The 230,686-nt window shown below is 42.7% G+C and carries 207 protein-coding genes and 3 pseudogenes (1 of these 210 only partly in view); 85 read left to right on the top strand and 125 right to left on the bottom strand.

What is annotated here, in order from left to right:
• Positions 1-102: 102 nt before the first annotated feature.
• The 8 genes and pseudogenes from M3I01_RS05995 to thrS form a co-directional block, all read right to left on the bottom strand.
• Entirely contained in the window at positions 103-927 is an 825-nt protein-coding gene (locus M3I01_RS05995) for a phosphodiesterase (RefSeq protein WP_255894751.1), read from the bottom strand.
• On the bottom strand, positions 921-2,015 hold the full coding sequence (locus M3I01_RS05990) for an ABC transporter ATP-binding protein (RefSeq protein WP_255894750.1): 1,095 nt from the start codon (positions 2,013-2,015) through the stop codon (positions 921-923). The genes M3I01_RS05995 and M3I01_RS05990 overlap by 7 nt, the downstream gene beginning before the upstream one ends.
• A gap of 43 nt (positions 2,016-2,058) precedes the next feature.
• A complete protein-coding gene (locus M3I01_RS05985; protein ID WP_255894749.1) occupies positions 2,059-2,835 on the bottom strand; it encodes an ABC transporter permease in 777 nt (258 codons plus the stop codon).
• A gap of 13 nt (positions 2,836-2,848) precedes the next feature.
• Positions 2,849-3,661: an ABC transporter permease gene (locus M3I01_RS05980; RefSeq protein ID WP_255894748.1), complete on the bottom strand. Its 813-nt coding sequence runs from the start codon at positions 3,659-3,661 to the stop codon at positions 2,849-2,851.
• Between the two features lie 103 nt (positions 3,662-3,764).
• Entirely contained in the window at positions 3,765-4,772 is a 1,008-nt protein-coding gene (locus M3I01_RS05975; RefSeq protein ID WP_255894747.1) for an ABC transporter substrate-binding protein, read from the bottom strand.
• A 20-nt stretch (positions 4,773-4,792) separates the two neighbouring features.
• Complete coding sequence (locus tag M3I01_RS05970) at positions 4,793-5,812, bottom strand: substrate-binding domain-containing protein (protein ID WP_255894745.1); 1,020 nt, start codon at positions 5,810-5,812, stop codon at positions 4,793-4,795.
• A gap of 626 nt (positions 5,813-6,438) precedes the next feature.
• Positions 6,439-7,360: pseudogene (locus tag M3I01_RS05965) on the bottom strand (IS5 family transposase).
• A 134-nt stretch (positions 7,361-7,494) separates the two neighbouring features.
• Positions 7,495-8,682 (bottom strand): threonine--tRNA ligase, encoded by a 1,188-nt coding sequence (gene thrS / locus M3I01_RS05960; protein ID WP_255894744.1) that lies wholly within the window; start codon positions 8,680-8,682, stop codon positions 7,495-7,497.
• A 575-nt stretch (positions 8,683-9,257) separates the two neighbouring features.
• On the opposite strand from thrS, the gene M3I01_RS05955 reads away from it, so the two are divergent.
• Complete coding sequence (locus M3I01_RS05955; protein WP_255894743.1) at positions 9,258-10,436, top strand: MFS transporter; 1,179 nt, start codon at positions 9,258-9,260, stop codon at positions 10,434-10,436.
• Between the two features lie 185 nt (positions 10,437-10,621).
• Here M3I01_RS05955 and M3I01_RS05950 read toward each other — a convergent pair whose 3' ends face one another.
• Together M3I01_RS05950 and M3I01_RS05945 are read right to left on the bottom strand one after the other, a co-directional pair.
• Positions 10,622-10,879, bottom strand: coding sequence for a hypothetical protein (locus tag M3I01_RS05950; protein WP_255894742.1), 258 nt, complete (start codon positions 10,877-10,879; stop codon positions 10,622-10,624).
• Between the two features lie 208 nt (positions 10,880-11,087).
• Positions 11,088-11,939 (bottom strand): alpha/beta hydrolase, encoded by an 852-nt coding sequence (locus tag M3I01_RS05945; RefSeq protein ID WP_255894741.1) that lies wholly within the window; start codon positions 11,937-11,939, stop codon positions 11,088-11,090.
• 374 nt (positions 11,940-12,313) lie between these two features.
• Between M3I01_RS05945 and M3I01_RS05940 the strand changes: the two genes are divergently transcribed.
• Both M3I01_RS05940 and M3I01_RS05935 read left to right on the top strand, forming a co-directional pair.
• A complete protein-coding gene (locus M3I01_RS05940) occupies positions 12,314-13,120 on the top strand; it encodes a M48 family metallopeptidase (protein ID WP_255894740.1) in 807 nt (268 codons plus the stop codon).
• 467 nt (positions 13,121-13,587) lie between these two features.
• Positions 13,588-16,482 carry a ligand-binding sensor domain-containing protein gene (locus tag M3I01_RS05935; RefSeq protein WP_275564972.1) on the top strand — a complete coding sequence of 965 codons (2,895 nt, stop codon included), beginning with the start codon at positions 13,588-13,590 and terminating at the stop codon, positions 16,480-16,482.
• A gap of 137 nt (positions 16,483-16,619) precedes the next feature.
• On the opposite strand, the pseudogene M3I01_RS05930 reads toward M3I01_RS05935, so the two are convergent.
• Together M3I01_RS05930 and M3I01_RS05925 are read right to left on the bottom strand one after the other, a co-directional pair.
• Positions 16,620-17,309 (bottom strand): annotated as a pseudogene (locus M3I01_RS05930) (DUF3307 domain-containing protein); the annotation flags it as partial.
• A gap of 59 nt (positions 17,310-17,368) precedes the next feature.
• On the bottom strand, positions 17,369-18,019 hold the full coding sequence (locus M3I01_RS05925) for a hypothetical protein (protein WP_255894737.1): 651 nt from the start codon (positions 18,017-18,019) through the stop codon (positions 17,369-17,371).
• Positions 18,020-18,327: 308 nt separating this feature from the next.
• Between M3I01_RS05925 and M3I01_RS05920 the strand changes: the two are divergent.
• Positions 18,328-18,682: pseudogene (locus M3I01_RS05920) on the top strand (transposase); the annotation flags it as partial.
• A 50-nt stretch (positions 18,683-18,732) separates the two neighbouring features.
• Here M3I01_RS05920 and M3I01_RS05915 read toward each other — a convergent pair.
• The 8 genes from M3I01_RS05915 to M3I01_RS05875 form a co-directional block, all read right to left on the bottom strand.
• The gene (locus M3I01_RS05915; protein WP_255894736.1) at positions 18,733-19,086 is read right to left on the bottom strand and encodes a DUF1428 domain-containing protein; all 354 of its coding nucleotides are present in this window, start codon (positions 19,084-19,086) and stop codon (positions 18,733-18,735) included.
• 168 nt (positions 19,087-19,254) lie between these two features.
• A complete protein-coding gene (locus M3I01_RS05905; RefSeq protein ID WP_255894734.1) occupies positions 19,255-19,845 on the bottom strand; it encodes a helix-turn-helix domain-containing protein in 591 nt (196 codons plus the stop codon).
• Positions 19,846-20,168: 323 nt separating this feature from the next.
• Complete coding sequence (locus tag M3I01_RS05900) at positions 20,169-20,582, bottom strand: VOC family protein (RefSeq protein WP_255894733.1); 414 nt, start codon at positions 20,580-20,582, stop codon at positions 20,169-20,171.
• Between the two features lie 76 nt (positions 20,583-20,658).
• Positions 20,659-21,090, bottom strand: a complete 432-nt coding sequence (locus M3I01_RS05895) for a helix-turn-helix domain-containing protein (RefSeq protein WP_255894731.1) — start codon at positions 21,088-21,090, stop codon at positions 20,659-20,661.
• Positions 21,091-21,320: 230 nt separating this feature from the next.
• The gene (locus M3I01_RS05890; protein ID WP_255894730.1) at positions 21,321-21,845 is read right to left on the bottom strand and encodes a P-loop NTPase family protein; all 525 of its coding nucleotides are present in this window, start codon (positions 21,843-21,845) and stop codon (positions 21,321-21,323) included.
• Between the two features lie 729 nt (positions 21,846-22,574).
• Positions 22,575-23,180, bottom strand: a complete 606-nt coding sequence (locus tag M3I01_RS05885) for a pyridoxamine 5'-phosphate oxidase family protein (RefSeq protein ID WP_255894729.1) — start codon at positions 23,178-23,180, stop codon at positions 22,575-22,577.
• A gap of 100 nt (positions 23,181-23,280) precedes the next feature.
• Complete coding sequence (locus tag M3I01_RS05880) at positions 23,281-23,523, bottom strand: DUF1272 domain-containing protein (protein ID WP_255894728.1); 243 nt, start codon at positions 23,521-23,523, stop codon at positions 23,281-23,283.
• A gap of 146 nt (positions 23,524-23,669) precedes the next feature.
• Complete coding sequence (locus M3I01_RS05875; RefSeq protein WP_255894727.1) at positions 23,670-24,557, bottom strand: DMT family transporter; 888 nt, start codon at positions 24,555-24,557, stop codon at positions 23,670-23,672.
• Between the two features lie 343 nt (positions 24,558-24,900).
• Here M3I01_RS05875 and M3I01_RS05870 point away from each other — a divergent pair, with 343 nt between their 5' ends.
• Positions 24,901-25,023: a hypothetical protein gene (locus M3I01_RS05870; RefSeq protein ID WP_255894726.1), complete on the top strand. Its 123-nt coding sequence runs from the start codon at positions 24,901-24,903 to the stop codon at positions 25,021-25,023.
• 70 nt (positions 25,024-25,093) lie between these two features.
• Here M3I01_RS05870 and M3I01_RS05865 read toward each other — a convergent pair whose 3' ends face one another.
• Positions 25,094-26,575 carry a carboxypeptidase M32 gene (locus tag M3I01_RS05865; RefSeq protein WP_255894725.1) on the bottom strand — a complete coding sequence of 494 codons (1,482 nt, stop codon included), beginning with the start codon at positions 26,573-26,575 and terminating at the stop codon, positions 25,094-25,096.
• 141 nt (positions 26,576-26,716) lie between these two features.
• Here M3I01_RS05865 and M3I01_RS05860 point away from each other — a divergent pair, with 141 nt between their 5' ends.
• Together M3I01_RS05860 and M3I01_RS18565 are read left to right on the top strand one after the other, a co-directional pair.
• Positions 26,717-26,917: an addiction module protein gene (locus M3I01_RS05860; RefSeq protein ID WP_255894724.1), complete on the top strand. Its 201-nt coding sequence runs from the start codon at positions 26,717-26,719 to the stop codon at positions 26,915-26,917.
• Entirely contained in the window at positions 26,917-27,213 is a 297-nt protein-coding gene (locus M3I01_RS18565; RefSeq protein ID WP_394358966.1) for a type II toxin-antitoxin system RelE/ParE family toxin, read from the top strand. The genes M3I01_RS05860 and M3I01_RS18565 overlap by 1 nt, the downstream gene beginning before the upstream one ends.
• Before the next feature lie 97 nt (positions 27,214-27,310).
• Here M3I01_RS18565 and dld read toward each other — a convergent pair whose 3' ends face one another.
• The 7 genes from dld to M3I01_RS05825 all read right to left on the bottom strand — a co-directional run bounded on the left by dld (position 27,311) and on the right by M3I01_RS05825 (position 36,753).
• Positions 27,311-29,047: a D-lactate dehydrogenase gene (dld, locus tag M3I01_RS05855; RefSeq protein ID WP_255894722.1), complete on the bottom strand. Its 1,737-nt coding sequence runs from the start codon at positions 29,045-29,047 to the stop codon at positions 27,311-27,313.
• 246 nt (positions 29,048-29,293) lie between these two features.
• Positions 29,294-30,160, bottom strand: coding sequence for a formyltetrahydrofolate deformylase (gene purU, locus M3I01_RS05850; RefSeq protein ID WP_255894721.1), 867 nt, complete (start codon positions 30,158-30,160; stop codon positions 29,294-29,296).
• Positions 30,161-30,241: 81 nt separating this feature from the next.
• The gene (locus M3I01_RS05845; RefSeq protein ID WP_255894720.1) at positions 30,242-30,913 is read right to left on the bottom strand and encodes a sarcosine oxidase subunit gamma; all 672 of its coding nucleotides are present in this window, start codon (positions 30,911-30,913) and stop codon (positions 30,242-30,244) included.
• Positions 30,906-33,923: a sarcosine oxidase subunit alpha family protein gene (locus M3I01_RS05840; protein WP_255894719.1), complete on the bottom strand. Its 3,018-nt coding sequence runs from the start codon at positions 33,921-33,923 to the stop codon at positions 30,906-30,908. Before M3I01_RS05840 ends, M3I01_RS05845 begins: the two co-directional genes overlap by 8 nt.
• Positions 33,920-34,240, bottom strand: a complete 321-nt coding sequence (locus tag M3I01_RS05835) for a sarcosine oxidase subunit delta (RefSeq protein WP_255894718.1) — start codon at positions 34,238-34,240, stop codon at positions 33,920-33,922. The genes M3I01_RS05840 and M3I01_RS05835 overlap by 4 nt, the downstream gene beginning before the upstream one ends.
• Positions 34,241-34,252: 12 nt before the next feature.
• Positions 34,253-35,506: a sarcosine oxidase subunit beta family protein gene (locus M3I01_RS05830; RefSeq protein ID WP_255894717.1), complete on the bottom strand. Its 1,254-nt coding sequence runs from the start codon at positions 35,504-35,506 to the stop codon at positions 34,253-34,255.
• Positions 35,507-35,850: 344 nt separating this feature from the next.
• Entirely contained in the window at positions 35,851-36,753 is a 903-nt protein-coding gene (locus M3I01_RS05825; protein ID WP_255894716.1) for a LysR substrate-binding domain-containing protein, read from the bottom strand.
• 81 nt (positions 36,754-36,834) lie between these two features.
• On the opposite strand from M3I01_RS05825, the gene M3I01_RS05820 reads away from it, so the two are divergent.
• A complete protein-coding gene (locus M3I01_RS05820) occupies positions 36,835-37,500 on the top strand; it encodes a LysE family translocator (protein WP_255894715.1) in 666 nt (221 codons plus the stop codon).
• A 104-nt stretch (positions 37,501-37,604) separates the two neighbouring features.
• Here the strand turns inward: M3I01_RS05820 and M3I01_RS05815 are convergent, their stop codons facing one another.
• Positions 37,605-38,801, bottom strand: a complete 1,197-nt coding sequence (locus M3I01_RS05815) for an MFS transporter (protein ID WP_255894714.1) — start codon at positions 38,799-38,801, stop codon at positions 37,605-37,607.
• A gap of 110 nt (positions 38,802-38,911) precedes the next feature.
• Between M3I01_RS05815 and M3I01_RS05810 the strand changes: the two genes are divergently transcribed.
• The 5 genes from M3I01_RS05810 to M3I01_RS05790 all read left to right on the top strand — a co-directional run bounded on the left by M3I01_RS05810 (position 38,912) and on the right by M3I01_RS05790 (position 44,970).
• On the top strand, positions 38,912-39,898 hold the full coding sequence (locus tag M3I01_RS05810; protein WP_255894713.1) for an AraC family transcriptional regulator: 987 nt from the start codon (positions 38,912-38,914) through the stop codon (positions 39,896-39,898).
• Positions 39,899-40,052: 154 nt separating this feature from the next.
• A complete protein-coding gene (locus M3I01_RS05805; RefSeq protein WP_255894712.1) occupies positions 40,053-41,117 on the top strand; it encodes an FAD:protein FMN transferase in 1,065 nt (354 codons plus the stop codon).
• Between the two features lie 212 nt (positions 41,118-41,329).
• Positions 41,330-42,820 (top strand): sensor histidine kinase, encoded by a 1,491-nt coding sequence (locus tag M3I01_RS05800; RefSeq protein WP_275564971.1) that lies wholly within the window; start codon positions 41,330-41,332, stop codon positions 42,818-42,820.
• The gene (locus M3I01_RS05795; RefSeq protein ID WP_255894709.1) at positions 42,813-43,238 is read left to right on the top strand and encodes a response regulator; all 426 of its coding nucleotides are present in this window, start codon (positions 42,813-42,815) and stop codon (positions 43,236-43,238) included. Before M3I01_RS05800 ends, M3I01_RS05795 begins: the two co-directional genes overlap by 8 nt.
• A 13-nt stretch (positions 43,239-43,251) precedes the next feature.
• Positions 43,252-44,970 carry a putative bifunctional diguanylate cyclase/phosphodiesterase gene (locus M3I01_RS05790; protein WP_275564970.1) on the top strand — a complete coding sequence of 573 codons (1,719 nt, stop codon included), beginning with the start codon at positions 43,252-43,254 and terminating at the stop codon, positions 44,968-44,970.
• 290 nt (positions 44,971-45,260) lie between these two features.
• Here the strand turns inward: M3I01_RS05790 and M3I01_RS05785 are convergent, their stop codons facing one another.
• From M3I01_RS05785 to sdhC, 12 genes are all read right to left on the bottom strand, one after another.
• A complete protein-coding gene (locus tag M3I01_RS05785; protein ID WP_255894705.1) occupies positions 45,261-45,731 on the bottom strand; it encodes a hypothetical protein in 471 nt (156 codons plus the stop codon).
• A 95-nt stretch (positions 45,732-45,826) separates the two neighbouring features.
• Positions 45,827-47,050, bottom strand: coding sequence for an L-2-hydroxyglutarate oxidase (gene lhgO / locus M3I01_RS05780; RefSeq protein ID WP_275564969.1), 1,224 nt, complete (start codon positions 47,048-47,050; stop codon positions 45,827-45,829).
• A gap of 91 nt (positions 47,051-47,141) precedes the next feature.
• Positions 47,142-47,345 (bottom strand): cysteine-rich CWC family protein, encoded by a 204-nt coding sequence (locus tag M3I01_RS05775; RefSeq protein WP_255894702.1) that lies wholly within the window; start codon positions 47,343-47,345, stop codon positions 47,142-47,144.
• Positions 47,346-47,434: 89 nt separating this feature from the next.
• Complete coding sequence (sucD, locus tag M3I01_RS05770) at positions 47,435-48,307, bottom strand: succinate--CoA ligase subunit alpha (RefSeq protein ID WP_112139644.1); 873 nt, start codon at positions 48,305-48,307, stop codon at positions 47,435-47,437.
• Positions 48,307-49,473, bottom strand: coding sequence for an ADP-forming succinate--CoA ligase subunit beta (sucC, locus tag M3I01_RS05765; RefSeq protein WP_255894701.1), 1,167 nt, complete (start codon positions 49,471-49,473; stop codon positions 48,307-48,309). Before sucC ends, sucD begins: the two co-directional genes overlap by 1 nt.
• A gap of 90 nt (positions 49,474-49,563) precedes the next feature.
• Positions 49,564-51,003: a dihydrolipoyl dehydrogenase gene (gene lpdA / locus M3I01_RS05760; RefSeq protein ID WP_255894700.1), complete on the bottom strand. Its 1,440-nt coding sequence runs from the start codon at positions 51,001-51,003 to the stop codon at positions 49,564-49,566.
• A 118-nt stretch (positions 51,004-51,121) separates the two neighbouring features.
• Complete coding sequence (odhB, locus tag M3I01_RS05755; RefSeq protein ID WP_255894699.1) at positions 51,122-52,654, bottom strand: 2-oxoglutarate dehydrogenase complex dihydrolipoyllysine-residue succinyltransferase; 1,533 nt, start codon at positions 52,652-52,654, stop codon at positions 51,122-51,124.
• A gap of 33 nt (positions 52,655-52,687) precedes the next feature.
• Positions 52,688-55,525, bottom strand: coding sequence for a 2-oxoglutarate dehydrogenase E1 component (locus M3I01_RS05750; RefSeq protein WP_255894698.1), 2,838 nt, complete (start codon positions 55,523-55,525; stop codon positions 52,688-52,690).
• 375 nt (positions 55,526-55,900) lie between these two features.
• Complete coding sequence (locus M3I01_RS05745) at positions 55,901-56,605, bottom strand: succinate dehydrogenase iron-sulfur subunit (protein ID WP_255894696.1); 705 nt, start codon at positions 56,603-56,605, stop codon at positions 55,901-55,903.
• 13 nt (positions 56,606-56,618) lie between these two features.
• Positions 56,619-58,391 (bottom strand): succinate dehydrogenase flavoprotein subunit, encoded by a 1,773-nt coding sequence (sdhA, locus tag M3I01_RS05740; protein ID WP_255894694.1) that lies wholly within the window; start codon positions 58,389-58,391, stop codon positions 56,619-56,621.
• Between the two features lie 3 nt (positions 58,392-58,394).
• Positions 58,395-58,742 (bottom strand): succinate dehydrogenase, hydrophobic membrane anchor protein, encoded by a 348-nt coding sequence (gene sdhD / locus M3I01_RS05735; protein ID WP_255894692.1) that lies wholly within the window; start codon positions 58,740-58,742, stop codon positions 58,395-58,397.
• The gene (gene sdhC / locus M3I01_RS05730) at positions 58,736-59,113 is read right to left on the bottom strand and encodes a succinate dehydrogenase, cytochrome b556 subunit (RefSeq protein WP_255894690.1); all 378 of its coding nucleotides are present in this window, start codon (positions 59,111-59,113) and stop codon (positions 58,736-58,738) included. The genes sdhD and sdhC overlap by 7 nt, the downstream gene beginning before the upstream one ends.
• Before the next feature lie 572 nt (positions 59,114-59,685).
• Between sdhC and gltA the strand changes: the two genes are divergently transcribed.
• On the top strand, positions 59,686-60,969 hold the full coding sequence (gltA, locus tag M3I01_RS05725) for a citrate synthase (RefSeq protein ID WP_255894689.1): 1,284 nt from the start codon (positions 59,686-59,688) through the stop codon (positions 60,967-60,969).
• A gap of 67 nt (positions 60,970-61,036) precedes the next feature.
• On the opposite strand, the gene M3I01_RS05720 is transcribed toward gltA, so the two are convergent.
• Complete coding sequence (locus M3I01_RS05720) at positions 61,037-61,267, bottom strand: hypothetical protein (protein ID WP_255894688.1); 231 nt, start codon at positions 61,265-61,267, stop codon at positions 61,037-61,039.
• The gene (locus M3I01_RS05715; protein WP_255894687.1) at positions 61,268-62,353 is read right to left on the bottom strand and encodes a DUF2066 domain-containing protein; all 1,086 of its coding nucleotides are present in this window, start codon (positions 62,351-62,353) and stop codon (positions 61,268-61,270) included.
• Positions 62,354-62,469: 116 nt separating this feature from the next.
• Between M3I01_RS05715 and purM the strand changes: the two genes are divergently transcribed.
• Genes purM through M3I01_RS05700 form a run of 3 tightly spaced genes read left to right on the top strand, consistent with a single transcriptional unit; the run spans position 62,470 to position 64,926 of the window.
• Positions 62,470-63,528, top strand: a complete 1,059-nt coding sequence (purM, locus tag M3I01_RS05710) for a phosphoribosylformylglycinamidine cyclo-ligase (RefSeq protein ID WP_255894686.1) — start codon at positions 62,470-62,472, stop codon at positions 63,526-63,528.
• A complete protein-coding gene (purN, locus tag M3I01_RS05705; protein WP_255894684.1) occupies positions 63,525-64,178 on the top strand; it encodes a phosphoribosylglycinamide formyltransferase in 654 nt (217 codons plus the stop codon). Before purM ends, purN begins: the two co-directional genes overlap by 4 nt.
• A gap of 13 nt (positions 64,179-64,191) precedes the next feature.
• A complete protein-coding gene (locus M3I01_RS05700) occupies positions 64,192-64,926 on the top strand; it encodes a DUF3108 domain-containing protein (RefSeq protein ID WP_255894683.1) in 735 nt (244 codons plus the stop codon).
• A 36-nt stretch (positions 64,927-64,962) separates the two neighbouring features.
• Here M3I01_RS05700 and mobA read toward each other — a convergent pair whose 3' ends face one another.
• The 14 genes from mobA to M3I01_RS05630 all read right to left on the bottom strand — a co-directional run bounded on the left by mobA (position 64,963) and on the right by M3I01_RS05630 (position 83,860).
• Entirely contained in the window at positions 64,963-65,538 is a 576-nt protein-coding gene (gene mobA / locus M3I01_RS05695) for a molybdenum cofactor guanylyltransferase (RefSeq protein WP_255894682.1), read from the bottom strand.
• A gap of 10 nt (positions 65,539-65,548) precedes the next feature.
• The gene (locus M3I01_RS05690) at positions 65,549-66,559 is read right to left on the bottom strand and encodes a glycosyl transferase family protein (protein WP_255894681.1); all 1,011 of its coding nucleotides are present in this window, start codon (positions 66,557-66,559) and stop codon (positions 65,549-65,551) included.
• Positions 66,556-69,231 (bottom strand): nitrate reductase, encoded by a 2,676-nt coding sequence (locus M3I01_RS05685; RefSeq protein ID WP_275564968.1) that lies wholly within the window; start codon positions 69,229-69,231, stop codon positions 66,556-66,558. Before M3I01_RS05685 ends, M3I01_RS05690 begins: the two co-directional genes overlap by 4 nt.
• Before the next feature lie 317 nt (positions 69,232-69,548).
• A complete protein-coding gene (gene nirD, locus M3I01_RS05680) occupies positions 69,549-69,881 on the bottom strand; it encodes a nitrite reductase small subunit NirD (protein ID WP_255894680.1) in 333 nt (110 codons plus the stop codon).
• Positions 69,882-69,885: 4 nt separating this feature from the next.
• The gene (nirB, locus tag M3I01_RS05675) at positions 69,886-72,447 is read right to left on the bottom strand and encodes a nitrite reductase large subunit NirB (protein WP_275564967.1); all 2,562 of its coding nucleotides are present in this window, start codon (positions 72,445-72,447) and stop codon (positions 69,886-69,888) included.
• 48 nt (positions 72,448-72,495) lie between these two features.
• Positions 72,496-73,725 (bottom strand): NAD(P)/FAD-dependent oxidoreductase, encoded by a 1,230-nt coding sequence (locus tag M3I01_RS05670; RefSeq protein WP_255894679.1) that lies wholly within the window; start codon positions 73,723-73,725, stop codon positions 72,496-72,498.
• A 4-nt stretch (positions 73,726-73,729) separates the two neighbouring features.
• Positions 73,730-74,575: an ABC transporter ATP-binding protein gene (locus tag M3I01_RS05665; RefSeq protein ID WP_255894678.1), complete on the bottom strand. Its 846-nt coding sequence runs from the start codon at positions 74,573-74,575 to the stop codon at positions 73,730-73,732.
• A gap of 132 nt (positions 74,576-74,707) precedes the next feature.
• A complete protein-coding gene (locus tag M3I01_RS05660) occupies positions 74,708-75,679 on the bottom strand; it encodes an ABC transporter permease (RefSeq protein WP_275564966.1) in 972 nt (323 codons plus the stop codon).
• 63 nt (positions 75,680-75,742) lie between these two features.
• Positions 75,743-77,047: a CmpA/NrtA family ABC transporter substrate-binding protein gene (locus tag M3I01_RS05655; protein ID WP_255894812.1), complete on the bottom strand. Its 1,305-nt coding sequence runs from the start codon at positions 77,045-77,047 to the stop codon at positions 75,743-75,745.
• A gap of 459 nt (positions 77,048-77,506) precedes the next feature.
• Complete coding sequence (locus M3I01_RS05650) at positions 77,507-78,697, bottom strand: CmpA/NrtA family ABC transporter substrate-binding protein (protein ID WP_255894677.1); 1,191 nt, start codon at positions 78,695-78,697, stop codon at positions 77,507-77,509.
• Positions 78,684-79,298: an ANTAR domain-containing response regulator gene (locus M3I01_RS05645; protein WP_255894676.1), complete on the bottom strand. Its 615-nt coding sequence runs from the start codon at positions 79,296-79,298 to the stop codon at positions 78,684-78,686. Before M3I01_RS05645 ends, M3I01_RS05650 begins: the two co-directional genes overlap by 14 nt.
• 198 nt (positions 79,299-79,496) lie before the next feature.
• Positions 79,497-80,132 (bottom strand): response regulator transcription factor, encoded by a 636-nt coding sequence (locus tag M3I01_RS05640; RefSeq protein ID WP_255894674.1) that lies wholly within the window; start codon positions 80,130-80,132, stop codon positions 79,497-79,499.
• Positions 80,133-80,237: 105 nt separating this feature from the next.
• A complete protein-coding gene (locus M3I01_RS05635; RefSeq protein WP_255894673.1) occupies positions 80,238-81,569 on the bottom strand; it encodes an HlyD family type I secretion periplasmic adaptor subunit in 1,332 nt (443 codons plus the stop codon).
• A 2-nt stretch (positions 81,570-81,571) separates the two neighbouring features.
• Positions 81,572-83,860: a type I secretion system permease/ATPase gene (locus tag M3I01_RS05630; protein WP_255894671.1), complete on the bottom strand. Its 2,289-nt coding sequence runs from the start codon at positions 83,858-83,860 to the stop codon at positions 81,572-81,574.
• A gap of 148 nt (positions 83,861-84,008) precedes the next feature.
• On the opposite strand from M3I01_RS05630, the gene M3I01_RS05625 reads away from it, so the two are divergent.
• Complete coding sequence (locus M3I01_RS05625) at positions 84,009-84,377, top strand: hypothetical protein (protein WP_275564965.1); 369 nt, start codon at positions 84,009-84,011, stop codon at positions 84,375-84,377.
• Positions 84,378-84,417: 40 nt separating this feature from the next.
• Here the strand turns inward: M3I01_RS05625 and M3I01_RS05620 are convergent, their stop codons facing one another.
• The 5 genes from M3I01_RS05620 to M3I01_RS05600 are packed head-to-tail and all read right to left on the bottom strand — an operon-like array spanning position 84,418 to position 88,760.
• Positions 84,418-86,367 carry a bifunctional diguanylate cyclase/phosphodiesterase gene (locus tag M3I01_RS05620; protein ID WP_255894668.1) on the bottom strand — a complete coding sequence of 650 codons (1,950 nt, stop codon included), beginning with the start codon at positions 86,365-86,367 and terminating at the stop codon, positions 84,418-84,420.
• Between the two features lie 10 nt (positions 86,368-86,377).
• Positions 86,378-87,067, bottom strand: a complete 690-nt coding sequence (locus M3I01_RS05615) for a transglutaminase-like cysteine peptidase (RefSeq protein WP_255894667.1) — start codon at positions 87,065-87,067, stop codon at positions 86,378-86,380.
• A 7-nt stretch (positions 87,068-87,074) separates the two neighbouring features.
• Complete coding sequence (locus tag M3I01_RS05610) at positions 87,075-87,368, bottom strand: DUF1244 domain-containing protein (protein WP_255894666.1); 294 nt, start codon at positions 87,366-87,368, stop codon at positions 87,075-87,077.
• A gap of 59 nt (positions 87,369-87,427) precedes the next feature.
• A complete protein-coding gene (locus M3I01_RS05605; RefSeq protein ID WP_255894665.1) occupies positions 87,428-88,027 on the bottom strand; it encodes a tRNA-uridine aminocarboxypropyltransferase in 600 nt (199 codons plus the stop codon).
• Positions 88,028-88,034: 7 nt separating this feature from the next.
• On the bottom strand, positions 88,035-88,760 hold the full coding sequence (locus M3I01_RS05600; protein ID WP_255894664.1) for a pyridoxine 5'-phosphate synthase: 726 nt from the start codon (positions 88,758-88,760) through the stop codon (positions 88,035-88,037).
• A gap of 146 nt (positions 88,761-88,906) precedes the next feature.
• Here M3I01_RS05600 and M3I01_RS05595 point away from each other — a divergent pair, with 146 nt between their 5' ends.
• The 3 genes from M3I01_RS05595 to M3I01_RS05585 all read left to right on the top strand — a co-directional run bounded on the left by M3I01_RS05595 (position 88,907) and on the right by M3I01_RS05585 (position 90,663).
• On the top strand, positions 88,907-89,581 hold the full coding sequence (locus tag M3I01_RS05595) for a DNA-3-methyladenine glycosylase I (protein ID WP_255894663.1): 675 nt from the start codon (positions 88,907-88,909) through the stop codon (positions 89,579-89,581).
• 55 nt (positions 89,582-89,636) lie between these two features.
• Positions 89,637-90,278 (top strand): DsbA family oxidoreductase, encoded by a 642-nt coding sequence (locus tag M3I01_RS05590; protein ID WP_255894662.1) that lies wholly within the window; start codon positions 89,637-89,639, stop codon positions 90,276-90,278.
• Between the two features lie 190 nt (positions 90,279-90,468).
• The gene (locus tag M3I01_RS05585) at positions 90,469-90,663 is read left to right on the top strand and encodes a (2Fe-2S)-binding protein (RefSeq protein ID WP_112139708.1); all 195 of its coding nucleotides are present in this window, start codon (positions 90,469-90,471) and stop codon (positions 90,661-90,663) included.
• 18 nt (positions 90,664-90,681) lie between these two features.
• Here the strand turns inward: M3I01_RS05585 and bfr (M3I01_RS05580) are convergent, their stop codons facing one another.
• The 3 genes from bfr (M3I01_RS05580) to parC form a co-directional block, all read right to left on the bottom strand.
• Complete coding sequence (bfr, locus tag M3I01_RS05580) at positions 90,682-91,146, bottom strand: bacterioferritin (RefSeq protein ID WP_255894661.1); 465 nt, start codon at positions 91,144-91,146, stop codon at positions 90,682-90,684.
• Positions 91,147-91,157: 11 nt separating this feature from the next.
• The gene (gene bfr, locus M3I01_RS05575) at positions 91,158-91,631 is read right to left on the bottom strand and encodes a bacterioferritin (RefSeq protein WP_112139712.1); all 474 of its coding nucleotides are present in this window, start codon (positions 91,629-91,631) and stop codon (positions 91,158-91,160) included.
• 126 nt (positions 91,632-91,757) lie between these two features.
• Complete coding sequence (parC, locus tag M3I01_RS05570; RefSeq protein WP_255894658.1) at positions 91,758-94,055, bottom strand: DNA topoisomerase IV subunit A; 2,298 nt, start codon at positions 94,053-94,055, stop codon at positions 91,758-91,760.
• 185 nt (positions 94,056-94,240) lie between these two features.
• Here parC and M3I01_RS05565 point away from each other — a divergent pair, with 185 nt between their 5' ends.
• Positions 94,241-94,954 carry a hypothetical protein gene (locus M3I01_RS05565; protein WP_275564964.1) on the top strand — a complete coding sequence of 238 codons (714 nt, stop codon included), beginning with the start codon at positions 94,241-94,243 and terminating at the stop codon, positions 94,952-94,954.
• A gap of 25 nt (positions 94,955-94,979) precedes the next feature.
• Here M3I01_RS05565 and M3I01_RS05560 read toward each other — a convergent pair whose 3' ends face one another.
• The 15 genes from M3I01_RS05560 to M3I01_RS05490 all read right to left on the bottom strand — a co-directional run bounded on the left by M3I01_RS05560 (position 94,980) and on the right by M3I01_RS05490 (position 110,090).
• Positions 94,980-95,870: a GNAT family N-acetyltransferase gene (locus M3I01_RS05560; protein WP_255894656.1), complete on the bottom strand. Its 891-nt coding sequence runs from the start codon at positions 95,868-95,870 to the stop codon at positions 94,980-94,982.
• Positions 95,871-96,200: 330 nt separating this feature from the next.
• Positions 96,201-97,079: an N-carbamoylputrescine amidase gene (aguB, locus tag M3I01_RS05555; protein WP_255894655.1), complete on the bottom strand. Its 879-nt coding sequence runs from the start codon at positions 97,077-97,079 to the stop codon at positions 96,201-96,203.
• 49 nt (positions 97,080-97,128) lie between these two features.
• The gene (speA, locus tag M3I01_RS05550) at positions 97,129-99,033 is read right to left on the bottom strand and encodes a biosynthetic arginine decarboxylase (protein WP_255894654.1); all 1,905 of its coding nucleotides are present in this window, start codon (positions 99,031-99,033) and stop codon (positions 97,129-97,131) included.
• A gap of 146 nt (positions 99,034-99,179) precedes the next feature.
• The gene (lipA, locus tag M3I01_RS05545) at positions 99,180-100,139 is read right to left on the bottom strand and encodes a lipoyl synthase (protein WP_112139723.1); all 960 of its coding nucleotides are present in this window, start codon (positions 100,137-100,139) and stop codon (positions 99,180-99,182) included.
• A gap of 1 nt (position 100,140) precedes the next feature.
• On the bottom strand, positions 100,141-100,785 hold the full coding sequence (gene lipB, locus M3I01_RS05540; protein ID WP_255894653.1) for a lipoyl(octanoyl) transferase LipB: 645 nt from the start codon (positions 100,783-100,785) through the stop codon (positions 100,141-100,143).
• A complete protein-coding gene (locus M3I01_RS05535; protein WP_255894652.1) occupies positions 100,786-101,091 on the bottom strand; it encodes a YbeD family protein in 306 nt (101 codons plus the stop codon).
• Between the two features lie 24 nt (positions 101,092-101,115).
• Positions 101,116-102,264 (bottom strand): D-alanyl-D-alanine carboxypeptidase family protein, encoded by a 1,149-nt coding sequence (locus M3I01_RS05530; RefSeq protein WP_255894651.1) that lies wholly within the window; start codon positions 102,262-102,264, stop codon positions 101,116-101,118.
• Between the two features lie 82 nt (positions 102,265-102,346).
• A complete protein-coding gene (locus tag M3I01_RS05525; RefSeq protein WP_275564963.1) occupies positions 102,347-103,282 on the bottom strand; it encodes a septal ring lytic transglycosylase RlpA family protein in 936 nt (311 codons plus the stop codon).
• Positions 103,269-104,324: a lytic murein transglycosylase B gene (gene mltB, locus M3I01_RS05520; protein WP_255894649.1), complete on the bottom strand. Its 1,056-nt coding sequence runs from the start codon at positions 104,322-104,324 to the stop codon at positions 103,269-103,271. The genes M3I01_RS05525 and mltB overlap by 14 nt, the downstream gene beginning before the upstream one ends.
• The gene (gene rodA / locus M3I01_RS05515) at positions 104,324-105,445 is read right to left on the bottom strand and encodes a rod shape-determining protein RodA (protein WP_255894648.1); all 1,122 of its coding nucleotides are present in this window, start codon (positions 105,443-105,445) and stop codon (positions 104,324-104,326) included. The genes mltB and rodA overlap by 1 nt, the downstream gene beginning before the upstream one ends.
• Complete coding sequence (gene mrdA, locus M3I01_RS05510; RefSeq protein ID WP_255894647.1) at positions 105,438-107,321, bottom strand: penicillin-binding protein 2; 1,884 nt, start codon at positions 107,319-107,321, stop codon at positions 105,438-105,440. Before mrdA ends, rodA begins: the two co-directional genes overlap by 8 nt.
• A gap of 7 nt (positions 107,322-107,328) precedes the next feature.
• Complete coding sequence (gene rlmH, locus M3I01_RS05505) at positions 107,329-107,796, bottom strand: 23S rRNA (pseudouridine(1915)-N(3))-methyltransferase RlmH (RefSeq protein WP_255894644.1); 468 nt, start codon at positions 107,794-107,796, stop codon at positions 107,329-107,331.
• An 11-nt stretch (positions 107,797-107,807) separates the two neighbouring features.
• The gene (rsfS, locus tag M3I01_RS05500; RefSeq protein ID WP_112139738.1) at positions 107,808-108,161 is read right to left on the bottom strand and encodes a ribosome silencing factor; all 354 of its coding nucleotides are present in this window, start codon (positions 108,159-108,161) and stop codon (positions 107,808-107,810) included.
• 14 nt (positions 108,162-108,175) lie between these two features.
• Positions 108,176-108,841: a nicotinate-nucleotide adenylyltransferase gene (gene nadD / locus M3I01_RS05495; RefSeq protein ID WP_255894641.1), complete on the bottom strand. Its 666-nt coding sequence runs from the start codon at positions 108,839-108,841 to the stop codon at positions 108,176-108,178.
• Positions 108,831-110,090, bottom strand: coding sequence for a glutamate-5-semialdehyde dehydrogenase (locus tag M3I01_RS05490; protein WP_255894639.1), 1,260 nt, complete (start codon positions 110,088-110,090; stop codon positions 108,831-108,833). Before M3I01_RS05490 ends, nadD begins: the two co-directional genes overlap by 11 nt.
• A 133-nt stretch (positions 110,091-110,223) precedes the next feature.
• On the opposite strand from M3I01_RS05490, the gene tsaA reads away from it, so the two are divergent.
• Both tsaA and M3I01_RS05480 read left to right on the top strand, forming a co-directional pair.
• Positions 110,224-110,937, top strand: a complete 714-nt coding sequence (gene tsaA, locus M3I01_RS05485; protein WP_255894637.1) for a tRNA (N6-threonylcarbamoyladenosine(37)-N6)-methyltransferase TrmO — start codon at positions 110,224-110,226, stop codon at positions 110,935-110,937.
• A 12-nt stretch (positions 110,938-110,949) separates the two neighbouring features.
• Positions 110,950-111,198: a hypothetical protein gene (locus M3I01_RS05480; protein ID WP_255894635.1), complete on the top strand. Its 249-nt coding sequence runs from the start codon at positions 110,950-110,952 to the stop codon at positions 111,196-111,198.
• A 134-nt stretch (positions 111,199-111,332) separates the two neighbouring features.
• On the opposite strand, the gene rpsA is transcribed toward M3I01_RS05480, so the two are convergent.
• From rpsA to gyrA, 6 genes are all read right to left on the bottom strand, one after another.
• The gene (rpsA, locus tag M3I01_RS05475) at positions 111,333-113,015 is read right to left on the bottom strand and encodes a 30S ribosomal protein S1 (protein WP_255894634.1); all 1,683 of its coding nucleotides are present in this window, start codon (positions 113,013-113,015) and stop codon (positions 111,333-111,335) included.
• Positions 113,016-113,179: 164 nt separating this feature from the next.
• Positions 113,180-113,863 (bottom strand): (d)CMP kinase, encoded by a 684-nt coding sequence (cmk, locus tag M3I01_RS05470; RefSeq protein ID WP_255894630.1) that lies wholly within the window; start codon positions 113,861-113,863, stop codon positions 113,180-113,182.
• Between the two features lie 19 nt (positions 113,864-113,882).
• Positions 113,883-116,129 (bottom strand): bifunctional prephenate dehydrogenase/3-phosphoshikimate 1-carboxyvinyltransferase, encoded by a 2,247-nt coding sequence (locus M3I01_RS05465; RefSeq protein WP_255894627.1) that lies wholly within the window; start codon positions 116,127-116,129, stop codon positions 113,883-113,885.
• Positions 116,130-116,152: 23 nt separating this feature from the next.
• Positions 116,153-117,274: a prephenate dehydratase gene (gene pheA, locus M3I01_RS05460; RefSeq protein ID WP_255894624.1), complete on the bottom strand. Its 1,122-nt coding sequence runs from the start codon at positions 117,272-117,274 to the stop codon at positions 116,153-116,155.
• Between the two features lie 5 nt (positions 117,275-117,279).
• Entirely contained in the window at positions 117,280-118,359 is a 1,080-nt protein-coding gene (gene serC, locus M3I01_RS05455) for a 3-phosphoserine/phosphohydroxythreonine transaminase (RefSeq protein WP_275564962.1), read from the bottom strand.
• Positions 118,360-118,449: 90 nt separating this feature from the next.
• Positions 118,450-121,134, bottom strand: a complete 2,685-nt coding sequence (gene gyrA / locus M3I01_RS05450; protein ID WP_275564961.1) for a DNA gyrase subunit A — start codon at positions 121,132-121,134, stop codon at positions 118,450-118,452.
• A 362-nt stretch (positions 121,135-121,496) separates the two neighbouring features.
• Here gyrA and ubiG point away from each other — a divergent pair, with 362 nt between their 5' ends.
• The 3 genes from ubiG (at position 121,497) to M3I01_RS05435 (ending at position 126,047) form a co-directional block, all read left to right on the top strand.
• Positions 121,497-122,219: a bifunctional 2-polyprenyl-6-hydroxyphenol methylase/3-demethylubiquinol 3-O-methyltransferase UbiG gene (ubiG, locus tag M3I01_RS05445; protein WP_255894621.1), complete on the top strand. Its 723-nt coding sequence runs from the start codon at positions 121,497-121,499 to the stop codon at positions 122,217-122,219.
• A 21-nt stretch (positions 122,220-122,240) separates the two neighbouring features.
• A complete protein-coding gene (locus M3I01_RS05440; protein WP_255894619.1) occupies positions 122,241-122,984 on the top strand; it encodes a YciK family oxidoreductase in 744 nt (247 codons plus the stop codon).
• Positions 122,985-123,059: 75 nt separating this feature from the next.
• Positions 123,060-126,047 carry an insulinase family protein gene (locus tag M3I01_RS05435; protein WP_275564960.1) on the top strand — a complete coding sequence of 996 codons (2,988 nt, stop codon included), beginning with the start codon at positions 123,060-123,062 and terminating at the stop codon, positions 126,045-126,047.
• 44 nt (positions 126,048-126,091) lie between these two features.
• Here M3I01_RS05435 and M3I01_RS05430 read toward each other — a convergent pair whose 3' ends face one another.
• Entirely contained in the window at positions 126,092-126,634 is a 543-nt protein-coding gene (locus M3I01_RS05430) for a hypothetical protein (protein WP_255894613.1), read from the bottom strand.
• 101 nt (positions 126,635-126,735) lie between these two features.
• Entirely contained in the window at positions 126,736-127,938 is a 1,203-nt protein-coding gene (gene fabV / locus M3I01_RS05425) for an enoyl-ACP reductase FabV (protein WP_255894612.1), read from the bottom strand.
• A 165-nt stretch (positions 127,939-128,103) separates the two neighbouring features.
• Here fabV and M3I01_RS05420 point away from each other — a divergent pair, with 165 nt between their 5' ends.
• Positions 128,104-129,336, top strand: coding sequence for a glycosyltransferase (locus M3I01_RS05420; protein ID WP_255894610.1), 1,233 nt, complete (start codon positions 128,104-128,106; stop codon positions 129,334-129,336).
• Positions 129,337-129,369: 33 nt separating this feature from the next.
• Here M3I01_RS05420 and M3I01_RS05415 read toward each other — a convergent pair whose 3' ends face one another.
• The 4 genes from M3I01_RS05415 to M3I01_RS05400 form a co-directional block, all read right to left on the bottom strand.
• Positions 129,370-129,564 (bottom strand): DUF1289 domain-containing protein, encoded by a 195-nt coding sequence (locus M3I01_RS05415; protein ID WP_255894609.1) that lies wholly within the window; start codon positions 129,562-129,564, stop codon positions 129,370-129,372.
• Positions 129,565-129,672: 108 nt separating this feature from the next.
• The gene (locus M3I01_RS05410) at positions 129,673-130,389 is read right to left on the bottom strand and encodes a YebC/PmpR family DNA-binding transcriptional regulator (RefSeq protein WP_255894608.1); all 717 of its coding nucleotides are present in this window, start codon (positions 130,387-130,389) and stop codon (positions 129,673-129,675) included.
• 164 nt (positions 130,390-130,553) lie between these two features.
• Positions 130,554-131,723: an aminotransferase-like domain-containing protein gene (locus M3I01_RS05405; protein WP_255894607.1), complete on the bottom strand. Its 1,170-nt coding sequence runs from the start codon at positions 131,721-131,723 to the stop codon at positions 130,554-130,556.
• Positions 131,724-131,863: 140 nt separating this feature from the next.
• Positions 131,864-132,760: an acyltransferase gene (locus M3I01_RS05400; RefSeq protein WP_255894603.1), complete on the bottom strand. Its 897-nt coding sequence runs from the start codon at positions 132,758-132,760 to the stop codon at positions 131,864-131,866.
• Positions 132,761-133,002: 242 nt separating this feature from the next.
• Between M3I01_RS05400 and M3I01_RS05395 the strand changes: the two genes are divergently transcribed.
• From M3I01_RS05395 to M3I01_RS05355, 9 genes are all read left to right on the top strand, one after another.
• Positions 133,003-134,409 (top strand): ATP-binding protein, encoded by a 1,407-nt coding sequence (locus M3I01_RS05395; protein WP_275564959.1) that lies wholly within the window; start codon positions 133,003-133,005, stop codon positions 134,407-134,409.
• 18 nt (positions 134,410-134,427) lie between these two features.
• On the top strand, positions 134,428-135,108 hold the full coding sequence (locus tag M3I01_RS05390) for a response regulator (RefSeq protein WP_112139769.1): 681 nt from the start codon (positions 134,428-134,430) through the stop codon (positions 135,106-135,108).
• A gap of 15 nt (positions 135,109-135,123) precedes the next feature.
• On the top strand, positions 135,124-136,080 hold the full coding sequence (locus tag M3I01_RS05385) for an AEC family transporter (protein ID WP_255894599.1): 957 nt from the start codon (positions 135,124-135,126) through the stop codon (positions 136,078-136,080).
• A 48-nt stretch (positions 136,081-136,128) separates the two neighbouring features.
• The gene (locus M3I01_RS05380) at positions 136,129-138,210 is read left to right on the top strand and encodes an ATP-binding protein (RefSeq protein ID WP_275564958.1); all 2,082 of its coding nucleotides are present in this window, start codon (positions 136,129-136,131) and stop codon (positions 138,208-138,210) included.
• Between the two features lies 1 nt (position 138,211).
• Positions 138,212-139,582, top strand: a complete 1,371-nt coding sequence (locus tag M3I01_RS05375) for a sigma-54-dependent transcriptional regulator (RefSeq protein WP_275564957.1) — start codon at positions 138,212-138,214, stop codon at positions 139,580-139,582.
• A 139-nt stretch (positions 139,583-139,721) separates the two neighbouring features.
• Positions 139,722-140,609, top strand: coding sequence for a helix-turn-helix domain-containing protein (locus tag M3I01_RS05370; protein ID WP_255894594.1), 888 nt, complete (start codon positions 139,722-139,724; stop codon positions 140,607-140,609).
• 21 nt (positions 140,610-140,630) lie between these two features.
• Positions 140,631-141,167 (top strand): flavodoxin, encoded by a 537-nt coding sequence (locus M3I01_RS05365; RefSeq protein WP_255894592.1) that lies wholly within the window; start codon positions 140,631-140,633, stop codon positions 141,165-141,167.
• Positions 141,168-141,424: 257 nt separating this feature from the next.
• Positions 141,425-141,739, top strand: coding sequence for a DUF3301 domain-containing protein (locus M3I01_RS05360; protein ID WP_255894590.1), 315 nt, complete (start codon positions 141,425-141,427; stop codon positions 141,737-141,739).
• 235 nt (positions 141,740-141,974) lie between these two features.
• Entirely contained in the window at positions 141,975-143,861 is a 1,887-nt protein-coding gene (locus M3I01_RS05355) for a methyl-accepting chemotaxis protein (protein ID WP_255894589.1), read from the top strand.
• A gap of 103 nt (positions 143,862-143,964) precedes the next feature.
• Here the strand turns inward: M3I01_RS05355 and gltX are convergent, their stop codons facing one another.
• Both gltX and M3I01_RS05345 read right to left on the bottom strand, forming a co-directional pair.
• A complete protein-coding gene (gene gltX, locus M3I01_RS05350) occupies positions 143,965-145,446 on the bottom strand; it encodes a glutamate--tRNA ligase (RefSeq protein WP_255894587.1) in 1,482 nt (493 codons plus the stop codon).
• A 242-nt stretch (positions 145,447-145,688) separates the two neighbouring features.
• Positions 145,689-146,480, bottom strand: coding sequence for a 5'-3' exonuclease H3TH domain-containing protein (locus M3I01_RS05345; RefSeq protein ID WP_275564956.1), 792 nt, complete (start codon positions 146,478-146,480; stop codon positions 145,689-145,691).
• Between the two features lie 122 nt (positions 146,481-146,602).
• Here M3I01_RS05345 and M3I01_RS05340 point away from each other — a divergent pair, with 122 nt between their 5' ends.
• Positions 146,603-147,838, top strand: coding sequence for a type 2 periplasmic-binding domain-containing protein (locus tag M3I01_RS05340; protein ID WP_275564955.1), 1,236 nt, complete (start codon positions 146,603-146,605; stop codon positions 147,836-147,838).
• Positions 147,839-148,036: 198 nt separating this feature from the next.
• Complete coding sequence (locus M3I01_RS05335; RefSeq protein ID WP_255894580.1) at positions 148,037-149,359, top strand: TolC family outer membrane protein; 1,323 nt, start codon at positions 148,037-148,039, stop codon at positions 149,357-149,359.
• Between the two features lie 87 nt (positions 149,360-149,446).
• Here M3I01_RS05335 and M3I01_RS05330 read toward each other — a convergent pair whose 3' ends face one another.
• Complete coding sequence (locus M3I01_RS05330; protein WP_255894579.1) at positions 149,447-150,745, bottom strand: M18 family aminopeptidase; 1,299 nt, start codon at positions 150,743-150,745, stop codon at positions 149,447-149,449.
• Positions 150,746-150,868: 123 nt separating this feature from the next.
• Between M3I01_RS05330 and M3I01_RS05325 the strand changes: the two genes are divergently transcribed.
• From M3I01_RS05325 to M3I01_RS05305, 5 genes are all read left to right on the top strand, one after another.
• Positions 150,869-152,917, top strand: coding sequence for a carboxy terminal-processing peptidase (locus M3I01_RS05325; RefSeq protein WP_255894578.1), 2,049 nt, complete (start codon positions 150,869-150,871; stop codon positions 152,915-152,917).
• A 106-nt stretch (positions 152,918-153,023) separates the two neighbouring features.
• Complete coding sequence (gene ybfE, locus M3I01_RS05320) at positions 153,024-153,302, top strand: LexA regulated protein (protein WP_255894577.1); 279 nt, start codon at positions 153,024-153,026, stop codon at positions 153,300-153,302.
• Between the two features lie 132 nt (positions 153,303-153,434).
• Positions 153,435-154,016 carry a thymidine kinase gene (locus M3I01_RS05315; protein WP_112139799.1) on the top strand — a complete coding sequence of 194 codons (582 nt, stop codon included), beginning with the start codon at positions 153,435-153,437 and terminating at the stop codon, positions 154,014-154,016.
• A gap of 2 nt (positions 154,017-154,018) precedes the next feature.
• Positions 154,019-154,915: a recombination-associated protein RdgC gene (locus M3I01_RS05310; RefSeq protein ID WP_255894576.1), complete on the top strand. Its 897-nt coding sequence runs from the start codon at positions 154,019-154,021 to the stop codon at positions 154,913-154,915.
• Between the two features lie 158 nt (positions 154,916-155,073).
• Complete coding sequence (locus M3I01_RS05305) at positions 155,074-156,240, top strand: cation diffusion facilitator family transporter (RefSeq protein ID WP_255894575.1); 1,167 nt, start codon at positions 155,074-155,076, stop codon at positions 156,238-156,240.
• 24 nt (positions 156,241-156,264) lie between these two features.
• Here the strand turns inward: M3I01_RS05305 and M3I01_RS05300 are convergent, their stop codons facing one another.
• Entirely contained in the window at positions 156,265-157,575 is a 1,311-nt protein-coding gene (locus tag M3I01_RS05300) for a DNA recombination protein RmuC (RefSeq protein WP_255894573.1), read from the bottom strand.
• A gap of 53 nt (positions 157,576-157,628) precedes the next feature.
• Here M3I01_RS05300 and M3I01_RS05295 point away from each other — a divergent pair, with 53 nt between their 5' ends.
• The 4 genes from M3I01_RS05295 (at position 157,629) to M3I01_RS05280 (ending at position 162,605) form a co-directional block, all read left to right on the top strand.
• Positions 157,629-158,246 carry a YigZ family protein gene (locus M3I01_RS05295; protein ID WP_255894572.1) on the top strand — a complete coding sequence of 206 codons (618 nt, stop codon included), beginning with the start codon at positions 157,629-157,631 and terminating at the stop codon, positions 158,244-158,246.
• Positions 158,247-158,248: 2 nt separating this feature from the next.
• Complete coding sequence (rapA, locus tag M3I01_RS05290; protein WP_255894571.1) at positions 158,249-161,077, top strand: RNA polymerase-associated protein RapA; 2,829 nt, start codon at positions 158,249-158,251, stop codon at positions 161,075-161,077.
• A gap of 6 nt (positions 161,078-161,083) precedes the next feature.
• Positions 161,084-161,725 carry an RluA family pseudouridine synthase gene (locus M3I01_RS05285; RefSeq protein WP_255894569.1) on the top strand — a complete coding sequence of 214 codons (642 nt, stop codon included), beginning with the start codon at positions 161,084-161,086 and terminating at the stop codon, positions 161,723-161,725.
• A 295-nt stretch (positions 161,726-162,020) separates the two neighbouring features.
• Positions 162,021-162,605 (top strand): DUF6151 family protein, encoded by a 585-nt coding sequence (locus tag M3I01_RS05280; protein WP_255894568.1) that lies wholly within the window; start codon positions 162,021-162,023, stop codon positions 162,603-162,605.
• Between the two features lie 3 nt (positions 162,606-162,608).
• On the opposite strand, the gene M3I01_RS05275 is transcribed toward M3I01_RS05280, so the two are convergent.
• Positions 162,609-163,460: a histone deacetylase family protein gene (locus tag M3I01_RS05275; RefSeq protein WP_255894566.1), complete on the bottom strand. Its 852-nt coding sequence runs from the start codon at positions 163,458-163,460 to the stop codon at positions 162,609-162,611.
• Between the two features lie 136 nt (positions 163,461-163,596).
• A complete protein-coding gene (locus M3I01_RS05270; protein WP_255894565.1) occupies positions 163,597-164,697 on the bottom strand; it encodes an HD domain-containing phosphohydrolase in 1,101 nt (366 codons plus the stop codon).
• 145 nt (positions 164,698-164,842) lie between these two features.
• Between M3I01_RS05270 and M3I01_RS05265 the strand changes: the two genes are divergently transcribed.
• The gene (locus M3I01_RS05265) at positions 164,843-165,301 is read left to right on the top strand and encodes an EVE domain-containing protein (protein ID WP_255894564.1); all 459 of its coding nucleotides are present in this window, start codon (positions 164,843-164,845) and stop codon (positions 165,299-165,301) included.
• A 93-nt stretch (positions 165,302-165,394) separates the two neighbouring features.
• Positions 165,395-166,435: an OmpA family protein gene (locus tag M3I01_RS05260; protein ID WP_255894563.1), complete on the top strand. Its 1,041-nt coding sequence runs from the start codon at positions 165,395-165,397 to the stop codon at positions 166,433-166,435.
• A gap of 9 nt (positions 166,436-166,444) precedes the next feature.
• Here M3I01_RS05260 and M3I01_RS05255 read toward each other — a convergent pair whose 3' ends face one another.
• Positions 166,445-167,131, bottom strand: a complete 687-nt coding sequence (locus M3I01_RS05255; RefSeq protein WP_255894562.1) for a hypothetical protein — start codon at positions 167,129-167,131, stop codon at positions 166,445-166,447.
• Positions 167,132-167,322: 191 nt separating this feature from the next.
• Here M3I01_RS05255 and miaB point away from each other — a divergent pair, with 191 nt between their 5' ends.
• The 5 genes from miaB to lnt are packed head-to-tail and all read left to right on the top strand — an operon-like array spanning position 167,323 to position 172,666.
• The gene (gene miaB, locus M3I01_RS05250) at positions 167,323-168,678 is read left to right on the top strand and encodes a tRNA (N6-isopentenyl adenosine(37)-C2)-methylthiotransferase MiaB (RefSeq protein ID WP_255894561.1); all 1,356 of its coding nucleotides are present in this window, start codon (positions 167,323-167,325) and stop codon (positions 168,676-168,678) included.
• A gap of 13 nt (positions 168,679-168,691) precedes the next feature.
• Positions 168,692-169,753 (top strand): PhoH family protein, encoded by a 1,062-nt coding sequence (locus tag M3I01_RS05245; protein WP_255894557.1) that lies wholly within the window; start codon positions 168,692-168,694, stop codon positions 169,751-169,753.
• On the top strand, positions 169,753-170,217 hold the full coding sequence (gene ybeY, locus M3I01_RS05240; protein WP_255894556.1) for an rRNA maturation RNase YbeY: 465 nt from the start codon (positions 169,753-169,755) through the stop codon (positions 170,215-170,217). The genes M3I01_RS05245 and ybeY overlap by 1 nt, the downstream gene beginning before the upstream one ends.
• Before the next feature lie 12 nt (positions 170,218-170,229).
• On the top strand, positions 170,230-171,096 hold the full coding sequence (locus tag M3I01_RS05235) for an HlyC/CorC family transporter (RefSeq protein ID WP_255894553.1): 867 nt from the start codon (positions 170,230-170,232) through the stop codon (positions 171,094-171,096).
• A 1-nt stretch (position 171,097) separates the two neighbouring features.
• A complete protein-coding gene (lnt, locus tag M3I01_RS05230; RefSeq protein WP_275564954.1) occupies positions 171,098-172,666 on the top strand; it encodes an apolipoprotein N-acyltransferase in 1,569 nt (522 codons plus the stop codon).
• 56 nt (positions 172,667-172,722) lie between these two features.
• On the opposite strand, the gene M3I01_RS05225 is transcribed toward lnt, so the two are convergent.
• On the bottom strand, positions 172,723-173,163 hold the full coding sequence (locus M3I01_RS05225; protein ID WP_255894549.1) for a hypothetical protein: 441 nt from the start codon (positions 173,161-173,163) through the stop codon (positions 172,723-172,725).
• 176 nt (positions 173,164-173,339) lie between these two features.
• On the opposite strand from M3I01_RS05225, the gene leuS reads away from it, so the two are divergent.
• The 6 genes from leuS to M3I01_RS05195 all read left to right on the top strand — a co-directional run bounded on the left by leuS (position 173,340) and on the right by M3I01_RS05195 (position 181,582).
• Positions 173,340-175,787 carry a leucine--tRNA ligase gene (gene leuS, locus M3I01_RS05220; protein ID WP_255894548.1) on the top strand — a complete coding sequence of 816 codons (2,448 nt, stop codon included), beginning with the start codon at positions 173,340-173,342 and terminating at the stop codon, positions 175,785-175,787.
• Positions 175,788-175,865: 78 nt separating this feature from the next.
• Positions 175,866-176,381 (top strand): LPS-assembly lipoprotein LptE, encoded by a 516-nt coding sequence (locus M3I01_RS05215; RefSeq protein WP_255894547.1) that lies wholly within the window; start codon positions 175,866-175,868, stop codon positions 176,379-176,381.
• Between the two features lie 25 nt (positions 176,382-176,406).
• Complete coding sequence (gene holA, locus M3I01_RS05210) at positions 176,407-177,438, top strand: DNA polymerase III subunit delta (protein ID WP_275564953.1); 1,032 nt, start codon at positions 176,407-176,409, stop codon at positions 177,436-177,438.
• A gap of 42 nt (positions 177,439-177,480) precedes the next feature.
• Entirely contained in the window at positions 177,481-178,137 is a 657-nt protein-coding gene (locus tag M3I01_RS05205; protein ID WP_255894546.1) for a putative 2OG-Fe(II) oxygenase, read from the top strand.
• 190 nt (positions 178,138-178,327) lie between these two features.
• Complete coding sequence (locus tag M3I01_RS05200; RefSeq protein ID WP_255894545.1) at positions 178,328-178,936, top strand: flavin reductase family protein; 609 nt, start codon at positions 178,328-178,330, stop codon at positions 178,934-178,936.
• 27 nt (positions 178,937-178,963) lie between these two features.
• On the top strand, positions 178,964-181,582 hold the full coding sequence (locus tag M3I01_RS05195) for a cyclic nucleotide-binding domain-containing protein (protein WP_255894544.1): 2,619 nt from the start codon (positions 178,964-178,966) through the stop codon (positions 181,580-181,582).
• Positions 181,583-181,786: 204 nt separating this feature from the next.
• Here the strand turns inward: M3I01_RS05195 and M3I01_RS05190 are convergent, their stop codons facing one another.
• Positions 181,787-182,413, bottom strand: coding sequence for a LysE family translocator (locus M3I01_RS05190; RefSeq protein ID WP_112139827.1), 627 nt, complete (start codon positions 182,411-182,413; stop codon positions 181,787-181,789).
• A 365-nt stretch (positions 182,414-182,778) separates the two neighbouring features.
• On the opposite strand from M3I01_RS05190, the gene dapA reads away from it, so the two are divergent.
• The gene (gene dapA / locus M3I01_RS05185) at positions 182,779-183,651 is read left to right on the top strand and encodes a 4-hydroxy-tetrahydrodipicolinate synthase (protein ID WP_255894543.1); all 873 of its coding nucleotides are present in this window, start codon (positions 182,779-182,781) and stop codon (positions 183,649-183,651) included.
• 84 nt (positions 183,652-183,735) lie between these two features.
• Here the strand turns inward: dapA and M3I01_RS05180 are convergent, their stop codons facing one another.
• Positions 183,736-183,978 carry a GlsB/YeaQ/YmgE family stress response membrane protein gene (locus tag M3I01_RS05180; protein ID WP_112139831.1) on the bottom strand — a complete coding sequence of 81 codons (243 nt, stop codon included), beginning with the start codon at positions 183,976-183,978 and terminating at the stop codon, positions 183,736-183,738.
• Positions 183,979-184,218: 240 nt separating this feature from the next.
• Between M3I01_RS05180 and M3I01_RS05175 the strand changes: the two genes are divergently transcribed.
• On the top strand, positions 184,219-184,902 hold the full coding sequence (locus M3I01_RS05175; protein ID WP_255894542.1) for a P-loop NTPase family protein: 684 nt from the start codon (positions 184,219-184,221) through the stop codon (positions 184,900-184,902).
• A 134-nt stretch (positions 184,903-185,036) separates the two neighbouring features.
• Here the strand turns inward: M3I01_RS05175 and M3I01_RS05170 are convergent, their stop codons facing one another.
• Positions 185,037-185,900, bottom strand: a complete 864-nt coding sequence (locus M3I01_RS05170) for an isocitrate lyase/PEP mutase family protein (protein ID WP_255894541.1) — start codon at positions 185,898-185,900, stop codon at positions 185,037-185,039.
• A gap of 310 nt (positions 185,901-186,210) precedes the next feature.
• Here M3I01_RS05170 and M3I01_RS05165 point away from each other — a divergent pair, with 310 nt between their 5' ends.
• Positions 186,211-187,503 carry a cation:proton antiporter gene (locus M3I01_RS05165; protein WP_255894539.1) on the top strand — a complete coding sequence of 431 codons (1,293 nt, stop codon included), beginning with the start codon at positions 186,211-186,213 and terminating at the stop codon, positions 187,501-187,503.
• Between the two features lie 196 nt (positions 187,504-187,699).
• Here M3I01_RS05165 and M3I01_RS05160 read toward each other — a convergent pair whose 3' ends face one another.
• The 7 genes from M3I01_RS05160 to M3I01_RS05130 all read right to left on the bottom strand — a co-directional run bounded on the left by M3I01_RS05160 (position 187,700) and on the right by M3I01_RS05130 (position 195,594).
• The gene (locus tag M3I01_RS05160; RefSeq protein WP_255894538.1) at positions 187,700-188,299 is read right to left on the bottom strand and encodes a PqiC family protein; all 600 of its coding nucleotides are present in this window, start codon (positions 188,297-188,299) and stop codon (positions 187,700-187,702) included.
• 13 nt (positions 188,300-188,312) lie between these two features.
• A complete protein-coding gene (pqiB, locus tag M3I01_RS05155) occupies positions 188,313-189,959 on the bottom strand; it encodes an intermembrane transport protein PqiB (protein WP_275564952.1) in 1,647 nt (548 codons plus the stop codon).
• On the bottom strand, positions 189,956-191,263 hold the full coding sequence (locus M3I01_RS05150) for a PqiA/YebS family transporter subunit (protein WP_255894534.1): 1,308 nt from the start codon (positions 191,261-191,263) through the stop codon (positions 189,956-189,958). Before M3I01_RS05150 ends, pqiB begins: the two co-directional genes overlap by 4 nt.
• A 503-nt stretch (positions 191,264-191,766) precedes the next feature.
• Positions 191,767-192,768, bottom strand: coding sequence for a hypothetical protein (locus M3I01_RS05145; RefSeq protein ID WP_255894531.1), 1,002 nt, complete (start codon positions 192,766-192,768; stop codon positions 191,767-191,769).
• Positions 192,769-193,298: 530 nt separating this feature from the next.
• Entirely contained in the window at positions 193,299-194,315 is a 1,017-nt protein-coding gene (gene rluF, locus M3I01_RS05140) for a 23S rRNA pseudouridine(2604) synthase RluF (RefSeq protein ID WP_255894530.1), read from the bottom strand.
• A gap of 185 nt (positions 194,316-194,500) precedes the next feature.
• Positions 194,501-194,860, bottom strand: coding sequence for a ribbon-helix-helix domain-containing protein (locus M3I01_RS05135; protein WP_112139850.1), 360 nt, complete (start codon positions 194,858-194,860; stop codon positions 194,501-194,503).
• 164 nt (positions 194,861-195,024) lie between these two features.
• Positions 195,025-195,594, bottom strand: a complete 570-nt coding sequence (locus tag M3I01_RS05130) for a DJ-1/PfpI family protein (RefSeq protein WP_255894528.1) — start codon at positions 195,592-195,594, stop codon at positions 195,025-195,027.
• 407 nt (positions 195,595-196,001) lie between these two features.
• Here M3I01_RS05130 and M3I01_RS05125 point away from each other — a divergent pair, with 407 nt between their 5' ends.
• Positions 196,002-197,633: a sensor domain-containing diguanylate cyclase gene (locus M3I01_RS05125; RefSeq protein ID WP_255894527.1), complete on the top strand. Its 1,632-nt coding sequence runs from the start codon at positions 196,002-196,004 to the stop codon at positions 197,631-197,633.
• A gap of 180 nt (positions 197,634-197,813) precedes the next feature.
• Here M3I01_RS05125 and M3I01_RS05120 read toward each other — a convergent pair whose 3' ends face one another.
• Positions 197,814-198,611, bottom strand: a complete 798-nt coding sequence (locus tag M3I01_RS05120; RefSeq protein WP_255894526.1) for a transglutaminase family protein — start codon at positions 198,609-198,611, stop codon at positions 197,814-197,816.
• 236 nt (positions 198,612-198,847) lie between these two features.
• On the opposite strand from M3I01_RS05120, the gene M3I01_RS05115 reads away from it, so the two are divergent.
• On the top strand, positions 198,848-199,939 hold the full coding sequence (locus tag M3I01_RS05115; RefSeq protein WP_255894519.1) for a hypothetical protein: 1,092 nt from the start codon (positions 198,848-198,850) through the stop codon (positions 199,937-199,939).
• 70 nt (positions 199,940-200,009) lie between these two features.
• On the opposite strand, the gene M3I01_RS05110 is transcribed toward M3I01_RS05115, so the two are convergent.
• Positions 200,010-201,647, bottom strand: a complete 1,638-nt coding sequence (locus M3I01_RS05110; protein WP_255894518.1) for an NAD+ synthase — start codon at positions 201,645-201,647, stop codon at positions 200,010-200,012.
• 73 nt (positions 201,648-201,720) lie between these two features.
• Here M3I01_RS05110 and M3I01_RS05105 point away from each other — a divergent pair, with 73 nt between their 5' ends.
• Entirely contained in the window at positions 201,721-201,981 is a 261-nt protein-coding gene (locus M3I01_RS05105) for a PP0621 family protein (protein ID WP_255894517.1), read from the top strand.
• Here M3I01_RS05105 and M3I01_RS05100 read toward each other — a convergent pair.
• The 5 genes from M3I01_RS05100 to M3I01_RS05080 form a co-directional block, all read right to left on the bottom strand.
• On the bottom strand, positions 201,965-202,423 hold the full coding sequence (locus M3I01_RS05100; RefSeq protein ID WP_255894515.1) for a hypothetical protein: 459 nt from the start codon (positions 202,421-202,423) through the stop codon (positions 201,965-201,967). The genes M3I01_RS05105 and M3I01_RS05100 overlap by 17 nt on opposite strands.
• Positions 202,423-203,316, bottom strand: a complete 894-nt coding sequence (locus M3I01_RS05095; RefSeq protein ID WP_255894514.1) for a type II secretion system protein — start codon at positions 203,314-203,316, stop codon at positions 202,423-202,425. The genes M3I01_RS05100 and M3I01_RS05095 overlap by 1 nt, the downstream gene beginning before the upstream one ends.
• A complete protein-coding gene (locus M3I01_RS05090) occupies positions 203,316-203,672 on the bottom strand; it encodes a hypothetical protein (protein WP_255894512.1) in 357 nt (118 codons plus the stop codon). Before M3I01_RS05090 ends, M3I01_RS05095 begins: the two co-directional genes overlap by 1 nt.
• Positions 203,672-204,181, bottom strand: a complete 510-nt coding sequence (locus M3I01_RS05085; RefSeq protein ID WP_255894511.1) for a GspH/FimT family pseudopilin — start codon at positions 204,179-204,181, stop codon at positions 203,672-203,674. The genes M3I01_RS05090 and M3I01_RS05085 overlap by 1 nt, the downstream gene beginning before the upstream one ends.
• A gap of 89 nt (positions 204,182-204,270) precedes the next feature.
• Complete coding sequence (locus M3I01_RS05080) at positions 204,271-205,137, bottom strand: alpha/beta fold hydrolase (protein WP_275564951.1); 867 nt, start codon at positions 205,135-205,137, stop codon at positions 204,271-204,273.
• A gap of 88 nt (positions 205,138-205,225) precedes the next feature.
• On the opposite strand from M3I01_RS05080, the gene pabB reads away from it, so the two are divergent.
• The 3 genes from pabB (at position 205,226) to M3I01_RS05065 (ending at position 208,144) form a co-directional block, all read left to right on the top strand.
• A complete protein-coding gene (pabB, locus tag M3I01_RS05075) occupies positions 205,226-206,650 on the top strand; it encodes an aminodeoxychorismate synthase component I (RefSeq protein ID WP_275564950.1) in 1,425 nt (474 codons plus the stop codon).
• Between the two features lie 8 nt (positions 206,651-206,658).
• Complete coding sequence (locus tag M3I01_RS05070) at positions 206,659-207,309, top strand: NUDIX hydrolase (RefSeq protein WP_255894507.1); 651 nt, start codon at positions 206,659-206,661, stop codon at positions 207,307-207,309.
• Between the two features lie 106 nt (positions 207,310-207,415).
• Positions 207,416-208,144 carry a phosphoadenylyl-sulfate reductase gene (locus M3I01_RS05065; RefSeq protein WP_255894506.1) on the top strand — a complete coding sequence of 243 codons (729 nt, stop codon included), beginning with the start codon at positions 207,416-207,418 and terminating at the stop codon, positions 208,142-208,144.
• Between the two features lie 41 nt (positions 208,145-208,185).
• Here M3I01_RS05065 and M3I01_RS05060 read toward each other — a convergent pair whose 3' ends face one another.
• Positions 208,186-208,491, bottom strand: a complete 306-nt coding sequence (locus M3I01_RS05060; protein ID WP_255894505.1) for a LysR family transcriptional regulator — start codon at positions 208,489-208,491, stop codon at positions 208,186-208,188.
• Between the two features lie 111 nt (positions 208,492-208,602).
• Here M3I01_RS05060 and M3I01_RS05055 point away from each other — a divergent pair, with 111 nt between their 5' ends.
• Positions 208,603-209,949 (top strand): anti-phage deoxyguanosine triphosphatase, encoded by a 1,347-nt coding sequence (locus tag M3I01_RS05055; protein ID WP_255894504.1) that lies wholly within the window; start codon positions 208,603-208,605, stop codon positions 209,947-209,949.
• 414 nt (positions 209,950-210,363) lie between these two features.
• On the opposite strand, the gene M3I01_RS05050 is transcribed toward M3I01_RS05055, so the two are convergent.
• Complete coding sequence (locus M3I01_RS05050; protein ID WP_255894503.1) at positions 210,364-210,771, bottom strand: GFA family protein; 408 nt, start codon at positions 210,769-210,771, stop codon at positions 210,364-210,366.
• 235 nt (positions 210,772-211,006) lie between these two features.
• Between M3I01_RS05050 and M3I01_RS05045 the strand changes: the two genes are divergently transcribed.
• Positions 211,007-211,312: a hypothetical protein gene (locus M3I01_RS05045; protein ID WP_255894502.1), complete on the top strand. Its 306-nt coding sequence runs from the start codon at positions 211,007-211,009 to the stop codon at positions 211,310-211,312.
• 319 nt (positions 211,313-211,631) lie between these two features.
• Here M3I01_RS05045 and M3I01_RS05040 read toward each other — a convergent pair whose 3' ends face one another.
• The 4 genes from M3I01_RS05040 to M3I01_RS05025 form a co-directional block, all read right to left on the bottom strand.
• Positions 211,632-212,108: a hypothetical protein gene (locus M3I01_RS05040; RefSeq protein WP_255894500.1), complete on the bottom strand. Its 477-nt coding sequence runs from the start codon at positions 212,106-212,108 to the stop codon at positions 211,632-211,634.
• Positions 212,109-212,993: 885 nt separating this feature from the next.
• Positions 212,994-213,491: a GNAT family N-acetyltransferase gene (locus M3I01_RS05035; RefSeq protein WP_255894499.1), complete on the bottom strand. Its 498-nt coding sequence runs from the start codon at positions 213,489-213,491 to the stop codon at positions 212,994-212,996.
• 16 nt (positions 213,492-213,507) lie between these two features.
• Entirely contained in the window at positions 213,508-214,524 is a 1,017-nt protein-coding gene (locus M3I01_RS05030; protein WP_255894498.1) for a DUF2333 family protein, read from the bottom strand.
• A 12-nt stretch (positions 214,525-214,536) separates the two neighbouring features.
• The gene (locus tag M3I01_RS05025) at positions 214,537-215,352 is read right to left on the bottom strand and encodes a hypothetical protein (protein WP_255894497.1); all 816 of its coding nucleotides are present in this window, start codon (positions 215,350-215,352) and stop codon (positions 214,537-214,539) included.
• Positions 215,353-215,469: 117 nt separating this feature from the next.
• Here M3I01_RS05025 and dsbD point away from each other — a divergent pair, with 117 nt between their 5' ends.
• From dsbD to purD, 9 genes are all read left to right on the top strand, one after another.
• Entirely contained in the window at positions 215,470-217,293 is a 1,824-nt protein-coding gene (gene dsbD / locus M3I01_RS05020; protein WP_255894496.1) for a protein-disulfide reductase DsbD, read from the top strand.
• Positions 217,294-217,518: 225 nt separating this feature from the next.
• On the top strand, positions 217,519-217,965 hold the full coding sequence (gene accB, locus M3I01_RS05015) for an acetyl-CoA carboxylase biotin carboxyl carrier protein (protein ID WP_255894495.1): 447 nt from the start codon (positions 217,519-217,521) through the stop codon (positions 217,963-217,965).
• A 21-nt stretch (positions 217,966-217,986) separates the two neighbouring features.
• The gene (gene accC / locus M3I01_RS05010; RefSeq protein ID WP_255894494.1) at positions 217,987-219,327 is read left to right on the top strand and encodes an acetyl-CoA carboxylase biotin carboxylase subunit; all 1,341 of its coding nucleotides are present in this window, start codon (positions 217,987-217,989) and stop codon (positions 219,325-219,327) included.
• Between the two features lie 119 nt (positions 219,328-219,446).
• Positions 219,447-220,337 carry a 50S ribosomal protein L11 methyltransferase gene (gene prmA, locus M3I01_RS05005; RefSeq protein ID WP_255894493.1) on the top strand — a complete coding sequence of 297 codons (891 nt, stop codon included), beginning with the start codon at positions 219,447-219,449 and terminating at the stop codon, positions 220,335-220,337.
• 45 nt (positions 220,338-220,382) lie between these two features.
• Positions 220,383-221,696, top strand: a complete 1,314-nt coding sequence (locus tag M3I01_RS05000; RefSeq protein WP_255894492.1) for a zinc-ribbon and DUF3426 domain-containing protein — start codon at positions 220,383-220,385, stop codon at positions 221,694-221,696.
• 156 nt (positions 221,697-221,852) lie between these two features.
• Positions 221,853-222,821, top strand: a complete 969-nt coding sequence (gene dusB / locus M3I01_RS04995; protein ID WP_255894490.1) for a tRNA dihydrouridine synthase DusB — start codon at positions 221,853-221,855, stop codon at positions 222,819-222,821.
• Positions 222,822-222,940: 119 nt separating this feature from the next.
• Positions 222,941-223,219, top strand: coding sequence for a DNA-binding transcriptional regulator Fis (fis, locus tag M3I01_RS04990; RefSeq protein WP_112141709.1), 279 nt, complete (start codon positions 222,941-222,943; stop codon positions 223,217-223,219).
• Positions 223,220-223,306: 87 nt separating this feature from the next.
• Entirely contained in the window at positions 223,307-224,884 is a 1,578-nt protein-coding gene (purH, locus tag M3I01_RS04985) for a bifunctional phosphoribosylaminoimidazolecarboxamide formyltransferase/IMP cyclohydrolase (RefSeq protein ID WP_255894808.1), read from the top strand.
• A 51-nt stretch (positions 224,885-224,935) separates the two neighbouring features.
• Positions 224,936-226,222 carry a phosphoribosylamine--glycine ligase gene (purD, locus tag M3I01_RS04980; RefSeq protein ID WP_255894488.1) on the top strand — a complete coding sequence of 429 codons (1,287 nt, stop codon included), beginning with the start codon at positions 224,936-224,938 and terminating at the stop codon, positions 226,220-226,222.
• A 79-nt stretch (positions 226,223-226,301) separates the two neighbouring features.
• Here the strand turns inward: purD and M3I01_RS04975 are convergent, their stop codons facing one another.
• A complete protein-coding gene (locus M3I01_RS04975) occupies positions 226,302-226,553 on the bottom strand; it encodes a hypothetical protein (protein WP_255894487.1) in 252 nt (83 codons plus the stop codon).
• A 58-nt stretch (positions 226,554-226,611) separates the two neighbouring features.
• Here M3I01_RS04975 and M3I01_RS04970 point away from each other — a divergent pair, with 58 nt between their 5' ends.
• The 4 genes from M3I01_RS04970 to pdxH are packed head-to-tail and all read left to right on the top strand — an operon-like array spanning position 226,612 to position 230,587.
• On the top strand, positions 226,612-228,909 hold the full coding sequence (locus M3I01_RS04970) for a 7TMR-DISM family protein (RefSeq protein ID WP_255894486.1): 2,298 nt from the start codon (positions 226,612-226,614) through the stop codon (positions 228,907-228,909).
• A 44-nt stretch (positions 228,910-228,953) separates the two neighbouring features.
• Positions 228,954-229,295: a histidine triad nucleotide-binding protein gene (locus M3I01_RS04965; RefSeq protein WP_176334866.1), complete on the top strand. Its 342-nt coding sequence runs from the start codon at positions 228,954-228,956 to the stop codon at positions 229,293-229,295.
• Between the two features lie 15 nt (positions 229,296-229,310).
• On the top strand, positions 229,311-229,943 hold the full coding sequence (coq7, locus tag M3I01_RS04960; RefSeq protein WP_255894485.1) for a 2-polyprenyl-3-methyl-6-methoxy-1,4-benzoquinone monooxygenase: 633 nt from the start codon (positions 229,311-229,313) through the stop codon (positions 229,941-229,943).
• Positions 229,944-229,945: 2 nt separating this feature from the next.
• Complete coding sequence (gene pdxH, locus M3I01_RS04955) at positions 229,946-230,587, top strand: pyridoxamine 5'-phosphate oxidase (protein WP_275564949.1); 642 nt, start codon at positions 229,946-229,948, stop codon at positions 230,585-230,587.
• Between the two features lie 39 nt (positions 230,588-230,626).
• Here the strand turns inward: pdxH and M3I01_RS04950 are convergent, their stop codons facing one another.
• A protein-coding gene (locus M3I01_RS04950) for an alpha-ketoglutarate-dependent dioxygenase AlkB family protein (RefSeq protein ID WP_255894484.1) crosses the window boundary here: on the bottom strand, positions 230,627-230,686 show its final stretch. It continues 498 nt past the right edge of the window; only the last 60 of its 558 coding nucleotides appear in the window; the start codon falls outside the window, past its right edge; it ends in the stop codon at positions 230,627-230,629.

The raw sequence follows: 230,686 nt of genomic DNA, 5'->3' as shown, positions 1-230,686 counted from the left end.
GAGCCCTCATGACCATACGAATATATGGCCTTTAAAGCTAAGAACCACTACGCCTTTTTTTGAGTTTGATTGCTACTTATTGCTAAAGAAAATTAAGTGCAATCAATCAATCAACTTATTATTTTCATCAAAAAAGGGAAACGGCCCAACCACGTCATCTTTCGATATGATGTAACTTATATGACCTGTAACACTATTCGGTTTGAGTTTGAACAGTTGAATAGCCGGCGGCTCTAAAGAAAAGCTTGATGGCGCATTAGAGTTTAAATCTAAAGTCACAGCATGGCTATGAGACGGTCCAACCCAAACAGGCAAACCATGCCATGTTGCGCAAATCGAACGATGCAAATGTCCTGCAACGAGGCCTGTGACCTGCGTATGATGCTTAACAACTTGCCATAACGCTTCATCGTTTAGAAGTTTTTGTACATCCATATGATCTATCCCCACTTCCATAGGCGGGTGATGAAGAAAAATAAGCGTCGGTAACTCAGTATGAGCCAAAAGCTGCTCTGACAACCAAAGTAAAGACTCAGGCGCTAACTGTCCATAAGGTTTTCCAAGTACAGATGTATCCAAACCAAGAAGGTGATAGTCCTCGGAAATTTGTGAAAAATGACAAAATTCTGAGTGATCAAAACTCGCCAACCCATCAAAAGCAACGCGAAGATGATCTCTATGGTCATGGTTACCTGGCACAACTTTGATTGGAACCTTCAGCTTTTTCAGCTCTGGGACTAACACGTCGTATTCCTCAGGTGTACCAAAATCCCCTAAATCGCCCGTGACAATAACCCAATCTGGCTGAGGTGAAAGGCTATTAATATGAGCAACCGCATTTTTTAGACACTCCAAGGTATCGACTTTTTGGTATGCGATTTTCCCCTGTTTCTTTATATGTAAATCTGTTAGCTGTGCAATTAACATATAGCACTCTCACGCTGTTCAGTCGGTAATAACACAAGACGAGTAGATGGAATAATCAGCCCCACCCGATCCCCTTTGGCGTAGCGTTTTCGTTCAAAACAGTCCACATGAATTAAATTATTCTGCCCTTCTACTTCAACTAACACTCGGGTTCTGTCTCCCAAAAAAACACTTTGAGATACGGCGCCTTTTACACTGGCATCTTCAAACGTCATTAAACGAATATCTTCTGGACGTGACATGCAACGAAGTCGCTCTCCTTCTGAATACGGTTCATAAAGCGCTGCAGACAAAGGGAGAGAATGCGTCCCAAACGACAAATTCTGACCTTGTAATTGACCATCAAAATGATTCATCTGACCAATAAAATTCGCCACAAATTCACTTTTTGGAGACAAGTAAATGTCTTCGGCCGTACCAATTTGAACAATTTCACCATGATCTAATATGGCGATACGATCACCCATTGCCATTGCCTCTTCCTGGTCATGAGTCACGTACACAGCGGTAATACCTAAACGCTTTAACAAGGCATTGATGTCAGTACGCAAGCGCTTTTTCAACAAAGCATCTAAGGCAGATAAAGGCTCATCAAGCAACAAGACCTCAGGCTCGGTAATAATAGCTCGAGCCAATGCTACACGCTGGCGTTGACCACCAGATAATTGGTCGACACTGCGATGGGAATAAGCTTGCAAATCGAACATATCAAGCATCTCTTGGACTTTTTTGTCTTTGTTCACTTTGCTTTCACCACGCACTCGCAAGCCATAAGCAATGTTGTCGCTGACATTCATATTGGGAAACAGTGCGTAGGATTGAAAAACCATACCGACTCTACGCTGCTCAATAGCAATTTGTGTTACATCACGTTCGCCAAAGTGAATTTCACCACCTTGGTCGCAAAATTCTAAGCCCGCAATCAAACGTAAAGTGGTCGTTTTACCGCAGCCAGATGGTCCAAGTAGCACCAGAATCTCACCTTTCTCGATATGTAGATCAAGAGGCTTAAGCGCCAATGTGCCATCCGAAAAAGTTTTCTGTACCTGCTTTAAGGTAATTTCCACACTCGTCGATACATTTTTCATGTTAGTGCCTATCTTATTCATTTATAGATGCCCTTAGTCCGAACTAAGCCGGACGCTTAGGTTTGCGATTAAGCCATTGTGCAGCGATCAGTAAAGGCAAAATCATGCCCAGGAAAATCAATGTATATGCTGAGCTCACTTCCAAACGCATTGAGGCATAAGAGTCTGCTAAACCAACCGGTAAAGTTTTAGTAATCGGAGTATGTAGCATCCACGTCAAATTAAATTCTCCCGCAGATAACGTCAGCGTCATTAAAATGCCGCTAACAATGCCCGTTTTACAATTTGGTACAATTACATGAAAAAAACGTTGCCAAAAACTTGCCCCTAAACTGGCAGCACCTTCTTCCAACAACCGAAAGTTAATGCTTTGCAACACAGCCAGCACCGACTTAACCATAAATGGTAAGGTAAAAATCACATGACCCACCAAGATAAATAACCAGCTCATACGAAAATCACTAAAACCGCCGTATACTGAAATTAGACCAAGCGCAATCGCCATGCCCGGAATGGCAATCGGTAAGGTCAAACATTCATCCAAAAACGCAGAGAACTTACTCCGAGTTCGTGCAAGATAGTAAGCACAAGGCACGCCCACACAGAGATTAATTAAAGTAGTTACCAAGGCTATCTTCATGGTCAACCAAATCGTATCTGAGTAGAGTCCCCAAACCTGAATGATCCAGCGAAAAGTAAAACCGCTCTTAATACCCACAAAATAATTGCTGGTAAGCCCAGCCGTAATAGACATAAAAACAGGCACAATCAAAAACGCACAAACTAGTAGAGTAAAAGCAAGTTGCAGATAAAAATACATCCCCCTTTTCATATTAACCCCCCATTCCCAACGACGAACCACCTTGGCGACGAGCGATGGTCAAACAAAGCCAGGTGATAAAGCCAAGAATCAAACTCAATGCAGCCGCCATGGCAAAATTCGCATTGAGCGTAAATTCGGTATAGATCGTCATTGGTAACACATTAAGATTCGTCGCTAAGGTAAAAGCCGTACCGAAGGCCCCCATGGAGGTGGCAAAACAAATAGAGCCAGAAGAAATTAAGCCCGGAGTCAGCGCCGGCAATGTCACATCTCGCAGCAATTGCCAACGATTTGCCCCTAAAGAACGGCCCGCTTCAATCAGGTTATAATCTAATTTTTCCGCCGCCCCCATAACAGTCAGCACCACACGAGGAATAGAGAAATATAAATAGCCAATAAAGAGGCCAGAAATGGAATAAGCCAAGGTCCAGCGTTCGCCAACAAGAGCGAGCCCCAGTTCGGCAAATAAACCTTGTCTCCCCGCCAACATGATCACAAAAAAACCAATCACTACGCCCGGAAACACCAAAGGGAAACTCAACATGGCAACCAATAAAGATTTGCCTTTAAACTCATAACGCGTCAAAAATAAACCCACCATAGTGGCGATAACTAAACTGGCGATGGTCACAACGAAAGATAATAAAAACGTCGATAAAAGACTTTTTAGGTACATGGGTTTCGTTAAAATATACCAATAGCTGATGCCATTCTGTTCCGCTAATGACAGCCACAACAACTTAACCATTGGCAGTAAAAAAAAGGCTACACAGATAATCACAACAGGGATAATTAATAGATAATATTGCTTGCTTTGCTTCATATTTTCTTCGCCACAAAATCTTTTTGATAAGGCTTTTTATTCGTTAGGGCCTTCATAAGACAAAGAACAAAATCTCGCTCTTTGCCTTATGATCCCTCGTTAATTAACGAACTTCATTCAAATAGCGCTGAGCAAAACCGCTTTGTGCTTCAGCCATCTTGGCAAAGTCGACCGTTTTTGCTCGCTGGTAATCTGACGCTGGCAAGAATTTCGCTTCAATTTCAGGCGTCATAGCAGAGGAGATGACAGGTCGAAGATAGGCTTCTGCCCATACGGCTTGACCTTTATCCGACAGGACAAAATCTAATACATTGTGACCGTTTTTAGGGTTTGGTGAATTCTTCACCGCGCTCATCACGTAAGGCACAACAACAGAACCTTCTTTAGGAATCACAAAAGCAACGTTAACGCCGTCTTTGTATTTGGCGCGGTAAGCATTGAAATCGTAATCGAGAAGAATGGGGATTTCGCCCGAGATCACACGAGCGTAAGCCGTTTGCTTAGGCACGATTGGGCGATTCTCAGCCAGTTTTTTAAAGTAATTAATGGCTGGCGTGAAATCATTCATATCGCCACCAAACGATTGGTTAATCGCTACCGCACCAGCGTAACCAACAAATGCGCTAGTCGGATCAAGATAGGCTACCATTCCCTTGTATTCCGGTTTTAGAAGCTCATCCCATGATTGCGGTACTGGGCGGCCATCAAGCGCATCTTTATTGACAAAAAAACCAATGGTGCCAGAGTGAATCGCAAACCATTTACCATCAGGGTCTTTCAAACCTGCTGGAATTTTATCCCAGTTTTTCGGTTTATAAGCGTCTACCACACCTATCTCAGCGGCCTTAATACCGAAAGACACACCGTAATACGCAACATCGGCTACAGGGCTATTTTTTTCAGCCACCAGCTGTGACAAAGTTTGGCCTGAATTTTTATTATCCATCGGAATGGAAATACCTAAGTCTTTTTTAATTAACTCAAGCTGCCCGCCCCAATTCGCCCACTCTGGCGGACAGTTATAACAAATCGCATCCGCTGCGTAAGACGCTCCTGCGCTGAGCCCTAGCGATAGAACGGCCAGCTTAGTTACCTTTTTAAAGACACTCATTAAACTCTCTCCTGCTATTTTTAAAGAACACGTCGCATTGTTGGCGGCTGACACTCAGCCATGGTTCCCACAAAGTGGGGTTGATAATCTAGCTGCTTAGTTAAAGGAAGCGTTGTTTTGTGCTTGCTGTTGAACAATAAATCCACCGCATACAACCCCATCGTGTGATGAGGAACTTGAATCGTAGCAAGAGGTGGGTAAAGAATTTGTCCGAGCGCCATGCCATCAAAGCCGACGACTGATACCATTTCTGGAATAGCGATACCTTGCGTTTTAAGATGATTCACCAGCTTCAAGGCCAGCAAGTCATTACTGCAAAACCATGCTGTTGGCGCTGAAAGCGAATCAAAGAAAGATCCTTGAGTTTGGTCAAATGGTGTGAGCGCATACTGATCAACTTCAACCAACTGCATAGGAGGTAAGAGTGTTTCTTGTTTGAGACGGTCGGTAAAACCTAAGTAACGCTGCTTAGCTCTATCGGAAGACTGAAAACGTCCTGCAACCATGCCAGTTTTTTGATGGCCTAAAGCCAGTAATTGATCAGCGACATCCCACCCCGCTTGATAGTTGTCCACATACACACACGGCTCATCTGGGGATTGGTTATGAACAAGACAAAAAGGAAAACGGAATTCACGCAGTAAGGATAAGGCCTCGTTATTTTCTACAGAGGCCGTGGTAAGAATAACACCCACGACACGTTGTCGAATCAGATCAATAATCGCTTGCCTCTCTCGGCTGAGCTCGTATTGGGTGTCTACCACAATCACAGAGTAGCCAAAGTGACGAGCTCGCTGTTGAATACCGGCAACAATTTCTGAAAAAACGGGGTTAAGCAGACTCGGAATCATCACGCCAATAGTAGGGTTATGATTCCAGTCCACTTGTTTAGAAGCTTTATTGGCATCGTAACCTGTCAAGTCAATGATTTTTTCAATACGAGTTCGTGTTTCGCTACTCAATGGCCCTGTATTATTCAAGCATCTTGAGACTGTCGCAGGAGAAACGCCTGCTAACGCCGCTACATCTTTAATATTCATGACTGCTAACCTTCCGATACCACTCTCAGATGCAGCGAAGTATAGAAAAATCACGTGACGAATTTATGACAGTTAAAAGCAATTAGCAGCAAGATAGAAGAACATAACGGTCATTTATCGAATGAATGTTGAACTTTAACCTCTGAAACGTAATTGTTTCATACGAAAATCAAACAATAAAAAAAGCAAAAAAATACTGAAATGTCTATAACGGTGAGGCCATACCAGAAACTCATGAATATTTGGACTGAAGACCCATATCTGTGTGAACGCAAAAAAAGGAAATAGGAGCCCTTAGTAAAAAACAGTTATATGAATAAAATACGTAAAGCCGGCCTTCGCACAAATATAGAGTCAATCAGATGAACTGAATCACAAAGTATTCAGCGACTAAAAAATATTAGAACAACGCCAAATCAACGTGCATCACAATGAAAAACGATCAAGTAATAAAGCGACTTATTCGTCTTTTAAAGGTTAGAAAATAGAAGCTATTCCTAGGGAACATGCGATCAAGTTGAGCGGCGCGCCTAACATTCTGAAAAGCCCAATGGCAGTCAGTAATGTGGCTGGTTTATCACTTTTCTACCACTAAACAAGATAATTGAACCTTGTTTAGTGGTTTTTTAACGGATTACCCCCTTGCGGCTCGGGTCAACTCGAAACACGTTGGCAAGAGTAAACAGCATGGCGAGCTTACTGTCATTTTTAGCTAACCCACGATAAATAGCTTTTCTAAAACCAAACTGACACTTGATGATTCTAAAGGGATGATCGACTTTTGCTCGGCTAATTCCCTAAAAATCAGCTGCAATCACCCAGTCTGCTTTGACACCTTTTAACTCTTCTCTCTTTTGAGCGCCACGATAGCCAGAACCCGCCGAGACAAAACACGCTTCGCCATGAAGAAGGTTCACTGTTTCCGTGATGTTATGAACGTTGGCCGCCGTTGTACTCACGCCGTGAGTTAACCCCGTTCTAGCATCAACACCAATATGGGCTTTTAAGCCAAAGAACCATTACTTACCCTTTTGAGTTTGGTGCATCTCAGGGTCTCTTTCTTTGGCTTTATTCTTCGTTGAGCTGGCCGCTTCAATAATAGTCGCATCCACAATGGTGCCTTCTTTGAGGTAAATGCCTGCATCAGACAGCCATCTATTCACTTCTTTAAAGAGCTGGCGCAAGAGTTTGTGTTTCTCTAATAAGTGCCTGAAATTCATGATGGTGGTGTGATCAACTATCTAAATAAGTAATAAGAATATCTAACGGTAAGTCAGTAAATAAGCGCGTGGACGTGATCTCATACAAGGCATCTTCCATCGCTGGATCACTCATGTTGTACCAATGTTGCATGCAGTGAATACGGAACATGGTAGATAGCGGATAAGGCCTTCTTCCATTGCCTGCTTTGGGATAAAACGGTTCAACAACCGCTTCAAGTTGATCCCATGGCATCAACTCATTCATGCGAGAAAGAAAAACCTCTTTACGTGTTTTACGGCGTTTGTTGTTGAACTCGCTGTCGGCAAAGGTGAGTTGATGTGGCATAGTTGAGGCTTGAAGGCTTAAAACGCGATTGCCTCATGAGAGGGGCTTATTCGCATATTCCCAAGCTAAAAATGAAAAAGGCCGCCAATTACTTGGCGGCCTATCTGGTTTCGCTGGTCATGGTGTTCTCCTTTTTATCTTAGATTTTGCTTGGCTTTTAAAAAGGAAATCAGTTCTTCCTTGTCGATCATTTCAATGTGTTTCCCTCTGCGGATTGTCAGTTTTCCCGCTTGGGCTTCTTGCTCTCCTATTATCACTATGTTGGGGATTTTAAGCTCAAAGCTGCGTTTTATTTTGCGGCCAACGGAGTGGTTGCTAAACTCACACAAGACATTTATGTCTTGTTTCTCTAGATCTGCTCGTATCAGGTTGGCGTAGTCTAAGACAGAATCATTGACTGTGACCAATATCACGGGTTGCGGGTGTATCCATTCTGGTAATACGCCTTGCGACGCTTCGAGCAGTATGCCAATCCAGCGCTCTATCGAGCCATAAACGGCTTGGTGTAGGATAATAGGTTGCTCCCCTTCACCTTGTTCATTATCAAACGCTAAGTCAAAACGCTCTGGCAGATTGAAGTCCAGCTGGATTGTGCCGCATTGCCAAACTCGTCCCATAGCATCTTGTAGCGCTAGTTCTATTTTTGGGCCATAAAAAGCACCTTCACCTACTTGGATCTCAAAGGGGACGCTTTCTGCCTGACAGGCTTCTTTAAGTATGTTTTCCGCCCGTCGCCACGATGCATCGTCGCCTAATGCTTGCTCTGGTTGTGTAGAGATCTTGACCTCTAGAGCTTGATAGCCGTAGTCGTCATAAATTTGTTTCGCCCGTTTAAGAAATAGACAGACTTCTTGTTTTACCTGAGACCAAGCGCAAAAAACATGCGCATCATCTTGAGTAAACTGTCGTAATCGTAGACAACCATTTAGTGAGCCTGACGATTCGTTACGATGCACCAAACCAAATTCAAATAGCTTCAAGGGTAAGTCTCGATAGCTGTGTACACCACGTTTATACATGAGTATATGAGCAGGACAAGACATGGGTTTTAAAGCGTATTCTTGGTCGCCATTTTGCTCGCCACCAAAGAACATGTCTTGAGCATACATATCCATATGACCAGATATTTTCCAAAGTTCTTTTTTCATTAGCTGAGGAGTACGCACTTCTTTGAAGCCATACTGACGATAACAGCAGCGCATGTGTTCTTGTATTTTTTGAAACAAATGCCAGCCATTAGGGTGCCAAAATAGCATCCCTGGTGCTTGCTGTTCTGAATGAAATAAATCGAGCTGTTCCGCGAGTTCGCGATGAGTTTTCATATCTTTCTCCTAATGAAAGATTTTTTGTGAAAAACTCCGAGCGAATAACAAGAAATGGACATTAAAAAAGCCCTCTGGCAATTCGCTCAGAGGGCTTTTTTAATCAAATAGCAGCTATCCCCCAAACAACCTTATGGTCATGGTGGTAGACGTACTGTATTGGAATAAACTTAATGGATGATTCATAACGCCATACTATCGCTTAAAAGAAGTTCTGACAACGGCATAAAGTAGATAACGACAACAAAAATTAGGCCATTTACTTCTAGTGAAAAAACCTTCTTCACAGAAAATAGACCATTTCCTAGTCTCCAATCGTCATAAAAGTGATCTCGTATTTATTCATCATTCGTGGCAGTATTTCTTACAATATAGCCCCATAAACTAAGGAACAAGCAATCAAGTCGTCTTTTAAAGGTTAAACAATAAAAGCGATTCCTAGATCACATCCATTAAGTATATTCATCATGAGTTGAAAAAAGTCATCAAGAGAGTTTATTTTTCCGTGCTAAAATAGCATTTATTAACACCGCCGCCCTTGCTTGGGTACAGCATCAATTGTAAAAGGACGATACATGTTAGGTTTAACGGTTTGGGGATTATCTCTTGGGCAAGCATTACTAGTTACAGGAAATATTTTACTCGTTTCCGTCACCGCTTTGATTGGCAACAAAATCAGTCCATCTGTAGACCTAGCAACTGTTCCAGTAGCAGTGCAATTCATCGGTCTAATGAGTGCAACCTTACCCGCTGCGTTATTGGTTCGATTACTTGGAAGAAAAGCGGTTTTTTTAATAGGGAATATTATTGGATTATTTGGCGCAGCACTTGCCTATTACGCCTTATTGCAAAGTGATTTTTGGTTATTTTGTTTCTCTACTTTCTTACTGGGCGTTGCCATTGGTATAGGCCAACAATACCGTTTCGCAGCGATAGAGAACTGTCCTGAAGGAAAAGGCCCTCAGGCTATTAGTTTGATTATGGGAGGGGGAGTTCTGGCTGCAGTACTTGGGCCTAGCCTTGCAATTTGGTCAGAATATATCATTCCAGACGTACAATATATTGGTGCCTTTGCGGCTCTATTCATCTTATATGCAATAACCACTGTATTGGTTGCGACGTTGCCGCTAAAAAAAGCAAACATAGCAGAACAAACAGGAACGCCTCGATCTTATACAACGTTACTCCGTCAGCCGATTTTGATTGCATCTATTACATCAGGCGCTATTGGATACGCTGTTATGGTATTAATCATGACCGCCACCCCACTTGCGATGCATAGCCATGGGTTTCATTTTGGCCACACTGCCAGTGTAATTCAGTGGCACGTTCTTGGCATGTTTGCACCTTCATTCTTTACGGGGTATCTGATTAAAAAATTTGGCACCTGTAATATTATTCAAACAGGTTGTCTATTACTCATTGCCTGTATCTTATTAAATCAATTCGGTACGACATACTGGTATTTTTGGACAGCATTAGTCGTCCTAGGTATTGGTTGGAACTTTACCTTTATAGGTGCAACCAATTTGTTAACGCAAACGTATCAACCTGCAGATAAAACTAAGATACAAGGATTAAATGATTTCCTAGTATTTGGATCATCAGCTATCGCAAGTATATTAGCGGGATACTGGCAGAACTTACTGGGTTGGGAAATATTAAATATATTAATGTTGCCTGCGATTTTTATCGCGATGATGACCGTTTATCTAAGTATGAAACGGCCAACACAAATGAGTCTTTCCAACTAAGGTCAAGCGTAAACGGTTAAAGCGTTGCACTATCGCCCAATTAGAACCCCAAGCGAATGTAACGCCATGGTTAAAAAAGCCGATCAATTCAGCAGTCCTGCTGGCTTAGCTTTACCCACTTAAACGACATTCGCTGGCGCACCCAACGATCTAAAGAAGGCAACAGCGCTGACGCAAAGACAGGCTTAATTGGTAATAATGTAACGGGCAATACCGTAAATATACAACACAGAAAAAATAATATTAATGTATTTAAGCTGACGCTCAGTGTGCAGCCAAGCGCAGTAAATCCATATTAAACAAAAAGGCAGACTGATAAACATAGTATAAGGATACCAATCCTGTATTGTCGCAATCGTACTCATTATTCCTAATACTAGTGCAAACCACTTCAAGTTTTGTTCTTGACTCGCTAGTGTTTGTATCGATAACTTAATTCTCACACTCACTCCTGATTTATACCTATCGAAAAAGATTCCTCTCTATTAAATATAAATGCAATTAATCAAAGTTCGATTTCATATAAAATGACATTATCACCCAATAAAAAATCGAGCAATATAGTCGACTATGATTAAGGTCTAGGGCTGAAATTGAGAAATCCAAAACATCATATGTCTGAAATTAACTTCGTCTCTAAGTTTGACTTGTTTACTTATAATGCTGAAAAAAGTCAGTAATGTCGTCGATGATCGGTGCTTTACTTTTAAAAAACCAAATGAAACCAGACAACATGCCGACATGGTCGACTCCAGCATAGACGTGACTTTCTACTACGCCCTGCTCAGCTTCAATTTTAGCAATCAATTTATCCATGTTACTTTTACCAACAATGGCATCTTCCGCCCCCCAAAGCAGCAACATAGGTGGCTCTTTGCCATCAATAAAGGTCGAAACTTGCATGTTCGGGTAATTTTCAGGTGGGCCAAACATGTCTATGTAATCTTCCTCATAAGGGACAAAATCGTATGGGCCGGACAAACCAGCAAACGCTTTAATAATAGAAGGGGTTTCACCTTCTGCTTGTAAATAATGTTTGTCAGCGGTAACTAAGGCGCCTATGTGAGCACCAGCAGAATGCCCTGCCACAAAGAGCTTATCTGGATTGCCGTGGTATTCGGTAATGTGTCGATACGTCCAAGCAACCGCCTTGGCTCCATCTTCAACAAAGGTCGGAAACTTAACCTGTGGGTACTTACTGTAATCAGCAATTACGGTGATGTAGCCTTCTTTAGCAAAGATTTCTCCAACAAATGGATACATGTCTTTTGAGCCATCTTTCCAACTTCCGCCATAGAAGAAAACCACCACCGGAAGCGGTTCAGTCGAAGCATGTGCAGGCACATACACATCTAATTTTTGCCAAGGCTCAGAACCATAAACAATGTCTTTGATCGTTTTTGTATCACTGAATGCATTGGGCCAATTTGCTACCTCTAATCCAGCTTTAGTACAGGCGACAAGTAATAAAGAACTCAATGCAACAAACACTTTTTTCATCATCAATATTGACCTCTGAACGCTTATAAATTGTAACTTATAAAAAAGTATACGCAGTCACTCCATAAAGGGATCAGATAGTTATCTTGCCGTTATTTCGTGCCATTTTTCTTTTACTCAACAGTTTGTCATATTCACCTACAGGCACTAAGCCGCCAATCCATCATTGCATTAAACATAATTATGGTTCTTTTTTAGTAGTATTCAGACATTCTGTATTAATGTATTTATGTTATTATGCTGCTATATAACGTGCTGATAACTCTCATGCTGTGTCTCTTTCCCGCAATAAAAATTAGGTTTCTTACGGATTAAATTGGTGAGTTAAATGGTCATTAATCGACTGCTCATACGTTATTTTTCAAGGTGATTTCTAGATGAAGTTAATACAATTTTCTTATAAAGCCACACTGGCAGCAGCACTGATTATTCTTGTTGGCTGCAGTGCATCGCCAACAGGACGTAAGCAGTTTATAGCCTTACCTGATAGTCAATTAGATACAATGGGCGTTGAGTCATTCGCGGTGATGAAAAAAGAAATACCCGCTTCGAACAATGCTCAGTTACGTCAACAAGTACAATGTGTCGCTGACGCAATTATTGCTATTTTGCCTGATAAATATCGTGACCAGTCATGGGAAGTTGTTTTATTTGACGATGAACAGGTCAATGCATTCGCCTTGCCGGGTTATAAAGTCGGTGTGTATAAGGGCTTGCTGAGTGTCGCAAAAAATCAATCACAACTCGCCGCCGTCGTGGGCCATGAATTAGCTCATGTAATAGCAAGGCATGGTAACGAACGCGTTTCAACGCAAATGGCAACCAGCCAAGCACTCGCCCTAGGTTATCAATTCAGTGGCGAAGAATCGGCGGAAAAAAAGGCCATTTTCCAAGCGCTAGGAATAGGCATTCAAGTCGGCATTATTTTACCTTTCAGCCGTACTCATGAATCTGAGGCAGATTTACTTGGCTTAGAATACATGGCAAAAGCAGGGTTTGACCCGCGTGAAAGCGTGCAGCTGTGGCGGAATATGAGCGCGGGCGATAATAACAACACGCCTGAACTGCTATCGACACACCCTTCTCACGCCACTCGAATTGAAGACTTACAGGCCAATATGTCGCCTCATCTCGCCGTTTATGATGCTTTAGTTACACAGAACAAACAGCCTCAGTGTTACTGATTTTTAAACTAGGGTAAATAAGATCGGAATAGTTAGGGGCAGGTAAAAAAGCGAATAGCTATTTTTACCTGCCCCTAACTATTTATAGCCTTGCATTCCTATTATTAATAACAACGGTTCTTTTTTCGCTTTCAAAGCAACGTTGAATACACTCCCCCCTACTATGTATAAATATAATTTATATATAGTGGGATTTAAAACCTAAGCACTTCTTAAATAACAGATCAATTCGATACAACTTTTACTAGTATTTAAGACTTTTCAGTAACATTTAAATACATTGATCTTAATATCGTTGTGATACCATCCCGCCAATTTTATAAAGATCATTGACAGTAAATCTTGGTATTCACTTCATATTAAAGTCAAAAAACCAATATATTGCATGTCCTGCTACTTAAATAACGTCTTTTAAAACGAACGCTATCAGGCTAGACACTTCTAATTTGTATAAGGATGAGAAAAGGATGACGCTTATCAATCCGCAAAAAGTAATGCCATTGTGGTTAGGAATAGTACTGATATGTACTTTCAATGTTGCTCATGCGAACACTCCTGTTGCCGATTATTTCAAAGACACTTGGTCCACTCAGGAAGGTTTACCGCACAATAGTATCAATGCCATAGCACAAACCTCAGACGGGTATTTATGGTTTGCGACTTGGGAAGGGGTTGCTCGATATAATGGCCGCGATTTTCGTTTTTTCGAGCGCTCGGCAAAAACAGGGATTCTTGACTCCGGCATACGAACACTCATATCAGATGATAACAATGGCTTGTGGGTAGCCGGTGCTAGAGGCGGAATAACCTATCACCAAGATGACCATTGGCAACCTCAACCTGCGGCTCGCGGCATGGTAAATCATTTACTCAAAGACCGTTCTGGCAATGTTTGGGTTGCAGTTGAAGGTTTGGGGGTATTTTATCGGCCGAAACCGAGTATAGATGTCGATTCTACTGAAGAAGTTTGGGTATTAAAAAATCTCAGCGTTTATCGATTACTTGAAGACACTAAAGGTCAAATTTGGGCAGCAACAGACAACGGCTTATTTAAGCTAAACAGGGACAATACACAGGAAGTATTAGCGCAATATGGTTTATCAAAGCTGCATATCTATTCCATCCTAGAAACACAAAATACAGGGTTATTGGTGGCAACCAATAGAGGCGCCTATACAATAAAAGACGACAAAATTTCATTATTACACCCAAGCCTAGCAGGCGAAGCCATCACCACTTTGATGGAAGATGATGAAAAAGACCTCTGGCTGGGCACCGTAAGCAAGGGTGTTATGAGGTTTGATAAGGGCCATATCGAGACCTTAAATACTCAATCAGGCTTACCCAATAATAGAGTACTGTCGATATTACAAGACTTGGAAGGCAGTATTTGGATTGGTACTAACGGCGGCTTAATGCGACTGCGTAAGGCGCCTTTTACGACTTGGACAAAAAAACGCGCATTAGTGGGCGATTATGTCCGTAGCGTCATCGACGTGGATGCTGAGTCCGTGTTAGTCGGTTCAAGTGAAGGGCTTAGCCTTATTAGAAACAATACCGCTCATGAAGCGCGACTCAATTCAGGCAGCCCCATTTCGGTTCTGAGCTTTGCTAAGCGACGCGAAGGCGGTATTTGGGTGGGCACGTATCTTAACGGCTTAATGCTATGGAAAGACAACCAGTTATCGCATTACCTTAATTACGTCAGTGGATTGCCCAGCGATGAAGTAAGAGCCATTTTAGAAGACAGCCATAATAATTTATGGATTGGCACAACAAATGGCCTAGTACAAAAGACGGCCTCTGGGCAACAACGGCTTTTTACTCGTGATGATGGTCTGCCTGACAATTATATTATGGCGTTAACAGAAGATGACCAAGGCCAGATCTGGGTTGGTACTGGGGTTGGCGTTGCCAAATTAACGTCGAATGGCTTTGAGATTGTCCCTATTAATAGCCAAGAAGGTGCAGAGTATGCTTTTGGATTCTGGGTCGAACCTGGTTATGTCTGGATTGCCACAGACCGAGGCTTAATACGTTATAGCCAAGAAGATGGTCAATTAGGTTTGGTGGGACGTCGCTCTGGACTGCCTATTGATAAGCTATTTCAAGTCATTTACGACGGAACAAATGGGCTTTGGTTAACCAGTAATCGAGGTATATGGCGAGTAGACTACCATGCAGCTCATGCTGTGGCAGATGGACGTCAGAATAAGATCGCATTTGAGCATTTTTCAGAAAGTGACGGTTTAGCAAGTGCTCAGGCAAATGGCGGTTCTAACCCCGCCGCTGTTGCGATGGACAATGGTAAATTATGGTTTGCCACCGCCAAAGGCGTTGCCATGGTCAATAGCTCGACTATCTCGCAAAAAAATACTGCCCATTTGCCCATTACGATTGAATCAATTTCTGCCGACGGTCATGTCCTATTAGCGAACAAAAAAAACGTTTTACCGGCGGGAACCAACCGAGTGGTATTCAACTATGCTGGGCTAGGATACGTTATGTCGTCCCGTATTGAATACCGTACCCGCCTTGTCGGTTTTGAAAGCACGTGGGCCTCTAGGGGGAAAAACACCATCGCTGAATATACAAATTTAGCACCGGGCCAATATCAATTTCTTGTCAGTGCACGTTACCCTTACAGTGATTGGAACAGTGCCGATCAAATATATGAAATTACTATTTTACCCCATTTTTGGCAGCGTCTAGAGGTGCAAATTGGCGTGGCATTATTGATCCTTATCATTTTAGCTGGCAGCCTACGCTGGCGCTTTAAACAACTGCAAAAAAATGAGTTAAGACTGCAAGCCCTAGTTGAAAAACAAACATACGATTTACGTCAACAATCGGAAGATTTCCAACGTCAAGCAAATGAAGATGAACTAACAGGCCTACCAAACCGACGCGCTTTTGACCTATGGTTAAGCGAGGGTTTTGTACAAGCCAAGCAACAACAAACCTCGCTAATCTTAGTCATTATGGATATCGATCATTTTAAGAAAATCAATGACCATTATTCCCACCTTGTTGGCGATCAAGCTATAAAATCCTTAGCGGCCCAATTGCAGCTCATAGCAAGTCAGCAGGTGCACGTTGCTCGTTGGGGCGGTGAAGAGTTCACGTTAGTGATTGAAGGCGTGGATGATATTAATATTGCAGCTCACTGTGACAATATTCGTCAATCCATTGAAACATTTGACTATAGCAATATCGCTACCGACTTCAAAATGACCGTCAGTATGGGCGTCGCGTTCGCTCATAGTGTAGAAAGCTATCAAGGCTTGCTTCGACTCGCCGACCAAGCATTATATCGAGCCAAAAAACAAGGGCGTAATCGAGTTGAAATTTGGCAAGAATAACCGCCGACTGATATAAAGTATAAAGCCGAAATGTCATTTTCGAATGATGTCTCGGCTTTTTTCATTCAAGTAGTCTTCTAAAATGCACGATCTTGCAACCATTATCGTTTAGCCATAAAGACCAAATGCTTTATTGATCACTTAATTGCCACATCCAAGCCAAGCGATATTAAGGTCCCTATCAGTGTTGTAATCACCACCGATAGTAATGAACCAATCAGCACATATTCAGTCATACCTCGATCGTCTGATTTATTCAACTCACCAAACCTAAATATGGACTTAGCCGCTAATACAAACCCCACCGCGGCGTAGCTCCCCACCAGCGTAAAGGTCAGTATTAACACTCGCTCTAAGTACCCGATCAACTCACCACCAGCAACAAGACCACTAATACTATTATCTTCATCTGTACCTGATATTGGGTATTTTCTTAAAACGCTGCCAATCGTAACCGAAGTCGGCTTGAGAATGAGTAAGTAAGCAAAGACCACCATAACACCATCCGAGAACGTCTCATGTTGCAACACAGCATCAATCGTTGCTCCATCTGTCATGTAAAAAGCAATGGCCACTAGCACCGAGACATGTAAAGCCTGATCAATAACAAAATAAGAAAACGTATCACCATTCGGTGTGGTTACCTTCCACAGATCGATAACAAAATGACTTACCGCAACGATAGCGACTAAGTAAGCCGCTGAGTACCAATCGATACCTAACACGACAGCAGGAACGAGTAGCGCAACGCCGTGTAATAGTGAGTGACAATACAATTCAAATGAACGGTAGGTATGCTCTTTCTTTGCGTCTACCCATCGGGTTGGCTGGAGGTAAAATCACAGAGGATGTGCACCAGCAAGAACGGAATGAGAACACCAAAAAATCAAGCATGCTTCAGCTCCGCCATTTGATTAATGAATCGTACATTTAGCGCACTGATGAGCGGCCAACCAGACGCTTTAAGGGATTTACTGGCCGTCGCAGTTGCCACATTGAGCTTTTCAGCTAGCGTACTAATCGACAAGTCTTCATTGGTTCGAAGCATTGGCAGCATCACTTGGCATTGACGTGAGGTTAAATCCGTCAGTTGTCTATCTAGGTATTTTAAGAGTAAGTCAAAGTATTCAGCGAGTTCAATGTTGTCAGAGTTAAAAAGCAACCTGTCGTTTTTCAAGGTCTTTAGCCCACGGCCAGAAAGAAAAAATGCGTCACCCATCGATTCAGAAACTAACTCGCGCAGATCAGCATTAGGAGCAATTGCAAAACTAATGCGACAGTCGAACTCTTTTCCAAGCGCTTTAATACCAATTCGATAAATAATGGTGTATCTCAGCGCATTTTCAATATCATGCACCACACTCTGGAACTCATCGCCACGCTCAATGCTGTGTGCGTTTGATGAATGCCCTTCGGTGATCCATGATTGAATCGCTTTTATCCTTTCAAGCAACTGTTCATACTCACCAGAAGTGAACTTGGTTGAACTGACAATATCGCCACTGATCACAGCAATGAGTTTATTGGTAGGCGCCATATTAACACTTCCTTTGTAGACTAAAACCAATTTAGCCAATTAAAGCTAATAATGCAAATTTAGCCAATTAAAGCTAATAATGAAAATTTAGCCCATTTAGGCCAAAAAAATCTATTCAGCCTCAACGAATCTAATTAAATACAAATAACGCGGCTCTAGGTCTTTGACCAATTCGTCTATGAAGTGATATTTAACCGCTAAAAAATCACATCAAAATCAACGAACGTCGACATTAACGTTTAAAAGCAAAGTGGTTTTGTAACGTATTTTTGATCTACTACCGTCTAGTAAACTTTGGGAAGTCCACTATTCGAAGTGTTTCCGGTGTCGAAAATGCGGCTGCATTTAATCTACCAAGTGACATGCCTGAGCTCGGCTATGCGAACAATAAAGAAGCTGCGCCTTAAAGTTGGCGTCGCCCCGCTTAATACAGAGAATAGCGTTTATCAAGGGAAACGAATGATACGTGGTGGAAGATCTAAAATCAGAACCGCGACGTGAATGGCAATGATGCCAGCCATTCGATGTAATCCGAAATTTAAAACGAATGATAACGGCTGGGAAGCCTAAAAAAACCGACATCATTGTCAGTATAAAAAACTTGCAGTGATCATAAATTCGATGGTGAGAAATGGTGTCATGTGGGATCCTAAAATGGTTTAACATCAGGAATTGACACCATAGTCACTTCTTATGTGAATGATACCTCGTTGCTACTCTTCTAAAATAACGTCAAAGCCACCGTAAATTAAACGCTTACCATCAAAGGGCATTGGGTTTTGATCTGGGTGCATTCTAGGATCTTCCATAATTGCCTCCCAACCAGCATCACGAATCTCCTTTGTCGGCCATACAACAGATGAAAAAACGACAGTTTCGTCTTTGCCACAATTTACAGCCATAGGAAAAGATGTAACAACACCATCAGGGACATTATCACCCCAAGCTTCTGTAATTTTAAGCGCTCCGTGAGCTTTAAAAACGACTGCGGACAACTTAGCATGCTCAATGTATTTTTCTTTATTTTTTGTTGGTACTGCGGCTACAAAGCCATCGACATAAGACATATATTCCCCTTTATAATACTTTACTGGTTAGAAGTTCAAATAACGCCCAATTAAGGCGTGAGGCACGCAATACCGACGCCGCATATCGCCTTAATCACTAAAACCATCGCATAGTAAAAACGCCACGCACGCCAAATCATGTTTAAATTGTTTGTTAGCAGTCTTCTATCATAGTGATAAAGGGTGGAGTTCAGCGTAATCTGTCGTGATTTTTATTCCTTTGTCGACTTTAATGATCACACCATCGCCTACCAATAATGTAGCCTCATCAAACTTTACCTTCACACTCCTCGTTACAACCGAAGCTGTATCTGTCCCCCAAAGCTCATCAGATTCGACTTCAAAAGTGATTTCTTCAGGCACAAATATTTCTACATTACCGCTATATAGTTGATAGTTATTTTCATCAGAACTTTCTATCTGATCCGCACTAATTTCCATATTAAATGCCATTGTAGGTTGCACAAAAAACAATATAGTACTGACAAAAATAACAATAAATGAAGACCACATTGTAACCAATTTCATTTTAATATTTCTTTCGAATGAATTTTTTCTAGTCTCTTCTTGCACAAGTAGTTCATTCACGTCTAATTCAAAACAAGCCGCTAGTGCCTTCACTGTTTCAGGTGAGCCTGTACCTTCTTTCTCAACTCTTTGAATTGTTCTTAAACTTAAAGCACTTACATCAGCTAAATGTTGTTGACTCCATGCTCTTGATTTTCGTTCATTTAATATATTTTTAGTATTAACCTTCATCACACATCCAACATCTAATTTTGAGACCACAGTATATAAAAATTTAAAAAATCGTATACGACAGTTTAATGCCAACAATACGTCAAAGGGGCGACAAACTGCTAACGCGTCAATCAGCCGTCGCGTTAGCAGTCGGCTGCATTGATTTGTTAAGCCCGCTGAATAAAGATTCTAAGAGTAGATTTTGAAAATCAGCCTTAGCTTTCTCTGACATTTGGCAATATACGAACCAATTATCGAAAAGTATTATACTGGGTAACATCAACCGACAACAAAGTAAGGTAACGCAACCCCTGCTTTTGTTGGTCAGCTGCATGTCATTGTTAAGTCGTTTGTTGAGTTAAACTAAACCAATTACCAGAATTATCTTTTCCCAGTGCTTCTATCCCATAAAATTGTTCTGTTGGCGGTTGAGTAAACTCAACGCCTTTTTTAACCAGCTCCTCGTACGTTTTTTGACAATTATCAGTTTCAAAGACTCCGACTCCAAATGCACCAGCTGAAACTAAACCCCTGATTTTTTCAGCCGAATCTTTATCAAACATTGGCCCTTCTTTTGGCTCAGCTAATACTAGCTCAAGCTTAGGCTGTGCTTTTGCGAATACCGTCAGCCAACGAAACCCTCCATCCATTGTCATATCCATCCCGATTTCAAACCCGAGTTGTTCTGTATAGAACTTTAAGGCTTCATCTTGATCTAATACATATACCGTCACATGAACTATCGCCTGTATCATTTTGCACCCCTTCGTTAAATATGAATCAAAATTTTAACAGAAACAACTGTGCTTCTTTTCTTCTATATTGCTGTCTTCACTTCTTTATCTGATTGCCCCCAAAGCCAAATAAATTCTGTGAGAAGCAAAGCGGGATAGATTGCATCGGAAAGCAGTTAGGATCATTTGCTAAGCTCCGAAGTTTTCGACGGTACTGAGAAGGTGACATACCTACCTTTTCACTAAAAAGAGAAGAAAAGCTACCAACGCTTGAATAACCGACTTCTGCACAAATGTCGCTTATGCTAAGATTTTTTGTTATCAGCATTTTTTTTGCTTTTTCAATTCTTAGTCTAGTGACAAATGTATTAGGTGATTCACCAAATACATTTGTAAAAACTCTAGAAAAATGAAATTGAGACATGCACGAATATTCAGCCACTTTACTTAAGCTAAATGAGTCAGTGTAGTGCTCTTGTAAATAGTCTCGGCCTGAACATATTTTTTTGTATTGAAAGTGCCTAATCATGAATTTTCAAATTTTTCTATTAAATAAAATTAAAAACTGGAAAGTGGGCGTGCGTGTTATTTATTTTATCTACAGCACGTTATTCCTACTGTGGATTTTGATTACTTATTTATAATAAATGCTTTTTCATTTCCTGCCAGTGTAAACACAAAAAAATAAGGTTGCTAACAGGACAAACATCTTTAAAACCCAGCAATGATAAGAGCCTTGGTATGTCTGTCCTGCCAATTTTAAGGCTTTTGAGTTTCAATAAATCGATTCAATTGTGCAAGAGAGCGGATCACATATAACTTCTTGTTTGACGATTGCGCTTCCAGTTTACGCAAAAATGCTCGATTCCAAAACTTTGGGCACAGCCTAAGCGTTTTGTAACTCGACAAGCTGCCCTTCACGATAGAAGCGCCTTGCGGCCAACCTTCCGGCTTTTTAAATAGCCCTTTGAGCAATCGCTTTGTTACCAGCCAATAAGAAACAAAATAAGGAAGATCGATATATATTAGTGTGTCAGCCTCTTCTATACGGCGATAAAAAGAGCCCAATGCGGTAAAAGGGGCAAAACCCTCAATCAACCAAGAGTCAGCAGAAAGTACTTCCTCGTGAATGTTTGTATATGCCTCTAAATCTATTTCCTTTCCATCGGCCTGATACAAGATAGTATCCATGGCATAAAGTTTAATGCCTATCTGGGCCGCAAGCTGTTTACTGAATGTGGACTTACCACTACCTGGCTTACCAAATACTGCTATTTTCTTCATTTCACGCCCTCTGCGATTAATATACCCCAGAAGCCGTTACAAAAAACCCGCCTCTAGGGCGGGTTTGATATGTTTCACGCATCAAGAATCCCACCACTCCTATGGAGCGATGATAATTCGTACAAAATGATGCGTAAGGTAATTTGTATTCATAAAAGTATTCTGCAGAGCCTCCACTGAAGAGTCAACACCAAGAGCTTTATAAAAAGATATTTATTTGAAACGGCATTTAGTGGGCAGATACCGTTAAAGACCAACAATAACAAGAATCTTGATATGCCAAAGAGCAGAAATCCCTCTACCTAGCCCTTGTATTTCCCTTTGAAGAAAAAGGATGGAACAAAGACGCTCATTACAACTCTATTAAACTATAAGTAACGCTCGCTCTTCCAGATGTTTTCTAAAATACGTAGCATTAAAGGTTTCCCCTGTGGCGCGTTTTATAAGGTCATCCGTGGTATGAAGCGACGCTTATGACCAGATATTATCGAAAGATAGGACTTAGGTCACTATTTGGAATAGCCGCGTCGATGACGCCTTGTCTCATGGTGGCTTTGTATTCGGCGGCGTACATAGCTCCTATGTATAGCTTGGGAAGTAACCAAAGTAGCCGTCGGTCTTGAGGTAGAAGTAATCTAAATTATTAAATGAATTTAATTCTGATCTCCATTATCTCAAGTCTTTTATAGATGATTTTTAACCGCGCTTATTAGCTACTTCAGATTGTGTTTACCATAAAGACTTTTGACAGCGATCAGGCCAGCTTGAATCGTAGGTGTCGCCATCGAATACGCCATTTGTAATTTCTTTAAGAATGGAACCAGGTGTAGGCAATCCCGATGCCTGATCTCCACTTTGCCATAGTTCTGACCGCATCAATGCGCGGGCACACTGAAAATAAACTTCTCTAACTTCTATTACGATAACGGTTTTAGGATGACGATCTTTATGTATAAAGTGTTTTTTTAGTTCACTATCAATCGTAATTTTTGCCTGCCCGTTTATACGTATAACGTTGTTTGATCCAGAAATCATAAATAGCAAAGATACCCGTCCATCTTGTACTATATTTCGTATCGTATCTATTCTCTGATTGCCCTGCCAATCAGGTAGAGCAATGGTTTTATCATTTAATATTTTAACGACCTGCCCCTCATCGCCTCTAGGAGATGCATCAGTTCCTTCTAATCCAACAGAGCTGATAACACAAAAAGAGGATTTTTCAATCCAAGTTTTATAACTTGGCGTAATAATATTGATGACTTTCTTTAATGCTGCATCGCTTGGCAAGCCATACATGTCTTCTAGCTCTCCAATATTATCTATAAATTTCATCACTTCGACTCCATATTGAAAGCTAACACAAAGTACAGGGGATTTTGAGGACCAGATGAACATTAAAACATATTTTCATTTGACGCCAGTTCACTCACCGTTAACTCTCACAACCCTGATTTGTTAAAACCCGCTTAATTGATGCTGGGTTATTTTTTAATGCGGCAATAGGTCTAATTGGTCGTCTAACAAAGTTACCAGCACAATTAGGACATCGATTATTCAAAACACCTTCAACACAGCTTGTGCAAAAGGTACATTCAAACGTACAGATATTCGCCTCTGTTGATTCTGGTGGCAAATCCTTATCATAACACTCGCAATTTGGTCTCAACTCCAACATTCAAAACTCCTATTTTGAAAAATTCAGACCCTAAATTCACTTGAGTGATCTAAAAAGCAGATACTGATTTGTCGGTATCTGCTTTTTTTGTTTGCGAATTCGTCGAATAGAAACAGAACAGCAATGATAATAAAGGCTGTCTTTATTTAATCAGCAACCCGCTTTCGCGTTAGCGCTATCCCCAAAATTATTAATAACATGGCCGCTAGGCTTTGCCATTCAATGGCTTCGCCCAAAAGAAGCACGCCAGTAAAATACGCCACGATAGGAATCATGTAATTAATGTATGAAAGAAACGTAGGGCCTGCCGTGGCGATAACGGCAAACAAGAGAATGGTGCCAAACGCAGTTGGACCGACACCTAACCACAACATGGATAACGTGGCTTTTAAAGAATAGCTTTGTTGCCACGGTAAATCTTGCCACAGCCACAACGGCACTATAACGATGCTGGAAATAATCATCACGCCTGCCGCTGTTACAACAGGGTTATAGGAGGGTAATCGCCTCACCAAAATGGCATTTATTGCATAACTAAACGTGGCGAGTAAAATTAACAGACCACTCAGTAAGTTACTATGAGCGCCGACTAACGACGGCCAAAGCACAATCACCACGCCAGTAATACCTAGTACAAAACTGAAGACTTTAAAGCGATTAAGGCTTTCTCCTAACACAAAATAATGCGCCAAAATCATTGTCGCCAGCGGCATAAATGCCATCAACAATCCCGTAATGCCCGAGCTAATATCCTTCTGACCTGTGGAGATCAGAAAAAATGGCAACAAGTTACCCATAATACCCAGCAGCAAAAATACAGCCCAAGCCAACAGGTCCACAGGCAAACGCCACCCCTTGGCATACATAAAGAGCGTTAGAATAATCGCTGCAATCAAAACTCTAAGAGAGACTATCGCCACAGGGCTAAAGCTTTCCAGTGAGACAGCAGTAAACATAAATGACGTCCCCCACAGCAGAACGAGTAGCAGCAGAGAAAGCCAGTTTTTAAAAGTAGGTGTGTAGTTGTGAGCCATGTGTTTGATCCAGTTAGCATTATTACCGCATACATAAAGAGGGAGAGTTTAACCGACAAGCTCCCACTTGTTTGATGTTTTTTGAGAACTGAAAATAAACAGTAAACGAAGACAGACAAAAAGACACTCAACCCGAGCTATTTCAGCCGCTTTAAATAATGCCCTAATCAGTCATAACGGCTTTTTTATCACAGGCTGTGCATCATTTGAAAATACAATAGAAATGGCAACAATGGCGTTGGATTATTAGAGATTTGAAATAAAAAAAGACCGATATGGCTTTCATGTCTGTCTTTTTTGTCTTGTTATATTGTTGGCCTAAAGGCTCGACCTACAAGGCAGTATGAAAACTGCGTTTCCAGTGCCTGATTACGGTCGTGCCTCCCTCATGCAGGCCTACGAAGTGATCGCGTATCTTGTTGTGAACAGCAATAACCTCATCCTAGTCTTCCCCTTGGCTCTTTAATTCAAGTAATAAGGGTAAGGGACAGTTCGTGATAATCCCCCCCTTGAAGAAAAGGGAGGGAATACAGCCGTTACAAATACCGCCCTTCTAGATGTTTTCTAAAATGCGCAGCATTGAGTGTTTCGCCTGTCGCACGCTTTATTAGTTCATCTGTGGTGTGAAGAGAAGCTTGTGACCAAATGTTGTCGCTGAGCCATTGGAAGATTGGGCTTAGGTCGCCACTTTGAATGGCGGCGTCGATGTCGACGGTTTTTGTCATAGTGGCTTTGTATTGCGCGGCGTACATGGCACCTAGTGTGTAGGAAGGAAAGTAACCGAACGAGCCACCAGTCCAATGGATATCTTGCATGCAGCCATTTTTGTAATTGTCTTTGGTTGAGATCCCAAGGGAGGCTTTCATTTTTTCATCCCAAATCGCAGGGACATCGGTGTGTTCAATCACGCCATTGATCAAGTCACGTTCGATTTCGTAGCGCACAATAACGTGCGCTGGGTACGTGAGTTCGTCTGCATCGACTCGAATAAAGCCTTTTTTCACCTGTGTGTAGATTTTGTAGAGGTTTTCTTCAGCAAACACGGGGTCTTTGTGCGCGTTAAAGGCGTCGGCAGAAAGGCGCGACAAGTGGGAAATAAAGGGTTTACAGCGGCCTATCTGCATTTCAAAAAAGAGCGATTGTGATTCATGAACCCCCATGGAACGCGCCTCACCCACTGGTAAGCCGGCAAAGGCACTTGGTAAGCCTTGTTCGTAACGAGCGTGGCCTGTTTCGTGAACAATACCCATTAAGGCTTGTACGAAATTTTTTTCATCGTAACGGGTCGTAATACGCACATCAGACGGAACGCCACCGCAGAACGGGTGAACACTTTGGTCTAATCGACCGCGATCAAAGTCGAATTTCAGTAGCTTCATGACTTCCAGACCGAGCGCTTTTTGCGAGGCGGTAGAAAAAGTACCTGACGGCATAATGATAGAATTAGATTGCTGCTTTACGAGCACTTTTTCAATCAGCTCTGGCAGCCACGTTTTGACATCTGAAAACAAGGCATCAAGAGAAGCGGTTGTGGTACCCGGTTCGAACTTGTCGAGCATGGCGTCGTAAGGAGTAAGACCTAACGCTTCGCCGCGAATTTTCGCTTCTTCACGAGACAAGGCGACGACTTCTTTCCAGTTCTTCTCAAACCCTACCCAATCGTTTTCTTGACGTTGTGAACGCCAAGCGTGTTCACATTTTGAACTCGCTATGGATTGCGCTTGCACTAAGTCTTCCGGCACGACCGTTGCTTGTTGCCACTTGCGCTTCATCTCACGCAGGCTCGCCTTCTGTTCCGTGTTTAAAGACTCTTTTTCCGCGTTGCCAAACCACTCTTCAAGTTGAGGCTGAGTGGATAAACGATGGATATGAACCGACAATTCGGCCATGGCTTTTGAGCGCGCATTGCTGCCACCAGATGGCATGTTCGCCGCGGCATCCCAACTGAGCATAGACTCGGCATGATTAAAGTGATGAATCGTTTGGTAGTGTGACGTTAATTGATCGTAGTTAGACATTGCTGTTTTCATCCTATGCGAGAGTTGTTCCGCTTATAGATTGGTGTAAATGAGTGATAGCGACATAATAGCTGCGATCAGTTACATTTAGTTTAAATCGTTTTATACTTCTTAGACATCAAATATTGTTAGGTGACGATGATGAAGCTAAATGATTTAACTGCGAGAGAAAAAGTGACGTTAGCTCAGCAGCTTTGGGACTCTGTCGCAAATGACCAGAACGCCATTGAACTAACGGCAGCACAAAAAAATGAATTAGATAATAGACTGGCACAATTCGAATCAGATCAAAATATCGGCTCAGATTGGAAAACGATAAAGTCTAAAATATTAGGTTCATAATGCTATATAAAGTAAGGATACGCCCAGAGGTCGAGGATGACCTGAAAGAAGCTTACTCATACTTCGAACACTGTAGAGCAGGCCTCGGTACCGAGTTTATGCTTTGTATTGAAGATGCATTGTTAAAAATTTCAACTCATCCAAGACAATACCCAATTGCTCACAAGAAACTTCATAGGGCTTTAATAAATAAATTTCCGTATGGTGTTTTCTATACTATTCAGCAAAATATGGTTGTTATTTTTGCTGTCATGCATTGCGCTCGTGAACCCCGAAAATGGATGTTACGAAGCTAACAAAAATAGATTATTAACGGTTCACCACCTACCTACAAAAAAAGCCGAGACGCTTTTAAAAGAAACGTCTCGGTTTTTTGCGTTATAACCGGTGCAATTATTTACAGCCACAGCTGCCTTGATCATCAGTATGTTCATGCCAGTTTTTCAGTTTACTGGTGCCACCAATGCCAGAGTTGAAGCTGTTGGTTGGATCAGTTTTTTGATAAAACGCGCGCAATGCGGGTTTCGCCAAATATTCGTGGCCCACGTTGTGCTCGGCTGGGTATTCCGCACCACGTACGTCGTAGCTGGCAAGAATTTGTTTTTTCACCGCCTTACCGTCGACGCCTTTTTTCATGATGTAGTTTTGGTGCATGACATGGCAAAAGAAGTGTCCGTAGTACATTTTTACGGCAATTTTATCGTCGATGTCTTGTGGCAATACTTCGAACCAATCTCGCTCGTTACGCGGAAATGCCACGTCAATCGTCATGATGGAACCAAGGTCTTTGCCATTCATAATGTGATGACGGGTCAAAGCACCGCCCGTCACAAAGCGATGCAAAATAGCCTGAGCCGCTTCGCGGTCGGTACAAGCAAAATAGCCGCCTTCGTTGTCTTTAAAGAAGGTGTCTAAATACGCTTGTGCTTCGGCTACGCCGTCATTGCTGGTTTCGACGATCCAATGATGGTCGTATTTTGCACGAAAATCTTCCATGCGCTTCGGCAAGTGATTCGGAAACATCTGACTCATGTATTGCATGATGCGATCCGAAAATTTGTTCGGCATGAAGCTGAATTTTTCAGCCCAACGATCCACAGTACGCTTGATGGCAAACATTTTAGGAATGTATTTCGTACCCAGTTTGTCGATCACCAAGTAGCTGTCTTTGCCGTATTTTTTACTGATGTCATAACTACTTTTGTGCATGTATTCGCCAGACACAGGCAAGTTAGTAAAGGTCGACAACATGTCACGGCGCATTTGTTCCATCACCGCGGGATCGTTTGTGCCGATGTAGAAAACTTGATGCTTTTCAGGGATTGGAAAGGTGTCGATGCGCACCGCAAACACGGCCAATTTACCGGCACAACCAGACGATTCATACAAACGACGCGGATCATTGTTGAAGCGCGATGGTGTTTCCGCGTCTACGTCACGAATACGCTCATGATATTCGTTATCAGAGCCGCGTTTATCAGGAAATTGTACGTCGGTTTCTTGATAAGTTTGGTTCTGTAAATTGGCTAGAATCTCTTCTGGGTTACGGCCCAAATCAATGCCTAGGTTGTTCACCAATTGCAATTCGCCATTTTCTGTCACTTGCGCAAACAGGGACATTTCTGTGTAAGCAGGGCCACGCTGAACCAGTGCGCCACCAGAATTATTACACACACCACCAACGATAGACGCGCCAATACAAGAAGAACCAATCACTGAATGAGGTTCGCGACCGTAGGGTTTTAGTCGCTCTTCCAAACCAAATAACGTGCTACCTGCCAAACCGACAATCTGTTTGCCTTGATCAATGAGCTGAATATCGCTGATTCGCATGGTACTGATGATCACAATCGGACGATCATAGTCCGCACCATTTGGCGTGGAACCACCGGTCAGGCCAGTATTGGCGGCTTGCATAATGACAATAACATCTGCTTCAACACAGGCTTGAAGCACTTTCCAGATCTCAACCAAGCTACTAGGACGAACCACGGCGTAAGCCTCACCGCCACCCAATCGAATACCATTGCTGTAGGGTTTCTTCTTATCTGCGTCCGTTAAGGTGTACTGGCTTCCTACAATGGCCTTTAATTTTTCGGCCAGGTCTAAGCTAAAACGGGTTGCTGTCATAAAAAATACTTCGCGACGTGTTGAATGAAAGCAGTGAGTATACTCGACTTACCCATCGGTAAAAAACACTCATAATCACACACACTAAAATAGACGTTGTCGCTTTCACAATAGGGGGGGTTATCACCTTTAAATATCAAGAAAATTTTATATTCTATGAAAAGCAAAAAGCCGCTCCCCCGAACGGCTTTTTGCTTTTACCCTTTGTGTGTTTTTAGCTTATTTTTTTACTTAAAAAAAAAGACGTTACCCACCAAACACAACCGTGCGTTTACCATTTAAGAAGACACGTTTTTCAACATGATATTTCACTGCATTAAACAAGGTAACACGTTCGATGTCTTGTCCTTTTGCCACAAGATCTTCTGGGAAATGCGCATGGTTTACCGTTTGAATGCCTTGAGTGATAATCGGCCCTTCGTCCAAGTCATTGTTAACATAATGGGCGGTTGCGCCGACCATTTTGACGCCTTTTTCCCACGCTTGATGATAAGGGCGAGCGCCTTTAAATCCTGGCAATAAAGAATGATGGATATTAATCGCACGGCCGTCTAGGTATTCGCACATGCCTGGTGAAAGCACTTGCATGTAACGCGCTAAGACAACCAATTCAGTATCGTATTGCTCGATCAGCTCTCGTACCTTCGCTTCTTGTTCTAGCTTGGTCTCGGCTGTGATGGGCAAATGGTAATACGGAATACCGTGCCATTTCGCAAGTTCTTCTAGGTCAGGGTGATTTGAAATAATAACCGTTACATCGATATTCAGCTGACCGGTACGGAAACGATAGAGTAAATCGTTCAAGCAATGGTCATATTTCGACACCATAATCGCCACTTTTGGCTTATGATTTGGCGCCGTCAATTCCCACGTCATATCAAATTCTGCCGCGCGGGAAGAAAACTTTTCAGTGAACGTCGCTTCACTAAAGCCGTCATTTGGAGGGAAAAACTCAATACGAATGAAAAACAAACCTGATTCTCTGTCATCAAAAGAGTGAATTTCGTCTATGTAGTTTTCCGCTTCTGCCATGTATCGAGTCACAACATCTACAGTACCAATAAGGCTCGGGCAGCTGGCAGTAAAAATCCAAGGTAAGGTTTTTGATTTCATAAGCTATCTCTTAATATCATTTGAGCCAATAAAAAGGCTGACCGCTACACGGCCAGCCTTAGCAGAGGGGTAAATAAAAAATTAGGCTTCGATTACAAGGCCATATTCCAGACTAGCATCCTGAATCCATAGCCATACATAATCAGAAAAACTACGACGAATAACGAGTTCAAAACGAGCTTCATCAAGTCGACGTATGGTTGTTGTGGTCTTAGCAAACAACGTCGACACAACTTTCCCGACTGGGAATACCGTTAGATGCAGATCAATCGGAGTCGATTTTTTCAACAAATCAATCGCATTTTCACCCGATATTTCTAATACCGTCGAACCACCACTGCTGTTAACCAGTGAATAATGGCCCGGCATTTCATCACGAAATGCCGCTTCTATATTAAAGGTTTCCAAGCCCGGTACTAAAATCAACCACTCATCAGGTGACATCCAACGGATAGAGTAGCTATCGTTTTCTACCGATGTGAGTGGTTGTAATGGCAAAGCCACACCTAAAACTCGCTCTACTGCCGTTAGTTGATCCGCATTATTCGGATTACAACGCAGAGTCAAATGACCTAATAGTTTACGTTCACAAAGGTATACGCCACCAGATTGAGGTCCTTGTTTTGCAAGGTTGTCAAAATCCGCGTGATGAAGCGGCGACTGCCCTTCAATCTTAGAATCAGGCACCTGATTCATTACTGCGGCTTTCGTAGCTGCGCTTTGTGCAGCCGTCATTACATTTACATCAGACATTTTGACGTTCCCCTTTCGGATCAAAGAAGATCGGGCTGCAAATTTCAGCTTCAATCACTGTGCCGTCGGCTAATGGGTAATAAACAGTATCACCCATTTTATCCAAACCGCCTTTAATGAAGCCCATCGCAATGGAATGACCAAGCGATTCACTCCAGTAACTTGAGCTGATATGGCCTTCGATTGGTACAGGCATTGGCGCTTTTGGATCCAATACCGCTGCGGAACCTTCTGGAATCACTTGCTTCGGATCTTTGGTTTTCAAACCAACTAATTGCTTACGGTTTTCACGCACACAATCAGAACGACTCATACCTCGTTTACCAATGTAGCTAAAGGGTTTCTGGTTAGAAACACACCAGCCCATTCCCAAATCAAAAGGATGAACAGAGCCATCCGTATCTTGACCCGCAATGATGAAACCTTTCTCGGCGCGAAGAACGTGCATGGTTTCTGTGCCGTAAGGGGTCAAACCGTGTTTATCACCCGCTTCAATCAGTTTTTCCCATACCGCCATGCCGTAGTTAGCCTGTACGTTAATCTCAAAAGATAGCTCACCCGTGAAAGAAATACGGAAAACACGTGCAGGCACACCCGCCACCGTAATCTGTTTCCAATCCATATAGGGGAAATTATCATTCGTAACGTCGAAATCCGTCAGCTCTTCCAACAACTTCCGGCTGTTAGGGCCAGTAATCGTTGCCGTAGACCAATGATCAGTCACTGTATTGAAATAGACTTCCAGTTCAGGCCACTCTGTTTGATGATAAATTTCCAACCACTCATATACATGTGCGGCGCCACCACTGGTGGTGGTCATAAGAAAGTGGTTTTCACCAAGACAAGCTGTGACACCATCATCAAATACCATGCCGTCTTCGCCACACATTAGGCCATAACGACATTTACCCACCGCCAATTTAGCCCAAGCGTTAGAGTAAACACGACCAAGGAATTCACGTGCGTCTTTGCCTTGTATATCGATTTTCCCTAAGGTTGATGCATCCAGAATACCGACCGCATTACGTACAGCCAAACACTCACGATTAAGGGTTTGTTGCATACTTTCACCATCTTTAGGGAAGTACCATGGACGTTTCCACTGGCCAACATCTTCAAACATCGCACCTTGTTCAACGTGCCATTTATGCATTGCCGTATAACGTTCTGGCTCAAACAAAGCACCGCAGTTACGGCCAATAATCGCACCGAACGCAATTGGCGTATAATTGGGGCGGAAAATCGTGGTACCCGTTTCAGGAATTGATTTATTCAAAGCTTTGGCAGCAACGGCCATGCCGTTAATGTTGCCTAATTTACCTTGGTCAGTACCAAATCCCATCGCGGTATAACGCTTCACGTGCTCGATGGCTTCAAAGCCTTCGCGACAAGCGATTTCAATACCCGCAGCCGTCACATCTGTCTGATAATCAACAAACTGCTTAGGCGCCTGAGACGTCGGTTTCAGATGAGGAATATGGAACAAGCTCATCGGTGCCGCGATTTTTAAGGCTTCTACCTTAGGCAAAACAACCTCAACCGCTGCCAAACTTATGTTAGCTAGCGCTTTCTGACCTGCGTCTAAACCTTCTTGCAAAGCCATTGACGTTTCATACTGACCATTGGTGCCACCAGCCGTCAGCTGTTTTTGTGGCGTTGGTCCTGGCAAGAAACCCACGACAGAATCGCTCCAAACGGGACGACTACCAGTATGACAAGATAGATGAATAACAGGACTCCAGCCGCCAGAGGTGGCAACCGTATCCGCTTTCAACTTAGTCACTGAACCAACCACTTTAGTGCCGTCAGAATTCAATGCCGCTACAGAAACGCCGGTGACACGTTTAGTACCCTGCACTTCAATCACCGCAGAGCCTAAAATAATATTCAGTCCACGTTGACGCGCGGCTTCTATACGATCACCTATCGCGGTATCACGTGTATCAACAATCGCGACCACATTACGACCTGCATCGGCCCAATCCAAAGCCGCTTGATAGCCGTAATCATTGGTCGTCATGACCACCAAATCATTACCAGGTACGACGCTATAACGATTGATATAAGCCGATACAGCACTGGTAATCATACAACCAGGTACGTCATTATTGGCATACACCAGCGGACGTTCATGAGCACCCGTTGCTAATACAACCCATTTAGCACGCACTCGGTGCATGCGCTGACGAGTCATATTAGCAGGCGCGATATCTGCTAGGTGATCCGTGCGACGTTCATGAATAGTAAGAAAATTATGATCGTGATAACCGTTGACCGTTGAACGAGGCAACAATATTACATCATCATACGTACTCAGCTCTTCAACAACAGCATGAATCCACTCAGATGCTGGTTTGCCATCCAATTTTTCGGTGCCGTTCAGTAAGCTACCACCAAATTCATTCTGTTCGTCCGCAATAATGACTCGAGCACCACCGCGCGCTGCGGTTAAAGCTGCGGCCAGACCGGCAGGTCCTGCACCGACTATCATCACATCGCAATGCTGATTAATCGTGTCGTAAGTATCTGGATCTTTTTCTCGTGGTGCGCGCCCTATTCCCGCCGCTTTACGAATTATTGACTCGTAGGTATCCCACAAAGACTCTGGAAACATAAAGGTTTTATAATAAAAACCTGGGGGCATCATATTACCGCCAATCTTACCGATCACTCCCATGATATCGGTATCAACACTTGGCCAGCCATTTGTCGACGCTGACACTAAGCCATCAAATAACTCTTGTTGTGTGGCTCGAACATTGGGTACTTGAGTCGCTTCTGTCGCGCCCAGTTGCAGTACGGCATTCGGTTCTTCTGCACCCGCCGCCACAATGCCACGAGGACGGCTGTATTTGAAACTACGCGCAACAACGTCAATGCCGTTTGCTAGCATCGCAGATGCCAACGTATCCCCTTTGTAGCCTTTATATTTTTTACCGTTGTAGGTAAAAGTTAACGGTGTTGAGCGGTCAATGCGACCTCCGTTATTGAGGCGATTCTGTTGGGTCATGATTGCGCTCCTGACGTAGTTTGTTGCTGAGCAGGACTAGCGACAAAAGATGGCTGCTCGCCAATCTTGTAAACTTCTTTGATTTCGTAGCTCTGGGTGTCACGAGTCATATTAAAGAATTTCCGGCAACCGGCAGCATGCACCCATAATTCATGATGAAGGCCACGTGGATTTTTTCGGAAAAACAAAAACTCGCCCCACTCCTGATCAGAACAGGCTTCAGGGTCTAACGGACGGGCAATATGCGCCTGACCTACAGCATGAAACTCTTCTTCTACACGGTATTCCGCACAATGCGGGCAGTAAATATGTAACATTTCAATCCCCTTTTAGTGCGCTACGCCGGCAGCACCATGTTCATCAATCAGTGCGCCAGTATAGAAACGTTTCATAGAAAAAGGCTCGGCTATTGGGTGTGCTTTCCCATCCGCTAGGGTATGAGCAAACAAGTTGCCAGAACCCGGCGTGCCTTTAAATCCACCCGTTCCCCAACCGCAGTTAAAGAACAAATTTTTCACTGGTGATTCAGAAATAATTGGACTGGCGTCTGGGCAAGCATCAACAATACCACCCCACTGACGGTTCATTCGAACTCGGCTGGCGCAAGGAAACATTTCAACAATGGCTTGGACCGTATGTTCAATTATTCCGTAAGACCCACGTTGGCCATAGCCTACCCAGCCGTCAATGCCAGCACCGATGACCAAATCGCCTTTATCTGACTGACTCATGTAACCATGAACATGATTAGACATCACGACCGTATCAAGGAAGGGTTTGATCGGCTCAGACACCAACGCCTGTAATGGATGTGATTCTACTGGCAATTCAAAACCAGCCATTTTCGCCAACACACCACTGTTACCAGCAACAACACAACCAACACGATCCGCTTTTAGCAAGCCGTATTGTTTCGTTTTTACGCCTGTGATCTTGCCATCATTAATTTCCATATCGATGACTTCACAGTTTTGAATTAAGTCAACGCCCAACGCATCCGCTGCTCGTGCATAACCCCAAACCACGGCATCATGGCGGGCATTACCTGCACGACGCTGAACCGATGCGCCCATGATGGGATAACGAGCATTTTTCGAGCAGTCCAAGGTTGGAATTTCTTTTTGTAACTGTTCTGCATCAACCATTTCGTTATCAATGCCTTGCAAACGGTTAGCGGCCACCAAACGTTCATTGGTACGCATGTCCTGCAATGTATGGCAGGTATGGTAAACACCTCGCTGAGAAAACATGACGTTGTAATTCAGCTCTTGCGCTAGACCTTCCCATAGCTGCATAGAATGTTCATACAGAGCGGCCGATTCGTCCCAAAGATAGTTAGAACGTACTATCGTGGTATTACGACACGCATTACCGCCGCCCAAATGGCCTTTTTCCAACACAGCAACATTTGTAATACCGTGTTCTTTAGCTAAATAATATGCTGTTGCTAAGCCATGACCACCGCCGCCAATAATAATGACATCGTATTGCTTTTTAGGGGTTGGATTGCGCCATACCCGCTGCCAGTTCTCGTGGTGGCTAAGACTGTGCTTTAACAACCCAAAGCCTGAATAATGCTGCATCAGATCAGCTCCCTTACATAAAACAATCGACTCAAGCGATTATCGTGGTGTGATTAAAATGGCTGCGACGCTCAGCTAACTGAAGACGCCATAGAATGAGCTTTCACCGTGATAATAGAGATAAAAATTTACGATCTTATGCTTGGGAGCGTCCAGCGGATGACAATTTACGACAGAGGAAAAATGACGCTTTTAATCAAGGCTAAAAATAGCAAAAAGAAAGAGGGTCAAACGGCCTGTTTACGCGTTTTTTACGAAAGAAGAAGACGTTCAGAATAAGAATATTGTATGCCATAACTTTCACTAAATTAGCGCCCCATGAATCATATGGATACTTTTTAATTCTATTCGTTCATTTGATCTATTGATTCCATTAACCATCGACAAAAAGCGGAAACTCTCGGGTCTTGGCTTGGATCCTCTAAAGTAAGTACGGCGTAATCATAGCCGGTGGGCTGTAAACCTAATGGCGCAATGAGTCTCTGCGTTTTTAGATCGTCAGACACTAATGGTACTGAACCAATGGCAATCCCAAGCCTATCTTGGGCAGCTTGCAAGCTATAAAAAAAGTGATCAAAGTGCTGCTCACTTTTTGGAGTAATTCTTTCCAAACCGTAAGCCGCTTTCCAATCATCCCATGCATTGGGTCGAGTTCGACTGTGTAACCAGTTGGCGTTACTTAAATCTTGAGCAATATGGTCATTCCAATAGGCGGTTGTACATACTGGGCCGGCTAATTCAGAGCAAAGCGTTGTGATTTGATAGTCGTCGTTCACGCCGAAGTCCATCCTTCGGATAGCAATGTCACAATTTTCAGACAGTAAATCAATTGGCCCACCCGCCATGCGCAAATCAACGTTTAATTCTGGACAGAGCGTTCGGAATTCACCTAATCGCGGCATTAACCAGCGCATTGCTAAACTTGGCTCACAGGAAATCGTTAAAAAAGGCGAGCCGCTGTCGTGCCGATGTATTTCTTCTACGGTGAGACTCAAAGCATCTAGAGTTTCGGTGGCCGTTTTCTTTAGCCGCTGTCCGGCGGCAGTCAAGTAAACGCGACGATTGCGTCGCACAAATAAGTCCACGCCTAGGCGCGTTTCAATTTGTGCAACCGCTCGACTGATGGCTCCGTGGGTCAAGTGCAACTCTTGAGCAGCACGTGAAAAGCTTTGATGGCGCGCAGATGACTCAAAGGCCGTCAATGCACCCAAAGGAGGTAAACGTCTCTTTATGTGATTATTACTCACAGTGTCCTCTATTAATGATCGATTTTATTAATAAATATCTTAATTCATACTCGTATTATTCACAGATAGGAGTCTCTTACCATGATAAACATAGATCAATTTGAATTGTATTCCGTTGCCGTTATTACATTGTTAGCAGTGATTAGCCCCGGACCGGATTTTGCCATGGTGTCAAAAGTGGCGTTATTAAAAGGACGACGCAACGGTATTTTATGCGCTTTGGGAATTAGTGCCGCGATTAGTGTTCATCTCGCTTATACCTTATTCGGGCTCGGTATTGTATTTGCCAACAACGTTTGGGTGTTGAATACGTTACGTTACCTTGGGGGGATGTATCTTATTTGGTTAGGTGTTTCTGCTTTGTGGCCGGACATCAAGAGGATCTTAATTAAAACAAAGACCAATCAGACATCTGAACCATTAAAAAATGAAAATTTACCTCAGAACAAACTCACCAGAAATAGTTCAGCTTTTTGGTCAGGGTTTGCTTGTAACGCACTCAACCCGAAAACCATGCTATTCATCGTTTCGTTGTTTAGCCAAGTCATTTCAACCGATTCGTCTTTGCTGATGGAGCTTAGCTATGGTGCTTATATTGCTTTAGCGCATTTTGTTTGGTTTGCTTTAGTTGCTTGTTTACTCACGTCAGCGAGAATTCAAAAGAAAGTGTTGGTCTTTAAAATATGGATCGAACGCGTCACTGGCTTACTTATGACATCACTCGGTTTGCGATTATTGATAAACTGATTTTAATGCAAGAAGGCAAAGAGGGACAGTTTAGGGACAATACAAATCCCTCGGTAATCGTGAGACAACCGAGGGTGAGATATTAGAAATGAACGATATTTACACTATTTTATTTCCACAGGCGAGATCCGCAGGCCCAGCGTAACGATGAAAGCAGAGGCCAGAAGTATCAGGGCGGAGATAGTGAAAACACCAAGTGCACCACTGACATCAAAAACAAAACCACCCGCCGCGGCCCCCGCCGCGATACCAATCTGAATAGCGGCGACCAGAAGCCCACCACCACTTTCAGCTTCGTCAGGGACACTACGTGTAATCCAAGTTGACCAAGCAACCGGAACCCCACCAAATGCCATTCCCCAGATAGCCACTAATACAGCCGTTGGCGCAACCGCACCTTGAATACTGACCATCCCGATACCAGCCAAACCAATAATCAACGGCATAATGGTCAACGTCAGGCGTAGCGACCGTGCAATCAAAGCCCCTGCAATGTAAGTACCGATAAAATTAGCAACACCAAAACCCAGTAGAATACCCGAAACACCAGCGGTTGCTACTCCAGTAACGCTTTCAAGGAAAGGTCGGACATAGGTGAATAAAGCAAAATGACCTGTAAAAATCAGCACTAGCGCAAACAAACCGAACTTCATTCGAGGGCGATTCATCACCGCAATCAGGGTACGTAATGTCGCTCGCCCCCGCGGCGGCATTCTTGGCAAAGTAGCAAACTGAACCACAAGAGCTAAAACGCCAAGCAAGGATGCCAGCAGAAAAACATTACGCCAGCCAATAATGCCGCCAAGATAGCTGCCTAGCGGTGCGGCAAAAATGGTCGCTGCCGAAACACCACTAAACAAAATAGCCAGCGCACGTGGAATACTTTTGTCAGGTACCAGACGCATAACGGTGGCTGCCGCCATAGTCCAGAAGCCACCAAGGGCAATTCCGAGTAGTACGCGCCCTGTCATCAGCAAAACAAAATTCGGTGCAAGGGCGACAAGAACATTCGAGATGGTTAACAGCATCGAAAATCCCAGCAAAACATAACGACGATCAATCCTGCGGGTAACGGTGGCTATTAAAAGACTGGCAATCACCGCAAAAATAGCAGTAGCCGAAACCGCTTGCCCGGCCATACCTTCGGTAATTGAAAGATCGGAAGCCATTGGCGTTAAAAGGCTGGCCGGCAGAAACTCTGCCGTAACCAACCCGAAAACACCTAACGTCATCGCTATCACTGCCCCCCAAGCGGGTACATTTTGTACCAACACCGGAGTCCCATTTATTGTATTTGACATCAAAATTCCTCTTAAAATGAAGGTTTGTACACTGCATACAGAATAATATGGACAGGCCGGACGATATATACCAATATATCTTAAATTCATACCATATCGTCCGGAGCGCCATGCAACCTTCCCTGTCAAACAACTCAACTAATGAAACTCGACACGACATGATGAACGAGCTTTTGTCTGGCGTGCGCCTTAAAGGCCTTGAGTACAGACGAGTCGAAATTTCCGCACCATTCGGTCTGAAATTTGGAGAAGAATCGGATAAAAGGTTGGCGTACTTTCACTTCATCGGACAAGGTTCAGTATTGCTGCGAACCCGAAGTGGAACGGTGCACCAGCTTGCATGCGGTGATGCAGTATTGATGCCTTGCGCAGGTACTCATGATATTTATAGCGAAGACGGTGTGCCACTGGTCAGCATTGATGCCTTTGAAAAGGTGCAATTATGTGATGCCACGTCGGAAATCAGCGCTTGTGACACTAAAATATGCCAATCAAAAAACAATTTTATTTTCAGTTGCGCCATGGAATTCGATTTGGGCTGGCTTCATCCATTGGCACATTTAAAGCCAGAAGTAATGCATATTGAAACGGTACCCGATTATGACCCGCAAATTCCTGCCATCCTTGATGTAATGACCAAAGAGTTGAAGGCCAAGCGACCAGGATATAGCGTGATCTTGACGCGACTTGCCGATGTGGTGGCAGCGGCCATTTTACGTCGCTGGGTAGAAATCGGGTGCAACGTGTGCGGTTGGGTTGAAGCAATGCGCGACCCAAAACTGGCTCAGGTTTTATCTGCCCTGCATCATGATCCAGGGCGACAATGGTCTGTGGCAGATATGGCCTCCGAAATGGGAGTATCACGATCTGTCTTTGCTGAACGATTTACCGAGTTAACCCATTCCACACCACAGCAATATCTGGGTAACCTGCGCATGCGACTGGCAAGCCAATGGATCAGCCGAGATAATCTGTCACTTGACGACATCGCCGATCGACTTGGCTATAGTTCAGCCGCTTCCTTCAGTAGAGCATTTAAACGAACAACGGGGATATCACCCGGTGCAGTAAGAAGCGGTCTTTTGCCAGCACTTTAATGTAAAAAAAATATCGAGTGACAGTGACGCTTGAACTTGCGAAGTAAAAAAGTAAATAAAATGCACATTAATGTGGATAATAAACGGTTCGATAGAGTTGATCATAGCCTGCTGGTAGACTTGCTAAATTCACTGTCCATAAGGCTTAAATCACATGTCTACTTCGATCAAATCTGGTGTTAAAGCAACCAAGGTGGCGAGCATTGGCGCTCTACTAATGATGGTTTTTTTAGTCGGATGTAGTGAGCCACCCAAACTTGAAAGCGTTGAAGGTTACGCTCAAGGCACAACCTACCAGATTCTATTTTGGACGGAAGATGCAACGTCCGCGACCGAAGTTCAGTCGGAGTTTAATGCAACGCTTGCTCAGATTGATAAAGAACTTTCCACTTACCGGTCTGATTCCTTCATCTCCGAATTTAACCGTAGCCTTTCTGTGGCTTGGCAACCAACTTCTCAAGACTTTGTTGATTTGGTTAAAATAGCCCAAGAAATACATGCAAAATCGGAAGGTTGTTACGATCCTACCATTGGGCCTTTGTTCGATTTATGGGGTTTTAAAACAGACAAACTTCATGTACCAACACCAGAAGAACTAACCGCACTCAAATCAGAGTTGGGAATCGATAAAATAGAAATAGACGAAGAGAATCTGCGTGTACGCAAAACTCGCCCTTTTTTACAGCTTGATTTTTCCTCTATGGGTGAAGGCTACACCATTAGCAAGTTAAGCGATGTACTGGAAGCCAAAGGCTACGATAACTACATGGTGCAATTTGGTGGCGACATGAAGATTAAAGGACACAAACCTGATGGCGACAAATGGCGAGTGGCCATTCAAAGTCCAATCCCTTCGGCTGACGGTACTCCAAAAGTCTATCAAGTCATGACGGTTGTCGACCAAAATGGCGTGACACTGGACACATCCGGTACATATAACCGCTATTTTGATGACAACGGTGTAGAGTATTCACACATCATAAACCCAAGTACAGGAAAGCCCATTACTCATAACCTTGTATCAGCGTCTGTGTTTGGAACCGACCCTAGAGTCAGCGATGCATGGGCAACAGCGATGTTGTGTCTTGGTCCTGTGGAAGGCGCTAAAATTGCCAAAGAGGAAAACCTCGAAGTCTTCCTTATCGAAAGTAAGAAAGGCACGTTAATTAACACCAGCAGCAGTGCTTTGCTTAAAACACAAAGACTGACCTTCGATTAAACACAGTTTTAGACAAATACCCAAGAGGCCTTCTTGTTAGGTTAAGACGACAGAAGGCCCTTCCCACACACTTTTTACCCGTCATTATTCATGCCATCGTATTGTAATAAATACTTTTTTAAACATAATTAATCGATCGGTTAATTGATGTTTCTTCGTTCCTAGTCTATCCATATATAGACACAGTGATTTATTTACAAATGGAATACATGATGGATCATAAAGAAGCCGTTAATACTACATCGATAAATGACAAGGTGTTGGCAGAAGACACCTTTTTACAACAATTGGTGTCCTGTCTGCCTATGGGTGCCATGGTCGTCAATACTGATGCACAAATTCTGTTCGTCAATGACACACTTTCTGACATATTGGGCTACTCACCAAAAGAGCTTCTCGGATCGGATATTGATTTTTTGCTGCCCTTAGAGTTTCAAGCCAATCACAAAAAACTCATGATGCAATATTTTAATCAGCCTCGTAAACGCCAAATGGGAGTGGGTCAAGCGCTCTTCGCTCGCAAGAAAAATGGTGGCCATATTCCTATAGAAATTGGCTTAAACCCAATACAGCAAGATGAAAATACCTTTGTGTTAGCAACTTTAATCGACCTAACAACAAGGCAACGTGCTAGCAACATGTTCCAGCGTTCAATACAAAATGCCCCTCACGGCGTATTAGTGATCGATTCTGGTGGTCTTATTCGCTTAACGAATGATGTGCTTTGTGAGTCTTTCGGCTACACCTCAGAAGAGTTGATAAATCAATCAATGGATATGCTTTTGCCTCAGCGGTATCGCAAGCACCATGATCATTTACGCAATTCTTTTCACCAAAACCCAACACCTAGAATGATGGGCGTAGGCCGAGACCTGACCGCCCTGCATAAGGATGGCCGCGAGTTTCCTGTGGAAATAGGGTTAAGCCCTTTTGAAGATGAAGAAAATAATGAATTAGTGCTTGTTTCTTTATTAGACATTACTCAACGTAAACGAATGGAACAAGAATTACGCGAAACCAACACGAATTTAGAAGAATTCACCTATGTTGCCTCTCATGATTTACGCTCACCATTGCGAGGTATTGCTGATTTATTAGAATGGGTTAAGGAGGATATCGATTCTGAGACACTACCACATGTTATACACAACATTAATCGCATTGATGTTCGTATTCAACGAATGGAAAATCTTATCGACAATTTATTGACCTATGCGCGAGCAGGAAAAATAGAGTCCAATACGCAAGACATTAATGTAAATGCGCTACTCGAAAATATATTCGAATTATTAGAAATACCACATGGTGTCACTGTAACGCGAGACATCCAGTTAGAGCACTTCACATCGGTATGGACCCCCCTAGAAACGGTCATGCGCAATCTCATCAGCAATGCCATTAAGCATCATGATAAAGATACTGGCTCAATAGCGATTGGCTGTGTGGCTGAAAACAACCTCTGCCACTTTACTATTTGTGATGATGGCCCCGGTATTCCCGAAGCCGCTTTTGCACGAATTTTTCGTTTATTCCAAACGGTGACGTCCAATGAGCGCAGCGGTACGGGAATTGGTTTATCTGTCAGCCGTCGTTTAGTCGAAACGCATGGCGGACGCATCAGTGTTGAATCCAATACGCATCAAAGAGGGGTGACATTTCATGTATGGTGGCCTCGATTTTTAAGGAAGGATACTCATGATTAAAGAGTTAAGCGTACTCATCGTTGAAGATGACGATGTCGCAGCGGAATCCATTACTCGCAGTCTAAGAAAAGTAGCGCCCGATATAAACCTTGTTTACGCAGAACACGGCAAGATAGCCATTGAAATACTCGAAAACAAACACCCAAATAGAACTTTAACCTCTCCCTACTTGGTTTTATTAGATTTAAACATGCCAGTTATGAATGGCTTTGAATTTTTAGAGTATGTACGTGACGATTCAAGCTTGCAAGATACGATTATTTTCATTCTTACAACGTCAAATGATGACAGCGATCGTTCACGAGCTTATGACAATAATGTTGCTGGCTATATGGTCAAATCGGCAGTAGGACCACAGTTTGCAAAACTAGCTGTCCTAATGGACGCCTATAGAAATGCGGTTGAGCCAAATAGTTAAGCCTGGAGACGTCATGGAAGTATTAGAGGCCGAAGTAGCACATGCCTTAAAATTACTCATCGTTGACGACGACGATGTTGATCGCGAACGTCTGCGCAGGATGTTGTCTAAATCTGATATAGATATTGATATTTCGGAAGCATCTTCTGTGGAAGACTCGATGACGTTTCTAGACAACGACGATTACGATTGCGTCATTATAGACTATCGATTGGGGCTTAGCTCTGGACTCACGCTTCTCAACACTATACGCACAGTTATGGAAAGTTCCTGCGCAGTTATAATGGTGACAGGGTTAGGTGACGAAGAAGTCGCTGCCGAAGCGATGCGACTTGGTGCTAGCGACTATTTACTTAAAAGCCAGTTACAAAGCCCACAACTCATTCATGCCATCATTAGTTCCATTCATAAAGCAGAGTTAGAAAAAAAACTCCATGATATGGCGCATTACGACAACTTAACAGGATTAGCCAGCCGCACTTTACTGCTGCAAAACTTGCAACATATTGTAGTCAACAGAGATTCAGCCGCTGTTGCATTTCTTGATTTAGATAACTTTAAACCTATTAATGATAATTATGGTCATGATTCAGGTGATTATGTACTGGTGACCATTGCAAACAGACTTAAACAAATTATTCGTAAAAACGACACGCTCGCTAGAATCGGTGGTGATGAGTTTGTCTTATTATTACAAGACGTCAGCAGTCAAGAAGAATGCGACGGTTTTCTCAATCGACTGATCAGTTTGGTGAACACCCCGATTGAATTGGCAGAGTTTGAATGTCAAGTTCAAGTGTCGGCAAGCATTGGAGTCGCGTTGGTTTCGAACGATAGTTTAGACGCAGACACCATTTTACGACGAGCTGATCAAACCATGTATCAAGCAAAGAATATGGGGAACAACAATATTCTTTTTTTTGACCCTGAAGAAGAACGTCGTCAATATCAACAAAGAGCCATGCTCCAAGCCGCTGAACGCGGTATTGCTCGCCATGAGTTTGAACTTCACTTCCAACCTCAGGTAGATATGGTGCATCATACTTTACTCGGTGTCGAAGCTCTTATCCGCTGGAATCACCCAACAATGGGATTCCTTCACCCATGTGAATTTAGTGAAGTGTTAGAGCATCCAACTACAGGGATATTAATTGGAGAATGGGTACTTCAAGAAGCGCTGCGTCAGCACGCAATATGGCAAATAAATGACTTAGTTATCAGTGTCAACATTGCCCCTGCTCACCTACTCAGCAAAGGTTTTGTTAAACGTCTGGAGCAACTCTTGCAGAATTCACCCAATATCAACCCAAAATTATTGGAACTTGAAGTGTTAGAGACCGTTTCACTGTCTGATATACGAAACGCTGTAGATGTTGTGAAGGCCTGCTGTAAATTAGGCGTTCAAATCGCATTGGACGACTTTGGAACCGGTTATGCTTCACTTAGTTATTTGAAGCAACTACCACTAAATACACTAAAAATTGATCAGAGTTTTGTACAAAACCTTTTATCCAACCAAGAAGATCGATCCATCGTTGTATGCATCGTCGAACTAAGTAAGGCGTTCAACTACAACCTAATAGCGGAAGGGGTTGAATCACGAGAACACGAGCAAGCTCTCATTGATATAGGCTGTTTACGTGGCCAAGGGTATTATATTGCTAAACCTATACCTGCTGATAAATTGACAACATGGATTCAATCTTACCAGCTACAACACCATATCCATTAAATCTGGGAAGTCCAATCCCCCACTCAGATTAACTTATATACTGATACCTTCCGGCATTTTAACCATGTGTTTTGAGTCGAATTAGGGTGAAAAAGAGCCACTATCAATATCATGGCGAACAGAATAAGAGGAAGTACATTCACATGGAAGACATAGGTGATAGCCTAAACTTTGGTCACAACATCACACAACACGATTCTAAAAAATACATAGCATCGATGCTATGTATAGTCTATTTGTGTGTTTAACTGACTACGTTGGGTCTTTAAATCTAAAGACCCAACCCTAACTTAATACGTTTGCGCAAAAGAAAATTGTTCGTTAGACAACCCCATCGCTACTTTTAAAGACTGGGTAGACGACATAGCCCTCACCGTCAGCTGATCGGAATAGGTATCTTTGGGCAGTAGAATATCACTACGTTGTGCCATCACTGTTATAAATTTTTCAACGTCCATGGAATCTGGACCATTCTTAATCGAATTTAGCTCATCTTCTGTCAGACTTGCCATACCACCGCCTGGTAAATAAATAGCGCCAGTAATAAAGTCCACGCCAAAGGCCACCACACCAGGAACAAAGAAAAACAACAGACCAATTGCGTCGAGTGCCGCTACACCAATATCAATCTGACCATTCGTTTGGCCGCGACGCTCAGGATAAAGTAAGGTACCACACGCTGTCACTTGGGTAATGAGCAGTGCTGCGGCAATACCTCGCGTAATATAAGTAAATCTTAGGTTTTGCTTAAAATTAATCATATTTTGTCCTTATCTGTCTTGGTCTCAGCACTACTCTATATCGAAACAACTAAAGAGCACATACCAAGGCATCTTTGTTCCACAATGCTTTCAAACTAAACAAACGTTATTTGCTCATCCAGTTTGTCGATGATATAAGCGCCTATTGGAAATGCACTGGTGGCCGCTGGTGAAGGCGCATTGCACACATGCAACGTTCTTGGACTATGAGCAAATAGAAAGTCGTGTACCAAACTACCATCATTCATCACGGCTTGAGCGCGAATACCAGCCGGATAAGACTGTAAATCTTCCAACGCTATGTGATCGCAGTACTTTTGCACTTGCGCTAAATAGCCTGGTTTGTACCAAGAGTTTTTGGTTTCTACCAAACCGGTTCGCCAATGATTCATCAACAGCTTCCAAAAACCGGGGAAACGCACCATGTCGAAGATGTCTCGCATATTGACGTTAATTCTGCCATAACCTTCGCGCTTCCAACCTTGTACGGCGTTTGGTCCGACCGTGACAGAACCGTCAATCATACGGGTAAGATGAACCCCTAAGAATGGTAAATCAGGATCGGGTATTGGATAGATTAAATGACTGACAATCTGATTGTGTTTCGCAGGTAATTGATAATACTCACCACGGAATGGAATAATCTGAAAATTTGTTGGTATATTGAGCATTTTAGTCAGTCGATCTGCCATCAACCCACCACAACTCACCAGATAGGAGGTATGGACAACATCGTTGTTCAGCGTGATAGCAACACGTTCATGGGTCTCTTCTAAGTTCACTACCTGACTGCTTAAACGCAGCTCTCCTCCTGCTTTAGTAAACAGCTCAGCAAGTTTCTGGCAAATTTTTCGATAGTTCACTATCCCTGTAGAAGGGACGAACAAGGCTGATACGCCTTTAATATTCGGCTCGCGCGCTTTTAGTTGCGCTTGATCCAGTTTATGAACTTCTAAGTTATTTTCTTGGCAACGCAGATATAAAGCTTCCATGCGTTCATGTTCAAGCGCATTGGTCGCTACTAACAATTTGCCACACTCATCAAATTCTATATCGTGCTGAAGACAAAACGCTTTGGTTGCTTTCGCTCCTCTTTGGCAAAAGTCCGCCTTCAAACTGCCCGGTGCATAATACACACCCGCATGAATGACACCAGAGTTATGACCTGTTTGGTGCGTTCCTACTTCCATTTCTTTCTCAATGAGCAAAATACGGTACGTGGGGTAACGTTGCAGCAGCTGCCAAGCAGTCGACAAACCCACGATGCCTGCACCAATCACGGTAATATCATAGCCTGCTTTTTTGGACTCAATGCTCACTCTGTAACTCCTTTTTTATAGTTTTTAATGACCTAGGAAAAAACAACAATCTAGTCACTGCAAATAATAAGTAGATTGTAATAAACCAATACTAATCAAATTCAAAGGCTTCTAAAAAACCACGTTTGTCTGCTCGATAAAAATCGATACATTGCCGACAAACACAAACAAGATCTTTCTGCCGTGAAGGAATAAGGGCAAGCATATCGTCCGGAACAACAAGCTGAAAACACCAGCAAACCTTATTGTCATCAAGTGCACAACCATTATCAGCTAAGCAAAAAGGACACGTCATTTCTCATTCCATAAGGGCAAAAAAAATCCCCACCTAAGGCAGGGATTTTATCATCTATTGTACCTTAAAAAGCACTAAAGAATATTCGCTTACCAGCCAGTAATTTCTTTAAGGCCAGCACCGATATCAGCTAAAGAACGTACTGTTTTCACACCCGCATCTTCTAACGCTGCAAATTTTTCATCTGCTGTACCTTTACCGCCAGAGATGATCGCGCCAGCATGACCCATACGCTTACCAGCAGGTGCAGTAACACCAGCAATGTAAGAAACAACAGGCTTAGTCACGTTTGCTTTGATGTAAGCCGCCGCTTCTTCTTCAGCAGTACCACCGATTTCACCGATCATAACAATCGCTTCAGTCTGTGGATCGTTTTGGAACATTTCCAAGACGTCGATGAAGTTAGTGCCTGGGATTGGATCACCACCGATACCAACACAAGTAGATTGACCGAAACCAGCGTCAGTCGTTTGCTTAACCGCTTCATAAGTCAAGGTACCAGAGCGAGATACAATACCGACTTTACCTGGCATATGGATATGACCAGGCATGATGCCGATTTTACATTCGCCAGGAGTGATAACACCTGGACAGTTAGGGCCGATCAAACGAACACCTAAAGAATCACACGCAACTTTACAGTCAAGCATATCCAAAGTAGGGATGCCTTCAGTAATACAAACGATGAGTTTGATTCCTGAATTTGCTGCTTCAAGAATAGAATCCTTACAGAAAGGCGCTGGTACGTAGATAACAGTCGCTTCAGCGCCCGTTGCTTCAACCGCTTCTTTTACTGTATTGAAAACAGGTAGGCCTAGGTGAGTTTGACCACCTTTACCAGGTGTAACACCACCGACCATTTTTGTTCCGTATGCAATCGCTTGCTCGGAATGGAAAGTACCCTGTCCGCCAGTGAAACCCTGGCAGATAACTTTAGTATCTTTATTAATTAAGATAGACATTATTTGCCCTCCGCAGCTTTAACAACTTGAATAGCTGCATCTTTTAGACTTGTAGCCGCGATGATATCAAGATCAGATTTTGCTAGTACTTCACGACCAAGATCCGCATTCGTACCTTCTAAACGCACAACAACAGGTACGGTAACACCGACTTGCTCAACCGCACCGATAATACCTTCAGCGATCATGTCACAACGAACGATGCCACCAAAGATGTTAACCAATACCGCTTTAACATTGCTGTCAGAAAGGATGATTTTGAATGCTTCAGCAACACGCTCTTTTGTCGCGCCGCCGCCTACGTCTAGGAAGTTAGCAGGTTTGCCACCGTGTAGGTTTACGATGTCCATTGTGCCCATTGCTAGGCCAGCACCGTTAACCATGCAGCCAACGTTTCCATCTAGTGCAACGTAGTTAAGTTCCCACTGTGCTGCATGTGCTTCACGCTCATCTTCTTGAGATGGATCGTGGAACTCTTGCATTTTCTTCTGACGGTAAATCGCATTGCTGTCGATGCCAATTTTACCATCTAGGCAATGAAGGTCACCTTCGTTAGTAATAACAAGAGGGTTGATTTCTAACAATGCAAAATCGTAGTCGTGGAACATTTGTGACAGACCAAGAAAGATCTTAGTGAACTGTTTGATTTGCGTTGGGTTAAGACCCAATTTAAATGCCAATTCACGAGCTTGGTAAGGTTGAGCGCCAACCAAAGGATCAATGATCGCTTTGTGGATAAGCTCAGGAGTTTCCTCAGCTACTTTCTCAATTTCAACACCACCTTCAGTAGACGCCATGAAAACAACACGACGAGTAGAACGGTCAACTACTGCACCAAGGTACAATTCATTGGCAATGTCAGTGCAAGATTCAACAAGAATCTTAGCTACTGGCTGACCATTTTCATCTGTTTGGTATGTAACTAGGTTTTTACCTAACCAGTGCTTTGTGAATGCTGCAATTTCTTCATAAGAATCAACAAGCTTCACACCACCTGCTTTACCGCGACCGCCAGCGTGAACCTGAGCTTTAACCACCCATTTGTCACCACCAATTTTCTTCGCTGCTTCAACTGCCGCTTCCGGCGTGTCTACTGCGTACCCTGTAGATACTGGCAGACCGTATTCAGCAAAAAGCTGTTTAGCCTGATATTCATGTAAGTTCATTTGATTCTTCCGCTCATCTGAATGATTGACATAAGCTCTGCCCGCTAAGACAGACATTGCCGGTTCGTAGACCGGCAAATCCAATTTTTATTAACGTTTTTTACGGTTAGCCATATGGATAGCATGACCATTAACCGCCAACGCCGCTTCATGCACTGCTTCACTTACTGTTGGGTGAGCGAATACAGTCAAAGCGATGTCTTCCGCTGTAGAGCCGAACTCCATAGCAATCACCGCTTGTGCGATCAAATCAGCCGCATGACCACCAATAATATGGCAACCTAAAATGCGATCTGTTTCTTCACAAGCAATCATTTTAACAAAACCATCTGTGTCATTTGCTGCCATAGCACGGCCAGACGCTGCGAATGGGAATTTACCCACTTTGTATTTAACGCCTTCTGCTTTCAGTTCTTGCTCATTTTTACCAACCCAAGCAAGCTCTGGGTGAGTATAAATAACAGAAGGGATGCAGTCATAGTTCATCTGCGCTTTATGGCCAGCAATAATATCCGCTACCATAACACCTTCTTCAGATGCTTTGTGCGCAAGCATTGGTCCACGTACGATGTCACCAATCGCGAACACACCTGGCACAGAAGTACGGCACTGCTCGTCAACGAAAACAAAACCACGTTCGTCTAATTTGACACCTGAATCATCAGAGAAACAACCTTCAGTGAAGGGCTTACGACCAACCGCAACAATCAATTTATCGAATGTTTGTTTTTGCTCTTCGCCTTTCACATCAAGGTAAGTCACTTCGACTTCTTCACCATTGATTTGGCTACCCGTAACGCGAGCACCCAAACGAATATCAAGATTTTGCTTTTTAAAGATCTTGGCCGCTTCTTTCGCTAGGTCTTGATCACAGACACTTAGGAAAGAATCCTGTGCTTCCAATACAACCACTTCAGAACCAAGACGAGCCCATACAGAACCCAACTCTAAACCGATAACACCTGCGCCAATTACGCCTAAACGTTTAGGTATGGCACGGAAATCCAATGCACCTTCGTTATCAACGATGATGTCACCTGTGCGTGGTGCTGGTGGGATGTTTACAGGGATCGAACCAGTTGCCAAAATAACATTTTCAGCATCAATTACGGTAACGGTGCCATCGTGCGCTGTTAGCTCTACTTTCTTGTTTGCTAGAACCTTACCAAAACCTTCAAAGCTAGTTACGCCGTTTGCTTTGAAAAGACCGGTAATACCGCTGGTCAATTGATTAACAATTTTGTCTTTACGATCAACCATTGCATCAACGTCCATAGCAACATCGCTCACGCTGATACCGTGTACGCCGTAAGACTCTTTCGCATCATGATATTTTTGCGAAGAATCCAACAATGCTTTAGAAGGAATACAACCAACGTTCAAACAAGTGCCGCCTAGGCGAGGCTTATTTTCTTTGTCCAACCATTTTTCAATACATGCCGCTTTCAGACCCAGCTGAGCAGCTCGAATTGCAGCAACATAGCCTCCAGGGCCGCCACCAATTACAACAACATCAAATTTATTAGACATAAGAGGTTCCATTTATTTCAGTCTTACCGAGCAGCGCTTTGTGGGCGCTGCTGCAGAATCAATTCATACTCTAACGTTAGTACGAATGCTTAAATTCAAGTACTTAGTTTTTAAACGCTTAGATCTCAAGCAACAAACGAGCAGGATCTTCTAGCAAATCTTTAATTGTTACTAAGAACTGTACCGCTTCTTTACCATCGATCATACGGTGATCGTAAGACAACGCTAAGTACATCATTGGCTGGATAACAACCTGACCATTTACAGCCATTGGACGATCTTGGATTTTGTGCATACCCAAGATAGCTGTTTGAGGTGGGTTGATAATTGGCGTAGACATCAAAGAACCAAACGTACCACCATTAGTAATGGTGAAAGTACCACCTTGCATATCATCCATGCCCAACTTGCCATCACGGCCACGAAGTGCAAAATCCATGATATTAGATTCAATATCAGCCAAGCCCATTGCTTCTGTATTACGCAATACAGGCACCATCAAACCACGGCTTGTTGATACAGCAACACCGATATCTTGGTAGCCATGGTAAACCATGTCATTGCCATCGATAGAAGCATTCACAGCAGGAAAACGTTTAAGCGCTTCTGTTGCTGCTTTAACAAAGAAAGACATAAAGCCAAGCTTAGTGCCGTTATGAGCCTTGATGAACTCTTCTTTGTATTTCTTACGAAGCTCCATGATTGGACCCATATTAACTTCGTTATAAGTCGTCAATAAGGCTGCTGTTTGCTGAGCTTCAACAAGACGTTTTGCAATAGTTGCACGCAAGCGAGTCATTGGAACACGTTTTTCGATACGACCATCGGCACCTAATGCTGGCACAGTTGCTGCTGCAGCTGGAGCTGCAGATTTAGCCACTGGTGCTGCTGGAGTCGATGCTTTTGTTTTCACGGCAGCGTCAACATCTTCTTTTGTGATACGACCACCTTTACCAGTGCCCTTAACTTGAGCAGCCGTTAGGCCAGCTTCAGCTAATGCTTTACGAGCAGCAGGACCAGCAATACCATCTTCATCATTGTCAGCTGCGACAGGTGCCGCCTCGGCAACTGGAGCCGCTGCGCCAGTTGCACCGACTAGGAAGTTAGCCAGTACCTCATCGCTCAAAATAGTTTCGCCTTCGGCTTTAAGAATATCACCGATCACACCATCAGCAGGAGCAACGACTTCTAAAACTACTTTGTCTGTTTCAATATCAACAATGTGCTCATCGCGTGAACACGCCTCACCTGGCTGTTTATGCCATGTGGCAACGGTACCGTCAGCGACAGATTCAGGAAAAGTTGGTGCTTTAATTTGCACCGTTTCTTTCGCAGAAGCTGCAGGAGCAGCCGACTTAACAGGGGCAGCTGGTGCGGGTGCCGATTTTTCAGCTGGCGCTGCGGATGCCGCTGCACCAGATTCAAAAATGGCCATTACTTCGTTACTAAGAACGATATCGCCTTCTGCTTTCAATACTTCTTTAAGCACACCATCAGCTGGTGCAACAACTTCTAAGACAACCTTATCTGTCTCGATGTCTACAATGTGCTCATCACGCGCACAGGCTTCACCTGGCTGTTTGTACCAAGTAGCAACGGTACCGTCGGCTACAGATTCTGGAAAAATAGGTGCTTTAATTTCAATGCTCATTTTATACCCTTATCTCTTTGACAGGCTATGGTACTAACCAACTAGTGCGTCGTTGACCAGTGCTTCTTGTTCTTCAACATGGATAGACATGTAACCAGCCGCTGGAGCAGCAGACGAAATTCGACCTGCAAAGCGGATTTTCAATTCTGGATACAGTTTTTCCAATACTCGATTCATGCGGTGACGATTGGCATGCCAAGCACCTTGGTTTTTCGGCTCTTCTTGACACCAAACCAAACTCTCAACATTTTTATACTGCTCTAACTCAGACTCAAGGTCTGTGTATGGGAACGGGTACAATTGCTCCAAACGAATCACAGCAACATCATCTTTTTGCAGCTCTTCACGACGATTAATTAAGTCGAAATACACTTTACCGCTACAAAGGACTATGCGTTTCACGCTATCCGCCGTAACAGTTTCAGACGATTCTGGTAGGACCGTTTTAAAACTTCCTTCCGCCAAGTCTTCTAGTGTCGAAATAGCTTGTTTATGGCGCAACAAACTCTTAGGAGACATGATGATAAGCGGACGGCGCATTGGACGAATCGCTTGCCGACGAATAATATGGAAAATTTGTGACGGCGTAGTCGGTACACAAACCTGAATATTATATTCAGCACAAAGTTGCAAAAAACGCTCTAGTCGTGCTGATGAATGCTCAGGACCTTGACCTTCATAACCGTGCGGTAACAACATGGTCAAACCACATAGGCGACCCCATTTATGCTCACCACTGGTGATAAATTGGTCAATTACAACTTGTGCACCGTTGGCAAAGTCACCAAACTGCGCTTCCCAAATAACCAAACCTTTAGGCGACGTGCTTGCATAGCCATATTCGAATGCCAATACCGCTTCTTCTGAAAGGTAAGAGTCATACAGATCCAACGTAGGCTGGTCCTCAGACAAATGTTTCAAAGGAATATAAGTACTTCCATCTTTTTGACTGTGGATCACAGCATGTCGATGTGAGAACGTACCACGACCAGAATCCTGACCAGTAATACGGATCGGGTAGCCCTGCTCAAGCAAAGTTGCAAAAGCCAATATTTCCGCGTAACCCCAGTTGAGAGGCAGCGCTCCGGCTGTCATTTTATCCCGATCTTGATAAATCTTCTGAACTTGGCGCTGAACAACCACACCATCAGGCACACTTGTTAATTTCTTAGCGATATTCTGTAGTTGAGACAATGGATATGTCGTGTCTCCAGCATCGGTCCATTCAACACCAATGTATGGCTTCCAATCAACAAATGAGCCAGTCTGAGATTTAAGAACCAGACTTTTGGCTACATGACGAGCATTGTCTAGATCTTCTCGGTTCTCACTAACCATTTGGTCCGATTTTTCTTGCGTCACTACAGACTCAGCAACCAAACGCTCTGAATAAAGAGTACGTGTGGTTTTTAGTTTGCTAATGACACTGTACATCAACGGCTGTGTACCAGAAGGCTCGTCTGTTTCGTTATGTCCACGACGACGGTAACAAACCATATCAATCACAACATCACGGCCAAATTCGTAACGATAATCTAACGCTAGCTGGGTAACAAACAAGACAGCTTCTGGGTCATCACCATTAACATGGAAAATAGGCGCTTGAATGATTTTAGCAACATCAGTTGCGTATTCAGTAGAGCGTGAATCTTCTTGGCGGTTAGTCGTAAAACCAACCTGATTGTTAATGACAATATGCACGGTTCCGCCAGTACGGTAGGCGCGGGTTTGGGACATCTGGAATGTCTCCATAACCACACCTTGACCAGCAAAAGCCGCATCACCATGGATTGAGATAGGAACAACCGTTTTACCCGACGTGTCTTTACGACGATCTTGACGGGCACGAACTGAACCTTCAACAACTGGCGAAACGATTTCCAAATGCGATGGGTTAAATGATAACGCGATATGAACCTCTCCCCCCGCTGTTATCACATTTGAAGAGAAACCTTGGTGGTATTTAACATCACCAGACGTATTAACAAGCTTCTTACCTTCAAACTCATCAAATAAATCTTTCGGGTTTTTGCCTAGCGTATTTACCAATACATTTAGACGACCACGGTGAGCCATACCAATAACAACTTCTTTTGCACCCAGTGCACCAGAACGCTGGATCAGCTCATTCACCATAGGAATCAAACTCTCAGCACCTTCAAGGCCAAAACGTTTTGCTCCTGGATAACGACTAGCAAGATACTTCTCTAGCCCTTCCGCTGCAGTTAAACGCTCAAGTAGGCTTTCACGGGTTTCTTGAGAATATTCTGGATGAGAACGAACAGATTCGACACGCTGTTGAAGCCACGCTTTTTCTTGCGTATCAACAATGTGCATAAATTCATAACCTATGCTTTCGCAATAAGTTTTTTCAAGTTCAGATATAATTTCACTTAGCTTTAGCGATTCTTTATTAAAAAACAAAGAGCCAACATTAAACTTTGTGTCTAAATCTGCGCCTGTCAATTGATGATAACCAATATCTAAATCGGCAACTTTCTCACGTTTTTGCAATCCAAGCGGATCAAGTGTTGCATGTTGATGCCCACGAACGCGATAAGCATTAATCAACTGCAAAACATTAATTTGTTTCTGCTCATGATCAGAACTTGCTACTTGGCCTGAAGAAACAGGCATAGAGCGAAATTTGTTCTTACCAATCTGTAGAAATTGCTCCTGAATCACGGAATGAGGAAGATCCGTTGATTGCGCTTCGCTTATACGAGGCAATTGATCAAAACATTTACGCCATTCTTCCGACACAGAGTTCGGATCGACGAGGTAGCTTTCAAACAACCCTTCAACATATTCCAAGTTTCCACCTGAAAAATGAGAGGTGCTCCACAGCAACTCCATTAAACTTTCGTGCATTCTCGATCACCCTTATGTTCGAGCCAGCTACCGGGGTCCCGGTATCAACCTATAATTTAGGTCGATCATTTTATCAGGCCCGTAAGGCTATTAAAGCCTCGATTTTTTGTTTATTTCCAGCTACTTCCGCCCTTTTACGTTCAATACTAAGCCACCAAGAACAATCTATTTAAATAAATAAAACATTCTGAATCCATTATCACAAAGTCAGTGGCTTTTCTTAGCGCGTCCGTGCTCGTAAAGATCGAATTTTAAATTCTTTTTGTTACACTCTCTACATAAGAATATGCAAAAATGGCGGCATTGAATCAATATTCAAGCCGCCGACTTTTGGTGGTCACACTAAAACAATGTTGAGGACCACTAGGAGCATTATTAAGTCGCTCTCTGCAAAAGCATAGTACGTATATTACCAATTGCCTTAGTTGGGTTTAGCCCTTTAGGACAAACGTTTACACAGTTCATGATACCGTGACAACGAAAGACACTAAATGGATCGTCTAAATCGCTAAGACGTTCTTGCGTTGCCGTATCACGACTATCCGCTAAGAAGCGGTATGCCTGTAACAAGCCAGACGGGCCAACAAACTTATCAGGATTCCACCAGAAAGACGGACACGCCGTTGAACAACAAGCGCATAAAATACATTCATAAAGTCCATCAAGCTTTTCACGCTCTTCAGGGCTTTGCAAGCGCTCAATTGCTGGTGCTGGTGCATCATTGATCAAGAATGGGCGAATTTTTTCATATTGCTTATAAAACTGCCCCATATCAACCACAAGATCACGAACCACTGGCAAACCAGGGAGCGGACGCAGTATCAATTTACCTTTCTTGAGCGCTTCAGACACTGGCGTAATACACGCTAGGCCATTCTTACCTGACATATTCATACCATCAGAACCACACACACCTTCACGGCATGAGCGGCGATACGAAATACTAGGATCTTGAGCTTTCAGCAAGTTCAAGACATCAAGCACCATCAAATCCTTACCTTCTGGCAACTCAATATTATAATCCTGCATGTAAGGAGCGTCGTCCTTTTCAGGGTTGTAGCGATAAATACTAACTAACATACTGAGTTACTCCTTAGTATGAACGAATCATAGGTGGAAAAGCTTCCATTGTCTTCGGCTTAAAGTTCACATCACGCTTAGTGACCGACTTGTCCGCAGGATGGAACAGGGAATGTTTCAACCAGTTTTCGTCATCACGCTCAGTAAAGTCATTGCGCGCATGAGCACCGCGACTTTCTTTACGGAATTCAGCGGGAACCGCTGTCGCTTCGGCAACTTCTAATAAGTTTTCAAGCTCAAGTGCTTCAATACGTGCTGTATTGAAAGCTTGACTCTTATCTTCAAGATGCAAATTTTCAACACGCTTACGAATCTCCTGCAGTTGAGCCAAACCTTTCTGCATAGCCTCACCGTCGCGAAATACACCAAAATAAAGCTGCATAACACTTTGTAGATCAGTACGTACTTCAGCAACACTTTCACCACTAGTCGTATTGTTTAGACGATTCAAACGCACCATCGCCTTTTCAACATTTGCACTGTCAGCATCTAGCAATTCAAAACCTTCATCTAAAGATTTTTTAACTTGAAGACCAACAGCTCGACCGAATACAACCAAATCAAGCAATGAATTACCGCCTAGGCGATTGGCACCATGAACGGATACACAAGCGGCTTCACCACAAGCATAAAGACCACCGATAATCATATCTTCACCGGCTTCGTTTTGCTTAAGTGCCTGCCCACCAATATTCGTTGGAATGCCACCCATCATATAATGACAAGTAGGAATAACAGGAATTGGCTCTTTCACAGGATCAACGTGAGCAAAAGTACGAGACAACTCAAGGATACCTGGAAGACGTTGATTCAACGTTTCTTCACCCAAGTGATCTAGTTTAAGCAATACGTGATCGCCTTTAGGACCACAACCACGACCTTCTAGAATTTCAAGAACCATAGAACGAGCAACAACATCACGCCCAGCAAGATCTTTTGCGTTTGGCGCATAGCGCTCCATGAAACGTTCGCCGTCTTTATTGATCAGGTAACCACCTTCACCACGACAACCTTCTGTAACAAGCGTACCCGCACCGTATATACCAGTTGGGTGGAACTGCCACATTTCCATATCCTGCATTGGGTAGCCAGCACGTAACGCCATGCCGACACCGTCACCGGTATTGATATGAGCATTGGTTGTCGATTGGAAAATACGACCTGCGCCACCCGTTGCGATAACCGTTGCTTTCGCCTTAAGGTAAACCGTTTCGCCAGTTTCGATACAAATCGCAATAACACCAACAACATCGTCTTCGTTATTTTTTACTAAATCCGTCGCATACCACTCATTAAGGAATGTTGTGCCACCTTTAAGGTTACCTTGATAAAGTGTATGTAAAAGCGCATGACCTGTTCTGTCTGCTGCAGCACAAGTACGAGCAGCCTGACCACCTTTACCAAAATCTTTAGACTGGCCACCGAATGGACGCTGATAAATACGTCCTTGCTCTGTACGCGAAAATGGCAACCCCATATGCTCTAGCTCAAAAACCGCTTGAGGCCCTACAGAACACATATATTCAATAGCGTCTTGATCACCAATATAATCCGACCCCTTCACAGAGTCATACATATGCCAACGCCAATCATCATTTGGATCATCACTTGCGATCGCACAAGTAATGCCACCTTGAGCAGATACAGTGTGCGAACGAGTCGGGAACACCTTAGTAACACATGCGGTATTCAAACCTGACTCTGTTAACTGTAGTGCGGCGCGCATACCTGCACCACCACCACCGATAACAATGGCATCAAAAGATATAGTACGAATATTTGCCATTATTTATAGCCCCCAAAGAACCTGAACACCCCATACGACGTAAACAAACATTGTTAGCCCGCATAGAGATTGAAAGAAGAAACGAAGACCAGTAGCTTTTATATAGTCTGTAGAGACACACCACAAGCCAATCCAAGAGTGCATACCAATAGACAAAAGCACCATCAAACTAAAGATGCGCATCCATGTTGCTTCAAATAACCCACTCCACTGATCGTATGTAAGATCAGGATTAAGCAACAAGTAACCAATAAGAAAGACTGTGTACAAAGATAATACAACAGCAGAAACTCGCTGCATCATCCAGTCGTAAAGGCCCGAACGACCAAAGCTTGTAACTTGAGTTACCATATCCACACTCCTGCTAACACGATTAGAACCGCAGCAATCACAAGATTTGCGACAGCAGCACTACGCCCACTTTCCAGCTCTTCAAAGTGTCCCAAATCCATAAACAAGTGTTTCACACCTGCCACAAAATGGTACATCAGCGCAGAAACGACACCCCAGATAATAAACTTCGCGAGGAAGCTAGTCTGTAGCGCATTAACTACCTGATCAAACCCCTCTTGAGACTCCAAAGAAAGATCGAATGCATAAAACAAGAAAGCCAATCCCACAAAGAGGATGATTCCTGTTATACGATGAAGAATAGACACGATTCCTGTGATGGGCATCGATATCGTTGTAATATCAAGGTTGACTGGTCTTTTTTTGTTCACGACTTTTTACACCACTTTATTGATTGAATGGTCAATCACGACCCAATGTCTATACGTAACCACACTCGTTGCTGGATCAGAGTAATATAACCACGTCATAGGCCTGCTTTGAAAATCCCATCGATTTGCAAACAAATGTCTAAAAGCGACTCTCTTTTATCCATTAGCATTAACAAATCAATGAAATCGTCTGAGGCGCAATTATAGACCAGCGAAAAATACTAAGACAAATAGACTAGACAAGAGGTTTTCAATGGTCACCATTCAGCAAATGAATGTAGCCATAAGCCGAAACAATAATGGTATAAAATTACATAAATTTCAGCCACGAAAAACAACACAAAACTCTTTTATTTCAATACCTTAATTGAAATAAATCATTCTCTTGACTTTACCCTAACACGCCACTTTGTCAGATAATTACAAAATAACATACCGTAATGTAAATAGTGTGCAAGTGAACAAGATTGACTTTTATAGCCTAGAAACAGTATTTTTTCCGCACCTTCTGGGTTAGGTAGGGTCAAACTACGACTTCTTAGCCCCGAACCAGAATACGAAGGAGACCATAAATGGCTGATAAAAAAGCACTACTCACAGTGGATGGGATCGATAAAACTATCGAACTTCCTGTTCTTTCAGGCACGTTAGGCACAGACGTTATAGACGTTCGTAGTCTAGGTGCTAACGGTGTATTCACCTACGACCCAGGGTTTATGTCTACCGGCTCTTGTGAATCCTCTATTACCTATATAGACGGTGATGCGGGCATCCTTCTGCATCGAGGCTATCCAATTGCCCAGCTTGCAGAACATTCAGACTATCTAGAGACATGCTATTTGCTACTTTATGGAGAACTTCCTGATAAAGAGCAAAAAGTAGAGTTTGAAAAAACAGTCGGCAAGCACACTATGGTGAACCAATCGATGCACAAGTTCATCGAGGGTTTCCGAAACGATGCTCACCCTATGGCGATCATGTGCGGCCTAGTTGGCGCTTTATCGGCTTTTTACCAAGATCACATGGATATCAATAATCCGAAGCATCGTGAAATTGCGGCCTTCCGCTTAATTTCTAAAATGCCGACATTGGCATCAATTTGTTACAAATACTCTAAAGATCAACCTGTTATGTACCCACGTAACGACCTATCTTATGCAGAAAACTTTTTGTACATGATGTTTGCAACACCTTGTGAAGACTACGCAGTCAATCCTGTGTTTGCTAAAGCGATGGATAAAATTTTCATTCTTCATGCGGACCATGAACAAAACGCTTCGACTTCGACTGTACGTTTGGCTGGTTCTTCAGGTGCAAACCCATTCGCTTGCATTGCAGCTGGTATAGCAACGCTTTGGGGGCCTGCTCATGGCGGCGCCAACGAAGCCGTACTTAGCATGCTAGAAGAAATCGGTGATGTTGATAGCATCGATAAATTCATTGCAAAAGCAAAAGACAAAAACGATCCATTTAGATTAATGGGGTTCGGGCATCGTGTTTACAAAAACTTTGACCCTCGCGCCAAAGTAATGCGCGAAACCTGTGACCAAGTATTGGCAGAATTAGGACAATCTAATGACCCTTTACTAAAAATCGCTAAACGCCTTGAGCAGATAGCACTTGAAGATCCATACTTTGTAGAGCGTAAGCTTTATCCTAACGTAGATTTTTATTCTGGCATTATCATGAAAGCCATCGGCATTCCAACCAGTATGTTCACGGTAATTTTTGCCATGTCTCGTACCATTGGCTGGATTTCCCATTGGAACGAAATGATCAGTGGGCCTTATAAAATTGGCCGTCCTCGCCAGCTTTATATTGGTCAGCCTGAACGAGACTACCCTACCGATAAGTAGTCATTGACGAATTAGATATAAAAAAGCCGCACTTCATAGTGCGGCTTTTTTTCATCTAACAAACGAACTACTCTTCGTCGTCTTCCACTATTTCAGTGATGGTTGAATGGCCACATTTCAAACAATCACCTTCTATCCACACTCGATCTTTCGTCTCAAATTCCTTAGGATTCTTCATTCCCAAGTCCACTTCCATACAGTGATTACACCAAGTTTGGTGTAAAAAATCATTTTGTTCTTCTACTGGACGAGCAAAAAAGTCGCGCTCAACAATCTTCTCTTGTAACGTATCCGTCATTTATTTGACCCCACTGTATTGATAAGACACAACCCGGTTTGCATCTGTATCTAACGCATTTAACGGGGCATTAATAAGCAAACGGCTTAATGATATTGAATTGAAAAGCTTCTGCTTATCTCCATCGATTTCCACAGAGAACTCCACTTTTTCGCCATCAACTTGAACCAAAATAACATCTCGTACAACACTAATACTTTCTAAATAAGACTGAACCTTATTCATAATGCTATAACTAATCACTCCAGCCACTCGAACATTAATTTTACTGGCAGAAAGGCGGTTACGCACCGACGCATAGCGAGAGGAGAACGTTTTCGCCAGCGCGATACTCGCCTCACTAACAATATCATTTGGCGTTTCACCATTTAATGAAAATCGTTCGGATTCTCCATTTTTGAGTAAAACCAACAAACTACCGCCAATGTGCCCAGCATAATTGCTTATCTTAAGAGCCGCGACAGAGTCTGTCTGATAACGCTTGCTTGCGTTAGCAATGCTGTCTTCAAAAAAGCCCCACACATCAGAAACCGCAATACTCTTTTTGTCCACATCATCAAGCAAAGGCGCATATATTGGTACTCCAAGCCGATTTGCAACTTGAGCAAACTCATTTAACGTTTCTGAGGGCTCTTTTGAACCTGAAAGCGTTCTAATACCATTACTTTCACTGACAAGCCAAATAAGCACCGATGGTCGGTTATCACCCCAGACAGGCAAACCATTTTGAGATAAAAAACCGTCTATAGACTCCTGATAGAAGATCACTTTGACTTCTTTTCCTGGGACAAGCCCATTATCAGAAGGAAGCAACTCATTAAGAGAGGCAACAGAATGTTGCGCAACCCAAGTCGACGCTTTCTTTTTAGCCTGCGCCAACAAGTTGCCGGTAATGGCATTTTTGTCGCCAGACACTTTTATCAACACATCTTCAACCGCCAAACCAAATGCTTCGTTCAACATTTGTGTCTCAGATTGTGTTACTGGCAAATTAATTTCAGCCCGATAAAGCCCCTGAACAGAGACGGCATTGGCCGACGAAATAAAAAAAACACTAATAAGTAGTAAAAATATACGAGAATTCATAGCCCTTCCTTCGTTTATTTGCCTATTCTACTGTCTTAATCGCAAAGAACCATAGCCCTAATGCGCCACTATGCTAAAATGCCTTTTTTTCCTCGTACCATGATAAGGCATAGGCAATGACCAAGTCAGACAGACCATCGATTAGTTATAAAGACGCAGGCGTAGATATCAACGCCGGCAATCAACTTGTTGAACGCATTAAAGGTGTAAGCAAAAAAACTCGTCGCCCAGAAGTAATGGGAGGCCTAGGTGGATTTGGTGCTTTAACACGCCTTCCAACTAAGTACAAAAACCCCATTCTTGTCTCAGGCACTGACGGCGTTGGTACTAAGCTTCGCTTAGCGATGGACCTTAATCAGCATGACACAATTGGCATTGATCTAGTGGCAATGTGTGTGAATGACTTAGTGGTTGCTGGTGCAGAACCTCTGTTGTTCCTTGACTACTACGCAACAGGAAAACTGGATATAGATGTTGCTGCTAATGTTGTCACCGGCATAGGCGAAGGCTGTCTACAAGCAGGCTGTGCATTGGTTGGTGGTGAAACCGCTGAAATGCCTGGCATGTATCACGATGGTGACTACGACTTAGCAGGCTTCTGCGTTGGCGTTGTTGAAGAAGATGACATCATCGATGGCAGTAATGTAAAAGCGGGCGATAAATTAATCGCTCTAGGCTCTTCTGGTCCGCACTCAAATGGCTACTCTTTGATCCGCAAAATCCTCGAAGTAAGCAAAGCAGACCTAAATCAAGACATTGATGGTGTGGCTCTTAAAGATGCCTTAATGGAACCGACACGTATTTATGTGAAATCTATTCTTAAACTAATGGAAAGTATTTCAGTTAATGCACTAGCTCATATCACGGGTGGTGGTTTACTAGAAAACATTCCTCGTGTTCTTCCTGAAGATGCGGCTGCAAAAATTGATGCTACTAGTTGGAAACGCCCTGCTGTGTTTGATTGGTTACAAGAACAAGGAAATGTTGAGCAAGAGGAAATGTACCGTGTTCTAAACTGCGGTGTTGGTATGGTACTTTCTATTGATGCAGACAAAGCAGACGAAGCACTCTCTATTCTAAAAGCAGAAGGCGAAAATGCTTGGATTATTGGTGAAATCTGCCTTCGTGATGGCGGAAAAGACGTTTTAATTTCTGATCTAGAGACGCAGGCATGAGTTTTCCTATCGTTGTCTTAATTTCTGGCAGCGGCAGCAACTTGCAAGCTTTGATTGATCAAAGCTTGCAAGGACAACTCAATATCAATATCTGTGCGGTCATCAGCAATAAAGCAGACGCTTACGGGCTAGAACGTGCCAAAGTAGCAGGCATACCTACTCACACGTTAAACCATAAGTCCTTTGATAGCCGTGAAGCATTCGATGCTGAGCTACAAAAGCTCATCGATCAATACCAGCCCAAGCTGGTTGTTCTCGCTGGTTTTATGCGTATTTTAACGGAAACATTTGCGCAACATTATGAAGGTAGAATGTTAAACATTCATCCCTCATTACTGCCTAAATACAAAGGTTTAAATACTCATCAACGCGCTATTGATGCGAATGAAAAAGAACATGGTGTATCAGTACACTTCGTTAGTCCAGAACTGGATGCTGGCGCGGTTATATTGCAAGCCAGTACGAAAATAGTAGATGAAGACACGACTGAGTCCTTAGCGAATAAAGTCCACGCTATGGAACACATTATTTACCCACTGGCCGTAAAATGGTTCAGCGAAGATAGATTAACATTCCATGACGGAAAGGCTTTTTTAGACAAGAATACACTTCCTGAAAGCGGTGTTCTTTATAACCAAGCACTAACATGATGTAGGAGAAAGTATGAGAGCTCGTAAAATTCCAATGTGTTTAGTTGCTATTTTTATGAGCATTCCCATGCTTTCTCTTTCTTCAACAAAAGTAAGCGCCACTGCCCCACAAACCACATTTCTAAAACCCTATTCAGCGGTATACAGCACCATCTGGAAAAAAGGGATTAGCCTAAAAGTTGAGGGTAAACAAACCCTATCAAAGCAATCAGATAGCCTCTGGCGATTTGTTTTTTCTGCTGACAGCATGATCGCTTCATTGGATGAGTCTTCAACATTTCAGGTTAAAGATCACCAAATCATCCCACAAAAATACGAATACAAAAGCACCGTTCTTGGTAAAAAGAGAACCGCCACTCTCACTTTTGATTGGGAAAAAAATCTCGTTAGAAATGACGTAAAAGATAAACCGTGGAATCTTGCTATCAACCCAAATACGCTGGATAAACTGTCTATTCAATTGCAAGTTAGACAAGACTTAAAACTGGGTAAAAACGAATTTGATTATCAAATTGCCGATGGTGGTTATATCAAAAACTGGCGCTTTGAACGTGACCAAATGGAAACGATTAAAACTAAATTAGGTCGACTGTCTGCCATTAAAATCATTCGGACAGACAACCTAGATAAAGGTAAAAAAACATCTTTTTGGTTTGTGCCAAAATTGGATTACTTACTAGTCAAACTTGAACACAAAGAAGATGGTGAATCATACCATCTAGACATAGATTCCGTTAAATTACTGTAAGCACTACCATTACCAGTAGTGCGTAAATCAATGTCGTTAACCCAGAGTGTCTGGTGTATTCACATTTAGTAATTCTTCCGACTTATCCCACAAAACAGGCTTGCACCCGAAAGCCTTATAAAAAGCCATGACACTATAGCGCTCACTCTTATCAAGAAAGTCTTTCAACATTATCAAAGCGGACTCCACGGGAAGAATGGCATGCAAAGGGTGGCCACCAAAAGCATCGCTTAAGTAATGAATGCGATTTGGAAACATCTTGCTGGCACTTATCAATTGGGAAAAAGCATCACTACTAATACAAGGTGTATCACAAGGAGAAACCAATAAATGCGACGTTTTAGCAAAAGCTAAACATGTGGCTAACCCTGATAATGGCCCTTTTCCTTGATAAAAAGGGTCATCTGCTATTACCTCAAAACCAAGGTCGGCATAACGTTCAGAATTTCTATTGGCATTGATAAAGACACAACTGGTTACTTGCCGCAAAGCTAAACCAACAGACAAAGCCATCGCTTCTCCACGAAACAACAACAAACCTTTATCCTGACTGGCCATACGCTCGCCCTTTCCACCAGCCAGTACCGCACCAGATAAAGACAAAAAATCCATAATATTCCTTTTATCCGATTTGAGATAACCAGCCTTTATTGCGTTTAAACCAAATTTCATCCGCCAATATTAAACACTCTTCATGGGAAGCAACGCCGTAAATAAGCCCCGCAACAGACGCGAGGGTTTGCCTTACCGCTTGCTCGCCAAACTGATCAATTTGCTCACCACTCCAATGATCTGTCAGGCGCGAAAGGTCTAAATTGTGCTTAAGGCGCTTATGCTCTTTTTCCGCTTTTGGCCAACTAATTTGGCTAGCAATCCCGCCTTGCCATTTCAGCAAAGTCACATCTCGCTCAGGGTTCACTTCCGCTTCACCATTCCCACCTCGAAAAACAAGAACGGACGGATCATTCAATTGCTCACAAGCGGCCACATGCAGATCATCATAACCACGATGGAATACGCCATGAACACTGTGATCCGCCTTAAATGGATTCATCATTCGCACCACGGTATTCACTGGCGACCGAAGACCAAGCGTGTATTTCAAATCCATCATCTGACTTAATACAGGGTCTATACTTTCCAACGGCGTATAAGCAAAGCCTGTTTGGTGAAGGCTCTGCTTTATGTCTAAGCGCGAATGACTGATAGGCAAGCCCAAGTCTTTAATCGCTTCATCCACGTAAATTCTATCTTCTCCCGTGAAGGAATGACCGTGCATAACAATATTTAAACCATTGTTCGCCAAAGCAAGCGCGGCCAACAAAAACCATGGTAATTCATTTCGCTTACCGGCATAAGCAGGCCAATCGAGATCTACCTTCAGATCCAGCGACTCTTTTTCATCAAGAAATTGACGCGTCGCTTTAGTAAAACCGACAGTTTCTTCTATCGTCTCTTCTCGAATACGAATTAACATCCAAAAAGCACCAGATTGTTCTGGCTCAACCTTCCCTTGAAGTATAAGCGACATCGCATGTTCCGCTTCTTCTACGGTTAAACTGCGCGCGCCCTTTTTCCCTCTCCCTAGGATTTTGACGTATTGCGTGAAGTCATTACTTATTTTGATAGTCATGCCGACAACTCGATTATAGTAGGAATAAAGTGCTTTAATTCAGGAAGACAAGAACCGCAATTGGTACCGCATTTTAATGTCGCCCCTAACGTTTCAACGGAGCAAGCGCCACCCGCAACGGCTTTTTCTATTTGCTTGCTTCCAATCTGGAAGCAAGAGCACACTATTGAGCCTTTATCCTCAACATTGGCAGGCGTACCCACTAAAATCGCCATGCGATCCAATTCGGACAACACCACGTTTTTCGCTAGCTTAGACTCCAACCAATCACAAGAAATAGAATCAGGCTTAGCGTGCAAATACACCGCTACGCTTAGTTTTTGGTTATTAATATACGCCAATCTTATTTGCTGAGTCTTAGGGTTGGTGTATTCCAACCATTCCCCTGCTACTTGATCCGATATTTTAAACGAAGATTGGATAGAAGCCACGTTTTCTCCAACCGACCACACCACTTCGTAGTGATAACCATGCTCGGATGGCACATAACACCAGTAAATGAAATCCAATGTGTCTAGTGGCGTAGCAGAAACGACCACACCATAAGAAACATTCTTCACCGCTTCCAGTTTCACTTGAGCGTGCTTGGATTCAGGCTGCCCAGATAAAGGGTCCACTATCTGGGGAATTAGATTCGAAACCACCGCCGCATTCGAAAATTGCTGCGTCCAATGGATCGGTGCAAACGCATTGCCAGGGGACACTGCACGGCTGATTTTCGCTTTCAGCAAAGCCTCACCATAAGGTGACGTGAGACGAACCAATGTTTTATCTTCTATACCGAGTTGCCTTGCATCTTTAGGATGAATTTCCACATAAGGCTGATCCGTATGTTTCGTTAAAGACGCCGCATCTCCTGTTCTTGTCATCGTATGCCATTGGTCTCGGACTCGTCCCGTATTTAGGGTAAATGGCCATTCTGGTGTGGCCACATGAACCGGTAAAACAGGAACAATAGGGACAAATTTTGCTCGCTTATCCGGCGTGAAAAAGCGGCCGTCTTCAAACATTCGCTTAGTCCCTTCGGGTCGTCCTTTTAGAACCGGCCATTGTACTGGCGTTAAATTGTCGTACTCTTCTTTGGTTATTTTGCAAAAATGCCCAATATCGAAATCTCGCTTACCGTTATTCTCAAAAGCAGATAACGCCGCATGCTCCGAGAAAATCTCATGCACATTATGATAAGAAAAAGCAGACTGAAAACCCAAACGTTTGGCAACCTCACAGATCGCCCACCAGTCATGCTTTGCTTCACCAGGAGCGGGCAACAATCCACGCTGACGAGAGATTCTCCGTTCTGAATTTGTGACCGTTCCGTCTTTTTCACTCCAACCGGTCGCTGGAAATAACACATCCGCCATTGCGGTTGTATCCGTGTTTGCCTTGCAATCACTCACAATCACCAACTCGCACTTTTCTAATGCTCGTCTAACTTGGGCTGTATCAGGTAAACTGACCATAGGGTTGGTCGACATAATCCACACAACTTTGACTTTCCCCTCTTCCATGGCCTGAAATAAATCCACTGCTTTTAAGCCATTTTCAGTAGCCATATTAGGCGCCTGCCAAAAACGCTGAACCAGTTTTTGAGCGCCTGGCGTCGCGAAATCCATATGCGCAGCCAATTGATTCGCCAACCCCCCGACTTCTCGTCCGCCCATGGCATTTGGTTGGCCCGTTATCGAAAAAGGGCCGGTGCCTTCTTTGCCTATTCGACCTGTGGCCAAATGGCAGTTAATAATGGCATTGCATTTATCAACACCAGACGAAGATTGATTCACGCCTTGAGAGTAAAACGTAACTGTTCTCTCTGCCTTTTCCCACCAATGAGCTAATGTCATTAATGCTTGCTCGCTCACACCGCTAAATTTCGCAGTCGAAACAAGATTGGGGGTCGACTCCATTGCCTGCATTAAGGCGTCATTAAAACCATTGGTATGCTGGGCAATAAAGTCATTATCAAGAATGTCCATTTGCGCGGAGTGCTGCAGAAGAAAAGAAAAAATGGCCGCATCACTGCCCAGTTTAATAGACAAATGTAAATCGGCAATATCGCATGTGGCCGTTTCTCTAGGATCAATCACCACGACTTTCATATTAGGGCGTTGCTTTTTCGCTTCAACAATTCTTTGGTATAATATAGGATGCGTCCACGCCGCGTTCGATCCCACCATGATCAATAGATCACACAACTCCAAATCTTCGTAATTGCAAGGCACGGTGTCCGAGCCAAATGCTCGCTTATACCCCACTACAGCAGATGCCATGCACAAACGAGAATTGGTATCTACATTCGCCGTACCAAGAAAACCTTTCGCTAGCTTATTCGCCACATAATAATCTTCGGTGAGAATTTGCCCTGAGAGATAGAAAGCAAATGAATCAGGACCATGTTCCTTTATCACTTGCTCAATTTTCGCACTCACTGTATCAACAGCCGATTCCCAAGAAACAATTTCACCGTTCACCATTGGAGCCAATAACCTATCATCGGATTTAAGCGTTTGGGCAAGACTGCTGCCTTTTACACAAAGACGACCAAAGTTAGCAGGATGATCAAGATCACCAGACACTGACGGAACCGATTCTGTCAAAGAGTCCGGAATCGTAAAATTAACACCACACCCTACGCCACAATATGGACAAGTCGTTTTTGCAATTGTTGCTGTCATAGACCTTCCCTTCCTCAAAACCGTTTTCATAAAAACAAAAAAGGCCCAATCACTTTCCTTGAAAAGCGATTGGGCCTCGTTGCCTTTTGTAATATCTGACTGCTTTATGTGTAAACCATCGTCGGTTTACGGTGCATCAGTTGCTTATAATAAAAGCAATAAGCAAGCCAACTTTTAGCGTTTATGTAACTCCGTTATTCGTCGCCATTACTGGCCTAGATAGGCTCAGAGAAACCACACCATTAAAGAACCCAATAAGACCGCACTAACATGGAGCAATAAACGCAAATCAGTGCATTTTTGGCCAATCTTTAAAATCAGTTGCAAGCAACGTAAATACCGTCGCCCTCTAATTTAGCAGACCAGTGAGGCACATTGATGTCTTCTTCAAGGCATCTCCCCGATGACAATACAAAGTGTTGCTTGTACAACGGGCTTGCTACAACCCATTCATCTTGAAGATGAGCAACGAGACCTCTCGACAGCACGTTGGCTTTCCCTATCGGATCCCAGTTTCCAATTGCAAAGACTTTGTTTTCTGACTCCGGCACATAAAATAGCGCTATTTGCTCACCATTCACCATCGCAGCTACACCAGCGTCTACAACAAGATCACTTTGCTTGCATACTAATTTCCACTGCATCGTCATTTTATTACCCCGCCTTAGCAATGAGTTGCTGTTTTTCTAAATCTGTTGCTGGGCGCATTTGATTGCGCTCTTCAACAAACACAACGTTCGTATCGACACCTTCATAGTTAACAAACTGACGAAAAGTTTTGAGTGCTTCTGGGTCTTCTAAGGTGGTTTTCCATTCACATTGAAAGGTATTCACGACATGCTGCATGCGTTCTTCTAGCTCATCACACAAACCGAGTTTGTCATTAATCACGACTTCTTTTAAATACGCTAAACCACCTTCTAAACCATCCATCCAGACCGAGGTTCTTTGTAGACGGTCGGCTGTTTTTGTATAAAACATCAGCACACGGTCAATGTATTTTACTAAGGTTTCATCATCCAAATCGGTCGCAAACAAATCACCATGGCGAGGCTTCATACCGCCGTTACCACAGACATATAAATTCCAACCACCTTCTGTTGCAATCACTCCAATGTCTTTACTCTGCGCTTCTGCACATTCACGCGTACAACCCGATACTGCAAATTTGATTTTATGTGGCGAGCGCAATCCTTTGTAACGATTCTCAAGATCAATCGCCATTTTCATGCTGTCGTTAACACCATAACGACACCAAGTGCTACCAACACAGGATTTCACCGTACGTAATGACTTACCGTAAGCCTGACCTGTTTCAAAACCAGCAGAGATTAACTTCTCCCAGATTTCTGGCAGCTGAGCTAATGTTGCACCAAACAAATCAATACGCTGACCACCTGTCACCTTAGTATAAAGCGCGTATTCTTTCGCCACTTCACCCAACACAATCAGTCTATCTGGAGTAATTTCTCCTCCAGGAATACGAGGAACAATCGAATAGGTTCCGTCTTTTTGCATGTTCGCTAAGAAACGATCATTGGTGTCCTGCAAGCTGATATGTTCTTTTTTCAGAACATAATCATTCCAAACACTAGCAAGAATAGAACCCACAACGGGTTTGCAAATTTCACAACCATGGCCTTTACCGTGCTTTTCTAGCAGACTAGCAAAGCTTTTAATCTCTTCAATTTTAACCATGTTGTATAAATCTTGGCGTGTATAAGTAAAGTGCTCGCAAATGTCTGTACTGACTTCCACTCCCAACGCCAGCAATTCGTTATCGACGACTTTTTTCAATAACGCCGTACAACCACCACAACCAGTTGCGGCTTTGGTAACACCTTTCACATCGCCAACAGACAAAGCTCCGTTGCACACAGCGTCACTAATGTCTTGCTTGGAGACATTATGACAACTACAAATTGACGCTGTCGCTGGTAGAGCATCCACACCCAATGCGGCAGGCGCACCATCCATCGCAGGCAGAATTAATGATTGAGCCTGTTCTGGTAAATCAATGGCATTCAGATAATATTGCAACAAAGTATCGTAATAGCTGTTATCACCAACCAATACTGCGCCTAATAACTTTTTACCATCTTCTGACACCACCATTTTACGATAGCTTTGGCTAATTTCATCTTGATACACAAACACCTTAGAACCTTGTGTTTGGGCATGAGCATCACCGACAGAACCCACATCACAACCAAGTAGTTTGAGCTTGGTACTCATATCTGCGCCAGTGAAAGACACACTTTCCGTGCCTAACAAATGCCCTACTGCGGCTTTTGCCATGGTGTAACCTGGCGCCACTAGACCATAAATTCGACCATTCCAAAGCGCACACTCGCCGATAGAATAAATGTCTTCATCGCTTGTCTGACAATGATTATTAATGGTGATACCACCACGCTCGCCCGCCTCTAAACCCGATTGTTTTGCCAATGCGTCTTGAGGGCGAATACCCGCAGAAAACAAAATCAAATCCGTTTCAAGGTGAGTGCCGTCTGCAAAATTCATACGATGGAAAGCCGTTTCACCATCGACAATGTCTTGTGTCGCCGTGTCGGTATAGACCTTTACATCTAAACCTTCGATCATGCCTTTGAGGACACTTCCGCCCTTTTCATCTAACTGTACTGGCATCAAGCGTGGTGCGAACTCCACCACACTGGTTTCAAGACCAAGATTTTTGAGCGCATTTGCCGCTTCCAAACCCAATAGACCACCACCAACCACCGTACCGCGCGTCACTGTTTTCGCACAATTCCTAATCGCATCCAAATCTTCCAGCGTCCGGTAAACAAAGGTATTGTTACGCTTATGGCCAGGGATCGGAGGAACAAAAGGATAAGATCCAGTGGCAAGTACAAGTTTATCGTAAGACAATGTCTCACCATTTTTCAAAACAAGCAGCTTAGCGGCGCGATCAATCTGCGTTACCAAACTATTAGTGAAATACCGAACACCATTGTCGTCGTACAATGAGCCATCCGTCATCGCTAAATCCGCTGCGCCTTTGCCGGTGAAATATTCACTAAGGTGCACACGGTCATACGCTAAATGCGGCTCTTCACCAAAAACAATAATATGAAATAGTTCATGGCCACCCTGAGCAATTATTTGCTCTACAAAATGGTGACCAACCATGCCGTTACCCACTACAACAAGATGTGGTTTATTCGCCGAGAGAGGTGTAATAGAAGTCATCATGCTTCCCCTTCTTTGATATTTGTTACTTTCAACACCTAGGAACGCTTATTAGGCTACTTGAGGACGACAATATGCTTCGCCAAAAACCAGTAATTCAAGCATGTCCGAGACATTGGTTTTATTTTGAATAAGCTGGAAATACCAGCTTCCATCGGCGACGTTGCCATAAAGAATTGCCCCAACCAGTAAGCCGTCGTTGACCACCAGTTTGCGGTAATGATTTGCTGCTACATCTTTAAAAAAGATGCAGGAGTCTCCTTGAGTAGGTTGAATTTTTCCGACTGAAAAAAGATTCACACCAGATACTTTTAGCTTGGTGGGTGTTGGCTCAATAACAAAACGACCATCCTCACCACTTAATACCGTTATTAGCGCTTTGATCTGCGCCCAAATTGGCGCAACCAAACCAAACGTTTGCTGTTCAAGCTCACAACATTCCCCCAATGCAAAAACATCAGGGTGAGACGTCTTCATTTTTTCGTCGACCACAATAGCCTGATTAACCTCTATCCCGGCCTTTTTTGCCAAACGAACTTCAGGTGAAATCCCCGCTGCCATTACCACCAAATCCACTTTCATGTGTTCACCGCCATGGCAAACCACATGCGTAACCAATCCAGTTTCTGATTGTAAAAATGACGAAGGCGATTCACCTAATCGAAATTGAACACCCATTCCTTCAAGTCGATTTTGTAGAAGTTGAGCTGACTCCGTATCCAACTGACGATTCAGCAACCAATTTGATCGATGAAATACAGTGACTTTATGGCCACGCTTAACCAAACCAACCGCAGCTTCTAAGCCTAAAAGCCCGCCGCCAATCACACACACTGACTGATAACCTTTAAGCGCCGTCATCACATCTACATCTTGCCAAGTACGAAAGCCCATAACATTCGGCGCAGATGCACCTTCTATCGACAGCATCTTGGCCCGAGATCCGGTGGCAAAAACTAACTTGTCATAAGTCACACTTTGGCCGCTGGCCAAACGTAGCTCTTTTGTCCCAAGGTCCATATCAATAACCGGATCACCAGAAATAATATGCACACCACCCACTCGCATCTTATCGGTGTTAACCAGCGGCATTTCTGCATCTGAAATATCGTTCGCCAACAGTGAAGACAACATAATGCGGTTATATCCCACTTTAGACTCTTCACCTATCAAGGTGATTGAGTAATGGGTATTGAGCGTTTGTTGCAAATCATTCGCCAGTTTACTGCCCGCCATTCCAGCACCAACAATAACGAGGCGAACGCGACTTGATGGCTTCATTTTCTTAAGCATTCGAGACATAAGCATTAGTAGCTGGCTTTTTATTCTTAACCGCGACGATAGGCTCTACTTTGCGCTGTTTTTCATACAAAAAGGTCAATACTTGCGCGCGGTAATTCACGTATTTAGGATCGTTGGCAAGCGCTAAACGATCACGAGGACGCTCTAAGTCCACTTGAAGAATCTCGCCTATGGTTGCCTCTGGGCCGTTTGTCATCATCACAATACGATCCGATAGTAATACCGCTTCATCTACGTCGTGCGTAATCATAATGACGGTGTTATTGAGGTCTTTTTGAATGTCCATCAAGGAATCTTGAAGATGAGCCCGAGTCAGTGCATCCAATGCTCCAAAAGGCTCATCCATCAAAAGCACACTTGGTTCCATTGCCAAGGCGCGAGCAATACCGACACGCTGCTTCATTCCGCCTGATATTTCATCAGGACGCTTATCCGCCGCATGAGTCATATGTACAAGCTCTAGGTTGTGCATGATCCAGTCGTGCATTTCTTTTTTCGACTTGGTTTTTTTAAAAACCTGCTTTACTGCCAACTCAACATTTTGGTAAGACGTTAGCCAAGGCAGCAATGAATGATTTTGAAAAACAACCGCCCTCTCAGGCCCTGGTCCTTTTACTTCTTTCCCATCCAATAGAACGCCACCTTCCGTCGCATCATAAAGGCCGGCGACAATGTTAAGTACCGTCGATTTACCACAACCCGAGTGGCCGATAAGAGAAACAATTTCACCTTTCGCAATTTTCAGACTGACGCCATCTAACGCTTTGAACGAGCCTTTCGCGGTTGGAAATTCGATAGAAACTTTACTAATGTCTAGATGTGTTGCCATGCTATTCTCCAATGCCTCTATTTCTATTTAATGTATTTCTAATTAACGTATTTCTAATTAACGTATTTCTAATTAACGTATTTCTAATTAACGTATTTCTAATTAACGTATTTCTAATTAATGTATTTCTATTTAACGAAGCACTTGTGTTTTGTCCCAAGAGACAAAGCGCTGAACCATTAGCATGGCTCTATCCAATAAAAAACCGATGAAACCAATCATCAACACTGCCACCATGATTCGCCCTAAAGAGTCAGAACTACCATTTTGAAATTCATCCCAAACAAACTTTCCCAGCCCCGGGTTTTGCGCCAGCATTTCGGCCGCAATCAACACCATCCAAGCAATACCAAGTGACAACCGCAGACCGGTGAACATAAGAGGGATAGCAGATGGAATAACAATCTTAATGACGTGGGTGATCCAACCAAGCTGCAAGACTTTTGACACATTCAATAAATCTTTTTCAACAGCAGCCACACCCACAGCCGTATTAATAAGTGTTGGCCACATACAGCACAAGGTCACGGTGAACATCGAAGTCAAAAAGGATTTGGAAAACATCGGATCATCTGAAACATAGCTGGCGCTCACCACCATCGTGACCAAAGGCAACCAAGCGAGCGGAGAAACCGGTTTGAAAACTTGAATTACTGGGTTAAGCGCACTGTATACCGAGCTATTCAAACCGATCAAAATACCCAGCGGAATAGCAATAAAACTGGCTAAACCAAAACCGGCTAACACGGTATATAAGCTGGTGAATATTTGGTCAAAAAACGTTGGCTTGCCCGTGTAATCTATTAATCTGCCTTCATAGCTAGGATCTTTGGCTTGTCGAGCATCAATACGCTTTTCTTGACGCTCATAGAACTTGTCTTCTTTTATCCGCTCATTTTGATGTTCAGTGACCAGACTGTTCCACTGTTCGTATACAACAGTCGGTCCAGGAAACGTCCCTAAAGAAGTATGAACTCGGCTCGCACCGACTTGCCATAGCAAAACAAATACTAAAATCCCAAAGAGAGGAAGCAATACACTTTTTAACGAAACGCTTGCGACCCTTTCTTTTAATGACGCCATGGATACGCTGGGTATATTCATAAATCTTTTCTCACTCAATTTGACAAATAAGGCGGCCTATTGACCGCCTTGATATCACTTAAATTAAATTTGGTCGTCACCTTTCAAGCCAATTTTAAAGCTTTTCAGGTAATCATTAGGATGCTTGCCGTCGTAGGTAACACCATCAATAAACTCGCTTTGAGGTGCTTTAAAGCCATCTTCTTTATCAAAATCAGGAAACTCAGACGCCACCATCAAACCCTCTTCAATTAATGCTTTAGCCGCTTGAGCATAAACATCTGGACGATAAACCTCTTTCGCCGTTTTCATAAACCACTCGTCAGACTTAGGCTCAGCTATCTGCCCCCAACGACGCATTTGCGTTAAGTACCAGATCGCATCACTGTAATAAGGGTAAGTTGCGTTATGACGGAAGAAGACGTTGAAGTCAGGCACGTCGCGCTTATCATCTTTTTCATATTCAAAAGTTCCTGTCATACTGTTGGCGATAACATCGTAATCAGCACCGACATAGTCACTACGAGACAAGATTTCGACCGCTTCAGGGCGGTTAGCGTTGTTATTTTCATCTAGCCATTTCGCTGCTCGAATCATGGCTTTTACAACACGAATGTGTGTATTTGGATTTTCTTCTGCCCAATTACTGCTCACACCGAATACTTTTTCTGGATTATTTTTCCAAATTTCGTAATCGGTAATCACTGGAACACCAATACCTTTAAATACCGCTTGCTGATTCCAAGGTTCGCCTACACAGTAGCCATGGATCGTTCCGGCTTCCATTGTTGCTGGCATTTGTGGCGGCGGCGTCACAGAAAGCAAAGCATCCGCATTGATCTGACCACTCGTGTCACCTTTCGCTGGTGCATAGTAACCAGGGTGAATACCACCAGCGGCTAACCAATAACGTAACTCATAATTATGGGTAGAGACGGGGAAAACCATCCCCATTTTGAAAGGCTTGCCTTCGGCTTTATAACCATCAACAACCGGTTTTAAAGCACTCGCACTGATCGGATGAACAGGTTTTCCATCGGCATCATGTGGAATGTTCTTTTTCATTTCAGCCCAAACATCATTGGAAACCGTAATGCCGTTACCGTTTAAGTCCATGCTGAACGCGGTCACAATATGCGCTTTAGTGCCGTAGCCAATCGTTGCGCCAAGAGGCTGTCCCGCCAACATGTGTGCACCATCAAGCTGCCCGTCAATAACTCTATCCAGCAACACTTTCCAGTTAGCTTGAGCCTCTAGCGTGACGTACAAACCTTCTTCTTCGAAGTAGCCCTTTTCATAGGCAATTGCTAACGGTGCCATATCTGTCAACTTGATAAAGCCAAATTTCAGCTCTTCTTTTTCTGGGTAACCAAGCTCAGCCTGAGCCATACCGGAAAAAAACACAGTACCAACCAATAGAGACAGTCCTGCTTTTTTAGTGGTAGATGCGACTGTCGACAAAGATAAAGCCGCTTTAAAAGATCTCATAGTCATAGCCATGCTCCGCGTTAGAAAAGTAATAAAAACAAAAAAGGCGCATGTGAATCACAAAAAATGTGTTCACAGGCGCCTTTGCCATTCATAAATAGTTCTACATTGAACTATCTGTAATGTGGGTGACAATCAAGCATCGTTGCTTATTTCACCAAAATGTAAGTTTGGAAAACATACAGTAAGTTCTATATGTTTAACCTGATTTCTAAATATAAAGCATATGGCGTGCCAATAAAAATAAGATACTGATTTTATTAGTTTTTATTAAAATTCTTCGCGTTTATAAGCTCGAATAACATGAACCACCGTCGCTAACGCCCTATTTGCATGCGCAACGCACTATTAAAAGACACCCTATTCAGAAAATCCTTTTAAGATACCCTCTGGGTGTAAACGAATTTTCCTGCACGCAACCGCACCTAACCACTCTGACTCTTCTTGAGTAGATAAACGCCACGAATCATCCCGTTCAACCTCAAGCCCTAACGCTTGGTAATAAAGGTCTTGTCGATACACTTGTTCTGCCACATTATTAAGTGAAGTCACTTGAGTTAATTGCTGCCAACGATACATCTGCGCCATAATCCACAAAGCATAACTGGGTAAAGGCTTATTGGTTTCGTGACCTGAAAAACGCTGATACGCTTCCATCGGCCAATCAAACTGCCCTTTCGGCTTAATTGAACCAAACCCATAAATCAATTGCTCCATGGTGCAATTCAGATAATCTGGATGGCTTAATATATTCAAGAGCTCGGATCTGTTTTCGGGCTCATCCACCCAAGTACAGGCTTTTTCTAACGCTCGAATCATCGCAAGATGAATCTGTGGGTTTTTCTCGGCCCAGACAGAATTCACACCAAATACCTTTTCCGGCGTACTCCCCCAAATTTCATAGCCTGTCACCAGCATATGACCGGCGCCTTGCGCTACCGCAAGACTGTTCCAAGGCTCGCCAACACAATAGCCATCTATTTCACCCTTTTTTAGGCTATCCACCATTTTTACCGGTGGGACAACAATAATCTGAACATCTTTGTCTGAATCAATTCCCGCACAACTAAGCCAGTCTCTCAATTGATAATTATGAGAAGAGTAAGGGTAAACCATCGCAAAACGCAGTGGCTCGGATTGCGGCTCACGACTGTTTATGTACCTTTTTAATGCAACACCGGAACGAATCTCAGAAGGTGAATTAGCGTATTGCTGAAGCTGTTCATACAAATTATTGCTAATCGTAATGCCATTGCCATTATGACTAACGGTAAAACTGGTTTGCATGGCGGTTTTAATCGTACCAATACCTAAACTGGCCGCAATTGGCATAGACGCCAACATGTGTGCACCGTCCAGTAAATTGAATGCAACTTTATCTCTAATACTGGCCCAAGAGGCCTCTTTAGAAAGAACAACCTCAACCCCTTCCTGAATGAAGAAGCCTTTTTCATGAGCAATAACAAAAGGGGCGCAATCAATTAATGGGATAAAACCCACCCGGACAGGCTCGCTATTAAGAATAATGTTCATTGGCTTATTTAGGTTCACTTTGAACCTCCATTAATTCCATTACTGATATGATATTTCGGGCAACGTCGGTCATACGCTGGCTGCGATCCATCGCCAGCTTTCTAAGGGCTTGATAAGCAGCAGGTTCATCACATTTTTGATGCTTCATAATCAAGCCTTTCGCTTTGTCTATCAATTTTCTATCTTCAAGCTGGCTTTTTACCGACTCCAATTCAGAACGCAGCGCATGAAATTCACGAAACCTGGCTATCGCAACTTGCAGTATGGCTTTGACGCTGCCGCTTTTGACACCGTCTACGACATACGCACTAACACCCGCCCTAATAGCCGCTGCAACATGATGAGAGTCATCTTCTTCAGCAAACATCACGATGGGACGAGGATTATTTTGAGTGAGTCGCGACATATTTTCCAACACATCTCGATCAGGGGATTCGATATCAATAATGACCATATCAGGTTGAGATTCGGTTACTGCCTCGGTCAGATTTTTAGTATTATCAAGACGTCTAATAACGCGATAGCCGCTATCAATCATCGCCTGCTCAACAATAGCCGCTCTGGCGGGCTCATTATCAACAAGCATCACTGTTAACTCTTTTATTGGGGGCGCAGACATAGTGCACTCTCTTAAAAACGTAAAAATACATTTAAAGGTGCTGCAAAATATGCGCCATTTCGATACACAAGAATTAAAGACAAATAGAAAGTAAAAGCCCCGTTAGAGGAGCTCTATAGTGAATACAACGGTGAAGGAAAAAGAATAAGAGGAATAACGAGCGAAAGCAGTGCAGAGCACAGCTCAATAAGAACTAAATTAAAGCACAGAGTAATAACTCTGCGCCAACAATGCTAAAGCTAGTCGGTCTTTTGTATTGGTTTTTTTAAAAATTGACGTTAAATGTGCTTTTACCGTACGCTCGGTAATGTCCATTTCAAGAGCAATTTTTTTGTTCGACCATCCTTTCGCTATACATTGAGCCACGCTCAACTCACGCTCAGATAAGTCTTCCAATTCACTTTCATTAACCTGTGCCGTGGTTGCAGATTGCTGAATCAGCTGCTGAATAAATATTTTCCCACCCCAAATCTCACCAGAGTCAACGACAGACAACACCAGGTCCAATTGCTCTTTACCAATATAAGGTGCACATTGCCCACTCACACCAACAGAGAAAAGCCTTAACGCCGCTGCTTGGCTAGTCTGATTGGGAAATACAATAACTTTCAGATTTGGAAAGGCTGACCGCAATGCAACCACATCCTCAACCTGCTTCGAAAACGATTTGTCTTGTAAAAAAATAAAGCAATATTTGAATTCTAACGACGCCGTTTGAAGCGTTTCATACACATCACCTAACACTTCGACACGAACCAATGATGCATCAGCACTAATCACTTGATTCCAATGCTTCCATACGGCGTTATCTGTATTCCAACACAAAATTTTCAAAATAAATCTCGTCTTATCAAGTGCAATTTGGATATTCTAACCAGTAAAAAAAGCTAGAGTGTTAACATTTGTTACTTGTTAGCATTCCTACAGTATTTTTTGTAATTATCGCTCACGAAGCGCATTTTGCTGGGCTTTTAAGATAGGTTTTAGCAAGTAATCTAATAAGGTCTTTTTACCCGTAATAATATCTACCGTCGCTTGCATACCTGGAATAACAGGCAATGGGGCCTGCTTTGTCCCTAGATAGTTTTTATCGGTTCTAACCCTGACTAAAAAGAAGCTGTTTCCTTCTTCATCAAGAATAGTGTCCGCACTGATATTTTCCACCGTGCTATGCAAACCACCAAAAATAGCAAAATCATAAGCGGAAAGTTTCACCACAGCATTAAGGCCAGGCTGAATAAAACCAATATTTTCAGGGCGAACTTTCGCTTCAATCAACAAAGAGTCTTCAATGGGTACAATTTCCATCAAATTCATACCAGGCTTTATGACCCCACCGACCGTGTTCAATTGAATTTGTTTTACAATGCCTTTCACAGCCGATCGAACTTGTGTTCTGGAAACCTTGTCTTCAAGTGAAACACTGGCTTCTTTAAGCTGATCTAACTTACTTTTGACACTGGTTAAGTCTTCCTGAGCCTCCGCGCGAAACTGTGCATCGCTTTCTGCTAAATTACTTTGCGCTTCTTTCAAGGCGGAACGAGCACGAGGAATCGCCAATTGAGTCGCCTCTAAATCCCCTTGTAACTGGTTCACTTGACGCTCAAGCTGCAATAGCTCAACTCTAGAAACAGCACCTTGTTCAAATGCAGGACGTGTTAAATCTAACTCTTCTTTTGAAAATACATAACTCTGCTTCAGATTGTCTAGCTTTGCTTGCTGCTCAACAATCTCTTGTTTCCTTTGCTCAATTTGCTGCTGAAAACTCGCTTGGTTGGTGCGCAAAGATTCCAATCGATTATTGTATAAATCTAACTCTCGATTCACGACCAGAGGATATTGTTTCTTGATATCTGCATCAAACTCAGGTTCTATCCTATAAGACTCCGCCTGCAAACGAGTAGCACGGACTTGCAAATTCACAAACTCTGCTTGTTGCTCTCGCAATGATGACAACGCTTCCGTATTCTCAATCGTCATTAGAACTTGTCCGCTGTCAACCACCTGACCAACTTTGACATTTATTTCTTTTAGAATACCGCCTTCAAGGTTTTGTATCTGCTGCACCTGACTGGTGGGAATAACTTTACCATCACCAACCGTTACCTCATCCAGAGCTGTGTAATTAGCCCACACCAAAGCAGCAGCAACAAAAATGAAAATAACCCACAAAATGATCCTTCCACCCCGAGGGGTTTTTAGCATTAACGCCGCATTTCGATCCGTTAAATATTCTAAATCGTCTTGTGATATTGGGGATTTTTTACTCATAATTAACTGACCTTCAACTTACCTTGACGAAGTGCTTCATGTACTTGCGCTTTTGGACCATCAGCGATCAAGCGACCATTATCCATTACAATAATACGATCCACCATATCCAGCATAGAAGCCTTATGAGTAATAAGTATAAGAGTCTTGTCTTTAACCCCTTCTATCAAACGACGCTTCATTCTCGATTCAGTCGTATTGTCCATTGAGGCTGTCGGCTCGTCCAAAATTAGAATAGGTGGGTTAAATAATAACGCCCTTGCAATAGCAATGCTTTGGCGCTGACCACCAGAAAGTAACGCGCCACGTTCACCAACAAGACTATCTAGCCCATTGGGTTTTCGATTAGCAAACTCGGAGACGCCAGAAAGATCTGCTGCTCGAATAATGGCCTCGTCTTCCATGTAAGGAACGCCCATTACTATGTTGTCTTTGATAGAACCATAAAATAAATTTACATCTTGTGAAACAGAACCAACGTTTCGACGTAAATCTGTAGGGTTAACTTGTCGCAAGTCCACACCATCAATTCTTATCGCACCGCTGTCCGGTGTATAAAGCCCTGTCATCAATTTACCAAGCGTCGATTTACCTGAACCGATACGTCCGATAATGGCTACTTTTTCGCCCTGCTTAATATTAATATTAATGGCACTCACCGCAGCTTGCTCTTGGTCAGGATAAGCAAAGTTAACCGCCTCAAACTGAAATTCGCCTTTAAACAAAGGCCTATGAACAAATTTAACGTTATCTGGTTTTTCTACCGGCGAGGCCATGATTTCATTAAGCGAAGTAAAAGCCGATTTAGCTTGGTTATAGCGCGTCGCTAAACTGGCGACCTGTCCCATTGGACCGAGCGCTCGACCCGTTAACATGACGGCAGCAACCAAGGCCCCCATACTCATGTTACCTTCAGATATCTGATAGACACCAACAATGACAATGATCACAGTCGTTAACTGCTGGGCCACCATCGCAAAAGAAGAAGAGGACTGAGATAGTTGACGAGTTTTCACCCCCCAATCTGCAATGTTTCCAACCGCATTTTCCCATTGTTTTTGAAACACACCTTCCGCGTTATTAAGCTTAACGCTTTCTGCGTTATAAAGACTTTCAATCAAGACGGCATTTTTCTGCGACGCTGTTTTTTGACCTTCTTCTATCGAGCGACGTAACGGTATTTGAATAATGACGCTGTATAAAACGATCAATGCTATCGTCACAATGGGAATATAGCCAACTGGGCCGCCTATAAGCCATATCACACCGATGATTAAAAACATAAAAGGAATATCAACTAAGGTCGTGATTGAAGCAGACGTTATAAAGTCACGAATACTTTCAAATTCTTGAAGGTTTTTAGCAAACGCGCCAACAGATTTTGGCCGTGACGCCATAGTAATATTACTAACTTTGGCAAAAATGGTAGCCGATATTAATATGTCGGATTTTTTCCCCGCGATATCGATAAAATAGGCACGTAGTGTTCGTAATAAGAAATCAAATAAATAGACAACCGCCGCACCGATAGCCAACACCCAAAGTGTATCAAATGCATTATTGGGTACAACTCGGTCATACACGTTCATCACAAAAAGTGGACTCGCTACGGCAAAAATATTGATGAGTAACGAGGCAATAAAAACATCGCGGTATATACGCCAAGAACCAACAATAGTTCCCCAGAACCAATGACCTTTTTTACCATCTTCTTCGTCACTTTTTTCAGAACGTTTATCAAATTGATACAACGGACGAACAAAAAAACAATAACCGGTAAAGGATTCATCAAGGTCTGCCAGCGGCAATACTATCTCACCTTCTCCAGACTCTGGGCGAAGTATCTTTGCTGTTCCCTTCGCATTGTCCATTTCCAATAAAATACAGGCTTGTTTGTCTTTCAACAAAAGTACAGTGGGAAGCACCATATCTGGAATTTTCTTTAAAGCACGCTTAACAAAGCGTGAGCTGATTCCTATGCGTTGAGAAGCGCGCTGAAAAAGTTCAGGCGTCATTGCATTATCAGTAATAGGTAAGCCGGCAGCAATGCCATCTGCTGTATAGGGGTTATGGAAGTATTTACTCAATAACACGAGGCAATCTAGTAGTGGATTTGGGTATTCTAATGACGCACCTTGCGTCTTCCATTGCAGGTCATCCACTTTAGAGTCTTCTGTGTTTGGCTCCTCTATTATATCCTCGTCAGATCCGTTGATGATTTCACTTTCTTCGTGAGAATCATTTTCTACAGATGACGAAGCGTTCTGTTCCGAACGATCAGAGTCAGACATACCCTCTTTTCTCCTAAACTACCAAAAATCTGATTTACAAAAGCAACAATACAATGACGACAACTATAGCTTAGAATAGTGTGTATTAGGTAGTATGTGAAGCGAAGTAATCGCCTTACTACAAATTGAAACATATAAGGAAATCAATATGCTATACGCAAAAGTCAATGAAAATGGTGAGATTATTGATGTTGCCACATCCCAGTCAGACGATTATTCATTATTAGTCGCACCAAATGAACCGTCAGTTGCGAGCATATTAGAAAAAAAATTCACCGCAACAAGCACCAGTACCCAAGAGATACTGTCTGAATCAGACAGTGAAATGATGCGCATTTTAGAAGATTTAATCGATCTTCTATCAGAAAAACGCTTAATACAATTTACCGAGCTACCTTTGCCTGCCCAAAAGAAATTACTTGGTAGAAAATGGGTTCGTGGCGTACACAATGGCCAAGACGATAGTTTAATGGTCGATGCTCATAACATAGAGGGAAGTGATGATTCTTTAATTTGAGTCCATCACTTTCGTTAAAGTCAGATATAATTCGACTTTTTTACATATCTTTCGCACGCCCAACAATAAACCCTTGCCCGCCAGCAAGGTCAAAGCGTTTTAAAGCAACTAATTGCTTCTCGTTTTCTACGCCTGTTGCAATAACTTCGATATTTAAGCTATTGAACATCTTGCAAAGCGTATGCATAAAGAAGGATTCAGACTCCTTGCCAGCAGCCATACGAGTATAAGATGAGTCAACTTTGACATAGTCTGGCATAAGATTTTGCAAATACTGGAAGGCCGAAAACTGCTTACCCACATTATCAATGCCAAATAAGACATGCTGCGCCTTCAGCATTTGTGCCAATGTACTGGCTTGCTGCTCATCAAGTAAAACGCTCTGTTCTGAAATTTCAAACATCAGCTTACTTTTTACACCAACCTCAAGATGACTTAACGTTTTGTTTAGCCACTCAATAAAGGCTGGCTTAGCATAAGAAGAAGCGGATAAATTCACCGTTAAAGGAATCTCCAACTTCTTAGACCTAATATACTCAATGACCCGACTAATAATCACCTGATCAATTTGGCTCCCTAAATCAAACTGCTCAGCTAAGCCAATAAAATACCCTGCATGGTAGGTCTTACCCGCATGTTCTAACCCCATAAACACCTCTTCATGAAGTGTGATTGGAGACTCATCTATGGTCACAACTTTCTGTTTTTTAAGCTTAAAAGATCGATGTTGTATGGCTGCTTCCAATATTTCTTTCCAGGAGCTACGACTAATAGCCATGCTTTGACCTGTATTGAGATCATACACCTTACTGGTATTACTGCCTTCATGCTTCGCTTCACGTAATGCAGCATCTGCTTGCGACATGGCGCTTGAACGCTCTACAGAACCATCAATAGTGACCGCACCAATGTTAGCAACAGCAGACGAATAGCTGATACTACCAATATTCAATTCCATCAACTCTACCATAACGTCATCGACAACCTGTTTAAGCTGAGCGTGATCAAAATTCGGAATTAATAAAACAAAATCAGCCCCAGATAAACGGGCCAAGGTAGTATAAGAGGATATATTCAATATTTTTTTGGCTAATATATCCGCAGCTGACTGAATAAACATATCCGCCGATTCATAGCCCCGTTCGTTATTAAGTTTGGCCAAGTCCGTTAAACTCACCAATGCAAGACCATCTATTCCTCGCTCTCTCTCTGAAAAGTGCGATTTCATCTGATTTTCGAAAAAGTGCCGATTACCTAACCCACTGACAGGATCTTTAAATGCTTTAGCCTGTAACCATTGGGCAGTCTCCACTTCAGATGCAAACTCCTTCTTTAATTTTTCAACCATACGATTCATCGAGAGAACAACAGATTTCAGTTCCCGAGTCTTTGGAACATCAATCACCTTAATAAAGCGGCGCTGCTGTATTGCTTCAGCTTGTTTTTCAAGCTCCGCTAAAGGTCTAAATAAATAGCGTAACGCAACACTTCCTAAAATGAGCGTAATCGAACCAATGACAAAAAATGATATTAACAAGTCACGTGAAGCAAGCCACAGCTGATTGTAACCATACCCAGCACTACCCGTAACATAGACCTGTCCGAGCTCGCTCCAACCATTTGAAATAACTGCTTTCGCAACGGGAACCTTAAAGTCAATAAGATTAATAAACCAACCAGGAACGCCATCAATTTTGGTTTGATTTGAACGAATAATGCTCTTATCATTATCGTAAATGTGAATTCGCACTTCAGAAAAATACCCACTGTCGAACACCGCATTGATGCTGCTTTCAACAGACACATAATCCTCTAGCGCCATAAAATCTGACACAGACATGCTTAATGATGTTGCTGAATCCTGCGTTGTTGACTCCAATTGTCCGACTAAATAGCCTTTTGTAGTGTTAAAGTTGATGCCCATTACAACCGCAAGCATCAGTGAAAATATGGCGATTATCGTCATCATTAATTGGCGGAACAGCGTCATCTATGTTCTCCTAATTTGTAATCGTATTAAGTCGATTATTTAAATCTGTCCATAAGCTCAATCGTGATGAGCCTCCTACCAACACACCGCGCCCTTTTTCTTTTGAAAGCCATAAATTTTCAGCATTAAACGAATAAATAGGCAACAAGTCATTGCGCTTTGACGCGGGTTTCAATTCTTTATCAATATTGTCGAGCAAAACGGGGATGGACGTTGGTTTGTGATAATACGCCAACACCATATGATGCTGATTGAGCGTTAACGCCTTAACGTAAACCAAACGCAGCTGCTCATCTGGAACCCCAAGCTCTCTAAGTGTGAAATATTTTGCGATCGTAAAATCCTCACAATCGCCTGCTTGCATTCCCAAAAATTCAATCGGTGTTGCCCAATAATCTTCTTTACCCCACAACTTAATATCGTCAACAAAATCCATTTGATTAAAAAAATTATTAACTTGCGTAAGCTGATCGACAATTGACAGTGCTTTAGAGTCCTCTATCAGTCGGCGCCACGCCAAGATGCGTTTCTCAGCGCCCGATCCATAGATAACACCAGTCTGCTTGGCCAATGTACGATACTTCTCTGAAACATCGGCATACAACCATAACTGTGGAATGAAACACATAATAAGAAGCACACAAACAAACCGTTTGGTGCTGCTTAAAAAAGAAAAAAACGAATTAAATCGCTTTTTCATATCAAATTTACTTATCAGACTTAGACTTTGCATTAAAATCGGCAAGTTGTTGCGCTGTCGCTGCTGGCTGATACTTTTCCTTCCAAGCATCATAAGGTTCGCCATAGACAAACTCTCGCGCCTCGTCATAGTTTATTTTGACGTTTTGCTGTTCCGCTTCGGCCATATACCACTTACTCAAACAGTTACGGCAAAAACCTGCTAAATTCATAAGGTCAATATTTTGCACCGATTTATTATCGTCTAGATGTTTCAACAGACGACGCAAAACGGCGGCTTCAATCTCTGTTTGTTTGCTCATAATACGCTCTGATTTCTCTTTTATATGGTCGTCATAAGGGCGGCTATTTATAAAAATAGTCAATCATCATGACGATGACTCAGTGGTTGTTTTCTCCATTGCCACTCTTGTGCTGCCAGCATAAATTCTCGCAGTGGCTGCATATTATCCCCTGCCACTTGCTCAATACTATAAGCACATGCTTCTAGGGTTGATAAAGACGTATCATTTGGTGACTTTCGAATCCTGTATTGCCCCATCGGCGGCTGTGAAAAACTAACTGCACCAAAAATACGTAATAAGGGTTCTGTAAAATACAGTTTTTTGGCCTTACGCCAAGTCGCATCAATGAAAATCAACCCTTCGATATCTGACGCCTCTTCCACCTCAATAGACTCCACTGCAACAGCGGCATCACAAGGAAAAACAAGACGCCATTTAGCAGGGTCTTTCTGTGATAATACATTTTTTAAAACATCTACATTTGCCGTTGAAATACATTCCACTGACGTCAACGCTAACCGCAAGAGTGATACAGTATTCTTCGCGTGCTTAGCCTCTTTCGGGTCTTGTAGGATGACTATGTTTAAGTGAGTAGAAAGCCTAGGCACCCATTCACAAACGCACTGTGTCACTAAAAAACCACAATTTCTACAGTATGCTCTTTTTCCTATCTGCATCTTGTCATTACGCCAATTTGGCCAAGTATGCCCTCACAACATTATCCCAACCAAGATCTAATGCCTCTGCGGTAAGTGCATGCCCAATCGATACTTCCATTATTCTACCTTGCTCACACAAAGCCTGAACATTATTCAAGTCTAAATCGTGGCCGGCATTCACCCCCAACCCAACTTCTAAGGCGGCTTGGGCTGTTTTTTGATAAACAGCAAGAACATCGTCAAAGCCTTCTTTCCCATAAGCATTGGCATACGCCTCGGTATAAAGCTCGACCCGATCAGCACCAATTTCTTTTGCTAAAGCCATATTTTCGGCATCAGGATCCATAAACAATACAACACGAATACCTTTCGCTTTTAATTTTGCTATCACGGGGCGCAATGCATCTTGGTCTCGTGCGATGTTCCAGCCATGATCAGACGTCAGTTGATTTGGATCATCCGGTACAAGCGTACATTGATCTGGCTCCACGTCTAAAACCACATCCAAAAACTGTGCGTCAGGGAAGCCTTCTATGTTCAATTCAGCACCCGGAAAACGCTTTAATAGGGTTTTCAAATCATGAGCGTCTTGATAGGTCGCATGCCGCTGATCAGGCCTTGGATGTATGGTAATACCAAACGCACCTAACGCCAGCGTTCGCTCCGCCATCTCGACCATATTAGGGTAATTTCTTCCTCGAGAATTTCGAAGTAAACCAATTTTATTCAGATTAACGCTTAAGTGTGTCATTCAAATTCTCTCGACTGGATCATTTAGACTCATTATAAGACAAACACATAGCGTCCATCACTAAAATACCAAACAAGATATCGGCTCAATCCATTATATACACCAAAGCTTATGATAAACTGAGCACCACAAAATAGGAGCCCTGGATGAAATACGAACTCTTTCAATCCATTTACGATCGGGCAGCGCTTCGACATGGTGGAAAAAATCACCTTGAACCAATGCTCTCACGACCATTAACTCCGTCACAATTGAATCAACATAGTGACGATCGATGGTTAGCGTCTTTTTCTCAAAAAGTCTTTCAGTCAGGTATTAACTGGCAAGTTGTACGCAATAAGTGGCCAGGATTCGAAACTGTTTTTTTCAATTTTGACATTGAAAAAATGCTACTCATCCACAACGAAATGTGGGAAGAAAAAGCCAAAGATATTCGCATTATTCGAAATTTTGGCAAAGTTATGACTATCAGAGAAAACGCGTTAATGATTAGCGAATGCCAATCAAGCCACGGTTCTTTTTCTCATTTCATTGCTAGCTGGCCTAATGACGATATTATAGGCCTATGGGCTTATTTGAAAAAAAATGGGGCGCGGCTTGGTGGAAATACGGGGCCTTACACACTAAGAGCCATGGGTAAAGACACCTTTATGCTGACAAAAGATGTCGAAGGTTATTTACGTTTACACGACATTATTACCACAGGAAGAGACACGCAATCTGCGTGGAAAGCGGCACAGCGAGCGTTTAACCATTGGCACCAAGAAAGTGGACGCTCTTACACTGAAATCAGCCAATGCATTGCGTTAAGCGTCAATTAAACCGCTTTAAACTCAACATTACACTATTCCATTTTTTATATTTTTAGGAGAACTCATGTCCGACCTGCGTATAGATATTATTTCTGATTTAGTCTGTCCTTGGTGTTACTTAGGCTATTCACGCCTAAAACAAGCCATAGAACAACTCGGTGATGACTATAAGATAGACATCCGCTGGCAACCTTTTGAACTGCATCCAGACATGCCTGCAGAAGGTGCAGACAGAGAGACTTTTCTAGGTGAGAGATTTGGCAGTTCAGAAAAACTGAACGAAGCCACACACGCACTACAGCAAGTCGGCATTGAGGCAGGGATCCAATTCAATTTTTCAGAAAAAGACCGCCTCCCAAATACCAAGCTTGTTCACCAGTTTGTGCTCGCAGCTGCTAAATCAAACCTAGCCACACCTTTTGTTTTAGCAGTGTTTCATGCCTATTTCACCGATGGAAAGAACATTGGGTTAACCAGTGTATTAGAAGAAACCGCTCTTAGTATTGGTATGCAAAAATCAGATATTGAGTACGCCCTTAGCTCAGAGGCTCAAACACTTACAGAGAAAAAACTAAAACACCTGCGCAGCTTAGACATTAACTCTGTGCCAACGTATGTGATTAACGATAAGTTCATGATTCAGGGAGCCCATGATCCAGAGTCTTTTCTCAAAGTTCTTAACGATATCGCTGAAAAAGAAGCCTAAAGCCCACCGTGTACCTGAATTCAAGCTCTAACCGAGGGTTAAATCTCTTTTTAACCCTCTTCTTAAATTTTTCTAAAAAAATAAAAAAACTATCAAAGGATAGAAACAGATAAATTTTTATCTATTGATAATCATTAGCATTAAAAATACAATCGTTAGATCAAAACATTAGTGCGAGTGATTTTCATTTATGTATGTTTGTATTTGTAATCAGGTATCAGACAAAGACATCAAAGCGTCTATACAGGAAGGGGCGACTACCATGCGCGCTCTGTATAAAGAGCACAACATTGGTAGTCAATGCGGCAAGTGCTGCCAATGCGCAAAAAAACTACTTAATAATGAGCTTATCAAAATAGCAGAAACGCAATATCAAGTTGCTTAACTCTCAACAACCAAACGATTACATCTTAGATTGAAGGTAGTTTTCCAATCCAGAAGCACCGATCAAATGCTGCTGAGTTTCAAGCCAATCTATTTGTTCCTCTTGCTCTTCTAAGATTTTTTCTAGCGTATCACGGCTCATAAAATCTTTTTTCTGCTCACACAAATTAATCGCAAATTTCAGTGCAGACAATGTATCCAGTTCAAACTCTAAATTTGCCGCAATCATTTCTTCGCTATTTTCACCAATGCGAAGACGACCAAGGTCTTGAAGGTTTGGCAAACCTTCCAAAAATAAAACACGCTCAATCAATCGGTCGGCATTCTTCATTTTTTGGATAGATGTTTTATAGTCTGCTTTATCTAAAGCACTGAAACCAAAATCTTTAAACATACGAGCATGTAGAAAATATTGGTTAATACCAACTAATTCATTAGCCAACACCTTGTTCAGATTGGTAATAACACCACGATCACCTTTCATAAAATATCCTCCTAATTACCCATCTGAGATTGGTAGTAATTCTGCATGCCTATTTTTTCCATTAGACCAAGCTGCTGCTCTAGCCAATAAACATGATCTTCTTCTGTATCAAACAACAGTTTCTCAAGCGTTTCACGCGTTTGATAATCGCCTTCTAACTCACAAACAGCAATCGCCTCACGAACACAGCTAACCACTTCTAGCTCAAGCGTTAAATCATTTGAGATCATAGATCGAAGATCAGAACCGATCAGCAGATCGCGACGCTTGGTCATGCATGGAACACCTTCCAAAAACAAAATTCGCTTGATAAGCCAGTCTGAATGCTGAGTCTCTTCTTCCATTTCGTGATTGAGACGCTCATACAATTTATTCAAACCCCAATCATCATACATACGAGAATGTATAAAATACTGGTCAATTGCAGCCAACTCATTTGCTAATAAAGCATTTAAACTGTCTATTACTTTTTGACTACCTTTCATTGTCGTTTCCTCTTACTTGATCGTGAATTCACTTAACATAGTGAATTATATATTCAGCTCTTATCTATAAATGGGCATCGTAACCTAGCTAATAAGCTTATGACCTCAATGCCAATTTATCCATTATTAAAATAAATCTTGTTTGGGCGCTTCATCGACTTTAGCCAATTTACCCTCACCTACTTTCACCTCAAGCCCATCTATTCGCTGAAAACCTCGCGGAAGTTTTAAGCCTCTACGTCCACGCTCTCCAAGGTATTCTTCTAAATCTTTTTCCGCGAAAGACATAAAGCGCTTACCAGCATAAGCGGTCAAAAGATCATTAGGCTGAACACACGCAATGGCAACGACTAGCTCTTCTCGATCAGCGGCACGTGACGTTGGTATACTGATCATTTTGTTGCCCTTACCTTTTGCCATTTGCGGCAAAGAAGCCACATCAAATGCGAGCATACGCCCTTCATTCGATATCGCTACAACTCGACCTTTCTCAGGGCTCTGGACAAACACTGGCGACATGACTTGCGCACCTTTTGGCAAGCTCAAAGTCGCCTTACCCGCTTTGTTTTTTGCATACAAATCTTTCAATTGAGCAACAAATCCGTAGCCGGCATCACTGGCGATCAAATAATGAGCATCTTCGTTGTCTAAAATCATTGAGACAATAGTGGCCTCTTTCTCTAACGAGATGCGCCCAGTAATAGGTTCACCTTGTCCACGAGCAGAAGGCAGTGAGTGCGCTTTAATCGAATAAGTTCGACCATTAGAAGCAAGTAGAGCAAGCGTTTGATTTGATCGCCCTTTGGTACTGATTAAAAATTCATCTCCAGATTTATAGCTCAAGCCATGAACGTCAATATCATGGCCTTTCGCAGCGCGAATCCAGCCTTGTTTTGAAATAACCACAGTAATAGGGTCATTAGACATCAAGTCTTCTTCTGTAAACGCTTGAGACTCTTTACGAGCAACAATTGGCGTTCGTCTGTCATCGCCAAAGGCATCAATGGCTTCTTGAATTTCATCGGTAATAAGTTTTTTTAACTTGCGATCAGAAGACAATAGACCTTCTAGTTGCTTACGCTCTTTTTCCAATTCATCTTGTTCGCCCTTGATGCGTATTTCTTCAAGTTTAGCAAGATGGCGTAGTTTCAATTCAAGAATTGACTCAGCCTGTATATCAGTCAAACCAAAACGAGCCATTAGCTCGATTTTTGGTTTTTCTTCCGTTCGAATTATATCGATGACTTCATCAATATTTAGAAAAGCAATTAATAAGCCTTCTAATATATGTAAACGGTTCAGTACTTTATCGAGTCGAAATTGTAAGCGGCGGCGTACTACATCAATACGAAAACGCAGCCATTCAGATAAGAAATTCTTGAGCGGTTTAACTTGAGGCAATCCATCCAAACCAATCACGTTCATGTTCACGCGATAAGATTTTTCAAGATCTGTTGAGGCAAAAAGGTGTGTCATGACAGAATCAATATCAACACGATTTGATTTAGGAACAATGACCAACCGAGTCGGGTTTTCATGATCTGATTCATCACGTAAATCAACGACCATAGGCAATTTTTTCGCCTGCATTTGCGCCGCAATTTGCTCTAATATTTTGCTACCAGACACTTGATGAGGCAGTTCATTTACAACAATTTCACCCTCTTCAATAGTAAAACGAGCTCTGGCTTTAATCTGCCCTTTGCCTGTTTCGTAAAGCCTAACGATATCACTTCTTGGTGTGATAATTTCGCCACCCGTTGGAAAATCAGGTCCCTGGACAAAATTGAGTAGATCGTCTAACTCCGCCGTTGGATTATTAAGAAGGTGAATACAGGCGCTACCAATTTCACGCAAGTTATGTGGTGGAATATCCGTTGCCATACCGACAGCGATACCTGTCGTACCATTCAGCAATAAGTTGGGTAAACGCGATGGCAACACCGATGGTTCTTGCAAAGTACCATCAAAATTAGGAGTCCAATCCACAGTACCTTGACTAACTTCTCTTAATAATAAGTCAGCATATTTTGACAGTCTAGACTCGGTATAACGCATAGCGGCAAACGATTTTGGATCATCTGGTGCCCCCCAGTTACCTTGCCCATCAACCAAGGGGTAGCGATATGAAAAAGGTTGAGCCATCAACACCATCGCTTCATAGCAAGCGCTATCACCATGAGGGTGAAATTTACCAAGCACATCACCAACGGTACGAGCGGACTTTTTGTATTTCGCACTGGCCTTTAGACCCAGCTCACTCATCGCATAGATTATGCGCCGTTGTACAGGTTTTAATCCGTCACCGATATGCGGTAACGCTCGATCAAGAATAACGTACATGGAGTAATTCAAGTACGCTTTTTCTGTATAGTCTTTTAATGAAAGGGTTTCATTCGACTCGAAATTTGACAACTCACTCAAGGAAACTTTCCTTCTACATCGTTTGCATGTGTAAATTATTGGCACATGCGGATTTCATAAACTACCTATGGGTTCAACTATAAAGAAACACCCCAACACACTGCAACACTCTCCGTAAGATTATCATGGAAAGGTCGCTATTCTCGTGTTTCAATAGCATTGGATTATTGAAAAGGCACTGGATAATGAACTTAGCGGATCACAACACTCTCGCCCCGACGACCTACAGTCTTGGGGAACCCAGTAAGCACACTATCATCCATCAAAAAAATGATCTTTTTGTTGCTCATGAGCATCTTTTTCAAAATGCCACACCCACTCGATTTTACCACCATCAAGTTGACACTTTTATTTTCATTATGAAAGGTGAGTTGTATTTACAACAAAGCACATCAAACAACGAACAAGAGTCAGTAATAAAAAAACACCAAGGCATCTGGCTAAAAGCGCTAACAATTAATAGCATCACACTACTTAGTCCGACAGTCGAACTGTGTTTAATACGCCTACCGTCAACAACCAACACAACAAAAAACGATGCATTAATAAAAGTGTCGTCTGGTTCCGTTGAGTCGACACTAGAAAGAAACAAAATCAAGACTTGGCCACTCTGGAAAGGAGTCTCGGAGCATATCGCTTTAGAGCTATACCCACCCCACTACTCTGAAACACTTTATTATCAGAAGATGGCTACACAATATTTTCTTCCATTAAATGGCACTATCTATATAACCAATGAACAAAAGCATTCTGATGCCTGCCCAGACTTGGGGAAAATCATTCCAAAAAAAATCCCCAGGGCCATTTTAAATCCAAGCACAGAAAGCATCACTGTCTTATCAGTTACAGTACAGCAACACACTAAAGGGCGAGTTTTATTACTCAAAAAATCAAAATAAAGAAACGTTACTTTTATTAGTATTTTTAGCGCAATACTAATGCGGTCAAAATATGGTCTTCCCAGCATCCGTTGATTTTCAAATAATTCCTTGCTACACCTTCTTTATCAAAGCCCAATTTATGCAGTACGGCTGCGCTTCGAGCATTTCTCGGCATGTAGCTTGCCTGTATCCGATCAATATGAAGCTCTTTATGAAGATATTCTAAACCCGCACTTAACACTTCTTGCATCACACCTTTGCCCTGCTCACTCTCTCGTACGCTATAGCCGAGATTACAAGCCTGAAAGACACCTCGAACGATATTGGAGTAATTACTATAGGCGAGCATCTTGTCTTCATTAGGGGACAAGAGACAGAACACGATGCCTTTATCTTCCAAGAAATCTCGACGCATTTCTCGAACACGTAACTGACAGGTTTCAAGGGAATAATAACCTTCGCTTCTTAAAGGTTCCCATGGTGTAAGGAAACTCCTTTCTTGATTAATATAATCATACAAAAGAGGGGCTTGAGCTTCCTCTAATATCTTCAACACACCTATCTTCGTAACAATCCGAGGAAAACGTGAAGCATGCAAATCTTGGTTAGGCTTGCGCCTAAAGGATACATCCCCGATCACTTTAAACAATTTTAATGAGTATTCTTCATACCAAAAACTTTCACCAATGGATAAGGTCCTTCGATGAACATCGTGGTTTAACCAAGCCTCTGCTGCTTCTCGGGTTTCCCAATAGGTCATCAGCAAATCCATTTCGCCCGCACCATATTCAGCACAAAGATAACCAGTCTGTTTTTTGGCCAATTCGAGTGTTTTTTCTGCCATTAATCGGTAGGTCAAGTCGTTCAGTAGCAACTTACTAGACAATAAGACGGCAAAATAAGGCAGTGTATTGGGGGAACTAAATACGGTCATCGGCTCTCTAAAATAAATGGCTAGATTTTTATAAATACGTGTAGATAGAATTTTATCCGCGCTTATTTTAATATCTCAGGCTATAGTTAGTATTAACCTCTTGGACAGATCTATACTGACGAGGACACTATTTTATAGAGCCTTGTAATACAAAGTAGCTATTATGCTTTACAGTGCCGTCAGATAAATGCACAACACGATTTATATACTTTATTTAGGCTTCGAAAAGCCAAGTGTAAATGGATCTTCCTTATTGAGATTCCTCCCCTAAATCAATAAGGATATGGATAGCTTTGTGCCCGCATCATGCGGGCACCTTTTTGTTTTTGTCTACTTTTCCCAAGTAATACCCGCACCCGAAGTGATTGCTTGATATTGATCTGGTCGGCGGTCACGAAACAAACCAAAGGACCGACGCGCTTTACGTATGGCCTCTAAATCATATTCTGAATATAAAATAGTACTTTCATCTCGTCCAGCAACACATTTCATAGCACCCATTTCATCCGTCATGAAAGACGAACCATAGAACTGAATGAAACTATCATCCCCCTCCTCCCTACCAACACGGTTTGAAGCAATAACTGGCACCATATTGGCCGCAGCGTGCCCCTGCATGGTTCTTTGCCAATGATCTTTCGAGTCCCATTCAGGATATGGAGGCTCAGAACCAATCGCTGTAGGATAAAAAATTAATTCAGCGCCCTTTAAAGCCAATTCGCGAGCTAATTCTGGAAACCACTGGTCCCAACAAATCCCACAACCAATACGTCCAAACTGGGTATCCCACACTTTTATACCAGTATTTCCAGGGGTGAAATAATATTTTTCTTGGTAGCCAGGGCCATCAGGAATATGCGTTTTACGATACAAATCCATCACGTCACCATTGGCATCAATCATCACCAAGGAGTTGTAAAAGACGTTCCCATCACGCTCAAAAAAACTAATAGGCAAAACCACACCCAGCTCTTTAGCAAGCTTACTCATGGTTTGAATAGCCAAGCAATCATTAACAGGCTGAGCCCAATCAAAATAGGCTGGTTTTTGGTCAATACAAAAATAGGGCCCCATAAACAATTCTTGCAACAGAATGATATTCGCATGATGTGCAGCGGCTTCTCTTACCTGAGCAACAGCATTGTCTAAATTCGCTTGCAAATCATTACTAACCGCCATTTGAACGCAGGCCACTTTTACGTTATTCATATTTCTACCTCCAAAAAAGTATGCATCATTACAAACATAACGCTGCAGTTTATACCTGAGTTAAGTAGGTTGTGCCTTCAAGCACTTTTTTATAGGTCGCTAAAAGCGCTACTTGCTCATTCTGACTCAACGGGCTGGCGGCCACTTTATCCTGATAACGTTTCATCAATTCATGCTCATTATAACTTACGGACTTAAGCACATCCTGAACACTATCACCTCTTAGTACGTGATCAATTTTGAAACCGTCCTCGGTTAAATACACATCGACAGAACAGGTATCACCAAATAAATTATGCAAATCACCTAAGGTTTCTTGATAAGCCCCAACTAAAAAGAAGCCCATTAAATAGTCTTCACCCTTTGCTGGTGGTGGAGGTAATGGCAAAGATGACTCAATGCCTTGACCATCTACATAGCTGTAAAGACAACCATCGGAGTCACAGGTAACATCCTGAATTTTACCTCTGAACGAAGGCGCTTGCTCCAGCCCTTGCAATGGTAATACAGGAAACAATTGATCGATTCCCCATGCATCTGGCATTGATTGAAACACAGACAGGTTAACAAACAACTTCTCAGCCAAGCGTTCATTAAGTTCATCAATTACAGCACGGTGTCCTCTATTACGATTATCTAATCGAGGCAATAAATTACGGCACGCTGATAAGAAAAGGTTCTCAGCTTGCGCCCGTTGAGAAAGGTTAAGCTGTCCATGATTATACAAGGCTAAACTATCGTTAAAATCGTCCAACAGATCATGATAAATCTCTACTAAAGAACGACTTTCTTCATCATCTTGGCCTTTCAGACTTTGGTAAGACGTCCATAGCCGCTGGAGTTCAAGCCCACTGTCTTCAGCAGGTTCTTCAATCGGTAAATGCTCAGCACCATGAGAGAAAACATCTGCAATCATCATGGCATGATGAGCAGTCACTGCGCGGCCAGATTCGGATATCAAATGAGGGTGAGGAAGCTCGTATTGCTCACATACGTTATGAAAAGCAAACACAACATTATTGGCATATTCGCCAATACTGTAGTTTGCTGAAAAATCATTTTGGCAACGAGTACCTTCGTAATCGACACCCAAACCACCGCCAACATCGACCCACTTAACCTCAACACCCATTTGATGGAGCTCAGCGTAGTAGCGAGCACATTCTTTCAAACTGTTTTGAATATCTCGGATACGAGTAATTTGCGATCCAAGGTGAAAATGAATTAACTCAAGGCAATGCAACAATCCTAATTCGCGCAAACGATCAATAGCTCGTAGCAATTGAGACGTTGTTAAACCAAATTTAGATTTTTCACCACCACTATTACCCCAATGCGTCGTGCAAGTGGACGCCAGTCGAATTCGGATACCAATACGAGGTTGAACCCCAATTTTTTGGGCTTCTTCTAGAATCCAGTCAAGCTCATGCATCTTCTCTACAACAATGAACACTTGATGGCCCATTTTTTCAGCCATCAAAGCCAGATGGATAAACTCACGATCTTTATAGCCATTACAAACTATGATGCCATCCGCATTTTTATGCATAGCCAACACAGCCATCAGTTCAGGCTTGCTACCAGCTTCAAGACCAACGGTTGAAGCATTATCAGGCTGGCAAGCGGCGATTTCTTCCACAACTCGACGCTGCTGATTGACCTTAATAGGGTACACAATGGCATATTTTGCTTTGTAATCGTAATGCTCTATTGCCTGCTGAAAAGAGTTGGTGATTTTTTCAATCCGAGAATGAAGAATATTAGGAAATCGAACAAGACACGGATAAGGAATTCCCTGCTCTTTAAGTGCAACAGAAAGTTCTGTCAAATCAATGCTGTTTTCCCTATCAGGTAACGCAATGACTCGCCCCTTATCATTGATTGAAAAAAAGCCACTACTCCAATGACCTACATTATAAAGTTCCATTGAATCTTTGATTGACCAAGGCTTCATATCATCTCCAAAAATCTAAATAACGATAGATGAGCACCTTTTTAATAAAGATACTCAATAATAAACACAGACACATTTTCAGTTCATATAAAAAAAGCGGGGCTAAGAAACATCTTAACACCGCTTTATTCTAGTAATCGAAAAAATTAAGAAACGTGTTCGCCATGCGCTTGCTTATCCGCATGGTAAGACGAACGGACCAACGGCCCGCATGCTGCACGCTTGAAACCCAAATCTTTTGCCACTTTTTCATAACGCGCAAATTCTTCTGGCGGAACAAAGCGCGCCATTGGAAAGTGATGTTTCGATGGTTGTAAGTATTGTCCAATCGTCAGCATGTCAACATTATGAGCTCTCAAATCTTTCAGTACTTCAACAATCTCTTCAAAGGTTTCACCCATTCCTACCATCAAGCCAGATTTGGTTGGTACGTCAGGACAACGATCTTTAAAGTTCTTCAATAAATCTAGTGACCATTGATAGTCTGAACCAGGTCGCACTTGACGGTATAAACGTGGAATCGACTCTAAGTTATGGTTAAACACATCAGGTGGGGCTATCGAAAGTGTATCAATGGCCACTTCCATTCGTCCACGAAAGTCTGGAACGAGTGTTTCAATCTCAATATTTGGGCTTTCAGCGCGCGTCTCTCTGATACATTCAACAAAATGCTGCGCACCACCATCACGAAGATCATCACGATCTACCGAGGTAATGACTACGTATTTAAGTTTCATATCACGAATCGCCGCAGCCAACTCTTTTGGCTCATCTACTTTTAGAGGGTTCGGACGACCATGAGCTACATCACAGAAAGGACAACGGCGGGTGCAAATTTCACCCATAATCATAAAGGTAGCGGTTCCATTACTGAAACATTCCCCTAAGTTTGGACAATTAGCTTCTTCACACACAGATGCTAATTTATGCTCTCGCAACGTAGCCTTAATTCGAGCAATTTCGGGAGAAGCCGGCATGCGAACCCGAAGCCAATCAGGCTTGCGAGGAATTTCTTCTGTAGGAACAATTTTAACTGGGATACGCGCCATTTTATCGGCACCACGTAACTTTTCCCCTTGGACAACGCGTTTGCGTTCTGCAGTCATTCTATTTCCACCCTTGTTGGATAGCCGGATAGGTATATCCGAGTTGCTCAGCCAGCTGATTCGCTAACTGAACCTTAATATTCGATACATTTATTTTTTTGTTCAAACGTTTCATATCAACCATTTGTAAACCTTGATAGCCACATGGGTTAATACGATTAAATGGGGTGAGATCCATATCAACATTTAGTGCAAGGCCATGGAATGAACAACCTCTGCGGACACGTAACCCTAGTGACGCGATTTTTTTTTCATCCACATAAACACCTGGCGCATCTGGCTTTGCATAAGCCTCTATTAAATTCGCCTTCAAAGTATGAACGATAGCGTTTTCTAGCACACTCACCAGATCACGAACACCTATTCCAAGACGCTTTAGATCAATAAGAACATAGGCAACCAATTGCCCAGGGCCATGATACGTGACCTGACCGCCACGGTCGACCTGAATCACAGGAATATCGCCTGGAGCCAAAAGGTGCTCCAGCTTACCGGCTTGCCCTTGCGTAAACAAAGGCGGATGTTCTAATAACCAGATTTCATCCGCATCATCCTTTGAACGAGACTGAGTAAAATCTTTCATCCGTTCCCATGTATCGGCGTAGTCAGCCACACCTAAATCACGGCATATTAAATCAAGACTCATCTACATGACCATCTTAACAGCTTGAATGGACATCAAGTCTCGATGCAAAGCAGACAGCTGTGTTTCGCTATGGGCTACGATACGAAAGCTATAGCTGACGAATCGGCCTTTACTAGAGCGGTTAACACCTTCTGCGTTAGTGTCCATTTCAGGAGCATGAATAAGCATACATTGCGTGATTTCCGTATGAATACCTTCCACATCAAGAGACACCACTTTTATAACGTAATTTTCACAAGGAAACTCTATTTTTGGTGCATCTACTGCTTTTTCAGCCTGATCACCGTCTTTCGTAATTAGCGCCATAATTTACCATGAGCCCATTAAAGCTTAAAACAAATTCATAAAAAAGAGCTTAATGCTATCAAACATACGCTTGAAGAAACCACCCTCTTCCACCGCCTCTAATGCAACAACTGAACGCTCTAATAGAATATTACCTTCTAAACCAACAACAATTTTACCCAACACATCACCTACCGCTATTGGCGCTGTAATTTCTTGTTGCATGTCTAGTGTCGCTGGAATAGAGGTTCCTTGTTGACGAGGCATAGTAACAAGCACATCGTCAGCGAACCCAACTTTTACGCTAGATTGGCTGCCTCCCCAAACACGAGCATTATTCACCACCTGACCACGACTGTATAACTTTCGAGTTTCATAGTATCTAAAACCATAATCCAGCAGCTTTTGAGACTCTACCGCACGAGCAGCATCAGAATTAGTCCCCATTACAACAGTAATCAAACGAGTACCGTTTCGCACCGCTGTTGCTGCTAAACAGAAGCCAGCGGCATCAGTATGGCCTGTTTTCAGACCATCAACTGTTTTATCACGCCATAACAATTTATTACGATTTGGTTGTCGAATATTGTTATAAGTAAAATCTTTCTCAGAATACATAGAGAAATTTTCTGGGAACTGCAAAATAGTGGCACGCGATAACTTCGCTATATCATGTGCACTTGAATAATGATCTTCGGCGGGAAACCCTGTTGCATTAACAAAGTGTGTATTCTCCATCCCAAGAAGCTGCGCATGCTGATTCATCAAATCAGCAAAAGCGGATTCACTACCCGCGATATGCTCTGCAGCAGCCACACTCGCATCATTACCAGACTGAATAATAATACCGCGCATTAAATCTTCTAGCCCAACTTGTGTTCCTTCACGTATAAACATACGCGAGCCTTCCATCCTCCATGCTTTTTCACTTATATTAACCTTATCTTCTAGTGATAAGTTTCCGCGAGCCAGCTCATATTCAATGATATAAGCAGTCATCAATTTGGTTAAACTCGCTGGAGGCAAAGCTTCATCCGCATTATGCTCGACTAGGATATCGCCCGTATAAGCATCCATCAAAATATAGCTGCTCGCAGACAATTGTGGTGGCGTTGGGATTAATGAAGGAGCGGAAAATACAGAACCGCTGACAAAACAAAATACAAGGGATAAAGTAACCAGGAGTTTTTTCATACTCAAAAAAATCGTCTTCTTAAAAAATGTGAATTAATGATACTAGAGCACTCTATTAATCTCTAGCCCAAACAAAGCGCTCTTAAGGTATCAAAGCAACCCTAACAGGATTACCAAAACCTTCTTGCTGCAATTTTTGCTGCCATTCGACTAACTTACTAGCGTCATCGAAAGGCCCAACCAAAACCTTATACAGGCCATCATCCTGCTTATTTACCAACACATTCACACTCGTATCGAATGCCTCAAAAAGACGTTTTCTCAGTAGATCCGCAGATTCTTCCGCACTAAAGGCGCCCAACTGTAGATGAGAAAAAACCAACTCTGACGATGCGTTAGAAACCTCGCTTGGTGGGATAGCTAACGCCTTAGCAGGCAAGGATTCTAGAGGACGAGCAGGCGTTTTTGGCACACTTTTTTCAGGGCTATACGCCCCCCCTTGGGTAGGCGTAATAGCCTCAACTTTAACCCGAGCCAAACCTTTTTTATGGTAATCCAGCCGAGCCGCCGCCGCATAAGAAAGATCAATCAATCTATCCCCGTGAAAAGGCCCCCGATCATTCACTCTAACAATAACAGAACGCTGATTATCCAGATTCGTCACCTTAAGATAAGTCGGTAATGGTAAGGACTTATGTGCTGCAGAGAAATTATACATGTCATATGTTTCCCCATTTGAGGTTTTATGACCATGGAATTTTTTCCCATACCAAGATGCTGTACCCTCAGCAACATAGCCTTGAGCGGAATCCATTACCCAATATTTTTTACCCCAAACTTCATAAGGACTCTTATTGCCACCACGGCTCTTCTGCTCCCAACTTGGTATTAAATCAGGAAGGTGGTCGACTTTAATATCCCCTGTTGGAGCATGATCTTGTAAAATGGAATAACGCCCACCCGCAGAGGCTTTTTCATAGTCTGCATCACTTTGTCCTAATACATGACGCGTACTCATACATCCATTCAGCACCAGTAAGCTAATACTGGCGACAAATAGCATGTTAGTTATTCTCATAGCTTCCTATACTCTCAGCCAGCTCTAACACGGACATGGCATAACGCCTACTTGGATTGTAATCCATAATAGTGAAAAAATTCTCATACGCTAACCAATAAGATATTGTTTCTGGCTCTGTTCGCAAACCAATCAAACCAGTTTTTTGAAGTGAAAAAGGCTGAGTAGGTAGTACACCTAACGACGACCAAACCGTCATATCAGCACTAGGTTTTCGTCCTCGATTAATCTCTTCAGCCACCTTGTCAGCGTCTTCAACGTACGCCATGACAAACCAAGGTTCGCCAGCCTTCCAACCATGATGCCTTAGATAATTTGCCACACTACCAATGGCATCAGCATCAGAATTCCATAAATCGATATGACCGCTATTATCGTAATCTATTGCCAGTTTCTGATAGTTACTAGGCATAAACTGCACCATACCCATCGCGCCACTGTATGATCCTTTTGTTTCACCAATGTTCCAACCTTCTTTGCGAGCAAGCAACAAATACGCTTCTAATTCACTTTGAAAATAGTCTTTGCGACGAGGGTAATCAAATGCCAATGTAGTCAACGATGTAAAAACGTCCTTAGAGCCCGTAATACGTCCGTAATACGTCTCAACACCTATCAATGCGACAATTACTCTAGATTCAACACCAAACTCTAGCTCGGCTTTATGCAACCATTCAGCATTACGCTTTGCAAACTGCCGACCAAGCTTGGCCCTTTCTTCATTCACAAACCGAGTTTTATACTCATAATAAGGTGTTATCACTTCCGGCTGATTATCAGATTTTTCAATAACTTTCGGGCGAACTTTGATATGTGAAAAAGCCAACTCTAAGCGTTTTCTATCATAGTTATGCTCTTGAACGAGGCGGTCAATAAAAAGCTGAACCTCAAGATTACCAGCGTAAGAATCAGCCCACTCTTTAGGCATATCTTCAAGAAGAGTATCACTTACCCCTGAATTTGCAGACAATGAGGGTTGATCTATACCGCTACACGCAGCCAGACCAAGCACTAAAAAAAATAATATTGCTTGCTTAATCATCACCTTGCCTTTTTATGTGTTTGTATCGACATTAAAATACCGAAGGTTGCCATGATAGTTATAATGGAAGTGCCACCGTAACTAACAAGTGGTAAGGGTACCCCAACGACAGGGAGAATGCCTGACACCATGCCAATATTTACAAACATGTACACAAAAAAGGTAAGCGTTAAACTCCCTGCAAGCAATCGCGCGTAGTTATCCGCTGCCGTTGCTGAAATATACAAACCTCGAGCGATCACCAGTAAATAAGCTAAAATCAAGATACTACAGCCCAGCATACCGAACTCTTCTGCAAGCACCGCGATAATAAAATCAGTGTGACTTTCTGGTAGAAAGTCTAACTGCGCTTGAGTTCCTTCTAACCAGCCTTTTCCGTAAAGACCGCCAGACCCAATCGCTGTTTTAGATTGTATAATATTCCAACCTGCCCCCAACGGATCACTTTCTGGATTCAAAAAAGTTAATACTCGTTGGCGTTGGTAATCATGCATAAACTGCCATAACGCATAACCCGCGATAGGCGCCAACGCCGCAGCACCCAAAATATAGCGCCATCTAAGCCCTGCAAGGAATAAAACAAAAATCCCAGAGACCGCCACCAACAAAGCAGTCCCTAAGTCAGGTTGCTTAGCAATAATCAGCACAGGCAAAACAATCAAACTCAGTACCGTCAATATATGTTTTAAGTTCGGAGGAAGATGTCTATCAGAAAAATACCAAGCAATCATCATTGGCATCACTATTTTCATAATCTCCGAAGGCTGAAAACGTAAACCTCCAGGCAACGCCAACCAACGCTGCGCCCCTTTTGCTCCAACACCAAATAGCAACACCCCTATAAGGAGAACGGTAATAAAAATAAATAACGCAGGGGAGGCGCGCCGCATATATTTAGGCGGCAACTGAGCCAAAGCCAAACACACTAATAAACCGATCGCTAGCCGAAACACTTGCCTCTCAACCATTGCTACATTCTGTCCAGACGCAGAATACAAAATAAAAAGACCGCCTCCTATCAGGAGCAGCAAAGACCCCATCAGCAAAACATCTATATGAACCAATTTCCACAAACGCGCATTGGTAAAAGACACGGCTCTACGATAAAAGCTATCAGTCATTCTTATTACCTTTTAAATAGTCATAACGCTCAGGGTAATCATCATGCAAATAAGCATTAAACAGCTGCCCTGTTAAATCGGCCGGTTTAGAGCTACTACCACCATTTTCAAAAATGGCGAATACCGCAATTTTAGGAATTTTAGCTGGAGCAAACCCAATAAATAACGCATGATCATGCAGCCGCTTCTCAAGCTTTTCAGAGTCATACTCTTCATCTTCTTGTAAGCTAAACACTTGCCCCGTTCCTGTTTTACCTGCAATATCATACTCCGTTCCTTGCAAACGTCTGGCTGTACCTTGAGAGTCCGTGATTACTTTTCTCATAGCATCAGTCATTCTGTCCCAGTTCCGCTGATCTTTCAGAACAATATCATGCTCATCACCAAGCCCATTTTCAAATTCCGCAGGTTGACCGCCTATCAGCTGTGTCATACGAGGATAAAAATAATGGCCTTTACTGGCCAATGCAGACGTCGCAGAAGCCATTTGTAATGGTGTTGCCACCATAAAGCCCTGTCCGATACCGACATTCACAGAGTCACCAGAATACCAAGGCTCCCTATACTTGGCTTTTTTCCACTCACTCGATGGCAGTAAGCCGTTACTTTCACCATACAGATCCAATAAGTTACTTTGTCCAAAACCAAATCGTGTTAAAAAATTATGAATAGGGGTAATCCCCATTTTGTTTGCTAACTGATAATAATAGGTATCTACGGACTCAATAATAGACCGCTCTAAATTAATCCAACCATGCCCAGTACGCTTCCAATCTCGATACCGACGACCATCAGGGTTAATTTGATAATACCCTTTAGCGAAGTAACGTTCAGTCCATGACGCAAAACCATACTCAAGACCTGCTAGCCCCATAAAAGGCTTAATAGTAGATGCTGGAGGATAACCACCACGTAAAGCACGATTGAAAAGTGGGAGTTTTTTAGATTGACGAAGAAGCGCATAATTTTTTACAGAAATACCACGAACAAATAAATTAGGGTCATAGCCAGGCTTGGAAACAAGCGCTAGTATTCCTCCAGTTGTCGGATCTATAGCCACCACAGAACCAGTATAGTCGCCAAGAAGATCGTAGGCGTACTGTTGCAGCCTAGCGTCTAAATACAAATATAAATCTTTTCCTGGCGTGGGGTTTTGCCTTTCCAACTCGGACATAATCCTACCGCGAGCATTAACCTCTACTTTACTCAAACCTGCTTCGCCAAACAGTGTTTTTTCGTAGAAACCCTCCACTCCTGTTTTTCCGATAAATAAAGCCCCTTGATAAGCCTGCCTATCAACTCGCTCTAAATCTTTTGACGTTATTCGGCCAACATATCCTATCGCATGCGCAAACGCTTCACCAAATGGATAATAACGCGTTAATTGTGCTTCCACCTGAACACCGTCAAGCTTATACAAATCAACAGAGATTCTAGCCCACTCCTCATCCGTTAATTGAGACTTTAAAGTAAGCGATTGATAAGGCCGGCGGTACTCTTTAAGCCGGTCATCAAAGTCCTCCCATTCACTATCACTAATGTCGATAATCCCTGAAAGCATCTGCTGTAGTCTTGGAAAATTAGAGACTCGCTCAGGTATCACCGTCAAACTGTGTATTGGTCGATTATCCGCTAAAACAACACCATTACGGTCATAAATCAAACCTCTTGGAGGCGGTTCTGTAACCAACATAACTCGATTATCATCGGCTTTAGTTTGATATAGCTGATGCTCAATAACTTGAAGGTAGAATAAGCGAGCTATTAGCACGACAGCTAACAATAAGACAAAAAGAGCAGAAGCAAACACGCGACGCTGTGTTAGCTTCTGCTCTTGACGATAATTACGGAAGTTTTGATGTCGACGACTCACCATCTCCACCTTATCTATGATATGGATGATTATTCATTAGCGTCCAAGCACGATAGATTTGCTCCGCTAATATAACTCTCACCATTGGATGCGGTAACGTAAGACGGGATAATGACCAAATTTGATCTGCCCGAGCGGTACATCTAGGATCAAGGCCATCTGGGCCACCTACTAGTAGACTAACGTTGTAACCATCCATTCGCCACTGTTCGGTTTGATCTGACAATTGCTCTGTGGACCACTCTTTACCAAGAACCTCCATCGCTATCACCTTATCTCCAGAAGGAATGACTTCAAGCATAGCACCCCCTTCTTTACGAATCGCTTTTGATATATCAGTATTTTTTCCGCGAGGTGACATTGGAATTTCAACAAGCTCTAATGCAAAGTCTTTTGGAAGACGTTTAGAGTACTCATCATAACCTTCAGCAACCCACTTTGGCATTTTATTACCAACAGCAATCAAACGAACACGCATTTAAAAGAGCCTTACATCTGTTCTGGCTTAATATCCCACAATTTTTCAAGATCATAAAACGCTCGAGCTTCCTCAGTCATTACATGAACCACAACATCGTGTAAATCAACCAACACCCAATCACTTCCCATGCCACGACCTTCAAAACCTAATGGCTGAAGCCCTTGAGTTTTTAAATGCTCAAATACATTCTGGCCCAAAGCGTTAACATGACGCTTTGATGTACCGGTACAGATCACCATGAAGTCCATCATGTCGGTATGACTACCTACATTCAACACTGTGATCTTATCACCCTTCACATCTTCCAATGCTTCAACAGCAAAAGCCAAAATTTGATCTGCCGTGAGGTTAAGTTGACTCATATAATTACGTTACCCTATCGATATAATTGATGTTGTTCTATGTATTTTTGGACTGGCTCTGGCAATAGATACGCAATCGATTCATTTTTACAAGCCAGCGCTCTAATCATGCTAGAAGATATCCCCAAAGGAGTAAGCGTTTCGAACCAGACACGCCCTGAGGGCGCGCATTGTAACTCATGCGACGATGCGGCACGATAGTTTTCGCAAAAAGCACTTAATTCAGAAATCAAATCAGGCTCCCAACCAGGTCGAGAAACCACAAGAAGATGCGAATACTGAATCAATTTCTGCCAATTCTGCCATGTTGGGAGGGACAAGAAACTGTCCATCCCTAACACCATAATAAGTGATTTATTAGGGCCAATCTCTGAACGAATATCTCGCAATGTGTCCACACTATAACTCGGCCCCTCTCGATCCATTTCACGAGAATCCACTCTTAACCGAGAATCACTCGATATCGCCAATTTCGCCATTTCTAAACGTTGCTGAGGTGAAACGCTCGGCCGACCTTTATGTACAGGTTGAAAGCAAGGGATCAATCTCAACTCAGAATACTGATAGCGATCCAGTACTTCTACCGCTGTTCGCAGATGACCATTATGAATGGGGTCAAATGTCCCACCCATAATAGCAACACCGAACTTTCCAATAACTTTATCTATTTTAATTGTCACGAGTATGGCCGTCGCCAAGCACTATGTACTTTTGGCTCGTTAAACCCAACAACCCAACGGGGCCACGGGCATGAATTTTGTCCGTCGAAATGCCAATTTCAGCACCAAAGCCGTATTCAAAACCATCTGCAAATGACGTTGAAGCATTCACCATGACAGATGATGAGTCGACCTCCGTCATAAACGCGCGTGTTTTTGAGTAGTTCTGCGACACAATGGCATCGGTATGATGTGAACCATATTGGTTAATATGAGCAATGGCCTCCTCCATATTGACAACAATTTTAATCGATAGTTTCGGCGCTAAATATTCTGTGTACCAATCTTCTTCTGTCGCTACACCTATTAAAGCACTAATGCCGCGAGCCGAATCACACCCGACCAACGCAACCTCTTTTTCTTGGAAGGCTGCAACCAACTTAGGCAAAATACTCTCTGCAACGGCAGAATGAATAAGCAGAGATTCCATCGCATTGCACACGCCATAACGGCGTGTTTTTGCATTCATCGCAATCAAAAACGCTTTTTCCAAATCCGCTTCATCGTCAATATAAACATGACAGTTGCCATCTAAATGCTTAATCACCGGCACACGAGCATCCTTACTAACCCGCTCAATTAATCCTTTACCACCACGAGGCACTATGACATCAACAAATTCTGGCATGGTAATCAATTTGCCTACCGCCTCTCTGTCTGTTGTATTAAGCACTTGAACAGCATGTTCAGGCAAACCCGATAAAACAACGCCTTTTGTTACCGCCTCTGCGATGGCTTGATTCGAATAAAAAGCTTCAGAGCCACCACGCAGAATAGTTGCATTACCTGACTTTAAACATAAGCTCGCCGCATCAATAGTAACGTTGGGACGAGACTCATAAATAATCCCAATAACACCAAGAGGCACACGCATTTGCCCACGCTGAATACCGGAAGGCAAAAAGACCATACCGGATATTTCCCCGATAGGATCCGGTAAAGAGGCCACCTGCTTCAACCCTTCGATCATGCCATCAATTCGAGCATCATCTAATAACAATCGATCCAGTAACGCTGGATCAAGACCTTTTGCTCGACCATTTTCCATGTCTTTTTGATTCTTTTCTATCAATCGAGGTCGTGCATCTTCCAAAGCCTTTGCCATAGCAAACAACGCCATGTTTTTTTGCTGAGTGGACGCTTTAGCAAGTAGACGAGAAGCCGCCCGCGCCTGCTGACCAATTTGATTCATATAAGATTCTAAAGACATTTTTAATCTCTAACAAAAGTAAGAAGAACAAACAATAGACCACAAAATAGATCGCGATCCGATTTGACAAGACAGTATACTATCACAATATTTTTATTCATTTAGTGCCGTTTTTCACGAAAAGGACCATCCTGTGTTGCCATCAAACTCATTTTCTTTATCAACAATCGGCATAATACATTCTTGCTACAAAGAAAAATTCGGCATTCCAAAACAACCGGGACTAGTAGATGGAGATACTGCCCGACTAGAACTCATCCCTCCCTATAATCGACTAGACACTCTGGATGGATTAAATGAGTTTTCACACATTTGGATTCACTTCATATTCCACGCCTGTATAAAAGAAGGATGGAAGGCAAAAGTGCGCCCACCACGCCTAGGTGGAAACAAAAAACTGGGCGTTTTTGCAACAAGAGCCACACACAGACCTAACCCGATAGGACTGTCTGTCGTTAAAATAGGTCGCATATATCAAGAAGGGAAAAAAGTCTTCATTGATCTGCATGGAGCCGACCTACTGGATGGAACCCCTGTTGTAGATATAAAACCCTACTTACCCTATGCAGATAATATTACAGACGCAAAAGGAGGGTTTGCTCCTCAGCCGACACAAACAAGATCCGTGCGATTCTCTGACATTGCCAAATATCAATGCGATAGCTATCAAAACTTGCACAACAAAGACATTAGCACTTTAATAAAGCAGATCATCGAACAAGATCCGAGACCCGCTTATCTATCTAATCAGGTGGATAGAGAACATGGAATCAAACTTTGGGACGTCAATGTAAGATGGTGTGCAAGAAGTGATCATTTTGAAATTCTTCGAATAGAGCACGAGTGATAGGGACAAGATATGAATAAAAAACAGCTCTTAAACACCTACAAAAAAATAGATGCAATGGATCAAAGCGACACAGCGAGCACAGAGAAAGCATCACTTTATCGTTCAGAATACGACGAACGCCTAATAAAAGACTTCCATTACGCCAAATTTCAAAAAAATCTTGATAATGCTCAAAAAAGCAAAGCACTAAAAGAGCTACTAGAAAAAGAACACTGGGATGAAACAGACACTAAAAAACTCTTAGAATCTTTACGCTAAAAAACATACATTGGGTCTATACCCATGGTTATCCACATATTATATGTATAGTTTTGTTGTCAATAAATTCAAAAGAATTTAATAAAAAAAAGCGGGCCTAGGCCCGCTTTTTAATAACATCTAAAAATCAAAACTTAGTTTTGGTTTTCTAGTTGCGCTTTAATCAAATCACCAATAGTTGTAGGGCCATTAGCCTCAACTTGTTGCTTCTCTGTGTGTGACTTCATTGCTGCTTTTTCTTCAGTTGCATTTTTCTGCTTGATAGAAAGAGTAATAGTGCGAGCTTTACGGTCAACATTAATGATCGCAGCTTCTACTTTATCGCCTTCTTTCAATGCAGTTGTTGCATCTTCAACGCGCTCACGGCTAATTTCAGATACTTTCAAAGTAGCTTCAACGCCTTCAGCAAGAACAACGACTGCACCTTTCGCATCAACTTCAGAGACAGTACCGTTAACGATAGTGCCTTTGTCATTTTCTGCTACGAAAGCAAGGAACGGATCTTCTTCAAGTTGTTTAACACCCAAAGAAATACGCTCGCGCTCAGCATCGATAGACAATACTACTGTTTCTAGCATATCGCCTTTCTTGTATTGACGAACTGCATCTTCACCAGTTTCGTCCCAAGATAGGTCAGATAGGTGAACAAGACCATCAATGCCGCCGTCAAGACCAATGAACACACCAAAGTCAGTAATAGACTTGATTGCGCCAGAGATTTTGTCGCCTTTATTGAAAGAAGTAGCAAACTCTTCCCATGGGTTCATAGTGCACTGTTTGATACCCAAAGAGATACGACGACGTTCTTCATCAATGTCAAGAACCATAACTTCAACTTCATCACCAATCTGAACAACTTTAGATGGGTGAATGTTTTTGTTAGTCCAATCCATTTCAGAAACGTGAACTAGACCTTCAACGCCTTCTTCAAGTTCAGCGAAGCAACCGTAGTCAGTCAAGTTAGTAACTTTAGCCGTTACTTTAGTGTTCTCTGGGTAACGAGCTTTAATAGCTACCCATGGATCTTCGCCAAGCTGCTTAAGACCTAAAGACACGCGGTTACGCTCGCGGTCGAACTTAAGAACTTTAACGTCGATCTCATCGCCAACAGCAATGATTTCACTTGGGTGTTTAATGCGCTTCCAAGCCATATCAGTGATATGCAGAAGACCATCAACGCCACCAAGATCAACGAAAGCACCGTAGTCAGTAAGGTTCTTAACGATACCTTTAACTTCTTGACCTTCTTCAAGAGAAGCAAGTAATGTTTCGCGTTCAGCGCTGTTTGTCGCTTCCATAACGGCACGACGAGATACAACAACGTTGTTGCGTTTTTGATCAAGCTTAATAAGTTTGAACTCTAGATCAACACCTTCCAGATGAGACGTATCGCGGATTGGGCGAACATCTACCAAAGAACCAGGTAAGAAGGCACGGATGTTAGCGATATCAACTGTGAAGCCACCTTTGACTTTACCGTTAATAACACCGTGAACAATGGCGTTTTCTTCGTAAGCTTTTTCTAGCACAGACCAAGTCTCTGCACGTTTCGCTTTTTCACGAGACAATTTAGTCTCACCGAAACCATCTTCAACAGCTTCAAGAGCAACTTTAACTTCGTCACCGATGTTTAAGCTGAACTCACCACTTTCCGTTAGAAACTGAGAACGAGGAATTACGCCTTCAGATTTAAGACCTGCATGAACAGTTACCCATTCGCTGTCGATATCAACAACGATACCAGTAACAATTGAGCCTGGCGCCATTTCGACGGTTAACAGGCTTTCTTCAAACAGTTCTGCGAAGCTTTGAGTCATTGTATTTCCTATATGATCGGCTTAGCTAGGCTAAACCTTTATCCACATTGCCAGCAAATGCGGGTCAGTTTTTTTGGATGATGCAATAGAGGTTTGCTGGCCCCCTATCGACTTGAGTAACATTTGATCTATTCTAGCACATTCTAGACGCGAGAAAGAACAGATTATACAAGACCTGCCTTTGCGGTTTCCGCAAAAATCATCTCGACAACCTGCTCTATGGTCAAATCTGTACTATCGATGACTAAAGCGCCCGCTGCAGGCACAAGAGGAGCAATGGCTCTATTCGCATCTCGCTCATCTCGCTCTTTAATCGACTTAACAAGTTCCTTAAGATTAACAGCTTCGCCTTTTTGCTGCAATTGCTGCAAACGCCTTTGCGCTCGCTCTTCGGCGGACGCTGTTAAAAATATTTTAATTTGTGCAGAAGGAAAAACCACCGTCCCCATATCTCGCCCATCCGCTACCAAGCCAGGCGTTTGTGAAAAAGCCCGCTGACGAAGTAACAAACCTTCGCGAACTTCAGGAATAGCCGCCAATTTAGAGGCGCTATTTCCAACCTCTTCTGTTCGAATAGCCTGAGTAACCGTCTCGCCCTCTAGAATAATTTCAACTTTACCTTCTTCCGAAGGTTTAAATTGTATATCTAGATGCTCTGCTAAGACTTTTAAAGTCTCTACATCGTCCGCCGACATTCCATGATGTGAAACAGCAAGAGCAAGCAGTCGATATAAAGCACCACTATCCAGTATGTGCCACCCCAGCTTTTCTGCGATCAATTGACTTACAGTGCCTTTACCAGCACCACTTGGACCATCAATCGTAATAACCGGGCCTTGGTTGATCATAACTATTCCTCTTAAAAAACTATTGCGCCACTAAACAATGAAAACCTAATTGCATAGCAACACTCTCTAACTCATTAAATTCTTCTAATAATTTCTGACAATCATTGATTTTTGTCACTGACTGACTACGCATGCCTAACGCAAGCATGGCAAGCGCCAATCTATCATCACCAGCACAATCGAGCTCACCACCTTGTGGCAGACCACCCTCAATCACTAACTCGCCGTCTACATAATGACAGACTATTTTCATTTGCCTTAGAGCATCCACCAAAGCCAACACCCTATCTTCATAATGATACGGCAAAGAGCCAACGCCCTGCATACAACTCTCACCTACTGAGTAAGCCGCCACCACACACAACAAAGGCAACTCATCTCTAAACTGATAACTCTGATCCGATGTCAAAGAAAATGCTTTTAACTCCGAAAAACCAGCATGAAGTACACCTTCGTAAAGCCCAAATTCATCTTGCGGAGGCATCGAAATATCAGCACCAATCGACTGAAAGAATGACAAAAATGCAAACATGGCAGAGTCTAGCCCCGCGTTTTTTATTGTTAACTCTGAACCTGGTAACAAGCTTGCCAGCACAACCAGCCAAGCCACCTCATATTCATCACCCGACAATACAATGTCCGCACCAGCCAGAAGAGGTGCCGTTACTTTGAAGCCGTCACCGTGATCTAATATAGTCACGCCAAAATGCTTTAGTAACACCTCATCATGACAGACACCTGCCAAAAATGGTGTGACGCAACCTTCAACAGGCGAATATAACGCTGCCAAAAAAGCCGCCATCCTAAGTCGCTCGGAACCACTAGTCAAATCTACAGAAACATTCAAAGGCACTCCTGGAGACAGATTAACAGGCAAGCAATCAGCCACGTCAGACACAACGGCCCCGCCCATTTTACGCACTAGCGAAAATAAATCTCCCATCGAACGATTGAGTAATTTTCCTTCTGCCACAACAGATGCAGAAAACGACTGGCCCGCCAAGATGGGAAGCAATAAATACAAGCTATCTCTTGATTGATGAACATTAATCGGGGCAATTGGGGCCTTCAAACCACGAAGACCTACACCATACACTCGCAAGTAATCTGCCGTGACCTCTTCGATCACCACGCCCATATCACGAAAAGCCTGCATGGTAATACGCACATCGCCAGTCAGGTCAGCATTCTTTATTTCACTCACACCTACCGACAATGCGGCTATAGTAATGGCCTTATGTGACAAAGACTTGTCACCCAACAAAGAAATATCACCTTTAATAGAAGAAGCAGGCAAAACAGAAATAGATATCGGACAAACTTCTTTTACTGAGCCAATTGTACGTTGCTCTAACAAACGAAGAAAATGATCTCGAGCAGACTTTGCCCGAGTAAAAACGCCAAACATGCTCGCACCGTCACCTTGCGCTATAGCAGTACGCATATCAGCAAGTCGGTCCGTGAAATGATCCAACGTGGCCAACGTAGCGTCTTTATTGGCCATAAAAACATCTCGCCACATAACGGGATCACTCGACGCAATTCTCGTGAAATCACGAAAACCACCAGCTGCAAATTTGAATACATCCTGACTACGCTCACCATTAGCAAGTGCATCAACCAACGTATAAGCAAGTAGATGCGGCAAATGGCTAGATGAAGCCAACACATGGTCATGATGCTCGACATCCATGCTGACAACATCTGCTCCCACAGCACGCCAAAGACGGTGAAGGCGATCTAACAACACAGGGTTGCTATCTGGAAGAGGCGTTACAATGGCCATATGTTTTTCGAACAACAAAGAATTAGATGCCAATACGCCGCTTTTTTCTGCGCCAGCAATAGGATGACTAGGGATAAAATTAGAAGGCACTTCTGCGAAGACTCGGCGAGCCGCATCAACCACACTTCCTTTCGTCGACCCTACATCAGTAACCAGAATATTCTTTGATAAAAAAGGCTTAATATCAAATAAAACAGATTCCATGGCTCGCACTGGCGTGGCAAGAATAATAATATCCATTTTAGACACGAACGCTGCAGACAACTCAGCAGGATGATCAATGACTCCAGTAGAAACACCTAACGCCAACTCTCCTTCTCGACGGTCAACACCATAAAGTGTTGCCAAACCTCGTTCTTTTAACGCTTTAGCAAAAGACCCACCTATCATGCCAAGACCAATAATCATGACATTACCAAATTTCTTTTTTTCTTGCGGCACCACATTAACAGACGCCTGAAAATCACTTTTACCAGTCAAAGCACAACACTCTTATAGAATTACTAAAGCACAGCCACAGGATAAGAACCCAACACCTTCACTTCCGATGCTCGCTCACGAAGCTCATCAATCACAGCACAACATTTTTGATCCAAATGATGACCGACAAAATCAATGTAAAATATATAACCCCAACGACTCATTAATGAAGGGCGAGTCTCTAATCGCGTCATATCAACACCATGGCGCTCAAAAGCTTCAAGTAATCGATATAAAGCACCGGGTTCATTTTTAGCACTAATAAGCAGCGATGTTTTATCTTTGCCACTCGGAGGCACATCTTGATTACCAACAATCAAAAAGCGCGTTGTATTATCTGGACGGTCTTCAATATTCGCCGACACCTTTGATAAACCATACAACTCACAAGCCACCTCACCAGCGATTGCAGCAATAGCACGACCGCTTCTACCGGCGTCTGCCACAAGTCGTGCCGCTTCCGCATTGGAACTTACTGCAACACGCTCTGCATGAGGCCAATAACGATCTAACCAAGCACGACATTGCGCCAAAGATTGTTGATGAGAATAAATATGTGTGACATCTTCAGAGTTAATATTTGGGCTAACCAAAAGATGATGATGAATACGCTCTTCGACTTCACCGCATATTTTTAAGCGTGAATCACGAAAGCTGTCCAAAGTATGATTAACAACACCTTCCGTTGAATTCTCAACAGGTACGACACCATAATTCGCAGCACCAGATTCAACCTCACGAAACACTTCGTCAATGGCCGCCATCGGAGCACTAATGATCGATTTGCCAAAATGTTTTAAAGCAGCCTGCTGCGTAAAGGTGCCTTCTGGCCCCAAAAACGCAATGCGCATTGGCTTCTCAAGCGCAAGACAAGAAGACATTACTTGACGAAAAATCTTCGCCATCTCTTCATTCCCTAAAGGCCCTTCATTACGCTCCATCACTCTACGCAAAACTTGAGCCTCGCGCTCAGGGCGATAAAAGACAACCACATCACCGCCTTGCTCAGCCAACTTAACGTCAGCAACCTTTTGCGCACAAGTTGCACGTTCATTAATCAACAGCTGTATTTGCGAATCAATAGAATCAATACGATCACGCAATAAAGGCAGAGTTTCTGGCACCGCCTGTTTAGAATTCGACATTTTAGTTACCCGTGACGTTTTTCGAAAGCGCGCATAAAGTCAATTAAGGCCACAACCCCTTCCATCGGCATCGCGTTATATATGCTTGCTCGCATACCACCAACAGATCGATGCCCAGCCAATGTACGCAACCCAGCCGCTTCAGATTCTTCAATAAACAGCGCGCCCAGAGAATCATCAGCCAATATAAAAGGCACATTCATTCGAGATCGAAAAGCAGGATCAACCGGATTAGAGTAAAACTTACTTGAATCGATAAAGTCATACAAAGCTTGTGCCTTACGAATATTTACCGCTTCGATTGCCTCGACTCCGCCTTGTCCTTCCAACCACTCGAACACAAGATCCGCTAAATAAATCGCATAAGTGGGCGGCGTATTTATCATGGAATCATTCTCCGCCAAATGGGCGAAATTCCATATAGATGGTAAATCGTCAGCGCTGCGAGCCAGTAAATCCTTACGGATGATACAAATCACTACACCGGCAGGACCAACATTTTTCTGCGCCCCAGCGTAAATCAAACCGTACTTACTAACGTCTATTTTTCGGGAAAGAATGGTAGAAGATAGATCCGCCACGATGGGCAAACTGGTTTCTGGCAAATCAGAAAATTCAACACCACCAATTGTTTCATTTGGGCAAATATGCAAATAAGCCGCATTCTCATCCAACGCCAGAGTGGAGAAGTCAGGTACTGTAGAATAGTTTTGTTCTTTAGAAGAGCCAACCACATCAACCTTGGTATATCTTTTTGCTTCTTTGATTGCTTTTGAAGACCATGCGCCAGTATCCAAATAACACGCTGAATCAAAGCCATTCGTTAGGTTGGCAGGAATCTGAGCAAATAAGGTAGAAGCCCCCCCCTGAACAAATAAAATATCATAATCATCACCAATATCCAGCAAGCGCGCCAAACGTGCTTTAGCGGACGCCAGTATCGACATAAACTCAGAACTACGATGGCTCATTTCCATCACGGAAACGCCAGCACCATGCCAATCTAACATTTCGGCTTGTGCTTTTTTCAAAACCGCTTCTGGAAGCGCTGCCGGACCAGAACAAAAATTATATACTCGGCTCATCCCGCTTATTACCTCTAATATTTTTCAGCAATTACTTTATAAGAACGATCTACAACAAAAGCGACGCACCTAGGTGCGTCGCTTTATTTTCTACTCAGTATCTGTTTCAGCAATATCAGGAGATTCGTCACCATCACTTGGTGCCTGATCAACGACGGCACCATCGGCCTCATCGATCTCAATATCTACTTCATCGTCTTCCACAACACGTTCAATACCAACCAAATGTTCATCATTGGTCAAACGAATCAAAGTAACACCTTGAGTATTTCGACCTTGGCAAGACACCTCTGTCACTCTAGTACGAACCAACGTTCCCTGATCCGTAATCAAAATGATTTCATCCGTTTCATCTACTTGAGCGGCGCCAATTACAGGACCATTACGCTCAGATACTTGAATACCGATAACACCTTGACCACCACGACCGTAAACTGGGAAGTCTTCTACAGCAGTACGCTTACCATAGCCGTTTTCACAAGCCATCAATACCGCTGAACCTTCCTGAGGAACGATAAGAGAAACCACTTTTGCATCTTCGCCCAATCGAATACCTCGAACGCCCGCAGCCGTACGACCCATCGCTCGAACATCAGATTCTTTAAAGCGAATCGTTTTACCAGAAGAAGAGACCAACATAATGTCATTCTCGCCCGTCGTAACCGATACACCAACCAGCTCATCCGTTTCATCTAAGCTCAATGCGATTAAGCCGGTAGAACGAGGGCGTGCAAAGTTTTGCATTGCGGTTTTCTTAACGGTTCCGTTCGCGGTCGCCATAAAGATATAGCTGCTCGCCTCTATAGTAACGTCATCCGCCACGTCATCATCACCTTCTTCTTTACCTGCATCTTCAACAACAGGCAAAGGCAACAAGGCAGAAATTGACTCGCCCTCTCTTAGTGGTAACAAGTTAATAATAGGACGACCTTTCGCACCACGGCTCGCAACAGGAATTTCAAAGACACGCAACCAGTACACTTTGCCGAAATTACTAAACAGCATAATGGTGTCATGACTACTAGTCACAAGAAGATGCTCAATATGATCTTCATCTTTCATGCTTGCAGAAGATTTACCACGACCACCACGGCGTTGAGATTGATACTCTTCGAGTGGCTGAGATTTCGCGTAACCGGTATTTGAAATCGTCACAACCATTGGTGCTTCGTCAATCAAATCGGCAATAGTCAAGTCTTGACGAGAAGTTAAAATTTCAGTGCGACGCGCATCACCAAAAGCATCTCGAACTTCTTCAAGCTCTTCTCGAATTACTTCCATCAAACGATCTGGGCTAGATAAAATATTAAGAAGCTCACCAATAAGCTCAATAAGAGACTTATATTCGCCAAGCAATTTGTCATGCTCTAGGCCAGTCAAGCGATGCAAACGCAAGTCCAAAATAGCCTGAGCTTGATCTGGCGACAAATGATAAGCACCGCCAACAAACCCATAACCCGCGTCCAAATCATCAGGGCGACACGCATCAGCACCAGCACGTTCAAGCATCGCAACCACGTTACCAGGCTGCCAAGCCTCACCTACAATCTTTTCTTTTGCTTCAGCTGACGTTGGCGATGTACGAATCAGCTCTATGACGCGATCAATATTGGCTAAAGAAACAGCCAAACCTTCAAGAATATGGCCTCGCTCACGCGCTTTACGTAACTCAAAAATAGTACGACGAGTAACCACTTCACGACGGTGCTTAACAAAACACTCTAGAATTTGTTTAATATTAAGTAACTGAGGGCGACCATCAACCAAGGCCACCATATTAATACCAAACACAGACTGCAATTGAGTTTGCGTAAATATATTATTCACTACAACATCTGGATTCTCACCCCGACGAAGCTCAATAACAATACGCATACCGTCTTTATCAGACTCGTCGCGCAGCTCACTGATACCTTCTAGCTTTTTCTCTTTTACAAGCTCTGCGATCCTTTCGATCACTTTCGCTTTGTTTAACTGATAAGGAATTTCTGTAAAAACGATGGATTGGCGATTGCCTTTCTCCATGTCTTCAAAATGATGACGAGCACGCATATAAATGCGACCACGACCTGTTTTATAAGCTTCAAGAATGCCAGCGCGGCCATTAATGAAAGCCCCCGTAGGAAAATCAGGCCCGGGGATATGATCAATGAGTTCATCAATAGTAATGTCTGCATTGTCGATAACAGCAAGACACCCATCGATAATTTCACCAAGATTATGAGGCGGAATATTAGTCGCCATGCCAACAGCAATACCAGCAGAACCATTAACCAATAGGCCAGGTACGCGAGACGGCATAACCGACGGCATAAATTCAGTGCCATCATAGTTAGGCACAAAATCAACGGTTTCTTTTTCTAAATCCATGAGAAGATGATGCGCAATCTTCGCCATACGGATTTCGGTATAACGCATTGCTGCAGCACTGTCACCATCGACAGAACCGAAGTTACCTTGACCATCAACCAAGGTATAACGCATTGAAAAAGGCTGCGCCATACGAACAATCGTATCGTATACAGCAGAATCACCATGCGGGTGATATTTACCGATTACATCACCGACGATACGCGCCGATTTTTTGTACGGTTTATTCCAATCATTTTTAAGTTCACTCATCGCAAATAGAACACGACGGTGAACAGGTTTTAACCCATCTCGTACATCAGGCAATGCTCGACCAACAATTACGCTCATCGCATAATCTAGGTAAGATCCCTTAAGTTCATTTTCGATACTGACGGGAATAATTTCTTTGGCTAATTCACCCATAGATACAATCGATCCTTATGCCTCGGAGTCTGACAGACTACCTAATATCTTTTTTATAAGCGCCGAATCATACCATAAGGAAAAAAATAACACCCCTTTCAGAGACATGTTTTGTTACCTAGTTATGTTTAATCAACCCTTGCCCTTTCAAAACATCACTCCACTTTAACCAACTCACACCGTCTATTATCAATACAATACAAGTTTACTATTGGTCACCTATTACGATGACGCTATACTAGCCATATATAAGCTTCAGTATAAACACACTTTTAAAAGGCAGTGATAAGCAACGCACTTTGCAGCTCCAACATCGAGCATACGTACTCAAATTATAGCAATACAAAAAATGGAAGCCCGACATGTCAAACATACACAACAGCAATGTAGACCTAAATGAGGTTGCGAAATTTGAAGCCCTAGCAAGCCGTTGGTGGGACACAGAAAATGAATTCAAACCACTGCATGACATCAATCCGTTGCGCACAAACTACATAAATGAGCGCGCAAACGGATTACAAGACAAAAAAGTCATTGATGTTGGTTGTGGCGGTGGCATTTTGTCAGAAGCAATGGCAAAGCTTGGCGCCAAGGTGAAAGGCATCGATATGGGTGAAGCCCCTCTTGCGGTCGCCAAATTACACCGAGAAGAATCTAAACTCGATATCGATTACGAAAAAATAACAGCAGAAGAGATTGCTGAGCGCGAAGCAGGTCAATACGATATAGTGACCTGCCTTGAAATGTTAGAACATGTTCCAGACCCCTCTTCAGTCATCAAAGCCTGCATGACTCTTGTTAAGCCTGGTGGCCATGTGTTTTTTTCTACTATTAATAGAAATCCAAAAGCCTACCTTTTTGCGATTATTGGAGCCGAGTATGTTCTAAACATGCTTCCAAAAGGCACTCATGACTACGCTAAATTTATCCAACCGGCTGAACTAAATAATTACGCAAGACAGGCAGGACTAGACGTTAGCCACATAACAGGCATGACCTATAACCCACTAACAAAAGTATACAAGTTGAACGACAAAGACGTGTCAGTAAACTACTTAATGCATACCCAAAAAACCGACGCCTAATCAGGGCAATAAGGAGGAGATATGTTTCATTATCAAGCCCCCAACCAGCTACTCAAAAACAAGGTAATTCTTGTTACAGGCGCAGGCGATGGCATAGGAAAAACAGCGGCCATTACTTATGCAAAATATGGGGCGACTGTCATTTTATTAGGCCGCTCTATCAAGAAACTCGAAGCTGTATACGATCACATTGAAAAACAAAAATACCCGCAAGCCGCCATTGTCCCATTAAATCTCGACGGTGCAGCAGAGCACGACTACATAGAGCTTGCCAACACCATTGAAAATGAATTTGGTCACCTTGACGGCATCCTCCATAATGCCAGCTTACTAGGCGAACGAACCACACTGGCAAGCTATGATCCAACGCTGTTTGAACAAGTAATGCGGGTCAATGTCACCAGCCAACTACTATTAAACCAAGCATTATTACTTTTGATGCAAAAAGCGGAAAGCGCTTCTATTGTCTTTACAACATCTGGTGTTGGTAGAAACGCTAAGGCAAACTGGGGCGCCTACGCTATATCAAAATTTGCCACAGAAGCTATGATGCAGATACTCTCAAGTGAGCTCGCCAGCCAATCCCCTACCATTCGAGCAAACGCCATTAACCCTGGTGCAACTCGAACTAACATGCGAGCCAATGCTTATCCAGAAGAAGACCCAACCACTTTAGCGACACCAGATGACATTATGCCGCTGTATCTCTACTTAATGGGAAAAGACAGCTTAACAATAAATGGCCAATCTTTAGATGCACAATAAAACATTATTTTTTTATGCAATGGACAAAAAACATGTCCATTGCATCACACTGCATACCTCAGTTAGCCTGACGAAATGATGGAAACCTTTAAAAAAGCCGCCACTTATCTCGCCCTATTCTTTTTAGCACTCACATCACTCTCAGCTCACACCACCAATCCAACTCAAAAAGATTCTTTATTAGGTATCAGCAGCGAAATGAGCCAAGACAAAACAACACAAGTAAACAATAATGGCGCAACGACAGACAACAAAGTCATTAAAATACAAAAAAAGAGCCTAACGGATAAAAATAATTACCACCTAATAACGCTACCAAACAACCTCAAAGTACTCCTAGTTAGCGACCCTCAGGCCGAACGTTTTTCCGCGTCTTTATCTGTAAACGTAGGCAGCTTTCAAGACCCAGACAAACAGCAAGGGCTAGCACACTTTTTAGAACACATGCTCTTTCTTGGAACCGAAAAATACCCGGAGCCTGGCAACTACCAATCTTACATAAACACTCACGGCGGCTCACACAACGCCTACACAAGCACAGACACAACTAATTTTTATTTTGATATAAAGCCTTCTGCATACGAAGGGGCACTGGATAGATTTTCACAATTTTTTATCACCCCACTATTCAGTGAATCACTTACTCAAAGAGAAAAAAATGCCGTCGATGCTGAATACAGAGCAAAACTCAAAACAGAAAGTCGCCGTAACAACCAAGCCCTAAAAACACTGATAAACCCTGAACACCCATACAGCCGATTCACCGTTGGCACTTTAGACACCCTTAAGGATCGATCAAACAACCCATTAAGAGAGCAACTTCTTAACCTTTATAAACAAAACTATTACAGCGAGAACATGGCATTAGTGCTGGTCGCCAATCATTCATACAAAGAAATGGCCAATCTTGCTTATCAATATTTTTCTGGCATAGAGAGTAAAAACAATGTCACGCAAGAAGATATATATCGCCCGACACTGATTCCCGTAGGCAAACCACATTTACAATTTATTCGCTCACTAATCGATAACAACACACTGAAATTTTACTACCAAATCGACGCTCAAAAGAAAAACTATAAAACTCAACCTACTCGCTACTTGTCGTATATTTTAGGCAATGAGGACAAGGGTTCGCTTTATGCCTCCCTTAAGTCAGAAGGGTTAATCAATGGCATTTCCGCAAATGTCAGCGCAGATTACGAAGACAACGCCTTCCTTATTATAACAATGCGCCTTAGCAATGAAGGACTTGAAAAAATAGACACCGTCGCAAAACGGTTTTTCGCCACTATTAGCCTCCTAAGGTCATCACCTATAAACCCAATGTACATAGAAGAAGGGCTAAAACTAAGCCAACTTATGTACAACCATCAAAACTACGTTGACCCTCAAAACCTTGCTCGCTCCTTATCCGCCAGAATGCTTAAAATACCAACCGAAGACATTTTAAGCAGCTTCCGCCTAGAGTCTGCCGCGAGCGAAGAACAAATCCGTCACTTACTACAACAACTCAACCCAGAAAATTTATTAATTCAAGTCATCACAAATAAAGAGTTTCCTGAAAACTGGGCAGGCCAAAAAACATCGTGGAAAATCGAACCTTGGTATCAAAGTGAATACAGCAACAATAACTTCAGCCAGTTTTTTTTGGATCTCATCAATTTATCCGTAAAAAGCACACAAGTGACCCTGCCAGAAAAAAACAACTTCATACCAGAGTCTCTCGATTTAATGAATGAAGAAGACCACACTCCATCGATTATTTTTCAAAAAGAAGGCTTCACCTACTGGAATAAGTCCGACTCAAGCTTTGGAAAACCCGTTGCAATGAACTTCATTGGAATTCGCTTTGATCATGCTGCAGACACCCCAAAACACACGATCTTGAACCGCTTATGGAGTCGCTTATTTAACGATAGCATCAGCGAATCTACCTACGCACCTTTTGTAGCAGGATTAGGTTACACCTTTTACCCTCATACAAACGGCGCAACATTACGAACCAATGGCTATTCAGATAAACAAAGCATCTACACTACTTGGCTGATTGATCAGTTGTTTTTATTCCGTCCAAATCTTACACGCTTTGCGCAAGCCAAAACTCAGCTTAAAAAAGATCTCGCCAATCAAAAAAGCAGACAAGCGTACCGCAATGCAGGCAGCGCATTGCACGCTTTAATTACGAAAAATAGCTTCACCACAATGCAACTCGAAAACGCACTCGATCAACTATCCTTAGAGGACCTGCAGGAATACACCAAAAAAGCGCGTGGAAACTTTGACATAATTGGCTATAGCACAGGCAACTCAACCAAAGACCAAACCAAAGAACTCGCTAACTCACTTTACAATCGCTTCTCTGGGCGACTTATCCCCAGAGAACCGCTAGAGATAGAAACTAAAAACCTAACCGCACAACAAAAGCATCACTATCAGTTCGAATCAACCAGTGACGACAGCGTCGTTTTATACAGCATCATTGACACCAGCAAGCAGTCATCAGCCACTAGTAACAAAGCCATCACCGAAAAAGCGTGTTTCTCTATCCTTAGGACACTGATTAGCAGTCCATTTTACCAAGATCTGAGAACCAACCAACAACTTGGATATATTGTCGGCGCACAAGACCTAAGCATACGCAATACCCCCATACTAGGACTACTCGTGCAATCACCCAATAAGGACTCAATCACCATTATTAACGCTATGGAGAACTTCTTAAAGGAACAAAGAGTTAGGCTACAAGACCTACAAGAAGGCGAGTTTGAAGGCGCAAAAAACGCGCTACTAAGCGAGTTAAGAATGAACGCAAAAAATCTAAGTGATAATGCACTAAGAGAATGGCATCAGATCGCTAAATCAGAGCCCGACTTTCAGACAAGAGAAGAATGGATAGAGAGCGTAGAAAAAATACAAAGAAAAGATTTTATTGCCTTTATTAAAGACAAACTTCAATCAACCGACACCACCAAAATAATCATCCACAACAAGACATTTCCAACACAACTCATAGAGCAACAAGGCTGGAAAGAAGCATCTCTTTCTACCCCTAATCTGTAATATAAACACAAACAACGTAAGTTGAAAAAAGGGAGGTCAAAACGCTACCCTCCTATCAACTTTTCTAATTTTTCCTTATTACTCACAGGCGCACTTTTCGCCCCTGTGGCGCCTACTGGAGAAACACCCTTTCCAATAGGAGAGAAGTCACCAACGTCTGGCTTCACGTTATTGCTAGACACATCACCTGTTTTAACTTGGTCACCAAAAATACCTATTTCTGGCATCATACGAAGGCGTCTTTCTTGAATATCTTCAGGGATATTACCGGTAAACAAAACGGTAAACGGCGCCTCTTCTGTGCGTTTGTTCACCTCATCGTAAATAGCCTGCTCGCGCTCCGCTATGATATTCTCCTCCAGATATGACATGCCTACACTATCCGCAGTAATAACGACATTAGGTCCTAGTGTCGATCTGGCCTTTTCAACAGGAATGACCGCAACGTCTTCTTGGGAGCTCACCACTACCTGATGTTGAGTTCGTATCACCTGATTACCATAAATAATATCGACAGGCTGAACCTCTATCGTCTGAGCATTCGCAAAAAACGATATCGCGCAAAACAACCCCAATGAACGTTTCATAATCACCCCAAAACATGAATCTCTTCACTATAAGAGATAAAAAGACATAAAAAAAGGAGCCCAAGCAAAGCTTGGACTCCTTTTAGACGCTTTATTCAATATTAAAGCGTAATAACCTCAAATTTCGCTTCTGGGCTTACTTCAGCATCATAATCGACACCTTTCACACCAAAGCCAAACAATTTCAAAAACTCGTCCTTATAAAGCTGATAATCTGTAGCAGAAAACAAATTAGCATCATTAATTGTCGGCCAAAGATCACGACAAGCCTGCTGAACGTCTTCACGTAATTCCCAATCATCCAGACGCAAACGATTTTTATCGTCTGTCAATTCTGCTGGATTATGGTTGTTGTAAAGACGCTCAGAGAACAAACGATAAATCTGATCCATACAGCCTTCATGAAGACCTTCTGCACGCATTACCTTGAACACCATCGCCAAGTACAAAGGCATAACAGGAATAGCAGAAGAGGCCTGTGTAACAACGGACTTCAGTACCGCAACGTTAGCACCGCCATTTAGAGGAGCAAGCTGCTTATCAATCGCACCAGAAGCACGATCTAGATCTTCTTTCGCCTTACCTAGCGCGCCATGCCAATAAATAGGCCAAGTAATATCAGAACCAATGTAAGAGTAAGCAACGGTACGAACACCTTTTGCAAGAACACCAGCTTCATTAAGAGCGGACATCCACAACTCCCAATCTTGACCACCCATTACAGTCATCGTAGCAGCCACCTCAGCGTCAGTTGCTGGCTCAATTTCCGCTTCGATAATGACATCTTTATTGGTATCAATCGCAGTAGATCGGTAGGTTTCACCAATCGGCTTAAGTACAGAACGGACAACTTCACCTGTTTCTGGCATCTTACGAACTGGCGAAGCCAATGAGTAAACCACCATATCAATCTCACCAAGATCTTCTTTGATTAACTCAATAACTTTAGCGCGTGCTTCGTTTGAAAAAGCATCACCATTAATGCTTTTGGCATACAAACCTTCCTCTTTAGCAACCTTATCGAAGGCCGCTGAATTGTACCAACCTGCCGTACCTGTCTTTTTGTCCGTACTGGCTTTTTCAAAGAAAACACCGATAGTCGCTGCACCAGAACCGAATGCAGCTGCAATACGAGAAGACAAACCATAACCACTTGACGCACCGATTATGAGTACTTTTTTAGGACCATTTACAATGGCTCCTTTGCTTTTAGTAAAAGCAATCTGTTCTCTTACATTTTGCTCACAACCTACTGGGTGCGTTGTTGTACAAATAAATCCGCGAATCTTTGGTTTTATGATCATAATAATCGTCTCAACGTCATGTTTTGCTTACGTCTTGCCTAACCATCCTTACAAATGAGGTAGGCAACACAAATCTGTTTGCCATGATACAATAGCTGAACGAATATGTCCTGATTCTCGTTTAAATCTTGAATCCTCCTCCCTTTTAAATCTTGAGAATACACAGTGCACTTACTTGTTATTGGCTATGTCTGGCCTGAACCTAACTCCTCTGCCGCAGGCAGTAGAATGATGCAACTACTCAACTGTTTTTATAAAAACCAATGGCAAATATCATTTGCAAGTCCAGCCCAGCAAACAGATCACATGGCAGATTTATCCACACTAGGCATTAAGACTGAACACATCGAGCTCAATAACGCCTCCTTTGACCACTACATTGCCGACAAGAAACCAGACATTGTCATGTTTGATCGTTTTATGATGGAAGAGCAATTCGGCTGGCGCGTGGAAAAATTCAGTCCAGATTCCTTACGAGTATTAAACACAGAAGACCTTCACTCGTTAAGACAAGCAAGACATCTAGCACTAAAACAAAACAGAACATTTCAAATAGACGACCTTTACAGCGATCATGGCATTCGAGAAATAGCCGCCATCCATCGCAGCGATCTCACGTTGATGATCTCTGAAACAGAAAAAAAATTGCTTATTGATGAGTTTCAAGTACCTGAAACCCATGTATTTCATTTACCTTTTATGCTGCCGGCGCCAACAAAAATCAATGAATTAACACCTTTCGAAGAACGCCAGCACTTCATTAGTATTGGCAATTTTCGCCACGCGCCGAATTGGGACGCGGTTTTGCAATTGAAAACCGACATCTGGCCAAAAATCCGCAAGCGCCTACCAAAAGCGGAACTTCACATTTATGGCGCCTACCCACCGCCTAAAGCCACTCAACTACACAATTCAAAGGAAGGGTTTTTAGTCAAAGGCTGGGCAGAAGACGCCCAAGAAGTCATGCAAAACGCTCGAATTTGTTTAGCGCCCTTACGCTTTGGCGCAGGCATAAAAGGAAAACTGGTTGAAGCAATGCAAATGGGAACACCAAGTATAACCACTCAAATAGGCGCCGAAGCCATGCATGGCTTATTACCTTGGAATGGTGTGATAACGGATAACATCGAGACATTTATTGATGCGGCGGTTTCGCTTTATGAAGACAAAACAAGCTGGCTGCTAATGCAAAAAAATGGCCACGAAATACTACAATCCCGTTACCAAGCACAAGAATGGGAACCTAAATTAATAAATCGATTGCAGTTACAAACTAAACTCAAAGAAAGCTTACGTAGAAAACATTTTTTAGGGTTGATGTTGCGACACCACAGTTTAAAAAGCACTCAATACATGTCGCAATGGATTGAATTAAAAAACAAATTAGAAAAAGAATAACGAGGAGAGAAAAGCCAAACCGCAAAACCAACACTAATCGCTAACGAATTGGCTTTTCGATTCACGCTCACGAACCTTTTTCATAACAGCAAGTTGAGAGGCCTTATTCATACCTCCCCATAACGTAATTTCTTTTCCAGTTCGATAACAACCGACACAAACATCGTCTTCATTTAATAAGCATAAATTCACGCAAGGGGATTTTACCTGAGGCTTAGGTTTTGTCATGATTGCCTTCTCTATTTTTTATCATTCACTAGACTTACTTACGGTTCAACGAGCGCTGGACATAAAAAAGCTCTGACGAACAAGCGCTCGCCAGAGCCTTCTTAACGATTAAAGTTCTGCGTTATGATAAACGTTTTGAACATCATCTAAGTCATTGAGTAAGTCCAGAAAGAGCTCAAATTTTTCCAGCTCTTCACCTTCTATAGGTGATGTGTTTTGCGCAACAAATTGAATTTCGTCCACTTCAAACTCAATATTACCAAGCGCTTCGGTTAGTGCTGTTTTTGCTTTACCGTAATCCGTATTGGGTGCAAAAACGGTGACTTTACCGTCTTCTAATTCGATATCAGTGACGTCCACATCAGCCATCATTAAGGCTTCAAGAACAACCTCTTCATCATTACCAGAAAAAACAAAAATCGCACTGTGATCAAACATATGACTCACACTGCCTTGGCCACCGATTTTACATTTTACTTTGTTAAAACAAGTGCGTACATCACCAAACGTGCGATTAGGGTTATCAGACAAGCAATCAATAATCACCATAGTGTTACCAGGCCCAAAACCTTCATAGCGAGCCGTATCAAAATCTTCGCCGCCGCCGCCTTTCGCTTTATCGATCGCTTTATCGATTACGTGCGTTGGCACTTGGTCTTTTTTCGCACGCTCAATCAGAGAACGCAGCGTCAAATTACCATTAGGATCAATACCACCGGATTTCGCACAAACATAAATCTCACGGCCGTACTTACTGTAAACCTTGGCTTTTTGATCAGACGTTTTTGCCATGGACTCTTTGCGGTTCTGGAAGGCTCTGCCCATTACATATTCCTATTCTATACAGTCTTAAAAGTAAGATTCTAACGTGTCGCCCAAAAAGAAGGAACTGCTAGCCGAGCATAAATAGGATAAATACCTGCGCTTAGCATCATAAAAGCAGTAAGGCAAAAGCCTTTAATGTACTAAACAGAGCATCGAAGGGTCAATCATGTCATACGGCGCCGAATCACGTTCGACAAAATATGAATGGCTCGCTGCATTTCCTCCAAAGAAAGACGGGCAAAACTCAGACGCAAAAATGCATCGTCTTGCGAGTGTCGGTTCGGAAAAAATGGTATGCCGGGTAAAACTAATACGTTCTCTTCTAACGCATCCGTCATTATATGTTTAGAAGAAACACCGTCAGGCAACGTCAACCAAAAAAACATGCCACCAGCAGGCGTATTGAATTCAACCATCTCACCCAATTCAGCAACCAATGCCTTTGACATGGCATCACGTTTTTCTTTATAGGATTGCTGAAGCTTAACGATGTGCGCCGGAAACATTTCTGATGCGACAAACGCCGCAATCATATTTTGTCCCAGACGATTAGTATGCAAATCTATAGCTTGCTTGATCTTGACTAAGTGAGGCGAAAATTCAGCGCAGGAAACCACGTAACCAGTGCGAAGTCCTGGCCACAATACTTTCGAAAAACTGCCCATATATAACCAAGGAGCTCGCTTCAGCAAGGTCGTGATGGGAGTGAGGTCAACCTTTTCGTAACAAAGATCTCGATAGGGGTCATCTTCAATCAGCAAGATTCCTTTTTCATCCAACAACGCAGCAATGTCTTGACGACGCTTCAAGCTATAACAATGCCCCGTTGGATTCTGAAAATTTGGAATCAAATACACCGCTTTCGGGTTCGTATTCTCTATGGCATTCCGTAATGCTAAAACTGACATCCCTTCACTATCAGAAGGCACGCCTTGAATATTGGCACCTTGCAACTTAAACACCTGACAAGCAGCAAGGTAAGTTGGTTGCTCGGTTAAAATAGTGGAGCTCTCATCAAGAGTGAGACGACTAATAATATCCAAACCTTGCTGAGAACCATTGGTTACCAATATATTATCAAGCGTCGTGTGCAAACCTCGGTCCGCAACCAGTCTGACAATAACCTCTCGCAATCCCTTTTCACCTTCACTTGCACCATATTGCCGGCTGTCTGTTAATTGGGCCAATGCAGGATAGGCTGGCATTAATTTTTCATCAGGCAGACCGCCAGCCAATGATAAAATATCTGGTTGCTGGCTATAGTGAAGTAATTCACGAACCAATGAGGCTTGCATATTGATGGCGTGAGAAGTGAGTAAATGAGAGATGTCCATATTAAATACTCCGAATGCTGTTGAAACAAACAGCATCGGGGATTTTTTATACAGAAAAAAGATACAATTTTCAGATTTTATAAGGATACAGGCTCAACCACCTCTACCGGCATTAAGAAAAACTATCTAACGAGGAAAGCCTACTTTGTGTTTTCAAATTTCGTCATACGTTCTATCTGTTGATCCTTTTGATGCCACAATTCATTCACCCATTGCTGAAAATACGTCCTGTATTCCGCATCGTTTTGATAATCACCCAACAAGGCATTTTCAATCGGCATCATACGAACATGCACTTTTACTTCTGATGTTTTTCCACATAGGTAATCAAAAAAGCTTGGAATACCACCTGGGTAAACAATCGTCACATCGATTAATTGATGTAACTTGCCATCCATCGCGTTTAACGCAAAAGATAGGCCGCCAGCTTTGGGCATTAAAAGATGCTTAAACACGCTAGATTGTTGAGTCTGCTTTTGAGCCGTAAAACGCGTCCCTTCCAAAAAATTCATGATGGAAACCGGAAAGTATTGAAATTTATCGCAGGCTTTTTTTGTTATCTCAATGTCCTTGCCCTTTAGATCAGGTCGTTTTTTGAGTAACGCGGCGCTATAGCGCTTCATAAAAGGAAACTCTAATGCCCACCAAACCAGCCCGATAAATGGCACCCAAATCAACTCTCGTTTTAAGAAAAATTTAATAAACGGAATCCGTCGATTAAAAAGACGCTGCAGAATAAGAATATCAACCCAAGACTGATGGTTCGCTGTGATCATGAACCACTCATTCATTGAAAAATCCTTCTCACCTGACACGCTAATAACCGACTGACCAAGGCAACGTTGATTTAAATTATTAACACCAATCCAAAAAGTCGCCACGCGATCCAAAGCGACGTTTAAAATAGCGCGCACTGATGGGAATGGCATAATGCATTTACACAAAGCCAACAACATTACTGGGACAAAACACATTAAGGTATTCATCACAATCAGCAAGAATGAAACAACACCTTTCAACACAGACCACAAAGCCATAACGCAACCTAAAAAATACAAATCAGCCGATAATATTAACAGGAAATCATTAATTAGAAATCCTCATTATTTACACTTCAACCAAGTAGCCAGTTTTCACATTAAAACTGTATAGTAAACAGACGATTAGAACGACTAACGAATAAGTTCGATGCTAAACACTCTTTAACCTGGTATCGATGACTATAATCCCCTGCAAATAAAACCTCAGCAGGACACAGAATAGGATTACAACCCCACCTATGGCCATTACCAAAGGGTTAAAAATTCGGCATAAACTTTTTGCAGTTTTTGTTTTGAGCAACATCCTACTCATTGTTTCTATGTGGCAGGTATTCCAATGGAGCTTTGATAGAGGCTTTGTCTCTTACGCAACGGAACGAGACCGTGATTTTTTAGAGCAAATGGCGAACAGAACCGCCAACCTCTACATATATTATGATGATTGGTATTTTTTGGTCCAAGAAAGCCGAATGGAAAACGAATGGCACAAAGCCAAGCTTGAAAATTTAAGAGATTTAGTGCCACCTCCTAGCACACCTAACTTAGACTTGATTTACCCGTCACAGTATTATCGTCAGCGTTTCCTCTTATTTGATGGCCAACAGAAGCCCATTATTGGAAAGACTCTCTTCACTGATGCAGAAGTTCACGCAGTAAGAGTCAATAAGAAAATTGTCGGTTATGTTGGCCTACGTTCAATTAGAGAGTTGGTTCAAGACCAAACATTACGCTTTGTTCGCCAACAAGGTGAAGCATTCTTGCTTATATCCGCGTTCATGCTAGCAATTGCGGCACTTTTAACATGGCCATTGGCACAGTGGTTAAGTCGTCCAATTTGTTCTATGCAGCGAGCGACAAAAAAACTGGCCGCTGGAAAGTATGACACTAGAATAACGGTAAAAGGCGCCGACGAATTAGCCAGTCTCAGTTGTGACTTAAATAACTTAGCCTGCACGTTAGAGCATACTAGAGAAGCACGTAAACGCTGGGTAGCGGATACCGCGCATGAATTGAGAACACCGGTGGCAATACTCAGGGGAGAAATTGAAGCAATGCAGGACGGTATTATTAAGGTGTCGCCTGAAAGTCTCGCATCGCTACATCAAGAAACGATCCATATTGCCCGCCTAATTGATGACTTAAATCAATTATCCATGCATGATATGGGCAGTTTGAATTACGACATGGATGAGGTTTCAATAAATGACATTATGGAGCAAACCGTTCAATCCATGATGCTTCTTTTTAACGAAGCTGGATTAGAATTAGAGTTTGAATATTCTCAGAAAAAACCTATTGTTATGACAGGTGATGCAGATCGATTACATCAACTCTTTTTGAATCTGATGAATAACTCACAAAAGTATACAAATGCACCTGGAAAATTAATTATTAAGCTTTCAAAGCAGAATAAAAAAGTCATTATACTTTTTGAAGATACCGCACCAGGTGTCGACGAAGAAGAAAAGAACAAAATCTTTGAACAATTTTATCGTGTTGAAAACTCAAGAAACAGAGCAACTGGCGGAAGAGGCTTAGGCCTTGCTATTTGCTCTAATATTGTGGATGGACACCAAGGCACCATCAGTGCTTATCACTCCCCTGATGGCGGCTTAGGAATAAGAATAGAATTCCCTTTAAACTGATATGGAATAAATAATATTATGAGTAAAGTACTAATTATTGAAGACGAGCCGAAATTAGCAGAATTAATGTCCGCTTATTTAGAGCAAGCAGGCTACGAACATCACCACCTTGATCGTGGAGACATTGCTGTCAATTACATTAAAAACAATCAAGTAGATATCATTCTACTCGATCTAATGTTACCAGGTTTAGATGGCGTTGAAATCTGCAAACAGGTGCGCCAATTCAGCGGTGTTCCTATCATTATGGTCACTGCAAAAGCAGAAGAAATTGATCGTTTAATTGGCTTAGAAATGGGCGCAGATGATTATGTATGCAAACCGTTCAGCCCACGAGAAATTGTAGCGCGCGTGAAAGCAAATTTACGCCGTGTTGAACTAGATCAAGCTGAATCGCCAAGAACCGATGGTTTTGACATGGATGTAGATCGTCTACGAGTAACTTATAAAGGTGAACTAATCGATCTAACAACCGTTGAGTTTCAGTTACTTCAATTACTTATAAAAGAACCTGGCCGCGTTTTCGGTCGCGACCTTATAATGAAGAGTATCTATGCTGATAGCCGAGTAGTAAGTGATCGCACGATTGATAGTCATATCAAAAAACTGCGCAAAAAAATCTCCGCTGTTGCACCGGAATTGAATGTTATTCACTCAGTTTATGGCGCGGGATATCGCTTCGAAAACAACGATCAATAAAGTTTTCTCTAAGGAATGGCGTTGAACAATTTTTTAGACGTATTGGTATTTTCTTTCTCTATCACCATGCCAATATTTTTGATATTGGTATTGGGCGTTGTCCTATACCGTATACGAATCATCAATGACAACTTCATTGATGTTGCTTCTAAATTAGTGTTTAACGTCACTCTTCCTGCTCTACTCTTTATCAGTATTTCCAAAACAGAGCTATCAAGTAGTACCGACTTATCCTTGGTTATTTACGCCATCGTTGCCGTCACACTTACCTACATTGCACTAGAGCTAATAATGTCCATTTGGATTTCAGACAAAGCCGAACGCGCTGTTTTAGCACAGGGCGCTTTCCGCTCCAATATGGGAATCATTGGTTTAGCTTATTGCGTTAATGCCTATGGTGACGAGGTTTTTACCGTTGCTTCCATTTACTTAGGCGGTGTAACGATTTTATTTAATATATTATCTGTCATCGGTTTGAGTCGTGGTTTAGGGGGTAACGCCAATATAAAAAACATACTAAAAGGCATCGTAAAAAATCCGCTTATTATTGCGATAATGGCCGCTTTTGCGTCTACTCTCACAGGCATAACATTGCCAATAGCACTGTACAAAGCCGGCGATTACTTCGCGCAAATGACGCTACCATTAGCCTTATTATGTGCCGGAGCATCATTGAGTTTTAAGTCTTTGAAAAGTGGCATGCTAGGAGCCATGATGGCCTCGGCGGGAAAGCTTATCTTTATCCCTTTCGCACTCACTTATGGCGGCTATTTATTAGGGTACAGAGGCATGGAACTTGGCGTCCTATTTCTTATGTCATCCGCCCCTACCGCATCAGCAAGCTATATTATGGTGCGCGCAATGAATGGTAACTCAGCGCTTGCCGCAAATATCATTGTGATTACCACCATCGTATCCTTGATTACTACTAGTATTGGCGTTACTTTGTTACGCAGTTTTAGCCTAATATAATTAAACTCTGTAAACTGGCTAACATAATAAAGGCTAGCGAGACTCTCTTTGATTTCACACTTCCGTAAACATCGCCTTTTTTTCTTATCCTTCGGATGCGCTGCACTTACCTTGCTCTTCTTTGGTGTAAACACCGTTGCCTATCAAGCGCTTATTATAGACAAACACTCTGAAGGCCAAGATCAGCTTCTCGATTACGTTATTGAATTGAGAAATGAATTAAAAAACTACCACATTCTTCCCTATGCTCTTGCAGATAATCCAACGTTATTAGCGTTTATGAATGACACAAGCAACGAAGAATTAACACAGCGCCTACAACGACAGCTCGAAGACCTTACGCACGTATCCAAAACTCAAGATTGGTTCATTCTTTCTGCACAGGGCGATCTTCTTATCTCAAGTGAGCAGTCGCCTCACTTCAATTTAGATGACTACTTTAACAAGCAAGACCTGAGTAACGTACTGAAAGAGCAACAAGGTGAATACATTCTTGTCTCTGGTTATAACCCTGAACAATATAAATCAGCTCATCTTGTACTTGCTCCAGTGTATACATCAACCGGACTGGCGGGCGCTGTAGCAGTCAAAATTAACGTTAGTGATTTAATTGAACGCTGGAACCTCCTTGAAGACTTAGTCGTTATGACAGATCAGAATAACCTCATTTTTTTAGCCAATAGACTTAACCGTCTTTTAGTCAGTGACTGGTTAGTGAACCATACCGACGTTCAGTTTTTAAATAAGACTCGGTCTAAAATTTATCATCTAAACGGTAAAAATTATCTGCTACAAAATGTCACTTTAGACGACCTAAAATGGCAAATTCATTATTTGTCCAACTTAAAAATCATACAAAAGAAAGCTCAAAACATTGCCTTTATTAGCTTAGGTGTATTTGCCTTAATCTTCTTATTTTGGCTATATCGCCGAGAGCGCTCCCTAAAAATTGCGTCCAAGCTAGAAAACGAAATCCTCATCGCCAATAGTGCCCAGCGCCAACGAGTCTTGATTGAAAACACCCATGTTGGACTTCTACAGCTTACCAAGCGTGGCGAAATATCATTTGTTAACCCTATGGGACTTCGTTACTTTGGACAAAGAGCTCAACTTAACGAGCATTACCTGTACGAATTTTTACCTGACTGCCCAGAAAACCAGAGCGCACTGTCCTTTATTAAATCTTTACAAACACAAGAGATAAACACCCCACCACACGCAACAAACTTATTAGAACAAGAAGTCGTACTGCAAAAAGACAATGGCCAAACCTTCCCTGCACTACTATCCGTTTCCTCATTAAAATGGAGCGAATCCCAAGGCTACTTGGTGACTTTGCTCGACATCAGCAAGCGTAAAAAAGCAGAACTGAGTTTATTAGAAGCAAATTCTCGGCTAGAAGAACGCGTATTGGAACGAACCAAAGCCTTAGAAGCCGCACAAAAAGAACTATTAAGAACAGAGAAACTTGCTGCCATAGGACAAATGTCGACCGCCATTGCCCACGAACTAAACCAGCCGCTAACAGGTATCAGAACACTGGCTTATACCGCAGAGCTATTACTAAAACGCCAAGACTCGGAGCAAGCGTTAAAAACACTCATTGATTTAGAATCCCTTGTGGTAAGAATGCAAAAATTAACCAGTGAATTAAAAGTACTCGCCTACCGAAGACCCGAACAACTTGCGCCAACGTCCATAAAAAATTCTGTTAAGCGAGCTATTGAGAGTCTTGGTGATGACGTTCATGGCGTACACTGGGAAATTGAGCTAAACGACTTAGATATGGTAATTGCTGAGCCTACTAGGCTAGAAAGAATATTTTCAAATCTAATTAGCAATTCAGTTCAAGCCTGTTCTGAACTAAAAATCATACCAAATATTAAAATATCGTTGCAGAACCATAGTAACCAAATAACCATAAGCTACCAAGACAATGGCCCAGGAATCGAAAAAAGTAAGACTACACATATTTTTGAGCCATTTTTTACAACAAAACCTATTGGCAAAGGATTAGGGCTCGGGCTTGCTATCAGCGCAAACTTAGCAAAAGACATGAATGGAACACTGACAGCAAGCCATAATGATGACTCGCTACTGGTATTTCGATTAACACTGTTAAAGGCTTAACATGGAAAAAAATACGATCAATCCCGTTGAAATCTGGTTGCTTGATGATGACGATATCGTTCGCTCGACGACAGCACAATGGTTGCGCCTATCAAATTATGCAGTAAGAGAATTTCATGAAGCTCAAGAACTAATTGATCGATTTAACGTCGGCATGTCTTGCATAATTGTCAGTGACATTCGCATGACGCCCATTGATGGTCTAACCCTAATGAGCCATTGCCTTTCAAAAGAGCATGAACTGCCCTTTATCCTAATTACCGGCCATGGAGACATAGACACAGCAGTCAACGCATTGCGTGATGGTGCTTTTGACTTCCTTGAAAAGCCCTTTGATCCAAACAGACTATTGCAAACCGTCGCAAAAGCCATTCAACTCCGAGAAGTTCAACTACAGCACGCGAACCAATCACAATACCTCGGAGACTTACATGGTCTAGAAGAAACTATTATTGGCCAAAATGAACAAATCATTCGAGTCAGACAACAAATTTATACCTTTGCTAGCATGGACACTCACGTTATTGTTTATGGCAAAACAGGCTGTGGCAAAGAACTAGTAGCAAAGGCACTGCATGACTGCAGCCCTAGAAACACCAGCCCATTCGTTGCAATAAACTGCGCAGCCATCCCTGCTGAATTGTTTGAAAGCGAGCTATTTGGTCATGAAGCCGGTGCCTTTACCAGCGCCAATAAACAAAGAATTGGAAAGCTCGAACACGCCAGTGGCGGCACTTTATTTCTAGATGAAATAGAAAGTATGCCACTTGCAATGCAAATCAAATTACTTCGCGTCTTACAAGAAAATCAACTAGAACGTGTCGGCAGCAACAATATAATAAAAATAGACCTACGCGTTGTCGCAGCAGCAAAAAGCGACTTACAAACATTAGAAAATTTCAGACAAGACTTATTCTTTCGCCTCAATGTATCGCAAATACACCTCCCTGACTTGCGTAACCGAGGGTCTGATATCCCGCTACTTTTTGAGCATTTCTGTCGCATGGCGGTCAAAGAGCGTGGCGGAGATTTTAGACAACTTAGTCCGATAGATCATGAGACACTGACTTTATACGGATGGCCAGGCAATGTTCGTGAGTTAAGAAATGTTGCGCTACGTTATGCTTTAGAGCCCAATACCAGCGTAGCTAAGATTTTGGCTGGTTATCAGGCCCAAGATGACATAGATACGATCACCCCCCTCCCATTGAGCGTTAAGGTACAAGAGTTTGAACGCAGTTTAATTGAGGCAAGCATTCGACAACAAAAGGGTAATATTCAACTTGTTCTGGAGCAGCTTCAACTTCCACGCAGAACACTCAATCAAAAAATGCAGAAATACGGCCTAAATAGAACCGATTATTTAGATTGATTGATCCTATTTCACTGTGCATATCAGATAAAAATATCAATAAAGTGATTCTCATACACATTTTTTAATGAGAATCACTTGCATTGGATTGAAAAAAACTCTTTAATGATAACCATTATCAGATTAGAGGCAACATACGATGCAAGTAAACATGCGTGATGTATATGACAATGCAGGGGAAATAAAAGAAGAAGTCACTCCTTGGCTATCTGGTCATAAACAACAACGTGCCCTACTTCCAAATCTACAGCTGCTTAATCAGCATTTAAGTGCCAACACTGATCTTTCTATTCATGAAGAAGCACAACCCGGATTGTATTTCTCTTTTCTGGGTACAAAACCGATAAAAACAGTAAAAGATATAGATTCGATACAGATTTCATACCAAGAACAAAATATCAGTGGTCATTTTTTCATAGCAAAAAACAAAGAACACAGTCTACTACAGGTACGCATTAGTCCAGCACATTTGGCATCAGTACTAGGTGAAACAGAAGATCAAATTATTCAGCATTTCACCTCCATGCGGCACAGTTTAGGGAATGAAAACGCTGTTATAAAGCTCCCTATTACAGAAAGAACCACCAGAACCGTACAGCCTATCTTGTCTCATAAGGGCCATTCAATTAGCCTTGCAGGGCATTTGTACTCTCTAATGTTTACCTTAATAGAGCAGCTGCAAATGCTTAGCCATTTGTCACAATGTGAAGACTGTCAAAGTAAGTTATTCCATGCCCAAAATCTTTTAGAGATGCCGGAGCACGACGCCTTAGACATCAAATATTTAGCACAAAAAGTTGAGCTCAATACAGAAGCACTCGCCATTGGGTTTTATTTAATTGTTGGACAGTCCATTGAGAACTACCGTTCTCGTAGTCGCATCAAGTCCGCGGCAGCACTACTTAGACAAAACCCTGCTGCAAAGCCGCATATTGTTGCTCAAAGTGGCTTTTCTGAAGCTCAATTTGAAGCCGCTTTTATTAAACACTTTGGTGTCAGCAGTCACCAATACGAACAAATTCATTAAGTAATAGGAACAGTATTAAATATGGTTCATTCATCCATAGCCCTTATTTACGGCACCGACACAAATAATACAGAAGAGGTTGGGCATAAAATTGCAAAACAATGGCAAGAGCTTGGTGAGCAGGTAGACTTGTTTGACATCAAAGACATAGAACTTAGCCAACTTGAACATTATTCCATGCTCATTTTAGGCATCCCTACTTGGGATTTTGGGGGTATTCAATCTGACTGGGAAGACATTGGAGACAATTTAAGTGACCTATCACTAGGAAATACCGCCATCGCCTTATACGGATTAGGCGATCAATTTGGTTATGGCGACTATTTTGTTGATGCAATGGGGTGGCTTTACGAAAAATTATTGCCCTCTAATGCCACTTTTATTGGTCAATGGTCAACCGAAGGTTATGAATTCGAAGCATCAAGAGCCTGTATTGTAAATAAAGAGCACTTCATTGGTTTAGCAATAGACGAAGACCAACAATTTGAACTCACTGACCAACGCATTGAGCAGTGGGTTATCCAACTTTACGCTGAAAGAGCTGTAGAAACCGTATAAATTATTACCTGACTGGCCATTGTATTTAAGCAAACGACTCAAATTTGGTTTCTCAAACATTCACTGCCCTGAATGCCCAGATTTTGCTTTCATCAATGATGATAATTGTATGATTTCCTACAAAGCGTAAAGAGCGTGGCTACCTCTCCTTTCTCTCCTGCTTAGAGGTAGCCACGTATTTCTTTCCCTAAAGACTGTTTTTTTCTAACCACTATTCGCTATCATGTTAAAACTTCATTGATACATAGTTGGCATACATGAACTTACAACTCTCAGACATTGTTATTTTTCTTTTGATTGCTACAATCATCTATACATGGTGGAGCAATGCAACTATTCGAGAACAAGCTCTCATAAAAGTAAAACAACACTGTGAAGCACTTAACCTACAATTATTGGAGGGCAGTGTTGCGGGTAATAAGTGGAGACCGACTTGGCATCAGGGGCAAGTAAAGATTAAAAGAGTCTACAAATTCGAATTCAGTTCCAGCGGCGTAGCTCGCTATTCTGGAAAAATAAGCTATCTTGGAAATCAACAAGTTAAAATATGGCTCAGCCCACATGATTTCTAAGTACTCCGTCTAAAATCAAATAAAAATTGATTCGAAAACATATTCATTGCAAAAAACAACGTCGATAAATCCATATTTTTATGTCATTTAATTGCAAATAAGGCCATAGTAGAAATAGAATACTTAAGTAAATATCTGTAATGCTTTGATAGACACAAACATAAGATAAAATCATCAGTTGTTTCTTATCAGGACGTCTATTGTTCAATCTATAATAAAAAGTGCAGGATAAAATATGTTGGCAAACCTTAGTTTTCGTACCAAGTTACTCTCCCTACTTATTGCGGCTATTCTTGGATTCGTTGTTGTAACTGCTGTTGCTTTGCAAGGATTGAATGTTCAAGAAACCTCCTCTTCAAAATTCGAACGTCTAACAAAAATAGATAAAGATCTAGCCTCCCTAGTTATCACCATGATGGAAGAGTACGAGTCTTTATCAAGAATCGATAACAGCACTTACGAAAGCTTCATTGAGCAATTGGAGGTTAATAACGCAACCTTCATGGCAACACTTGCTGAAGACATGAATTTACTTCAAGACCCTGAAGCTAAGAAGAATATAAACAATATCTCCATCTCTTTGGCAAGTTACAATGAAACATTGAAGTTGCTGGTTAGTCAGAAACAACTGATTGGCTTTAACGGCTCTTCAGGACTTAGAGGTGAAATATCTCTTTTAGGTGAAAAGGTTACAGAAGAAATTTCATTCTTAAGTCTCGTAAAGCAAGAATTTTTACCTGTACGTGAAGCAGAAAAGAATTTTATCTTTGAACCCTCTCCTGTGAACAAAGATGCCTTTATGGAGCGCTATGATAAATTCTACAAGCGTGTTGTAAACTTTGGTCTTGAAGAGCGCTTTGGTGAAGGTATTAATAAATATTTCTCTACTATGGAAAGTTTTGAAAAAGAAAACCAAAAACTAAAAGAACTAGAATCCAATTTTTCAGATGTAAAAGCTAATTTCGGCCAAACGCGCTTAGTTGCAGTAGAATACATGCAAAAAGCCGTTTTGGAGGCACGCCAACAAGCTTCGGCAAGCTCTCAACAAGCAAGTATTAGCCTGATTATTGTTAGCATTGTTGTCGCAGTCATTGCCGCATTAATGATGATGGGTATCGGTAGCAGTGTTAACAAAACACTTAATCAGATAATTACAGATCTTGGCAAAGTAAAAAGTGGCGACCTGACCGCGCGCCTACATGTAAACAATAAGCGCAATGATGAATTTGATTCTTTGTGCAGCTCTGTCAATGAGATGACAAACGGCCTCGGGTCGGTTATCGGAGAAGTCGTTAACACCACTCAAGGTGTAAATGACATGGTATCTCAGCTAAACACTTCGGTTACTAATATCGCACAAAGCAATCGCTCGGTCAGTGAACAAACCAGCTCTTTAGCCGCTGCGACAGAAGAAATTTCGACAACTATTTCTAGTATTTCCACTACGACAGAAGATCTTAGCAGCCAATCTCAGCACACCTATGAATCTGCTAAAGTCGGAGCAGAAACAATCAAAAATGCTCTATCAAATCTTTCCTCTACGATTAGTGTCGTTAATAAAACAAGTGAGCAGTTAAACGAACTAGGTCAGCTTTCAAAGGACATCGACAATGTAATTGGGATGATTAACGATCTAGCAAATCAAACCAACCTTTTAGCACTCAACGCGGCAATTGAAGCAGCACGTGCTGGTGAAGCTGGTCGAGGTTTCTCAGTGGTTGCAGATGAAGTTCGCTCTCTCGCAGAAAAAACCGTTGACGCAACAGCAAAAATAACTGATATCGTAAGCACAATTCAATCCTCTACCCAAACAGCGATTGAAACAATGCAGAGTGGGCAAGAAAGCCTGCATGCTATTGAAACATTCAGTGAAAAAGCAGAGCTGGCTATTCGAGAAATTGAACAGAATGCTCAAACAAGCTCCGCCTCCTCAATTGATATGGCTAGATCGATTCAAGAAGTTGCAAAAACAGCGGTTCATATGAGCGAAGAAATGGATAAAATTGCCCAGCAGCTACAACGTGATAATAGCTATATAAACAGTATTGAAGGCAATACACGTGATATCCATAATCAGGTAAGCAGTCTAGATAAGAAAACGAGCGTGTTTACTACTCGTTAATATAAGGACAAACTACTGAAATAAAAAAACCGACTTTTGAATAGTCGGTTTTTTATTGGAATTTTCTATTAACCTAGCCTTTCGAACTAAACCGAAATGTAGCTTATAACTCCGCGAATTCTTTTTCCCAACGCTTCGCTTCTTTCTTAGATGGTCCACCCAATACATTTACCGCTGTGCGCATGCGTGCACGAGAAATGTCAGAGCCTAAGATTGCCATGGAATCGAAAACAGACACAGACGCTGTTGTACCTGAGATAGCAACAAACAATGGAGCAAAGAAGTCTTTCGGTTTAATTCCCAACGTTTGCGCGAGCGCTTTCATTTCATTGAATATGTTATCTTTCTCCCACTTATTCAATGCTTCCAAACGCCATAAAGCAAATTGCATTCCTTTACGCAGTGTTTCTTCTTCCATTTTGACAGAAGCAAAGTCTTCTTTGGTGATTGGCAACATGCCTTTTAAGAAAAAGCCAGCAACGTCAGCGACATCGGAAAAAGTTTCAACACGGGGAATAACCAACGGAAGAATCTTCATTAAATACTCAGGATTCAATGCCCATTCAACGTATTTTTGCGCAAACGTTTCAGGTGTCAAATTCTCACGAATCCACATGCCATTTAACCAGCTTAGTTTTTCTACATCAAAAACGGGCCCACCAAGAGACACTCGCTGAATATCAAAGTGTTCAATCATTTCATCTAATGAGAATTTTTCACGCTCATCAGGCATTGACCAACCCATACGACCCAAGTAATTAATCACAGCTTCGGACATATAACCCATGCGCTGATAATATAAAATACTCGTTGGATTTTTGCGTTTCGACAACTTCGATTTATCAGGGTTACGTAGCAGAGGCATATGGCATAAGGTCGGCATATCCCAACCAAAGTACTGATACAACAAAATGTGCTTAGGCGCAGAATTAATCCACTCTTCACCACGAATTACATGAGTGATTTTCATCAAATGATCATCTACCACATTTGCTAAGTGGTAAGTCGGCATACCATCGGCTTTTAATAAAACCTGCATATCGACCTGAGTCCAATCAATTTCAATCGTACCTCGTAGCATATCCTGAACGACACATGTACCCTCTTCCGGAATTTTCATACGTATAACGTAAGGAACACCGGCATCTAGTTTTGCTTGAACTTCTTCCTGAGTCAGTGACAAAGCACGCCCGTCGTATTTCTGAGGCAACCCTTGTTCTTTTTGATCGATACGCATTTGATCCAACTCTTCCGTTGTTTCAAATGCATAAAATGCATGACCTTTATTTATCAAGTCCAAAGCATATTGACCGTAAATATCGCCACGCTCACTTTGACGATAAGGGCCGTATTCACCACCAACATCTGGACCTTCAGCCCAATCAAGCCCTAACCAACGTAACGCATCTAAAATCATTTTTTCAGATTCAGGCGTGCTGCGAGTTTGGTCGGTATCTTCAATACGTAAAATGAACTTACCGCCCATTTTACGTGCAAATGCCATATTAAATAGCGCAATGTAAGCTGTGCCTACATGCGGATCACCCGTTGGTGATGGCGCAATACGTGTTCTTACCTCTGACATAAAAATCTCTTTTATCCGTTGTCTTAAATGCCGCTATTATAAGCCTCTCACCGCTTATGGGTAAGAGGGCGATTGCATATTTTCGAATTAGAAGTTTGATATTCTTTGGACTTTCGTTTTCTAATAGCAGAACGAACTAAAAATAGACATGACATCTCAATTAAGTCTACTTCCCTGAGTTTATCTAGCCCCTCGTTCACGCTTGATTATTATCACATCGAATAAAATAGAAATAAAAGACGTCAAGATACTGTTTTAGGCGTGTAACGAAGCTGTGAAAGGCGCACACCAACGTCCACGTCCGTTTTCAATGCGACCAACGAACGAGATTGTAAACACTGCTCATAACCACCCGCTAACATCGTCTGAATACGCTCTGAAAAAAAGGACACATTGGCGTATATTTCTTCTATCGTGGGGAAAGCATTAATAATAGTCAGTGCTGTTTTAGGGCCAATTCCTTTCACACCAGGAACCCGGTTCGTGGTGTCCCCCACCAAAGCCCAATAATCGACCAATTGGTGTGGTTCAACTCCATATTTACCCGGAACCCAAATCTTGTCATAGCCCAACTTGGCAAAGTAATCATATTGCAAAATACGCTCATCTCCCAATAATTGGGTAAACCCTTTGTCTGTCGAAACGATGTAAGACGTGACGTTATTTTTAGCGGCTTTGACCGCTAGGGTCGCAATCAAATCGTCCGCTTCCCAACCATCCAGCCTTAAACAAGGAAAGTGATTAAAGCGAAAAAGTTTGGCAAAATCGGGCAAAGATTCTAATAACAAATCATCCATTGGCACACGACCTAATTTATATTCAGGATACAAATTATGTCGCCACGTTTTACCATTAGAATCAAAAACAATCACCGCGTATGAAGGGTTAAATTGAAGCGCTAGCTTTACCAGCGCTTCAATGGTAATACTTTGAGCTCGCTCGACTCGACGAGCTAGATCTTGCTCAGATTCTAGTGCGGCATAAAAACGGCGAATTAAATTCAAACCGTCAATAATTAGTAATTTTTTATCCACTCCAAACCCTTATTTTTGCTAGATTACTTTACGACCATATTAGATTATTAGGTTACCATGTGTGAGCACTCATCACGATAATGAGTATGATTGTAAATACATAAACTAGAAGGACTCTTTGTATGAAAAAGCAACCAACCTATCTTTACATCGGTATTCTTTTAGGAACAGCGGTAGCACAACCTACTTTTGCAGCGCCCATACATGCTGTTATTGGATTAGATAACAGTCAAATAGTCGCAGACAGCCAACATCTAAGCCTCACCCCTAACCCCGGTACACTAATCCCTCTTGAAGACGATTTTTCACCTATTACTCACCTACAAAATGGCCTCAATAAAAATTGGCTTGATGAAATTGGCAAAAAAGTCAGAGTGGAGCACAAACAAAGAGATTTAAACTACACCGGCATATTGGCAAAAATCGAGCAGAGCTCTCGCTCTTTTATACTTACGAGTCATGATCGCCCAACGACATTGCCACTGGATGATTTTTACTTAATACCGTTAGAACAACAAACGGACAATAATAAAGCAACAACAAGATCGTACCCAGTTAGCTATCAAACAGACCAATTATCGTGGACGCCACAACTTAGCCTAATATTTGAAAACGACAACGTGGTTGTCTCACAACAAGCACTCTTACATAACAACTCAAGTGCCAGCATTGAAATACAAGACAGTTTACTTCACTACTCCAGAAGCTCAACACCTCAACGTTTCAAAGCCGAACGCAGTTCTCTTGTAATGAGTGATATGCAACAAGAAGTAAGCTATCAAGACAATGAGGTTAGCTACTCACTTGGCCATAACCTCTTATCTATCGCGCCCTATTCAAACACTCTCTATCCTTTACCCAGCAGCAATAGCAAAATCGATAAACAGACACACACAGCCAATCTTTATACCCATAACAATAGCTCAGGAAGAATAGATCTTAGTTTCTATAATACCGTAAGCTTCACATTAAAAAAGGAAGGCCTTCCAGGGGAATACAGCACATTTTGGAAAAGAGAACACCTTCTCATCCCTGGTAACACGGTGATGTTAAATACAGTTCGTACAGGTTATCCACTGAATGTCATCACAAATAAAAGTCAGGATATAACGGGATACTTAACGTTAGAAAATGCCTCTTCACAAAAACTCCCTAGCACTCAAGTTTGGCAAGTAACGATAGAGAACCATTCCAACAAAATACAAAATTATTCTGTAGAGCAAAGTACAAACGGCATTATAGAAGTACTAGAAGGGGATAATGTGACGAAAGTAAATGCCAACAGTTTAAGAATTGCAGGAAAAATAAAAGCAAACTCGAAGAAAACCCTCACTTATAAAGTTGAATTAAAAAACTAAACGATGAAGTAGGAAGAGATAACACGATTAAACACTCACAGCTCTTGCATTAATTTTCCACAATCGAGGCTCATTTAAAGTATTTCGTTATGATATGGTCAATAGTCATAATAGATATAGCAAGAATGGCACTGCCACAAGCGAAAAACTTGAGGTACTATTATAACTATACTTCATACTACGAGCCCACAGAGATCTATGAAAAAGCATATTATAACCTCACTAATCGCTGCAGCCGTTCTAAGTAGTTCGGCTGCCTACGCAGACAGCATCTACGAAGTATACAAACTTGCCAAGCAACATGACCCAGGCTTAAGAGCCGCGGCCGCCACTTATCAAGCACAAAAAGAAGGCGTCACCGTCACAAAGGGCAATCTATACCCTAGCATCAGCTTTAAAGGTAACCTAGGATACGACAATATAGACAGTCCTTCTTCTGATTACAGCAATACATCAAATACCGTAGCGCTGTCATTGGATTACCCTATTTATTCGCCTGCACTTAACTATGCAGTAGATTCTGTCGAACTAAGTTCCCAAAGCGCTGGTATTAGCTTTAGCAACGCTGAAGAAGATCTAGCACTGACAACCTTAACTGAATATTTCAATCTTCTGATCGCACAATCAACATTACAGACAACAGAAGCCTTAGTTAAAAGTACAGCAAGTCAGCTAGATCGTGCTAAAAAGCAATATGAAGTAGGTTTAGCGTCCATCACCGATTTACAAGATGCTCAAGCAGAATACGATTCCGTTCGTGTCACTCAGCTTAGCGCGCGCTCAAGCGTATCTTATGCACAAAAAGCGTTATTCCAAAGAACAGGCCAAGAGATAAAGAGCATTCCTCAATTATCTAAAGATTACCCTATTCGCCTTGATCCAAACATGACCGTTGATTCGTTAATTACGAAAGCTCGTCGTGATAATAAACAATTGCGTATACTGAATCTTACAGTTGAAAGCGCAGAAAATAACATTAACATCCAAAAATCTAACGGTCGCTCTCCTACCGTATCCATCTCTGGATCGTTATCTCGAAGTGATAACAACTATAGTAGTGGCACCACTAACCCAGATGGTGTAACAAATACGTCTTCTGTTGCATTAGGCGTCAGTATTCCTCTCTATAGCGGTGGGGCAATTAACGCCTCTGTTCGACAAGCTACAGCGCAAGCTGAAGCGGCCACTGAGCAAAGAGCAAGCTCATTGCAGGCGATAGAACTTAATATTCGTAGCCTATATCTAGATTTACAAACAGCCGTTGCTCAAATTGAAGCTCAACAACAACTCATTCGCTCTCGTACCAGTGCACTTGAAGCAACAAAAGCAGGCTATGACGTAGGAACTCGAAATCTTGTCGAGCTGCTAGATGCGCAATCTAATCTTTATAATGCGCAAAATGCTTACGAACAATACCGATACAACTTTGTGTTGAAAAAGTTAAGTCTCCTAGAAACCACTGGCGACCTGACAGAAGACAACATCAAAGAGTTGGATAAGTGGTTAATTGCAAAGAATTGATTATTAATTCATTAATACAAAAAAAACCGTAAAACATTGTTTTACGGTTTTTTTGTATTGTGATAAACCAAATGCTAACGCCTATTCTCAACGAGAAATGAGCTTATCTCGCTTTGTAAATCGAGTTAATACTTTATACAAACCATAGGCATCACGGCTCCCTGCTAGCTCACGAATTGAATGCATTCCAAACGTTGGCAAACCGATATCAATCGTCGGCACACCAATTTCTCCAGATGTAATCGGCCCAATCGTACTACCGCACGCCATATCACTGCGCACAACAAAGCACTGCACGTCATAATTCTCTTGCGCTGCAATATCACGGTAAACGCTTGCCGTTTCGCTATTGGTTGCATAACGCTGATTCGCATTCACCTTAATAACCGCGCCTTTATTAATCGCAGGGGCATGGTTTTTATCATGCTTATTAGCATAATTGGGGTGCAACGCATGCGCATTATCAGCAGAAACTAACATAGAGCGCTGAACCGCCTGAACATATTGCTCTGGATTCGGCGTTAAACGATGTAAAACATCTTCTAAGAATGGACCATTTGCACCACAAGCCGATAAACTGCCAATTTCTTCATGATCGGTACAAACTAGCAGGCTTGGACGTTGCCCTTCGGAATCCAACAGCGCGCGTAAACCCACAAAACAACTAAGTAAATTATCCAAACGAGCTGAACAAATATACTCTTTATGCAAACCAACCAAAGCCGCTGGCTGCGTATCGTACAAACTCAACTCGAAATCTAATATCCTCTCGATTGACAAATCCGCGTACTGTTTTACGAGTTGAGCCTTTAATAACTCATGAAGATCAAACTCATTTTCAGCACCACACAGTATAGGTAAAATTTCTTCCTGAGGGTTCACTGAAAAACCTTCATTTGCTTGTCGATTCAAATGGATTGCCAAATTTGGAACCACAGCAATTGGGTCTTTAAAATCCACTAAACGACTCACAATGTCGCCCGCTTTCGTTTTTAAAGTAATGCGACCCGCAATCGATAAATCCCTGTCTAGCCAAGTATGAAGCAACACGCCTCCATACACTTCCACGCCTAATTGATGATAACCAAAGCGACCCACCTGAGCATTTGGCTTAAGCTTCAGACAAGGACTGTCAGTATGGGCACCGATCATTCGCCAACCTGTTTGACTGAAATTTAGCTCTGCCGTGGTAAAAGCAATTAATGCTGACTCATTACGCGTAACAAAATACTTTCCACCCTCTTCTATCACCCAATTATTTTCTTCAATTAATTCAACAAAACCTTCTGCGATCAAAGCATTACGCATACTATCCGTCGCATGAAATGGCGTCGGAGAAGATTGAAGAAATGACAACAAAGAGTCGTTAAAATTTGTATGTTTCATAATTTTCCATAAGCACAATGCTTTAAAAAAGTGACTTTTTAACACTTTGGCTAGCCTTACAGCCCAGTGTCTAATATGATTTTGCTAACGACGTATAAAATAGACAGAGAGAACCCTTACCGGATGAACTATAAACGCCTTTTACTTTGCCTTTTAACTGGCTATACCCTTGCCTCAACTCCTGCGTCAGCTTATCAGGAATTGCAGCCTCCTCATGAATACGACAAAGTATCAAAAGAGCTCGTTGAAATGCTAGAAGGCATTCATTATAACAGACCTCAGATTGATGATGCCATTTCAGCAAAAGCCTTTGATTACTATATTGACGCGCTGGACCCAAGTAAAAGCTTCTTTCTCAAAAGTGACATAGATAACTTAACTCAATACCGAAATAGCTTTGATGACGCCCTCAGAAAGGGCGACACGCAAGTGGCTTACACTATTTATAACCTGTATTTAAAACGCCTTGAAAAGCGCCTAACAAGTCTTCAGGATCATCTTCCAGAAATGATCAAAGGCTTCGATTATAACATTGACGAAACACTCAATACCGATCCAGAAGCGCAGCAATGGGCTAATACCGAAGTTGAACTTGATGATTACTGGCGCAAACGCCTTAAAAATCGTGCATTAGTGCTTAAGCTTAATGGCGAAAGTGAAGAAAAAATCATTTCGACGATTGAGCGCCGCTATAAAAATCAATTAAAACGAGTGGATCAAACGAACGCTGTCGACGTTTATCAAACCTTCGCCAACGCCATCACCGCGGCATTAGACCCTCACACTAGTTACTTTGCACCACGAGCATCAGAAACCTTCAATATCAACATGAGCTTATCATTAGAAGGGATTGGTGCTGTTTTACAAATGGACGATGACTACACAAAAGTCGTTCGATTAGTGCCAGGTGGTCCAGCGGCCACTCAAAGCGACCTGTCTCCTAACGACAGGATTATCGCCGTTGGCCAAGAAGACAAAACCATGATCGACGTTGTTGGCATGCGCCTTGATGATGTCGTCGACATGATCCGCGGTGAGCGTGATACCACCGTTATATTGGAAATAACACCAAGCAAAGGCGACACACAGACCAGCAAGCGCATTAGCATCGTCCGTAAAAAAGTAAAACTCGAAGATCAATCGGCAAAAAAAGAGATCGTTGAAATAGAGCGAGACGGTGAAACTTACAAAGTAGGCGTAATCTCATTACCGACTTTTTACTCTGATTTCGCAGCGATTCAAGCAGGTGACAAAGATTATAAAAGTTCCACACGAGACACAAAAAAATTGATTGAGGAACTTCGTGAAGAAAAAATCTCAGCGCTCATTCTTGACTTAAGAAATAACGGCGGCGGCTCATTACAAGAAGCAAATTCATTAACTGGTTTGTTTATTCCATCCGGCCCAACAGTACAAATTCGCGACCAAAGCGGACGAGTTACACCATTGGGAGACTCCGACACCGCCATCACCTACAGTGGACCAATGGCTGTTTTGGTAAACAGAATGAGTGCATCCGCGTCTGAAATCGTCGCTGGTGCGCTGCAAGATTATGGACGCGCTTTAATTCTTGGCGATCAGACCTTCGGAAAAGGCACGGTTCAAGTATTACAAGAAGTAGACCAAGGGCAACTTAAAGTCACTCAGGCTAAATTTTATCGCGTCTCTGGCGAAAGCACTCAGCACAAAGGCGTCATGCCAGACATAGCCTTTCCTTCTTTGATCGACAAAGAAACCATTGGCGAAAGTGCATTAGACAACCCCTTACCTTGGGATAAAATCCATGAAACTCGCTACCCCGTTTATTGGAAAATGTCCGCTTACCTCCCTATTTTAGAACCTCGCCACGAAGCAAGAATGGCGACAGACCCTAATTTTGTTGCCATCAATGCTCAAATAGAAGAGTTCAAAGAACAAGTAGAGAGCTATAAGTCTATCTCACTAAAAGAGAGCACTCGCATACAGCAAAAAGAAGATAATAAACAAAAAGAACTCGAACGCGAAAATACGCGCCGAAAAGCACTTGGACTAGAACCACTAGCGTCGGTTGATGACATAGAGCCTATTGAAGAAGATACCTATGCAAAAGAAGCATCTGAAGTACTTTTAGACTTCATTGCAACCAATCAGATGGCCCAAAAGCAAGCTGAGAAAAAAACAGCTCAGAAATAAATGATGAAAAACAAAGAGCGAAAAGCCTTTCATAGTCACTTTTCGCTCTCGTTTTTTTATGCAACTGAAAAACACCTCCTATCACTCATACGAATGAACCTAGACCATGGCAAAAGCGTCATCCGACCGGAATACAATCGACCTATTTGGTAAAGCACCTGGCAGACCTCGAACTCAGCCTCTCACCAGAAAAGATCAGCTTAAAATCAATAAACGAGCACAGCGAGAAAAAGAAAAATCACAAGGGTTAAAACGCTTAGAATTATTGATTGAGCAAGACACTATCGAGAAACTAGACAAACTCTGCGAACTAAATGGTTTAAAACGCGCAGAATGGCTAACACTGCAAATTAACAAAAGCGTTGGAAAAATGAAAAATAAATAACTTAAGGCTTAAGCCTTTCCTAAGGGTGAGACCAAAACCAAACAATTACTTCCATCAAAAAAACCCGATCACAATAGTGATTTGATATACTAATCGACGACATTAGCTAACAACTGAATAAACAGACCCGATATGGCCAAACTGTACTTTTACTACTCAGCAATGAACGCGGGTAAATCGACCGTTCTTCTACAGTCCGCTCATAACTATCAAGAGCGAGGCATGAGAGTTCTTCTCCTTACAGCGTCGATAGACAACCGATTTGAAACAGGGCAAATCGCCTCTCGCATCGGCATATCAGCAGACGCCAGTTTGTTTGATAATAGCACCGACATGATCGCTTTAATCAAGGAAGAAACACATCAACAGCAAGCATTAAGCTGTATTTTGATTGATGAAGCACAGTTTCTAACCAAAGAACAAGTTTATGCATTATCTGAAGTCGTTGATAAACTGCACATACCTGTGCTGGCGTTCGGTATCCGTACGGATTTCCAAGGCGAGCTATTCGACGGTAGCAAAGCACTACTGGCTTGGTCTGATAAATTAATAGAACTAAAAACCGTGTGTCACTGTGGCAGTAAAGCCACTATGGTCATTCGATTAAATGCCGAAGGAATTCCCGTTAAAGAAGGCGCGCAAGTAGAAATAGGCGGTAATGACCGCTACTTGTCCGTTTGTCGAAAACACTTTAAAGAAGCCGTGAGAGACTAATTATGTGGTTCAAGAACGCCCAGATATTCCAACTAAAAGACACAGAATCACTAGATACGAACGAATTGATCAATAAAATTCCTGAATTCCCACTAAAAGAATGTGGTTCGCAAGAAGAATTCTCTTTCGGCTGGTTACCTCTCATACGCAACAGTGAACAGTGGAGCTTAGCAAGCGACCACTGCCTACTGTTCCGCGCAGGCAAAGAAGAAAAGGTACTGCCTTCCGCCGTGGTCCGTGAAGAACTGGAAGCCAAAGTTGCTGAAATCGAGCTTATCGAAGGGCGCAAAGTCGGACGTAAAGAACAGTCCGACATGAAAGAAGAGTTGGTTTTTACACTGCGTCCAAAAGCATTTTCAAAGCGCACTGATATTTGGGCGTATATTGATCTAAAAGCAAAAATACTAGTTCTCAACAGCACCAACGCCAGCATGACTGAACAACTTTTCAAGCACTTACAGACCACGCTTGGCAGCTTTCCGATGACACCGCTTCAGGCACAAGTTTCACCTTCTTCTTTAATGACGGATTGGCTTGTAAAAAACGAAGTGCCCGCCAGTCTAGAAACCGGTGATGAGTGTGAAATTCAAGACGCCTCTGAAGACAAAGCCACTATCCGTTTTAAATCACTAGAACCTTTGTCTGAAGACGTTACACGTCATTTAGCAGAAGGCATGGCCGTTAAAAACCTTGCACTTCGCTGGTCAGACAAGCTCAGCTTTGTTTTACATGATGATCTGACATTGCGCAAAATCAAATTCGACGATGCACTAAAAGAAGCTGCTTTTAACGACTCCCAAGGTGGTGGTTTGTCCGATATGGACGCCAACTTCTCTCTAATGTCATTAACGATGAGAGAGTTTTTTGCTTCCTACTGTTTATGGTTTGAAATCAACTAAGCGATATTTTGCCTAAGCTTTTCCACAGATAACGTGGATAAGCTTGGGGAGAACATTGGCTAAGTCAGTCAAGCTGGTAGCGCGCTTCAAATATCACCAGATCGCCACTCAGTTGAAAGCAATGACAATCAAAATCTTGATCATTTTCGAGTGAATAAATGCCAAAACTTAAGCAAGAGCAAGACATAGCAAAAAAAGTCACCCTCGTCGGCGCTGCGTGGGACGCCATTTTAGGTTTAGCCAAAATTTTTGCTGGGTATTTTTCTCAGTCACAAGCACTCATCGCCGACGGCATTCACTCTCTATCTGATTTAGTGACCGACGTATTCGTGTATTTCGCCTCGGCTAATTCACGTCAGGGACCTGACGAAAATCACCCTTATGGTCATCTTCGCTTTGAAACACTTACCACCGTGTTTTTAGGGCTCGTACTGATCCTCGTGGCACTTGGCATCGGCTATGAATCTATCACGGCACCAGCATCACAAGCCCAACTGACTTGGTATGGATTGGCGGCATTAATTGCCACCATTGTCATTAAAGAAGCCATTTTCCATTACACAAAAAAAGCGGGTGATGAAATTGGCAGTAAAATGCTCATTGCTAACGCGTGGCACAGTCGCAGCGACGCGCTGTCATCGATCGCGGTGCTTATCGGCCTAATCGGTGTTTACTTTGGTTATTCTTGGGCGGACATGGTCGCTTCAATAGTGGTTGCATTGCTGATTGGTAAAATGGCCATCATCATGGTGTGGGAAAATTTGGCCGAACTTGTCGATACCGCACCAGATCCAAAACTCATAGCTCAAATCAAAGAAACGGCAAACAGCCTTAAACATGTTATGGCGCCTCACGATGTGAGAGCAAGATCCATGGCGGGTAAAATCTACTTAGACATGCACATTCATGTGCCTAGTCATGCCAGCGTCAGCGAGGGGCATTATCTTGGTGATTTAGTCGCCTACACCATCAAACAGGCCCATTCACAAGTACAAGACGTTATGGTCCATATTGACACCGATGAAAAAATCCAAACCGACAGTTTTGCTCATCCAACAGGAAAACCACCGCATTTAAAATTACCTGCCCGTCACCAGATAGTGGCTGACTTAGGTTTTTTATTGCGCCAACACTCCGCCTATGTCGATGTGAAAAATACTCGTTTACACTATTTGGATAACCATCTCGAATTGGAAATTATTGCCTATATAGACAAAGCACCCGACAGTGCAGATTTAACAAAAATAACAGCAGGTATTCTTCAAGACTTACAAACAACACATTACATCCATAAAGCCACGGTACTGTGGGTTTTTCCTTCTTAACACAATATCTCTCGCGATATCATCTTAACTGTCAGACTCATCTGTGGAGGTATCATTCAGATACTCCACTGGTAACGCCTTACTGGTTTTAGCGCCCATTAACTTAAGTTTTTCCGCTCTTGCAACTAAATTCCCCCGCCCTACTGTGAGCTTTTTCAGAGCAGAATCATGACTACGACTTACCGCTTCAAGTTTGCTACCTATGTCATCCATATCCTGAACAAAGCCTGAAAATTTGTCGTACATTGCACCAGCTTGACGCGCTATTTCAATGGCATTTTGGCTCTGTTTTTCGTTACGCCAAATATTCTGAATGGTACGTAACGTCGCCAATAAATTCGAAGGCCCCACAATGATAATATTGTGTTCAAAGGCTTCACTGAATAAACCGTTATCCCCTTGCAGAGCCAAACCAAAAGCCGCCTCGATAGGAATAAATAACAACACAAAATCCAGCGAAGTAATGCCGGGCAAATCATGATAAGACTTGGCGCTTAACTCTTTCATATGTCGACGCACTGCATCCAAGTGCTGTTTAAGCGCCCGGTTTCTATCGTCGTCCGTTTCAGCTTCCATATAAGCCAAGTAGCTAATCAGTACCATTTTTGAATCAACAATCACTTGTTTACCTTCCGGAAGATGTATCACCACATCCGGCTGTAACCGTCGCCCTTCTGATGTTTGATAAGACGCTTGAGTTTCATATTCACGGCCTTTTTCCAATCCAGAGCGCTCTAAAATTCTCTCTAAAATCACCTCCCCCCAACCACCTTGCAACTTGTTTTGGCCCTTCAGCGCATGAGTTAAGCTAACCGCATCGTCACTGATTTTTTGATTCAACAGCTGCAAACCTTTGATCTCTTTCACCAACGAAAAACGCTCTCGTGCTTCTTCTTGATAGCTCTTTTCCACACTTTCCTGAAATTTTTGAATCTGAGAGCCAAGCGGCGTCAATAAGGAACCAAGCTGACGCTCATTTTCTTTTGCCAACTGCTGACCTTGTTGACTCATAATGTCGTGCGCTAATTGTTTAAATTCGGTTTCGTTGTGCTTTTTCTGCTCTCTATAAAAGACTTCCTTTTCCTGCCAAACACTCTGCGATGCGGCAAATTGTTGCTCCAAGGTCAGCGACTCTTTTTCCAAATAATGAATCTGATCTTTCGCCTGCCCTAAAAGATGCTGTAATTCCTCATTTTGTTGCTGTATTTTTTCTTGTGTATGCTGCCACTGACGGCGCATAGCCTGTACAATAGCGCCAGCAATACCAGAGATAAGAATCGCGCCGACACAAAAGCCCGATAACACCCAAACTGATTGTGAAAGCCAACCTGTCATATGAATTAAAACCTGCTATTTTTATAGAGAAAACAATCGTTAAGCAAGTTTACATGGATTACTACTTAAGCCCAATACACACGCAACGCTTTGATCTTGAAATAAAAAATAGCCAGTTCATTACGACCGTCAGTCGAACCAAAGGACGCGAAGCGGCAAAAGCCTTTATTGACGAAATAAGGCTGCGTTATCCTGACGCCAATCACCACTGCTCGGCGTTCATTGCAGGTGCACCAAACAATGTGCATTTGTGGGATCAAAGCGACGATGGCGAACCAAAAGGCACGGCCGGAAAGCCGATGATGAATGTACTTCAACATTCTGACTTTGGCGAAACGACTGTGGTTGTAACGCGTTTTTTCGGTGGCATTAAACTGGGGGCGGGTGGTTTAGTTAGAGCCTACAGCCAAGCGGTACAAGAAGCACTTTCACAAACAGAATATGAAAATGTGTACCCTCGCAGCCCCGTTCAGCTAAAAATCACCTACCCTTTATTAGGTAAGGTTGAATATTGGCTAGAACAGAGTGATATAGAAATAACCAACAAAACATACAGTGACAGCGTCGTTATTGACCTTGCTGTTATTGAACGTACTTGGCCCGAGCAAAAAGTCATTTTGACGGACTTGTGCCAAGGTAGCTTAACTTTAATTGAACCGGACAAAGCATAATCATGTACCAAACTGGACAAAGATGGAGTAGCCGCAACGAGCCAGATCTCGGCGTAGGCATGATAGTAGACAAGCAAAATAAATCTTTTACCTTGCATTTCCCTGATGCAGAAAGCGATCGTCAATACTCAAACGACCAGACCAGTCTAGTTCGACGTACGCTAACCGCTGGCGATCAACTGCATTTTCAAGATGAAACATTTACTGTTTTGGAAGTCGAAGAAATTGACGACCTTATCGAATACCGTATCAGCGACGACGATGACTGGTTAGAGGAATCGCTTATTCAGTTTCCTCGTAATGATAAAAACGAGCTGGATTCTTTACTCGCGCTGTCCCCTGCTCGCCGGATGTGGTTTGACCTTCGTCGCCACACCTTAGAACACCAAGCGGCCAACGCCGCGTCACCCGTTCGTGGCCTAATGGGACTAAAAGCTGAGCTTCTACCTCACCAGATTTACCTTGCTCACGAAATAGCGAATCGCCCTAAAGCGCGCGCACTTTTGTGTGATGAAGTCGGTATGGGGAAAACCTTAGAGGCGGGATTAATCTTGCATCAGCGTCTGTTAAATGGCCTGTGCAAACGCGTACTTATCCTCACACCAACCAACTTACAGCATCAATGGTTAGTGGAAATGCTACGTCGCTTCCATCAACCTTTCGCTCTGATCAATGAATCCGTGTACGAAGACTTCACGGAAGGCGACGACAATCCATTCGAGCAACAACCTTTTGTCATTTCTCCAATTGATTGGGCCAGCCAACATCCAAATGCCACTCAACACATGCTGGAAGCAGAATGGGACATGGTCATTGTTGACGAAGCGCATCACCTCGCCTGGCACCCAGAAACGCCAAGTATCGGTTATCAAGTAGTCGCGCGCTTAGCCGCGAAAACAGAATCCCTATTACTGCTCAGTGCAACGCCTGAGCAAACCGGTGAACGTGAGCATTTCTCACGCTTACAATTATTAGACGCCGATCATTACCACGATTTTGAGCGCTACCAAGCACAGCAACACGCTTTCAAACAAGCCGCTGAACTAGCCGAGTTATTATTACCCTTTACACAGGACGACAATCAAGCAAGCCCTCTTAATTGGGAGGATGCGTTTGGGTCTTACCTTGAAGAAGTCAAAGCCAAAGATTGGTTTATCGCGCTCACCGCAGAAAACAACAAAGAACGCACTCAAGCGGCGCAAGATGCCGTCAGCTGGCTTATTGACCGACACGGAACAGGCCGTGAAATGTTCCGTAACACCCGCGCAGCGGTAGGCGGCTTCCCTGATCGCTATTTGCATTCTTACCCGTTGGAAAACAACGAGTACTTTGAATCGGCTAACCGTCATGTACAGCCAGAAACAGAGGTCGCCGATGGCTTATGGGAAAAAGACCCTCGCTGGCATTGGTTAAAAGAGTTTCTTGAATGCCAAGCAGACAAGGTGCTCGTTATTTGTCATTCGCCTGATATGGCGCAGTGGCTAAACGATCAATTGACCTTTGCTGGCTTCCAAAGCGCCGATTTCCACGAACAAATGCCATTGATTCACCGAGACCGAGCCGCTGCGTATTTTGCGGACGACGATGGGGCTCAAATTTTGGTGTGTTCTGAAATTGGCAGCGAAGGCCGAAACTTCCAATTCAGCCATCACATTGTCATGTATGACCTGCCTGAGCACCCAGACTTATTAGAACAACGTGTTGGTCGTCTGGACCGACTAGGACAACTGAACGACGTTCAAATCCATGTGCCTTATATCAAGCAGAGCGTACAAGAACGGTTATTCAACTGGTATCACCATGCGCTCAATGCTTTTTGCCGTACGACTGGCGCTGGCGATAAAGTCGAAGAAGCCTTTGGTGACAGCCTACATGCCTACTTACACGGTCAAGACGACGACACCGACTTATTAAAAGAAGCGCACATCTACCACGAAGCGCTGCTTAAACAAATGGAAGAAGGCCGTAACCGCTTACTAGAAATGAGCTCTTGTCGCCCAGAACAAGCCCGTGACTTGATCGATCAAATCAATCATCAAGCGACAAAAGGCCTACATAACTACATTGAGCAAGTGACACACGCGTTTAACATTTATGCGGAATGCATGGACGATGATCCAGAAAAAGCCGCGTGGTTCTTACGCCCTTCTACCGACATGATGCTCGAAGCCCTTCCAGGTATCGAAGAAGAAGGCAAGATGCTTATGTTAGATCGTCGCCAAGCGAGCCAACGTGAAAACGTGGCCTTTGCTACATGGGAACACCCCCTTATCACCATGTTAATGGATGAGGTTCAAGGCTTTGACTCTGGTAAATTGACTTCCGCTATTTTGCCCATTGCAGCGCTCCCAGAAGGTACTGTATTGGTAGAGAGTATGTTTGTCATCGAAGCCACCGCGCATCCTCGCTTGAAGCTTACTCAATCACTACCCATGACGCCGATGTGGCAATTGTCAGACTCAAACGGCAAATTCCTACACCAGCAGTTTACCGCCGACAAATGGGCAGAAAAGCTCAAAGGCGTACCAAACCGCGTCGCGGAACAATGGGTTGCTGCCTTGCGCAAAAACTTGATTGAAGTACTTCAAGCCCACCAGCTGAATGCCCAAGATCAAGCGCGTCCGATTGTCCAAGCGGCGAAATCCACTTACCAGCATCGTTGCCAAAGCGAAATTGATCGTCTTATCGAATTGAAAGCGTTTAACAATGCGATTCGTGATCAAGACATTGAGTTACTTGAAAACAACATGCAAGAAGGTTTAGTACGGATTGACGAACACCAGATCCGCTTAGACGCAATTCGCATTATCTTAACCACCAAGCCGGAATAACCTTCTGTGCTAGATAAGCGACTCGCTTTAGACATACTGTACGAAGATGAATGGTTCGCCGTCGTCAATAAACCTGCTAATTGCTTGTCTGTGCCCGGAAGGGGCGCGGACAAGCTTGACTCTATCTTACACAGAGCCGAGCAGGAATTTGGCAAAGCATTCACCATTCATCGATTAGACGAAGCCACTTCTGGACTGATTCTGGTCGCAAAAACACACGAATGTCAAAAGCGCATGAATGCGTATTTTCGTGAACGAGAAGTTCAAAAAGAATACCGCGCCTTACTGCGCGGCAAACTGTTAGGTCAACGCGGCGAAGTACGAAAACCACTGCGCTGCGATTGGCCAAATAGGCCAAGACAAATCGTTTGTACTGATGAATGGAGTAAAGACTCCATTACCTTTTGGGAACCGATTGCTTACGAAGGCAACACCACCCGCGTTCGGCTCACGCCATACACGGGCCGCTCTCACCAACTGCGCGTACACATGCAAAGTATCGGACACTCGATCATCGGTGATGAATTCTACGACGATCAATATTCACTAGAAAACGACCCTCGATTGTTGTTACACGCTTATCGGCTGGAGTTTCGACATCCGTTTACGAAAGCATGGGTCGCGTTTGTAGCGGCTTGCCCTTTTTAAACTCTCCCCTTATGTCTTCCAAGGGGAAGGCGGAGAGCGGAGTTAATCTCTTCTTTGGACTATGCACTTCCCAGAGCTTGCTAGACAGTAGTGGGCTATATAAAGTCCATATATCCCAACGATAAAAGGTATCAGAACCCTTTAAAGCCGAATCAAGCTAAGCCGCTATGCGGCTTTTCTGTATATTGAAGTCGTTAGGCTTATCCACTTACCATTAAACCGCATTTTCCACTTATTTTTAAAACGCTGCTAAACTGTGAACGATTCTCTTCCATAACTAAGGAGGCTTAACCCAATGTCTGAAGTAAATTTAAAATGCACTTGCGGAACCGTTAAAGGAAAAACTTCTGCCGTTAGTTCAAAGATAGGTACGAGGATTACGTGTTGCTGTGACGATTGCCAAGCATTTGCTCAGTTTCTGGGACAGGAAGAAAAAGTGTTAGACCAATATGGCGGGACCGATATATTTCAAATACCCGTGTCTTTTCTCACTATTACAGAAGGAAAGTCGGACATTGCCTGTATCAGGCTTAGCCCCAAAGGCATGCATCGCTGGTATGCGAAGTGCTGCAACACACCAATTGGTAATACATTTGGCGCTGGTGGCCCATTTATTGGGGTTATTCATAGCTTCATGGACAAAGCGACAACGAGTGAGGCTGATTTAGGCAAAAGCAGAGGTCACGTTCTAACTAAATTTGCTAAAACACCCGTTCCCGAGAATCTTAAAGGCTCTTCGTTGAGTATTAACTTTAGAATGGTGGCCAAAATCCTTTCATGGAAGTTAAAAGGTCTAAACAAACCTTCTGAGTTTTTCAATAACACTGGAGAGCCAATTTGCAAACCTCAAATCCTTGATAAAAAGATTGAGACCTCTTAAAACCTACAAAAAATACTCTTTCCAAATCTGATTTGCGGCTTGATGCAACAAACTATGTCGCCACGCGACGTTTTCTTCTTGTCTGTCGTATCCACCGCCGATGACGCAAGCGGTTGGTAGGTTGAGTGTGACACAGGTTTCTATGACGTATTTGTCCCTTGTAAATATACCGTCGTCACTAAGGTTGACGTAGCCGAGCCTGTCGTCTTTGTGTACGTCGACGCCAGCGTCGTAGAAAATGAAGTCTGGTTGGTGTTTGGCGAGTATCGCAGGCAAAGTGCTTTTTAGTATCGATAAGTATTCTTGGTCGTCTGCACCTTTGGGGATGGCAATATTGATGCCTGCGGTTTGTTTGATTTGTGGGTAATTTTCTTCGCAATGCCACGAAACAGGAATAATGTTGGTACTGTCTTCGAAAAAAACGATGGTGCCGTCGCCTTGATGTACGTCGCAGTCTAAGATGAGTATTTTCTTCGCCTTACCCGATTCGACCATGGCGAGTGCTGCGACGGCTAGGTCGTTAAAGATGCAAAAACCAGAGCCATGAGAAGGATGAGCATGGTGTGTGCCTCCAGCAAGGTGACACGCCAACCCATGTTGAAGTGCTAGCTCGCTGGTTAATATAGTGCCTGATACCGCGCGCAAGGTTCGCTCCACCAGCCATTCCGACCAAGGAAGGCCAATTTCTTTCTGCTCTTGTGGGGTAAGCTCTCCACGAATAAAGCGCTGAACATAACCTTTTTCATGGGCTTGCATAAGTGCAGTCAATGACAAAGGCGATGGCTGATATTCGTTGTCGTCCGTCAAGATCCCCTGCTCTCTTAATGTTTTAGCCAAAAGGCGAAATTTAGACATAGGGAAACGATGTCCCGCAGGGAACGGAATACTATAATGTGGGTGGAAAACTAGAGGTAACAAAGCAACATTCATAGAACAGATAATTTAAGCAATGCGAAAGAGCACCATGCTAACAAGGGATGCCAAGGCGTTACTACTTACTTTTTGCGACTAAAACCTTGCGCATGGCCGCATTAAAGGATTCGATCAGATGAGGTGGAAAACCCTTTCCACTTTCAAAGTTCACCATCTGCACAGCCCTCATGGCGCTTTTATTGTATTCACTGCCCGATTTACCCCAAACGATATCAATAAACATGACGGCCATAGATAAGATAAACGCCCCTTGAGGAATCAAAGAGCCCACTAATCCTTCAGGAAAACCGGTGCCATCAAACCGTTCTTTATGCGCCTGCACCATAGCAACAGCGTCTTCCCAACCAGCGTGTTTAGAAAGCAGTTTAGCGCCCACCATTGGGTGATTTTGTTCGGCTTTAAGCTTCAAACTCTCATTATCTTTACCATTCAAGATAAGCGCCATGCCCATGTTATGCATGTACGCGGCAGCACTTAACTGCGCGGGATCAACAGATTTAGAACATTCGACATTGATCAATTGACAAAGTTTTAAGATACGCTCGCTTCTTTCGGAGGAGTAACCTAGCAAACGATTGAGCTTCTGACTAAAACCAATAAACAAATCGATATCGCTTTGTTGCTGCTCAGTAAATTCAACCCTTACTAACAAAGAAGTCGAATCCGTGTCGTCTTTTTCTTCTTCTATTTCTTGATTGCATTTATTTAACAATATCACGGCCAAATCAGGTCGTTTGGCATCGTCTTCTTCTGCGTATATCTCATCCAACCCCAATTGCAGCGTGTCACGTAAAATATTTTCTGCAACATGTGAGTGGTAAATCTGCTTTAACAATATATAGACTTGCTCAATAACCACATTAATAAGATCCCCCAAATGAGGATGATACTGAATGTAGCCGCCACGCATGCCATCCACAATTTCTTCTAATTTATGTAGCACACCAACCAAAGGATCAAGAAAACAGACGGAGCAGTTTCCTTTCATACTGTGCAAAGAACGAAACAATTGATCTAATTTATCGAAAGAAAATCCTTCGCTTTCGATACTATTAATAATACTTTCTATTTCTTGCTGCGCTTCCGTGAAACATTCTAACAAATCATCTTTAAGCTCTTTTTCCAGCGCTGAGAAAGCTTTACAAGCAAAGTGGCTCATTATTTTCATCCGTTACAAGGAGCATCGCTGCCAAAAAGTACAATGAGGTAAGTCTAAGCATTTTCATAGCATCACCCTCTTATTGTAGATAGTATATTTGTAAGCGTGAACATATTGTATGTTTCATTGTGCAAATGAGGTGTCCATGACCAATTACTGGCTAATGAAATCAGAACCCGATGCGTTTTCTATAGAAGACTTGAAACGACTTAAACATGCCCCTTGGGATGGCGTACGAAATTACCAAGCCCGCAATTTCATGAAAGCCATGAATGAAGGCGACATGGTATTTTTTTATCACTCTAGTTGCTCTCCTGCTGGTATTGTCGGTACCGCCAAAGTATGTAAAACAGCCTATCCAGATCATACAAGTTGGGATATCAATAGTCATTACTTTGACCCAAAATCCCCTCAGGATAACCCACGATGGTTTATGGTTGATGTGGCGTTTGTTGAAAAGTGGTCATCCATTCTCACGCTAGCAGAGTTAAAGAAAAGCCCTGAACTGGCCGATATGTTATTAACGAAGAAAGGCAGCCGACTTTCTGTTATGCCTATTACACAAAAAGAATGGGAGTACATTACGGTAATACTGAAAAAATAATTTTCTATTTTCTCTTCTAAGTAATGACAGGAAAAAGGATCGCAATGAAAAAAATTAGAGCTAAAACAAAACGATGCATCTTGAGTAAATGACATGATTTTTAAGGTAGCACGGACTGCTATTCTTTTTTTAGGCTTATACAGCTCTATTTTAATTTGCCAGCCTCTATTTCCCACTAACTCAATTAATGCACTAAAGGATTCAGATCATGACGGGGTTATTGACGCTAGAGATATTTGTAGCAATACACCGCTAGGAAGCGACATTGATAATGATGGTTGCCCATTAACAAAATTAACGTTATTCAGTTTTAATTTTGACGTTCAATTTAAAACAGGACAATATAAATTAGCGTCCAAATTTCACGCAAAACTTAAAGATTTAGCTATTTTTTTACAACACAATCCTAATACACTCCTCTTAATTGAGGGCTACACAGACGATGTGGGTGCAGAGAGTTACAACCTAACATTGTCCAAAAAGCGAGCAGACTCCATTGCCAATGCATTAATCTCGACATTCAATATCGCGACTGACCGCATTAAAACGTTTGGCTATGGCCAAAATCGCCCTATCGAGTCAAACTCAACAGAAACAGGAAGAGAAGCCAACCGCAGAGTAAGTGGGGAAATCGTTATTCCGTTTAAAAGCCAACATGTGAATAACAATATTCATTCGAATTACTCAACCAATCAGCCTCAAATCGATCATTACAACCTAACCATTCCCTTTAAACTAAATAGATACGGAATTAAAAATGCGTATCGCCCATCAATACAACGCCTAGGCAAGCTTTTGCAAAGTGATCCCGACATTCTAATTTTTATCGAAGGACACACAGATAACACTGGCAGCAAAGACCACAATGTCACCCTATCCCTCGAAAGAGCAAACAATATTGCCGATTTACTCAATGCACAATTCGACATTGCGCCAGCAAGACTCAAAGTCGTCGGACATGGGCAACAATTCCCCTTCAAACCGAATAATACAATAAAAGGAAGAAGGGAAAATCGTCGAGTAGAAATAAAAGTAGTAAAAAAATTCAAAGCTACGCAAGAAGTTATATTACCAAAATGGACAATATGGAGCGTTGATCAAATGGAAAATGAACGCCAGAAAGGAAAGCAATAATTTATAATGTCAGTGGAATTGCTTTTCACGTTGCTTCAAAGAAACCGCATAATCAAAATAATACTCAAAAACCACACCGGCATAATCGTAATCCTCACCGGTTCTAGCGATGAAACCAACACTCCCCATCTGGCGGTATTTCTGAGGTTGATAGTAGGTCTCTAAACGCCACCCCATCTCAGCATCATTATATTCTTCCCGATATAACGACGTTCGAAGATCTTCATTTAAATAGTAACTTAAGCCAATACGAGAGCTGGTTATATTACTCAATGTTTTGTCTGTCGTAATATAGTTAGTGGTCACTGAAAACGCCCCTAAAAACACTTCGCCTATAAACTGCCCAATTGCCTCTTTTTTTGTTTCAAGGTTTTCATCCATTGGTTCCAGCTCACTCACACCAAGACCAAGCCCTAAACGTCCATAGTCATTACGAATAAACCAATTTGAAGAAAGCTCAGATTGTGCAAAACTGTCTTTTGATGACCCAGTAATCAAATAATTGCTATTCAATAACACTTGAGTTGAAAAGTACTCATTAATAGGGATGTTCACTTTGAAGTCTATGTTCATCAAAGACTTCTGATCTAAAAGACCATAGCCAAGACCAAAAGCGAAATTAGACAACTCTTTTTCTGCGTGAGCACCCCCACTAACAGCAACAGACAAAATAAGAATACGAGATAATAGCGTCAAAACAGATCCAAGTTCATAACCAATAATGTCGCTATTGTGACCGCTCTTTATCAAAAGCTCCAGTAAGAAAAAAAACGACTATTTTCAGTAAAAATGAAGGGAATTCAGAAGACCTCTGGGATTCGAGAGCAAAGCCCAATATAATAGGTCCAAAGTCGATTAGACGAACACTTTTTAGGTTTATAAGTTACATGGCAAAAAAACTTTTCATCCAGACTCATGGCTGTCAAATGAACGAATACGATTCCTCTCGTATGGCCGATTTACTTGGCGAAAGTCATGAGATGGAACTCACTGATAACGCGGAAGAAGCCGACGTGCTTCTGCTAAATACATGCTCTATACGTGAAAAAGCCCAAGACAAGGTTTATCACCAACTAGGTCGCTGGAAAAAGCTTAAGCTTAAAAATCCAGATCTTGTAATTGGCGTTGGTGGCTGTGTCGCCAGTCAAGAAGGCGATGCGATTCGAAAGCGCGCCAAGCATGTTGATATGATTTTCGGCCCTCAAACACTGCATAAGCTTCCGGAAATGATAAATGCAGCGGGTAAACACATCCCAATTACCGATGTGACCTTCCCAGAGATTGAGAAATTCGATCATCTTCCTGCCCCTCGTGTTGACGGCGCAGAAGCCTTCGTATCTATTATGGAAGGTTGCAGCAAGTACTGTACGTTCTGTGTTGTACCTTATACTAGAGGCGAAGAAGTCAGCCGTCCATTCGACAGTATTCTTGTGGAAGTAGCACAGTTAGCTGAGCAAGGTGTACGCGAAATCCATTTGCTAGGTCAAAACGTGAACGCCTACCGTGGCGACTCAGCAGAAGGTGATGAAACCGATCTTGCGGACATCATTCATGCGGTTGCACAAATTGAGGGGGTTGAACGCATTCGTTTTACCACATCACACCCAGTCGAATTCACAGACAGTTTAATTGAAGCGTTCCGTACTGAACCTAAACTAGTCAGTCATTTGCACTTACCCGTTCAAAGTGGTGCCGACAACATTCTAAGCGCGATGAAACGCGGTCATGATCGCCAATATTACATCGATAAAATCAACCGCATTAAAGAAGCACGTCCAGGCATCAGCCTTTCGTCTGACTTTATTATTGGTTTCCCTGGTGAAACAGACGAAAATTTTATTGATACCATGAACCTAATTCAAGAGATTGGCTTCGACCATTCTTTCAGTTTTATTTATAGCCAGCGCCCTGGTACACCCGCATCTAACCTAGAAGACGATACACCTGATGACGTTAAAAAAGAGCGTTTATCTATTTTGCAACGCCGTATTAGTCAGCAAGCTTATGACATTAGTTTGTCGATGGTTGGCGAAGTAAAGCGCATTCTAATAAGCGGCTATTCACCTCGTGATCCTGGACAACTTCAAGGTAGAACGGAAAACAATCGGATTGTAAACTTCCGAGCGTTCGACCCCCAATTGATTGGTAAATTCGCTGATGTTGTTATTACAGACGCTTATCCTAACTCGCTGCTTGGCGAATTAATAAACTCTGAACTCGACACTGACTTTGTACTTCAATAATCAAAGGTAACTCTTGGAAATCACACAGACAACTCAACAAATCCGTTTAGCGCCTGCCGAAGCCGAGGCTTTGGTTGGACTATGTGGTCAACTAGACGAGAATATCAAGCTCATCGAAAAGCGACTGGATGTTACTATTCGATACCGTGCTGAACTATTTGATATTTCCGGTGAAAATCCTGAGCATGTCGCGGCAACAAAAATGCTACTGGAAAACCTCTACCGTGAAGCACTAGCAAATGGCCAAGTAACGCCTGAGACGATTCACCTCTATCTTCAAGAATCGGCGATTGAATCTCTGACTAGCAGTAAGAATGACAACGCTGGTCAACTCGTCATCAAAACACGTAAGGCATTTGTCAAACCCAAAGGTGAAAATCAGCAAGGTTACGTCAAACAAATTCGTAAACACGACATTAACTTTGGTATTGGCCCTGCAGGTACTGGTAAAACCTATTTAGCGGTTGCTTGCGCGGTTGAAGCATTAGAAGCCGATCGTGTTGAGCGCATAATGTTGGTTCGGCCAGCAGTAGAAGCGGGGGAAAAACTGGGTTTTTTACCCGGCGATTTGTCACAAAAAATCGACCCTTACCTACGCCCTCTTTACGATGCTTTGTATGAAATGCTCGGTTTCGAATTGGTTGATAAATTAATCGAAAAAAACGTCATCGAAATCGCCCCACTTGCGTTTATGCGTGGACGAACGCTTAATAATGCTTTTATCATTCTTGATGAAAGCCAAAATACTACGCGCGAGCAAATGAAAATGTTTTTGACGCGCATCGGTTTTGGTTCAACTGCGGTTATCACTGGCGATACAACACAAGTCGATTTACCACGCGGAACCACGTCTGGTTTGGCTCAAGCCATGCACGTTTTAAAGGGCGTCAGCGGTATCAGCATGACTATGTTTAGCTCTTCCGATGTCGTTCGCCACCCTATCGTACAACGTATTGTCGAAGCTTATGATCGTTTTGATATTGAAGAAGAAGCAGAGAAAAAAGTGCGCACCCAAGCTCGCCTTGCTGCGCAAGCAGAGCACTCTTCAAGCGAACCTTCTTCAGGTGGAAAATAATGGCACACTTAGAACTTGATTTACAGATTGCCACAAAAGCAACACAGCGCTTGCCCAGCGAAGCAGATTTCAGACTTTGGGTAGAAAAAGCCTTACCGACATTAGGCGAAGAATTTGAAGTTACCATTCGTATTGTTGATGAAGAAGAGAGTCATGCGCTAAATCATGAGTACAGAGGCAAGGACAAACCAACGAATGTCCTTTCTTTTCCATTTGAGGCACCTCCAGGATTAGAACTTCCATTATTGGGAGACTTGGTGATTTGCACTCGAATTGTCGAAAAAGAAGCCAAAGAACAAGATAAAGAATTACTGCATCATTGGGCTCATATGACGATTCATGGCATCTTGCATTTGCGCGGCTATGACCATATAAATGATGATGAAGCAGATGAAATGGAATTAATAGAAACGCAGCTGTTAGCATCTCTGTCTATTTCCGACCCTTATTTGATAAAAGAGTGAGTTAAGACCCTAATGAGTGACGACCGATCGAGCATGTCCAACGATCAACAAAAATCTTGGTTTGAACGTTTAACCCAGGCATTTAATGATGAACCACGCAGTCGTGGCGATATTGTCAAGCTTTTAGAAGCGGCCGTAAAATCTGACATCATAGATCGCGATGCTTTTACTATTGTAGAAGGTGCTTTAGAAGTATCTGAAGTGCAAGCACGTGACATCATGATTCCACCTTCTCAGATGGTCGTAATCAAGTCTGAAGATGATCCAAAAACTTCCATCCGTAAAATCATCGACTCCGCTCACTCCAGATTTCCTGTCGTTGGAGAAGATTCCGACGAAATCCTCGGTGTTTTACTAGCGAAAGATTTACTTCCACTGTTATTCAAAGATGGCAGCATCACGATAGAAGATATTTTATCTCGCTTGCGTCCCGCTAACTTCATTCCAGAAAGTAAACGTCTTAACGTACTACTGAATGATTTTAGAACCAAGCGCTACCACATGGCGTTAGTGTTAGATGAGTACGGCAGCGTCTCTGGCTTAGTCACGATTGAAGATGTGCTTGAGCAAATCGTCGGTGAAATCGAAGACGAAACAGACAAGCTTGAAAATGAAGGCATTCAAGTGACAACAGAGGCAGGCGTTTATCTTGTTCCTGCGTTGTGTACTATTGAAGACTTTAACGAGTTTTTCAAAGCCGAACTCAGTGAAGAAGAGTTTGATACGATCGGCGGAATTCTTGTACAACAATTTGGTCATGTTCCATTACGTGATGAAGAATTGTTTTTTAGTAACTTTCATTTCCGCATCGTTAAATCAGATGGTCGACGAGTCAAAACGATTCAGGTATCAAAACCCCCACAAGAAACATCAGAATAATATGACGACACTTCACCCCGACTCAATCAACACGAAGACGGGGTGGATGTCTCGTTTGGTAACGCAACTTTCTAAACTTCCTCCTGCCATCATTTGTATTATTGGCACCATTTCTGGCGCAATCGGCGTTACCAGTTTTTCACCTTTTCATTTTTGGCCAGGCTACTTCATTAGTCTAGTGGTGTTCAGCCTTCTTATTATTACCAGCCCTACTGCAAAAACTTCTGTTTGGAGAGGCTCATCCGTCGCCTTAGGCTTTTTTGGCGCTGGCGTTTCTTGGGTTTATGTCAGCATTGCAGAATATGGACAAGTTGGCACCATCATCGCAGCGCTTATTACGCTCGCTTTTGTGATCGTTCTTTGTGTCTTTTGGGTTTTTTCGGCTTGGGCGTCATGGCACCTAATCCATCGTTTCTCGCAACTACCCGCTAGCGTATGGATCACATTAGCCCTACTCATTGGTGAATTCGCTCGTAGCACCCTCTTTACTGGGTTCCCATGGCTATTACCAGGCTATGCTATTGAAAACACATGGCTATTTGAGCTATTACCCATAGGTGGAATATGGCTAACCAGTGCCGTTGTGGTGCTAACATCAAGTACTCTTGCCTGCGTATTATCAAGCAAGCCAGCTCAGCTTAGCCTCCTCTCTGTCTTATTTATTATTTGGAGTAGCGCTGCCTATTTGGCCTACTTTCCTGTTTCTTGGGTACAACAAACAGGTACATTAAAAACCACCTTGGTTCAGGGTAACGTGAAACAAGATGAGAAATGGCTTCCCCAAACCGCCAGAAAGTCTCTGGCTTATTACCAACAGACTACCATTGAACACTTAGACAGTGAGCTTGTTGTGTGGCCAGAAACCGCCATTACCTACACTTATTCACAAATGAAACCGTATTTTTCCTCTTTTAGTAAAGAGCTAGCAGACACGAATACTACCTTGATTACCGGTATCCCAGACGTCAGCCTTGATAAAAAGGATTACTACAACGCTATCTGGGCAACGGGCGATGGTTTTGGACTTTATTACAAGCGCAGACTGGTTCCTTTTGGTGAATACATTCCTTTTTCAGAATACATAGGCCCTATTCTTGACGTATTTGGAATGCCGATGTCGAGTTTTAAATCTGGCGATGAAAATCAACCTGTTTTGCAAGTAGGCGAATGGGGGGTTGCGCCTTTTATCTGTTATGAAATTGTGTATGCAGAACAGGTTCGTCGCATGGTAAGAGACAGCGATTTCCTCATTACCATTAGTAATGATGGCTGGTTTGGTACGTCTTTTGGGCCTTGGCAGCACTTGCAGATAGCGAAATTTAGAGCCAAAGAAGCAGGTCGTTACGTGATTCGTGCCACTAATACCGGCATCACCGCGTTCATTAATGAAAAGGGAGAAGTTGTGGCTCAAGCTCCACAATTTGAAAGGACGACGTTGACCGCTGACGCAAAAGCCTTTAGCGGCGTTACTCCTTATGTTTATTGGGGATATTGGCCTACTCTTTTACTTCTGTTACTTTGCGTGATTTTTTCATATTTAAATGGCTTAGTAAAAAAGCGAACACCATAAAAGCTTAAACATTGCCGCGCCATCAAAACACTTGATGGCAACGGCAAAATGACAATTCAAACACTCTTCTGATCATGATGCGTCGACATCAAACCATATTGGCAGATCTCACAAGGCGCTAAGGTTTGTTTCACTTCGACAACATTATCATGCCCACAAGACATGCAATGATAAGCCCCAGCTTCTACCATAGTGCCCGCTACATGGCATTGCTCAAGTGGTACTGGATTGTTATTAGCATGGTTAATCAGCCATAGCAGTGCAATATCTTCCTTTTCATCAAATTCTTCAATAATTTCATGACCTTCATCAAGTACTAGATGCCAATTTGCATCCACCCAAGCTTCGGTATAACCCATTTTATCGTGCCAATACGCCGTCATGAGAGAGGCATCTTCTAATAGCCAATCCTTCGCCCCTACTAATGTTTTACGCGCTTCTTCAACCAAACTGGAATTGATTGTGCTTTTTGACGAATCTTTTTTCATAGAATTCATAACTCCTCTTCGATGCACCTTCTAATTAGAGCGCCACCCCTATAAAATAACGGATATTTTCAGACCCTGTAGGCTTTTGCACCATTATTTTGCGCTATGTCGCTATAATGCCTCTCTTTTTAAAAAAAGAATACAGGTCTACTAACCTCTCGTCGATCATGGGATAAGAACATATCATGCAAGAACAATATAATCCTCAGCAAATTGAACAAGCGGCTCAATCTTTTTGGGACGAAAATAAAGTCTTCAAAGCCGTCGCTGATACGAGTAAAGAGAAGTTTTATTGCCTTTCTATGTTCCCATACCCAAGCGGTCGCCTGCATATGGGTCACGTTCGTAACTACACTATCGGCGATGTTATTTCTCGCTACCAGCGTATGCAGGGAAAAAACGTGCTTCAACCTATGGGTTGGGATGCTTTTGGTCTACCGGCTGAAAACGCAGCCATCAAGCACAAAACAGCACCAGCCAAATGGACAACTGAAAACATCGCCTACATGAAAGGCCAACTTAAAGAACTTGGTTTTGGCTATGATTGGGATCGTGAAATCGCAACCTGTACACCCGAGTACTACAAATGGGAACAATGGTTCTTCACCCAATTAGTCGAAAAAGGCTTGGCGTATAAAAAAACCGCGGCGGTAAACTGGTGCCCTGAAGACCAAACGGTTCTAGCTAACGAACAAGTGGAAGACGGTTCTTGTTGGCGTTGTGGTACTACCGTAGAGAAAAAAGAAATTTCTCAATGGTTTATTCGCATCACAGATTACGCAGAAGAGTTACTTAACGATCTAGATAAGCTAGACGACTGGCCAGAAAAAGTAAAAGCGATGCAACGTAACTGGATTGGTCGTTCTGAAGGGTTAGAGTTTAGCTTTGCCGTAGATGGAAAAGAAGAGCGCTTATCTGTTTACACCACTCGCCCAGATACCATTATGGGGGTGACCTATGTTGCTGTTGCCACTCAACATCCTTTGTCTTTAGAAGCGTCTAAAAACAACGCCGAATTAGCCACGTTCATTGCTGAAAGTAAATTAATGTCGACGACAGAAGCTGATATGGCAACTGTTGAGAAAAAAGGCATCGACACTGGTTTTAAAGCCATTCACCCCATTACTGGCGATATTGTTCCTGTATTTGCTGCCAATTTTGTATTGATGGAATATGGCTCCGGCGCAGTTATGTCGGTTCCTGCTCACGATCAGCGTGATTTTGAGTTCGCGAAAAAATATAATCTACCCATCAAGCAAGTCGTTAAGCCGGCAGGTGAAGAAACGATTGATATGGAAGCCGCGGCTTACACCGAAAAAGGCGTACTGTGCAACTCGGGGGAATTTGATGGTTTGGTATTCAAAGACGCTTTTGATGCCATTGCAACGTGGATGACTGAGCACAAGCTTGGTGAAATCAAAGTCAACTACCGTCTTCGCGACTGGGGCGTTAGCCGCCAACGTTATTGGGGTACTCCAATCCCAACCATTAACTTAAAAGACGGCTCTGTTGTTCCTGTTCCGGTTGACCAATTGCCTGTTGTTTTGCCAACAGACGTTGTAATGGACGGCGTTAACTCTCCTATCAAAAACAACCCTAATTTCTCGTCCATTATGTTTAATGGAGAAGAAGCAGAGCGCGAAACGGATACCTTCGATACCTTCATGGAATCGTCTTGGTACTTCGCCCGTTACTGCTGCCCAGATTCAAAAGACGCCATGTTAACTGAGGAAGCAAATTACTGGCTTCCAGTTGACCAATACGTTGGTGGCGTAGAACACGCTATCCTTCACTTATTGTACTCCCGTTTTTTCCATAAGCTACTGCGTGACGCTGGTCTAGTAAATTCTGATGAGCCATTCAAACGCTTATTAACACAAGGCATGGTCAACAAAGACGGCACTAAGATGTCGAAGTCAAAAGGCAACACGGTTGACCCACAGCAAATGATTGAGAAGTACGGTGCGGATACGGTTCGTTTGTTCATCATGTTCAGTGCGCCGCCAGAACAATCTCTTGAATGGAACGATTCAGGTGTAGACGGCGCATCTCGCTTTCTACGACGCTTGTGGGCGTTATCTTATCGCCACATGAATGCGGGTAAAGTGGGTGAGCTTAATGTTGAAGCACTTAATGGTACTCAAAAAACACTACGTCGCAAAACTCATGAGACCATTCAGAAAGTAACGGACGACATCGAACGTCGTCAAACCTTCAACACGGCGATTGCTGCGGTGATGGAGCTATGCAACGATGTCAGCAAGTTCGAAGATCAATCTGAGCTTGGCTTAGCAGTAGAACAAGAAGCGCTAGAAGCAGCAACCTTGTTGCTATCGCCAATCGTACCTCATATTGCGCATCAGCTTTGGGCAGACCTTGGACACACAGGCAATGTTGTCAATACACCATGGCCAACACTAGATGAAGCAGCGTTAATAAAAGACGAGTTAACGATTGTGGTACAAGTGCTTGGTAAAAAACGTGCCGAGTTAACCGTTTCTGCCAGTGCAGACAGCAAAGCAATTGAAGCTGAAGCGTTAGCTCACCCTGGCGTTACTAAGTTCCTTGAAGGTAAAACAGTACGTAAAGTGATCGTCGTTCCTGGTCGCTTGGTAAATATTGTTGCTAACTAACGAAGCACAATAAGGGATGGCTGTGCCGTCCCTTATTACCTTCTCAGCATACTTCTCAACAAAATAGAGATCGCGGATATGACAGCCACATTGACACAAACAACTCGCTTATTTTTATTAGCTCTGCTGACCATGAGCATTGTCGCTTGTGGCTTTCACTTACGTGGTGAAGTCAACATTCCTGCAAGACTTAAAACCTTAATCGTTACTTCCGACAGCGGCTCAGATAGCTTTGACCAATCACTGCGCATTGCTCTAAAGAAAGCGGGTGTTATCATTACTGATAAAGCCAACGCGACAGAAAACACACTAGAGCTAAAAATCAACCCAATCATCTCGTCTGATACGGAACTAGCACGTAACTCATCTAATGAGGTATCACAAATCCAGCGCACTTTAAGTAGCCATTACTTTATTCGTCAAGCGGATGGGAAATCTCTCTTCGGCCCACGAACCGTCAACACGAATAAAACGCTTACCAATCAAGATGCCGAAGAAAGCGCCAAGCTGTCTTACAATACGGCCCAAACAGAAAGTATGAATGAAGACCTAGCAAATCAGCTCATTTATGACCTAAGTTATGCGCCACTGTAACCCGCCTCGCGGTTAGGTCAATACAATGAAAATTAGAGTTGATCAACTAGAACAACAGCTCAAAAAAAACCTCGCTCCTCTCTATATTATTTCTGGGGATGAGGTATTACTGTGTCAAGAAGCCGCGGACACCATACGCAAAGCAGCTCAATTACATAACATCGATGAACGCTTACGCTTTGTTGCTGACTCTCAATTTGATTGGCAAGACGTGATCAATGAAAACCAAAGTTTGTCTCTGTTTTCCACTCGCCGACTCTTCGATATTCAAATTGATAAAATGGGCGAGAAGCACAGTAAAGCATTAGCCCAACTTGGCCAGTCTCTTAGTGAAGACAACATCATTCTCCTGACCTTGCCCAAAATAGATGCCCGTACACAGAAAGCAAAGTGGTTCACTCAGCTGGAATCACAAGGCGTCTTTGTTCAAATTTGGCCAATTGATGCCAATCGACTCCCTGCTTGGGTACAGCAAAGAGCGCAAACGCGGGGCTTATCGCTGACTCGTGATGCCGCCAGTATTGTTTGTGAGCGTGGTGAGGGAAACCTTCTCGCCCTTTCCCAAGAACTTGAAAAACTGGCGCTACTGCATGGAAAAGACAGCCAAATTGATGCCGAGAAAGTCATAGAGTCCGTAGCGGATAGCAGTCGTTATTCTATTTATGATCTAAGCGATCGCTTATTAATGGGAAAGGCCAAGGATGCGATGCATTGCCTAAATCAATTAATGGGCGAAGGCGTGGAAGCCAGTATTATTCTTTGGCTGTTTAATAGAGAAGTTCAGACACTGAATAACTTATTACGAGCCATGCAGTCCACTAGCTTTAGACAGGCCTGCCAAGCCGAAAGAATCTGGGATAAACGTATTCCGTTTTACGAAAGCGCCATGTCACGCCACAATAAAGTCACTCTGCCCTACATGCAAAATTACTTAGCGTTAATTGATAAAAGCATTAAAGGCTTAGAAGGGCCAAGCAGCGAGACAGGGTTTCGAAACCTAGTCATGATGTTTTGTGGTTATAAACCAGTAGTAACCGAATTAGACATACCCGCTTAATGACTTATTCACGACCCAGCTAACTATTTTTCAGGCCAACAGATGAGCAACGCCCCGATCATTGAAGAAATTAACGTATGGACAACGCCCCTTTACGTTACTCAAATGCCAGATCATGATTTTTTAAAAGACGCTTTATTAGCGGCTATTTATGAACAAAAAGCTGCGCAAACGACTGCAATTGAAAGCAAAATTGCCCCCAAGGCGAAACACGCATTACATGAAAGCACGCTGGATTTTTTAGAACTGGCCGACGCCAATATAATGGAGGCCAAGCGCACATTAGAAGAGCTCATTTTAGAAATAGCGACGTCGGTAAATCAGGCCTTTTGGCCTGAAGATATGGAGGCTGATGCTCATATTATCGAGTCTTGGTATCACGTGACTCGAAAAGGTGGCTACCATGATGCCCACTCCCACCCGAATTGCTCGTGGTGCGGTATCTATTATTTAGACCCCGGCGACTCTGCGCAAGAAGGCAATGGAGGCTTAAATCGCTTCTATGATCCAAGAGTAAATGCTGAACATTACGCAGACCCAGGCACGGCTTATCTTGGAGGGCATGGCGTATGGGACTTTGTTCCAACGGAAGGGCAAATTGTCATTTTTCCTTCTTACCTAAAACATTCCGCTTTGCCTTATTTTGGAGAAACAGACAGAGTGGTCATTGCTTTCAACAGCATAATAGAAGCTTACTAACCAATACCTTTCAGACTCAATCATTGTTTACGAGCCAGCTTCACTGATTAAACTGGCTCGTCCCCCTTTTCCAAACCAATACTTATTCTACTATTTACAATAAATTTCATAAGTTTCCACTCAAACGTTCACAAGAGATTGGTATTTGTAGTAATTTAACAAGTAATGTTTCATAACCTCGGGGAAGTCTATGCGTTTTCAGTTTGATCAACTAAGCGGCAATCAACGCTATCACCTGATCACTCAAACTATTACACCGCGCCCTATTGCTTGGGTCATGACCAAAAATGACAATGAGAGCTTTAATCTCGCGCCTTTTTCGTATTTTGCGCCCCTATCTTCTGACCCTGCCTTACTGGTCATCTCTATCGGAAACAAGACCGATACAACAGCCAAAGATACGAAATACAACCTAATACGTGAAAAGGAATGTGTTTTGCATATTCCCAGTGGCGATCTTATCCATGCAGTTAATGACAGTGCAGCTAATCTAGACTACGGAGAATCTGAGCTATCAAAAGCAAAGTTATCACTGCTGCCATTCGTTGATACCTTGCCACGTATTGCAGAAGCAAAGGTCGCACTACATTGTCGATTGTACGACATACATAAATTGGGCAAATCTTCTTTAGAAGCCTGCTACTTAGAAATACTCAGTGTACATATTGATGATGACATTATGAGTCAAAGCGAAGATCGCATTGTCATCGACAACAACAAATTAAACCCTCTCGCACGATTAGGTGGCAACGATTATGCACTGATAGGCGAGACGGTAACGATCAAACGCCCTAACTAGGGCAATACAGATTTGAGGCATACAAAGATGGACGTAACAAAACAGATTAACGCTTTCCCTTTTATGGTGGATGTCGATACAGAATTAACGTCATCCCTAACCGATCTCGCGTGTATTAAAAAATTAAAAGCGGGAGAGGTGTTAGCAAAGCAATTTGAAATTGGCCAGTGTATTTATTTCCTTTTAGAAGGTGAAATTGGTATTTCCGTACCATTACAAGAGACAGGAAAGTCCTATAGTGTTGGCCTAATCAATAACATACTGTCGCCTATTGGCTGGTCTGCTTTTCGACACCCTTCACGCTACGCCACAACTTTTACGGCTACAAAATCGTCTACATTGCTCATGTGGCCCATTGTTGAATTACAAAAAATACTCGATGCCAACCTCCCCTTCGCAAATCAGTTCCTACAATTCGTTTATGAAGAGTCGTTGCCGGTCCTCACTAATGTTCAAAACCAGACACGCCCTTTCTTTTCTAATGAATCTCTGGCATTTGAAGAAACTCGTCCGCTGATTAATTATGAAACACAGGCTCAAGCGCTAAAAGATGCAATTAGTCTGCTGAATTATGCGCCTTTTTGCGAAACATTTACGCAAGCAGAAATACACACTCTCGCTAAAAAATCGTCCATCTTACTGGCACATCAGGGCGATATACTTTGTCAACAAGATCAGCCTACGAACGGTCTTTACTTACTTATTAAAGGCAAAGTGGTCGTTAGTTATCAAACCGACTCTGGGGATATTATTACCACACGCTCCATTTCTCGCGCCGGTACGGTACTGGCTTGGACAACTCAAAACACCACATTAAAAAACCGTACATCGATCATTTCCTCTAGAGACAGCAGCGTCTTATTTATAAGCCAAGATGATTTACTAGAGGTTTTCAATGAAAATCCTAAAATATCGGTTAAATACTTATATCGACTCATTTGGTTAGTTGGCACTCATTTATTATCAGCCAGAATGCGCTACCTGTCACAAATAGCCAATGATGAAGCACTCGCAGTCAGTAATGTGATAGAACAAAATGCGGCACTTTTACCTGTAAGCTCACCCCTTTATAAAGTCAATGAGTTGCTTAAAAGCGCCATCACAACCGACGAAGCATTTGGTGTTCTCTATAAGTGTTTGCATTTCGGTTGTGTACTCGAAAGAACCATTGCTGGTATGTGCTTAGATATTTTAAAAGACTTACAACGTGAAAATGCATTTTATCGTCACTTGCAAAATGTCTACGACACCATAAACAGCTTACCTAAAGAAACGTCCGTATTGGACGCAAGACGCTTAGGCACAGAATTGTTTAAACAAGCTTTCCAGCAAGTACCTTATGTCATTAAAGGACTAGAAAACTTACCTAAGAAAGCCGGCTCTCTGTTCATTTACAACCATCTATTAGGTTCTGCGACCAATCGTTTACCTAATGGCTTCCGTTTTTCTATGGATGCTCAATTTATTGGTTCCATGGTCATTGATAATGAATACGGTGTTTCTGGACAACGAGTCATCCGTCGCAGTAAAGAAAGTGAATTCTGGCGTGATGACTTCTATGGAAGATTTGGTAATATATTTATCAATAGCTGGGAAGACCTTGCCACAGGTACCCCAGAGTACGATGACTTTATCAAACACTCTCAAGATACTTTACGTCAGAACTTCCCGTTGATGATTTCTCCAGAGGGAAAAAGCTTTGGCACTCACCAATCGCCCGGTGCGTTTCTACCTCATGCCTTTGAACTAGCAGGTTCGATGGGTAGCGAAGAACCCTGGATCGTTCCTATTGTTGTGGCTAACTTTGATCAACGAGCTGACCATAATATTTATACCGTCATTATAAAACGCGCATTCAAACTCTCTAGCAGAGTCGATTACACGGATAAAAAAGCCTTAAATAAATTCTTAGCGGCTTATCAAGAAGAATACAAAGTCTATGTAAATGAAGCCGTTGAACTGTCTAGAGAAATACATCAATACCCGATATTCAGTGGCAAAAATGGCTATCGGTCCAATGTCATGAGCTTAAATCAAATTGACGTAGAGTTTGAATCAGACGTACGAGAACTCGAATTCCATTTGGCCTACCAAGAATATAAAGAACAGCCTGTTGCTTTTTACGGTTCATCAACCATGCGTTTGTGGAGTGATTTTGCTCGGCATTTCCGCGATAAAGACGGAATCAACCTAGGTTTCGGAGGCGCCACATTAGAAGCTTGTGTGTACTATTTTGAGCGCATTATTTTACCGCACAAACCACGATCTTTGGTCATTTATGCTGGTGATAACGACATCGGCAACCACTGTGATAGCAACAAAGTAATCGAACTGTATATTGAGTTACTACAAAAAATAGATCGCCATCTACCGGGCATCCCAGTGACCTTGATCAGTATAAAATGCAGCCCTGCTCGCATCAAAATGCGCAGCACAATCGAAAAAACCAATATTCAATTGGCTCGATTAGCAAAAACTCGACCTAACACTCAATATCTTGACTTATTTTCCACGCTATTAGACAAGCATGGGGAAATAAAAGAAAACCTATTTGAAGGTGATAAGTTACACTTGAATCATAAAGCTTATGACCTTTGGACCAAGCAACTACTTGAAACAGAAGACTTTATTTTTAATAAGGAGTAAATGTTTTTTATAGCTCATTCAGAGTATATATAAATTTTATATATACTCTGAATGACGTTTAGTAACATACGGCCTAGTTCGCACCGTAATGCAAAAAGGTCTAAACGTCATTGATAATGTTCTTTTTTCTCACCCCAAAGACATACAGAATGGAAAACTGACAATCAACCTAGATGGACAAAAAACGCTCAAAATGAGCGTTTTTTACGATAGAAAAAAAGCACCTATGACAACTTTTAAGCCAAGCAACATCAATATTCCTCCCATACTTCTATCCACCCAAACAGTATGACGTCGCAACCAAGACAACACCGGACCACCAGCTAATAACAGAGCGACAATAATATACCAACCACTGTCTATCACTACGACCGTCGCCCATAACTGGAATTTAATCAAAACATCCATATTAGTAGGAATCAGCTGACTGAATAAAGCCAAGAAAAATAAGGCAATCTTAGGGTTCAAAACTGCAATCATTAAACCATCACGAGCAGAATCCCAATAAGAAGATCTAACACCCTCTACATTAATTTCTTTCCCCTGCCCAGCATAACGCCATGCTTTCAGCCCTAACCAAGCAAGATACACTCCCCCTAGAACGGTCAATACAGAAAATAGATCTTGATGTTTAGCCATCAATATCGCGAGCCCCTGCAAGGTTAGAAAGGCCCAGAAACCGATCCCCAAACCATGCGTGATGGCCGCCAATACACCATGTAACGGCGACTGAGAGACTGAGACTCGAAGAATAACAGCTAAGCTTGGTCCAGGGGAAATAGCCCCCATAACGCAAACGGCAACTAAAGAAAGCCAAGTGGTTAGATCCATATTTATCACTCTATTTAATAGTATTATTGACGTCGGAGCGACGTTAAATTATGCGGCTATATTATCGAATCTCGCTCCAAAAAACGAACCCACCTTAGCTAAAAAACAGTCAAATAAAAAACACTTATGTGTATTGACCTTTAATAAAAAAAAAGCCAGTATAAAAAATCAATTAAACACAGAATCTCTATTATTTTATGTATAACAGTGTCTTAAATAAACACAAAGGCGATAAACGTAAGGCTAAAAAGCTTTGCAGCGCTGACGTGTGGAATTAAGATTCAAACAACTCCCCCGGCAGCATTCTCGCTGACGGTTTATCTCTTCTTCAGCAGAATGCGTACCGGCCTAAATAAGGCAAAAATATGTTTTACGGCGCAATCACTGCATTAATCACTCCGTTCCGTCATGGGCAACTAGACGAAGACGCTTTACGTAATATTGTTCGCTGGCAAATCGATCAAGGTATCAATGGTCTTGTTCCTGTTGGTACTACAGGAGAGTCTCCAACCTTAAGCGAAAATGAACACAAACGCGTGATTGAAATCACAGTACAAGAAACCAATAAAGCGGTTCCTGTGCTGGCTGGCGCGGGCTCAAACAACCCTGTTGAAGCGGTGAATTACTCTGAATACGCGTATCAAGCAGGCGCAGACGCTACTTTACATGTTGCGGGCTATTACAATCGTCCAAATCAAACTGGCCTCTATGAACACTTCAAATACGTGCACGACAACAGCAAACTACCGATCATTCTTTACAATATCCCTCCACGCGCGGTCGTCGGTTTGGAAGTGGGTACACTGGCTCGACTTGCAGAATTGCCAAGAATCATCGGTGTCAAAGATGCGACAGGTGACCTAACTCGACCTATTCGTGAACGTGCATTAATCAACAAACCATTCAATTTCTTGAGTGGAGACGACATTACAGCGGTTGCTTATAATGTTGGTGGCGGCGCAGGTTGTATTTCTGTCACATCTAACGTGGCACCAAGACAGATTGTAGAATTACAGCGCCTATGCCGTGAAGGAAAATACGTCGAGGCAGCGCAACTGCAAGACAAACTGTTTGCCTTACAAAATGCCCTTTTCATTGAACCCAACCCTGCTGGACCAAAATACGCCATGTCATTATTAGGGTTATGCAGCGATGAATGCCGTTTGCCTATGGTGCCATTGCAAGACAGTACAAAAGCAACCATTCGCCGCGTTATGGAAGAACTAGAGTTAATCTAGTTTTGAGCAAGATAGTAAAACTAAAAAAGCCTGCATAAATTGCAGGCTTTTGAGTATAAAATAAAGTTTTATTCATGAATAAGCTTAAGACGATTTAGCCAACCGAACCACGTAAAGCAAAATAATCGCACCTACGGTTGCCGTGAGTAAAGACCCTAAAAAACTGCCCGAATACAAACCAAGGAGCTGAAACGTAAACCCGCCAACAAAAGAGCCTACTACCCCGATCACGATATTACCCACTAAACCAAAACCAGCCCCTTTTACAAACTGACCCGCCAACCAACCCGCTAACGCACCAATGACTAAAAAAGCAAAAATCTCCATAAAATAATCCTTATAATGAACAATTTGTAGCATCCTACCCTAGCACTGATTTATTTCGTCGAATAGTAAAGCCTTTCAACTTTCTATAAAATTAACCCGTTAATTCTTTTTTCTATCACTTTTGACATGGAAATATCATGCTTTTTCACAAAATCTTGATACAGTGTCTTTTGTAAGAAAAGATTCTTTCAGAAAGCCCTTTTAAACACGGCTACGTTCAGTTTTGATGAGGATATCTAAATGGGTAAGGTACATTTCGTAGGTGGTGAAAAAGGCGGTGTCGGGAAATCTATGACGGCCCGCGTCTTAGCTCAATTCTATATTGATAATGATCAGCCATTCTTAGGCTTTGATTGTGACAGCTCGCACAGTACCTTTTCGCGTTTTTACAGTGAGTTTGCCTCTCCCATTTTAATTGGTGAGGAAGACAGCTTAGACGGCATGCTGGCCGCCATTGAAGAATACCCTGATCGTGATTTGATCATTGATCTAGCAGCGCAGGCAGCGCAGCCATTAGGCAAGTGGATTGAAGAAACAGATGTGTTTGGGTTGTTAGATGAAATGGGCTACCAAGTTTGTCTTTGGCATGTAATGGATGATGGTGCAGACTCTGTCGCTCTATTAGACGCTTTGTTAGAGCGTTATACTCAACCTTCCGTAGATTTTGTCGTGGTACAAAACCTCGGCCGAGGCACAGATTTTTCTCGGTTTAAAAAGTCAGATATTTATAAGAAAGCCGTTGATCGGGAAGCCTTGATCATTGAGCTGCCAAAACTGCAAAGTAAGTTAACGCAAAAAATTGATTTTAATAACAGCAGCTTTTGGGCCGTCGCAAACGATAAAGGCATTATGAACATTGCTGAGCGTCAACGCATGAAGGTCTGGCTACGTAACAGCTACGTGCAATTAGAACAACTAGGTTAGCGTCTTTTATCACTCTTTAAACTAAAAAAGCCAACACAATGTTGGCTTTTTTAGTGGTCTATCTGCTATCAGTAATTAGGTCAATTATCTGTATTGATTAAACGCGAAGCGCACACAAGATCACTCAATAATACTTATTCTTGCACATCCATGTACTTATTTGCCCACACTCTATTTTCTTCTAACGTAGAGTAGCGAGTCGATAGTTCAGACGCATCTAACGTCCCCTCTGCGATACCACGTTGCTCACGCAAACAATCGTAAGTTGCTTTAATGGCTGCAAAATACGCGGCATGACCATTTACCACAATACGCACGCCATTCGCAGCAAGACGTTCTCTGTCTCGTAGCTCAGGATTATCATAAGCCACCAACATAACAGGGATGGTAATGTGTTGTGTAATCTCTTCTAGATGCGCAAAATCACGAATGCCGACCATACAAATACCATCAACCCCTACCGCTTGATAAGCTTTGACACGGACTATGGCTTCTTCCGTCGTCAACTGACCCGCATTGGTACGAGCAATAATGCTCATAATAGGGTCGATACGGGCTTCTAAGGCGGCCTTCAATTTACCGACGGCTTCTTCAACCGGAATTAAATCCGTCGATTTATGGCCGTATTTTGCTGGCAATAAGGTATCTTCTATCGTCAACGCCGCCACACCAGCACGCTCAAGTTCGACAATGGTACGCATCACATTCAATGCATTACCGTAGCCGTGATCTGCATCGGCAATAATCGGCAAACGCGCGACACGACCAATTCGAGTTGCTTGTTCTGTGAACTCACTTAACGTGATCAGAGCAAAATCTGGCGCCGCCAACACCTGAAGCGATGCGACAGAGCCACCTAAAATCCCCACTTCAAAGCCAAGATCTTCAGCAATACGAGCCGACATAGGATCAAATGTCGATGCCGTGTAATAACATTTATCACTTGCTAACAATGCTCGGAAGTCATTACGTAAATCGTGTTGGGAAGGTGTTGCCATAAATCTACTCCTAAAAATGTCACTAAGTTTCACGTACTTTAATGGCGCTGCATTATACTCTCCTTGGGAGTTTGCTTCATTATATTCCAACCAATTGGTTAGGTTTTGTAACTTAATTACAAAAATTTAAGCGTGAAAAATATCAATAAAAGCAAGATTTCTACTTTTTTACTTCTAAACGCCTCAGGATCACTTTTTGTACAGTGAAAACAGTGACAGTGACAAACTCTAGGGATAACATACTGCCTCAGCATTCCCCCATGCACCCTTTTATGATTCTAATCTTATTGATAAATGTTAAGGCTCTCGAATGAACGCTTGGTACCTCATCTGTTTTCTATCGGCATTAGCTGTTTTCATCGCTTTTACCAACCAATACATTCTCAAAATGCAAACGACAATCGCCATCACAACAGGATCGGTCGTCATCTCCTTGCTGCTGATTCTTGCGGTTAAAATGCTTGGCGATGAAACCGCATTATTCATTACTCAAGTCGTTGCTGGTATAGACTTTAACCAGCTACTGCTAAAAGGCATGTTAGGCTTTCTACTGTTTGCTGGTGCGTTAGAAATCGATCTCGCTGCGTTAAAACGCCAACGATGGGAAATCACCATTTTGGTGTTATTCTCCACTCTGGTTTCTACTTTTATTGTTGGCTATTTAAGCTTCTATCTGTTCGCTCTATTAAACTTTCCTGTACCCTTCATCTACTGCTTGCTTTTCGGTGCGTTGATCAGCCCTACCGACCCGATTGCTGTATTGGCGATCATTAAACAGATGAGTGCACCGCAAGGCATCTCGATTCAAGTCGAAGGAGAGTCGCTCTTCAACGATGGTGTTGGTTTGGTTATTTTCACCACCATATTTGCAGTCGCTTTTTATGGCACAGAGGCCAATTTCCAGGAAATTGCTGAGCTATTTTTAGTTGATGCCATTGGCGGTATCGTATTTGGTCTTGTCATCGCCGTTGTTGGCCACTTTGTCATCATTAACTGTAAAGATATAAATACACGCTTACTGGTCACGCTGACCATTCCTTCTGCGGGTTTTGCTCTCGCCAATATCTGGGAAATTTCGGGGGCATTGGCCATGGTGACCAGCGGCATCCTTCTCGGTAATATTACACGAGCGAAAGCCTCTAAAAGGCGCGGCCCAGATGGCACTCGTTATGTAAAAGACTTCTGGCATGCAACAGACAGCTTCTTAAATGCTTTGTTGTTCCTCATCATCGGTATGTTGATTGTTACCATGCCATTATCATGGGAACTCATTGGGTTAGGCTTAGTTATGGTCCCCGTGGTTCTTCTGGCTCGCTTTATCAGTGTTGGAACGCCTTATCGTGTTTTCAAACGCTACCGCCAATACGATAAGCACTCAGTGAAAATATTAACGTGGGGTGGTTTACGCGGCGGGCTTGCTCTTGCTATGGCGGCGGCCATTCCAGCCAATCAAATTAAAATTGAAGGGTTAGATCTACATGACATTATGGTCATCATCACCTACGTTGTCGTTATCTTCTCCATCATAGTTCAAGGGCTAACCATTTCTCCTTTGATACAAAAAAGCATCAAGGCCGCAGAAGAAAAAGCAAAACAACGCTAAACCATTACTCGTATACACAAAGCAGAAAGGCCAACATCATGTTGGCCTTTCTAGTTTCAATAACAACTTTTAATAAAAATGTTCTTCCTAGATATCAACACTAATTAGTGTCTAGGATATGCTCCTAAATATATGAATGGAGCATATATAGACCATCGTTAGACTTAAAAATAGTTACAGAAAAGAACCGTAAATTTTATTTATTCAACGACTTTGCGATCTCTTTCGACATAGGATCAATTACCTGATTAAACCAACTGGAGGACAATGCTTGCACCATGGTTGAATAACCATCTGATGGCAACTCGCCTGTAACATTGAAAGTATTTGATAGTGACAATTCACCTGCCGCTGAAATAAACTGCCAACGCCCAGAGATATGAATCATGCCATGCAAATCCGCATAAAAGCCATCCACCTCTATGTTCAACAAAGCAATCGCATAAGAAGGAAATCGCTGACCTCCAAACCAAGTAATCTTTGGTAATGTTTTTTCTAATCGTTGCTGAGTTAAACGCGTTAGCTGTGAAGACAATGATTCTGCCCATAAGTTATTCTGAGAACGATGCACTTCCCCTTGGTTTGTCACCAACACAATTTCATTTCCCGCCAAATAATTGGCGACAACAATGGGCATCAACTGAACAGACGCCTCTTTAGTTGATTGAACCTGTGCTTCCTGAAAATCAGCATCCATTAATAAGTATTCACGACTTGGCGAAACGGACGTTGCACAACCCGTTATTATCCCGCTCATCAATACAATCAAAAACATACGATACGGTATTACCATCATTTTCTCCCTTGAACTACCTCGCCGCTTTCGGCTGAATATCTAAACGTGGCTTACTATCAAAAATCAAAGTATTTGGGTTTTCACGAAGTTGACGCAGCAAAGGTTGTAGCTCATTCAACGCTCGACCTAATGACACCATATTCTCTCTTAATGGCCGACCAATTTGCCCATTGGCTTGATACGTTTCTAGCGTTAAACTCAACTCCGTCATCACTTCAGCTAAATTTGCTGGTAACGCCTGCGTTTCGGATTGCTCTAAGAGTTGCTTAACGCTTTTACTGACGGCTTGTAATTGGCGTAAGGTTTCATTCGCCTCACCCATTGTCTTTCCTAATTGCTCAAACGTTTCTTTAAGGGGAACATCCGCTAACTTATCAAGCATATTTGACACTTTACTCTCAATATTCGCTAAAGAATCTGGACCGGTAGGAAACACCAGATACCCGTCAAACTCTTTGAGTTTAATTGGCGGTGGGTTGTCCATAAAGTCCAAACTAATCACTTTTGCCGCATTTAGGTAGTTGCCGATTTCAAGTCTTGCCCTAAGCCCTTGAGCAATACGGTAATCCAATAACGCTTGCCATTTTTGTAATGACTCGTCTCCCGATACGTTCCACGCATTCAAACGTTGCGGCTCAATGCGAGCAAGTACAGGAATCACGGGTCTCTCATGGGGCGTTAATGTGTCCATCGACATTCCCGTAAAAGGAACGTCTAACACAGTACCGATCCTAACCCCGCGAAACTTGACATCAGCACCCGGAGCCAGCCCACTGACATTCGAATCAAACAAAAAAACATATTCGATGGTCTGATCATAAAGATTGTTATTCGCCTCTTCTTTTGAAGAAAACAAGCGGAACGAGGTTAAGTCTTGAACCGGTTTACCTGACGCCCTGCCCTTACCCAACCCGAACGAGATGCCACCCGATAAAAAAGTCTCTAACGAGTCCAGCCTTACTTCAAAGCCTTGCACGGAACTTTTAAAAGACAATCCCGGCGTAATCCAGAACTGAACAGCATCACTCACTAGAGCATCATAAGGGGGCTTAACCACGACTCGATAGGTAATAGACCCTGTGTCTGTGTCGAAGCCTACTTCCTCAATATAACCAACCTCGTAGCCACGAAAATGCACCAACGAACCGACATTAAGTTTAGCGCTGTCATCACTTTGCAGAAGAATTCGGACCCCTTCATTTTTGGTTGACAGTGGTGGCTGACTTAGCAAAGAAAACTCTGAACTCTCTTTACCCTGCTCGCCGGGAGACATATCAATATAAGCACCCGACAATAACGTCCCTAAGCCACTCACGCCTTCTCTGCCTATACGCGGTTTAACCACCCAAAACTTGGTGTCTTCTCGTAACATTTTTTGCGTACCATTATTCATACGCACCATGATAATTGCATTGTCGTAGTCATTGCTAAGACGGATTCCAATGACTTTTCCGACATCTACGTTACGAGCTTTTAATTTCGTTTGGCCAGCTTCTAGCCCTTCTGCATTCGGAGCGATTAATGTAATAACGGGGCCTTGGCTCGCCCAGTTTTGATAGAGCATCCAGCCGGCCACCATAATAGCAACAAGAGGCACTAACCAGATGGAGTTGAAGCGTACACGTTGAAGGTTTTCAACATTCTTGTTTTCTTCAATCACTCTTTTTTCTCCTGTGACGACGACACTACTGAGCCCTCGTTTTTATCCCATAATAACCGTGGATCAAATGTCATGGCGGCCAACATCGTTAAAATGATGACCGACGTAAAAGACAACACCGCCGCGCCCGGTAAGATAGACATCAACTCCCCCATTTGTACCAAGCCCGTTAATACCGCCACGACAAAAATATCAATCATCGACCAGCGCCCCACCAGCTCAGTAATACGATACAAGCGTATTTTCTGCATCGCTTCTCGCTCTGTAGGGTAATAACATTGCCAACACAGCCAACCTAACGACAGCATCTTAACCAAAGGTATCACCACGCTGGCTAAAAATATTACCAAAGCCACAGGATACGAACCTAAAGACCACAATAGTAAAACGCCACCCATAATAGTTGAGGGCTCATTTCCACCTAAAAAGGTCGTCTGCATAATGGGAAAAATATTCGCGGGAATAAACATAATCACGGACGCAATAAGAAAGGCAATCGTACCCATTAAACTGTGCGGTCGACGGCTGTGAATCGAGTGACCGCAACGACTGCAGTGAAACTCAGTACCAAGCAAGGTTGCACCACAAAAATGACATCCAATCAGCTTCTGTTGTTTTGCGGTTATTGGCTTTACTAATGCTGATTTTTCCAACACGGGCAGTTTAACAATCAAATGATCCGGTCCATGACCAGCCAGTTGATTCCAAAACCAACGACGATCAACCAAGCTAATGGTTTTTAATAACAACAACACATAAGCACAAAAGGCCCAAAACGACAGCCCTAACTCAATATCTGCCAAACTGTCCATTTTCACTAACGCAACCAACGTACCGACCAAAAAGACATCAACCATCAACCACGGCTGAATAACAATGACCCAACGAATGAGATAGCGCTTTATTGCCATACTTACATGATGATTTCCGAAGGACCAAACTAGGAAAATAACGGCTAACAGATAGGCAATAGGAAAAACAAACAGTGCCAAACTAATAATCGCACTTAATATCAAATAATCCTGATTGATCAATACACTAACAATATTGAATAAGGTGATACTTCGTTCAGCACCACTACTAGAAAAACCAAGAAAGGGAAAAGCCAAAGCGAAAGCGAGCATAAGAAGAGAAGAACAGCCCGTACCAAAAACCCGCCCTTTAGCATGCTCATGAACACTTAATAAAACATGACCACAACGTATGCACTTAAAACGTTCGCCACCTTTTAGCAGCGGTATACGATGAAGTAAATCGCACTCATCACAGGCCGTTACACTGTCATAAAACAATGGATAACTCATACCTTCCCAAAAATAAAAACAAACACGTCTCCGTATATAACACGATATATATGACAAACCAACAAGCCATCTAAGAGACTAAGTTGACAACTCAGATTCAATTTTCAAATACAAAATGCACATTTGCTAAAAGGATTCGTTATGACCTACAAAGCAATCACACTCGTCAAAAGACCTGAGACAGAATTAACCGACGATTTATTAAAAGTAATCAACTTTTCCAAGCCAACACCCACTGATGTCGAACGCTCGCTAAAGGTGAACTAAAATATCGCACGCATATTTTAGAAAGATTAGAAAACGCACAGAAAGGTCTCAACCTACTGTTTAATGGCGAAAATAAAGGCAAGCTGATTGTTTCCTTGTAAACCACAAATAAAAAACCGAACCTAGACAAAGTTCGGTGTTTTATGTTGATATCTAGGGTTTTCTATTCAATTGCTTTATTTAGACTAAACATGCTTCTAAGCAACGCCAGAAAGCACCTTTTCGACAGAGCATATCTATTTTTCTTTTATAACGGGAAGATAACCTTGAATACGCTCAGGCAGGTTCAAAACAAACAAAGCCCGAACTTTCTGCCAATAAATTGAGAGCATCAGCAAAAATGCGCCCATTCCCACGCCCGTTACTGCAAAACTGTAACCAACGCCACCGTAGCTTTCAAATAGGCTCGACAAAGCATAAATCACATAAATTAGAGATGAAACCATAAAAGCGCGGCGGTCAATTGCCACAGACATGACGGTCATAAATACATACAAAAGAACAATCATCGCCATATTAATTAAGCTTTCGTTTCCATCAAGCACGCCAAGACTTGAAAAAACTGGATGAATAATCAAAGGCGCCGACAAAAGGTGTAACCAAAACGCCACATCGGATTTGCGTGTGGTTCGACTCGTATCCGCTGCATCCCAATACATGGCACAAGTAAAAGCAATGCAGCCACACAAAAATAGCGTCGTCATCAAAACACCCACACTATTCGGAAAAATACTAATCACAACCGAGGCCAGCATAGCCAAAGCCGCTCCGGTCCCGACCGCAACGGTAATGGGTACGTTAAAACGACGCCAATGAAGATAAGCCGCCAAGGTTGATAATGCCGTCGCTAGGATGACACCGTAGCTAGACTGCCCAGCAAATAAAGAATCCGTGAAAGCAAAAACACCGCCGACAAAGGCCAACAACAATACAATCGCAGGAAGCGCCATTTTTCGGCGCAACACAAACACTTCTGACAGCCCCCATGCCAACGCAGTAAAGACCAAATAACCTACACTTTCATTAATTGATTGAAGTACCCAAAGCGAAGAAAATAACAACAAAGCGCAAGCAATCACGACAAAAATATCGTTAAAGCCACCGACTAAACGAAAATTTTCTTCGTCGACTGAAGGTGTGCCATTGGACGACGACATAAGGTGACGGAATTCGTCAACGGACGTTGCAGTAAAGACCCCTTTTTTAACCGCTAAATTTAGATCTTCGTCTGTATACATAACACCCCTTAATGACTTTTAAACTTAAACAACAAATTGTGAGATACACAGACAAAACAACATCCGTTAAGCCCAATCTAGATAAATACCGTGGAAATCTATAATGAAACTGAACCATACAACACAATAACAGAGCAATCCAATCCTCCACGGCCATCATTCGCTAAGTATATCTTCCTCTTGTTAAGGAATAAGACCATACTCATCGTGTTGCGCATTATGGTGACAATGTTTATTAAAATCATACGCAATACAGCCCTTAGTTGGCGAAAACCAACCTAGGTTAATACAGTGATGATGGACGGTGAATATCATGAGTAAGGGTCAAGACAGTAAAAAAGACGCGAAAAAGAAACCACTTTTAACAGCAAAAGAGAAAAAAGCGGCAAAGGCTTCTAAAAAATCCTCAACGAATGCTTTAGGCAACTAAGTCTCAATTGGCCACCGTGGCACCATGGTGGCCTTATTGTGAATAATCAAACCGGTTTAACCATCATTTTGGCCATTCAAAACGCGTTTTTTAGTAAAAGCTAAGGACGTGAAGACTTTTGTGGACCACCTTTTCCTTTTGTCGGGCGTTTTGCGTTGCCCTTTGGTACACCTGAAGGTTTACCACTTGGCCGTTTTCCATTACCCGTTGGCTTCTTAGTATCAGCAAAGGGACGTCTGTCTTTCGTTTTAGATGAATTCGCTGGTTTTCGCCCGTCTTCCTTCTTCGGATGCTTAGTATTAGCCTTTGGTGTTGCTATGGATTTTGCATCCGCATTAGGTCGACTGGTTTTTCTTGGCGCCTTACGGGCTTTTTTTATGGGTGTACTGTTTTCTGAAGAAGAATCTTCAACAGATTTTAATAAAACCGCTAACTCTTTTTCAGTTAAGTCCCGCCATTCACCCACAGGAATGCCTTTTAAGCTCACGTTCATAATACGTGTTCGCTCCAGCTTCACCGCGTCATAACCAAAGTGCTCGCACATCCGACGAATTTGACGATTAAGACCTTGTACCAACGTAATGTTAAAAACATTCGCCGTTACCTTGGTCACAGGGCATTTTTTCGTCATGGTTCCCAAGATAGGAACACCGCCCGACATACCCGCTATAAAGTCATCGGTAATCGGCTTGTTCACCGTCACCAAATACTCTTTCTCATGATTATTGCCGGCGCGCAGCACCTTATTAACAAGATCGCCATTGTTGGTCAAAAAGATTAAACCTTGGGAATCTTTATCCAAGCGACCAATCGGAAAAATTCGTACACTATGACTAACAAAATCGACGATATTGTTCTTTTCAGAACTTTCCGTGGTGCTGACAATCCCAACCGGCTTATTCAATACAATGAAGATAAAATCATCCGCGTCTTGTGGTTCGATCAGTTGACCATTCACTTTTACGGTATCACCGGCCGCTACTTGATCTCCCACCTTGGCACGCTTGCCATTAATGAAAACATTGCCTTGTTCGATAAAGCGATCTGCGTCTCTGCGAGAGCAAATGCCACTTTCGCTGATGTATTTATTTAAACGAGTGGATGAAGCGTTAAACATAAGGTGCCGTCTTTGTCTGTGTAAAGTCTCTCTATTTCAGAAAGCACTTAAACGGTGTGAGTCGTAAAGAACGATATTGCGTACATTATATAGGAAAGAGGGCTTGCATTTTAGGAGGGAACCGCAGAAATTTATCAATAAGACACTACTGACAAACATTAAACATAATCAAGCTTTACAACGCCCTACTGATGCGTCTCTAGGTAGTATTTTTCTTGTTCAAGAATACGATCTGTATTAAGAGACGCTAAGCTCACCTCATGAGAATGAGGTAACATGCCGATGGTTTGCAAATGCAGATAACGCATTGCACAAACTCTTAGAAAAGACGTGAAGTTATCCAGATTATGACCCGCATCCAAGGCTTCGTGATTGAGTTTGGCGATCATTTGAGACAAAGACAGCTTATCTCGTTGTGCAATTTCTTCCAGAGTAAACCAAAAAAAACTTTCTAATCGTATACTGGTGACCATACCATCAATACGCAAAGAGCGCGTGACGTTTTCCCAAAGGCTTGGATCAGAGTTCACAAAAAGCTTACACATTTCATTTTCCCTATTGAATGACTTATTTTTATTTTTGGAATACAAAGTTGTTCAGTGTAAACAGTCTATCTCAAAAAACGCAGAGAAGTTAAGCAGATTTAACGCTTTACTGTCTTATGACAATGGTTAAACCTGCCCAATTAGATTCATTATACTTCAACGAATTACTTTGCTAACAATGTATAAAACTGAGCGAGCCAAGCCGGATGCGCAGGCCAAGCTGGCGCAGTAACAAGGTTGCCGTCTGTTACCGCTTGGTCAACCGGAATGTCCATAAACTGGCCTTTGGCGAGTTCGACTTCTGGCTGGCAAGCTGGGTAAGCTGAGCATTTTCTATTTTCTAACACACCCGCCGCCGCTAATAATTGAGCACCATGACACACTGCCGCTACAGGCTTATCGGTATCAAAGAAGTGTTTCACCATCGCGATCACCTCTTTGTTAAGGCGAAGGTACTCTGGCGCTCGGCCACCTGGAATGACCAACGCATCGTAGTCTTCGACTTTTATATCAGCAAAAGTCGCATTCAATGCGAAACGATGGCCTGGCTTTTCAGTGTAAGTTTGATCGCCTTCAAAATCATGAATCGCCGTCGCCACCGTATCACCAGACTTTTTGTCTGGGCACACAGCATGCACCGTATGACCCACACTCATTAATGCCTGAAAAGGCACCATGGTTTCGTAGTCTTCCGTAAAATCACCCGTAATCATTAAGATTTTTTTGTTAGACATGATACTTTCCTCGATTGTGTTAAAAGCGTTCTATGTTTTAACAGTTTGAGGAAGGAGAAAGGTATTAATGGGTTATTACATTGAGGTTTCGCCATTGACGATTTTTTTTTTGGGGGGGGGAGGAGGTCAACCCCCCTTTTTTTCCCAGCAATTGAGATACTAAAAACACTTTTTTAAAAGGACTTTGACCCCGTAGTTAAAGTACCTATTTTGGCCGCCGCCGGAGGTTAAGTGTGTATTATATGTTTTGCGAAAGTCGCATCTTTTGAAGGCAGTAAAGAGCTATAGTTTTCGAGTGACATTATTAGTTACTGTTATGTTAAGACCAGAAATATATATAGACAAGCTGAGTTCCTTTTGACAGTATCGAACGATTTTTAATCGAAAAACATTATAAAGAACACTTTGTGTTTGAAGCAAATAATCGAGCTTATTTAACATTTTATATGAAACAGTTTTCAAAGTTACATCGCCAAATTTTTGCTATCACCACAACTTTAGCTTTGATCACCATTGTTATTATCAGTATTTCTATTGCTTCTCTTTTGTATACTCAGGGTATAGATAATGCTGAATCAGTGCTTCGTAACAAAAATAGGTCTGTCACAACGCTGATAGATGGCTATGTTGCCCCCTTACGCAAAGCCGTTGAATACACTGGTAGCTCTGCTTCAGGTGTTGATCATAGTCGCTTTCGTGAACAAGAAACAAAAGAAAAATTTCTGAGTCTGTTTGAGGTACTGCAAAACACCATACCCAACATACATTACATTTTTTCTGGTTATGAAGATGGTTCCTTGCTGATTAATAATTACACCGCACCCGCAGGTTTCAATTCCACCGTTCGCCCTTGGTATCTGGCAGCAATCAAGTCGAACCCACTAATTTCTGAAGGTGTACCTTATCAAGATATTAACTCTAAAAAGTGGTTGGTTTCGTTTGGGAAAACACTTTTAGACGCAGATAACAAGATTGTAGGTGTTATTTCCATTGATGCTGGAATGGATTCCATTGTTAAAGCACTGGCCATTCGGGATGAAAAGTATCCGACTATATACAACTTTGTCATGGATACTGAGGGTAAAATACTGATTCATCCCGATGAAACTCTCCCCGATACACTCCATCAACAAATTTTTTCTCATTTACCAGAAAAAGTGAATGCCTCAGGCAGCCTTGCTTACAACGATGGAGATCAGAAAAAACTGGCTCATTTTGATCGCATCGATGAGCTGGGCTGGATTGTTGTTACCGAAGTTAATTTGGCTGATATTCGTCAACCGATTGTAAAAACCATTACATCAACTTTGTTGATGATAGTCATAGGGTCTCTTTTTACGACTTGGTTGATGAGTCATATATTAAGTAGGCATCTGATTTTACCTCTGAAAAGATTGCAACAAAGGGTACAGGAAATTACCGAAGGGAAAGATGAATTGGGCAAATATGTGTTTCCCAATAACGAAATAGGTAAAATATCTGAAGCCATTGAGAAGCTCACTGAAAAAGCATTAATTCAGAAGAATATTGAGTTAAAAGACAAAAACACTCTGCTTAGTACTATTTCTCATACCGATCAGTTAACGTCGATTGCAAACCGTCGTAAAATGATGGAAGTACTTCATACCGAAGTCAGTAGTTATGAGCAAAATCAACATCCCTTTAGCGTGCTTATGTTTGATGTAGACCACTTCAAGCATGTGAATGATACGTTTGGTCATGAAGTGGGTGATCAGGTTCTAATAAGGCTTGCTCAAACCATCAAGGCAACGATTCATAAAACAGACACATTAGGACGATGGGGTGGCGAAGAATTTGTTATCGTATGCCCAAACACAGATAAAACGATGGCGCTAAACATTGCAGAGAAAGTCTTTTCAGCTATTCACTTACATAATTTTCCTTTGCAAATTAACATTACTATTAGTCTCGGCCTATCAGAATTTACCAACAATCATTCTTTAGAAAGCATTTTAGTAGAAATAGACCAAAAAATGTATCGCGCTAAACAATTAGGCAGAAATCAAATTCAGACATAATGCTTTTAGAGACCTTTGCATGAGCAGCCGATGTCACCATATTGCTTATCAAAGGTCTCATATCGAATGAGCCCAACTGGGCATAGAGAATACGACCTGCTTTAGCATATCAGGCTTCAAACTCACCCCATTCAAACACAAAACTCCCAGCTTAAAAGTGCCGAGTTGACTATTTTGATCTTAGTCGTTCGGCTTTGGTACCTGTTTAACTTGTACATCCATACTCAGCAGCTCAACCGGAGCACCAAACTGGGTGTAAATAGCGACATCGGTCGCATCACGTCCAAAGGCAATCGCAACACGCCCACCCTTTAGATCTGTTTGAGTAGGATCGAAGGTATACCACCGATTTCCTACGTAAGCTTCAAACCAAGCATGTAAATCCATAGGGTAAAGCCCTTCAAGATACCCCACCACCATGCGTGCGGGTATGCAAAGCGCACGACAGCAAGCAATGCCTAAATGAGCCATATCTCGGCATACGCCATAGCCTTGCTGATTGACTTCAGAAGCACTAATAGTCTCCTGACCGTGGCCCGGTGTGTACTCTATTGTTCGGCGAATATAATCAACAATCGCCGCACATTGGTCATAACCAGGTGCATACCCTTTTGCTATCGACGCAGCCATGTCAGTAAAGCGATCTGAGTCACAGTAGCGGCTAGGAAGCAAAAATGGCAAGGTATCGCCAGGTAATTGCGGTACTTCAATAAATGGGGCACCTGGGTCTATATCTGAATAATCTGCCGTTTCAACATGGACCAAGGTGCGTAACGAAAAGTCTCCTATTGGCGCAACCAACCGTTGGCACAAGTTCCCAAAAGAATCCGTAAATTCAACCGCTGGTACACTCGGCGACAATACATAATCTTCGCGTGAAATCCATTGCTGCTCGCCACTACGAGGTCGTAACATCAAGATAAACGGTGTTGGCACGGAAGTATGAAACTCAAGCACGCAAGAAGCTTTTAACCACATAAGCCTTACCTCCATATAAAATACATTAGCATTGAAATATGCCAGTTATTCACCATAACAGCTATATACAATGTTTAACATGTTGCACCTTGGACACACTAATTTCCAAATGACATTACTATCAACGTAGCATTTCATCCCACCTGAACAAACGACTTATTCTTTTCCTTAACGCTTATCAACACGTTTTTTTTGTGTAAAATCACGCACAGTTCATTAATTAAAGGAAATTAAAAATGACGTTAACTCGCACTATTACAACGCTTGCCCTATCGAGCGCTCTAGCGGCTTGCTCCACGCCACAAATAGACAACACACCAAAACACCTAACTTCAGTAGTTAAAGCAAAATCCACTATAAATGGCTTATATTTTCCCGATAATAAAGGCACTCAAACAGTCTATACTCGCGAAAACATGCGTGCTATTGACCAAAGCGCTGAGTTTGATAGCTTTTATATGCGTTGGGCAAACTACGATAAAACCCATATTTTTCGCATGAAAGACAACCTACTATTGGAAATAGATCACAATAAAGAGTCTTACCGTGAATGCCCATTAAATGGCTGCACCGATGCCTTTGCTAAGCTGATGGAAAAGAGTCAAGCCACATCAGACGACGAAGAGGAAGAATACGAAACGTATGAAGAAAAAGGCTGTAACGTTACGCTAGATAAAAATGACTTTGACGTCATTGCAACCAATAAAACGCGTACTATTAGCGGTTTGCAAGCCAAAGAGTATAAAGCCACCTGGACCACTGAATTTAAAGATACACAGGGAAGAGTCGACCAAAACCTAGTGCAGTTTGTATTTTGGACAACCACTCCGACTGCAGAAATGCAAAGTGCATGGAAGGTTCATCAAAAAGCGACCGATCAATACCTCGATACTGTTGGCGACAACAATCCTTTAGTGCGTGTTTTAGGCAAAGATGGTTACAAAGCAATCAGTGCTTTTAGCGGAGACGTTGAGAAAACAGACACGACACAATTCAATAACATCACCCAAAAGATTGCCACGATTCAAGGCTACCCTCTATCAATAAAATTAGAGTGGTTTCAAAAAAATGAAGCCTGCCCTGCTCCTAAAAAGAAACGCGCAAATGAGGAAATCGATCTATCAAAAGGCATTGGCAGCGCCGCCTCTACTTTTTTTGGCAATATAATCAAGGATGGGGCTGACAAGGTCGTCGACAGTGTCGCCGATGATTGGAAGAAAGAAGCGCGTGTTCGCTATATTTACGAAGTAACATCTGTATCTGAAGAAATGATCAACGACTCTGCGTTTGAAGTCCCTAAGGATTATACGCTTGAAGATAGGCAGTAAAAATTCGTTAATATGAAAAAAAACGCCGCTCCATTTGAGCGGCGTTCTTTTTATGATTGTTTAATAAAGATTACTCGCCGATGTGCCAGCCGTTAGTGATCGGATAACGGCGATCTCTACCAAACCCACGAGCGGTAATACGCACGCCAGTCGGTGATTGACGACGTTTGTATTCATTGACATCAACAAGGCGAAGTACTCGATAAACCGTTTCTCGGTCGAATTTCTTAGTTGCAAGAATGGCTTCTGCACTTTGATCTTCTTCGATGTACATGCGTAAGATGTCATCTAGGATGTCATAACTTGGCAAAGAATCTTCGTCTTTTTGATCCGGAGCCAATTCCGCAGACGGTGGACGCGTAATAACCCGTTCAGGAATCACATATCCCAAAGTATTTCGGTAACGACAAAGTTTGAAAACCAACGTTTTAAACACGTCTTTTAAAACTGAATAACCGCCGACCATGTCCCCGTAAAGCGTTGCATAACCCACAGCCATTTCGCTTTTATTGCCAGTCGTGAGCACCATCAAGCCTTTTTTGTTCGAAATGGCCATCAAGACAACGCCACGAGTACGAGCCTGTAGATTTTCTTCCGTGGCGTCTTTAGCATAGCCCTCGAATTCTGGCGCGAGCACGTCAGTAAACGCCGAAACCATGGATTCAATCGGCAAAACGCTGTATTTCACGCCCAATAAATTCGCCTCTTCTTCTGCATCATGCAAGCTAATAGAAGAAGTATAAGTGTAAGGCATCATTACTGCTTGAACACGATCGGCACCGATCGCGTCTACGGCAACAGCGAGCGATAACGCAGAATCAATACCGCCACTCAAACCCAGCACAATGCCTTTGAAGCAATTCTTTTCAATATAATCACGTAACCCAAGCACCATCGCCTGATACACGCTAGCTTCCACGTCTAACGCAGGAGCAATGATACCGGCAACGGGTTCAACTTTGTTTCGTTGACTGTCGTCCACTATCATATCAAGACAATATAAGCCCGCTTCAAACCAAGGCGCCTGCATGACCTTTTCACCTTTGGCGTTTACCGCAAAGGAACCACCTTCATAGACCAATTCGTCTTGCGCACCCATGTAGTTCACATAGACAATCGGCAAGCTGACTTCGGTTGCTCGTTTATGAAGTAAGGCCTCACGTTCACCCATTTTTTCAATATGATAAGGCGAAGCATTGAGATTCAAAATCAATTCCGCACCAGCGACTTTCGCTTGCGCTACAGGCTCTGGGTGCCAAATATCTTCACAGATACTCAAGCCCACTTTCACACCTTTTATTTCAACAATGCCCGCATCTAAGCCTGCGCTGAAATAGCGTTTATCATCAAACACAAGGAAGTTAGGCAGTTTCTGCTTTGCGTATTCAACTAACATTTTGCCTTGGTAAATCACGCCAGCGCAGTTAAAAAGTTCGCCATCGATACGACGTGGATAACCAATAATCACATGGATATCACGAACGTCTGCCAAAATTTTAGCCAACGCAGATTCGATCCGCGGATCCAAACTGGGACGTAACAATAAATCTTCTGGTGGATAGCCCGTTAAGGTTAACTCAGGAAAAACCACCACATCGGCGTGCTCTTCATCGCGGGCTTTACACGCCGCATCAATAACAGATTGGGTGTTTTTTGTGATGTCGCCGACCAGCATATCCAGCTGGGCCATTGCAATTCGTAATGTCATACAGTTGCTATCTCGTGAACTCTGTTAGAATATGCCCGTTATTGTCTGGAATAACCCAAGCTAGGTAAAGTATATGATCGTCCGTTTGATCGTTTTTGTTGCAATTTTCTTTATTGGTTGGTGGTTGTATCGCCGATTTGTCGCTTTTAAAGGCAGTCAATCGCCAACAAAAGCAAAAACACAGGAATCCTCTAAAAAGGATGAGTCTCAAGAAAGCATGGTTCGTTGCGAAGAATGCCAAACTTTTACGCCTCGCTCCCATGCTATTCATGACCAAGATGCTCGTCCATTTTGCAGTGCGGAACATTTGAAAGCATTCAATCAGAAGCACTGACCCAACCACCTGAAAACCATGCCCCATCTCGCCACCACCAGCATCGATATTGTTGCTGGTTTTGGCTGGCGCAAAGTCGGTAAGAAGCGATTACATTACCAGATTCATTCGCTGGTGACTCGTACCGCTCCCATTGGTAATTCAAACGTTGCGTATTTTTTTGCCATATTTTTTCTTGCGAATGCAAACCTAACTCACAAAACCCTACACATTCGCTGAAAGTCGCCGATGACAAACTAGCTGGCACCACAAAATCTTGTTTGAAATCCACCCAAACTTGTTGCTCGATTTCAATATCATTTAGCTGCCCTTGCCACAAATAAGACGCCTGCAACCTTTGTTGATATTGCATCGACAAAGTAGAAATAACCAATAGTAACGCAATAATCGGCAATGACACCCAACCGCGCTGAGAACGAATCAAAGCAGGCATCATGGTCATTATTGCATACCTTTTAGCACGATAATTTGATTACCAATGCCCTGACAAGGAGATAAATAGTGCCAATCTCCTCCCCTCATAGAATGATAGCTTTGGGCAAACGGCTCTTGTCGGTCAGACTTACAATTGCTCAAGCGATATTGATATTCCACCCAAAGCCCTCGAAGCTTATTCAAAGCAAACGGTCCATACCGCGTGTCTAAAGAATCCACCAACCCGTTGTCATCCTCATCCAATAACGGGAAAATAGACAATCGCTCGATCCCGTTTAGCAATTCCAATGAATTACCGTTTTCTTCTGGGGTGCGCCAAAACGCATCTCCTCCCTCTTTTCCAGGTGATACATACCAATAAAAGCCATCTTGGCTCTCTATCATCCCAGATTGCCCAATCGCCAAATTGTCCGTTAACTCAATTTTACTTTTGTAACTAGACACCGAGACAACTTGCCCTGAAAAAGACGATTCACAACTCGAAAAATTCGTTCGATCTCCTACTTTCCAGTGGCATGACAAGTTTGTCTCAAATGGGTTACTGGATACCGTTACAGCACCTCTACACAGCCCATAATCGGTTCCTTTCATCCAATCAGAGCCGCTAGACACCTTGCGTGAAGCAAGCCGAACAGGAGGAGACTCACCCGATTGAATGGTTAAAAACAACGATTCGTCCATCGCACAATTTGCAGGAACCAAACGCGCCCATTGCGCTTGAAAGTGAGCATCGATGGCGGCTTTGATCTCGTGTTGGTCTTGATACGTTTGCGCGAGAAGGTGACGTTCCTGCAAGCGAGCAAGAGCACTCACCAGAAAGGGTAAAAACAACGAAATCAAGGCACAAGCCACCAGCATTTCAATCAATAGACTGCCTTTCATTTGTGTGCGTCGAGACATTATTCGCCCTCCACATCGATATTAGAAAGATCATGCTGCGAAGCATAAAACCAACGTTTCAATTGGTTTTCGCTGCATTTTTGACAATCAGGATAAACTTGATTTAATGAACTTTCTTGATTATTTAGCCAAGCAGCAGAGCCCGTTAAGGCTTTCATTGCAGCTTGTTTTTGCTGGTTTTCATGGTTTTTTCGTTGTTCTTCCAACTGCTGAGTGGAACGCCAATGAGCTTCGTTCTGACGCTGTGCTAGATGCAAGACGACAGAAAACAACGCCAAGCAAAGCACTACTTCAAGCATGATCCAACCGTGCTGTCTCGTTTTTGATAAGAGGATGATGGGGTATAACTTTTTCATCAGCATGCCTCCCCGTTTTTTTCTTGCGGGTCAGAGGTATAAAAGCGCCCACTTTGATTTAATATCAAATTCGCCTGCCAGGTGCCTAAGCAAAATTCAAACGTACCGTTTTGGTAACCTGACAAACCGTTAGAGTGGAATTCTATTTGTTTTTTTTGCGAAGGGAAGCCACGCCAAGATACGTCTAATAAGGCGTTAAAGGTGATCTGCCGATACTTTTTTTCTGCACCACCAATACCTTGAATTTGATACAGTCGATAACCAGAAGACCAATCGCCGTCACAATGAACACCACCGCACAAAAAACTGGCATGGCCACTCACCACCGCCAATTGGCGAGCTTGTGTAAGCGCATTAGACAGTCGCTTCATTTCAATTTTTATTGTGCTTTTGTCTTTGGCGTTTTGACTGACCGTCAAAAATTGCGCGGAACCGGCATAGGCTAAAATGCTCAGAATGGCTAAAACACATAGCAGCTCTAGCAAAGAAAAGCCGTGTTGATGGCTCATAGAAAACCTCCTTGTTTTACGTAGTGATTAGAAAGAGCGCCCTGCTCTTTTCATTTATTCTATCCGATCACATCAGATAATAGTGACACTTAAATCAGCGCAAACCATTTGTTAATATGATTGGCAATTTGCCTTGGTTTTTGAAAAGGCAAAGAGTGATCACATGCACTCATGATTTTGTGTTGCCAAGCGTCATTCTGTAAGCTCAATAGCTCATAATGCTGCTTTAATGCCTCATGGCTTAATTCTCCAGAAAACAAAAAAACCTGCTCTGACGCGTTTATTATGGCTCGCCTTAACGCGGGTTCATTTGCCATCACTTCAACATGATCCGTCACCGCATCCAATGCATGCGCAAAACCAAACGGCCGATGAGCAAGCCGAGATTGTGTTGTTGCTTCTGCCACAGGATGCTTACGACGATTAGGCGACACACCATCCATAAACGACGCCACACCAAGTTCTACATCTCCGGTGTCATGAATCAATTTGGACGCATGGCGGTATTTCTGACGCACATCCATCAAGGTAGATAAGTCTTCTCGATCCAACGACGCAGGCTCTAACAAAGCCATTTTCACTGTCGTCTTCCCATGTAAACTACGCTGATAGTTCAGGTTGAGCGCAACCAAACCACCTAATGAATAAGCCACAAGATCAAAGTCATCCCATTTCACATGCGTCAACAGCGCTTCGATTTCATCGGTTAACTCCGCAATCGACACCGCGCCTTCTTCACCATGTTGATGAAAAGACTCGCCCATGCCCTTTAAATCGGGTACCAGCATCCAACGCCATTGAGTAAAGTACGGCAACATAGGGGAATAAGTAATTTCCCCAGCCACGCCGGCACCATGCAACAGCAGACAGGCTCGGTCGGTTTTGGCTGCGGGATTTTCGTAAAGACGGTACGCAATGTCCGCATTAGGTAAAGAAAGAAAAAAAATGTCAGACACTTGTAATTAACCTGTGAGGAATCTTAGTAAAAGAATACAATGTTTGCTCTAAGAAGCACGAATGCATATTACTAGGTATTGATAAAAAATGTCAGAAATTACACGGGTAAATCTCCCTTATCAGGCGTCTTTATTGTCTTTCTTTTCTGCCATACGAGACTTGCCTTACCCAGCCTTACTTGACAGTAATCACGAACACTTTCCAGATACGAACTACGACATATTAGTCGCTAACCCGCTGGCACGCATTCATCCATCATACAGCAGTCAGCCGATCACTTGGTATACAACACCACTTTACACGTTAAGCAATACAAACAATCCGATGACGCTGTTGAACGAATTAATGACGCTCATTTGCCAAGAACCTTGGGCGAAATCCGCACCAAAAGACCTGCCTTTTACCGGGGGGTTACTAGGGTATTATGGCTATGAAAGCGGCCATTTTGTTGAGCAATTGCCTGACACAGTCAAGCACGACATTCAATTAGATACATTAAGTGTGGGGCTTTACGCTTGGGGCGTTATCACATCTCATAAAGAAAAAACGACTCAGCTCATCATGGCACCTTGGTGTACTCAAGAAGATGCGGCCGACCTCATTAACCGCTTCACCAGCGCTTGCGACGATGTATTGGTAAAACATGAACTCAACCACACCAATCCATTTTCTTTGAAAACCCCTTTCACCTCGAACATGACAAAAGCTGAGTACGCCCAAAAATTCTCTGCCGTGCAAGACTATATCCAATCTGGGGATTGTTATCAGGTCAATCTCGCACAACGCTTTTCCAGTCGGTATCAGGGTGACACCTTCACGGCCTATCATGCCTTAAGAGAAGTTTGCCCTACGCCATTTTCGGCGTATATGGAAATTTCGCCACAGCAAAGCCTGTTAAGTCACTCGCCAGAGCGCTTTCTATTGTGCGATCAAGGTCGAATAGAATCCAAGCCGATAAAAGGTACGGTCGCTCGTGGCGCAACGCCAGAAGAAGACAAAGCCAACGCCAACTGGCTACTGTCTTCCACCAAAGACCGCGCAGAAAATCTAATGATTGTTGATCTACTGCGCAATGATCTAGGTCGTACTTGTCTGACGGGAAGTATTAAAGTCCCTGCGCTGTTTGCCTTAGAAACCTACGCCAATGTGCATCATCTTGTGTCGACGGTAGAAGGCCGAATCGATCAAACAGACCAAGCTATTCGAGTCTTTCATCAAAGCTTCCCCGGCGGCTCTATCACGGGGGCGCCTAAGATTCGATCCATGGAGATCATTGACGAGCTAGAACCTCATGAACGCTCAGCCTACTGTGGCTCGATTGCGTATTTCAGTGCAAATGGACAAATGGACTCCAGTATCACCATACGAACCCTAGTAGCGGATCACGGCAACCTACATTGCTGGGCTGGTGGTGGGTTGGTCGCCGACTCAAAATGCCAAGAAGAATATCAAGAAACCTTTACCAAAGTAGGTAAATTAACCCATACTCTAGAACAAGACTTTTTGAAATAGGCCGTATCATGTCTGACATAGAGCAGTTTTTAAATGCTCCTCCAATTGATTTGAGCTTGGACGATATCCGCGCAGCATTAGACAGAGAACCCTACGCACAACAAATTCATAACCCAGATGAAGAAATGTTTCCCAGTGGTTATGACCTAAAGTATCGCTCTGCTGCCGTCTTAATTCCTATTTGGCGAGAGCCTGAGAGTGGAGAGCTTTTCGTACTCCTAACTCAACGCGCACTGCACATGCGCAATCACCCAGGTCAAATCGCTTTTCCTGGGGGCAAGCATGACCCAGAAGACGCAAGCATCCAATACACCGCATTGCGTGAAACCTTAGAAGAAGTTGGCCTAGCACCTGACTGTTTCGATTTACTCGGTGAGCTGGGCGAGTATTGCACCCTGTCTGGTTTTTGCATCAAGCCTATCGTGGCTGAAATGACGCGAAAAAGTGAATTAAGTCTTTGTGAAGACGAGGTGAAATCTGTCCATTGGGTGCCATTACGCCATTTACTCACTCCTGATAACTATCGTTTTAAAACGAAAAAACTCGACACCGTCTCGCGTGGCTACTTCGAAATTGAATATCAGGAAATTCGCATTTGGGGTGTGACCGCGGGCATTTTATTTGGACTTTATCAAACCCTAGCAAGACATATCCGCTAAGCACCCGCTTTAAGCATTATAAGGTTAGTGTTCTTTCGTCTTTTCTTTCGTGACCGCAACTTGATATGGTACAACCAACGTAACTTAGAACAGGGTGCACAATCCTATGTCTGCATTTGATTTAGCGTCTTTTATTGCCAATAACAAAGAAGACGAAGCACAGAAAATCATCCACAACGCGATGAAAGAGTTCGACAACCTTGCTATTTCCTTCAGTGGCGCAGAAGACGTCGTACTGATCGACATGGCCGTAAAAGCGAACAAAAACGTACGCGTATTCTCTCTTGATACTGGCCGTTTGCACGCTGAAACCTACCGGTTTATCGAACAAATCCGGACACACTACAAGATAAAAATCGACATTCTTTCACCTGATCGTGAAGCACTTGAAAGCTTCACCCACGAAAAAGGCTTATTTAGCTTTTTTGAAGATGGTCATAAAGAATGCTGTGGTATTCGAAAAGTACAGCCACTCAAGCGTAAACTGGCGACACTTGATGCATGGATTACAGGCCAACGAAAAGACCAAAGTCCCGGCACGCGTAATGTATTGGCTTTTGCCGAGAAAGACAGCGCGTTCAGTACTGATGAAAAAGACCTATTCAAGTTCAACCCTTTGGCAAACTGGTCTTCGGAGGACGTTTGGAACTACATTAAAATGTTCGATGTACCTTACAATGAATTGCACCTAAAAGGGTTTACCAGTATAGGTTGTGAACCTTGCACTCGAGCTATCTTACCAAATCAACATGAACGCGAAGGTCGTTGGTGGTGGGAAGAGTCTGAAAACAAAGAGTGTGGTTTGCACATTGGCAATTTAATACCAACCACTTAACAATAAATACGCATTTACTAACAAAAAATGGCTGATACTCATCAGCCATTTTTATTTTCTTCTACATCAGGACTAGCCGTAGACTTCGCATACATTTGCCATGACGCCGTGAACTCCTCATAACATACTTCCAGTTCTTTTATATGTTGAAGCAACACCTTCCCCGCTTCCGTCACCTCCGTCGTACGACCATGACGAATCAGCAATGGCTCTCCTAACCCTCGTTCTAGCTTTTGAATGTGTTGACTCACCGCAGGCTGCGTTAGCCCCAACAGCTTTGCCGTTTGAGTAAAACTTCCTTTTTCAACCAAGGCTTTAAATGTCGTGAGATGCTGAGTATTAAACATAAAGATTCCTTATAATAGATTACATTATGCCCAAGGCTTTTTTTACGAACATTGACCTATATCGTGTTTTCATGAAAGATTGGTAATTATTGACATTGGTGGATTACAAACATGACAAACGCACAAGATGAAATGTTAGCTTGGCACGAAAGACAATCTGGTCATCAAGAATCCCGAGAAAACGACTACCGCACGCCTTACCAGCGCGACCGTGCTCGCATCATTCACAGCGCCGCTTTTCGTCGTTTACAGTCCAAAACTCAAATTCTCGCGATTCGACAAAATGACTATAGCCGCACGCGCTTAACCCATTCTTTAGAAGTCGCTCAAATTGGCAACGGCATCGTGCATCAACTCAAACACAGCTCACCACAAGAGGCCAGCTTCCAAACATGGCTGGCCGACGACGCCTTAATTGAAACCATCTGCCTAAGCCACGACATAGGACATCCACCTTTTGGCCACGGTGGTGAAGTCGCCTTAAATTACATGATGCAATCTAACGGCGGCTTTGAAGGCAACGCGCAATCCTTACGGATCCTCGGCAAGCGTGGATCTTACTCCCCAACTTACGGCATGGACGTCACGCGCCGCACTTTATTAGGGCTTTTAAAATATCCGGTTTTACACGCTAATGTGGTGGGAAAATACCCAGAGAAGCCGGCCAGTTTTCGCCAATTCAAAGCCTCCAATTGGTCACCACCAAAATGCGTGTATCAAGAAGAACAAGACCTTTTAGATTGGATACTTGACCCTTTCAGCCAAGCAGATAGAACCTTGCTACAAACAGTACAACGCAAACATGCAGATAGCCATGCGAAAGCCACACACGCTAGCTTTGACACCAGCATCATGGACCTAGCCGACGATATTGCTTACGGCGTACACGATTTAGAAGATGCCATCGTCTTGGGCATGGTCACAAAAGACATGTGGCTAGAACATTTAGAACCCAAACTCGCCGCACTGGCTTCACCCTACTTAGCTGAAAACCTCAACAGCATTCGCACACAACTTTTTAGCCGACAAAGCCACCTACGCAAAGAAGCCATTGGCAGCTTAGTCAGCTGGTTCATCACCTCATGCCAAGTGGTTGAAAATACAAGATTCGAACATCCTCTGCTGCGCTTTCAAGTCGGACTGCCAGAAGGCCAACGACAAGCATTAAACTTGTTAAAACAGTTCGAAATGCAGCACATCATTCAACGCCCAGAAGTGCAAATGCTCGTCTACAAAGGCCAGCAAATGTTGTTAGAAATGTTCGAAGCCTACACCGCCGACCCTAATCGATTATTACCAAGGGAAATCGCCACTGAATGGCGCAAAAGTCAAGACAACGGCGAAAATGGGTTACGTATCATCTGTGACTACATGGCCTCCATGACAGACGACTACGCCAGCCGCATGTACAATAAACTGTTTGTTCCGAGCTTAGGCTCGGTATTTGAGCCCATGTAACAAGGGATAATCCCTGACCCTCAGGACGAGTCATTCCCGCGAAGGCGGGAATCAATCTCTTGTGATTACCAAAATAAGCTTCCATTCAAACGCTTTATACTCCCAACCTTTATTCCGCTCTTTAATTCTGGAAAAGCTGAGCGTGTAATTTTTTTTCTAGCACTCAAAAAGTAACCAAAAATTCGCTTTTAAGAGCAACGCATTGGTTCTTCATAGAAACATGATTGCCACCTACGCCTCTTATATCGTAAGGCATAGATTGTTCATTTGGTGGGAGATAGACCATCAAACACTGACTCTGAAATTCCATAAGGTCGCGCAACTTCGTTGCGTCGAACGAGTTTCTTCAGAATTTCAAGCATAGAAGAGAGTGTCGCTTACTAATCACTAAACCCTTGCATTCCTTCTAAATGCCTACTTTCGCCCCGGTTCATGCTCATCGTAACGAGGTAGTTCTGCATCCAAATTTTCCCAGTTTGCTTTTGAAGTTACAAAATTATGAGACATTGGACGTTCTAAAATATCCGAATCCAGTGAACCTAAACGCAATCGATATCTATCTGGTGATTGAGCATTCGAACTATAGATTGGAACGCCGCATTTTTTGCAAAAATACTTCCTCTTACCTTCACTACTTTCATAAAAAGTCAGCGACTTCTCATGATCAACAAGGTCTAAATCCTGTGCATTTATAAAACCATTCGTTACATACGCACTACCACTCGCTTTTCGACACAAAGAGCAGTGACAATGAATAATATCGGTGACGCTTCCATGCAATGAAAATTGGACTGAACCACACTGACAACTTCCCTTATACATTGAACCCCCTTGGATAATTTGTACTTAATTTTATTTACCTAACGCTACATTGAACTAGAAATATACTGACCAGACCAGTGAAAGTAAATTGCCTGCTAGGAACCTTTATTAAAAAGACCAAAGGATGTGATTTTTCTTTTTTAGTTCCATTCAAACCCTTTGTATTTCTAAACTTTATTCCGCTCTGCTGAGCGTGGGCTTTGTCCCTTCCCCTTTCTTCAAGGGGAAGGCTAGGATGGGGTTAATCTCTTCTTTGGGTTCCATTCAAACGCTTTGTATTCCCAACCTTTATTCCGCTCTGCTGGGCGTGGATTTAGTCCCTTCCCCTTTCTTCAAGGGGAAGGCTAGGATGGGGTTAATCTCTTCTTTGGGTTCCATTCAAACGCTTTGTATTCCCAACCTTTATTCCGCTCTGCTGGGCGTGGATTTAGTCCCTTCCCCTTTCTTCAAGGGGAAGGCTAGGATGGGGTTAATCTCTTCTTTGGGTTCCATTCAAACGCTTTGTATTCCCAACCTTTATTCCGCTCTGCTGAGCGTGTAACTTTTATCCAGATCCATAAAAGTAACCAAAAGGTCTCTTTAAGATCTTTAATGCCTGACTTTTGTCATCGAAGAATAGCTTTACCGACGCTCGTTATATCGTAAGGCATAGATTGTTTTTTGGTGTTGCTAGGAAGGGTATTTTTAACTGACTCTGAAACGCCATAAAATCGCGCAACGCTGTTGCGTCGAACTGAACTTCTTCGGAACTTCAAATGCTCTACTATGTTTCTTAACGCCCAATTAACAGGCTAAAAATAGTGGGCTAAAATGGAGCGAAGCGAACAGCCCGCTGTTTTTAGTCCCTGTTTCATTTCTTGTTAGGTTTTAATTGCACTGTGAAATAGCTTTATAGCGTCTTCGGATGAATAGACTGTAACTAGTTCTTGATCATGTGCTTGGACTGTATATCCCACAGCGCTATTCTCTTCTCGTTGAAATACAGCTAAATATGAGGATTTTTTCCATGAATCATGTTTATAAGAAAAGTAAAATTCAGCTAATAACTCACCGTTTAACATTTCTCCACCTGGCTTAACTCCATTACCAACTTTATTATTCTCCCAATTGGCCCAATTTTCAGACTCAGCAATCTCCATAGCTATTTCTTTAACTTTATCTCTAATTGGTTTAACAAATCGCTTGGAATACGATCTAGAATCTAGCTCTTTCAGTGATTCTTTAATGATAGGAATTAAATCCGTGCGGTTTAATCTTTCAGCATTGGAATATAAGTTTTCCAGTTGTTTACGATCATATTTCCCTGATTTAATATCTTCGATCATTTTATCCGACACCGAACTCTCCTTAAAACCTAACATTTTGTTAATGCGCATGCGTATTTAGACAATATTAAATCCCTTTCAACACCTTCACAATCATCTGAATAATATACATTTAATAAAGATATTCATAAAAATTAAAACAAAAAAAACGAGCATGCGTGTTATTTCATTTATCCACAGCGCGTTATTTCGGCGGTCGATAATCTTATTCATTGATACTGAAAGACTTTATTACTTTCTACCAGTACAAAACACGCACAACTGGTTTATTTAAAATGGCTAAACGCGCAAAAATGCGTTCATTTCAAAAATAGACTGTATATCTACACATTAATTGCGTTTTAATTTTCAGTGCAGTGCAGTGCAGTTCGACGCAACGAAGTTGCGCGACTTTATGGAGTTTCAGAGTCATTGTTTGAAGGTTTAAATCTTACTAAAAGAACAATCTATGCCTTACTGCTCTAGAGCGTAGGAAAAGTTATTCTTCGATGAAAGAAATGAGGCATTAAAGATCTTAAAGCGAATTTTTGGTTACTTTTTGGGCGCTAGCAAAAAGTAACCCGCTCAGCAGAGCGGAAGAAAGGTCGGGGATACAAAGCGTTTGAATGGAACCATATAAACTAAAGAAGCGGCTTCGACGCAACAACGTTGCGCGACTTTATGGCGTTTCAGAGTCATTGTTTGACGAGTCATCTCTCACCAAATAAACAATCCATGCCTTACGATAAAAGGAGCGTAGGAAGCAATCATGCTCTTATGAAGAAAATCAGGCATTAAAGACCTTAAAGAGACCTTTTGGTTACTTTTATGGATCTGGATAAAAGTTACCCGCTCAGCAGAGCGGAATAAAGGTCGGGAATACAAAGTCATTGAGAGGGAACAAATATACTTGAAGAACTAAAACTGTCTTCCAAGAAGGTATACATCTTCTGTGATGTTTTCATTCTGGGCGATGTTTGGTAATAAACCCCATTCATCAAATCCTTGGCGTTTGAAGAAGCCTTGGCTGTTGAGGTTGCTGGAATAGACATAGGCAATAAGGTGGGTAAAACCAAGTGCGGTGCGGTTTGTTTCTAGATGACGAAATAGCTGAGTTCCGATGCCTTGACCCTGCCAATTTGGTAAGACGTAGAAGCTAATTTCACAGGCGGTATCAAAGGCAGGTAAACCATAAAAGGCTTCGACAGAGCACCAAGCGATAACGATGCCCTGCTCTTCAAGCACCAGCAGGGGATGTTTGTCTGTGACGCTTTCTAGCCAGTCCATTACATCAATTAAGTTAATATTATCTTGTCGATAGCCTGTGCTGGCAAACCGGTCGCATTGCTGAAAAATATCCAATATAACAGGGGCATCATCCAACATGGCCGGACGAATAACCCTGTTATTGTTCATTGACATAAACGCCGCGCTAGCCTTGTTCAAGCAAACGACGAAGGTCGATAATCGCTGTATTAGCACGAGAAACGTACGACGCCATGACTAAAGAATGGTTAGCCAATACGCCAAAACCACTGCCATTTAGGATGAATGGTGACCAAACATTGGCTTGGGTTGCTTCTAGTTCACGAATGATTTGACGTAAGCTAACAAGGGCATTTTTATCCTGTAAGGTAAAAAAGAAGTCCACTTCTACCGCTCGAAGCATGTGAACCAAGGCCCAGCTTGTACCGCGTGCTTCATAGAAAACATCGTCGACTTTAGACCAAGGTGTACGCACATAACGACTGTTCTCATCCGATTCCAATTGAGGCTCGTCATCTATCACACTTGCGGATAAACGCTGAGACAAACTGCCTAAACGAGTACTAACGTCAGACAACCAATCCGAAAGGTTATCAGCACGTGCATAAAATTGTGCTTTATTATTCGTGGTACCCGCCAAACGATTTAGGTATTCCATCAATTCTTTATTACCACGACGGTATTCGCTTTCACTGGATGGTAATGCCCAGCTTTTGGTATCAAAGTTAAATTGTGGTTCTGCTATTTTTAAGTTCACGTCTTCTGTGGATTGTGATTGTGACCGGCTAAATTCTTTACGAAAAGCCCTAGCCAAATCTCGTGACTGTACCAATACGCCAAATTCCCACGCTGGCATATTGTCCATAAAAAGGCCTGGTGGCATAACATCATTGGTGATAAAACCACCGGGCTTATCCAGCAATGTTTCAATAATGGTGTGCAGCGTACTAGCGGTCGTATAGCCTTCAACCAGTTTTTTACTGTTGTTTAAATACCCTTGCTCTGCCGCTTTTTCTTTCGCGGAGGACACCACGTCAAATTGATCTGGCTCACTGCTCCAATACATACCCAAAAAGGTCAACAGCACAGCGACAACCAGTACGGCAGATACGGCGATTTTCCCCATACCTGAAAAGTTAATACTTGGCGTTAAACCCTGTAATTTATTCGTTACCCACGACATTATTGACCTACCTTAATCTTGTTTTAATTCCACCATGTAATCAGCACGATGATAGGTCATCGCACGAACACGAAATGCTGTAATGCGACTGTTGATTATCTGATAAATCAACCGCGCTTGTTTGTCATTTGGCCAGTAAATTTCGATTGACTGCTCTGTTTTTGCAACCTCGTCTATAATAGGCTGAATTTGTGCAATTATCTCATCTTCACTCAAACTAAAAAGTGTTTCTGGCAAAAAATATTGTCCAACTTGTGGTTCTTTGGGCTCTGATTTTTTAGAAACTACCTTTGCAGCATGCTCACGCTTTGCTTTCAGATCCTTGACACGTGAGGTCATTTCGACAATAACAGGGTCTTCTGGATTAACCGAACGAGCGTACTCTAAATATCGAGCGGATTGAATATAATCTCGGCTTCTTGCTGCATCCCACGCCCACTGAGTATATACATCCACAATCGCCGCAATCCCCTGAATCGCTCTAAAGTTACCTGGGTCGCGGCCTAATGCTGCTTGGAAATATAAATTAGCGTTGTCGTCTTCTGGCGTTAAAAGTCGATCCGCAGACAGCGCATCTTCACCTTGTGCAATTAAACTCAACGTCAAGCGTTTAGCTGCTCTCGACTTTATTTGCTCTGGTGAAATGGCGGTAGTTTTCTTCATATCGGGCACATTGATTACCGGTGCTAGCTCCGCCGATGCCGATTTAGGATCAGGCTCAGAAACTTTCTCTTGTCGTGGTTCGCCTTGCTCCGAGGGTGCGATATTTGTCTGACACCCTGTAAGGAAAAGTGCCATAAATAGAAAATATACTTGGTTTTTACTCAATTTGTCCCCTTGCGATTGGCAACTTTAAGGTGGATTGGTAGTCTACACTGACCATCGAATATGATGAAACATGCATGTTATATTTAAACAACACGTTCAATCTGATTGAAGATTTTTATGCGCCTATTTGCTCTATTGTTCTTACTAACACTTCACAGTACATCTCAAGCTTTCACTTTTGCTCCTACGACATCGCTTTCCCAGCCAGAGTTTTTGCCTGTTGAGCAAGCTTTTCAACTCTCAACATCGGCCCCTAAAGACGGTAAAATGTTAGCGACGTGGCAGATTAGTGACGGTTACTATTTATATCAAGAACAGTTTAGTTTGTCTGGCGAACAGGCCGATAACCTGCATTTTTCTGCATTTCCGGTCGGCGAAAGCAAACAGGATGCTTATTATGGTGACGTCACGGTTTATCGTCACCAACTCACTCTGCCTATTTATTATGATATTAAGCTTGCTGCTGGTACCCAAATTAATGGATTCCTTTCTTATCAAGGCTGTGCTGATAAGGGGCTATGCTATGCGCCACAGAAAATGCCCATACAATTCACTGTGCCAGCCTTATCTTCGGAGGCACCAAAAAGCCTTTTAGGCTCTCAAGTTATCAACACGCCCACGGCTTCAAAAGACAAGCTTGTTTTACCTTCTGAAGCTCAATCCGTGACTCAACTACTCCAAACAAGCAGCCCATGGATCACTTTAACGGTTTTATTTGGACTGGGCTTACTCTTATCGTTCACGCCTTGCGTCCTTCCGATGGTGCCTATTGTCAGCGCAATTGTCATTGGCACTCGCCATTCGAAATTAGGCGCATTCTATTACAGTTTGGTTTATGTTTTAGCCATGGCACTGACTTATGCCACCATTGGTGGATTAGTCGGTATTTTCGGCACTCAACTGAATTTACAAGCACAATTACAAAACCCTATTTTATTGATCGTCAGCGCCCTTCTTTTTGTTGTACTCGCTTTAGCAATGTTTGGTGTTTATGAATTAAGACTACCAACAGCATGGCAACAACGACTACAAATGACCAGTAAACCTTCGGATTCTGCGTGGAAATCGAGCATAAGTATTTTTCTGGCTGGGGTGTTTTCGACGTTAATTGTGTCACCTTGTGTTTCGGCGCCATTAGCAGGAACACTTCTGTATATAAGTAGCCAAGGTGATGCGTGGTATGGCGCGATAATGCTGTTTATCATGGCGCTCGGCATGGGTGTTCCACTATTATTAGTTGGCCTATTCGGCCCGAAGGTACTGCCCAAAAGTGGTGAATGGCTGCATGACATTAAAGTGTTCATGGGGTTTGCACTGCTCGCAATGTCCATTTGGTTAATTACTCGCTGGTTACCTATCAGTAGCCATTTGTATTTATGGAGCTTTTTAGCGATTGCTGTGAGCAGTTACTTTATTCACCGAGCACATCACGTTTCCTCACACCCTTTTCGCTGGTTTTTGGCATTAGGATTTTTCCTTCTTGGAACCACTGAGTTTATCGGTGGTTTGACCGGCAGCAGCAGTCCGTTACAGCCCTTGAAAAAGTTATCCTCAACCTCAACACATATAAACGAAGATATAAGAGTGTTTGATGCCACTATCACCAGCTTGGAAGAGCTCGATGCTATTATTGCGAGTCAAGACTCTCGCCCTATTGTGTTAGACCTTTATGCAGATTGGTGCATCAGCTGCAAAGTACTAGAAGAAATGTTTGTATCTGCCGAGGTGTTACCGCGTCTTGATAAGGTACGGCTGATTAGGGTCGATGTGACAGAAAACTCAACCAACAACCAAGCTTTAATGAAACAGTTCAATTTATTTGGGCCACCCTCTTTGGTTTTTTTAGACACTGAAGGAAAAGAGCGAAAAGAACTCAGTTTGATGGGCGAGCCAACTAAACGCTCTCTGATAGATCGTTTAGATACCATTATTTATCGATAAAACAAGATGATTTACAAAAGATTAAAAAACAACCAGTGCAAACATTTTTAGGTTTTTTTGCCGCATAACTGGACAATATCACGCTTTTTATCGATAATTTCGGGTTACCAGCTTTTACAAAATGTATTTTATAAAAGCTCTGTTACAGAATAACGTAAGCAGAATTATAATAGTCAGTGACTGACACAAACACTGAGCCACAAATACAGACAGAAGAGAGTAATCATGGACATTCGTAAAATCAAAAAACTAATCGAGCTTTTAGAAGAATCCAACGTCTACGAGATTGAAATTAAAGAAGGCGAAGAAGCCGTTCGCATTAGTCGTGGTGGTGCCCCTGTTATGGCACAAATGACTGCTCCAATGATGGCACCACAAGCACAAGCGCCTGCTCCAGTTGCCCCTACGGCGGCTCCTGAAGCACCAGCCGCGATAGCAGGACATATCGTTAACTCTCCTATGGTCGGCACTTACTACAAGTCTTCTGCACCAGGTGCTAAGTCTTTTATTGAAGTTGGCCAAAAAGTGAATGCTGGCGATACAATCTGTATCGTTGAAGCAATGAAAATGATGAACCAAATTGAAGCTGATAAGTCTGGCACAATTGGCGCTATTCTTGTTGAAGACGGCGAACCAGTTGAATTCGATCAGCCACTTATTACTATCATTTAATCCAAAGCAGTAGGTTTCATCATGCTCGATAAGGTATTGATTGCTAACCGAGGCGAAATCGCGCTACGTATTTTACGTGCGTGTAAAGAGCTCGGTATCAAAACTGTTGCGGTTCATTCTAAAGTTGACCGCGACTTGTTACACGTGCGCCTTGCAGACGAGTCTATCTGCATAGGGCCAAATCCCTCAGCACAAAGCTATTTAAATATTCCTGCAATCATCAGTGCGGCAGAATTGACAGACACGTCTGCTATTCACCCAGGCTATGGTTTCCTTGCAGAGAATGCCGATTTCGCAGAGCAAGTTGAACGCTCTGGCTTTACTTTCATCGGACCTAAAGCAGAAACAATTCGCTTAATGGGCGATAAAGTGTCTGCCATTAAAGCAATGAAAGCAGCGGGAGTACCAACGGTTCCAGGCTCAAACGGTCCAGTACCGACGGATCCTGAAGAGTGTATTCGTGTCGCTAATGAAATTGGCTTTCCTGTCATTATAAAAGCCGCTGCCGGTGGTGGTGGTCGTGGTATGCGCGTTGTTCACAACGAAGGCAGCCTACTAAAATCCATTAGCATCACACAATCTGAAGCAGGTTCTTACTTCGGTGACAGCACGGTTTATATGGAAAAATTCCTACAAAACCCTCGTCACGTAGAAGTACAAATACTGGCTGATGGCCAAGGCAACGCGGTTCATTTGTATGACCGAGATTGTTCATTACAACGCCGTCATCAGAAAGTATTGGAAGAAGCGCCAGCACCAATGCTTGATGAGACATCACGCCAAGCTTGCTTTAAAGCCTGTGTAGACGCCTGTATCAAGATTAATTACCGCGGCGCCGGTACGTTCGAATTCTTGTATGAAGATGGCCGTTTCTACTTTATTGAAATGAACACACGCGTTCAGGTTGAGCATCCAGTGACTGAAATGGTAACGGGTGTTGATATTGTGAAAGAACAGCTTCGTATTGCCAGTGGTTTGAAGCTGTCAATGAAGCAAGAAGATATCAAGCTAAACGGTCACGCCGTTGAATCTCGTATCAATGCGGAAGACTCTAAAACGTTCATGCCATGCCCAGGTAGAGTGGACTACTTCCACGCGCCAGGTGGCATGGGTGTTCGTGTTGACTCTCATTTGTACAGTGGCTACACCGTTCCGCCAACGTATGATTCTATGATCGCCAAAATCATTTGCCATGCGCCAGACCGTACCGCTGCTTTAAAACGCCTTTCCGGCGCTCTAGATGAAACATTCATCGATGGTATTAAAACCAATATAGAGCTACAAAAAGAACTAGCAAATGACGCTAATTTCATTGCTGGTGGCGTTAATATCCATTACTTAGAGAAAAAACTCGGCCTATAAAGGCTGTCGCTTTGCCTCTAGTGATGACATAAATCACTAGAGGCAATCATTTTCCTCTCGCCTCTCGCACCAAGCTTCGCTATTCTATTCTTGTTTTGTTTATTGTTGGACTCCACTTTATGCCTTGGCTTCAAATACGTATCCATACCACTCCAGATCACGTCCCTGCTTTCGAAGACACGCTTCTCGACTGCGGCGCTATGGTTGTCACTTTTGAAGATGTTCATGACGATCCAGTGTACGAACCAGAGTTAAACACAACACCATTGTGGAAAAACACTAAAATCACGGGCCTGTTCGAAGCCGATGCGGACATTGAACACATTCGCCCGGTCGTTGAACACAAAGCCACATCCCTTGGTGAAACCGACATCGACATGAAAATTGAAATACTTGAAGACAAAGATTGGGAAAGAGAGTGGATGGACAGCTATCATCCAATCCAATTTGGCAAACGTCTCTGGGTATGCCCAAGCTGGCGTGAAGTACCTGATCCTGATGCCATCACCTTGATGCTAGACCCAGGATTAGCCTTTGGCACAGGAACTCACCCGACGACGGCACTTTGCCTGCAATGGTTAGACAGTATCGACTGTCAAAACAAAACCATCATAGATTATGGTTGTGGCTCTGGTATTCTTGGGATTGCAGGTTTGCTGCTTGGCGCTAACAACATGGTTGGTATCGACATTGACCCTCAAGCAGTCCAAGCAACCGAAGCAAATGCTCAACGCAATAATATCGATCCAAGTCGGATAGACATAAAGTTGCCACCTTATGAATCTGACTTACAAGCTGATATTGTAGTCGCTAACATTCTTGCTGGCCCTCTTGCACACTTAGCGCCAACCATTTCTGCGCTGGTTAAAACCGGTGGTCAATTAGCACTGTCTGGCATACTTGCCAACCAAGCAGAGGAAGTCATTCAAGCGTACCAAGAATGGTTTACGATTGAATCGATTACGGAAAGGGAAGAGTGGGTTCGTATCGTTGGCACCAAAAACGCATAACACTCCATTCATTTAGTACAGTTTTGAACAGGAAGATACTACTCCATGGCCAATAGCCTAATTACACGTTGCCCTAAATGTTCAACCGCATTTCGTGTAAGCGATGAAGTATTAAGCATGGCCAAGGGGAAAGTCCGATGCGGTCAATGTTTTCATATTTTTGATGCCACTAAAGTAGCAGACAACAAAACAACGCTTAGTAGTAAGTCCACCGCAGACACAAAACAACCTAAAAACACCACTACGGCTAAAGAAAAAGCGCAAATAGACAGCACGTATCTACCTCTCGAACCCAAGGGCACAGACAAAATAGTCGACTCTCGACTTGCTCCAGTGGAAGAAATAGTCAATCCAGACTGGCTGCATACCTTATTCAATGATGACGACCTGAATCCACTGGGCGAAGAAAAGCCCGTTATTACCGAAACAAACTACGACTCTTACCATGAAGCGACTCCGCAGCCATTAGACTCTTCCGCAAAAGCAGCAAAGCAGACTGAAGCAAAAGCAGCAAAGCAGACTGAAGCAAAAGCAGCAAAGCAGACTGAAGCAAAAAGGCAAGACGAACCCGCTCCATGGGAAGTAGAGCTTGCCGAAGTGGAAGCCGCTCTCAAAGCAACATCGAGCGCCGCCTCTATCAACAAACCAGCGAAAAGTACGTTGCCACCTGAAACAACCGCCAGTAAGCAGGCTGCGCCCACCAAAGAGCCAGATTATATGGTTGCTTTGCATTCTTTGGCGCAAACCGCATCGGAACAAACTCGCCCATCTGATATTAAAAACCAGCACAGCATTCTTGAGCAACTATCCGCCCAACAAAGCCTAGCGCCCCTATTGGGAGAAAATGAGCCTTCTATTCGCAAAAAAAACACGCCCCCTTGGTTGTGGTTTTTTGCTTCATTACTGGGCCTCGCTTTGCTATCAGGTCAAGTTGCTACGCATTTCTTTGTAGAAGGCAGCAGCTCTTCTAGCTTTCGATCCATTTACAGAACCATTTGCTCTTACTCTGGTTGTGTCCTACCAAGATTTGAGAGTATAAACGCCATTACGATTCAGCATGTACGCATACAAAGCCACCCCTCTATTCCAAACACACTGCTGGTAAACGCCATTATTACCAATACCAGTGATTTTTCTCAGCCTATGCCTAAAATCGCACTCGAGTTTTTTGATTTGAATGGCTTACCCGTTGCAGCTCGCCTCTTTGCACCCAGTGATTATTTGCACAAAGACTTTCTCGACATCACTTACATGCCACCAAACACCCCAATTCATTTAGTCATTCCAATACAAGACCCAGGTGCTCGAGCCGTTACTCATCAGCTTAGAGCCTTCCCTACAGACACTCGATCCTACTAGTTTTTCGAGTTTTCTCCCTTAAGCTCAAAAAAAGAACAAAAAATAGTCAATTTTCAGTCTGTCAAGACTTCAAAAATAGCAATTGCCTAGGTATTATTCACGCCCGCTCGACGCTGTCGACGATCTTTAACATTCAATCCAGTATTCAGGAACATCATGGCATTTGCTATTGGCCCGTATTGCGTTGACAAACCCGTTATTCTAGCGCCGATGGCTGGTGTAACAGATTTGCCTTTTCGCCGACTTTGCCATGATCAAGGTGCAGGTCTAGTCGTATCAGAAATGGTCACGTCTGATGTTCGCCTGTGGAACTCGACAAAAAGCCGCCATCGCTTAATTCACGATGCGGAAGTCTCGCCGAGATCCGTTCAAATTGCTGGTGGCGACCCAAAAATGATGGCAGAAGCCGCTCAACAAAATGTTGAGTTAGGTGCGCAAATCATTGATATCAATATGGGCTGCCCCGCCAAAAAAGTATGCAATAAAGCCGCCGGCTCTGCGCTACTTAAAGATGAAGCTCTTGTTCGTGAAATACTGGAATCTGTTGTAAATAGTGTCAGTGTTCCTGTCACTCTAAAAATTCGCACCGGCTGGAGTCTAGACCAAAAAAACGGTCTGACAATTGCAAAAATGGCGGAAGACATTGGTATTCAAGCATTAGCCATTCATGGAAGAACGCGAGAATGCAAGTTTCAGGGAACAGCTGAATACGACACCATTGCTGAGATCAAACGGCACTTGAGCATTCCTATTTTTGCTAATGGGGATATCAAAGACCCTGAATCAGCAAAGTTCGTGAAAGATTACACAAACGCAGACGGCATAATGATCGGACGCGCTGCTCAAGGTAGACCGTGGATCTTTCGTGAAATAAATCACTATTTAGAAACAAATGAATTGTTAGCGCCTCCGTCTTTATCAGAGGTAAGGCAGCTTGTTATCAACCATGTAAACGCTTTACACCAATTTTATGGTGATTATTTAGGTGTGCGCATTGCTCGCAAGCATGTTGGTTGGTACTTGCAAACGTTAGCGGATAAAACACAATTTCGCAGCCTGTTTAATCGTATTGATAATACGCAAGAGCAGATTGATAAATTGGAAGAGTTCTTTGTTTGTCTGTAGACAAACGAACCTTACACTTAATGTACTGAACATCAAAAAAGAAGACTTAGATCCCTCTTCCTCTATGATGATCAATGCGCATTAATAAATGGTTAGCTTTAAAAATAGAAGGTCATTCTGTGGTAGAACAAACTCATACTCATACGTTTCAAGCCGCTTCTTCAGAGCAGTCACAAACACTACGTGACAACGTTGAAAAAGCATTGCAAAACTATTTCGCTCATCTTGATGGGCAGCCAATAACAGACTTATATCAGTTAGTCTTAGCGGAGGTTGAGGCGCCTTTGCTAGAGTCTGTCATGAACTACACAAAGGATAACCAAACAAAAGCATCCACTATCCTCGGTTTAAACCGAGGAACACTTCGCAAGAAGTTGAAGCAATACGGCATGCTATAAGCACAAAGAAAAAAAGGGCGAATTCGCCCTTTTTTTCGTATTACCTTCCCCTTGTTTATTTAGTGTTAATTAATTGTGAGAACCATGATGGCAAATCAAAAAGCAGTGACTCCAATCAAGCGAGCGTTAATCAGTGTTTCCGACAAAACAGGCATTGTCGAATTCGCGCGTGAACTAACCGCTCAAGGCGTTGAAATCCTATCTACTGGCGGCACTTACCGTCTTTTATTGGATAACAATGTTAAAGCAACGGAAGTTTCTGACTACACAGGCTTCCCAGAAATGATGGATGGCCGCGTAAAAACACTACATCCAAAAGTCCACGGCGGCATTCTTGGTCGTCGTGACATCGACGGCGCCATCATGAAAGAACATGGCATTGAAGAAATTGATATGGTTGTAGTTAACCTATATCCATTCGAAGCAACTATTGAACGCCCAGACTGCGACCTTCCAATGGCGATTGAAAACATCGACATCGGCGGCCCTACTATGGTTCGCTCTGCGGCGAAAAACCACAAAGACGTGGCTATCGTTGTTTCACCAGCAAGCTATGACAGCTTATTAGCCTCGTTAAAAGCAGATGGCGGCCTTACTTACGATCAACGCTTTGATCTTGCCGTACAAGCCTTCGAGCACACTTCTCATTACGACGGTGCGATTGCTAACTTCCTAGGCAAAAAAGTTGAAGGTGGCAGCGAAGATTTCACTCGTACATTCAACTTACAATTCAACAAACAAGAAGAAATGCGCTACGGTGAAAACCCTCATCAAAAAGCCGCTTTCTATGTGGAAGCCAATCCAAAAGAAGCGTCCATTAGCACCGCAAAACAAATTCAAGGTAAAGCGTTATCTTACAACAATATCGCTGACACTGACGCGGCGCTTGAATGTGTAAAAAGCTTCGACAAGCCAGCCTGTGTGATCGTTAAGCACGCTAACCCTTGTGGTGTTGCAACGGCCGCGTCTCAATTTGAAGCGTACGATCTTGCTTTCCAAACAGACCCAACGTCTGCCTTCGGAGGCATCATTGCCTTCAACCAAGAATTGGATGCAAAAACAGCGCAAGCCATTGTTGATCGTCAATTTGTTGAAGTCATCATTGCGCCAAGCGTGAGCAAAGAGGCCGCAGACATCGTGGCCGCGAAACAAAACGTTCGCCTACTTGAGTGTGGCCAATGGTCAGCAAACAAATCAACAGCGCTGGATTACAAGCGTGTTAATGGTGGTTTGTTGGTTCAAGACCGTGACGACGGCACTATTACTCTAGACGATCTTAAAATTGTCTCTAAACGTCAACCTAGCGAAGAAGAATTTAAAGATCTTCTGTTCGCTTGGAAAGTCGCTAAATTCGTTAAATCCAACGCGATTGTTTACGCTAAAGCGGAGCAAACTATTGGTGTAGGCGCAGGCCAAATGAGCCGTGTTTACAGCGCAAAAATCGCAGGTATTAAAGCCGCGGACGAAAGCCTAGAAGTCGTGGGCTCTGTGATGGCTTCTGATGCATTCTTTCCATTCCGTGACGGCATCGACGCAGCAGCACAAGCTGGTATTACAGCTGTCATCCAGCCTGGTGGCTCTATGCGCGATGCTGAAGTTATTGCTGCCGCTGACGAAGCTGGCATGGCAATGGTCTTCACTGGCATGCGTCATTTCCGTCACTAATAGCGTCGTTATTAATAACGTCTACAATATTGACCATAAAGGATGAACAGAATGAAAGTTCTTATTATTGGTAATGGCGGTCGTGAACATGCTTTGGCATGGAAGACGGCAGAATCAAGCCAAGTAGAAAAGATTTTTGTTGCGCCAGGTAATGCTGGCTCAGCAATGGAAAACAAAGTAGAAAACGTCAATATCGGTGTGACCGACATTGACGCGCTCGTGGCATTTGCTAAAAAAGAAGCCATCGATCTAACCATTGTTGGTCCTGAAGCACCGTTGGTTATCGGTGTTGTCGATGCGTTTGAAAAGGAAGGCTTAGCAATCTTTGGCCCAACCGCTGCCGCAGCGCAACTGGAAGGCTCTAAAGCCTTCACCAAAGACTTCTTAGCACGTCACAACATCCCAACAGCGGCGTACGGAAACTTCACTGAAATTGCGCCAGCTGTGGCTTACATCAAACAGCAAGGCGCGCCAATCGTTGTAAAAGCCGATGGCTTAGCCGCTGGCAAAGGCGTTATTTTGGCGCAAACAGAAGCCGAAGCAATCGAAGCCGTTGAAGACATGCTACAAGGCAATGCCTTTGGCGATGCAGGCAGCCGTGTGGTTATCGAAGAATTTTTAACCGGCGAAGAAGCCAGCTTCATTTGCATGGTTGATGGCGAAACTGTTCTGCCAATGGCCACCAGCCAAGATCATAAAGCGCGTGACAATGGCGATTTAGGCCCAAACACTGGCGGCATGGGCGCTTACTCTCCAGCTCCAGTTGTTACACCAGAAATTCATGATCGCATCATGAGCGAAGTGATTATGCCAACAGTAAGAGGCATGAACGCGGAAGGCAATCGCTACCGTGGTTTCTTATACGCTGGCGTAATGATTGCGGCAGATGGCACACCAAAGACACTGGAATACAACTGTCGTTTTGGCGATCCAGAAACACAACCTATCATGATGCGTTTGCGTTCTGATTTGGCTCAAATGTGTTTGGCGGCGATCAATGGCAAGCTAGACACGGTCAAAGCCGATTGGGACCCTCGTGCAAGCTTAGGCGTTGTTCTTGCGGCTGGCGGTTATCCTGCCGATTACCCAAAAGGCGATGTCATCACAGGTTATGATGCCGCACTGCCGGCTCATCAAAAAGTATTTCAAGCGGGTACGACAATGAAAGACGGCAAGGTCGTAACAAATGGCGGCCGTGTGCTTTGCGCTGTTTCACTTGGCGACACCGTTGCAGAAGCCCAAGCGGGTGCATACGACGTTGTTAATAAGATATCTTGGAACAAAGTGTATTTCCGCACAGACATTGGCCACCGCGCTATTACTCGCGAGCAAAAATAATCCAGATTTAGATCTCCGCGCTCTAATGTAAAAAAGGCCTCAATTGAGGCCTTTTTTACATCCAATACTTTCATTAGATTTATTTTTTCAACTGAGACTCTTTTTTGTCTAGCCAGGCTTTAAACACGCGTCCTGCTTCCAACACTATCAGCCCAAAGATAATACCAGCAACCCAATCCAAGCCCAGTAAAAAACCCAGAACCGCAATCATTCCATAGCCATACATGAGGTTCGTGCGCGTTGTCGGCTTCGCTTGTCTTGCGAACCAAGTGACGCCTAACAGCAGCAAGCTAAACCAAACATAATACTCCACCAAAATTGGATATAGCATTCGATCCCCTATCTAGTTAATAATGATAGCCTTTATATAATAAGTTTGGGCTAGTGTTTTGCTTTATCGATTGATTTTACTATTTTTTATCTGCATCTCCAACACAGTATGGAGCGCAAACACCATAGCCATTATTGATGACACAAACAGTGCGTTCAATATTGGCCACAGTGGCTCTTATTTTATCGATAACGCTCAAACCCTTTCTTTTAGTGACATTGCCTCTGACAAGTACGCCAAGCGATTTCGCCCTATTAATCGTGATTATTTGCAGTTTGGGCTGGTAAAGGGAAATATTTGGATTCGTACAGATATTGCGATACGAACCACCAGCAATACACCAGTATTACTGGAAGTAAATTCTCCTCGACTACAATACCTAGACATTTATCTGCCTAATTTATACGAAAGTCAGGTTCAAGCCGAACTGGGTGGCGCACGACCTTATAAGAATAGAAAAATCCAAACACCAAATTATGTTTTTCCTATTCCAACCAACACACCACCAGTTTTCACCTTGTATCTAAGGCTATCATCTTATTTGCCCATCAATGCTGAAATAGAATTAAAAACGCTCTCGAACATGAGTCTAGATAATCAAAAAAATCTGACTTTCACTGGAGTTTTGATTGGAATATTACTGGCGTTATTTGTTTGCAATGTGTTCTTTTTCATAAAAACATCACGCTCTATGTATCTTATATATGGTGTATTTTTGCTTGGTATCGCTACTTTACACCTAACCCTTCACGATCAAGTATCGCAACTGTTTCCTAATCAAATCAATGTTCAAGAACGGATATACAACTTAGCAGCACTGTCCTGCTTATGCGCGATTGCCTTCTTTTCCAGACTTTATCTTGACACCAAAGAACATCTACCAAAAATGGATAAGGTATTAATCACTATCGGTGCCATTGCGGCTTTATGCGCCATTATTTTTACTATTTCACCAGAAAAAATTAATGTCATGGCCCTCTCTTTTTTGATCGTTAGCACACTTGTCATGCTAACCGTACACGCCATTGTTGCCTTCATCAAAAGCGTTCCCTTTTCTGGATATTATCTGGTGGCTCGACTGACACTGCTTACAGGTCATTTTGCTTGGCTCATGTCAGTCTATGGCATCATTCCAAGCGCAACATTATTTCAATGGGGTTTAACCGTTACCATCATTATCGAAGCCATGATTCATTTCACCGGTATGATTGCGCAAACAACACCATCGCTACAAAGACTTGCAAAAAAAACAAAGCACTCACAAACAGAAATGACAGATCTTTTGTCGGATCTTTCTAGTCGCCTACGCCGCCAAATCAATATTATTGGAGGTGGGCTTTCTCATCTTGAGCAAGCAGCGACATCCAACGACACCAAGCTTTTTCTTAACAGCAGCATGACGGCCAATAACAACCTAAAAAATCTGATAGAACGAATTGAGCTATTAAATGATATAAAGGAAAGCACCCCACCCGAGCAAGCCGCGCCATTACTACTAAGTCAGTTAATAGACAATGCTTATAATAATGTGCAACGCTTAGACCAAGACAACACTTTAATAGACCTAAATACGTACAAGACAGATCAAGTTGAAATATTACGCAACGCTCCCATCTTACAGCACCTAATTGAAAGCCTCGCGCAAGAATTCAAACACTTCACAGACCAAACTCTCACCATCAACATTACACGTCACGAAGTAAACCGAGAGGGCATTACTTTATTAGAACTCAGTTGCTACCCGCTTCCTGCGCGAGTGTACGCGAACACCACAAGCTTCGATCTTGGAATACACTACATCACACACCTAATACAGCATTTAAAGGGAGAAATGCATTTATCTGAAGGAGGCCTTACGCGTACCATAAATATCCAAATACCTATTCGCGCGCACATTCGCCCCTTAAACAACCATTTCATTCAGCAAAATCAGCTTGATATCATACTATTTGGTCAAGAAGACAATGACCTTCAAAAAGCCCTTACGCTGCTACAGAGCCACGCCAACCGAATAGAGCATTTTGTTACCCTAGAAAGTTTATTAGAGCATTTGGGACTGCCTGAAAAAAGAGAGGCTGGTTCCATTATTTTGATATTTGATAACGGGGGGAACATTCCTCATGTTACTCAGCAAAGACTTATTCCTTTAATGCGCTATGAAGATCAGTGCCTACTGATCAGCAACAATGTTAAAATGTCGCTCGATTATGCAAAAAAACTTGGCTTTAATGAATTGCTAGCTTGCTCTGAATTAGAAAGCCAGCTTGAACAAATGCTTTTACGCTTAATACAGAAGGGAGACAGATTAAAGAACGCATCATTGTCTCGGGTCAAGCCTTTGCGCAAAACACCTTGAAGCGAAACCACTAACCTTGAATAATACAAACGAAAGGAGACGGTATGGACTGTTTATTTTGCAAAATAGTGAGTGGCGACATTCCAGCAAAAATTTTATATGAAGACGACGATGTTATTGCCTTCGAAGATATTATGCCGCAAGCACCAAGCCATTTTCTGGTCATTCCTAAGCGTCATATTAGTACGCTAAACGATTTAACAGATGACGATGCGCCTGTCGTTGGCAAGCTACAGATTACTGCAGCAAAAATTGCGAAACAAAAAGGCATCAGTGACGCCGGCTATCGTGTTGCGATGAACTGCAACGAAATGGGTGGACAAACTGTCTACCATATTCACATGCATGTATTAGGTGGCCGGGTGATGACATGGCCTCCAGGTTAATTAAGAGGAAGTAAGATGATCTCTTTTCTAGACAAAGCCGTATTACATTTTGACCGCGCACTGCAAACACTGGTTCCACACGCAGCACAGGCAAAACGACCTTCTCCTGCAAATCAGGTTGATGAAGCGGAACTGAATCAGGATGAACGTAAGCATTCATCAGGTCTAATGAGAATTAACCATACTGGTGAAGTGTGTGCTCAAGCGCTATACGCAGGACAAGCCACTACGGCAAAACTGGCCACAGTTCGCAAAGAAATGGAACACGCGGCTGACGAAGAAATAGATCACCTTGTTTGGTGTGAGCAACGTCTTTATGAGCTTGGTAGCAAGCCCAGCATTTTAAATCCATTATTTTATGGTGCGTCATTTGTGATTGGTGCTGGGGCTGGACTCATTAGTGATAAATTAAGCTTAGGCTTTGTTGCCGCCACTGAAGATCAGGTCTGCATTCACCTTCAACAGCATATGGCGACACTGCCGTCACTGGATGAAAAGAGCAAAGCAATATTGACACAAATGCACATAGATGAAGCCAAGCATAAAGCCATGGCACTAGAGGCTGGCGGTTACGAGTTTCCAAGACCGATTATGACCATCATGACCCAAGTATCCAAAGTCATGACCACAACAACTTACCGAGTTTAATCATGAACAGAGATCTTCACTCTATTCGTCGTGACTATCAATTCGACGATCTTCTAGAAGAGCAATCAGGCAACGACCCACTTGCTCTATTTGATACTTGGCTCGAAAAAGCCATTGAAGTCTGTCCTGACGACCCTACCTCGATGGTATTTAGCTCAGTCGATGCCGATGGTTGGCCTCATTCTCGTGTGGTTTTGTTAAAACAAAGAAACGAATTCGGCTTTTCTTTTTTTACTAACTACGACAGTGAAAAAGCACAACAGCTGGCTAACAACAATAAAGCCTGCATGACTTTTTTTTGGCCTGCACTCTCTCGCCAAATTCGTGTCGAAGGCACCATCGAAAAAGTTTCTCGGGAAATATCTGAAACCTATTTCGCCAGTCGTCCGCGCGGCAGCCAACTCGCCGCTCGAACCTCAAAACAAAGCGCCGTCATCGAAAATCGAGACGTGTTACAAAAAGCGTTTAATGCAGAAGAACAAGCCTTCAATGAGCAAGACATACCTTGCCCAGAAAACTGGGGGGGCTATGTACTGAAGCCTAAATTTATTGAGTTTTGGCAAGGCCGACCAAGCCGCCTGCATGATCGAATTTGTTTTATACTAGACAGCGATCAATGGATTAAAGTCCGCAAAGCACCTTAAATTAAACGCACCACACACATGAAATCTCCAAGTAGATCATTAAAGTAAGAGGCGAAACGTTAAACTGATTCGCTCCTCTTTAATTTTCTTTCTTACAGG

This window comes from Marinomonas maritima, from assembly GCF_024435075.2.
GTDB lineage: Bacteria > Pseudomonadota > Gammaproteobacteria > Pseudomonadales > Marinomonadaceae > Marinomonas > Marinomonas maritima.
This window is presented reverse-complemented; position numbering and strand designations above follow the sequence as displayed.

What these genes read in the sequence shown, in the direction of transcription:
- M3I01_RS05995 (WP_255894751.1), bottom strand. Translation starts at nt 927, where the DNA reads ATGTTAATTGCACAGCTAACAGATTTACATATAAAGAAACAGGGGAAA.
- M3I01_RS05990 (WP_255894750.1), bottom strand. Translation starts at nt 2,015, where the DNA reads ATGAAAAATGTATCGACGAGTGTGGAAATTACCTTAAAGCAGGTACAG.
- M3I01_RS05985 (WP_255894749.1), bottom strand. Translation starts at nt 2,835, where the DNA reads ATGTATTTTTATCTGCAACTTGCTTTTACTCTACTAGTTTGTGCGTTT.
- M3I01_RS05980 (WP_255894748.1), bottom strand. Translation starts at nt 3,661, where the DNA reads ATGAAGCAAAGCAAGCAATATTATCTATTAATTATCCCTGTTGTGATT.
- M3I01_RS05975 (WP_255894747.1), bottom strand. Translation starts at nt 4,772, where the DNA reads ATGAGTGTCTTTAAAAAGGTAACTAAGCTGGCCGTTCTATCGCTAGGG.
- M3I01_RS05970 (WP_255894745.1), bottom strand. Translation starts at nt 5,812, where the DNA reads ATGAATATTAAAGATGTAGCGGCGTTAGCAGGCGTTTCTCCTGCGACA.
- thrS (WP_255894744.1), bottom strand. Translation starts at nt 8,682, where the DNA reads ATGAAAACTCATCGCGAACTCGCGGAACAGCTCGATTTATTTCATTCA.
- M3I01_RS05955 (WP_255894743.1), top strand. Translation starts at nt 9,258, where the DNA reads ATGTTAGGTTTAACGGTTTGGGGATTATCTCTTGGGCAAGCATTACTA.
- M3I01_RS05945 (WP_255894741.1), bottom strand. Translation starts at nt 11,939, where the DNA reads ATGATGAAAAAAGTGTTTGTTGCATTGAGTTCTTTATTACTTGTCGCC.
- M3I01_RS05940 (WP_255894740.1), top strand. Translation starts at nt 12,314, where the DNA reads ATGAAGTTAATACAATTTTCTTATAAAGCCACACTGGCAGCAGCACTG.
- M3I01_RS05935 (WP_275564972.1), top strand. Translation starts at nt 13,588, where the DNA reads ATGACGCTTATCAATCCGCAAAAAGTAATGCCATTGTGGTTAGGAATA.
- M3I01_RS05925 (WP_255894737.1), bottom strand. Translation starts at nt 18,019, where the DNA reads ATGGCGCCTACCAATAAACTCATTGCTGTGATCAGTGGCGATATTGTC.
- M3I01_RS05915 (WP_255894736.1), bottom strand. Translation starts at nt 19,086, where the DNA reads ATGTCTTATGTCGATGGCTTTGTAGCCGCAGTACCAACAAAAAATAAA.
- M3I01_RS05905 (WP_255894734.1), bottom strand. Translation starts at nt 19,845, where the DNA reads ATGAAGGTTAATACTAAAAATATATTAAATGAACGAAAATCAAGAGCA.
- M3I01_RS05900 (WP_255894733.1), bottom strand. Translation starts at nt 20,582, where the DNA reads ATGATACAGGCGATAGTTCATGTGACGGTATATGTATTAGATCAAGAT.
- M3I01_RS05895 (WP_255894731.1), bottom strand. Translation starts at nt 21,090, where the DNA reads ATGATTAGGCACTTTCAATACAAAAAAATATGTTCAGGCCGAGACTAT.
- M3I01_RS05890 (WP_255894730.1), bottom strand. Translation starts at nt 21,845, where the DNA reads ATGAAGAAAATAGCAGTATTTGGTAAGCCAGGTAGTGGTAAGTCCACA.
- M3I01_RS05885 (WP_255894729.1), bottom strand. Translation starts at nt 23,180, where the DNA reads ATGAAATTTATAGATAATATTGGAGAGCTAGAAGACATGTATGGCTTG.
- M3I01_RS05880 (WP_255894728.1), bottom strand. Translation starts at nt 23,523, where the DNA reads ATGTTGGAGTTGAGACCAAATTGCGAGTGTTATGATAAGGATTTGCCA.
- M3I01_RS05875 (WP_255894727.1), bottom strand. Translation starts at nt 24,557, where the DNA reads ATGGCTCACAACTACACACCTACTTTTAAAAACTGGCTTTCTCTGCTG.
- M3I01_RS05870 (WP_255894726.1), top strand. Translation starts at nt 24,901, where the DNA reads ATGAAAACTGCGTTTCCAGTGCCTGATTACGGTCGTGCCTCCCTCATG.
- M3I01_RS05865 (WP_255894725.1), bottom strand. Translation starts at nt 26,575, where the DNA reads ATGTCTAACTACGATCAATTAACGTCACACTACCAAACGATTCATCAC.
- M3I01_RS05860 (WP_255894724.1), top strand. Translation starts at nt 26,717, where the DNA reads ATGAAGCTAAATGATTTAACTGCGAGAGAAAAAGTGACGTTAGCTCAG.
- M3I01_RS18565 (WP_394358966.1), top strand. Translation starts at nt 26,917, where the DNA reads ATGCTATATAAAGTAAGGATACGCCCAGAGGTCGAGGATGACCTGAAA.
- dld (WP_255894722.1), bottom strand. Translation starts at nt 29,047, where the DNA reads ATGACAGCAACCCGTTTTAGCTTAGACCTGGCCGAAAAATTAAAGGCC.
- purU (WP_255894721.1), bottom strand. Translation starts at nt 30,160, where the DNA reads ATGAAATCAAAAACCTTACCTTGGATTTTTACTGCCAGCTGCCCGAGC.
- M3I01_RS05845 (WP_255894720.1), bottom strand. Translation starts at nt 30,913, where the DNA reads ATGTCTGATGTAAATGTAATGACGGCTGCACAAAGCGCAGCTACGAAA.
- M3I01_RS05840 (WP_255894719.1), bottom strand. Translation starts at nt 33,923, where the DNA reads ATGACCCAACAGAATCGCCTCAATAACGGAGGTCGCATTGACCGCTCA.
- M3I01_RS05835 (WP_255894718.1), bottom strand. Translation starts at nt 34,240, where the DNA reads ATGTTACATATTTACTGCCCGCATTGTGCGGAATACCGTGTAGAAGAA.
- M3I01_RS05830 (WP_255894717.1), bottom strand. Translation starts at nt 35,506, where the DNA reads ATGCAGCATTATTCAGGCTTTGGGTTGTTAAAGCACAGTCTTAGCCAC.
- M3I01_RS05820 (WP_255894715.1), top strand. Translation starts at nt 36,835, where the DNA reads ATGATAAACATAGATCAATTTGAATTGTATTCCGTTGCCGTTATTACA.
- M3I01_RS05815 (WP_255894714.1), bottom strand. Translation starts at nt 38,801, where the DNA reads ATGTCAAATACAATAAATGGGACTCCGGTGTTGGTACAAAATGTACCC.
- M3I01_RS05810 (WP_255894713.1), top strand. Translation starts at nt 38,912, where the DNA reads ATGCAACCTTCCCTGTCAAACAACTCAACTAATGAAACTCGACACGAC.
- M3I01_RS05805 (WP_255894712.1), top strand. Translation starts at nt 40,053, where the DNA reads ATGTCTACTTCGATCAAATCTGGTGTTAAAGCAACCAAGGTGGCGAGC.
- M3I01_RS05800 (WP_275564971.1), top strand. Translation starts at nt 41,330, where the DNA reads ATGGATCATAAAGAAGCCGTTAATACTACATCGATAAATGACAAGGTG.
- M3I01_RS05795 (WP_255894709.1), top strand. Translation starts at nt 42,813, where the DNA reads ATGATTAAAGAGTTAAGCGTACTCATCGTTGAAGATGACGATGTCGCA.
- M3I01_RS05790 (WP_275564970.1), top strand. Translation starts at nt 43,252, where the DNA reads ATGGAAGTATTAGAGGCCGAAGTAGCACATGCCTTAAAATTACTCATC.
- M3I01_RS05785 (WP_255894705.1), bottom strand. Translation starts at nt 45,731, where the DNA reads ATGATTAATTTTAAGCAAAACCTAAGATTTACTTATATTACGCGAGGT.
- M3I01_RS05775 (WP_255894702.1), bottom strand. Translation starts at nt 47,345, where the DNA reads ATGACGTGTCCTTTTTGCTTAGCTGATAATGGTTGTGCACTTGATGAC.
- sucD (WP_112139644.1), bottom strand. Translation starts at nt 48,307, where the DNA reads ATGTCTATCTTAATTAATAAAGATACTAAAGTTATCTGCCAGGGTTTC.
- sucC (WP_255894701.1), bottom strand. Translation starts at nt 49,473, where the DNA reads ATGAACTTACATGAATATCAGGCTAAACAGCTTTTTGCTGAATACGGT.
- lpdA (WP_255894700.1), bottom strand. Translation starts at nt 51,003, where the DNA reads ATGTCTAATAAATTTGATGTTGTTGTAATTGGTGGCGGCCCTGGAGGC.
- odhB (WP_255894699.1), bottom strand. Translation starts at nt 52,654, where the DNA reads ATGAGCATTGAAATTAAAGCACCTATTTTTCCAGAATCTGTAGCCGAC.
- M3I01_RS05750 (WP_255894698.1), bottom strand. Translation starts at nt 55,525, where the DNA reads ATGCACGAAAGTTTAATGGAGTTGCTGTGGAGCACCTCTCATTTTTCA.
- M3I01_RS05745 (WP_255894696.1), bottom strand. Translation starts at nt 56,605, where the DNA reads ATGTTAGTTAGTATTTATCGCTACAACCCTGAAAAGGACGACGCTCCT.
- sdhA (WP_255894694.1), bottom strand. Translation starts at nt 58,391, where the DNA reads ATGGCAAATATTCGTACTATATCTTTTGATGCCATTGTTATCGGTGGT.
- sdhD (WP_255894692.1), bottom strand. Translation starts at nt 58,742, where the DNA reads ATGGTAACTCAAGTTACAAGCTTTGGTCGTTCGGGCCTTTACGACTGG.
- gltA (WP_255894689.1), top strand. Translation starts at nt 59,686, where the DNA reads ATGGCTGATAAAAAAGCACTACTCACAGTGGATGGGATCGATAAAACT.
- M3I01_RS05720 (WP_255894688.1), bottom strand. Translation starts at nt 61,267, where the DNA reads ATGACGGATACGTTACAAGAGAAGATTGTTGAGCGCGACTTTTTTGCT.
- M3I01_RS05715 (WP_255894687.1), bottom strand. Translation starts at nt 62,353, where the DNA reads ATGAATTCTCGTATATTTTTACTACTTATTAGTGTTTTTTTTATTTCG.
- purM (WP_255894686.1), top strand. Translation starts at nt 62,470, where the DNA reads ATGACCAAGTCAGACAGACCATCGATTAGTTATAAAGACGCAGGCGTA.
- purN (WP_255894684.1), top strand. Translation starts at nt 63,525, where the DNA reads ATGAGTTTTCCTATCGTTGTCTTAATTTCTGGCAGCGGCAGCAACTTG.
- M3I01_RS05700 (WP_255894683.1), top strand. Translation starts at nt 64,192, where the DNA reads ATGAGAGCTCGTAAAATTCCAATGTGTTTAGTTGCTATTTTTATGAGC.
- mobA (WP_255894682.1), bottom strand. Translation starts at nt 65,538, where the DNA reads ATGGATTTTTTGTCTTTATCTGGTGCGGTACTGGCTGGTGGAAAGGGC.
- M3I01_RS05690 (WP_255894681.1), bottom strand. Translation starts at nt 66,559, where the DNA reads ATGACTATCAAAATAAGTAATGACTTCACGCAATACGTCAAAATCCTA.
- M3I01_RS05685 (WP_275564968.1), bottom strand. Translation starts at nt 69,231, where the DNA reads ATGACAGCAACAATTGCAAAAACGACTTGTCCATATTGTGGCGTAGGG.
- nirD (WP_255894680.1), bottom strand. Translation starts at nt 69,881, where the DNA reads ATGACGATGCAGTGGAAATTAGTATGCAAGCAAAGTGATCTTGTTGTA.
- nirB (WP_275564967.1), bottom strand. Translation starts at nt 72,447, where the DNA reads ATGATGACTTCTATTACACCTCTCTCGGCGAATAAACCACATCTTGTT.
- M3I01_RS05670 (WP_255894679.1), bottom strand. Translation starts at nt 73,725, where the DNA reads ATGAAGCCATCAAGTCGCGTTCGCCTCGTTATTGTTGGTGCTGGAATG.
- M3I01_RS05665 (WP_255894678.1), bottom strand. Translation starts at nt 74,575, where the DNA reads ATGGCAACACATCTAGACATTAGTAAAGTTTCTATCGAATTTCCAACC.
- M3I01_RS05660 (WP_275564966.1), bottom strand. Translation starts at nt 75,679, where the DNA reads ATGAATATACCCAGCGTATCCATGGCGTCATTAAAAGAAAGGGTCGCA.
- M3I01_RS05655 (WP_255894812.1), bottom strand. Translation starts at nt 77,047, where the DNA reads ATGGCTCAGGCTGAGCTTGGTTACCCAGAAAAAGAAGAGCTGAAATTT.
- M3I01_RS05645 (WP_255894676.1), bottom strand. Translation starts at nt 79,298, where the DNA reads ATGTCTGCGCCCCCAATAAAAGAGTTAACAGTGATGCTTGTTGATAAT.
- M3I01_RS05635 (WP_255894673.1), bottom strand. Translation starts at nt 81,569, where the DNA reads ATGAGTAAAAAATCCCCAATATCACAAGACGATTTAGAATATTTAACG.
- M3I01_RS05630 (WP_255894671.1), bottom strand. Translation starts at nt 83,860, where the DNA reads ATGTCTGACTCTGATCGTTCGGAACAGAACGCTTCGTCATCTGTAGAA.
- M3I01_RS05625 (WP_275564965.1), top strand. Translation starts at nt 84,009, where the DNA reads ATGCTATACGCAAAAGTCAATGAAAATGGTGAGATTATTGATGTTGCC.
- M3I01_RS05620 (WP_255894668.1), bottom strand. Translation starts at nt 86,367, where the DNA reads ATGACGCTGTTCCGCCAATTAATGATGACGATAATCGCCATATTTTCA.
- M3I01_RS05615 (WP_255894667.1), bottom strand. Translation starts at nt 87,067, where the DNA reads ATGAAAAAGCGATTTAATTCGTTTTTTTCTTTTTTAAGCAGCACCAAA.
- M3I01_RS05610 (WP_255894666.1), bottom strand. Translation starts at nt 87,368, where the DNA reads ATGAGCAAACAAACAGAGATTGAAGCCGCCGTTTTGCGTCGTCTGTTG.
- M3I01_RS05605 (WP_255894665.1), bottom strand. Translation starts at nt 88,027, where the DNA reads ATGCAGATAGGAAAAAGAGCATACTGTAGAAATTGTGGTTTTTTAGTG.
- M3I01_RS05600 (WP_255894664.1), bottom strand. Translation starts at nt 88,760, where the DNA reads ATGACACACTTAAGCGTTAATCTGAATAAAATTGGTTTACTTCGAAAT.
- M3I01_RS05595 (WP_255894663.1), top strand. Translation starts at nt 88,907, where the DNA reads ATGAAATACGAACTCTTTCAATCCATTTACGATCGGGCAGCGCTTCGA.
- M3I01_RS05590 (WP_255894662.1), top strand. Translation starts at nt 89,637, where the DNA reads ATGTCCGACCTGCGTATAGATATTATTTCTGATTTAGTCTGTCCTTGG.
- M3I01_RS05585 (WP_112139708.1), top strand. Translation starts at nt 90,469, where the DNA reads ATGTATGTTTGTATTTGTAATCAGGTATCAGACAAAGACATCAAAGCG.
- bfr (WP_255894661.1), bottom strand. Translation starts at nt 91,146, where the DNA reads ATGAAAGGTGATCGTGGTGTTATTACCAATCTGAACAAGGTGTTGGCT.
- bfr (WP_112139712.1), bottom strand. Translation starts at nt 91,631, where the DNA reads ATGAAAGGTAGTCAAAAAGTAATAGACAGTTTAAATGCTTTATTAGCA.
- M3I01_RS05565 (WP_275564964.1), top strand. Translation starts at nt 94,241, where the DNA reads ATGAACTTAGCGGATCACAACACTCTCGCCCCGACGACCTACAGTCTT.
- M3I01_RS05560 (WP_255894656.1), bottom strand. Translation starts at nt 95,870, where the DNA reads ATGACCGTATTTAGTTCCCCCAATACACTGCCTTATTTTGCCGTCTTA.
- aguB (WP_255894655.1), bottom strand. Translation starts at nt 97,079, where the DNA reads ATGAATAACGTAAAAGTGGCCTGCGTTCAAATGGCGGTTAGTAATGAT.
- speA (WP_255894654.1), bottom strand. Translation starts at nt 99,033, where the DNA reads ATGAAGCCTTGGTCAATCAAAGATTCAATGGAACTTTATAATGTAGGT.
- lipA (WP_112139723.1), bottom strand. Translation starts at nt 100,139, where the DNA reads ATGACTGCAGAACGCAAACGCGTTGTCCAAGGGGAAAAGTTACGTGGT.
- lipB (WP_255894653.1), bottom strand. Translation starts at nt 100,785, where the DNA reads ATGAGTCTTGATTTAATATGCCGTGATTTAGGTGTGGCTGACTACGCC.
- M3I01_RS05535 (WP_255894652.1), bottom strand. Translation starts at nt 101,091, where the DNA reads ATGGCGCTAATTACGAAAGACGGTGATCAGGCTGAAAAAGCAGTAGAT.
- M3I01_RS05530 (WP_255894651.1), bottom strand. Translation starts at nt 102,264, where the DNA reads ATGAAAAAACTCCTGGTTACTTTATCCCTTGTATTTTGTTTTGTCAGC.
- M3I01_RS05525 (WP_275564963.1), bottom strand. Translation starts at nt 103,282, where the DNA reads ATGAGAATAACTAACATGCTATTTGTCGCCAGTATTAGCTTACTGGTG.
- mltB (WP_255894649.1), bottom strand. Translation starts at nt 104,324, where the DNA reads ATGATTAAGCAAGCAATATTATTTTTTTTAGTGCTTGGTCTGGCTGCG.
- rodA (WP_255894648.1), bottom strand. Translation starts at nt 105,445, where the DNA reads ATGACTGATAGCTTTTATCGTAGAGCCGTGTCTTTTACCAATGCGCGT.
- mrdA (WP_255894647.1), bottom strand. Translation starts at nt 107,321, where the DNA reads ATGGTGAGTCGTCGACATCAAAACTTCCGTAATTATCGTCAAGAGCAG.
- rlmH (WP_255894644.1), bottom strand. Translation starts at nt 107,796, where the DNA reads ATGCGTGTTCGTTTGATTGCTGTTGGTAATAAAATGCCAAAGTGGGTT.
- rsfS (WP_112139738.1), bottom strand. Translation starts at nt 108,161, where the DNA reads ATGAGTCAACTTAACCTCACGGCAGATCAAATTTTGGCTTTTGCTGTT.
- M3I01_RS05490 (WP_255894639.1), bottom strand. Translation starts at nt 110,090, where the DNA reads ATGTCTTTAGAATCTTATATGAATCAAATTGGTCAGCAGGCGCGGGCG.
- M3I01_RS05480 (WP_255894635.1), top strand. Translation starts at nt 110,950, where the DNA reads ATGAATAAAAAACAGCTCTTAAACACCTACAAAAAAATAGATGCAATG.
- rpsA (WP_255894634.1), bottom strand. Translation starts at nt 113,015, where the DNA reads ATGACTCAAAGCTTCGCAGAACTGTTTGAAGAAAGCCTGTTAACCGTC.
- cmk (WP_255894630.1), bottom strand. Translation starts at nt 113,863, where the DNA reads ATGATCAACCAAGGCCCGGTTATTACGATTGATGGTCCAAGTGGTGCT.
- pheA (WP_255894624.1), bottom strand. Translation starts at nt 117,274, where the DNA reads ATGTCGAATTCTAAACAGGCGGTGCCAGAAACTCTGCCTTTATTGCGT.
- serC (WP_275564962.1), bottom strand. Translation starts at nt 118,359, where the DNA reads ATGAGCCGAGTATATAATTTTTGTTCTGGTCCGGCAGCGCTTCCAGAA.
- gyrA (WP_275564961.1), bottom strand. Translation starts at nt 121,134, where the DNA reads ATGGGTGAATTAGCCAAAGAAATTATTCCCGTCAGTATCGAAAATGAA.
- ubiG (WP_255894621.1), top strand. Translation starts at nt 121,497, where the DNA reads ATGTCAAACATACACAACAGCAATGTAGACCTAAATGAGGTTGCGAAA.
- M3I01_RS05440 (WP_255894619.1), top strand. Translation starts at nt 122,241, where the DNA reads ATGTTTCATTATCAAGCCCCCAACCAGCTACTCAAAAACAAGGTAATT.
- M3I01_RS05435 (WP_275564960.1), top strand. Translation starts at nt 123,060, where the DNA reads ATGATGGAAACCTTTAAAAAAGCCGCCACTTATCTCGCCCTATTCTTT.
- M3I01_RS05430 (WP_255894613.1), bottom strand. Translation starts at nt 126,634, where the DNA reads ATGAAACGTTCATTGGGGTTGTTTTGCGCGATATCGTTTTTTGCGAAT.
- fabV (WP_255894612.1), bottom strand. Translation starts at nt 127,938, where the DNA reads ATGATCATAAAACCAAAGATTCGCGGATTTATTTGTACAACAACGCAC.
- M3I01_RS05415 (WP_255894609.1), bottom strand. Translation starts at nt 129,564, where the DNA reads ATGACAAAACCTAAGCCTCAGGTAAAATCCCCTTGCGTGAATTTATGC.
- M3I01_RS05410 (WP_255894608.1), bottom strand. Translation starts at nt 130,389, where the DNA reads ATGGGCAGAGCCTTCCAGAACCGCAAAGAGTCCATGGCAAAAACGTCT.
- M3I01_RS05405 (WP_255894607.1), bottom strand. Translation starts at nt 131,723, where the DNA reads ATGGACATCTCTCATTTACTCACTTCTCACGCCATCAATATGCAAGCC.
- M3I01_RS05400 (WP_255894603.1), bottom strand. Translation starts at nt 132,760, where the DNA reads ATGGCTTTGTGGTCTGTGTTGAAAGGTGTTGTTTCATTCTTGCTGATT.
- M3I01_RS05395 (WP_275564959.1), top strand. Translation starts at nt 133,003, where the DNA reads ATGGCCATTACCAAAGGGTTAAAAATTCGGCATAAACTTTTTGCAGTT.
- M3I01_RS05390 (WP_112139769.1), top strand. Translation starts at nt 134,428, where the DNA reads ATGAGTAAAGTACTAATTATTGAAGACGAGCCGAAATTAGCAGAATTA.
- M3I01_RS05385 (WP_255894599.1), top strand. Translation starts at nt 135,124, where the DNA reads ATGGCGTTGAACAATTTTTTAGACGTATTGGTATTTTCTTTCTCTATC.
- M3I01_RS05375 (WP_275564957.1), top strand. Translation starts at nt 138,212, where the DNA reads ATGGAAAAAAATACGATCAATCCCGTTGAAATCTGGTTGCTTGATGAT.
- M3I01_RS05370 (WP_255894594.1), top strand. Translation starts at nt 139,722, where the DNA reads ATGCAAGTAAACATGCGTGATGTATATGACAATGCAGGGGAAATAAAA.
- M3I01_RS05365 (WP_255894592.1), top strand. Translation starts at nt 140,631, where the DNA reads ATGGTTCATTCATCCATAGCCCTTATTTACGGCACCGACACAAATAAT.
- M3I01_RS05360 (WP_255894590.1), top strand. Translation starts at nt 141,425, where the DNA reads ATGAACTTACAACTCTCAGACATTGTTATTTTTCTTTTGATTGCTACA.
- M3I01_RS05355 (WP_255894589.1), top strand. Translation starts at nt 141,975, where the DNA reads ATGTTGGCAAACCTTAGTTTTCGTACCAAGTTACTCTCCCTACTTATT.
- gltX (WP_255894587.1), bottom strand. Translation starts at nt 145,446, where the DNA reads ATGTCAGAGGTAAGAACACGTATTGCGCCATCACCAACGGGTGATCCG.
- M3I01_RS05340 (WP_275564955.1), top strand. Translation starts at nt 146,603, where the DNA reads ATGAAAAAGCAACCAACCTATCTTTACATCGGTATTCTTTTAGGAACA.
- M3I01_RS05335 (WP_255894580.1), top strand. Translation starts at nt 148,037, where the DNA reads ATGAAAAAGCATATTATAACCTCACTAATCGCTGCAGCCGTTCTAAGT.
- M3I01_RS05330 (WP_255894579.1), bottom strand. Translation starts at nt 150,745, where the DNA reads ATGAAACATACAAATTTTAACGACTCTTTGTTGTCATTTCTTCAATCT.
- M3I01_RS05325 (WP_255894578.1), top strand. Translation starts at nt 150,869, where the DNA reads ATGAACTATAAACGCCTTTTACTTTGCCTTTTAACTGGCTATACCCTT.
- ybfE (WP_255894577.1), top strand. Translation starts at nt 153,024, where the DNA reads ATGGCAAAAGCGTCATCCGACCGGAATACAATCGACCTATTTGGTAAA.
- M3I01_RS05315 (WP_112139799.1), top strand. Translation starts at nt 153,435, where the DNA reads ATGGCCAAACTGTACTTTTACTACTCAGCAATGAACGCGGGTAAATCG.
- M3I01_RS05310 (WP_255894576.1), top strand. Translation starts at nt 154,019, where the DNA reads ATGTGGTTCAAGAACGCCCAGATATTCCAACTAAAAGACACAGAATCA.
- M3I01_RS05305 (WP_255894575.1), top strand. Translation starts at nt 155,074, where the DNA reads ATGCCAAAACTTAAGCAAGAGCAAGACATAGCAAAAAAAGTCACCCTC.
- M3I01_RS05300 (WP_255894573.1), bottom strand. Translation starts at nt 157,575, where the DNA reads ATGACAGGTTGGCTTTCACAATCAGTTTGGGTGTTATCGGGCTTTTGT.
- M3I01_RS05295 (WP_255894572.1), top strand. Translation starts at nt 157,629, where the DNA reads ATGGATTACTACTTAAGCCCAATACACACGCAACGCTTTGATCTTGAA.
- rapA (WP_255894571.1), top strand. Translation starts at nt 158,249, where the DNA reads ATGTACCAAACTGGACAAAGATGGAGTAGCCGCAACGAGCCAGATCTC.
- M3I01_RS05280 (WP_255894568.1), top strand. Translation starts at nt 162,021, where the DNA reads ATGTCTGAAGTAAATTTAAAATGCACTTGCGGAACCGTTAAAGGAAAA.
- M3I01_RS05275 (WP_255894566.1), bottom strand. Translation starts at nt 163,460, where the DNA reads ATGTCTAAATTTCGCCTTTTGGCTAAAACATTAAGAGAGCAGGGGATC.
- M3I01_RS05270 (WP_255894565.1), bottom strand. Translation starts at nt 164,697, where the DNA reads ATGAGCCACTTTGCTTGTAAAGCTTTCTCAGCGCTGGAAAAAGAGCTT.
- M3I01_RS05265 (WP_255894564.1), top strand. Translation starts at nt 164,843, where the DNA reads ATGACCAATTACTGGCTAATGAAATCAGAACCCGATGCGTTTTCTATA.
- M3I01_RS05260 (WP_255894563.1), top strand. Translation starts at nt 165,395, where the DNA reads ATGATTTTTAAGGTAGCACGGACTGCTATTCTTTTTTTAGGCTTATAC.
- miaB (WP_255894561.1), top strand. Translation starts at nt 167,323, where the DNA reads ATGGCAAAAAAACTTTTCATCCAGACTCATGGCTGTCAAATGAACGAA.
- ybeY (WP_255894556.1), top strand. Translation starts at nt 169,753, where the DNA reads ATGGCACACTTAGAACTTGATTTACAGATTGCCACAAAAGCAACACAG.
- M3I01_RS05235 (WP_255894553.1), top strand. Translation starts at nt 170,230, where the DNA reads ATGAGTGACGACCGATCGAGCATGTCCAACGATCAACAAAAATCTTGG.
- lnt (WP_275564954.1), top strand. Translation starts at nt 171,098, where the DNA reads ATGACGACACTTCACCCCGACTCAATCAACACGAAGACGGGGTGGATG.
- M3I01_RS05225 (WP_255894549.1), bottom strand. Translation starts at nt 173,163, where the DNA reads ATGAATTCTATGAAAAAAGATTCGTCAAAAAGCACAATCAATTCCAGT.
- leuS (WP_255894548.1), top strand. Translation starts at nt 173,340, where the DNA reads ATGCAAGAACAATATAATCCTCAGCAAATTGAACAAGCGGCTCAATCT.
- M3I01_RS05215 (WP_255894547.1), top strand. Translation starts at nt 175,866, where the DNA reads ATGACAGCCACATTGACACAAACAACTCGCTTATTTTTATTAGCTCTG.
- holA (WP_275564953.1), top strand. Translation starts at nt 176,407, where the DNA reads ATGAAAATTAGAGTTGATCAACTAGAACAACAGCTCAAAAAAAACCTC.
- M3I01_RS05205 (WP_255894546.1), top strand. Translation starts at nt 177,481, where the DNA reads ATGAGCAACGCCCCGATCATTGAAGAAATTAACGTATGGACAACGCCC.
- M3I01_RS05200 (WP_255894545.1), top strand. Translation starts at nt 178,328, where the DNA reads ATGCGTTTTCAGTTTGATCAACTAAGCGGCAATCAACGCTATCACCTG.
- M3I01_RS05195 (WP_255894544.1), top strand. Translation starts at nt 178,964, where the DNA reads ATGGACGTAACAAAACAGATTAACGCTTTCCCTTTTATGGTGGATGTC.
- M3I01_RS05190 (WP_112139827.1), bottom strand. Translation starts at nt 182,413, where the DNA reads ATGGATCTAACCACTTGGCTTTCTTTAGTTGCCGTTTGCGTTATGGGG.
- dapA (WP_255894543.1), top strand. Translation starts at nt 182,779, where the DNA reads ATGTTTTACGGCGCAATCACTGCATTAATCACTCCGTTCCGTCATGGG.
- M3I01_RS05180 (WP_112139831.1), bottom strand. Translation starts at nt 183,978, where the DNA reads ATGGAGATTTTTGCTTTTTTAGTCATTGGTGCGTTAGCGGGTTGGTTG.
- M3I01_RS05175 (WP_255894542.1), top strand. Translation starts at nt 184,219, where the DNA reads ATGGGTAAGGTACATTTCGTAGGTGGTGAAAAAGGCGGTGTCGGGAAA.
- M3I01_RS05170 (WP_255894541.1), bottom strand. Translation starts at nt 185,900, where the DNA reads ATGGCAACACCTTCCCAACACGATTTACGTAATGACTTCCGAGCATTG.
- M3I01_RS05165 (WP_255894539.1), top strand. Translation starts at nt 186,211, where the DNA reads ATGAACGCTTGGTACCTCATCTGTTTTCTATCGGCATTAGCTGTTTTC.
- M3I01_RS05160 (WP_255894538.1), bottom strand. Translation starts at nt 188,299, where the DNA reads ATGATGGTAATACCGTATCGTATGTTTTTGATTGTATTGATGAGCGGG.
- M3I01_RS05150 (WP_255894534.1), bottom strand. Translation starts at nt 191,263, where the DNA reads ATGAGTTATCCATTGTTTTATGACAGTGTAACGGCCTGTGATGAGTGC.
- M3I01_RS05145 (WP_255894531.1), bottom strand. Translation starts at nt 192,768, where the DNA reads ATGTATACAGACGAAGATCTAAATTTAGCGGTTAAAAAAGGGGTCTTT.
- rluF (WP_255894530.1), bottom strand. Translation starts at nt 194,315, where the DNA reads ATGTTTAACGCTTCATCCACTCGTTTAAATAAATACATCAGCGAAAGT.
- M3I01_RS05135 (WP_112139850.1), bottom strand. Translation starts at nt 194,860, where the DNA reads ATGTGTAAGCTTTTTGTGAACTCTGATCCAAGCCTTTGGGAAAACGTC.
- M3I01_RS05130 (WP_255894528.1), bottom strand. Translation starts at nt 195,594, where the DNA reads ATGTCTAACAAAAAAATCTTAATGATTACGGGTGATTTTACGGAAGAC.
- M3I01_RS05120 (WP_255894526.1), bottom strand. Translation starts at nt 198,611, where the DNA reads ATGTGGTTAAAAGCTTCTTGCGTGCTTGAGTTTCATACTTCCGTGCCA.
- M3I01_RS05115 (WP_255894519.1), top strand. Translation starts at nt 198,848, where the DNA reads ATGACGTTAACTCGCACTATTACAACGCTTGCCCTATCGAGCGCTCTA.
- M3I01_RS05110 (WP_255894518.1), bottom strand. Translation starts at nt 201,647, where the DNA reads ATGACATTACGAATTGCAATGGCCCAGCTGGATATGCTGGTCGGCGAC.
- M3I01_RS05105 (WP_255894517.1), top strand. Translation starts at nt 201,721, where the DNA reads ATGATCGTCCGTTTGATCGTTTTTGTTGCAATTTTCTTTATTGGTTGG.
- M3I01_RS05100 (WP_255894515.1), bottom strand. Translation starts at nt 202,423, where the DNA reads ATGACCATGATGCCTGCTTTGATTCGTTCTCAGCGCGGTTGGGTGTCA.
- M3I01_RS05095 (WP_255894514.1), bottom strand. Translation starts at nt 203,316, where the DNA reads ATGTCTCGACGCACACAAATGAAAGGCAGTCTATTGATTGAAATGCTG.
- M3I01_RS05090 (WP_255894512.1), bottom strand. Translation starts at nt 203,672, where the DNA reads ATGAAAAAGTTATACCCCATCATCCTCTTATCAAAAACGAGACAGCAC.
- M3I01_RS05085 (WP_255894511.1), bottom strand. Translation starts at nt 204,181, where the DNA reads ATGAGCCATCAACACGGCTTTTCTTTGCTAGAGCTGCTATGTGTTTTA.
- pabB (WP_275564950.1), top strand. Translation starts at nt 205,226, where the DNA reads ATGTCAGAAATTACACGGGTAAATCTCCCTTATCAGGCGTCTTTATTG.
- M3I01_RS05070 (WP_255894507.1), top strand. Translation starts at nt 206,659, where the DNA reads ATGTCTGACATAGAGCAGTTTTTAAATGCTCCTCCAATTGATTTGAGC.
- M3I01_RS05065 (WP_255894506.1), top strand. Translation starts at nt 207,416, where the DNA reads ATGTCTGCATTTGATTTAGCGTCTTTTATTGCCAATAACAAAGAAGAC.
- M3I01_RS05060 (WP_255894505.1), bottom strand. Translation starts at nt 208,491, where the DNA reads ATGTTTAATACTCAGCATCTCACGACATTTAAAGCCTTGGTTGAAAAA.
- M3I01_RS05055 (WP_255894504.1), top strand. Translation starts at nt 208,603, where the DNA reads ATGACAAACGCACAAGATGAAATGTTAGCTTGGCACGAAAGACAATCT.
- M3I01_RS05050 (WP_255894503.1), bottom strand. Translation starts at nt 210,771, where the DNA reads ATGTATAAGGGAAGTTGTCAGTGTGGTTCAGTCCAATTTTCATTGCAT.
- M3I01_RS05045 (WP_255894502.1), top strand. Translation starts at nt 211,007, where the DNA reads ATGGGGTTAATCTCTTCTTTGGGTTCCATTCAAACGCTTTGTATTCCC.
- M3I01_RS05035 (WP_255894499.1), bottom strand. Translation starts at nt 213,491, where the DNA reads ATGAACAATAACAGGGTTATTCGTCCGGCCATGTTGGATGATGCCCCT.
- M3I01_RS05030 (WP_255894498.1), bottom strand. Translation starts at nt 214,524, where the DNA reads ATGTCGTGGGTAACGAATAAATTACAGGGTTTAACGCCAAGTATTAAC.
- dsbD (WP_255894496.1), top strand. Translation starts at nt 215,470, where the DNA reads ATGCGCCTATTTGCTCTATTGTTCTTACTAACACTTCACAGTACATCT.
- accB (WP_255894495.1), top strand. Translation starts at nt 217,519, where the DNA reads ATGGACATTCGTAAAATCAAAAAACTAATCGAGCTTTTAGAAGAATCC.
- accC (WP_255894494.1), top strand. Translation starts at nt 217,987, where the DNA reads ATGCTCGATAAGGTATTGATTGCTAACCGAGGCGAAATCGCGCTACGT.
- prmA (WP_255894493.1), top strand. Translation starts at nt 219,447, where the DNA reads ATGCCTTGGCTTCAAATACGTATCCATACCACTCCAGATCACGTCCCT.
- M3I01_RS05000 (WP_255894492.1), top strand. Translation starts at nt 220,383, where the DNA reads ATGGCCAATAGCCTAATTACACGTTGCCCTAAATGTTCAACCGCATTT.
- dusB (WP_255894490.1), top strand. Translation starts at nt 221,853, where the DNA reads ATGGCATTTGCTATTGGCCCGTATTGCGTTGACAAACCCGTTATTCTA.
- purH (WP_255894808.1), top strand. Translation starts at nt 223,307, where the DNA reads ATGGCAAATCAAAAAGCAGTGACTCCAATCAAGCGAGCGTTAATCAGT.
- purD (WP_255894488.1), top strand. Translation starts at nt 224,936, where the DNA reads ATGAAAGTTCTTATTATTGGTAATGGCGGTCGTGAACATGCTTTGGCA.
- M3I01_RS04975 (WP_255894487.1), bottom strand. Translation starts at nt 226,553, where the DNA reads ATGCTATATCCAATTTTGGTGGAGTATTATGTTTGGTTTAGCTTGCTG.
- M3I01_RS04965 (WP_176334866.1), top strand. Translation starts at nt 228,954, where the DNA reads ATGGACTGTTTATTTTGCAAAATAGTGAGTGGCGACATTCCAGCAAAA.
- coq7 (WP_255894485.1), top strand. Translation starts at nt 229,311, where the DNA reads ATGATCTCTTTTCTAGACAAAGCCGTATTACATTTTGACCGCGCACTG.
- pdxH (WP_275564949.1), top strand. Translation starts at nt 229,946, where the DNA reads ATGAACAGAGATCTTCACTCTATTCGTCGTGACTATCAATTCGACGAT.